Origin of the sequence: Brevibacterium sp. CS2 (assembly GCF_005280295.1) — a bacterium.
Classification (GTDB): Bacteria; Actinomycetota; Actinomycetes; order Actinomycetales; family Brevibacteriaceae; genus Brevibacterium; species Brevibacterium pityocampae.
Genome location: NZ_CP040020.1, coordinates 803,416 through 1,034,101, shown reverse-complemented (window position 1 = coordinate 1,034,101; position 230,686 = coordinate 803,416). Strand labels below are relative to the sequence as shown.

199 protein-coding genes, 2 tRNA genes, 7 pseudogenes and 1 riboswitch (1 of these 209 cut by a window edge) are annotated in these 230,686 nt (G+C 69.6%); of the genes and pseudogenes, 84 read left to right on the top strand and 124 right to left on the bottom strand.

What is annotated here, in order from left to right; all coding sequences use genetic code 11:
* The 3 genes from FDF13_RS04500 to dcd all read right to left on the bottom strand — a co-directional run.
* Positions 1–1,610 carry the 5' portion of a Na+/H+ antiporter subunit A gene (locus FDF13_RS04500; protein WP_368074053.1) on the bottom strand. 1,441 nt of this gene lie to the left of the window's left edge, so 1,610 of the gene's 3,051 nt are visible here — the first part of the coding sequence; it begins with the start codon at positions 1,608–1,610; its stop codon lies off the left edge, out of view.
* A 127-nt stretch (positions 1,611–1,737) separates the two neighbouring features.
* Entirely contained in the window at positions 1,738–2,781 is a 1,044-nt protein-coding gene (locus tag FDF13_RS04495; RefSeq protein ID WP_137318613.1) for a hypothetical protein, read from the bottom strand.
* The gene (gene dcd / locus FDF13_RS04490; RefSeq protein ID WP_137318612.1) at positions 2,781–3,362 is read right to left on the bottom strand and encodes a dCTP deaminase; all 582 of its coding nucleotides are present in this window, start codon (positions 3,360–3,362) and stop codon (positions 2,781–2,783) included. The genes FDF13_RS04495 and dcd overlap by 1 nt, the downstream gene beginning before the upstream one ends.
* Before the next feature lie 368 nt (positions 3,363–3,730).
* Between dcd and FDF13_RS04485 the strand changes: the two genes are divergently transcribed.
* The 3 genes from FDF13_RS04485 to FDF13_RS04475 all read left to right on the top strand — a co-directional run bounded on the left by FDF13_RS04485 (position 3,731) and on the right by FDF13_RS04475 (position 7,191).
* Positions 3,731–4,969: an LPXTG cell wall anchor domain-containing protein gene (locus FDF13_RS04485; protein ID WP_137318611.1), complete on the top strand. Its 1,239-nt coding sequence runs from the start codon at positions 3,731–3,733 to the stop codon at positions 4,967–4,969.
* A gap of 47 nt (positions 4,970–5,016) precedes the next feature.
* Entirely contained in the window at positions 5,017–6,072 is a 1,056-nt protein-coding gene (locus FDF13_RS04480; RefSeq protein ID WP_137318610.1) for an ABC transporter, read from the top strand.
* Positions 6,073–6,144: 72 nt separating this feature from the next.
* Positions 6,145–7,191 carry a hypothetical protein gene (locus tag FDF13_RS04475; protein ID WP_137318609.1) on the top strand — a complete coding sequence of 349 codons (1,047 nt, stop codon included), beginning with the start codon at positions 6,145–6,147 and terminating at the stop codon, positions 7,189–7,191.
* A gap of 139 nt (positions 7,192–7,330) precedes the next feature.
* On the opposite strand, the gene FDF13_RS04470 is transcribed toward FDF13_RS04475, so the two are convergent.
* Both FDF13_RS04470 and FDF13_RS04465 read right to left on the bottom strand, forming a co-directional pair.
* Positions 7,331–9,361 carry an NHL domain-containing thioredoxin family protein gene (locus tag FDF13_RS04470; RefSeq protein WP_137318608.1) on the bottom strand — a complete coding sequence of 677 codons (2,031 nt, stop codon included), beginning with the start codon at positions 9,359–9,361 and terminating at the stop codon, positions 7,331–7,333.
* Between the two features lie 194 nt (positions 9,362–9,555).
* Positions 9,556–10,179 carry a DUF4126 domain-containing protein gene (locus tag FDF13_RS04465; RefSeq protein ID WP_137318607.1) on the bottom strand — a complete coding sequence of 208 codons (624 nt, stop codon included), beginning with the start codon at positions 10,177–10,179 and terminating at the stop codon, positions 9,556–9,558.
* Positions 10,180–10,322: 143 nt separating this feature from the next.
* On the opposite strand from FDF13_RS04465, the gene FDF13_RS04460 reads away from it, so the two are divergent.
* Positions 10,323–11,114: a YggS family pyridoxal phosphate-dependent enzyme gene (locus FDF13_RS04460; protein WP_137318606.1), complete on the top strand. Its 792-nt coding sequence runs from the start codon at positions 10,323–10,325 to the stop codon at positions 11,112–11,114.
* Between the two features lie 22 nt (positions 11,115–11,136).
* On the opposite strand, the gene mmsB is transcribed toward FDF13_RS04460, so the two are convergent.
* Entirely contained in the window at positions 11,137–12,045 is a 909-nt protein-coding gene (gene mmsB / locus FDF13_RS04455; protein WP_137318605.1) for a 3-hydroxyisobutyrate dehydrogenase, read from the bottom strand.
* Between the two features lie 159 nt (positions 12,046–12,204).
* Between mmsB and FDF13_RS04450 the strand changes: the two genes are divergently transcribed.
* A complete protein-coding gene (locus FDF13_RS04450) occupies positions 12,205–13,269 on the top strand; it encodes a LysR family transcriptional regulator (protein WP_137318604.1) in 1,065 nt (354 codons plus the stop codon).
* A 175-nt stretch (positions 13,270–13,444) separates the two neighbouring features.
* Here the strand turns inward: FDF13_RS04450 and FDF13_RS04445 are convergent, their stop codons facing one another.
* The 11 genes and pseudogenes from FDF13_RS04445 to rpmB all read right to left on the bottom strand — a co-directional run bounded on the left by FDF13_RS04445 (position 13,445) and on the right by rpmB (position 22,906).
* Entirely contained in the window at positions 13,445–14,209 is a 765-nt protein-coding gene (locus FDF13_RS04445) for a 3-hydroxybutyrate dehydrogenase (protein WP_137318603.1), read from the bottom strand.
* Positions 14,206–15,579 (bottom strand): MFS transporter, encoded by a 1,374-nt coding sequence (locus FDF13_RS04440; RefSeq protein ID WP_137318602.1) that lies wholly within the window; start codon positions 15,577–15,579, stop codon positions 14,206–14,208. The genes FDF13_RS04445 and FDF13_RS04440 overlap by 4 nt, the downstream gene beginning before the upstream one ends.
* A gap of 367 nt (positions 15,580–15,946) precedes the next feature.
* A complete protein-coding gene (locus tag FDF13_RS04435; RefSeq protein ID WP_137318601.1) occupies positions 15,947–18,130 on the bottom strand; it encodes a cytochrome c oxidase assembly protein in 2,184 nt (727 codons plus the stop codon).
* A gap of 7 nt (positions 18,131–18,137) precedes the next feature.
* A complete protein-coding gene (locus FDF13_RS04430) occupies positions 18,138–18,995 on the bottom strand; it encodes a nitrilase-related carbon-nitrogen hydrolase (RefSeq protein ID WP_137318600.1) in 858 nt (285 codons plus the stop codon).
* A gap of 89 nt (positions 18,996–19,084) precedes the next feature.
* Positions 19,085–19,774, bottom strand: coding sequence for an IS30 family transposase (locus tag FDF13_RS04425; RefSeq protein WP_137318599.1), 690 nt, complete (start codon positions 19,772–19,774; stop codon positions 19,085–19,087).
* 54 nt (positions 19,775–19,828) lie between these two features.
* Positions 19,829–20,994, bottom strand: a protein-coding gene (locus FDF13_RS04420; protein ID WP_254668749.1) for an IS3 family transposase whose coding sequence is annotated in 2 segments (ribosomal slippage) — positions 19,829–20,707 and positions 20,710–20,994 — 1,164 coding nt in all. Because the reading frame shifts where the segments join, the coding sequence is not laid out codon by codon here.
* A 228-nt stretch (positions 20,995–21,222) separates the two neighbouring features.
* Positions 21,223–21,393 (bottom strand): annotated as a pseudogene (locus tag FDF13_RS15560) (helix-turn-helix domain-containing protein); the annotation flags it as partial.
* 448 nt (positions 21,394–21,841) lie between these two features.
* Entirely contained in the window at positions 21,842–22,132 is a 291-nt protein-coding gene (locus FDF13_RS04410; RefSeq protein WP_137318597.1) for an HU family DNA-binding protein, read from the bottom strand.
* Between the two features lie 58 nt (positions 22,133–22,190).
* Positions 22,191–22,496 (bottom strand): 30S ribosomal protein S14, encoded by a 306-nt coding sequence (gene rpsN, locus FDF13_RS04405; RefSeq protein WP_137318596.1) that lies wholly within the window; start codon positions 22,494–22,496, stop codon positions 22,191–22,193.
* Positions 22,497–22,502: 6 nt separating this feature from the next.
* The gene (rpmG, locus tag FDF13_RS04400; RefSeq protein WP_302630566.1) at positions 22,503–22,673 is read right to left on the bottom strand and encodes a 50S ribosomal protein L33; all 171 of its coding nucleotides are present in this window, start codon (positions 22,671–22,673) and stop codon (positions 22,503–22,505) included.
* Entirely contained in the window at positions 22,670–22,906 is a 237-nt protein-coding gene (gene rpmB / locus FDF13_RS04395; RefSeq protein ID WP_101652986.1) for a 50S ribosomal protein L28, read from the bottom strand. Before rpmB ends, rpmG begins: the two co-directional genes overlap by 4 nt.
* Positions 22,907–23,441: 535 nt before the next feature.
* Between rpmB and FDF13_RS04390 the strand changes: the two genes are divergently transcribed.
* Positions 23,442–24,569, top strand: coding sequence for a hypothetical protein (locus FDF13_RS04390; protein ID WP_137318595.1), 1,128 nt, complete (start codon positions 23,442–23,444; stop codon positions 24,567–24,569).
* Positions 24,570–24,738: 169 nt separating this feature from the next.
* Here FDF13_RS04390 and FDF13_RS04385 read toward each other — a convergent pair whose 3' ends face one another.
* The 6 genes from FDF13_RS04385 to FDF13_RS04360 form a co-directional block, all read right to left on the bottom strand.
* Positions 24,739–26,220: a dihydrolipoamide acetyltransferase family protein gene (locus FDF13_RS04385; protein WP_137318594.1), complete on the bottom strand. Its 1,482-nt coding sequence runs from the start codon at positions 26,218–26,220 to the stop codon at positions 24,739–24,741.
* A 123-nt stretch (positions 26,221–26,343) separates the two neighbouring features.
* A complete protein-coding gene (locus tag FDF13_RS04380) occupies positions 26,344–27,360 on the bottom strand; it encodes an alpha-ketoacid dehydrogenase subunit beta (RefSeq protein WP_137318593.1) in 1,017 nt (338 codons plus the stop codon).
* Between the two features lies 1 nt (position 27,361).
* Positions 27,362–28,516, bottom strand: coding sequence for a pyruvate dehydrogenase (acetyl-transferring) E1 component subunit alpha (pdhA, locus tag FDF13_RS04375; protein ID WP_175406857.1), 1,155 nt, complete (start codon positions 28,514–28,516; stop codon positions 27,362–27,364).
* Positions 28,517–28,911: 395 nt separating this feature from the next.
* Entirely contained in the window at positions 28,912–30,435 is a 1,524-nt protein-coding gene (locus tag FDF13_RS04370) for a hypothetical protein (protein WP_137318591.1), read from the bottom strand.
* Entirely contained in the window at positions 30,432–31,223 is a 792-nt protein-coding gene (locus FDF13_RS04365) for a hypothetical protein (protein WP_137318590.1), read from the bottom strand. The genes FDF13_RS04370 and FDF13_RS04365 overlap by 4 nt, the downstream gene beginning before the upstream one ends.
* A gap of 46 nt (positions 31,224–31,269) precedes the next feature.
* Positions 31,270–31,533 (bottom strand): hypothetical protein, encoded by a 264-nt coding sequence (locus FDF13_RS04360; RefSeq protein WP_137318589.1) that lies wholly within the window; start codon positions 31,531–31,533, stop codon positions 31,270–31,272.
* A 335-nt stretch (positions 31,534–31,868) separates the two neighbouring features.
* Between FDF13_RS04360 and purB the strand changes: the two genes are divergently transcribed.
* On the top strand, positions 31,869–33,299 hold the full coding sequence (gene purB, locus FDF13_RS04355; RefSeq protein ID WP_137318588.1) for an adenylosuccinate lyase: 1,431 nt from the start codon (positions 31,869–31,871) through the stop codon (positions 33,297–33,299).
* Between the two features lie 72 nt (positions 33,300–33,371).
* Here purB and FDF13_RS04350 read toward each other — a convergent pair whose 3' ends face one another.
* Positions 33,372–35,054, bottom strand: coding sequence for a succinic semialdehyde dehydrogenase (locus FDF13_RS04350; RefSeq protein WP_137318587.1), 1,683 nt, complete (start codon positions 35,052–35,054; stop codon positions 33,372–33,374).
* 86 nt (positions 35,055–35,140) lie between these two features.
* On the opposite strand from FDF13_RS04350, the gene FDF13_RS04345 reads away from it, so the two are divergent.
* On the top strand, positions 35,141–36,352 hold the full coding sequence (locus tag FDF13_RS04345; protein WP_137318586.1) for an alanine racemase: 1,212 nt from the start codon (positions 35,141–35,143) through the stop codon (positions 36,350–36,352).
* Positions 36,340–37,380, top strand: a complete 1,041-nt coding sequence (locus FDF13_RS04340; protein WP_137318585.1) for an FAD-binding protein — start codon at positions 36,340–36,342, stop codon at positions 37,378–37,380. The genes FDF13_RS04345 and FDF13_RS04340 overlap by 13 nt, the downstream gene beginning before the upstream one ends.
* Here the strand turns inward: FDF13_RS04340 and FDF13_RS04335 are convergent.
* Positions 37,332–38,063, bottom strand: coding sequence for a response regulator (locus tag FDF13_RS04335; RefSeq protein ID WP_137318584.1), 732 nt, complete (start codon positions 38,061–38,063; stop codon positions 37,332–37,334). The two genes, FDF13_RS04340 and FDF13_RS04335, sit on opposite strands and share 49 nt — an antisense overlap.
* Before the next feature lie 13 nt (positions 38,064–38,076).
* On the bottom strand, positions 38,077–40,266 hold the full coding sequence (locus FDF13_RS04330) for a sensor histidine kinase (protein ID WP_137318583.1): 2,190 nt from the start codon (positions 40,264–40,266) through the stop codon (positions 38,077–38,079).
* A 274-nt stretch (positions 40,267–40,540) separates the two neighbouring features.
* Here FDF13_RS04330 and FDF13_RS04325 point away from each other — a divergent pair, with 274 nt between their 5' ends.
* From FDF13_RS04325 to FDF13_RS04315, 3 genes are all read left to right on the top strand, one after another.
* The gene (locus tag FDF13_RS04325) at positions 40,541–40,858 is read left to right on the top strand and encodes a metal-sensitive transcriptional regulator (RefSeq protein ID WP_137318582.1); all 318 of its coding nucleotides are present in this window, start codon (positions 40,541–40,543) and stop codon (positions 40,856–40,858) included.
* Positions 40,859–40,924: 66 nt separating this feature from the next.
* Positions 40,925–41,137 carry a cation transporter gene (locus tag FDF13_RS04320; protein WP_137318581.1) on the top strand — a complete coding sequence of 71 codons (213 nt, stop codon included), beginning with the start codon at positions 40,925–40,927 and terminating at the stop codon, positions 41,135–41,137.
* A gap of 121 nt (positions 41,138–41,258) precedes the next feature.
* Complete coding sequence (locus FDF13_RS04315; protein WP_254668955.1) at positions 41,259–43,406, top strand: cation-translocating P-type ATPase; 2,148 nt, start codon at positions 41,259–41,261, stop codon at positions 43,404–43,406.
* Positions 43,407–43,575: 169 nt separating this feature from the next.
* Here the strand turns inward: FDF13_RS04315 and FDF13_RS04310 are convergent, their stop codons facing one another.
* Entirely contained in the window at positions 43,576–43,851 is a 276-nt protein-coding gene (locus tag FDF13_RS04310) for a hypothetical protein (RefSeq protein ID WP_137318579.1), read from the bottom strand.
* A 255-nt stretch (positions 43,852–44,106) separates the two neighbouring features.
* On the opposite strand from FDF13_RS04310, the gene FDF13_RS04305 reads away from it, so the two are divergent.
* Genes FDF13_RS04305 through FDF13_RS04295 form a run of 3 tightly spaced genes read left to right on the top strand, consistent with a single transcriptional unit; the run spans position 44,107 to position 47,094 of the window.
* Positions 44,107–44,865, top strand: a complete 759-nt coding sequence (locus FDF13_RS04305) for a hypothetical protein (protein ID WP_254668905.1) — start codon at positions 44,107–44,109, stop codon at positions 44,863–44,865.
* Positions 44,866–44,880: 15 nt separating this feature from the next.
* Positions 44,881–45,822 carry a response regulator transcription factor gene (locus tag FDF13_RS04300; protein WP_137318578.1) on the top strand — a complete coding sequence of 314 codons (942 nt, stop codon included), beginning with the start codon at positions 44,881–44,883 and terminating at the stop codon, positions 45,820–45,822.
* Positions 45,823–45,834: 12 nt separating this feature from the next.
* On the top strand, positions 45,835–47,094 hold the full coding sequence (locus tag FDF13_RS04295; protein ID WP_137318577.1) for a HAMP domain-containing sensor histidine kinase: 1,260 nt from the start codon (positions 45,835–45,837) through the stop codon (positions 47,092–47,094).
* 175 nt (positions 47,095–47,269) lie between these two features.
* Here FDF13_RS04295 and FDF13_RS04290 read toward each other — a convergent pair whose 3' ends face one another.
* The 4 genes from FDF13_RS04290 to FDF13_RS04275 all read right to left on the bottom strand — a co-directional run bounded on the left by FDF13_RS04290 (position 47,270) and on the right by FDF13_RS04275 (position 53,104).
* A complete protein-coding gene (locus FDF13_RS04290) occupies positions 47,270–47,893 on the bottom strand; it encodes a response regulator transcription factor (protein WP_137318576.1) in 624 nt (207 codons plus the stop codon).
* The gene (locus FDF13_RS04285; protein WP_137318575.1) at positions 47,890–49,272 is read right to left on the bottom strand and encodes a histidine kinase; all 1,383 of its coding nucleotides are present in this window, start codon (positions 49,270–49,272) and stop codon (positions 47,890–47,892) included. The genes FDF13_RS04290 and FDF13_RS04285 overlap by 4 nt, the downstream gene beginning before the upstream one ends.
* A 159-nt stretch (positions 49,273–49,431) precedes the next feature.
* Entirely contained in the window at positions 49,432–52,218 is a 2,787-nt protein-coding gene (otsB, locus tag FDF13_RS04280) for a trehalose-phosphatase (RefSeq protein ID WP_137318574.1), read from the bottom strand.
* Between the two features lie 166 nt (positions 52,219–52,384).
* Positions 52,385–53,104 (bottom strand): hypothetical protein, encoded by a 720-nt coding sequence (locus FDF13_RS04275; protein ID WP_137318573.1) that lies wholly within the window; start codon positions 53,102–53,104, stop codon positions 52,385–52,387.
* A gap of 114 nt (positions 53,105–53,218) precedes the next feature.
* On the opposite strand from FDF13_RS04275, the gene FDF13_RS04270 reads away from it, so the two are divergent.
* The gene (locus FDF13_RS04270) at positions 53,219–53,902 is read left to right on the top strand and encodes a hypothetical protein (RefSeq protein ID WP_137318572.1); all 684 of its coding nucleotides are present in this window, start codon (positions 53,219–53,221) and stop codon (positions 53,900–53,902) included.
* 84 nt (positions 53,903–53,986) lie between these two features.
* Here FDF13_RS04270 and FDF13_RS04265 read toward each other — a convergent pair whose 3' ends face one another.
* Positions 53,987–54,421: an acyl-CoA thioesterase gene (locus FDF13_RS04265; protein WP_137320363.1), complete on the bottom strand. Its 435-nt coding sequence runs from the start codon at positions 54,419–54,421 to the stop codon at positions 53,987–53,989.
* A gap of 330 nt (positions 54,422–54,751) precedes the next feature.
* Here FDF13_RS04265 and FDF13_RS04260 point away from each other — a divergent pair, with 330 nt between their 5' ends.
* The 4 genes from FDF13_RS04260 to FDF13_RS04245 all read left to right on the top strand — a co-directional run bounded on the left by FDF13_RS04260 (position 54,752) and on the right by FDF13_RS04245 (position 59,129).
* Positions 54,752–55,444, top strand: a complete 693-nt coding sequence (locus FDF13_RS04260; RefSeq protein WP_137318571.1) for a helix-turn-helix transcriptional regulator — start codon at positions 54,752–54,754, stop codon at positions 55,442–55,444.
* An 8-nt stretch (positions 55,445–55,452) separates the two neighbouring features.
* Positions 55,453–56,589, top strand: a complete 1,137-nt coding sequence (locus FDF13_RS04255; protein ID WP_137318570.1) for a serine hydrolase — start codon at positions 55,453–55,455, stop codon at positions 56,587–56,589.
* A complete protein-coding gene (locus FDF13_RS04250; RefSeq protein WP_137318569.1) occupies positions 56,586–57,086 on the top strand; it encodes a hypothetical protein in 501 nt (166 codons plus the stop codon). Before FDF13_RS04255 ends, FDF13_RS04250 begins: the two co-directional genes overlap by 4 nt.
* 195 nt (positions 57,087–57,281) lie before the next feature.
* A complete protein-coding gene (locus FDF13_RS04245; protein ID WP_137320362.1) occupies positions 57,282–59,129 on the top strand; it encodes a metallophosphoesterase in 1,848 nt (615 codons plus the stop codon).
* Between the two features lie 46 nt (positions 59,130–59,175).
* On the opposite strand, the gene FDF13_RS04240 is transcribed toward FDF13_RS04245, so the two are convergent.
* From FDF13_RS04240 to FDF13_RS15150, 3 genes are all read right to left on the bottom strand, one after another.
* Positions 59,176–59,586 carry a ubiquinol-cytochrome c reductase iron-sulfur subunit gene (locus FDF13_RS04240; protein WP_137318568.1) on the bottom strand — a complete coding sequence of 137 codons (411 nt, stop codon included), beginning with the start codon at positions 59,584–59,586 and terminating at the stop codon, positions 59,176–59,178.
* 87 nt (positions 59,587–59,673) lie between these two features.
* Complete coding sequence (locus FDF13_RS04235) at positions 59,674–60,819, bottom strand: phosphotransferase enzyme family protein (RefSeq protein WP_137318567.1); 1,146 nt, start codon at positions 60,817–60,819, stop codon at positions 59,674–59,676.
* A gap of 10 nt (positions 60,820–60,829) precedes the next feature.
* A complete protein-coding gene (locus FDF13_RS15150; RefSeq protein ID WP_368074052.1) occupies positions 60,830–61,696 on the bottom strand; it encodes a trimeric intracellular cation channel family protein in 867 nt (288 codons plus the stop codon).
* Positions 61,697–62,153: 457 nt separating this feature from the next.
* Between FDF13_RS15150 and FDF13_RS04225 the strand changes: the two genes are divergently transcribed.
* Entirely contained in the window at positions 62,154–63,386 is a 1,233-nt protein-coding gene (locus FDF13_RS04225; protein WP_137318565.1) for a pyridoxal phosphate-dependent aminotransferase, read from the top strand.
* Positions 63,387–63,481: 95 nt separating this feature from the next.
* Positions 63,482–64,498 carry a hypothetical protein gene (locus FDF13_RS04220; protein WP_137318564.1) on the top strand — a complete coding sequence of 339 codons (1,017 nt, stop codon included), beginning with the start codon at positions 63,482–63,484 and terminating at the stop codon, positions 64,496–64,498.
* Between the two features lie 4 nt (positions 64,499–64,502).
* Here the strand turns inward: FDF13_RS04220 and FDF13_RS04215 are convergent, their stop codons facing one another.
* Entirely contained in the window at positions 64,503–65,417 is a 915-nt protein-coding gene (locus tag FDF13_RS04215) for a DNA-3-methyladenine glycosylase (RefSeq protein WP_137318563.1), read from the bottom strand.
* On the bottom strand, positions 65,414–66,070 hold the full coding sequence (locus FDF13_RS04210) for a GntR family transcriptional regulator (protein WP_137318562.1): 657 nt from the start codon (positions 66,068–66,070) through the stop codon (positions 65,414–65,416). The genes FDF13_RS04215 and FDF13_RS04210 overlap by 4 nt, the downstream gene beginning before the upstream one ends.
* Before the next feature lie 226 nt (positions 66,071–66,296).
* Between FDF13_RS04210 and FDF13_RS04205 the strand changes: the two genes are divergently transcribed.
* A complete protein-coding gene (locus FDF13_RS04205; RefSeq protein ID WP_137318561.1) occupies positions 66,297–68,405 on the top strand; it encodes an FAD-dependent oxidoreductase in 2,109 nt (702 codons plus the stop codon).
* 70 nt (positions 68,406–68,475) lie between these two features.
* Here FDF13_RS04205 and FDF13_RS04200 read toward each other — a convergent pair whose 3' ends face one another.
* The 6 genes from FDF13_RS04200 to FDF13_RS04175 form a co-directional block, all read right to left on the bottom strand.
* On the bottom strand, positions 68,476–69,429 hold the full coding sequence (locus tag FDF13_RS04200) for a DNA-binding protein (RefSeq protein WP_137318560.1): 954 nt from the start codon (positions 69,427–69,429) through the stop codon (positions 68,476–68,478).
* A 203-nt stretch (positions 69,430–69,632) separates the two neighbouring features.
* The gene (locus tag FDF13_RS04195) at positions 69,633–72,875 is read right to left on the bottom strand and encodes a helicase-related protein (RefSeq protein ID WP_137318559.1); all 3,243 of its coding nucleotides are present in this window, start codon (positions 72,873–72,875) and stop codon (positions 69,633–69,635) included.
* Positions 72,872–74,740: a phospholipase D family protein gene (locus FDF13_RS04190; RefSeq protein WP_137318558.1), complete on the bottom strand. Its 1,869-nt coding sequence runs from the start codon at positions 74,738–74,740 to the stop codon at positions 72,872–72,874. The genes FDF13_RS04195 and FDF13_RS04190 overlap by 4 nt, the downstream gene beginning before the upstream one ends.
* Positions 74,740–75,981: a DUF6361 family protein gene (locus tag FDF13_RS04185; protein WP_137318557.1), complete on the bottom strand. Its 1,242-nt coding sequence runs from the start codon at positions 75,979–75,981 to the stop codon at positions 74,740–74,742. Before FDF13_RS04185 ends, FDF13_RS04190 begins: the two co-directional genes overlap by 1 nt.
* Before the next feature lie 116 nt (positions 75,982–76,097).
* On the bottom strand, positions 76,098–76,661 hold the full coding sequence (locus tag FDF13_RS04180; RefSeq protein ID WP_137318556.1) for a DUF421 domain-containing protein: 564 nt from the start codon (positions 76,659–76,661) through the stop codon (positions 76,098–76,100).
* Between the two features lie 65 nt (positions 76,662–76,726).
* Complete coding sequence (locus FDF13_RS04175; RefSeq protein ID WP_137318555.1) at positions 76,727–77,755, bottom strand: bile acid:sodium symporter family protein; 1,029 nt, start codon at positions 77,753–77,755, stop codon at positions 76,727–76,729.
* Positions 77,756–78,133: 378 nt separating this feature from the next.
* Between FDF13_RS04175 and FDF13_RS04170 the strand changes: the two genes are divergently transcribed.
* Positions 78,134–78,619, top strand: coding sequence for a hypothetical protein (locus FDF13_RS04170; RefSeq protein WP_137318554.1), 486 nt, complete (start codon positions 78,134–78,136; stop codon positions 78,617–78,619).
* 59 nt (positions 78,620–78,678) lie between these two features.
* Here FDF13_RS04170 and FDF13_RS04165 read toward each other — a convergent pair whose 3' ends face one another.
* From FDF13_RS04165 to trxA (FDF13_RS04150), 5 genes are all read right to left on the bottom strand, one after another.
* Positions 78,679–79,572 carry an ornithine cyclodeaminase family protein gene (locus FDF13_RS04165; RefSeq protein WP_137318553.1) on the bottom strand — a complete coding sequence of 298 codons (894 nt, stop codon included), beginning with the start codon at positions 79,570–79,572 and terminating at the stop codon, positions 78,679–78,681.
* A gap of 67 nt (positions 79,573–79,639) precedes the next feature.
* Positions 79,640–79,837 (bottom strand): hypothetical protein, encoded by a 198-nt coding sequence (locus tag FDF13_RS04160; RefSeq protein ID WP_137318552.1) that lies wholly within the window; start codon positions 79,835–79,837, stop codon positions 79,640–79,642.
* A gap of 126 nt (positions 79,838–79,963) precedes the next feature.
* On the bottom strand, positions 79,964–80,137 hold the full coding sequence (locus FDF13_RS14670; RefSeq protein ID WP_175406855.1) for a hypothetical protein: 174 nt from the start codon (positions 80,135–80,137) through the stop codon (positions 79,964–79,966).
* A 104-nt stretch (positions 80,138–80,241) separates the two neighbouring features.
* Entirely contained in the window at positions 80,242–80,520 is a 279-nt protein-coding gene (locus FDF13_RS04155; protein WP_137318551.1) for a metal-sensitive transcriptional regulator, read from the bottom strand.
* A 66-nt stretch (positions 80,521–80,586) separates the two neighbouring features.
* Entirely contained in the window at positions 80,587–80,949 is a 363-nt protein-coding gene (gene trxA / locus FDF13_RS04150; protein WP_137318550.1) for a thioredoxin, read from the bottom strand.
* A gap of 50 nt (positions 80,950–80,999) precedes the next feature.
* Here trxA (FDF13_RS04150) and mmsA point away from each other — a divergent pair, with 50 nt between their 5' ends.
* The gene (mmsA, locus tag FDF13_RS04145; RefSeq protein ID WP_254668904.1) at positions 81,000–82,268 is read left to right on the top strand and encodes a CoA-acylating methylmalonate-semialdehyde dehydrogenase; all 1,269 of its coding nucleotides are present in this window, start codon (positions 81,000–81,002) and stop codon (positions 82,266–82,268) included.
* 27 nt (positions 82,269–82,295) lie between these two features.
* Entirely contained in the window at positions 82,296–83,681 is a 1,386-nt protein-coding gene (locus tag FDF13_RS04140; RefSeq protein ID WP_137318549.1) for an aspartate aminotransferase family protein, read from the top strand.
* 42 nt (positions 83,682–83,723) lie between these two features.
* Here FDF13_RS04140 and FDF13_RS15145 read toward each other — a convergent pair whose 3' ends face one another.
* A complete protein-coding gene (locus tag FDF13_RS15145) occupies positions 83,724–84,551 on the bottom strand; it encodes an FAD-dependent monooxygenase (protein ID WP_254668903.1) in 828 nt (275 codons plus the stop codon).
* 314 nt (positions 84,552–84,865) lie between these two features.
* Positions 84,866–84,940: pseudogene (locus FDF13_RS15555) on the bottom strand (hypothetical protein); the annotation flags it as partial.
* Positions 84,941–85,363: 423 nt separating this feature from the next.
* On the opposite strand from FDF13_RS15555, the gene FDF13_RS04125 reads away from it, so the two are divergent.
* From FDF13_RS04125 to FDF13_RS04115, 3 genes are all read left to right on the top strand, one after another.
* Complete coding sequence (locus FDF13_RS04125; protein WP_101652931.1) at positions 85,364–86,050, top strand: hypothetical protein; 687 nt, start codon at positions 85,364–85,366, stop codon at positions 86,048–86,050.
* A gap of 172 nt (positions 86,051–86,222) precedes the next feature.
* Complete coding sequence (locus tag FDF13_RS04120; protein WP_254668902.1) at positions 86,223–87,203, top strand: arsenic resistance protein; 981 nt, start codon at positions 86,223–86,225, stop codon at positions 87,201–87,203.
* A 33-nt stretch (positions 87,204–87,236) separates the two neighbouring features.
* Positions 87,237–88,880 (top strand): gamma-glutamyltransferase family protein, encoded by a 1,644-nt coding sequence (locus FDF13_RS04115; protein WP_137318545.1) that lies wholly within the window; start codon positions 87,237–87,239, stop codon positions 88,878–88,880.
* Positions 88,881–88,953: 73 nt separating this feature from the next.
* Here the strand turns inward: FDF13_RS04115 and FDF13_RS04110 are convergent, their stop codons facing one another.
* Positions 88,954–89,361 (bottom strand): helix-turn-helix transcriptional regulator, encoded by a 408-nt coding sequence (locus FDF13_RS04110; RefSeq protein ID WP_137318544.1) that lies wholly within the window; start codon positions 89,359–89,361, stop codon positions 88,954–88,956.
* An 80-nt stretch (positions 89,362–89,441) separates the two neighbouring features.
* Here FDF13_RS04110 and arsB point away from each other — a divergent pair, with 80 nt between their 5' ends.
* Both arsB and FDF13_RS04100 read left to right on the top strand, forming a co-directional pair.
* The gene (arsB, locus tag FDF13_RS04105; protein WP_137318543.1) at positions 89,442–90,590 is read left to right on the top strand and encodes an ACR3 family arsenite efflux transporter; all 1,149 of its coding nucleotides are present in this window, start codon (positions 89,442–89,444) and stop codon (positions 90,588–90,590) included.
* A 59-nt stretch (positions 90,591–90,649) separates the two neighbouring features.
* Positions 90,650–91,090 (top strand): low molecular weight phosphatase family protein, encoded by a 441-nt coding sequence (locus FDF13_RS04100; RefSeq protein ID WP_137318542.1) that lies wholly within the window; start codon positions 90,650–90,652, stop codon positions 91,088–91,090.
* A gap of 66 nt (positions 91,091–91,156) precedes the next feature.
* Here FDF13_RS04100 and FDF13_RS04095 read toward each other — a convergent pair whose 3' ends face one another.
* Complete coding sequence (locus FDF13_RS04095; RefSeq protein ID WP_137318541.1) at positions 91,157–91,588, bottom strand: DUF1772 domain-containing protein; 432 nt, start codon at positions 91,586–91,588, stop codon at positions 91,157–91,159.
* Positions 91,589–91,658: 70 nt separating this feature from the next.
* Between FDF13_RS04095 and FDF13_RS04090 the strand changes: the two genes are divergently transcribed.
* The 3 genes from FDF13_RS04090 (at position 91,659) to FDF13_RS04080 (ending at position 94,968) form a co-directional block, all read left to right on the top strand.
* Positions 91,659–92,393 carry a TetR/AcrR family transcriptional regulator gene (locus FDF13_RS04090; RefSeq protein WP_254668901.1) on the top strand — a complete coding sequence of 245 codons (735 nt, stop codon included), beginning with the start codon at positions 91,659–91,661 and terminating at the stop codon, positions 92,391–92,393.
* Positions 92,394–92,533: 140 nt separating this feature from the next.
* Complete coding sequence (gene dctP, locus FDF13_RS04085; protein WP_137318539.1) at positions 92,534–93,835, top strand: TRAP transporter substrate-binding protein DctP; 1,302 nt, start codon at positions 92,534–92,536, stop codon at positions 93,833–93,835.
* A gap of 425 nt (positions 93,836–94,260) precedes the next feature.
* On the top strand, positions 94,261–94,968 hold the full coding sequence (locus FDF13_RS04080) for a M23 family metallopeptidase (RefSeq protein WP_137318538.1): 708 nt from the start codon (positions 94,261–94,263) through the stop codon (positions 94,966–94,968).
* Positions 94,969–95,059: 91 nt separating this feature from the next.
* Here FDF13_RS04080 and FDF13_RS04075 read toward each other — a convergent pair whose 3' ends face one another.
* Positions 95,060–96,364: a C4-dicarboxylate ABC transporter substrate-binding protein gene (locus tag FDF13_RS04075; RefSeq protein WP_137318537.1), complete on the bottom strand. Its 1,305-nt coding sequence runs from the start codon at positions 96,362–96,364 to the stop codon at positions 95,060–95,062.
* An 863-nt stretch (positions 96,365–97,227) separates the two neighbouring features.
* Between FDF13_RS04075 and FDF13_RS04070 the strand changes: the two are divergent.
* Positions 97,228–98,544: pseudogene (locus FDF13_RS04070) on the top strand (DEAD/DEAH box helicase); the annotation flags it as partial.
* A 180-nt stretch (positions 98,545–98,724) separates the two neighbouring features.
* Here FDF13_RS04070 and FDF13_RS04065 read toward each other — a convergent pair.
* From FDF13_RS04065 to FDF13_RS04005, 13 genes are all read right to left on the bottom strand, one after another.
* Positions 98,725–99,681 (bottom strand): VOC family protein, encoded by a 957-nt coding sequence (locus FDF13_RS04065; protein WP_137318536.1) that lies wholly within the window; start codon positions 99,679–99,681, stop codon positions 98,725–98,727.
* A 188-nt stretch (positions 99,682–99,869) separates the two neighbouring features.
* Positions 99,870–100,694: an endonuclease/exonuclease/phosphatase family protein gene (locus FDF13_RS04060; RefSeq protein ID WP_137318535.1), complete on the bottom strand. Its 825-nt coding sequence runs from the start codon at positions 100,692–100,694 to the stop codon at positions 99,870–99,872.
* A 63-nt stretch (positions 100,695–100,757) separates the two neighbouring features.
* A complete protein-coding gene (dnaB, locus tag FDF13_RS04055) occupies positions 100,758–102,107 on the bottom strand; it encodes a replicative DNA helicase (RefSeq protein WP_137318534.1) in 1,350 nt (449 codons plus the stop codon).
* A 186-nt stretch (positions 102,108–102,293) separates the two neighbouring features.
* The gene (locus FDF13_RS04050) at positions 102,294–103,148 is read right to left on the bottom strand and encodes a MerR family transcriptional regulator (protein WP_137320360.1); all 855 of its coding nucleotides are present in this window, start codon (positions 103,146–103,148) and stop codon (positions 102,294–102,296) included.
* A 185-nt stretch (positions 103,149–103,333) separates the two neighbouring features.
* Positions 103,334–104,644: a DUF445 domain-containing protein gene (locus FDF13_RS04045; RefSeq protein ID WP_137318533.1), complete on the bottom strand. Its 1,311-nt coding sequence runs from the start codon at positions 104,642–104,644 to the stop codon at positions 103,334–103,336.
* Between the two features lie 344 nt (positions 104,645–104,988).
* On the bottom strand, positions 104,989–105,447 hold the full coding sequence (gene rplI / locus FDF13_RS04040) for a 50S ribosomal protein L9 (protein ID WP_137318532.1): 459 nt from the start codon (positions 105,445–105,447) through the stop codon (positions 104,989–104,991).
* Between the two features lie 19 nt (positions 105,448–105,466).
* Positions 105,467–105,706 (bottom strand): 30S ribosomal protein S18, encoded by a 240-nt coding sequence (rpsR, locus tag FDF13_RS04035; protein ID WP_137318531.1) that lies wholly within the window; start codon positions 105,704–105,706, stop codon positions 105,467–105,469.
* Positions 105,707–105,734: 28 nt separating this feature from the next.
* Complete coding sequence (locus FDF13_RS04030; RefSeq protein WP_137318530.1) at positions 105,735–106,376, bottom strand: single-stranded DNA-binding protein; 642 nt, start codon at positions 106,374–106,376, stop codon at positions 105,735–105,737.
* Positions 106,377–106,410: 34 nt separating this feature from the next.
* Positions 106,411–106,701, bottom strand: coding sequence for a 30S ribosomal protein S6 (rpsF, locus tag FDF13_RS04025; RefSeq protein WP_137320359.1), 291 nt, complete (start codon positions 106,699–106,701; stop codon positions 106,411–106,413).
* A 115-nt stretch (positions 106,702–106,816) separates the two neighbouring features.
* A complete protein-coding gene (locus FDF13_RS04020; protein WP_137318529.1) occupies positions 106,817–108,190 on the bottom strand; it encodes a hypothetical protein in 1,374 nt (457 codons plus the stop codon).
* 195 nt (positions 108,191–108,385) lie between these two features.
* The gene (locus FDF13_RS04015; RefSeq protein WP_254668900.1) at positions 108,386–110,719 is read right to left on the bottom strand and encodes a transglycosylase domain-containing protein; all 2,334 of its coding nucleotides are present in this window, start codon (positions 110,717–110,719) and stop codon (positions 108,386–108,388) included.
* A 138-nt stretch (positions 110,720–110,857) separates the two neighbouring features.
* Positions 110,858–112,570, bottom strand: coding sequence for an AMP-binding protein (locus tag FDF13_RS04010; RefSeq protein ID WP_137318528.1), 1,713 nt, complete (start codon positions 112,568–112,570; stop codon positions 110,858–110,860).
* 96 nt (positions 112,571–112,666) lie between these two features.
* Positions 112,667–114,136 carry a CCA tRNA nucleotidyltransferase gene (locus FDF13_RS04005; RefSeq protein WP_137320357.1) on the bottom strand — a complete coding sequence of 490 codons (1,470 nt, stop codon included), beginning with the start codon at positions 114,134–114,136 and terminating at the stop codon, positions 112,667–112,669.
* Between the two features lie 134 nt (positions 114,137–114,270).
* Between FDF13_RS04005 and FDF13_RS04000 the strand changes: the two genes are divergently transcribed.
* The 7 genes from FDF13_RS04000 to FDF13_RS03970 all read left to right on the top strand — a co-directional run bounded on the left by FDF13_RS04000 (position 114,271) and on the right by FDF13_RS03970 (position 124,134).
* The gene (locus tag FDF13_RS04000; protein ID WP_137318527.1) at positions 114,271–114,759 is read left to right on the top strand and encodes an NUDIX hydrolase; all 489 of its coding nucleotides are present in this window, start codon (positions 114,271–114,273) and stop codon (positions 114,757–114,759) included.
* Positions 114,756–117,128: a DUF6049 family protein gene (locus tag FDF13_RS03995; RefSeq protein ID WP_137318526.1), complete on the top strand. Its 2,373-nt coding sequence runs from the start codon at positions 114,756–114,758 to the stop codon at positions 117,126–117,128. Before FDF13_RS04000 ends, FDF13_RS03995 begins: the two co-directional genes overlap by 4 nt.
* A gap of 8 nt (positions 117,129–117,136) precedes the next feature.
* Entirely contained in the window at positions 117,137–118,777 is a 1,641-nt protein-coding gene (gene murJ, locus FDF13_RS03990; protein WP_137318525.1) for a murein biosynthesis integral membrane protein MurJ, read from the top strand.
* A gap of 61 nt (positions 118,778–118,838) precedes the next feature.
* On the top strand, positions 118,839–121,478 hold the full coding sequence (locus FDF13_RS03985; protein WP_137318524.1) for a hypothetical protein: 2,640 nt from the start codon (positions 118,839–118,841) through the stop codon (positions 121,476–121,478).
* 165 nt (positions 121,479–121,643) lie between these two features.
* Entirely contained in the window at positions 121,644–122,585 is a 942-nt protein-coding gene (gene trxB / locus FDF13_RS03980; protein WP_137318523.1) for a thioredoxin-disulfide reductase, read from the top strand.
* A gap of 1 nt (position 122,586) precedes the next feature.
* Positions 122,587–122,907 carry a thioredoxin gene (gene trxA, locus FDF13_RS03975; protein ID WP_137318522.1) on the top strand — a complete coding sequence of 107 codons (321 nt, stop codon included), beginning with the start codon at positions 122,587–122,589 and terminating at the stop codon, positions 122,905–122,907.
* A gap of 87 nt (positions 122,908–122,994) precedes the next feature.
* Positions 122,995–124,134 (top strand): N-acetylmuramoyl-L-alanine amidase, encoded by a 1,140-nt coding sequence (locus FDF13_RS03970; RefSeq protein WP_137318521.1) that lies wholly within the window; start codon positions 122,995–122,997, stop codon positions 124,132–124,134.
* A 485-nt stretch (positions 124,135–124,619) separates the two neighbouring features.
* Here the strand turns inward: FDF13_RS03970 and FDF13_RS03965 are convergent, their stop codons facing one another.
* The 8 genes from FDF13_RS03965 to rpmH all read right to left on the bottom strand — a co-directional run bounded on the left by FDF13_RS03965 (position 124,620) and on the right by rpmH (position 130,208).
* Positions 124,620–126,014 (bottom strand): ParB/RepB/Spo0J family partition protein, encoded by a 1,395-nt coding sequence (locus FDF13_RS03965; protein WP_137318520.1) that lies wholly within the window; start codon positions 126,012–126,014, stop codon positions 124,620–124,622.
* Positions 126,007–126,906, bottom strand: a complete 900-nt coding sequence (locus tag FDF13_RS03960; protein WP_137318519.1) for a ParA family protein — start codon at positions 126,904–126,906, stop codon at positions 126,007–126,009. The genes FDF13_RS03965 and FDF13_RS03960 overlap by 8 nt, the downstream gene beginning before the upstream one ends.
* Positions 126,907–127,064: 158 nt before the next feature.
* Positions 127,065–127,685 (bottom strand): 16S rRNA (guanine(527)-N(7))-methyltransferase RsmG, encoded by a 621-nt coding sequence (gene rsmG, locus FDF13_RS03955; RefSeq protein WP_137318518.1) that lies wholly within the window; start codon positions 127,683–127,685, stop codon positions 127,065–127,067.
* Positions 127,686–127,831: 146 nt separating this feature from the next.
* Complete coding sequence (locus tag FDF13_RS03950; RefSeq protein ID WP_137318517.1) at positions 127,832–128,350, bottom strand: R3H domain-containing nucleic acid-binding protein; 519 nt, start codon at positions 128,348–128,350, stop codon at positions 127,832–127,834.
* A 15-nt stretch (positions 128,351–128,365) separates the two neighbouring features.
* Entirely contained in the window at positions 128,366–129,325 is a 960-nt protein-coding gene (yidC, locus tag FDF13_RS03945; protein ID WP_137318516.1) for a membrane protein insertase YidC, read from the bottom strand.
* Positions 129,326–129,733, bottom strand: coding sequence for a membrane protein insertion efficiency factor YidD (gene yidD / locus FDF13_RS03940; protein WP_137318515.1), 408 nt, complete (start codon positions 129,731–129,733; stop codon positions 129,326–129,328).
* Positions 129,730–130,068 carry a ribonuclease P protein component gene (gene rnpA, locus FDF13_RS03935; RefSeq protein ID WP_137318514.1) on the bottom strand — a complete coding sequence of 113 codons (339 nt, stop codon included), beginning with the start codon at positions 130,066–130,068 and terminating at the stop codon, positions 129,730–129,732. The genes yidD and rnpA overlap by 4 nt, the downstream gene beginning before the upstream one ends.
* Before the next feature lie 2 nt (positions 130,069–130,070).
* Positions 130,071–130,208 (bottom strand): 50S ribosomal protein L34, encoded by a 138-nt coding sequence (gene rpmH, locus FDF13_RS03930; protein ID WP_137318513.1) that lies wholly within the window; start codon positions 130,206–130,208, stop codon positions 130,071–130,073.
* Positions 130,209–130,733: 525 nt separating this feature from the next.
* Here rpmH and dnaA point away from each other — a divergent pair.
* From dnaA to FDF13_RS03880, 10 genes are all read left to right on the top strand, one after another.
* Positions 130,734–132,389 (top strand): chromosomal replication initiator protein DnaA, encoded by a 1,656-nt coding sequence (gene dnaA / locus FDF13_RS03925; RefSeq protein WP_247424373.1) that lies wholly within the window; start codon positions 130,734–130,736, stop codon positions 132,387–132,389.
* 545 nt (positions 132,390–132,934) lie between these two features.
* Positions 132,935–134,080 (top strand): DNA polymerase III subunit beta, encoded by a 1,146-nt coding sequence (dnaN, locus tag FDF13_RS03920; protein ID WP_254668899.1) that lies wholly within the window; start codon positions 132,935–132,937, stop codon positions 134,078–134,080.
* Positions 134,080–135,207 (top strand): DNA replication/repair protein RecF, encoded by a 1,128-nt coding sequence (recF, locus tag FDF13_RS03915; protein ID WP_137318511.1) that lies wholly within the window; start codon positions 134,080–134,082, stop codon positions 135,205–135,207. Before dnaN ends, recF begins: the two co-directional genes overlap by 1 nt.
* A complete protein-coding gene (locus FDF13_RS03910) occupies positions 135,204–135,680 on the top strand; it encodes a DUF721 domain-containing protein (protein WP_254668898.1) in 477 nt (158 codons plus the stop codon). Before recF ends, FDF13_RS03910 begins: the two co-directional genes overlap by 4 nt.
* 54 nt (positions 135,681–135,734) lie before the next feature.
* A complete protein-coding gene (locus FDF13_RS03905) occupies positions 135,735–136,448 on the top strand; it encodes a M50 family metallopeptidase (protein ID WP_137318510.1) in 714 nt (237 codons plus the stop codon).
* A 206-nt stretch (positions 136,449–136,654) separates the two neighbouring features.
* Positions 136,655–138,652, top strand: a complete 1,998-nt coding sequence (gyrB, locus tag FDF13_RS03900) for a DNA topoisomerase (ATP-hydrolyzing) subunit B (protein ID WP_137318509.1) — start codon at positions 136,655–136,657, stop codon at positions 138,650–138,652.
* Between the two features lie 106 nt (positions 138,653–138,758).
* Entirely contained in the window at positions 138,759–141,374 is a 2,616-nt protein-coding gene (gene gyrA / locus FDF13_RS03895; protein WP_254668897.1) for a DNA gyrase subunit A, read from the top strand.
* Positions 141,371–142,198 (top strand): DUF3566 domain-containing protein, encoded by an 828-nt coding sequence (locus FDF13_RS15140; RefSeq protein ID WP_254668896.1) that lies wholly within the window; start codon positions 141,371–141,373, stop codon positions 142,196–142,198. Before gyrA ends, FDF13_RS15140 begins: the two co-directional genes overlap by 4 nt.
* 515 nt (positions 142,199–142,713) lie before the next feature.
* Positions 142,714–142,787, top strand: a tRNA-Ile gene (locus FDF13_RS03885).
* Between the two features lie 154 nt (positions 142,788–142,941).
* A tRNA-Ala gene (locus tag FDF13_RS03880) sits at positions 142,942–143,014 on the top strand.
* A 799-nt stretch (positions 143,015–143,813) separates the two neighbouring features.
* On the opposite strand, the pseudogene FDF13_RS15550 reads toward FDF13_RS03880, so the two are convergent.
* The 8 genes and pseudogenes from FDF13_RS15550 to FDF13_RS03840 all read right to left on the bottom strand — a co-directional run.
* A pseudogene (locus FDF13_RS15550) lies at positions 143,814–144,686 on the bottom strand (recombinase family protein); the annotation flags it as partial.
* 166 nt (positions 144,687–144,852) lie between these two features.
* Positions 144,853–145,053: a hypothetical protein gene (locus tag FDF13_RS03870; RefSeq protein ID WP_026077257.1), complete on the bottom strand. Its 201-nt coding sequence runs from the start codon at positions 145,051–145,053 to the stop codon at positions 144,853–144,855.
* 6 nt (positions 145,054–145,059) lie between these two features.
* Entirely contained in the window at positions 145,060–145,665 is a 606-nt protein-coding gene (locus FDF13_RS03865; protein ID WP_019157674.1) for a hypothetical protein, read from the bottom strand.
* 15 nt (positions 145,666–145,680) lie between these two features.
* A complete protein-coding gene (locus tag FDF13_RS03860) occupies positions 145,681–146,160 on the bottom strand; it encodes a hypothetical protein (RefSeq protein WP_019157673.1) in 480 nt (159 codons plus the stop codon).
* Between the two features lie 94 nt (positions 146,161–146,254).
* Positions 146,255–148,006, bottom strand: coding sequence for a type IV secretory system conjugative DNA transfer family protein (locus tag FDF13_RS03855; RefSeq protein WP_137320352.1), 1,752 nt, complete (start codon positions 148,004–148,006; stop codon positions 146,255–146,257).
* A gap of 29 nt (positions 148,007–148,035) precedes the next feature.
* On the bottom strand, positions 148,036–148,536 hold the full coding sequence (locus FDF13_RS03850) for a hypothetical protein (protein WP_254668894.1): 501 nt from the start codon (positions 148,534–148,536) through the stop codon (positions 148,036–148,038).
* A gap of 78 nt (positions 148,537–148,614) precedes the next feature.
* A complete protein-coding gene (locus FDF13_RS03845) occupies positions 148,615–150,096 on the bottom strand; it encodes an ATP-binding protein (protein WP_073117029.1) in 1,482 nt (493 codons plus the stop codon).
* Complete coding sequence (locus FDF13_RS03840) at positions 150,093–150,881, bottom strand: hypothetical protein (protein ID WP_137318508.1); 789 nt, start codon at positions 150,879–150,881, stop codon at positions 150,093–150,095. The genes FDF13_RS03845 and FDF13_RS03840 overlap by 4 nt, the downstream gene beginning before the upstream one ends.
* A 149-nt stretch (positions 150,882–151,030) precedes the next feature.
* Here FDF13_RS03840 and FDF13_RS03835 point away from each other — a divergent pair, with 149 nt between their 5' ends.
* Positions 151,031–152,092 carry a hypothetical protein gene (locus tag FDF13_RS03835; RefSeq protein ID WP_137318507.1) on the top strand — a complete coding sequence of 354 codons (1,062 nt, stop codon included), beginning with the start codon at positions 151,031–151,033 and terminating at the stop codon, positions 152,090–152,092.
* Between the two features lie 7 nt (positions 152,093–152,099).
* Here FDF13_RS03835 and FDF13_RS03830 read toward each other — a convergent pair whose 3' ends face one another.
* From FDF13_RS03830 to FDF13_RS03730, 21 genes are all read right to left on the bottom strand, one after another.
* Positions 152,100–153,572: an SCO6880 family protein gene (locus tag FDF13_RS03830; protein WP_019157667.1), complete on the bottom strand. Its 1,473-nt coding sequence runs from the start codon at positions 153,570–153,572 to the stop codon at positions 152,100–152,102.
* Positions 153,573–153,575: 3 nt separating this feature from the next.
* Positions 153,576–154,931 carry a conjugal transfer protein TrbL gene (locus tag FDF13_RS03825; RefSeq protein ID WP_073117032.1) on the bottom strand — a complete coding sequence of 452 codons (1,356 nt, stop codon included), beginning with the start codon at positions 154,929–154,931 and terminating at the stop codon, positions 153,576–153,578.
* Positions 154,932–154,965: 34 nt separating this feature from the next.
* Positions 154,966–155,235 carry a DUF6112 family protein gene (locus FDF13_RS03820; protein ID WP_137318506.1) on the bottom strand — a complete coding sequence of 90 codons (270 nt, stop codon included), beginning with the start codon at positions 155,233–155,235 and terminating at the stop codon, positions 154,966–154,968.
* A gap of 144 nt (positions 155,236–155,379) precedes the next feature.
* On the bottom strand, positions 155,380–155,646 hold the full coding sequence (locus tag FDF13_RS03815) for a DUF6112 family protein (protein ID WP_019157664.1): 267 nt from the start codon (positions 155,644–155,646) through the stop codon (positions 155,380–155,382).
* Positions 155,646–157,274 (bottom strand): M23 family metallopeptidase, encoded by a 1,629-nt coding sequence (locus FDF13_RS03810; protein WP_137318505.1) that lies wholly within the window; start codon positions 157,272–157,274, stop codon positions 155,646–155,648. Before FDF13_RS03810 ends, FDF13_RS03815 begins: the two co-directional genes overlap by 1 nt.
* A gap of 19 nt (positions 157,275–157,293) precedes the next feature.
* On the bottom strand, positions 157,294–157,965 hold the full coding sequence (locus tag FDF13_RS03805) for a hypothetical protein (protein WP_073117061.1): 672 nt from the start codon (positions 157,963–157,965) through the stop codon (positions 157,294–157,296).
* A 76-nt stretch (positions 157,966–158,041) separates the two neighbouring features.
* Positions 158,042–159,052 carry a ParB N-terminal domain-containing protein gene (locus FDF13_RS03800; protein ID WP_137318504.1) on the bottom strand — a complete coding sequence of 337 codons (1,011 nt, stop codon included), beginning with the start codon at positions 159,050–159,052 and terminating at the stop codon, positions 158,042–158,044.
* On the bottom strand, positions 159,049–159,927 hold the full coding sequence (locus tag FDF13_RS03795) for a hypothetical protein (protein WP_073117035.1): 879 nt from the start codon (positions 159,925–159,927) through the stop codon (positions 159,049–159,051). The genes FDF13_RS03800 and FDF13_RS03795 overlap by 4 nt, the downstream gene beginning before the upstream one ends.
* A gap of 100 nt (positions 159,928–160,027) precedes the next feature.
* The gene (locus FDF13_RS03790) at positions 160,028–160,438 is read right to left on the bottom strand and encodes a hypothetical protein (protein WP_073117036.1); all 411 of its coding nucleotides are present in this window, start codon (positions 160,436–160,438) and stop codon (positions 160,028–160,030) included.
* Complete coding sequence (locus FDF13_RS03785; protein WP_073117037.1) at positions 160,435–161,214, bottom strand: DUF2637 domain-containing protein; 780 nt, start codon at positions 161,212–161,214, stop codon at positions 160,435–160,437. Before FDF13_RS03785 ends, FDF13_RS03790 begins: the two co-directional genes overlap by 4 nt.
* The gene (locus tag FDF13_RS03780) at positions 161,214–162,146 is read right to left on the bottom strand and encodes a bifunctional DNA primase/polymerase (RefSeq protein WP_081374425.1); all 933 of its coding nucleotides are present in this window, start codon (positions 162,144–162,146) and stop codon (positions 161,214–161,216) included. The genes FDF13_RS03785 and FDF13_RS03780 overlap by 1 nt, the downstream gene beginning before the upstream one ends.
* Positions 162,146–163,234, bottom strand: a complete 1,089-nt coding sequence (locus FDF13_RS03775; protein ID WP_073117039.1) for an ArdC-like ssDNA-binding domain-containing protein — start codon at positions 163,232–163,234, stop codon at positions 162,146–162,148. Before FDF13_RS03775 ends, FDF13_RS03780 begins: the two co-directional genes overlap by 1 nt.
* Positions 163,235–163,488: 254 nt before the next feature.
* Positions 163,489–164,319, bottom strand: coding sequence for a helix-turn-helix transcriptional regulator (locus FDF13_RS03770; RefSeq protein WP_137318503.1), 831 nt, complete (start codon positions 164,317–164,319; stop codon positions 163,489–163,491).
* 291 nt (positions 164,320–164,610) lie between these two features.
* Positions 164,611–164,946, bottom strand: coding sequence for a metal-sensitive transcriptional regulator (locus FDF13_RS03765; protein ID WP_175406851.1), 336 nt, complete (start codon positions 164,944–164,946; stop codon positions 164,611–164,613).
* A 33-nt stretch (positions 164,947–164,979) separates the two neighbouring features.
* A complete protein-coding gene (locus FDF13_RS03760) occupies positions 164,980–167,205 on the bottom strand; it encodes a heavy metal translocating P-type ATPase (RefSeq protein WP_137318502.1) in 2,226 nt (741 codons plus the stop codon).
* A gap of 48 nt (positions 167,206–167,253) precedes the next feature.
* Positions 167,254–167,826, bottom strand: a complete 573-nt coding sequence (locus FDF13_RS03755) for a YdhK family protein (RefSeq protein WP_175406850.1) — start codon at positions 167,824–167,826, stop codon at positions 167,254–167,256.
* Positions 167,827–167,915: 89 nt separating this feature from the next.
* Positions 167,916–168,191 carry a YHS domain-containing protein gene (locus FDF13_RS03750; RefSeq protein WP_094452372.1) on the bottom strand — a complete coding sequence of 92 codons (276 nt, stop codon included), beginning with the start codon at positions 168,189–168,191 and terminating at the stop codon, positions 167,916–167,918.
* Between the two features lie 41 nt (positions 168,192–168,232).
* Positions 168,233–170,563 (bottom strand): cation-translocating P-type ATPase, encoded by a 2,331-nt coding sequence (locus FDF13_RS03745; RefSeq protein WP_137318500.1) that lies wholly within the window; start codon positions 170,561–170,563, stop codon positions 168,233–168,235.
* Complete coding sequence (locus FDF13_RS03740) at positions 170,547–171,524, bottom strand: heavy-metal-associated domain-containing protein (protein ID WP_137318499.1); 978 nt, start codon at positions 171,522–171,524, stop codon at positions 170,547–170,549. The genes FDF13_RS03745 and FDF13_RS03740 overlap by 17 nt, the downstream gene beginning before the upstream one ends.
* 1 nt (position 171,525) lies before the next feature.
* A complete protein-coding gene (locus FDF13_RS03735; protein WP_019157648.1) occupies positions 171,526–171,738 on the bottom strand; it encodes a heavy-metal-associated domain-containing protein in 213 nt (70 codons plus the stop codon).
* Positions 171,739–171,798: 60 nt separating this feature from the next.
* Positions 171,799–173,352: an MFS transporter gene (locus tag FDF13_RS03730; RefSeq protein WP_019157647.1), complete on the bottom strand. Its 1,554-nt coding sequence runs from the start codon at positions 173,350–173,352 to the stop codon at positions 171,799–171,801.
* Between the two features lie 152 nt (positions 173,353–173,504).
* Here FDF13_RS03730 and FDF13_RS03725 point away from each other — a divergent pair, with 152 nt between their 5' ends.
* The gene (locus FDF13_RS03725; RefSeq protein ID WP_137318498.1) at positions 173,505–174,161 is read left to right on the top strand and encodes a TetR/AcrR family transcriptional regulator; all 657 of its coding nucleotides are present in this window, start codon (positions 173,505–173,507) and stop codon (positions 174,159–174,161) included.
* Positions 174,161–175,354, top strand: coding sequence for an FAD-dependent oxidoreductase (locus tag FDF13_RS03720; RefSeq protein WP_094452376.1), 1,194 nt, complete (start codon positions 174,161–174,163; stop codon positions 175,352–175,354). The genes FDF13_RS03725 and FDF13_RS03720 overlap by 1 nt, the downstream gene beginning before the upstream one ends.
* Positions 175,355–175,375: 21 nt before the next feature.
* On the opposite strand, the gene FDF13_RS03715 is transcribed toward FDF13_RS03720, so the two are convergent.
* Complete coding sequence (locus FDF13_RS03715) at positions 175,376–176,701, bottom strand: MFS transporter (RefSeq protein ID WP_019157644.1); 1,326 nt, start codon at positions 176,699–176,701, stop codon at positions 175,376–175,378.
* Positions 176,702–176,874: 173 nt separating this feature from the next.
* Between FDF13_RS03715 and FDF13_RS03710 the strand changes: the two genes are divergently transcribed.
* From FDF13_RS03710 to FDF13_RS03700, 3 genes are all read left to right on the top strand, one after another.
* Entirely contained in the window at positions 176,875–177,345 is a 471-nt protein-coding gene (locus FDF13_RS03710; RefSeq protein WP_051013283.1) for a DUF6153 family protein, read from the top strand.
* A 106-nt stretch (positions 177,346–177,451) separates the two neighbouring features.
* Positions 177,452–178,054: a DUF305 domain-containing protein gene (locus tag FDF13_RS03705; RefSeq protein WP_019157642.1), complete on the top strand. Its 603-nt coding sequence runs from the start codon at positions 177,452–177,454 to the stop codon at positions 178,052–178,054.
* Positions 178,055–178,126: 72 nt separating this feature from the next.
* Complete coding sequence (locus FDF13_RS03700; RefSeq protein WP_094452377.1) at positions 178,127–178,747, top strand: CueP family metal-binding protein; 621 nt, start codon at positions 178,127–178,129, stop codon at positions 178,745–178,747.
* Between the two features lie 127 nt (positions 178,748–178,874).
* Here the strand turns inward: FDF13_RS03700 and FDF13_RS03695 are convergent, their stop codons facing one another.
* Together FDF13_RS03695 and FDF13_RS15130 are read right to left on the bottom strand one after the other, a co-directional pair.
* Positions 178,875–179,753 carry a DNA cytosine methyltransferase gene (locus FDF13_RS03695; protein WP_254668893.1) on the bottom strand — a complete coding sequence of 293 codons (879 nt, stop codon included), beginning with the start codon at positions 179,751–179,753 and terminating at the stop codon, positions 178,875–178,877.
* Positions 179,754–179,811: 58 nt separating this feature from the next.
* Positions 179,812–179,988, bottom strand: a pseudogene (locus tag FDF13_RS15130) (DNA cytosine methyltransferase); the annotation flags it as partial.
* Positions 179,989–180,455: 467 nt separating this feature from the next.
* Between FDF13_RS15130 and FDF13_RS03690 the strand changes: the two are divergent.
* Together FDF13_RS03690 and mobF are read left to right on the top strand one after the other, a co-directional pair.
* Positions 180,456–182,126 carry an ATP-dependent endonuclease gene (locus tag FDF13_RS03690; protein ID WP_137318497.1) on the top strand — a complete coding sequence of 557 codons (1,671 nt, stop codon included), beginning with the start codon at positions 180,456–180,458 and terminating at the stop codon, positions 182,124–182,126.
* A gap of 134 nt (positions 182,127–182,260) precedes the next feature.
* A pseudogene (gene mobF, locus FDF13_RS03685) lies at positions 182,261–183,952 on the top strand (MobF family relaxase); the annotation flags it as partial.
* Positions 183,953–184,051: 99 nt separating this feature from the next.
* Here the strand turns inward: mobF and FDF13_RS03680 are convergent.
* Both FDF13_RS03680 and FDF13_RS03675 read right to left on the bottom strand, forming a co-directional pair.
* Complete coding sequence (locus FDF13_RS03680) at positions 184,052–187,621, bottom strand: SIR2 family protein (RefSeq protein ID WP_137318496.1); 3,570 nt, start codon at positions 187,619–187,621, stop codon at positions 184,052–184,054.
* A 329-nt stretch (positions 187,622–187,950) separates the two neighbouring features.
* Positions 187,951–188,676: a MerR family transcriptional regulator gene (locus tag FDF13_RS03675; protein WP_137318495.1), complete on the bottom strand. Its 726-nt coding sequence runs from the start codon at positions 188,674–188,676 to the stop codon at positions 187,951–187,953.
* 106 nt (positions 188,677–188,782) lie between these two features.
* Between FDF13_RS03675 and FDF13_RS03670 the strand changes: the two genes are divergently transcribed.
* Positions 188,783–188,983, top strand: a complete 201-nt coding sequence (locus FDF13_RS03670; protein WP_137318494.1) for a hypothetical protein — start codon at positions 188,783–188,785, stop codon at positions 188,981–188,983.
* Here FDF13_RS03670 and FDF13_RS03665 read toward each other — a convergent pair whose 3' ends face one another.
* Complete coding sequence (locus FDF13_RS03665; protein ID WP_137318493.1) at positions 188,984–191,722, bottom strand: ATP-dependent RecD-like DNA helicase; 2,739 nt, start codon at positions 191,720–191,722, stop codon at positions 188,984–188,986.
* A 70-nt stretch (positions 191,723–191,792) separates the two neighbouring features.
* Between FDF13_RS03665 and FDF13_RS03660 the strand changes: the two genes are divergently transcribed.
* Positions 191,793–193,142, top strand: coding sequence for an IS256 family transposase (locus FDF13_RS03660; RefSeq protein ID WP_137318492.1), 1,350 nt, complete (start codon positions 191,793–191,795; stop codon positions 193,140–193,142).
* A gap of 15 nt (positions 193,143–193,157) precedes the next feature.
* Here the strand turns inward: FDF13_RS03660 and FDF13_RS03655 are convergent, their stop codons facing one another.
* Both FDF13_RS03655 and FDF13_RS03650 read right to left on the bottom strand, forming a co-directional pair.
* The gene (locus tag FDF13_RS03655) at positions 193,158–193,901 is read right to left on the bottom strand and encodes a relaxase domain-containing protein (protein WP_254668892.1); all 744 of its coding nucleotides are present in this window, start codon (positions 193,899–193,901) and stop codon (positions 193,158–193,160) included.
* Between the two features lie 166 nt (positions 193,902–194,067).
* Entirely contained in the window at positions 194,068–194,937 is an 870-nt protein-coding gene (locus FDF13_RS03650; RefSeq protein ID WP_137318491.1) for a LysR family transcriptional regulator, read from the bottom strand.
* Between the two features lie 71 nt (positions 194,938–195,008).
* Between FDF13_RS03650 and FDF13_RS03645 the strand changes: the two genes are divergently transcribed.
* Positions 195,009–195,377, top strand: a complete 369-nt coding sequence (locus FDF13_RS03645) for a nuclear transport factor 2 family protein (RefSeq protein ID WP_137318490.1) — start codon at positions 195,009–195,011, stop codon at positions 195,375–195,377.
* Positions 195,378–195,422: 45 nt separating this feature from the next.
* On the opposite strand, the gene FDF13_RS03640 is transcribed toward FDF13_RS03645, so the two are convergent.
* A complete protein-coding gene (locus tag FDF13_RS03640; RefSeq protein ID WP_217494898.1) occupies positions 195,423–196,034 on the bottom strand; it encodes a TetR/AcrR family transcriptional regulator in 612 nt (203 codons plus the stop codon).
* A gap of 54 nt (positions 196,035–196,088) precedes the next feature.
* On the opposite strand from FDF13_RS03640, the gene FDF13_RS03635 reads away from it, so the two are divergent.
* The 5 genes from FDF13_RS03635 (at position 196,089) to FDF13_RS03615 (ending at position 201,162) form a co-directional block, all read left to right on the top strand.
* The gene (locus tag FDF13_RS03635; protein ID WP_137318489.1) at positions 196,089–196,847 is read left to right on the top strand and encodes an SDR family oxidoreductase; all 759 of its coding nucleotides are present in this window, start codon (positions 196,089–196,091) and stop codon (positions 196,845–196,847) included.
* Positions 196,848–196,858: 11 nt separating this feature from the next.
* Positions 196,859–198,088, top strand: a complete 1,230-nt coding sequence (locus tag FDF13_RS03630) for an MFS transporter (protein ID WP_217494897.1) — start codon at positions 196,859–196,861, stop codon at positions 198,086–198,088.
* Between the two features lie 136 nt (positions 198,089–198,224).
* Positions 198,225–199,122, top strand: a protein-coding gene (locus tag FDF13_RS03625; protein ID WP_175406849.1) for an IS5 family transposase whose coding sequence is annotated in 2 segments (ribosomal slippage) — positions 198,225–198,581 and positions 198,583–199,122 — 897 coding nt in all. Because the reading frame shifts where the segments join, the coding sequence is not laid out codon by codon here.
* A 35-nt stretch (positions 199,123–199,157) separates the two neighbouring features.
* Positions 199,158–199,931 carry an NADP-dependent oxidoreductase gene (locus FDF13_RS03620; RefSeq protein WP_254668891.1) on the top strand — a complete coding sequence of 258 codons (774 nt, stop codon included), beginning with the start codon at positions 199,158–199,160 and terminating at the stop codon, positions 199,929–199,931.
* Between the two features lie 367 nt (positions 199,932–200,298).
* Positions 200,299–201,162, top strand: a complete 864-nt coding sequence (locus FDF13_RS03615; RefSeq protein WP_137318487.1) for an exopolyphosphatase — start codon at positions 200,299–200,301, stop codon at positions 201,160–201,162.
* Positions 201,163–201,527: 365 nt separating this feature from the next.
* Here the strand turns inward: FDF13_RS03615 and FDF13_RS03610 are convergent, their stop codons facing one another.
* The gene (locus FDF13_RS03610) at positions 201,528–203,012 is read right to left on the bottom strand and encodes a recombinase family protein (protein ID WP_175406848.1); all 1,485 of its coding nucleotides are present in this window, start codon (positions 203,010–203,012) and stop codon (positions 201,528–201,530) included.
* Positions 203,013–203,065: 53 nt separating this feature from the next.
* On the opposite strand from FDF13_RS03610, the pseudogene FDF13_RS03605 reads away from it, so the two are divergent.
* Positions 203,066–204,949, top strand: a pseudogene (locus FDF13_RS03605) (ATP-dependent RecD-like DNA helicase); the annotation flags it as partial.
* Between the two features lie 9 nt (positions 204,950–204,958).
* Here the strand turns inward: FDF13_RS03605 and FDF13_RS03600 are convergent.
* A complete protein-coding gene (locus tag FDF13_RS03600) occupies positions 204,959–205,960 on the bottom strand; it encodes a DNA-processing protein DprA (RefSeq protein ID WP_137318486.1) in 1,002 nt (333 codons plus the stop codon).
* A gap of 207 nt (positions 205,961–206,167) precedes the next feature.
* Between FDF13_RS03600 and FDF13_RS03595 the strand changes: the two genes are divergently transcribed.
* The 4 genes from FDF13_RS03595 (at position 206,168) to FDF13_RS03580 (ending at position 210,645) form a co-directional block, all read left to right on the top strand.
* The gene (locus FDF13_RS03595) at positions 206,168–206,578 is read left to right on the top strand and encodes a hypothetical protein (protein ID WP_137318485.1); all 411 of its coding nucleotides are present in this window, start codon (positions 206,168–206,170) and stop codon (positions 206,576–206,578) included.
* Positions 206,575–206,892, top strand: a complete 318-nt coding sequence (locus FDF13_RS03590; RefSeq protein WP_137318484.1) for a recombinase family protein — start codon at positions 206,575–206,577, stop codon at positions 206,890–206,892. Before FDF13_RS03595 ends, FDF13_RS03590 begins: the two co-directional genes overlap by 4 nt.
* 187 nt (positions 206,893–207,079) lie before the next feature.
* A complete protein-coding gene (locus FDF13_RS03585; RefSeq protein WP_137318483.1) occupies positions 207,080–208,036 on the top strand; it encodes an AAA family ATPase in 957 nt (318 codons plus the stop codon).
* Positions 208,033–210,645, top strand: a complete 2,613-nt coding sequence (locus FDF13_RS03580) for a S8 family peptidase (protein ID WP_137318482.1) — start codon at positions 208,033–208,035, stop codon at positions 210,643–210,645. The genes FDF13_RS03585 and FDF13_RS03580 overlap by 4 nt, the downstream gene beginning before the upstream one ends.
* Positions 210,646–210,756: 111 nt before the next feature.
* Here the strand turns inward: FDF13_RS03580 and FDF13_RS14660 are convergent, their stop codons facing one another.
* Positions 210,757–211,377, bottom strand: coding sequence for a hypothetical protein (locus FDF13_RS14660; RefSeq protein WP_175406783.1), 621 nt, complete (start codon positions 211,375–211,377; stop codon positions 210,757–210,759).
* Between the two features lie 854 nt (positions 211,378–212,231).
* Positions 212,232–212,335, top strand: a riboswitch (TPP riboswitch).
* Positions 212,336–212,476: 141 nt separating this feature from the next.
* Between FDF13_RS14660 and FDF13_RS03570 the strand changes: the two genes are divergently transcribed.
* Positions 212,477–213,175 (top strand): TenA family protein, encoded by a 699-nt coding sequence (locus tag FDF13_RS03570; protein ID WP_137318480.1) that lies wholly within the window; start codon positions 212,477–212,479, stop codon positions 213,173–213,175.
* 108 nt (positions 213,176–213,283) lie between these two features.
* Positions 213,284–213,949 (top strand): 1-acyl-sn-glycerol-3-phosphate acyltransferase, encoded by a 666-nt coding sequence (locus FDF13_RS03565; RefSeq protein ID WP_245873674.1) that lies wholly within the window; start codon positions 213,284–213,286, stop codon positions 213,947–213,949.
* A 127-nt stretch (positions 213,950–214,076) separates the two neighbouring features.
* Here FDF13_RS03565 and FDF13_RS03560 read toward each other — a convergent pair whose 3' ends face one another.
* The 4 genes from FDF13_RS03560 to FDF13_RS03545 form a co-directional block, all read right to left on the bottom strand.
* Entirely contained in the window at positions 214,077–214,394 is a 318-nt protein-coding gene (locus tag FDF13_RS03560) for a multidrug efflux SMR transporter (protein WP_137318479.1), read from the bottom strand.
* The gene (locus FDF13_RS03555) at positions 214,394–214,840 is read right to left on the bottom strand and encodes a multidrug efflux SMR transporter (RefSeq protein WP_137318478.1); all 447 of its coding nucleotides are present in this window, start codon (positions 214,838–214,840) and stop codon (positions 214,394–214,396) included. The genes FDF13_RS03560 and FDF13_RS03555 overlap by 1 nt, the downstream gene beginning before the upstream one ends.
* Before the next feature lie 86 nt (positions 214,841–214,926).
* Entirely contained in the window at positions 214,927–216,399 is a 1,473-nt protein-coding gene (locus tag FDF13_RS03550; protein WP_137318477.1) for a tryptophan-rich sensory protein, read from the bottom strand.
* A gap of 185 nt (positions 216,400–216,584) precedes the next feature.
* The gene (locus FDF13_RS03545; protein ID WP_137318476.1) at positions 216,585–217,175 is read right to left on the bottom strand and encodes a protein-L-isoaspartate O-methyltransferase; all 591 of its coding nucleotides are present in this window, start codon (positions 217,173–217,175) and stop codon (positions 216,585–216,587) included.
* A gap of 91 nt (positions 217,176–217,266) precedes the next feature.
* Between FDF13_RS03545 and FDF13_RS03540 the strand changes: the two genes are divergently transcribed.
* Positions 217,267–217,689 (top strand): ChaB family protein, encoded by a 423-nt coding sequence (locus FDF13_RS03540; protein WP_137318475.1) that lies wholly within the window; start codon positions 217,267–217,269, stop codon positions 217,687–217,689.
* Between the two features lie 73 nt (positions 217,690–217,762).
* On the opposite strand, the gene mgtE is transcribed toward FDF13_RS03540, so the two are convergent.
* Entirely contained in the window at positions 217,763–219,223 is a 1,461-nt protein-coding gene (gene mgtE, locus FDF13_RS03535; RefSeq protein WP_137318474.1) for a magnesium transporter, read from the bottom strand.
* Positions 219,224–219,305: 82 nt separating this feature from the next.
* Between mgtE and FDF13_RS03530 the strand changes: the two genes are divergently transcribed.
* Positions 219,306–221,798, top strand: coding sequence for a hypothetical protein (locus FDF13_RS03530; RefSeq protein ID WP_137318473.1), 2,493 nt, complete (start codon positions 219,306–219,308; stop codon positions 221,796–221,798).
* A 3-nt stretch (positions 221,799–221,801) separates the two neighbouring features.
* Entirely contained in the window at positions 221,802–222,656 is an 855-nt protein-coding gene (locus tag FDF13_RS03525) for a lytic transglycosylase domain-containing protein (protein WP_137318472.1), read from the top strand.
* A gap of 106 nt (positions 222,657–222,762) precedes the next feature.
* On the opposite strand, the gene FDF13_RS03520 is transcribed toward FDF13_RS03525, so the two are convergent.
* Positions 222,763–223,578: a hypothetical protein gene (locus tag FDF13_RS03520; protein ID WP_137318471.1), complete on the bottom strand. Its 816-nt coding sequence runs from the start codon at positions 223,576–223,578 to the stop codon at positions 222,763–222,765.
* A gap of 245 nt (positions 223,579–223,823) precedes the next feature.
* Between FDF13_RS03520 and FDF13_RS03515 the strand changes: the two genes are divergently transcribed.
* A complete protein-coding gene (locus FDF13_RS03515; protein ID WP_137318470.1) occupies positions 223,824–224,366 on the top strand; it encodes a peptidylprolyl isomerase in 543 nt (180 codons plus the stop codon).
* 159 nt (positions 224,367–224,525) lie between these two features.
* Positions 224,526–225,227, top strand: a complete 702-nt coding sequence (locus tag FDF13_RS03510; RefSeq protein WP_254668890.1) for a rhomboid family intramembrane serine protease — start codon at positions 224,526–224,528, stop codon at positions 225,225–225,227.
* Positions 225,228–225,329: 102 nt separating this feature from the next.
* Here FDF13_RS03510 and FDF13_RS03505 read toward each other — a convergent pair whose 3' ends face one another.
* Together FDF13_RS03505 and FDF13_RS03500 are read right to left on the bottom strand one after the other, a co-directional pair.
* Entirely contained in the window at positions 225,330–225,974 is a 645-nt protein-coding gene (locus FDF13_RS03505; protein ID WP_137318469.1) for a YitT family protein, read from the bottom strand.
* The gene (locus tag FDF13_RS03500) at positions 225,971–226,792 is read right to left on the bottom strand and encodes a cell division protein CrgA (RefSeq protein ID WP_254668889.1); all 822 of its coding nucleotides are present in this window, start codon (positions 226,790–226,792) and stop codon (positions 225,971–225,973) included. The genes FDF13_RS03505 and FDF13_RS03500 overlap by 4 nt, the downstream gene beginning before the upstream one ends.
* Positions 226,793–226,936: 144 nt before the next feature.
* On the opposite strand from FDF13_RS03500, the gene FDF13_RS03495 reads away from it, so the two are divergent.
* From FDF13_RS03495 to FDF13_RS03485, 4 genes are all read left to right on the top strand, one after another.
* Positions 226,937–227,653 carry a DUF881 domain-containing protein gene (locus tag FDF13_RS03495; protein ID WP_137318467.1) on the top strand — a complete coding sequence of 239 codons (717 nt, stop codon included), beginning with the start codon at positions 226,937–226,939 and terminating at the stop codon, positions 227,651–227,653.
* Between the two features lie 522 nt (positions 227,654–228,175).
* Positions 228,176–228,883 carry a class E sortase gene (locus FDF13_RS15125; protein ID WP_254668888.1) on the top strand — a complete coding sequence of 236 codons (708 nt, stop codon included), beginning with the start codon at positions 228,176–228,178 and terminating at the stop codon, positions 228,881–228,883.
* The gene (locus FDF13_RS14655) at positions 228,883–229,056 is read left to right on the top strand and encodes a hypothetical protein (protein ID WP_175406846.1); all 174 of its coding nucleotides are present in this window, start codon (positions 228,883–228,885) and stop codon (positions 229,054–229,056) included. The genes FDF13_RS15125 and FDF13_RS14655 overlap by 1 nt, the downstream gene beginning before the upstream one ends.
* A complete protein-coding gene (locus tag FDF13_RS03485) occupies positions 229,053–229,706 on the top strand; it encodes an aminodeoxychorismate/anthranilate synthase component II (RefSeq protein ID WP_137318465.1) in 654 nt (217 codons plus the stop codon). Before FDF13_RS14655 ends, FDF13_RS03485 begins: the two co-directional genes overlap by 4 nt.
* A 146-nt stretch (positions 229,707–229,852) precedes the next feature.
* Here the strand turns inward: FDF13_RS03485 and FDF13_RS03480 are convergent, their stop codons facing one another.
* Positions 229,853–230,626: a hypothetical protein gene (locus FDF13_RS03480; protein ID WP_137318464.1), complete on the bottom strand. Its 774-nt coding sequence runs from the start codon at positions 230,624–230,626 to the stop codon at positions 229,853–229,855.
* Between the last annotated feature and the right edge of the window lie 60 nt (positions 230,627–230,686).

Here is a 230,686-nt window from a genome sequence, read left to right as displayed (position 1 = left end):
GCCTGGAACACCGAGACCTGCCGGGCGAACCAGAACATCGCGAGGCCGAGCGCGAGGTTCCCCGCCGACAGGAGCAGCGCCGGCTCGAGCCCGTGCCACAGCGCGAGGTAGTAGGGCTTCTCCGCACCGCCGGCCAGGCGCGAGGACCACGAGGCGATGACCGGGTCGAGCCAGGACGAGGCGAGGCCGGCGAGCACGGTGAGCGCGGCGAGCAGATAGGGCACCGACATGAACAGCGGGCTCTCGCGCGCCGGCTCGATCGGCTCCACCCCGGGCTTCGTGGCGAAGGCGCCCCACACGAAGCGCGCGGAGTAGGCCACGGTGAGGACCGAGCCGAGGAAGATGCCGATGACGGCGATGGCGCCGGCCTTGGTGCCGTCCTCGAGCAGCGTGGTGTAGACCGCCTCCTTGGCGACGAAGCCGAACAGCGGCGGCACCCCGGCCATCGAGGCCGCGGCGATGAGCGCGGCGACGAACAGGCCCTTCGAGCGCGCGCCGTAGCCGCTGAGCTTGCGGAGGTCGCGGGTGCCGGCCCGGTGGTCGATGATCCCGACGATGAGGAATAGCGCGGACTTGAACAGGCCGTGGGCGAGCAGCAGCGTGGTCGCGGCGAGCGTGATGTCCCGGGTCCCGAAGGCGCTGACGATCATGAGGAAGCCGAGCTGGGACACGGTGCCGAAGGCGAGGACGAGCTTGAGGTCGAACTGCCGCAGAGCCTGCCAGCCGCCCATGAGCATCGTCGTGATCCCGAGGGCGAGGAGCACGGCGGTCCAGCCGGGCATCGCGTGGAAGCCGGGGGCGAGGCGGAGCACGAGGTAGATGCCGGCCTTGACCATCGCCGCGGCGTGCAGGTAGGCGCTCACCGGGGTGGGCGCGGCCATCGCGCCGGGGAGCCAGAAGTGGAACGGGATGAGCGCGGACTTCGACACCGCGCCCACGAGGATGAGCATGACGGCGGTGATGACGAGCCCGTCGTTGATCCCGACGGCGTACCCGATGTCGACGATCGTCGAGATCCGGCCGGTGCCCATGACGACGGTGAGGAGGATGACGCCGACGAGCATCGCGAGCCCGCCGGCGGTGGTGACGACGAGGGCCTGGAGCGCGGCGCGGCGCGACTGCTGGCGGCTGTTGTACTGCCCGATGAGGAGGTAGGAGAACACCGTCGTGCCCTCCCAGAAGATGAAGAGGAGGAGCATCTCGTCGGCGAGGATGAGGCCGTACATCATGCCGGCGAACGCCATGAGGACCCCGGCGAAGCGGGCGAGCCGCGGTTCGTCGGCGGCGAAGTAGCGCGCGCAGTAGACGAAGACGAGCGCCCCGATCCCGGTGACGAGCAGGCTGAGCAGCCAGGCCAGGGGATCCATGAGGAACACGACCTGGAGATTGAGCGCCGGGAGCCAGTTGAAGTGCTCGAGCCAGTCGTCGCCGCCGGACAGGATGCGCGGCAGCTGGGCCAGCGACACGAGGAACCCGGCGCCGGGGACGAGCGCGAGCACGAGGAACGCGGCGCGCCCGCACAGGCGGAACAGCGGTGCGGCGAGGAGCGCGGCCACGAAGAACGCCCCCACCAGCACGGTCATGTTCCAGCCCCCTCCGAGATTCGACACACGTCTGCACATTTTTTCACAGATCGCCCGCGTTGACGAAGTCGATCCGGCCGGTGACGTGTGATAGTACCCAACCCGCTCCGTTCTCGGAGCGCCGTGCATGCGGGCCCGATCGGCCCGGTGCGGCTCAGCCCAGCTGGTGCTCGCTGAGCAGGAAGCCGTCCTGGTCGACGCCGACCCCGGCGGTGAGCCGCAGGACCTCCGCGGCGAGCCGGTCGAGGCGCAGCGCGGCCGCGGTGCGGATCCGCCGCAGCTCCGCGTCGATCTCCGGCAGGTAGCGCTGCTGCTCGGTGTCGACCCAGCGCAGGTGGTACATCACCTGCGGCGATTCGAGATGCGCGGCGACGGCACGCGGCAGCGCCTCCTCGACGAGGACGCCGATCTCGAGCAGCCCGGCCCGCGGGCCGAGCGAGTCGAGGGGCACCTCGATGGCGTAGCCGTCCCGCACCTCCGGGCCGTCGGCCGAGATCAGGTGTGCGATCTTCTCGAGCGCCTCCGGCGGCACCGGGTCGGGCTCGCGCGCGCCGGCGTCGACCTCGGTGAGCCGGGCGAGCAGCACGTCCGGAGCGAGCCAGTACGGCGAGTACACGAAGACGTCGACGTGCGCCTCCGGATCGGGCACGAGGATCCGGGCCGGCGCCTCGGCCGCGGCGGCGAGCGCGGCGCGGGAGGCCGACGGCGCCTCGAGCGCGAGCGGGTCGACCGGCTCGTCGGCGAGCCGGAGGGCGAGGTGGAGGCGCCGGGCGAGCGCGATGAGGAGATCGAGCGAGCGCCCCTCTTCCCGGTTCGGGAGCCCGGCGGAGAAGAACAGGTGGAGCCCGTCGGAGTCGGTGAGCCAGGACGGCGGCGGAGCGGGCTCGCGGTCGCGCGGACACACGAGGGCGAACACCCGGGTGGCCCAGTCCGGCAGCCCGAGCTCCGCGCGGACCGCGGCGGGCACGAACATCGGGCCGTGCAGCCGGGAATGGCGGGTCAGCCGCCACTCGAGCACCTCGTGGCCCCAGCGCGGATCCGCGTCGGCGACGACGACGGGCTCGGCGAGGGCGGGGAAGTGGTTCGTCACGAGCGCGATGACATCGCTCGGCTCGACGTCCTCGTCGAGCAGCAGCAGGTGACGGGCGGAGAGCGCCTCGGGCGAGCGCGGGTCGCGGGCGTCGTGGGCCCCGGCCATCAGGGCATGCCCCGGCGGAATCCCACGTGGGCGCGCGATGCGGTGGGCCCGCGCTGACCCTGGTAGCGGTTGCCGGTGGCGGGATCGGAGCCGTAGGGGCTCTGCGCAGGCGAGCTCAGCGAGAAGAAGCACATCTGGCCGATCTTCATCCCCGGCCACAGGGTGATCGGCAGGGTGGCGACGTTCGACAGCTCGAGGGTGACGTGGCCGGTGAATCCGGGATCGATGAAACCGGCGGTCGAGTGGGTGAGGAGGCCGAGACGGCCGAGCGAGGACTTGCCCTCGAGCCGGGCCGCGATGTCGTCGGGCAGGGTGATGAGCTCGAGGGTCGAGCCGAGCACGAACTCGCCGGGGTGGAGGACGAAGGGCTCGTCCGGATCGACCTCGACGAGACGGGTCAGGCCCGGCTGCTCCTGCGCGGGGTCGATGACCGTGTACTTGTGGTTGTCGAACAGCCGGAAGAACCGGTCGAGGCGCACGTCGACGCTCGAGGGCTGCACGAGCGTGGGGTCGTAGGGGTCGAGGCCCACGCGCCCGGAGTCGAGCTGGGCACGGATATCGCGATCGGAAAGCAAACTCACACCGCCAATCTACCGTCGATCAGGCAACGATTCGATCACTATTGGGCAACGTGGATGGAGAACTCCGGCGCATTGCCTTGGAGAATGCTCTACAGTGGGTGCTGTTATACGCCCGCGCCGATGGTGCCTTCCCCCTTAACCGAAGGGCCGGGAGTAACACTGTCGCCTTTGCGTGGTCGAATACGCCACGACCGAAAGGCCATACTGTGAAGACCTCTGCAAAGAGTCTTGTGCTTGCCCCCGCAGTAGCCGCCGCGGTTTCCGGTTTGATCGCCGTTCCCGCTGTTGCGTCCACCACTGCACCGTCGGCCCCTGCGCCGGCCGAATGCCTGCCCTCCGAGGGCGCATCGCCATCGACTCCTGCCGCCGTGCCGGCGCTCGCGGATGCCCCCGAGGCCACCGTCGAGGTGCCCGAGGTGTCCCAGACCGACATCGCGGACACCGAGGAGGGCATCGGCTTCTCCGGGACCGGCTTCACCCCCGAATCCACTGCCACCGTCACCGTGATCGGCACCGAGGGCACGGAGTACGCGGTGAAGGATCCGCTGACCGTGACGCCCGAGGGCGAGGTCAACGGAGTCTTCTTCTTCACGACCACGGACGCGGCGAAGGTGCCCACCGGCACGTACACGCTGTTCCTCACCGACACGGAGACGAAGAAGGACTCCTCGAAGGTCACCTTCGAGGTCGTCGAGAAGGTCGCGGAGACCCCGACTCCGGCCCCGTCGCCCACTGAGTGCGCGACGCCGAGCGCCACCCCGACCCCGACCGAGACGCCCGAGGAGACCACTCCACCGGAGACCGCGACTCCCTCGGAGACCGCGTCACCCACCCCGAGCGCGACGCCGTCCGAGACCGCGACCCCGAGCGCCACGCCGTCCGAGACCGCGACCCCGAGCGCCACGCCGTCCGAGACCGCGTCTCCGACCCCGACGGAGACGGCGACGCCGACCCCGACCGAGTCCGGCGCCAGCGACAACCGCCGTGAGGCGCCGCGCCCGACGCCGACTGCACCCGAGTCGCAGATCCCGGCCCCGCCCACCTCGTCCGCGCCTGCGGGCAGCGACGCGGCCGAGGCGGCGGCGTTCAGCATCGCGATCGATCCGACCGAGATCTCCTCGTCCGACTTCGCCGACGACGACAAGGGCGTGACGATCACCGTCACCGGCGCCCAGCCCGGCGAGCAGATCACCGTCCAGGTCGAGCACGCGCAGGGCCAGGTCGAGCGCTTCCAGATCGACAAGATCGCCAACGAGCAGGGCGACGCCGTCGTCGGCGTGCACGCCGCGAGCGACCCGGTGCTCGGCGAGTACCGCGTCACGGCGTTCGGCCCCGAGTCCGAGGCGCAGGCCGGTTCCTTCACCGTGGTCACCAACAGCACCTCGGTGGGCGACGAGGCCGGCAACCGTGCCGGCGGCGAAGGCAGCGACTCCGGCTCCGGCGGAGGCAGCGGCTCCGGCGGCTCGTCCGACTCCGGCACCGCGCTGCCGCGCACCGGTTCCGAGATGACCGGACTGGCGCTCGGCGCCGGCCTGCTAGTCGTCGGTGCCGCTGCGGTCGTTGTCACCCGTCGCCGCACCCGCTCGACCGACCCGTCGGACGTCTGAGCCGCCCGGCTCCAGGCACCGCACCCCGGCCGCACCGCATCTCGCCCATGGAATCCGCCCCGACACTCGATCTCTCCGGGATCCGGGTCACGGGCGAGGCGGTGTCGGCTGAGCCGCTGAACGCCCTCGACAGGCTGACCCTCCTCGGGCAGCCGTCCGACGTCGGGGGCGTTCTGCGCGCCATCGGACGCCTGCCCGGCGCCGCCCGCGTCGCCTGGCCGGACGAAGCCGGGCGGCTCACCGTCGGCCGGTTCGCGGCCCCCCACGGCACGCCATCGGCACTCGCCGACGCCTGCGCGCACTTCGGCTTTCCGTTCGACCGCAGCCGGCGCACCCGGCTGCGCGACCTCGACGCGGAGTCCCGGGCGCGCCTGATCTGCGCGCTCACACTCGCCACCGGCGGGCAGTGGCTGGTGCTCGAGGATCCGCTCCACGGTCTCGGCGGGCAGGCGCGCGCGGGCCTGCGGGGCCGGCTGCTCGATGCCTGCACCCGGTTCGAGCGCGGGCTCGTGGTCTCCGGCTCCTCGGTGATGGACGCCGCCGTGCTCGGCGGGCGGACGGTGACGATCGAGAAGGAGCAGATCGCCGACTCCGCCCCGCTCGCGGTGCAGCTGCGCGAACCGCGGAGCAATCTCGCCGCTGCGGCGACGGGCGTCTCCGTCTTCTCCGGCCTCGCCCGGCGCGGCTGGCTGTCGATCGGGCACTCGCAGGTGCGGGCGCGGACCGAGCTCGACGGCAAGGTCTACGTCACCATCCCGACCTCCGCCGCGCGCCTGTCGTTCGACGAGTTCGATCCCGCCTTCACCTCCAATTCCGTGTTCGAAGCGCTCATCGTCGCCGTCCGCGACTCCGGACCGATCCTCCAGGTGGTCCTGTCCCCGGCCGACACCGAGGTCGGACTCGCGATGACCGTGGACCTCCTCGATTTCTCCGCCGTCGCTGACACCGGCGGCTCCGGGTTCGGTGTCATCCACCCGGGCCTGGCGAGCACCGTGGCGGACACCGTGGCGCGGGTCCGCACCGGCACGCGCCTGTTCGTCGACGTCGACACCTCCCGCATGCGGGCCTATCCGGCCGAGGCACCGGCCGGGCGTCTAGACTGAGCCGAGAGCCTCCGCGACCGGCCCCGGTCGGTGCCGGGGCGGTCGGCAGGCGCGCGGGGGAGGAAGGGGGCCATGACCACGACACCTCCGCCCCAGGGGACGCGGAAGCAGCCGCGCCGCCCACGCCTCGTCCTCGACCCGCGTGCCTTCCGCCTCCTCCTCGCGGCGATCGTCGCGGTTCTCCTCACCGTCGCCTCCGTGCCGGTCCTCAACCTCACCGCCCACGCCCCGCAGCGCGCGGTCGTGGCGTATCTGTCCGCGCTCGAGGACGGCGACGCCTCCCGAGCCCTCGGCCTGCTCGCCGCCCCGTCGACCCGGAACACCGCCGCACTCGACGATGCGGTGCTCGCCAACGCCTGGTCGCTGCCGAGCGACCCGCGGGTCGTCGACTCCCGGGTCGAGGGCGACCGGGCCACGGTCACCGTCGGCTTCACGCTCGGCGACTCCTCCCACGAGGAGACGTACTCGCTGGTGAGAGCGGCCCCGCAGTGGGGCCTGTTCGACCGGTGGCTCATCGAGGTCGAGAAGTGGCCGCGCCTGGGCCTCGACGTCACCGGCTCCTCGGTCGTCGAGATCAACGGGGTCGCCGCCCCGGCGGACCGCGGCGGCGTGCCGCTGCTCTTCCCGGCGGGCTACACCGTGGGCTTCAACGCCGAGTACCTGCACGCCGATCCGGTGCGCGTCGATGTGCTCCGGCCCGGTGAGATCGCCCCGGTGACGCTCGATCCGGAGCCCACGGAAGCGCTCGCGAGCGAGGTCGCCGCCGAGGCGGTCGCGCAGCTCGATGCCTGTGCGGAGCAGACGACGCTCATGCCGTCCGGGTGTCCGTTCGGGTTCGAGACCGACCACGAGATCCTCGGCGACGAGGTCGCGTGGTCGATCGTCGAACACCCCTCGATCACCCTCACGGCCGACGGCACGCAGCTCACCGTCGCCCCGGCCGAGGCCGTGGTCGAGGTGTCCGGCCGCTCACGCGACATCGTCACGGCCTACGAGTCCGACTTCACCGAACGGATCATCGTCCGGATCACCGGCCTCGTCACCGTGGCCGACGGCGAGGTGTCCGTCACCCTCGTCAACGAGGGGCAGTCGCTCGGCCAGTCGCCCCCGGCGAGCTGAGCCGCTCCACCCGGGGCACCCCCCAGCGGGCGGGCCCGCGAGCCGGACGGAGAGCTCCGGAACGAGCCGGACGGGGACCTCCGGTGCGAGCCGGATCGCACGCGAACGCGCGGACGCGGCGCGGCTCGGATCCCGCCGGTCAGGTCCCGCGCAGATCGAGGTGGAGCGTGTTCTCAGCGCCGTCGGCGATCGTCACCGGGATGCCCCAGTCCTGCTGGTAGAGGTGGCAGGCGGCGTGGAGGGGGATCTCTCCCCCGGGCTCGCCGTCGCAGGCCGCGGCCCGCACCGTGACGTGGAGGACCCCGGAGTCGATCCCCGGGTCGAGGGTCACCGTGCGCTCCATCCCCTCCGCACCGCCGGCGCCGTCGGTGATGAGCTCCGGCGGGGTCGACGACACCTGGAGGTAGGTCGGATCGCCCCAGCGGTCGTCGAGCTTCTGGCCCGCGGGGACCGTGAAGCCGATGCTGATCTCCAGCGGTCCGCGACCGATCTCGGTGGCCGGACGGGTAGTGCTCTTCGCACCCTCGTCGACCTGCTGCGCCTCGGCGGGGATGCTCACCCGGGTGAGCCGGTGGGCCGCGGACTCCGCGACGAGCAGGGCCGGCGGGGCGCCGTCCTCACCCGGGAGCACGAGGATGTCGGAGGGCTCGGCGAGACCCCGCGCCAGGGTGGTCATGACGCCGGAGGCGGGATCGAAGCGGCGGATCGCCCCGTTGTAGGTGTCGGCGACCGCGACGGATCCGTCGGGCAGCGCGGCGACGCCGAGCGGGTGCTGGAGGCGGGCCTCGTCCGCCGGGCCGTCGCGGAACCCGAAGTCGAACAGGCCGGTGCCCACAAGGGATTCGACGGCACCGGTCCGCGGGTCGAGCCGACGCACCGCCGAGGTCTCCGAGTCCGCGACCCAGATCTCCCCGGAGGCCGCGGCGTCGAGGCCCGAGGTCTGGGCGAACCAGGCGTCTTCCGCCGCACCGTCGAGCAGGCCCTCGTTCATCGTGCCGGACAGCAGGCGGATGGTGCCCGCGTCCGGGTCGAAGGACCAGATGGTGTGGTTGCCGGCCATCGCCACGACGACCTCGCCGGTGGCCGTCGAGTACTCGACGTCCCATGGGCTCGAGAGCTTGATGCGGTCCGCCCGACCGTCGTAACGGCCGGTCTGCCGGTGCTCGCCGGTGATGTTGTCGATCGCACCGACCATGTACTGCTCGCCGGTGCCGGCGATCGTCGTCACCGTGCCCGCCTCGAGGTCGACCCCGCGCAGCACGTGGTTGACGGTGTCGGCGACGACCACGCGGTAGCCGAGCCGCGCGGCGAGCTCCTCCGGCAGCTCGGTCATGCCGCCGGGCTCGGAGAAGCGGGCCTCGGTCAGGCTGCCGTCGGTGTACCCCCGCTCCCCCGTGCCGATCCGGCGCAGCACCTCGGTGCCCGTGGGGTCGTACTCGACGAGCGAATGGTGACCGGAGTCGGCGACGAGGAGGTTCCCGTTCGCCAGGCGCAGCAGCTTGCCGGGGTAGAACAGCTCGGTCTCCACCGGCTCCGGGGGGACGTAAGGCCCGGTGCCGCGGTGGAGGGTGCCCTTCTCCGAGTGCTCGGCGATGAGCTCCTCGATGAGCCCGGCGAGCCCGGCGGAGTGGCCCTCGCCGGACATCGAGGCGACGAGGTAGCCCTCCGGGTCGATGACGGCGAGGGTGGGCCAGGCGCGGGCGGTGTAGGCCTGCCAGGTCACGAGGTCCGGATCGTCGAGGACGATGTGCTCGACCTGGTAGCGCTCGACGGCCTGGTCGACGGCCTCGACGGTGCGCTCGAACTCGAACTTGGGCGAGTGCACGCCGATGATGACGAGCTCGTCGGCGTACTTCTGCTCGATCGGACGGAGCTCGTCGAGGACATGGAGGCAGTTGATGCAGCAGAACGTCCAGAAGTCGAGCAGCACGACCTTGCCGCGCAGGTCAGCCAGCGTCAGGTCCGTGCCACCGGTGTTGATCCAGCGCCGCCCGGTGAGTTCCGGGGCGCGCAGCCGCACGCCGCGGGACGCGGTGGCCGGGGTCCCCGTGGTCGGGGCCTCAGTGGTCGGGGCCTGACCCTTCTCCGTGGTGGTTGGGGCCTGACCCTTCGCCGTGGTGGTCGGGGTCGACCCGTTCGAGGTGTTCGCAGACGTCGTGTCGGGGCTCATGGCTCCATCATGGCACGCGGCACGGACACCCGCGGCGGACCGCGTCATCGCCCGTCATCGGCCGCCTCGGGCCCCGCCCCGGCGCAGCGCTGCGCCCGAGCTCCGAACTGCGCGGTATCCGGAACGCACCGCGCAATTGCGCGCCGATCATGGGATACCGCGCAGTTCGGCCGGCGCACCGGGGGTCGGACCCATCAGGCCGGTACGCCGCCGAGCCACCGATCGCGCCTGCGGCGCATGCGGCGGCGGACGACGACCGCGACGACCACGAGGCCGATCACCGCGAGGACGACGACGAGCGGCAGGAACACGGCGATGAGCGAGAGCCCGGCGGACACGATGTCCTCCCCGGTGGAGAGCACGGGGGCGGCGGTGCCGGCCGTCGCGGTGTTCGCCATCGGCCGGGTGAGCGCCTTCGTCAGGTGGACGACGAGCGCGATGACGATGCCGGTGACGACCGGTACCCAGGTCTGCCAGCCGGCGACCGCCTCGGGATCGGTGACGGTGAGCGTGCCCGCGCCGAGCCCGGCGATCTCCGAGGTCGCGGCGGAGCCGAACACGATGCCGCCCGAGGTGGGCCGCACGACGGTCTGGATCGCATCGTTGATCGAGTCGACGGCCGGGAACTTGTCCGCGAGCAGCTCGATGACGAGGAGCACCGCGAGGAGCCCGAGGATCCAGCCGTTCGACAGCCAGGCGAAGCTCGGCCCGAGCTCGACGACGGGGGTGAACCGGTCGAGCAGCCCGAGCACGAGCAGCGGGATGTAGGCGTTGAGGCCCGAGGAGGTCGCGAGGCCGAGCCCGGAGAGGAGTTCCATGGACACAGAGTAGCCCCGCGCCGCTGAGCAGTCGCTCGGCTCGGGGCCCCGGCGGGCACAGCACAGCCGTGCGGCACCGCCCGCGCGACACCGGCGGGCCCGGTGCCGTGACCGCGGCGCACGACTGGTGAGACGATGGGGGCATGTCCGCATCCCACGACAGCACCGAGCCCCGTAGCAGCACCGAGCCCCACACCGGCGCCGCGTCCCCCGGCAGCCTCGCGCCCGAGGAGGCGACGGCGGTCCGCGCCCGCCTCGACGAGGTGGCCGAGCGTGCCGCCGCCGCGGCCGAATCCGCCGGACGGCCCGCCGACAGCGTGCGCATCATGCTCGCGACGAAGACCCAGTCCGCGGAGCGCATCCGCACCGCGCTCACCCACGGGTTCACGCTCATCGGCGAGAACCGGGTGCAGGAGCTCACCGGCAAGGCCGAGGCGCTCGCCGACATCCCCCACGAGACGCACCTCATCGGCCCGCTGCAGAAGAACAAGGTCAACCACGCGCTGCGGGTCGCGACGTGCATCCAGTCGATCGACTCGCTCGAGCTCGCGCAGCGGATCCAGCGCCGCCTCGAGACGACCGAGGCACGGGTCGAGTACTTCGTCCAGGTCAACACCTCGCGCGAGGACTCGAAATCCGGTGTCGCGCCCGAGGCCGCCGGCGAGCTCATCGGCGCGCTCCAGGGCCTCGACCGGATGCGGATGCGCGGCCTCATGACGATCGGGCTGCCCGGCTCGACCGAGGCGGAGATCCGCCCGAGCTACCGTGAGCTCACCGGGCTGCGCACCGCGCTGCTCGAGCAGGGCATCATCGACGAGACGATGACCGAGCTGTCGATGGGCATGAGCAACGACTTCGAGCTCGCGATCGACGAGGGCGCGACGATGGTGCGGATCGGCTCGAGCGTGTTCGGCGCCCGGCCCGCGGCGGACTGAGGCGCACCGGGCCGGGGCGCCCTCAGTCCTGCGGGACGCCCGGCGCCTCGGGGTCGATGTTGCGGATGACGAGGGAGCAGTCCTTGTCCGCGTAGCCGTCGTCCATGAGCTTCTGCAGGTTGTCGAAGGCGACCTGGGCCGCCGGCAGGGTGACGCCCACGGACTCCGCACCAGCCATCGCGAGCCCGACGTCCTTGTGGGCGAGCGCGGTCGCGAAGGTCGCGTCGAAGCCCTTGTTCGCCGCGGACGTCTCGACCACGCCGGGCACCGGGTACCAGGTGCGCAGCGGCCACGAGTCGCCGGAGGACACATGGGCGATGTCCCAGAAGGTCTGCGCGTCGAGCCCGAGCTTCCGGGCGAGCACCGCGCCCTCCGCCGCGCCCTGGAGGCTGATCGCGAGCATCATGTTGTTGACGATCTTCGCCGCCTGGCCCGCACCGTTGCCGCCGGCGTGGAAGACGTTGCCGGCCATCGGCTCGACGAAGGTCCGGGCGCGCTCGACGTCGGCATCCGCCCCGCCGAGCATGAAGGTCAGCGTCCCGGCCGCGGCGCCGGAGATGCCGCCGGACACCGGAGCGTCGACGAACGCGAACCCGGCCTTCTCGGCGGCGTCGTGGAGCGCGTTCGCGGAGTCGACGTCGATCGTCGAGGAGTCGATGAGCAGGGTCCCGGGTGCGGCGAACTCGAGCACCCCGCCGTCGCCGAGGTGGACGCTGCGGGCGTGCTCGCCCTTGGGGAGCATGGTGAAGACGACCTCGGCCCCGTCGACGGCCTGCGCGATCGAGCCGACCGCCTCGACGCCGTTCTCCGCGGCCGCCGCCACGGCGCGCTCGTCGAGGTCGTAGCCACGCACGGTGTGCCCGGCGGCGATGAGGTTCTTCGTCATCGGCCTGCCCATATTGCCCAAGCCGATCCATCCGATGGTTGCCATGGTGCCTCCTTGCACACGGGTGGCGGCCGACTGCTGTGCATCCGGGCCGCGCTGTCCTGGTCGTGCCACCAGCCTACGTCCGCCCGTGCGGGCGCGGCACTGTGCGCGGCGGGCCAGTTGCGCAAACCGAGTGTGCAGCCGTGCAGATACACTCCGAACATGCCCCACACCGATGCACACGGCGAGCCGGTCCGCGGCCGGACCGGCGCCGGCCCCCGCCCGGACAGCTCACCTCGGCCCGGCACCGCTCCCCGGCCGGGCCCGCACCTTCGCCCCGGCCACAGCGCGCACCCCGTCGCGCCGGACGACCTCCTCACCCTGCTCGCCGTCGCCCGCCTGGGCAAGTACACCGCCGCCGCGCACAGCCTCGGGATCAACCACACGACGGTGTCCCGCCGGATCGCCGCACTGGAGAAGAGCGTCGGCGACCGCGTGCTCGTCAACGCCCCCGAGGGCTGGGAGCTCACCTCACGCGGGCGTGAGCTGCTCGCCGTCGCCGAGGACATCGAGGCGGCCCTCGCCCGCGCCCAGCAGACGGTCACGGGTGCCGCGGAGCTCACGGGGATGGTGCGCGTGGCCGCCCCGGAGGGCTTCAGCCTGACCTGGGCCGCGCCCGCGCTCACCGAGCTCCAGCGCCTCCACCCCGGGCTCCAGGTCGAGCTCGTCACCGCCACCCAGCGCGCCCGCCAGTACCGGTCCGGCGTCGACATCGAGATCGTCGTCGGCCGCCCCCAGGTGGCGCGCTCGCTGAGCTACCAGCTCAATGCCTACAGCCTGGGTCTGTTCGCCACCCCCGAGTACCTCGCGGCCAACGGCACCCCGGGCACGGTCGCCGAGCTCACCGACCACCGGCTCGTCTACTACATCGAGCACACGCTCGGCGTCGACGTCCTCGACTCCGCCGGCGCGCGCCTGCCGGAACCCCGCGGCTTCCTCCGCTCGAACTCCATGCTCGTCCACGTCCGTGCGGCCGAGCACGGCGCCGGGATCGGGCTGCTCCCGAACTACCTCGGCCAGGCGAGCCCTGCACTCGTCCGGGTGATCCCCGAGTTCGACCTCCGGATCACCTACTGGGCGAACGTGCGCCGCGAGGCGCTGCGCAACCGCGGGGTGGAGGCCGCGCTCGAGATCCTCCGCGAGTTCTCCGCCCGGCCGCCGGTCGTGCCCGAGGTGCTCCCCGGCTCGGCCCTCCCCGCGGAGGCGCCCGAGCCGGCCGCCGACTGATGGGGGCGGGGAAGCGGCGCCCGGCCCGGGACGTCGCACGGCCCCGCCGTGGCGCACGTGCCCGAGGCAGTGGTGGACGGCAGCTGACCCGACTGCCCGCAGCACGCATGCAGGCGCCGCCCGGCGGACGGCGCCCGCATGCGAGTCCGGCCCCGCAGGGGCCGGGGGTCGGCGCTCAGCCGGCGGACCAGCCCCCGTCGACGACGTGGGCGGCACCGGTGATGACGGCCGCGGCGTCCGAGGCGAGGAACAGCGCCAGCTCGGCGATCTCCTCGGGCTCGGCGAGCCGGGGCACGGCCGAGTGGGCGAGGAACACGTCCTCCATCACCTGCTCCTCGCCGATCCCGCGCGTCTGCGCCTGGTCGGCGACCTGCCGCTGCACGATCGGCGTCATGACGTAGCCGGGATTGATCGCGTTGCACGTCACCCCGTGCGGACCACCCTCGAGGGCGGTGACCTTCGTCAGGCCCATGAGCCCGTGCTTGGCCGCGACGTAGGCGCTCTTGTATGGGGAGGCGCGCAGACCGTGGATCGAGCTGAGGTTGATGATCCGCCCCCAGCCGCGTGCGTACATCCCGGGCAGCACCGCCTTGGTGAGGAGGAACGGCGCCTCGAGCATGAGCCGGTTGATGAGCCGCCACTCGCTGAGCGGGAACTCCTCGAGCGGGTGGATCCACTGGATCCCGGCGTTGTTGACGAGGATGTCCGCCTCGAGGGTGATCCCGTCGAGCGCGTCCGTGTCGGAGAAGTCCGCGATCCAGGTCTCCCCGCCGATCTCCTCGGCGACCGCGTGCGCGGCCTCCGCGTCGATGTCGGCGACCGTCACCCGCGCACCGGCGCCGGCCAGGGTCGAGGCGATCGCGCGCCCCAAGCCCGAGGCGGCGCCGGTGACGAGAGCGCGCTTCCCGGCGATGCCGGCCCCCGCCGGCCGCCCGGTCATCCGGCCGCCCGGGCGGCGCGCTCACCGGCACGGCGCTCGTTGTCGAGGCGGTCGATCTCGAGCAGGTCGATGCCGCGGGTCTCACGGGTGAACAGCAGCGCGACGAAGCTCACCGCTGCGGCCGCCGCGAGGTAGAACGAGATCGGGATCGAGGACTCGAAGTTCCGCAGCAGGGTGGTGGCGATGATCGGCGCCATGGAGCCGGCGACGATCGCAGTGACCTGGTAGCCGAGCGAGACGCCGGAGTACCGCATGCGGGTGGGGAACATCTCCGCCATCATCGCCGGCTGGCAGGCGTACATGAGCGCGTGGAACAGGAGTCCGGCGACGACGGCGACGAGGATGAGCATGTCCTCGCCGGTATCGAACAGCGGGAAGGCGAAGAAGCCCCAGGTCGCGGTCAGCACGATGCCGATCCCGTAGGGGATCTTGCGGCCCACGATGTCGCCGATCTTGCCGACCAGCGGCACGGCGGCGGCGTGGATGGCGTGCGCGACGAGCAGCAGGCCGAGGATCTCCATGCTCTCGACGCCGACCTGGATGGAGAGGTAGGTGATCGAGAAGGTCACGACGAGGTAGTAGTGGATGTTCTCGACGAAGCGCAGACCCATCGCGGTGAAGACGCCGCGCGGGTAGCGCTTGAACACCTCGGCGACGCCGTAGCCGGCCTCGCCCTCGACGACCTCCTCCTGCGCCTCCTGGAAGATCGGGGCGTCGGCGACCTTGGTGCGGATGTACCACCCGACGAACACGATGACGGCCGACAGCCAGAAGGCGACGCGCCAGCCCCAGGACAGGAACGCGGCGTCGGACAGCACGGCGACGAGGCCGAACAGCACGCCGGTGGCGAGCAGGTTGCCCATCGGCACCGCGGCCTGCGGCCAGGAGGACCAGAACGCGCGGGAGTCGCGCGGGGAGTGCTCGGCGACGAGCAGCACGGCGCCGCCCCACTCGCCGCCGACCGCGAAGCCCTGGATGAAGCGGAGCAGGACGAGCATGACCGGCGCGATGTAGCCGACGGCCTCGAAGGTCGGGATGCAGCCCATGAGGAACGTCGAGGTGCCGACGAGGATGATCGAGAGCTGGAGCAGCTTCTTGCGACCGTGCTTGTCACCGAAGTGGCCGAACACGATGCCGCCGAGCGGGCGGGCGATGAAGCCGATCGCGTAGGAGCCGAAGGCGAGGATGATCGCGTCGAACGGGTTGTCCGACTGGGGGAAGAGGATCTTGTTGAAGACGAGGGTGGCGGCCGCCGCGTAGAGGAAGAACTCGTACCACTCGACGATGGTGCCGGCCATCGAGGCCGCGACGACGCGCTGCAGCTGCGTGCGCTCCTCGGGCTTGAGCGCCTCCGATGTGTTCGTGCTCATGATGCTCCTTCGCTCGGCGGATGCCGAGCCGGGTCGACCCGGGGCTCCCGGGATGGTCCTCTCGCCGGGCGGTGATCCGCAGGCGGGTGAGTGAAGGAGATGACGTAGTCGTACCGATCACAGCGCTGTGGGCCGGTTGAACGCGGCCACTCCTTCGGGGTGCGTTCGATAGCCCATCCTGAACCTTTCCTGTGTGCCCTTCAAGCACGGAGCGCGCATCGTGACCCGATTGCAGTGTGCAAGTCCGCAGATGATGTGTGCTCGGCGGTGCACCCGGGCACAGGAGAGGGAGGTGGGGAGCGGCCCGGCGGCCCTGCCGCACAGCCCCGCGGCCCTGCTGGACAGTCCGGTGGATCGGCCGCGCTGCTCAGCGACGCCGATCGAGGCCGGCGAGCATGTCGTTGTACGCCTTGAGCTCCGCGTCCCCGGTCCGGTCCTCGGCCCGGTCCCGACGCTTCGCCTCGCGGTCCGAGGAGCGCGACCACTGGACGGCGGCGATGATCGCGAGCGCGAGCGTCGGCAGCTCGCCGATGCCCCAGGCGATCTCCCCGCCGCGCACCTGGTCGTCGATCGCCGGGATCCAGCCGTGGCCGATGTTGCCGTACCAGTCGCCCTCGATGAGGGTCGTCGAGGCCATGATCGACAGGCCGAAGAAGGCGTGGAACGCCATGGTGATGAGGAGCAGCAGGAGCCGCAGCGGGTAGCGGAAGCGGCTGACGCCGGGGTCGATGCCGATCATCGCCTGCGCGAACATGTACCCGGCGGCGGTGAAGTGGAGGATCATGAGCTCGTGGCCGATGTGCGTCGAGAGCGCCCACCACATGAGTCCGGAATAGTAGAAGACGACGAGCGAGCCGGAGAAGTTCACCGCCGCCACCACCGGGTGGGCCCAGAACCGCAGATACGGGTGGTGGACGGCGCCGAGGATCCAGTCGCGGGCGCCGCGCGAGCCGTCGGTGCGGGCGGGCACCGCGCGCATGAGCAGGGTGATCGGCGCGCCGAGGACCATGGGCAGCGGGATGAACATGACGATGAGCATGTGCTGGATCATGTGGGCGGAGAACAGCACCCGCCCGTAGACCATCGGCCCGCCGGAGGTCACGTAGACGAGCAGCGCCATGCCGAAAAGCCACAGGATCAGGCGTCCGACCGGCCAGGCGTCCCCGCGCCGGCGCAGGCGCACGAACCCGGCGATGTAGGCGATCGCGAGGCCGACGGCGACGACCACCCACAGCGGGTCGAGCTGCCACTCGGTGAAGAACGTGGCCCAGGTGGGCTCCGGCGGCAGGGGCTCGGAGGTCAGCCGCTCGGCCGGGGTGGGCACGGCCGGCGGCTCGTCGGGCACGGGCGGCTGGGAGCGGGCGAGCACGGTGCCGAGCGCCATGACGGCCGAGAACAGCAGTGTCTCGATGCCGATCAGGCGCCAGAACTCGACCCGGGAGGAGACGGTCCCGCTCGTCCCGGTGGCCTGCACCGTCGCTCTCCCGGCGGCGGAGCTCGCCCCGGCCGTGCCCGGCCGCCCGGCAGCGGCGCCGTCCGCGGGCGAGCCGGCGAGGCGGCCGATGACGAAGCTGCGGTGCCACCAGCCGATGACGCCGAGCGCCGCGGTGAGGGCGATCTTGACGACGACGAGCATCCCGTAGGGGGTCGTCCAGTCCGCGAGCGAGTCCACGCGCAGGAGGGCGTTGAAGAACCCGGAGACGATCATGAGTGCCCAGGCGAACAGTGCCAGCGCGGAGAACCGCGAGACGAGCACGCCGAGGTCCCCGCGGCCGGTGAGCACGGGGGCGAGCACCGCGAGGGCCAACAGCCCGCCGAGCCACACGACGACGGCGACGAGGTGGAGCCCGATGCTGTTGACCGCCTGCATGTGGCCGGAGGCCTCCGCCGCATGCCCCATGAGGGCCTGAGGGACGAGCGGGATGAACGACAGGACGGTGACGAGGCCGATCCCAGTGAAGCTGCGGACCGCGAACACGAGGGTGGAGACGATCGCGGCGAGCACGACGATGAGCGTCCACAGCTGGCCGTAGGGCACCTGGGTGACGTACACCCCGAGCTGGGCGGAGAAGTCACCGGTCAGCGCCTGCGCGCCGGCCGTGTCGACGAAGGTGAGGACGAGCACGCCGATCGCGGACACCGTCCACGCCACCGAGGCGACCTCGGCCACCCGCAGGCACGCCGACCAGGCGGGATCGAGCTCCTGGTCCGCGTCGGCCTTGCGATCCCTGTGGCGACGGCGGACCGGGGCGCTGCGGGGCAGCACCACGGAGGCGAGCACGAGAGCGCCGATCGTCACCGCCATCGCGGAGTTGAAGAGGAACTTCGCCGCCGGCAGGCCGAAGCGGCCGAGCGGGCCGGCGTCGTTGAGCAGGGTGGGGGCCGCGGCACCGGTGGAGTCGAGGGCGAGGAGGCCGACGACCGCGCCGAGGACGATGAAGCCCGGGAGCGCGGCGAGGCGGAGCCGGCGCGCGGTGCGGCGGTCCGCTGCCGCCCCGGCGGGGCCGCGACCGGCCGGACCGGTGGTGCGCGTGGCCTGGGTGGTGGTCACCGGCCGCTCAGCGCAGCCGTCGGTCGGCGAGCGCGGGGAAGCTCTCGCGGCGGGTGTGGATCGCGTCGATGTCGATGTCGGCGACGATCACGGTCTCATCGGTGGCCGCCTCGGCGAGGACGGTTCCGGAGGCGTCGACGATGACGGAGTGCCCGCCCATCTCCGTGCGCGAGTGGAAGCCGGCGGTGTTGCAGGCGATCACGGCCATGAAGTCCTCGGCGGCGCGGGCGCGGGCGAACAGGCTCCAGTGGTCGACCCGTGGCGCGGGCCAGGCGGCGGGCACGGCGACGACCTCGGCCCCGGCGTCGAGCAGGGCGCGGAACATCTCCGGGAACCGGAGGTCGTAGCAGGTGGCGAGGCCGAGGGCGACGGTGCGGCCGTCGACCTCGAGCGGCACGGTGACGATGTCCTCACCGGCCTCGAGGAGCTTGGGCTCGCCGGAGCCGAACCCGAAGCGGTGGATCTTGCGGTACGTCGCGATGACCTCGCCGGCCGGGGACACGACGACCGAGGTGTTCCACAGGTGGCGCTCGCCGTCGGGCAGCTCCGGGAGGGCGGTGACGTCATGGTCGTATTCGGCGAGCCGGGCCAGGGCGGTCTCGCTGCCCTCGATGACGGAGCCGATGTGCACGTAGGCGCCGATGTCGCGGGCCGCCTGGGCGAGCGCGGTGACGGTCGGACCGTCGGTGGGCGATTCGGCGCGGGGTCCCCAGTCGCGGTAGGAGAAGCCGCCGGGCGACCACAGCTCGGGCAGGACGACGAGATCGGAGCCGTGCTGGGCCCTCACGAGCCGGGCGGCGCGCTCGATCCGCGTCTGCTGGGAGTCCTCATCGGTATAGGCGAGCTGGATCGCTGAAACACGCATGTCTCAAGGGTAGTCGCCGCCTGCGCCCCGGACCAACGCACCCCCTGGAGCGCAATCTCCGAAGGTTCCTGAGAGGTGGTGTCAAGCTTCTAACGCATCAGGAGCTTTTCGAACATGTCGGCCGGGGTCTGCAACTCGAGTGTGGGCCTCGGCCGCGTGTTGATCAGGTACTCGACGTGGGCGACTTCTTCATCGGTGACGTCGCGGAAGTCTGTGCCTTTGGGGAAGAACCCGCGGATGAGTCCGTTGGTGTTCTCGTTCGTCCCGCGCTGCCACGGGGAATGCGGGTCACAGAAATACACGTCCATCTTCGTCGCGGCGGTGATCTGCTTGTGCTGCCCCATCTCGACTCCCTGATCCCAGGTCAAGGACTTGCGCATCCGGGTCGGGAACTCCCCGAATCGCTCTGCGATCACCCGGGCGACGGGTTCGGGCCCATGCCCATCGGGCAGCCGGATGATCACCGCGTACCGGGTCTGGCGCTCCACCACCGTGACCAGCGCGCTCTTGTGGTCCTTCCCGATGATCTCATCGCCCTCCCAGTGCCCGGGCACACTGCGATCATCAGGGTCGAAGGGCCGGTCGGCGATATTGACCATGTCACTGATCCGGCCGCGTCGTTCCGTGCTGGAACGGGACTTCCGCTGTTTCCTGCGGGTCCGCAGGTACGTGGTGAGCTCACGTCTGAGTCCGCCCTTGGCCTGCACGTAGAGCGCTTGATAGATCGTTTCGTGACTGACTCTCATAGACACATCGTCGGGGAACTCCTCGACCAGCATCAACGCGATGAGTTTCGGTGGGGACTGATGCACGTTTAAGTGTCAGTTTGGGTTTCACGCTGCGAGGTTCGCAGCGGGTTTCATGATCGCCTCGTACTCCACCGGCGTCAACCGGCCCAGGCGCGCTTGCCGACGCCGACGGTGATACGTCCGCTCAATCCAGGTCACGATTGCGATCCGCAACTTCTCGCGGGTAGACCAGCGCCGGCGGTCGAGGACGTTTTTCTGCAAGAGCGCGAAGAACGATTCCATTGCCGCATTATCGCCCGCTGCACCCACGCGACCCATCGATCCGGCCAGCCCGCGCCTGGTCAGAGCGGTGACATACTTCCGTGAACGAAATTGCGAGCCCCTGTCGCTGTGGACCACGCAACCGGTCACGTCCCCGCGCCGCACGGCGGCCATCTCCAGGGCATCCACAGCCAGACGGGCCTTCATCCGGCTGTCAATGGAATAGCCAACGATCCGGCCGGAGTACACATCCTTGATCGCACAGAGGTAGAGCTTGCCCTCGTCCGTCTTGTGCTCGGTGATGTCGGTCAGCCACAACTCGTTAGGACCAGCCGCGGTGAAGTTCCGTTCGACCCGGTCGTCGTGGACGGGCGGACCCGGCTTCTTCCCGTTCTTCGCCCGAGCCTTGCCGAACACCGACCACCACTGATTTCTCGAGCAGATCCGCCAAGCGGTTCGGGTGCTCATGGCCTCACCGGATGTGCAGGCTTCATCGGCGAGGAACCTGTAACCGAACTCCGGATCATCGCGGTGGGCATCATAGAGAGCATTCGCCCGATAGGCCTCGACTAATTCGGCATCAAGGACCGGCCGTGTGAGCCAGCGATAGTACGGCTGGCGGGAGAGCTTCAGAACCCGGCACGACACCGCAACGGGAATCCCGTCGGCGGCGAGCTCTCTCACGAGCGGGTAGAGCCTTTTGACGGCAGGTTCGCCTGCGATAGATAAGCGGCCGCGCGGCGGAGGACTTCGTTCTCCTGCTCGAGCAGCCGGTTGCGTCGCCTGAGCTCACGCAGCTCCGCGGAGCCGTCGGTGCTGGTGCCGGGTTTGTTGCCGGCGTCGATCTCAGCCTGGCGGAGCCATTTGGCTACGGTGCCTTCGTGGATACCGAAGTCGGCACCGATCTGCGCGATCGTCGTCGACTCGTCACGGTTAAGAGCGACGCGGACGACGTCCTCGCGGAACTCTTTCGGGTAGGGCTTGGGCATGGTGACATCCTTCCAGGCCCACGCATTGGTAAGCCAGATCAGGTGACACCTATCCGTGCATCAGTCCCGTGACCATCGCTGCTGGCTGAGTTTCTCCTGCACCCAGTCCCGCAACCGGGCGTTCGTCGCGAGTTTGCATGGCCGCGTCCGGTGCCGGCGATGCACCGCTTTGAGCTGGGCGCGTGCCGGGGAGTAATCGACCCCGGCCCCGACGAGCCTGCGATCACGATTCCGCGCGACCTCGCGACTGATCGTCGAGGGACTCACCCCCAGCGATGCTGCGATCGTGCGCATCGAATACCCCGCGGCCAGACCGGCGAGGATCGCTTCGCGATCCGAGATCGTCAAGTGCTGGCCCTTGCGGGCCCGTGATCCCGGAGGGATGCGCCGCGGTGGCATTCCCCCGCGGCGCGAGATGATCCGCGAGACCCAGGTCGCGGACTTCTCGACCGTGGAAGCGATCTCCTCGATCGAGAGTCCCTGCCCGCGTAGTTCCCAGACCCGGAATTCGAACTCCCACGCCAGATCGTACCGACCGACCCTGCCCGCATTCCTCGACCCGACCATCACACAACCCCTTTCGCACCTACCCTGACAACGAGTGTTGCGATGACTGTATGACACCACCAGAGCGAAACCTTCGGCGATCGCACTCTCAGCGAACACCCTGGGGGTGTGACCGCGCCCGGCGATGCGCCTTCGGGCCTGGGCGACCGACCCCGGGCGCCCGGCCCCGGGACCGGGCTCGGGCGACACGCCTCGGGACGGCCGGGCCACCTCGGCCCATGAATGGGCGAAGGCCCGGACCCTCAGGGGGTCCGGGCCTTCAGCGCAGGTGCGCGAAGAATCACTTCTTCGGGGTACCGGCGGCAGCCTTGAGCTTCGAGCCCGCGGACAGCTTGACCGAGTAACCGGCAGCGATCTGGATCTCTTCACCGGTCTGCGGGTTGCGGCCCTTGCGAGCGGCACGCTCGGTGCGCTCGACGGACAGCCAGCCAGGGATGGTGAGCTTCTCGCCCTTGGCGACGACGTTCGAGAACGACTCGAAGACGCCGTCGAGAACATCGGAGACCTGCTTCTGGGTCAGGCCGGTGCTCTCTGCGACCTCGGAGACGAGTTCACTGCGGTTCTTAGCCATAGTTGTGCCCTCCTTCAGGACATCGGATCTGTTTAACCGATTACGAACTTACCAGAGACTACCAGCTGGACTTGGTGATCCCGGGGAGTTCGCCGTTGTGCGCCATCTCGCGGAAGCGGACGCGCGACAGACCGAACTTGCGGAGGTATCCGCGCGGGCGACCGTCGACCTGGTCGCGGTTGCGCAGACGGACCGGCGAGGCGTCGCGGGGCAGCTTCTGGAGTGCCAGACGTGCCTCCTCGCGCTGGTCGTCGGTGCTGTTCGGGTGGGTGAGCTGACGCTTGAGGGTGGCGCGACGCTCGGCGTAGCGCTCGACGACCTCGCGGCGCTGCTGGTCACGGGCGATCTTCGACTTCTTGGCCATGTGCGCTCAGCGCTCCTCTCGGAATTCGACGTGCTTGCGGATCGTGGGATCGTACTTCTTGAGCACGATGCGATCCGGGTTGTTGCGGCGGTTCTTGCGGGTCACGTAGGTGTACCCGGTGCCGGCCGTCGACTTGAGCTTGATGATCGGGCGGATGTCCTGTGCTTTGGCCATCAGAGCTTCACTCCCTTGGCGATGAGTTCATTCACCACGGAGTCGATTCCGCGGGCGTCGATGATCTTGATGCCCTTGGTGGACACCGTGAGAGTCACGGAACGCCGCAGCGAGGGCACGAAGTAGCGCTTCTTCTGAATATTCGGGTCGAACCGGCGCTTGGTGCGGCGGTTCGAGTGGGACACATTGTGTCCGAAACCGGGAACGGCTCCGGTCACCTGGCAGGTTGCTGCCATTTCTCTCCTCCAGTTTCACTAATGCCGACGGTCCACCGGACTGCCGGTTCCCCACCGGTCCGCGCACGGACCGTTCGGGGTGGACACGCCGAAGACATCACACATGATTCGACACCGGGCCGGCGCCTGCTGACTCCGCGGTGCGGAGGGCCGACATGCCTGCGCCCGGCGAAGGGCTCGTGTCCGTCAGTTCCGCACGCTCCCGCGGACGGGAGCGCACTTTCGTGACGAGATGTCTCATCAGCGCTGAGCTGAAGCCTGTGAGAGGGGGCCGAAGCAAGATGCAGCGCTCAATGAGCACTGTGTCGACGTCCGGCGATCGGATCCTCCACGCGACGCGGCGGATGCGCGGGCCGTGCGGGGGAAGCTGATCGGTCATCGATCGACACAACAGAAGACAATCTTATGGGAGCCCGGTCGGACCAGGCAAATCCGGTTGATCCCGCGCAGCGGACGTGCCACAGTATTCTCCATGGACTGCCCGCAGGCTGCCCACGGACCGAGGCCACGCACCCGATGAGACCCCTTCCTCCGGATGGCACGACGCCCGGCCGAGATCCGCGCAGACCCCGGATCCGCCCGGCACAGAGCGAGAACTGGGATCCCGATCGCCCGGCACGCATCGACGCACCCGCAGACGGGCGACCGGCACCCCGGGCGCTCCCGCATCCCACCGCGCCGTACCCGGCCCCGCCGGCTGTCCCCGCCCGCCTTCCCGGCTACTCCCTCCTCCGCCCCGAGCCCCGCCCCGCAGTCTGCTCCGCAGCCCGGGGCACCGGCGACGGGGCACTTCACCGGACCCGACGGCCTGGCCTGCTTCCGCGCCGCCGACGGCTCCGTCTACTTCCAGGCCGCCGACGGGCAGTACTACCCGCTGTCAGCACTCGACAGGTCCGCGACGGGCGGCACCGGGCAGACAGGCCACGACCGCAGCGACGTCGACCGGTCCACCTACTACGAGTACATCGCCGCGCACACCGGTGAGCAGCCCAACGCGGTTCCCGGCACGCACCCCGCTCCCGGTGCCGAGGCGCCCGCCGGGTCCGGCAGCGGCGGCACCCCGACCCGCGACAGAGGGGGCCGTCGCAGCGGCCCGCGCATCCTGCTCGCCACCGTGGCCGGTGTTTCGGTCCTCGCGATCGCGCTCGTGCTCGGCGGGAACTTCCTCGGCCCCGACAACGGCATCCGCTCCACCGAGATGCCCTCGGACAGCTCGCAGCCGCAGACCGATGCGGGAACGGGCCACGCCTCCGGCTCCACCGACTCCGCCGCAACCGCCGTGGCCGCCGGCGAGCAGCTCCGGTCGATCTCCGAGGACGACACCGCCCGGGCGATGGACGGGCTGCAGGACCGCTGGGTTGTGCAGCTGAGCGCCAAGCAGGACGGCCTGCGCACCGAGGGCCGCACCTGGACCGAGGAGGACATCCTCGAGGAGTTCGAGCAGAACCGTACCGAGCACCCCGAGGCGATGCTCCTGTGGAGCGGCGACTGGTCGACGTTCCGATTCAACGACTACTGGATCACCGTGCTCGACACGGGCTACGAGGACCCGCAGGAGGCGCTCGCGCACTGCCGCGAGCTCAGCATCGACCGCGACCACTGCTTCGCGAAGAAGCTGTCGACGACCGAGGGCCCGGACGAGGCCACGAAGCTCAATCCCTGAGCGGCCCTGCCCGGCAGGAGCAGGTCAGCGGTGAGGGTGCATGCCGGCGCGCACCCTCCTCGGCGGCCCCGGCTCAACTCATGGCGCTCGCACTGGGAGCGCACTGCGAGCGCACTGCGGCCGGGGTGCCGCAGGCGCGGCGCCCCGGCCGCTGCGGCGGCGGGCCCGGTCAGGACAGCATGACGAGGGGCTCTTCGAGCGCCCGGCCGATGTCGGCGAGGAACTGGGAGATCGCCGCCCCGTCGACGACGCGGTGGTCGGCGGACACCGACAGGGTCGTGATCTCGCGGGGGACGATCTCGTCGTCGACCACCCAGGGACGCTTCCGGATGCTGCCGAAGGCGACGATCGCCGATTCGCCCGGGTTGATGATCGGCGTGCCGGAGTCGACCCCGAACACCCCGACGTTGGTGATGGTGATGGTACCGCCGGCCTGGGACGCCGGGGTCGAGCGGCCGGCCCGCGCGGCCGCGGTGAGGCCGACGATCTCCTGCGCGAGTGCGCCGAGGCCGAGCGCGTGAGCGTTCTTGATGTTAGGGACGACGAGCCCGCGTGGGGTGGCCGCGGCGATCCCGAGGTTGACGTAGTGCTTGATGACGACGTCGTCGCCGTCGAGGACGGCATTGATGCGCGGGGTCCGCAGCGCCGCCCAGATCACGGCCCGCGCCACGACGAGCAGCGGGGAGACCTTGACGTCGGGGCCGAGCAGCTGCGTGGACTTGAGGTGGCGGACGAACTCCATGGTTCGGGTGACGTCGACGTCGAGGAACTCGGTGACGTGCGGGGCGGTGAACGCGGAGTCCACCATCGCCTTGGCCATCATCCGGTTGACGCCCTTGAGCGGCACGCGCTCCTCCGAGCCGGGCTGCGCAGCAGCGGCCGCGGCGCCGGCAGCAGCCGACGCCCCCGCACTGCCGGCCGGCGTCGAGGCGCCCGCCGGGGTCTCCTGTTCGGAGCCTCCGTCGAGGTGGGCGAGCAGGTCGGCGCGGGTGACCTCGCCCCGCGAGCCCGTGGCCCGCACCCCGGCGAGGTCGATGCCGCGATCCTTCGCGAGCTTGCGCACCGGCGGTTTGGCGAGCACCCGCCCAGTGGAGGAACCGGGGTCGGCCGGCCCGTCCGTCCGCGGCTGTGCCTCGGCCGGGGCGGCAGACGGGGCGGTCTCCGTGTCAGCGGCGGGCGCGGCCCGGGAGGCGGGCGCCTCGGGTGCGGGTTGTGCCGCGGCCTGCGGGGAGCCCGCCTGCTTGCGCGGGCGGCGCTTGGAGGACGCGGCCCTCACCCCGTAGCCCACGAGGTTGCGACCGGCCGTGCCGTCGCCGGTCTCCGTCGGCGCGGGGACGGCATCGGTCTGGTCCGGCGCGGGAGCACCCGGCTCCGCGACCGGGGCGGTGCCGGCCCCCTCGGATCCGTCGGAGCCCTCGCCGCCGAAGCGGACGATCGGGGTGCCGACGTCAACGGTCTCGCCCTCACCCACGAGGAGCGCCTCGATGGTGCCCGCCTGGGGGCTGGGGAGCTCGACGAGGGACTTCGCGGTCTCGATCTCGACGAGGATCTGGTTGACGGTGACGGTGTCGCCCTCGGCGACCTTCCACGCCACGATGTCGGCTTCGGTGAGGCCCTCGCCGACGTCGGGGAGGGGGAAAACGTTGGACATGAGTACCCTTGCTTGTCTGTCGTCGGGTGGTCGGTCGATCCTCGGGGCGGCCGGCGGCGCTCAGCGTGCTGCCGACCCGCGGCGCCCCGCCCACCGGGCCGGGGCGCCGGGGGCGGGCGGGCGTCAGTAGGCGAGTGCGCGGTCGACGCCGTCGAGGATCCGGTCGAGGTCGGGCAGGTAGTGGTGCTCGAGCTTGGAGCCGGGGTAGGGCGTGTGGAAGCCGCCCACCCGCAGCACGGGCGCTTCGAGGTGGAAGAACGCGCGCTCGGTGATCCGAGCGGCGATCTCCGCGCCGAGGCCCAGGAACACCGGGGCCTCGTGGGCGACGACGAGCCGGCCGGTCCTGCGGACCGAGGCCTCGATCGTGTCGAAGTCGATCGGGGACAGCGAGCGGAGGTCGATGAGCTCGATGCTCGTGCCCTCCTCCGCCGCGGCCGCGACGACGTCCTTGGCCGTCGGCATGAGGGGGCCGTAGGCGAGGAGCGTGAGGTCGGTCCCCTCGGTCACGACCTGCGCCCGATCGTGGGGCAGGCCGCGCTCGGCGGTGTCGACCTCCCCGCGCATCCAGTAGCGGCGCTTGGGTTCGAAGAACATCACCGGGTCCGGGCTCTGCACGGCCTCCTGGATCATCCAGTAGGCGTCGTGCGGCGTCGACGGTGAGATGAGGCGCAGCCCGGCGTGATGGGCGAACACCGTCTCCGGGCTCTCCGAATGGTGCTCCGGGGAGCCGATCCCGCCGCCGTAGGGCACGCGGATGACGAGCGGCATCTGCTCGTGGCCCTGCGTGCGGTTGTGGAGCTTGGCGAGCTGGGTGACGATCTGGTCGTAGGCCGGGTAGATGAAGGCGTCGAACTGGATCTCGATGACGGGCTTGTAGCCGCGGATCGCCATGCCGATCGAGGTGCCGACGATGCCGGATTCGGCGAGCGGGGCGTCGATGACGCGCGCCTCGCCGAAGTCCTTCTGCAGGCCCTCGGTGACGCGGAAGACGCCGCCGAGCTTCCCGATGTCCTCACCGATGAGGACGACCTTGTCGTCGTCCTCCATCGCCCGGCGCAGCCCGGCGGTGATCGCCTTGGACAGCGGCAGGGTGGTGAGCGAGGATTCGGGGGCCTCGGTCGTCGTGGTGTCTGCTGCCATGTCAGCGCCCCCCGTCCGTCGTGTCGGCGAAGGAGTCGAGGTAGTCGAGGTACGCGGCCTTCTCCTCGGCGACGAGGGAGTGCTCCCCGGCGTAGGCGAAGTCGAAGATCTCCGCGGGGTCGGGTTCGGGCATCTCCATGCACGCCTTGCGGATGCGTGCGGCCAGGGTGTCGGCCTCGGCGTCGACCTCGGCGAAGAAGCCGTCGTCGGCGAGACCCGACTTCTCGAGGTGGGCGCGCAGCCGACTGATCGGGTCCTTGGCCTTCCACTGCTCGGTGACAGCGGCGTCGCGGTACTTGCTCGGGTCGTCGGCGGTGGTGTGCGCGCCCATCCGGTAGGTGAAGGCCTCGATGAGCATGGGGCCGTGACCGGCGCGGACGCTGTCGAGCGAGGCGCGGGCGACTGCGTACATCGCGATGATGTCGTTGCCGTCGACGCGGACACCCGGCACCCCGAAGCCCTCGCCGCGCTTGAACAGCGGCACCGTGGTCTGCACGCTCGTCGGCTCGGAGATCGCCCACTGGTTGTTCTGGCAGAAGAAGAGGACGGGGGCATGGAAGGCGCCGGCGAAGGTCAGGGCCTCGGAGACGTCGCCCTGCGAGGTGGCGCCGTCGCCGAAGCACGCGATGGTGGCGCTGTCGCGCTCGAGGTCACCGGTGCCGACGTCCCCGTCGAGGCTGATCCCCATCGCGTACCCGGTGGCGTGGAGCACCTGGGAGCCGATGACGATCGTGTAGGTGTGGAAGCGGTTCTCCTGGGGGTCCCAGGCGCCGTGGTTCTGCCCGCGGAACATGCCGAGCAGGGTCTCCGGCTGCACGCCGCGGCACCAGGCGAGGCCGTGCTCGCGGTAGGTCGGGAAGACGAAGTCCTGCGGGCGCGAGGCCCGGCCCATTCCGATCTGGGCGGCCTCCTGGCCGAGCAGCGGGGCCCACAGGCCCAGCTGACCCTGGCGCTGCAGGGCGTTGCCCTCCGCGTCGACGCGGCGCACGAGCACCATGTCGCGGTAGAAGTTCCGGAGGTCGTCGTCGGTGAGTTCTGCGGCGAAGGCGTCGTACTCTCCCGAGCTCACGCGATCGCCTTCGGGGGTCAGCATCTGAATCATTCTCGGCTCCGAGTTCGTCTTCGAGTCGGGGGCCTGCGCAATGTTCGATGTCATACCAGTTCTCCTCATGTCGTGGCCCCCGGATGAGGGTGTCGTCCGGTCGCCAGCGGCTGTGGTGCCGTGATGCGGGTGTGCTCGGCGGCCCCGTGGTGGTGATGCATTTCACATAGTGGATATACGCTAACGGATTCATCGCACTCTGCAAAACTATGCGGCTCGCCTTCCCGGGCGCCTCCCGGCGCCCGTCCTCGCGGCGCGGCGGCATCGCTGCCCTCGGCCCGTCGGCACCGCGGCCGGTGCCCGCGGATACGCCTCACGCTAGGCACCGTCCGGCGTCGCTTGTCGAGGACTGCCGAGGTCCGATCGGGTTTTGTCATCTCCTCCACAATTGCTCGGACGTCGGAGTGAATCCCCTCGTCAGCGGCCTGGATCCGCAGCCGCGAGCGTGCTCAGCGGCGGGTGCCGACGGAGTCCTGCACCGATTCCACCTCCCCGGAGAAGAACCCGGCGCGGGAGTCCTGCCAGGCGAGCAGGCCCGGCTCCCCCTCCCGGTGGAGGCGGTCGATCGTCGCGGCGTAGACATCGCCGCCGTGGGCGAACCCGGGATTCGCGAGCACCTCGTCGATCTGGTCCTCCGTCCGCCCGGCGGACAGCTCATCGTCGCGCAGCGCGTCGGTGTCGAGGTCGACGGTGATCGTCGTCCAATGCGGCCGGTCCGGGTTCTCGCCGCCGTCGAGGTCGGGGACGAGGTCCTGCTCGTGCTCGATCGACAGCGTCGAGATCCCGTCGGGGATGTCGAAATCCGAGACCGGGCTCGCGACGGTGAGCAGGGCCGTGACGGAGACCGAGTTCCGGAACGCGGGGTCCGCCGCGAGGGAGGCCGCGGTGATGCCGCCCTGGGAGTATCCGACGAGCATGACCTCCTCGTCCGCGCCGATCCCGGCCTCGGCGACCGCCTGCCGCACGGTCTCCCGCATCGCTGTGTCGTGCCCGGCCACGCCCTCGACATTGGTCGTGAGATCGGTCGAGTTCTTCCCGGTGCGGGCGGACCAGTCGGTCGTCGCGGGCACGTACACGATCCACCGCACCGCGCCGTCGGCCCCGCGGATCCGCTCGATCTGCACCCGCCCGTTGTCCCTGCCGCGGTGACCGGCCAGCGTGCGGGCGAACAGCTCGGGGAGGCCGGCGGGCGCCCGGGCCGGCCGCCGGCCCGGGGAGCGCTCCGTGTGCGCGACGTCGACCCCGGTGCGACGCATGAGCCCGCCCGCCCGACCGCCGGCGATCACCCACTCGGTGACCGACTGCGAATCGTGCGGCCACGGCCCCCGGTCGCCGAACTGCGCCTGGAGTCCCGGCGGCACGCCGAGGAAACCGGCGACGAACCCGGGCAGCACGTGCTCGATGATCCGGGCGGCACCGTCGGAGCCGGCGAACAGCTCTCGCCCGAGGACGGCCAGACCCGCCGCGGTGACCTCCGGCAGGTCGATGCCGAACGCGTTCTCGAGGAGCTCGTCGAGACCGATCCGGTCGGCGATCGCGAGGACGACGCCGACGGTGACGAGGCCGCGGACCAGGACCGGGGCGAGGAGGGGGATCGCAGTCCGGACGGCGTGCCCGAGGACGTTGCCCATGGCCGTGAGCACCCTGTCGAAGAGACTCGCGGCGAAGTCCTCGGCCGCCCGGTAGGCGAGCACCGCCGCCCCGAGCGCGGTCCCGGTGCCGGCGAGCCGCCCCGACACCCCGGCCGCTGCGCCGAGGAACTCCGTGCTCCGCCGGGACACCTCGAAGGCGGTCGTCGGCGCCGTCACCGCGGAGAGCTCGAGCACGGGGTCGAGCTCGCTCCCGGCGCTGCGGAGGAAGAGCTCGGCGACCTCCTCGGCGTTCCCGCGCAGCTCCGCGGCGAAGTCGGCGAGGTCCTCGGTCCGCGCGCGGGTGCCGCCGGGCCCGCCGTGGGTGGAGACTCCGTGGCTCATCGACGACCCGTCCCGCACCGGCCGCCTCGACGGGAGTCACCGACGCCGGGCTCCCCGACGGGCCCTCCGGTCGCGCTCCCGCGGGTCTCCCCGGCCGCGGCGAGAACGGCGCGATGCAGATCGGCGCGGACCCGGTCACGCACCTGTGCGGCGAGGGGATGCGCGCCGAGCGCGGGTGCCGCCGTGCGCGCCACCGGCCCCGCCCCTCCCCTTCCGGGCGGGGACGCCGACCGGCCGATCGTCCACGGCTCCGGTTCGACCCCGCGGCACCCGAGGACGCCGAGCGCCGCCGCCGGGGTCTCGCGGGGGACGAGCTCGGCGATGAGCTCCGGCAGGCGAGCTGCCCGATCGACCCGGCCGAGCAGGCAGCCGCCACCGGGGTGGGTCGACCGGCCGTGAGCGTCCGTCCAGCGCCAGACCACGCAGCATGCGCGGTGGAGCACACCGGCGCTCACGACGATCCGGAGGCCCGGACCGAGCAGCTCGAACCCGCCGACCACCGGGGCCCCGCCGAGGATGAGCGAGGCCCGCGCGACCCAGGCCGCGGTCGGCCCGGCCGACAGCTCGGTCGGTGCCGGCTCGGGGTCCGACGGCCCGGCCGACAGCGGCCCGGTCGACGACGTGCCCTGTCCGCCCGGCCCGGGCCGGGCGGACAGGGCACAGCTCACAGCCGTGGGACGCTGGGTGTCCGGCCAGCCGGCCTGCAGATCCGGCGGCAGGGCGAGCACCTCCGCAGCGGAGAACGGGATCCAGCGCCTGTCCGGCCCATGCTCCCGAGGCGATTCCACGACCCCCTCCTCATGGCGATCCCCCTCCTCACAGCAGGCCCCCTCCTCACAGCACGAGCGCATCGGCGGGCAGCTCGGCGTCCTGCACCGCAGGAATATGACGCGCATAGGCGTCGACGACGGCGAGTGCGAGCTCCCGGAGCCGGTGGAGCTCGGTGACGCGGTCGGCGAGCTCGTCCCGGAACCTGTCCGCGGACGTCGACGCCCAGTCCGTTCCACCGCCGCGCAGACAGCGTTCGGCGATCTGCGCGAGGGAGTCCGCCACCTCCTCCCAGCCGCGCCGGTTCTTCTCGAGTTCGTCGATGAGCATGCGCTCACCGTGCACCGGGCCGCAGCCGCCCATCGAGCCTCCGGTGCTCCCTGTGGACGGACGTTGATCCGTCCACCGTCGGGAACCGCACGGGAGAGACCGCGATCCCCGCCCCGGGGTCGCAGGGGAGGCAGCCCTGTCCACAGGCCGCGCTCGCACCGGTCGCACGGCCGTGCGCCGATCACCCGTGCACCCGGCCCGCGGGCGTATCCGCTCACCCCTCAGCGCGCTCCGTCGCACCCCACAGCGCGCTCCGGCTCGCCCCCTCGATCACCCGCCGGTGCGCCCGCCGGACTCCCCTCCCACCGCCGGGACGCTCATGCGAAGATGTGGGCATGACTCGCGTGACTCTCGCCCAGCTCGATCCGACCATCGCCCTCGGACCCCTCGACGGCCGCTATCGGGCGGATGCCGCTCCGCTCGTCGACCACCTGTCCGAGGCCGCCCTCAATCGCAATCGGATCCATGTCGAGGTCGAATGGTTCATCCATCTGGCCGATGCCGGCGTGGTGCCGGGCACCCGCGCGCTCCTCGACGAGGAGCGCGCCCATCTGCGGTCGATCGTCACCGGCTTCGACCAGGAGACGATCTCCCAGCTCGCGATGTTCGAGGCCGTCACCGTCCACGACGTCAAGGCCGTCGAGTACGCGATCAAGGAGGCGCTGAGCCACGTCGGCGCCGAGGACCTGTCCGAGCTCGTCCACTTCTGCTGCACCTCGGAGGACATCAACAACCTGTCCTACGCCGTGGGCATCAAGGATGCGGTGGAGACCGTGTGGCTGCCCCGCGCGGCCGCCCTCATCGACGCGCTCGCGGCGATGGCGCTCGAGCTCGCCGACGTCCCCATGCTCTCCCACACCCACGGACAGCCCGCGACGCCGACGACCATGGGCAAGGAGGTCGCAGTGGTCGTCCACCGGCTCCACCGCCAGTACGACCGGATCGCGGCGACGGAGTACCTCGGCAAGATCAACGGGGCGACCGGCACCTATGCCGCCCACGCCGTCACCGTCCCCGACGCCGATTGGCCGCGGATCGCGCAGACGTTCGTCGAGGGGCTCGGCCTCACCTTCAACCCGCTCACCACGCAGATCGAGTCCCACGACTGGCAGGCGGAGCTCTACGCCGACGTCGCGCGGTTCAACCGGATCGCCCACAACCTCGCCACCGACATGTGGACCTACATCTCGATGAACTACTTCACGCAGATCCCGGTCGAGGGCGCGACCGGCTCGTCGACGATGCCGCACAAGGTCAACCCGATCCGCTTCGAGAACGCCGAGGCGAACCTCGAGCTGTCGTGCGCGCTCCTCGACTCCCTGGCCTCGACGCTGGTGACGAGCCGCCTGCAGCGCGACCTCACCGACTCGACCTCCCAGCGCAACATCGGCGTGGCGCTCGGCCACTCGCTGCTGGCGCTCAACAACCTCGTCAAGGGCCTCGACAAGCTCGCGATCAACACCGCGGCGCTCGACGCCGACCTCGACGCGAACTGGGAGGTCCTCGCCGAGGCGATCCAGTCGGTCATGCGCGCGGCCTACCTGCAGGGCGTGCCCGGCATGGACAACCCCTACGAGAAGCTCAAGGAGCTCACGCGCGGCCATCGGGTGGGACGCGAGGAGCTCGTGGAGTTCGTGCGCGGGCTCGGCCTGCCGGAGCCGGAGACGGAGCGGCTCGCAGCGCTCACCCCGGCGACGTACACCGGTCTGGCCGCAGACCTCGCCCGCGCGAAGGGGCGCGCCTGGCAGGAACGCAGCGCGGGCTGACCCTGACGACGGTTCCGGAGCAGTCCGGGCGACCGTGCACAGGAGCTGCGACATCCCGGGATCCCCGCGGAATCAGCCCATCCGCAGGGCGCGCATGACGTCGAGGGCGCCGGTCATCACCTGCTGGAAGCGAGCCGGGGAGAGGCGTCCGCCGGGTGCGAGCGGCACGAGAGCCTGGTGGGCGATCGTCCGGGTGCGGGTGAACTGGAGCAGGCCCTCCGGCCCGTGACGGTGCCCGAGCCCGGAGTCCTTCCACCCGCCCGAGGGAGCGTCGATCGACCCCCAGGCCGCGGCGAACGCCTCGTCGACGTTGACCATCCCGGTCTCGAGGCGCCGCGCGACGGCCATCCCGTGCCGCCGGGAGCCGGCGAACACGCTCGCGTTGAGACCGTAGGGGGTGTCGTTGGCCGCGAGCACCGCCTCGTCCTCACTGTCGACCGCGGACACCGCCACCACCGGACCGAAGGTCTCCTCCCGGCACAGCCGTGCGGACTCCGGCACATCGACGAGCACCGTGGGCTCGAAGAAGAACGGGCCGAGGTCGGGCCGCACCCGGCCGCCCGCGAGCACTCGGGCGCCGGCGGCCACGGCATCGTCGATGTGCTCCTGCACCCGATCGAGCTGCGCGGCCGAACTCAGGGTGCCGACCTCGGCCGAGTGATCGAAGGCCGCCCCCAGGGTGAGAGCCCGGGTCGCGGCCGCGAAGCGCGTGCAGAACTCCTCGTAGAGCGGCCGCACGACGTAGATCCGCTCCATCGACAGGCACAGCTGGCCGCTCGAGCTGAAGCTCCCGCGCACCGCGCCGACGACCGCGGCGTCGAGATCCGCGTCCGCACACACGATCATCGGGTTCTTGCCGCCGAGCTCGAGGACGGTGGGCAGCAGCCGGGCCGCCGCCTCGGCCGCGATGCCGCGCCCCGCGCGGGTGGACCCGGTGAAGGACAGCCCGTCGACGTGGTCGAGCAGACTCTCCCCGACCTCGGCGACCTCGCCGGGCACGAGCTGCCAGACGTCGGCCGGGAGTCCTGCCCGGATCGCGAGCCGCCGCACGAGCACGCTCGACAGCGGGGTCGCGGAGTCGGGCTTGTGGACCACGGCGTTGCCGGCGACGAGGGCGGCGAGAAGATCCGTGGCACCGAGCGACAGCGGATAGTTCCAGGGGCTGATGAAGCCGACGACACCGAGCGCGGACCGGTCGATGCGCGTGGTCGTCAGCCCCGGGATCGCGCCGCGCCGGGAGCGCGCCCGGAGCACCCGCGGGGCGGTCACCCCGGTGTAGCGGCACACGTTGTAGGCGTCGAGCACCTCGTCGTAGGCGTGCAGCCGCGCCTTGCCGTTCTCCGCCTGGATGACGTCGAGGACGAGCTCCTCGTGGGAGCGGATGAGGGTGTGGAGGCGCAGCACGACGGCGGCGCGCTCCCGCACCGGGCGGTCCGCCCAGGCCCTGCCGGCGATCCGGGCGGCGCGGGCGCGCACGGCGACATCGTCCGCCGTGCACCCGGCGAAGGTGCCGAGCAGCTCCCCGGAGAAGGGTGCCCTGACCTCGACCGGGGCGCCGGAGCCGGAGACATCGGCGAGCGGATCCCCGGCGAGGAACTCCCGCAGCCGCTCGGGCAGGGCGACCGGGTGCTCGGCCGAGGCGGTTGCAGGAGAGGCCGCGGAGGAGGCGGCAGCGGACCCGTGGTCCGCGGAGGAGGCGGCAGGAGTGGTAGCGGCAGGAGAGGTGCCGGTGTCGGCTGTGCGCTTCGCAGTCATCCCCCCATGATCCCAGACGCGCCCCCGGGATCACCCGACCCTACGCATGAGTAACAAATCGGGTCGCCGTCGATTAGGCCGGCGCCATGGTGAGTGCAGAGCTGCGCAGGGCCGTCGGCGATCTCGACGGGCCGTTCGGCGTCATCGATCGCGATGCCTTCGATCGCAACATCGCCGCGCTCCGCGCCCGTGCCGCCGGGCTCCCGATCCGGGTCGCCTCGAAATCCCTCCGCGCACCCCACGCCCTCGAACGGGTCCTCTCCGCCCCCGGCTACGGCGGGATCCTCGCCTTCTCACTGCCCGAGGCGCTCGATCTCCACCGGCTCGGCTTCCGCGACATCGTCGTCGCGTATCCGACCGTCCACCGGGAGGGTCTCCGCGCGCTGGCGGCCGACGCCGAGGCGCTCGCCCACATCACGCTCATGGTCGACTCGGACGAGGGCATCGATGTCCTGCTCGCAGCGCTCGCCCCCACTCACGGCCCCGCCGGTTCGACCGCCGCGCAGCCGCTGCGCCTGTGCCTCGACCTCGATGCCTCGCTCCGTCCGGCGCACCGATTCACCCGCGGTCGGGTGCACTTGGGCGTCCGCCGAAGCCCGGTGCGGGAGGTCGCCGAGGCGCTCGCCCTCGCCGGGCGGATCGTGGCCGACCGGCGACTCCGGCTCGTCGGCGTGATGTCGTACGAGGGGCAGATCGCCGGTCTCGGCGATGCCGGGCGCGGTGCGCATGCGCTCGCCGTGCGCACCGTGCGCCGGATGTCCGTCGCGGAGCTGCGCGAGCGCCGCACCCGGGTCGTCGCCGCGCTCCGCGAGGTCGCCGAGCTCGAGTTCGTCAACGGCGGCCGCACCGGTTCGCTCGAGACGAGCGCGGCCGAGGGCACGCTCACCGAGCTCACCGCGGGCTCCGGCCTGTTCTCCCCCGGCCTCTACGACACCTACCGCGGCTTCCGTCACGAGCCGGCGGCGTTCTTCGCCCTCCCCGTGGTCCGCAGGCCGGCCCCCGGCTGGGTGACGGTCGCCGGCGGGGGCTGGATCGCCTCGGGCCCGCCCGGGGACGACCGGCGGCCGACGATCGCCTGGCCGGAGGGCCTCGCCTACAGCTCCACCGAGGGCCCCGGCGAGGTGCAGACCCCGCTCCACGGTCCGGGCGCGGACACGCTACCGCTCGGCGCCCACGTCTTCCTCCGGCACGCCAAGGCCGGGGAGCTCGCGGAGCACCTCACCGGATTCCACATCGTCGCCGGCGGTCAGATCATCGACTCATGGTCGACGTATCGAGGTTCCGGATGGGCGCACTGACAGGTGCGCCGACGGGCGGGACCGGACGCGCCCGCCGCGTGAGCACCTGGTCGGGCACCGCGCATGCCCACCCCGCGGCGTTCCATGCTCCCGCCGACGAATCCGAGCTCGTCGCGGTCGTCGCGGTCGTCGCCGCGGCGAACGGGAGCGGGGAGCGGATCCGCGTCATCGGCGCCGGGCACTCCTTCACCCCCGTCGCACTCGGGACCGGGACCATGATCTCCCTCGACGCGCTGAGCGGGATCGTCGCCGTCGATGCCGCCACCCGGCGGGTGCGCTTCCGGGCGGGCACCCGGCTGCGCGACATCCCCGCGCTGCTCGCCCCGCACGGCCTCGCGCTGGCCAACCAGGGCGACGTCGACCCGCAGTCGCTCGTCGGCGCGATCTCCACCGGGACCCACGGCACCGGGCGCGGCTTCACCGGGTTCGCCGGGATGGTCACCGGCCTCACGCTCCTCACCGCCGACGGCGCGCGCCGCGAACTCTCCCGAGCCGCGGACCCCGACGTCTTCGACCTCGCCCGCCTCAGTCTCGGCGTGCTCGGTGTCATCACCGAGATCGAGCTCGCGTGCGTCCCGCGCTTCGACGTCGTCGCCCGCGAGCAGTCCGAGCCCTTCGACGATCTCCTCGCGACCTTCGTCGCCCGCTCCGCGCAGTGCGATCACCTCGAGTTCTACTGGTTCCCGCACACCGACCGAGCGCTCGTCAAGACGAACGTGCGGGTGGCCCCCGGCCAGGCGCCGCCAGCCGGGGTGTCCGCCGCCCGGCCCCGCCGCCGCCTCGCGCAGCTGCTGAACGAGGAGGTGCGGTCTACCCGCGCTTCGAGGACTTCCGGACCCTGCGGGCGCGCCTCGACCCGCACGCGGTGTTCGGCAGCGCCTACACGGATTCGCTGTTCGCCCCCGCGCGCTGACAGCCGTCGCCCGGGGTGGTCGGCCGCCTGGCGCGGCGGGCGCTCACCGGCCGGTGCGGCGGCTGCTCAATCGAGGATCCGGTACTCGAGCACCGGCCTGCCGGCGGAGCCGTAGCGCGGCCGGCGGTCGAGCGCTCCGGCGTCGGTGAGCGCCTCGAGGTACCGGCGGGCGGTGACGCGCGAGACCCCGATCCGGTCCCCGACCTCGGCTGCGGACATCGCGCTCCCGTCGGCGAGCACCCCGGTGATCTGCTCCTGCACCGCTTCCGGCACCCCTTTGGGGGCCGTCTTCGCCGGCGCGGCGCCGAGGGCCGCGAGCGCGGCGTCGACCTCGGTCTGCGTCATCTCCGCCCCGTCGCAGTCGGCGGCGAGCGTGGCCCGGTAGCCCAGGTACGCCTCGAGCTTGGACTTGAATACCGGGAAGGTGAAGGGCTTGATGATGTACTGCACGACACCCAGCGACAGCGCCTCCTGGACGACCTGCATGTCGCGGGCGGCGGTCACCGCGACGACGTCGACGGGGATGTGCTTGCCGCGGATCGCGCGGAGCAGCTGCAGCCCGTGGCCGTCGGGCAGGTTCATGTCGAGGAGGACGAGGGTGATCCGCGCCGGGTCCATGCCGATGATCTGGCCGCTGAGCGCGGCGAGCGCCTGCGTCGCGTTGCGGGCGATCCCGGCGACGTGGAATCCCTCGAGCCGATCGACGTACTGGGCGTGCGCCTTCGCGGCGACGCTCTCGTCCTCGACGACGAGGACTCCGACACCGTGATCATCGGTCTGCCTGTGCTGCGCTCCCATACTCGTCTCCAGCCTAATGGATTCCCTCGGATCCGGGCCGCGAGCCGGCTTCGGGCGTCGTCGCGGGCCCGATGGAAGACCCCGTCGCGGGCCCGGGCGCGGAGGCCGGCGCGGCATCGCGCGACACCCCGGACCCCGCGGCGCCTCCTGCGGCATCCCGCGGTTCCTCCGGCATCGCGACGATCGGCAGGCTGCCCGTGGGGACGCCGGACTGGCGGATCGGCGGTGTGCCGGGCAGCCACACCTCGAACGCCGCGCCCAGCGGGTCGCCCTCGCAGTCGGGCCCGCCGCGCACGTCGATCGCCCCGCCGAGGCGGCGCACCGCCTGCACGACGAGCGACAGCCCGACCCCGCGGGCACCGTCCTCGGTGCGGCCGGCGCCCGAATCCTGCTCGACGCCGTCGTGCTTGGTGGAGAAGCCGCGCTCGAACACCTGGTCCACGGAGTCCTCGGGGATGCCGGGGCCGTCGTCGGCGACCTCGACGGTGTAGCCGCGCTCCTCGGCTCCGGAGATCGTGAGGTACACCCGGCGGCGCTCCGGTGCTGTGCCGGCCCGGGACACCGCGTCGAAGGCGTTGTCGAGGAGGTTGCCGATCACGGTGACGAGGTCGCGGTCCTCGGCCGCCAGCCCGCCGGTCAGGCCGCTCGTGTCGACCTCGAGGTCGATGCCGGCCTCCTTGGCCTGGGAGAGTTTCGTGAGCAGCAGGGCCGAGAGCACAGGGTGGTCGAAGCCGCCGAGCAGGTTGTCCGCCGGCCGGTCCATCTGGTCGATCTCACGGGTGGCGAACTCGAGCGCCTGGTCGCTGTGACCGATCTCGATGAGCGACACCATGGTGTGGAGCCGGTTGGCGTACTCGTGGGTCTGCGAGCGCAGGGACTCGGAGAAGGACCGCACCGACACGAGCTCGCCGGACAGCTCCTGGAGCTCGGTGTGGTCGCGCATGGTGGTGACCCAGGTGTCCGGGGACTGCTCAGTGGGCTGCTGGTTCACGACAAGCACGTGGTCATCGGTGTAGTGGATCTCGTCGCGCGCCCAGCGGCCGCTGACGAGCAGCTCGCGCAGCGATCCGGGCAGCTCGAGGTCGGCGATCCGCACCGGGTCCCCTGTCCCGTCCGCGGGCAGGCCGACGAGTTCGGCGGCCTCGGTGTTGTGGAGGACGATGCCGTGGTTGCGGTCGACGAGGAGCAGCCCTTCGCTCACCGCCTGGAGGACGGAGGAGTAGAAGTCGAGCATCTCGCCGAGCTCCTGGGTCCCGTAGTCGCCGGTCACCCGTTTGAGTCCGCGGGAGGCGAGCCACACCGCGATCGTGCCCATGAGGATCGTCAGCGCACCGCTGCCGATGATCCAGCGACCCTGGGGGGCGAAATCGGCGCGGATGGAGTCGGCGTGGAGCCCGGTGGCGACGACGGCGGCGACCTCGGCGTCCGCGGCCGGTTCCTCCCCCGGGGGCGTGCTGTAGACGGGGGCGACGGCGTAGAGGGTGCCACCGGCCTCGCCGTCGACGAACTGGAGGACGGTGCGCCCGGAGAGCACGGGGTCGGGATCGATCGCGGCGAGGACCTCCGCGGCGGCCTCCTCCGTCGCCGGGCCGCCGGTGGCGGGGATCGTCTCCCCCGGGTCGCTCGTCCCGGAGCCGATCTCCGCCCCGCGCAGCGCATCGGCGGAGAACACCGCGAGCCGATCGAGCTCGTAGTCGGCCTTGACCGCGGTGAGGTAGTCGGTGAAGTCCTCGCGCCCCTGCGTGCCCTCGACCCACCCGGGGCCGGCCCCGGGGGCCTGCTCATCGGGGGAGTAGAAGGCGGAGTCGGCGAACAGCGCCTCGTGGACGGCCGGGGAGGCGGCGAGCGAGTCCGCGGAGGAGGCCAGGAGGCTCTGGAAGTGCTCGTTGTTCTTCTGCGAGAGCTGGATGTAGAGGATCGTCGTGGTGAGCAGCACGATGCCGAGGAACATCACGGTGATCGCGCGGAGGATCTGTCCGGCCACGCCGATCCGGAACCAGCGCAGCGGCCCCCTGCCGCGGCGGCGACGGCGATCGGGCCGGCGCCAGTGCACGGCCCGGGCGGACCGGCGGCGCGGTCGCTCGGGATCCCGCTGCGGCTCGCCTCCCGGTCCCGCAGGCGCGGCGCCGGGGACCTGCGCACGCGACCCGTCCTCCGGCTTCGGCTGCGGCACAGGCGGTTCGGGCAGATCACGGGCGCTCATGGGGACATTGTGCCGCAGTCCGCGCCCGGGCCGGGCCCATCGGGTCGCCGGATCGGCAGATGCGCGTGGTGGATCCGCCACGTCCCCGGGCCGGCGGCTACCCGGTTCCCCTCACCTCCCCGGGCCGGGCGCCTCACCTCGCCGGACCGGGGTCCACCCGGACGCCACCCGGGCTCCGGCCGCCGACCGCCCGCCCGGCTGATCCGCACATCCTGCCGCCCGGCCCTCCCGTCACCCTCTTGATTCATACCCCCTAGGGGTATATCATCCAGACATGGACACACCGCAGACCCGCCCGGAGCCGCAGCCGCCGCACGGCTACACCGCGGACAAGGCCGCCCACCTCGCACGGGTCAGACGCATCGAGGGGCAGGTGCGCGGAATCGGCCGGATGATCGAGGACGACAAGTACTGCATCGACATCCTCACCCAGGTCTCCGCCGCCACCGCCGCTCTCCACTCCCTGTCGATCCGCCTGCTCGACGAGCACATGCAGCACTGCGTGGTGACCGCGGCGCAGGAATCGCCCGAGTCGGCCGAGGCGAAGATCGCCGAGGCCACCGCCGCGATCGCCCGCCTCATCAAGAGCTGAGGGGCTGCGCCGGCTTCACCGGATCCACCCGCCAATCACCGCCATCCACCACTGAAGGAGCACCACATGACCACCACCACGATCACCGTCACCGGCATGACCTGCGGACACTGCGTCGCTGCCGTGAAGGAGGAGGTCGGGGCGCTGCCCGGCGTCTCCGCCGTCGAGGTCGACCTCGTGGCCGGCGGTGGCTCCCCCGTCACCATCACCTCCGAGCAGCCGCTCGATGATGCGGCCGTCGCCGCCGCGGTCGACGAGGCCGGCTACGAGGTGAAGTGACATGACCTCCCCCAGCGCCTCGCGCACCTCGGGACCGGGCGGAGCCGCAGGACCGGCGGGCACCCCCGCCGGCACCTCGGCCCCGGTGGGGGTGCGCGAGCTCGACCTCGACATCACCGGGATGACGTGCGCCTCGTGCTCGGCCCGGATCGAGAAGAAACTCAACCGGCTCGACGGCGTGAGCGCGAGCGTCAACCTGCCGCTCAACTCCGCCCATGTCGAGGTCACCGGCGACGTCAGCGATGAGCAGATCACCGACACGGTGTCCCGCGCCGGCTACTCCGCGACCGTCCGCGCCCCTTTCACCGGCGGCGCCGGCCCGGAGGTCGTCGACTACGGCACGGAGCGGCTGCGTCCCCGCCTCATCGGCTCGGCGATCCTCGGCGTGCCCGTGATCGCGATCTCGATGGTGATGGGCTGGCACTTCCCCGGCTGGCAGTGGGTGGTGCTGGTCCTCAGCCTGCCGGTCATCACCTGGGGCGCCTGGCCGTTCCACCAGGCGGCGTTCAAGGCCGCCCGCGGCGGTTCGACGACGATGGACACCCTGGTCAGCGTCGGCATCACCGTCGCCGGCCTGTACTCGCTCTTCACCCTCGGCCTCGCCGTGTCCCGCGGCCACGTCCTCCACCTGCCGCACGACTACCACATCTGGTTCGAGGCGGCCGTCGCGATCACGGTGTTCCTCCTCATCGGCCGGATCACCGAGGAGCGCGCGAAGGGCACCGCGACGCGCGCGCTGCGCGAGCTGCTGAGCCTGGGCGCCCGTTCGGCGACCGTGCTCCGGGGCGAGGGCGCTGCCCGCACCGCGGTCGAGGTGCCCGTCGAGGACCTCGTGACCGGCGACGTGTTCCGGGTCAGGCCCGGGGAGAAGATCGCCACCGACGGGGTCGTCGTCGCCGGCCACTCCGCGATCGACGAGTCGATGCTCAGCGGCGAGAGCGTGCCGGTCGAGGTCGCCGAGGGCGATCCCGTCACCGGGGCGACCGTCAACACCTCCGGCTCGCTCGAGGTCCGCGCCACCCGCGTCGGTGCGGAGACCACGCTCGCCGCGATGGCCGATCTCGTCACCCGCGCGCAGACCGGAAAACCGCCGGTGCAGCGCCTGGCCGACCGGGTGTCGGCGGTGTTCGTGCCGGCCGTCATCGTCATCGCCGTGCTCACGCTGCTCGGCTGGGGGCTGCTCGGCGGCACCTGGACCACCGGGCTCCATGCCGCGCTCACCGTGCTCATCATCGCCTGCCCGTGCGCGCTCGGACTCGCCACCCCGACCGCCCTCGCGGTGTCCTCGGGCCGCGGCTCGCAGCTCGGCATCCTCGTCTCCGGGCCCGAGGTGATGGAGAGCACCCGCAAGGTCGACACCATCGTGCTCGACAAGACCGGCACCGTGACCGAGGGCCGCATGGAGGTCGTCGGACACGATCTCGCACCCGAGCAGCTCGCCCGGGTCGGCGCCGCCGAGTCCCGCAGCGAGCACCCGATCGCCCAGGCGATCGCCCGCGCGGCGGAGTCGGCGAGTGCCGGGGACGCCGAGCCCGCGCGTCTCGACGTCACCGACTTCGAGAACATCCCCGGCGGCGGCATCCGCGCCGTGGTCGACGGCCGGACGCTGCTCATCGGGCGCCCCGGGCTGCTCCGCGAGGCCGGGATCCCCGGTGTCGCCGACGAGTCCGAGGGGGCCGCCGCGACGCTCGTCGCCGCGGCGATCGACGGGGAGTACGTCGGCCGCATCGAGGTCGCCGACACCGTCAAGCCGAGCGCCGCCGCCGCGATCGGCGAGCTCCGCGAGCTCGGGCTCGAGCCCGTGCTCCTCACCGGCGACCACGCCGGGGCCGCGCACGCCGTGGCCCGCGAGGTCGGCATCACCCGGGTCCACGCCGACGTCCGCCCGGCGGACAAGGTCGCGGTCGTCGAGCGGCTGCAGGACGAGAGCCGGGTCGTGGCGATGGTCGGCGACGGGGTCAACGACGCCGCAGCGCTCGCCCGCGCGGACCTCGGGCTGGCGATGGGCAGCGGCACGGATGCCGCGATCGCGGCCTCGGACATCACGCTCGTGGCCAGCGATCCGCAGCAGATCCCGCAGGCCGTCCGCCTGTCCCGGCGCACGCTCGGGATCATCAAGGGCAACCTGTTCTGGGCCTTCGCCTACAACACCGCCGCGATCCCGATCGCCGCGGCCGGGCTGCTCAACCCGATGATCGCCGGGGCCGCGATGGCGTTCAGCTCGGTGTTCGTCGTGCTCAACAGCCTGCGCCTGCTCCGCTTCCGCTGACCCCCGGAATGCGATATCTCGCGGTTCCTGAGAAGGAATCCGCGAGATATCGCAGTCTCAGCGCTTCACGTGAGGACGCCACACATGGGCTCGCCGGCACGAGTTCGCCCCCACGAGGCCGCCCGCTCAAGGTCGCCCGCATGCGGCCGTCCGCACGGGGACGGGGAGCTCACTTGAGGACGGGGAACTCCGTGTTCTCGTGCTGGGTGTCGTTGCGGGTGACCCAGTTGAGCAGCGCGGCCACAGTGGTCACGACGACGAAGGTGATGGCGGTGTAGAGCACCGAGAGGCCGAGCGCGGTGAGCGACTTCCAGGCCTGCGTGAAGATCACCGTGGAGACGAACACGACCATCGCCGCGATGAAGCCGAAGATCATCGTGTGCTGGTAGGTGACGGCCTTGGCCGGCTGCCCGGCGGGTGTAGTGGGCTTCCGAGGTGAGGTCATGGCCTCCATTCTACGCCTCGGCCCCGCACCCGGCCTCCCGGCGGCGGGCGCCACCACGGAGTATCCGGATCCTGCCGCGCAATTGCGCGGCAGGATCCGGATACTCCGCAGTACGCATGGGTACGCATGGCAGCAGGTGTCCGTCCGCATGGACGTCCGCCGCGCAGCCCGCGGTCCAGCGGGGAGGCGCCTCGTGCTCCGGACACGCACCTGCCGCGCCTTGAGAGGACGCCCGAGGCGGGGCACACTGAGGTGGTGACGAGGCAGCCCGGATCCCCCCGACAGGCAGCACGTCGCCCTGCCCGCACCTCGGGATCCCGCCGAACCTCGGGATCCCGCCGAACCTCGGGAAACCGTCCCACCTCGACGACCGCCCGCACCTGCGCACCCCGCCAAACCTCCGCACCTCGCCACACTTCGGCACCCCGCCGCACCTCGGCACCCCGGCGCCTGCTCGCGCTGCCGGCGCTCGGTCTCGCGCTCGCGGCACTCCTCGCCGGCTGCGGCCCGGACCCCGGACTGCGGATCGAGAACCCGCAGGACCGGTCCTCGAGCACCGTGAGCCCGCCGCCGGCCGGCCCGGCGGACCAGCCCTTCGACCTCCCCTCGATCCGGGAGGCGATCCTCGCCGACACGACGATCAGCAATCAGCCCGACGCCTCGCAGGTCGACGAGGTGCTCCTCGTCTGCACCGAGTGCATCGAGCTCGCCGAGCCGTTCGTCGCCGACGGGCAGAAGTTCCAGATCGCGCTCGTATCCACCCCGAGCGACGACCGGGTGTTCGCCGGCGTCGTCGTCTCCCAGGTCGAGGACCGGCCCCGCGTGAACCTGATAGTTTCAGGCCATGATCTGACACTCACCCCGGGTCGCGGCGGCACCCTGGTCGCCCAGGAGTCGATGTACCGGGAGGGGGATCCCGAATGCTGTCCGTCCGGGTGGTCCGTGCGGGTCTACCGTCATCGCGACGGCGGGTTCGAAGCCGGGCAGCGGATCACGCAGAACGACGGGGCATGAGGAGCGAGGAGAAGAATGCATATCGTGCTGGTCGAGGATGACGAGGTCATCCGCGAGACCACCCAGATCTCACTCGAGCGGTTCGGGTACACCGTGTCCGCGTTCGAGGACGGCCGCGACGGCTACGAGTTCGTCGCCGCCCACGGTGCCGACGTCGTGCTGCTCGACCTCATGCTCCCGACGATGAACGGCGCCTCGATCTGCCGTGCCATCCGCGAGCGCTCCACCACCCCGATCATCATCATCTCCGCCCGCTCGGAGCCGATCGACATCGTGCAGGCGCTCGAGGCCGGCGCCGACGACTACCTCACCAAGCCCTTCGACATGCAGGTGCTCAACGCCCGCATCCGCGCGGTGGTGCGCCGGTTCATCACCGCCGGCACCGGCCGCATGGGCTTCTCCCCCGACGAGGTCGGATCCGCGGCGGACGCGCCCGCCGCCGGGCTCGGCGCCTCGGGCACGGTCGGCACCGACGGGATCCCCGAGGTGCTCGGCCCGTCCCCCGGTCTGGCCGAGCCGCCCTCCCAGTCGCCCCACCGGAGCGCCGAGGGCCACTCGGCCGGGTACCCGGCGCGCCCGCACCAGCGGCCCACCGCCGGCGCCGCCCAGGCCCCCGCCCAGCAGCAGCCGTCGGGCCGGTCCGGGCCCACCGAGCGCGAGGAGCTCGGCCCCTACCGCACCCAGCTCGGTTCGCTCGTGCTCGACACCGGGCGGCTCACCGTCATGGTCGACGGCGAGGAGGTCCACCTCACGCCCACCGAGCTGCGCGTGCTCCTGCTCCTCACCGAGGAGCCGGGCCATGTGTACTCGCGCGAGAAGATCGCCTACACGGTGTGGGGCTACGAGTGGGCGGGCGACTCCCGCGTCGTCGACGTCCACATCCAGCGGCTGCGCAAGAAGATCGGCGCCCGGATGATCGAGACCGTGCGCGGTTTCGGCTACCGGTTCGCCGGCTGACCGGAGTCGCCCGTGTCACTCCGGTGGAAGATCGTCATCCTCATCGTGTCCTCGGTGATCATCGCCGTGCTCGCCTGCGGTGTCATCGTCCGGCAGAGCGCCGCGGCGGCGGAGGACGACCGGATGCGTCAGAACATCAGCAGCCAGCTCGCCGACGCGATCTCGATCTACTCCGACACCGGCGTCCTCACCCTCAACACGAGCGTCGACGACCCCGAGCTGCCCGACGAGGCCCGGGAGGCCGCGCTCGCCGGCCGGAGCGTGACGATCCGGGGCATCGCCGACGGGACCGAGGTGATCTGGGCCGCCGCCCCGATCGAGGTCGGCTCCCACACCGCGGTCATCGCGGTGCGCGCCTCGACCGCGGAGTCCCAGCAGCTCCTCAACGCGATCGACCGCGCGATCCTGTTCGGGATGCTCGGTTCGGCGATCGTCATCGGCGGCATCGGGTCGATCGTCGCCGGGCAGATCTCCCGCCGCCTCACGCTCGGCGCGCAGGCCGCCCGGAAGATCGCCGCCGGCGACACCTCGGCGCGGATCTCCGACGTCATCGACACCGGCGAGGACGAGGTGGCCGCCTTCGCCGCGGCGGCGGACTCCGCCGTCCAGCGACTGGCGGAGAAGCTCGACTCCGAGCAGCGCTTCACCGCCGACCTCGCGCACGAGATGCGCACCCCGCTCACCGGGCTCGTCAACGCCGCGAACCTCCTCGAGGAGCAGTCGCGGCCGGCGGAGCTCGTGCGCGACCGGGTGGCCCGCCTGCAGGTGCTCGTCGAGGATCTCCTCGAGGTGTCCCGGCTCGACGCGGGCCGGGCGCACCCGGAGTTCGCTCCGATGTCGCTCGACTCCTCGGTCCGCTCGCTCATCACCACGCTCGGCGCCTCGGGGGTGACCACCGGGCACGAGATCGAGGTCGCCTACGCCTCCGAGGGGCGCACCGTGGTCACCGATCAGCGCCGCTTCGAGCGGATCGTGTCCAACCTCATCGTCAACGCGACGAAGCACGGGGCGGATCCGATCATCGTCACCACGACGCCGCACGCCGTCGTCGTCGAGGACCACGGGCCCGGCTATCCGCCGGACATCATCGCCACCGGGCCCACCCGCTTCGTGTCCGCCGGGGGCGGCGGCATGGGGCTCGGCCTCGTCATCGCGCAGGGCCAGGCCCGGCTGCTCGGGATGCGGATCGCCTTCAGCAACGGCCCGTCCGGCGGCGCCCGAACCGAGGTGTTCCTCCCCGAGCACGATCCCCGCACCGACGCACCGGGCTGAGGGGCGCGCCCGCCCCGCCGGACTGCGGAGTATCCCGGGACCGTCGCGCAATTGCGCGGCTGAGTTCGGATACCGCGCGGTTCGGCGAGGGGTAGCGCCCAGGACCCGCCGCCGAGGCGCCCCGGCCCCAGATGACGCGTGACCCGGAAGGCGGGTGACCCGGAGGGTGCGTGGCTCAGATGATGCGTGCGCTGCGGGCCCGGTCGATCGCCTGGGTGCGGTTGTCCACCCCGAGCTTGGCATAGATGTGCACGAGGTGGGTCTTCACCGTGGCCTCGGAGATGAACAGCGCCTGCGCGAGCCGGCGGTTCGTCGCGCCGGTGGCGAGCAGCCGGAGGATCTCGATCTCGCGTGGGCTCAGTGCCGTCGCCGGCGCCGCCGCCCGCTTCCTCACCTGGGCGGACACGCTCGGGGACAGCACCGGCCGGCCGGCCGCGGCATCGCGCACGGCTCGGCGCACCGCATCCGGCGGCGCATCCTTGAGGAGGTACCCCGTGGCCCCGGCGTCGAGCGCGGCGACGATGTCGGCCTCGGTGTCGAAGGTCGTGAGGATGAGGACCGGGGGGCCGTCCTCGGCACGGATCCGGCGGGTCGCCTCGATCCCGGTCAGCCCCGCGCCCATCTGCAGGTCCATGACGACGACGTCGAACGCCCGGTCCGGCGCGGCGAGGAGCGCGAGCGCCTCCTCCCCGGTCCCCGCCTCCGCGGTCACCTGCACGCCGCCGGCGTCGAGGAGCGCGCGCAGTCCCGCGCGCACCACCGGGTGATCGTCGACGAGCAGCACACGGGTGCCGGTCATCGCGCCTCCCCGTCCGTGCGCGGCTGGCCGATCCGCGGGTCCTGCGGCTGGATGCGCTCAGTCTGCAGGGCAGCCGGCGCGGGCCCCTCGCTCCGCGATGCGTCCGGCAGCGGCAGGCGGACGCTCACCGCCGTGCCCTCCCCGGGTGCGGACTCGACGACGAGCGTGCCGTCGAGCTCCGCGATGCGGGCACGGAGCTTCACCAGCCCGTAGCCGTGGTCACCGGCAGCCATCGCGGGACCCCCCTCGCCGCCGGCATCTCCCGCACTGCCCGCCTGCGCGGCATCCACCCGGAAGCCCGCACCGTCGTCGTAGACGTCGAGGGTCACCGCGTCGTCCCAGGCCGCGAGGGTGACGACCGCGGTGCGGGCGCCGGCGTGGGCGGTGACGTTCGCGAGCAGCGATTGCGCCGCCCGCAGGAGCACGGCGCGGTGCGCCCCGGGCAGGGCCGCGCCGTCGAACACGCCCTCGGCCCGGAAGCAGCAGTCGAGCTCCCGTCCGGCGGCGCGCGCGAGCTCGGCGGTCTGGGCGCACAGCGCCTGCAGCGCCGAGGGCAGGTCCGCATCGAGCGCCGGAGCGCTGAGATCGCGCACGAAGCGCCGGGCTTCCGCCAAGTTCCGCGCCGCGGTGTCCTCGATGACCTGCAGGCGGCCGGCGGCGAGGTCCCTCTGCTCCCCGGCGAGCGCCTCGTGCGCGGCCCGCGACATGAGCACGATCGAGGACAGTCCCTGCGCCAGCGTGTCGTGGATCTCGCGGGAGAGCCGCTCCCGCTCCCCGGCCCGGCCGGCTGCCCGCTCCTGCAGTGCGAGCTCCGCGCGCGCCGCCTCGAGCGCCCGCACCGTGCGCCGGTGCCGCTGGGCGTCGCGGTACAGCGCGCGGTAGGCGAATCCGATGACGACGGCGACGATCGCACCGATGACCGGCCCGATCGCCATCGCCGGACTGAATCCGGACGGCGGGGCGTGGAGGATCTGGGCGAGCACGACGACGGCGGTGAGCCCGGCGATGCACACGAGCGCGGTCGCCCGCCCGAGGACGACGAGGACGACGAAGAAGAGCGGGAACGCCGCCCAGGAGAAGTCGGCGCTGTGCAGGGTGAGGACCGTCCACAGCGCGATGATGAGGAGCAGCCACGGCACCGCGAGCGGCCCGGGATCACGGCGGGTGCGGCCCTGCGCGAAGTTCCGCTCCCACACCGTGCCCGCGAGGTAGACGCCGGCGAGCACGAGGGTGAGGCTCAGGACGAGGGCGACGACCGCCCGGTCGGGCCGATGGGTGAGGAGGACGCGCAGCGCGCCGATCGCCAGCAGCGTAGCGAAGCTCAGGTGGAGTGCGACGCGCAGCGTGCGCAGCAGCGCCGGGGTCGATGTCGGTTCCACCGCGCCTCCCTTCGTGCCCGTGTGCCCGTCCGAGCGCCGCTGCCGTGCCGGTCCGGGCGCTCATGCCTCGGCACCGATCGTACTGCGGGGTATCCGAAAGCGGGCGCGCAATTGCGCGCTCGGTCCGGGATACTCCGCGGTTCGGCACCCGGGGCCCGCTCAGGCCCGGTCCGTGTCCTCCACGTCGTCGAGGTCGGTGTGGCCGCTCGCGGGGTCGGGCACGCCGGTGAGGTCGTCGAGCAACCGTGCGACCCGGATGTAGCCGAGGTGCGAGTACGCCTGCGGGTGGTTGCCCAGGTGGGTCTCGGAGGCCGGGTCGTACTCCTCGGGGAACAGCCCGGTGGGGCCCATGAGGTCGTCGAGCCGCCGGAACAGGTCGCGCGCGTCGTCGAGCCGGCCGACGAGGATGAACGCCTCGATGAGCCAGGTCGTGCAGATGTGGAACCCGCCCTCGAGGCCGGGCAGCCCGTCGTCGTAGTGGTAGCGGAACACCGTCGGGCCCACCCGCAGGTCGCGCTCGATCGCATCGACCGTCGCGGCGAACCGCGGGTCGTCCGGCGCGAGCAGTCCGGACAGGCCCATGAAGAGGCAGGCGGCGTCGAGGTCGTCCTCGCCGTAGGCCACGGTGTAGGCGCCCACGCGTTCGTTCCAGCCGTGGGTGATGACGTCGTCGGCGATCGTCTCACGCAGCTGCCGCCACGCCCCGGGCATGGTCCGCCCGAAGTGCTCGGCGATCGCGATCGCACGGTCGACGGTGACCCAGCACATGACCTTGGTGTAGACGTTGTGCTTGGGCTCCCGGCGGGCCTCCCAGATGCCGTGGTCGGCCTCGTGCCAGCGCCGCTCGACGGCGGTGACCATCTCGCAGGTGAGTCGCCAGTTGTCCTCCGACAGGTCCTCGAGGGTGAAGGTGAGGTCGCGGAGAAGCTCGGTGACGGGGCCGAACACGTCGAGCTGCACCTGGTGCTCGGCGGCGTTGCCCACGCGCACCGGACGGGAGCCCGCGTAGCCGGGCAGGTGCTCGAGGACGGCCTCGGTGGTGAGTGCGGACCCGTCGACGGCGTAGAGGGGGTGGAGCTGCTCGGGGCCGGCGGCGTCGGCGAGGATCCCGGACAGCCAGCCGAGGAAGCCCTCGGCCTCCGCGGTCGAGCCGAGGTCGATGAGCGTGCGCACGGTCATCGAGCCGTCGCGCAGCCAGCAGTAGCGGTAGTCCCAGTTGCGGATGCCGCCGATCCCCTCCGGCAGGGAGGACGTGGCCGCGGCGAGCACGCCGCCGGTGGGCTCGTGGCACAGCGCGCGCAGCGTGATCGCCGAGCGCGTCACCTCCTCGCGCTTGAGCTGCGGCAGATCGAGGCTGTTCACCCAGTTGCGCCAGTAGCCGGCCGCCCGGCGGCGCACGAACTCCTCGCCGCCGTCGAGCAGGTAGTCGGTGTCGCCGAAGTACCCGCCGCACACGAGCACGAGCACGACCTTCTGCTTTTCGAACTCGCTCGGGCGCACCCGGGCGACCGCGGTGTCGGAGCCGTTCTCGGTCACGATCTCGAACTCGACGCCGCGCGCGTGGAGCATGATCGGCTCCGCGGTGCCGAGGACTCGGACGCCGTCGCCCACGCGCTCGAGCCGGGTCGGGTAGGCGCCGAAGTCCGGGCGCGGGGCGAACCGGATCTCCGCCTCGGCGTCCCCGGTCAGCGCGCGCACGAGCACGGTGTCCTGGCTGTCCTCGGGGACCGGGGCGAGGTAGTCGCGCGCGGTGAGTCCGGCCCAGCGGGTCTCGACGAGGGTGGAGTGCTCCTGGTAGCGCTGGGTCAGCGGCTTGGCCCCAGAGGCGAGTCCCACCGAGTAGTAGCCTGCGGCGTCGGAGCCGAGGATCTCGGAGAACATCGAGGCCGAGTGCGGCAGCGGGTGCGGCATCCAGCAGATCCGGCCGGCCGGGTCGACGAGCGCGGTCGACTGGCCGTTGGCGAGCATCGTGTGCCGCTCGATCGGGACGGCGTTCTTGCCGAACAGCCAGGCACGGCGGAGCTCGAAGATGCTCGTCAGGATGAGCGCGACGGTCTCCGGGTCGGGGATCGTGAACCGCGCGTGGGTGTCCGGGCGACCGGACGCCTCCCCGGTGCCGAGGTGCCCGCCGGCTGCACCCGCGCCGATCGCCGCGTCCGGCGCACCGGACCCGGGGCCCTCGCCCGCCGCGCCGGGTGCGACCTTGATGCCGAGGTCGCCCTCGCCGAGCGTGGCGAGCGCGAGCTCGTCGGAGATGTCGTCGCCGATGTAGAGCACGGCCCCGGAGTCGAGGCGGGCGCGCAGCTCGCGCAGGGCGTCGCCCTTCGAGGTCGTCACGACGCTGAGGTCGGCGACCTCCTTGCCGCGCACGAGGTTGACCCCGGCCTCGCGTGCGATGCGGCCGAGCGCGGCCTGGGCGACAGCACGGGAGTCGTCGCTCAGACCCCGCAGGTGCACGGCGGAGCCGGTGGGCTTGGTCTCGACGTGGAGGTCGGGGAGTTCGGCGCTGAGCTCGGCGACGGCGCGCTGCAGGCCGGCCAGGGCCCGGCGCTCCTCGGCGGAGAGCGCGTCGACGGCGTCGATGTCCGTCTCCGAGCCGTGGGAGCCGACGAGAGTGACCTCGCGGGGGAGCCGGGACATCGCGGCGAGGTCGCGGAGCGAGCGACCGGAGATCACCGCCACCTCGGTCTCGGGCAGCGCGGCGAGTGCGCGCATGCTCACCAGGGAGATCGGCAGCGGGTAGGCGTGCGTGGGCCGGTCGACGATCGGGGCGATGGTGCCGTCGTAGTCGGTGGCGACGAGCAGCCGCGGGGCGCGCGCGATGAGTCCGATCGCGGTGAACAGGTCGGCGTCGAGGGTGCGCATCGCCTCGGCGAGGTCGCCGAGGGGCCCGGCGGTCGGGGCCGCGGGATCCCAGGTGTCGAGTCCGGAGGTGATGACGGTCATGGGGCTCTTCTCACGTGGTGGCTGGTGGCGTGGGGGTCGACGTGGTGTTGGTCGGCGGGGCGGCGCCCGGCCGCAGCCGAGGTGCGGGCCGGCACCGCGCCGGTCGGTGGGCCGGGGCGGAAGCCGGGAATCGGGATCGTCGCGACGCGGATCGTGGGGCGGACGGTCAGGCGCGGGCGCGGGCGACCCGGGAGTAACCGCCCACCATATACAGTACCGAGGCGATGACGACCGCCGCACCGGCGAAGCCGAAGATCGTCAATGCCCCCATGTCCGAGCCGAAAGCGAGGATCACTCCGAGCAGCAGGTGGCAGGCGGCGGCGATGAGGTGGTCGGAGGCCATCGGCGCGGCGCGCAGGGTCCGGTGGATCCACAGCTCGAGGGCGCCGTGGAGGATCGCCCAGATGCAGACGGCGGCGCGCAGCTGCGGCGGGGTGTCGGCGATGAGGAGGAAGACGACGGCGGGGACGACGACGACCGCCTGGCCGAGCAGCGCAGTGCGCACCGGCTGCGGGGCGCGGCGCGCCGCGAGGACGAGGAGGACCGCGGAGAGCGCGAGGTAGGCGATGATCACCCAGTCGACGGTCTGCACGCCGAGGGTGAGCTGGGTGGCGTTCGCGAGGATGTCGCGCGGCCAGAACACCGTGGCCATGCCGAACGCGAACCCGAGGAGGCCGCGGGCGAACATCCAGCGTCCCATGCTCCGCAGCTGGTCTCCGGTGAGGACGGGGTCGACGGAGTCGGTGCCCTCGGGACCGGACTCGAACCGGCCCGGTGCGGGGTCGCCGTCGACGGGTTCGCGGTCGACGAGGGCGGGTTCGCGGTCGACGGGGTCGGTCGGGGTCTCCGGATCGCCCGGGGTCGCTGGATCGCTGCTGCCTGACATCACCGATCCAGTGTAGAGGACGGGCGATCCCGGCTCCTGCCGTTCATCCGGCGGCCGGGCGCCGTTCGTCCGCGGCCCGGCTCCGGTTCGTCTGCTGCGTCTAGCGTGGCGGCCGTGCCCGAGCTCGTCCGACCTGTTGCGGGGACACCCGCTCCTCGACGTCGCGAAGCGCCCCTCGGCCGCGCGGCGCTGTGGTTCTGCCTCGGGCTCGGTGCCGGGATCCTCGTCTGCGCCGTCCTCGTCGCACTCTCCGGACCGATCCGCTTCCTGGCCGAGGCGTCGCCGGGCGTCCGGGTGCTCGCGCTCGCCTGGCCCGTGGTCCTCATCGCGGCCGCCGCATCGCTCCTCCACGCCGGCACCATGGCCGCGTGCGACATCGCCGTGCCGCGAGCAGAAGCGGAGACTCTGCTGCGCACGGGCGCGGCCGGCCTCGCCCGGATCCGCCGCGTCCACGTCGAACGGCTGGGATCGCAGCGCCTGGTCCGGATCGCGCTCGACGCCCGACGCCGCTCGGGGTGCGCGCTGCGCAGCCGGCTGACCTGGCTGCTCGAGCCGCTCGACGCGGAGATGCTCGCCCGCGGGTCGGTGATCCCGGTGCGGTTCGACGCCGCCGCACCCCAGCGCATGGTGTTCGACGTGCGTGCGGACTCGCGCGAGCACGCCGCCGGGATCGATGTCGAGGAGGAGTTCTCGCCGCGCGGCATCCTCCGCGCCCGGCTGCGGTCTGTGCGCGCGTCCTCCTGCGCGGCCCTCGCGCTCGGGCTCGCCGTCGGTGCGGCCACCGTGCTCGCCGGCTGACAGGCGGGCCATCACTGGTCGGTCCCGCATTCACCGCTCGAGAGCCGGATGTCCGCGCTCCGGCCGAGGCGCGGGCCGGCCCGCTCAGGACCGGCGGTGTCGCAGCTCCTCGGGGAAGCGGTCGCGCTCGAAGGTGATGTCGGTGTAGCCGTGCTCCTTCGGCTCTCCGGACTCGTCGAGGCCGACGAACACGATCTTCTCGATCGACAGGATGAGCTCCTCGGTGATGATGTTGCGGACCTCGCAGCGCATGGTGAGCGAGGTGCGACCGAAGCTCGTGGCCTGCAGGCCGATCTCGATGATGTCGCCCTGCACGGCGGAGGCGCGGAAGTTGATCTCGGACAGGTATTTAGTGACGATCCGCTGGTTGCCGAGCTGGATCATCGCGTAGACGACGGCCTCGTCGTCGATCCAGCGCAGCAGGCTGCCGCCGAACAGCGTGCCGTTCGCGTTGAGGTCCTCCGGCCGCACCCACTTGCGGGTGTGGAAGTTCATCTGCGCGAACCGGGCGCGCTCCATCTCCGCGGCCGGGGAGTCGTCGTAGGTGCCGGCGGACCGGGGCGCGGCAGGTCCTGCTGTGCCGGGGGCCGGGGGTACCGGGGTCGCGGAATCGGTCGGGTCGGAGGACGGGGTGCGGGGCGTCTCGCTCATGGATCCATCGTAGGCCGAGGGGCCGGTCAGCCCGATGCCGGATCGGTCGGCCCCACGCCGGCCCGGCGCCGGCACGGCCGGGCCGGCCGCGCCTCGGCCCCGACGCAGCCCTGCCCCGCTCGAGCGCGCACTCCCCCTGATCCTCCCGTCGAGGAATCCTCCATTTACGTAATTACAGGAATTACGTACTATGGACACATGACCGATCACCGCGACCCCGCTCAGACGCCTTCCCCGGGCGACGGGCAGCCGGCTGACGCGCACGGCCCGGCCGGGAACCACCCCCCGGCCGACGATCTCGCAGCTCGCCTCACCGCCCTCGAGGAGCAGGTCTCCTCGCTCGTCGCAGCTCTCGGCACCGAGCCCGGCACCGCCGCCCGCGCGCCGGACCTCGCCGACCCGCTCCCCGGTGACACCTCCGCCGGCGCGCAGCCCACCTCGGGCTCGGCTCGCGGCTCCACCGGTGCGCAGCCGACCGCCGGCGGCGTCGATCCCTTCTGGGCCCTCAACGGGCTCAAGGACACGCTCGGCGACCTCGGCGGTGTCGTGTTCGCCGGCTACCTCCGCAAACAGGACGGCAGGCGGGCCGACTGGCAGTACGGCCGCACGGCCGCGCATATCGAGGCGGCGGACTTCGCGGACTCGGCCGCCGCGCTCGCCGCGCTCGCCAGCCCGGTCCGCCTCGCACTCATCCAGGCCGTGTACGACGGCGCGCACTCGGTTGCAGACCTCGTCGAATCCGGCGACTTCGGCACGACCGGTCAGATCTACCACCACGTCAACCAGCTCGCCGCGGCCGGCTGGCTCGAATCACCGCGGCGCGGCCGCTGGACGGTCCCCGTCGAGCGCATCATCCCGCTGCTCACCATCATCCTCGCCACCCAGGGTTAGGAGCGCCCATGTCCCCCCGCACACTCGTCCCGGCCATCGCGGCGATGGCGGCACTCGCCCTCGTCCTCACCGCCCTCACCCCGTTCCCCCGCTCTCTGCCCGCTGCAGACGCCGCCACCGGTGATGCCGAGCTCGCCGAGGAGGTCCGCACCGCGCTCGACGGCGGACGCGGCCACCACGCCCTCGCCGTCACCCGGATCCATCCCGACGGCTCCACCGAGTTCGCCGGCTTCGATGCCGATGAGCGCACCGAGTTCGAGATCGGCTCGGTGTCGAAGACCTTCACCTCCATGCTCTTCGCCGACGCCGTGGAGCGCCGCGAGGTCACCCCCGAGACCACGCTCGGCGCGGTGTTCGGCGAACGCGCCGACAATGCGCAGGAGGTCACCCTCGACGAGCTCGCCTCCCACCGCTCCGGGCTGCCGCGGCTCGCACCGTCGGGTGCAGCAGGCTTCGCCCGGACGTTCCTTCTCACCTTCCTCCGGCTCGACCCCTACGTCGAGACCCGGGAGGGACTGCTCGACGGGCTCTCCGCGGTGGAGATCGACGCCGAGCCGGAGCCGCTGTACTCGAACTACGGCACGGCCCTCCTCGGCATGGCGCTCGAGGAGGTCACCGGCACCGCCTACGCCGACCTGCTGCGCGAGCGGATCACCGCACCGCTGGGCATGGACGACACCTACGCCCCCATCACCGAGGACGGCCTGGCGACCGGTGCGCCCACGGGCTACACTGCGGCCGGCCTGCGCTCGGGCGCCTGGACCCTCGGACCCGAGGCACCGGCCGGCGGGATCCGCTCGACCCCGCACGACATGGCGATCTGGCTCACCGCGGTGCGTGACGGCTCGGCACCCGGGGCCGCGGCCACGGAGCCCCGGCATCCGTTCGAGGAGCCCGGGGAGGAGATCGGCTGGGCCTGGATCACCAATCCCCTGGAGTCCGGGGAGGGCACCCTCACCGCGCACTCCGGCATGACCGGCGGGTACGCCTCGTTCGTCGGCTTCACCGACTCCGGTGACGCGGTCGTGGCCCTGGCGAACACCGCACTCGCCGTCGGCGGCACCGCCGCCCTCCTCGGCGGCTCCGCAACTCAGGGCACCGACACTGCGGACGACGCACCTGCGAACGAAGGAGCAGATCGATGACCACTGTCCTCACCGCCATCCTCATCGTCGGCCTCGGGATCCTCCTCTGGCTGTCCGCATCCCGGTTCCTCACCATGCGCAGGCTCGCGGCCGCAGTGACCACCGGAGCCGCTCCCGCGGAGTCGATGACCTCCGTCGACTCCGCGGCCCCGGTGACCGTGTCATCGACGCCGGCCGGCCGGGCGGGTCTCTCCGAGAAGGCCGAGAAGACCCTCGCCGGGTCCTCGCGCACCGGGATCATCACGGGCTACATCTCCGTGGTCACGACCTTCGCCATCGTGCGGCTGCTGCTCGGCTTCCCGCTCTGGGCGTTCCTCCTGTGGACTCTCGGCGCGCTCGTCCTCATCGCCTCCGTGTGGTTCGCCGCGCGCGCCTTCCCGGCGCTGCCGTGGCTGCCGACCGCCGGGCGGCGGGCGCAGATCGCCTCCACCGTCGTCGAGTGCATCGTCGCCGTGCTCGTCCTCGGCGTGCTCTTCGCCCCGATGCTGCTCGCCTGAACGGTGAGCGCCCGCTCCGGCGGGTGACCGCACTCCCCACCGGTCGCGCTCTGCTCTCTCGCCGGTGCCGTGCGGCTCACCGGGCGTTCACCGGCGCTTCCTCCCGTCGTCATATGGCCTCATCGCCCGAGCAATACCGGCCGGTAAGACTGTCCTGGATCGCCGTCCCGTGCCACGATCCGACCTGGGAGTCCCATGCAGCGCCTCGGAGCCTCAATACTGATCGCCGCCCTCGTCCTCTCCCCTCTTCCCGCCGCAGCGCTCGGGAGCACCGATACCGGTTCGACCGGCACGACGCCCGAGGCGCAGGTCTTCTCCGATGCCGAGCTCGACGTCCGTCGACTCGTCATCAACCCGACCGCAGCCCCCGACACCTCGGTCGCGGTCAACTTCTCCGCTCCGCCGGCAGCCGGTTACGCGATCGAGGTCGAACACCCGGACGGCACCATCGATTCGATCCCCACGGAACGCGACGGCTTCTACCTCATCAAGCACACGTGGCACGCCGCGCTCACCGGCCTGCAGCCCGCGACCGCATACCGGTACCGGGTCGCGCGGGACGACCTCGACGAGGAGTCTGCGACCGGCCCGGACAGCGGGGCCGGGGACTGGCACTCCTTCACCACCGCCGCCGCCGGCGCGACCGACTTCGACTTCCTCTACTTCGGCGACGCTCAGGAGGGTCTGCGCGACGCCTGGCCGCCGGTCGTCGACGCCGGGTTCGAGGCCGTTCCCGAGGCCCGCCTGTCAATCCACGCCGGCGACATGGTCAACTGGGCGCCGATCCAGATGGAGTGGGATGACTGGTTCGCCGGCCTCGGGGCCAACGCCGCGGACCGGCTCGTCATGCCGGTCCCGGGCAATCACGAGACCTACGGCGACTCCCGCATGCGCTACTTCCGGATGAATTTCGCGCTCCCGGACAACGGCGCCACCGACGAGACCTCCTACTACTACGACTACCAGGGCGTCCGCTTCGTCGGACTCGACGGCAACCGGGACCTCGAGGCGCAGGCGGCCTGGCTCGACGAGGTGCTGACGGACAACCCCCACGATTGGACCGTCGTCACCATGCACCAGCCGATCTTCTCCTCGGCGGTGGGGCGCGACGAGCCCGAGGCGCGTGCGGCGATCGGCCCGGTGCTCCAGGAGCACGATGTCGACCTCGTCCTCCAAGGCCACGACCACACCTATGCCCGCGGCTACGTCGACGAGGACGCCACGGAGACGCCGGGCGTCACCTCCGGGCCGGTGTACGTGATCTCCAATGCGGGGCCGAAGCACTACCAGCAGCAGCCGATCGACGACAACACGTGGACGCAGAACGGAGCGACCCAGGTGGTCCGGCACGGTCAGGTGTCGACGTACCAGAGGATCGCGATCCGCGGGTGCGAGCTCGAGTACACCTCGGTCATCGGCGCGAAGGGATCGAACCCGACGACGGACCTCGGAGTGGGCGAAGTCCTCGATCAGTTCTCCATCGACCGCTGCGGCGAAGACAAGCTCGTGACCGACGGGCCGATCGCCGACGACGGGCGCGCCCCCGAGGACCAGAACCCCGACGAGGATCCCCGGCCGGGCGAGGAGGTGCCCTCGGAGGACCCGACGCCGAGCGACGACGACCCTACCGTCGCACCGACGGGCGACGCTTCGCCGGCCCCGGACGACCCGGAGACCGCCGCGCCGACCCCTGATCCGACCACGGACCCGACCGCATCACCGACCACGGACCCGACGGCATCACCGACCGCCGGCCCGTCCGACGCGCCCGACGAGGAGCAGCCCGGGCGCGAGGACGATGAGGACGACGAGGGAACCGATCCCGGCCAGCCCGGGGATGACCGTTCCGATGGTGATCGCTCCGATGATCCCCCGCGCACGGAGCCCAGGGGCGGGAACGGCACCGAAAGTGGTGAGGACTCCGGCGGCGACCGGGGCACCCTGCCGCGGACCGGGGCCGAGGCCGGTACAGCGCTCGGGGTCGGTGCGGCCCTCATCGTGCTCGGCGCGACGGCCCTCATCCTCCGTCGGCGCCTCGGCTGACCCCGCTCCGCTCGGCCGCGGCGCCGACGCTGCTGTCGGATCCGGCTCAGCTCGCCGGGCCGATGGTGAGCTGGCCGTCGGCCTCGGTCACCTGCGCCTCCTTGAGCGGCACGTCCGTAGGCCCGGACATCACCGTGCCGTCGGCGGTGGAGAAGCGCGAGGAGTGGCAGGGACAGATGATCTCCGTCTCGGTGATCTCGCGCACCGTGCACCCCTGGTGGGGGCAGATCGCGGTGTAGGCGCGGAAGTCGCCGGCGGTCGGCTGCACCACCGCGTAGGTGTTGTCGAGCACGAGTCCGGAGCCCACGGGCACCTCGGAGGCGGCGACGGTGAGGGTTGGGCTGCTCTCCCCGCCGGAGTCGTCGGAGGAGCAGGCGGCGGTGAGGCCCACCCCGGCGAGTCCACCGGTGACGGCGGCGGCCTGGATGACGCGGCGACGGTTCGGCTGGCGGATCATGGGATTCCTCCTGGGGGCGGGGTCCGGGTGCGGGTGGTCGGTGTCAGCGCGGCGGGCGCTTGCCGGGGCCGGCGGCGGGCACGGGGCTCACGAGCCGAGCACCGCGCGCAGCACCGGCCAGGTGCTGCGCATCCTCGCGCGTCCGGTGCGCGCGTGCGGGTGCTCGGGCGGGGCGGTGATGGCGCGGGCGGTCCAGGTACATGCGATGAGCGCCAGCCGGGTGAGAGCGGCGTGCTCGACGAGCGCGGACTCCGCCGGGTCGAGCGCCGCCGAGGTGCCCGCCGCCTCGGCCTGGTACGCCCGGTGGGCGGCGGTGAGGGCCGCGGCCGGATCGCTCTGCCCGATCATCGCCGAGGCGGCGGCGATCGCGAGCTCGGCCAGCCGCGGCGCGGTGGCGGAGTCGTTGAAGTCGATGACGCCGGAGACCCGCCCGCCCGACAGCAGGATGTTGGAGTCGTTGAGGTCCTGGTGGACGACCTGGTGCGGGAGCCCGGTGAGCGCCGGCCGCACCGACTGCTCGAACTCCTGGGCGTGCGCGCGGACGAGCGCGAGGTCGGCCGACAGCGGGGTGCCGAACTCCTGCGGGACCTGCCCGGCGGCCTCGAGCGCGTTGATGCGGTCGCAGAGGGAGAGCACGTTCGCGCCGGTCGCGACGAACGACCAGGGGTGGACCACGGGTGCGGGTTCGGCAGGTGCGTCGGCGAGCGCGTTCGTCATCCGGGCGGCGAGCGCCCCGGCGAGTCCCGGATACCACTCGGACCGGGCGGCGGCCGCCTCCTGCCCGGGCAGGAAAGCGTGGAGCCGGACCATCGCCGGAGTGCCGTCGACGTCGACGAGGGCGAGCGCACCGGAGGACTCCCCGGTCGAGGGGTCGGTGAAGGGGGTGCGGGCCGGGACCTGGGCCGCTATGGGGAGACCGGCGGCACGCGCCTGCTCCTGGGTGCGGCACACCCAGTCGAAATGGGCCGGCGTCATCGTCGGTGACGGGTACTCGGCCTTGAGCACGAACCGTGCAGGCGGCTGCCCGGGATCACCGGCCTGCTCGACGGCATCGGTCTGCTCGGGGTGATCGGATCCTCCGGGTCGATCGGGCTGTCCGAGCTCCGCGCGCAGCAGCACGTTGATCGCGGCGAGTCCGGGCAGGGACTCCTCGAACACGACGTCCACCCCGAACTGCGCGGCGCACAGCCCGACGATCTCCTCGGGAGCGAGCGAATGCAGCGGGCGCGTCATACCTTCCAGCCTACCCGTCGGCCCGCGGCGCGTCAGAGCCGTCGCCCGGGTCCGCAGGCGGTGCGCCGCCGGTGCGCGAGCGGTCGTCGCGCCCCTGTTCCTCCGCGTCGCTGCTCCCGGCGTCCCGGGCCTCGCCCTGGCCCCCACTCCGGCCCGTGGCGTGGCTGCCGGATGCGGTCGCCGGGCTGCGGCGCACCCACAGCGGGCGGAAGGCGGACCCGCGCTTCCGGGCCTGGGCGTGGATCTCGCGGAAGGACCAGCCGCGCATCGGCTGGGGCACGCGCCACTGGAGGCGCCAGGCGAGCATCCGGAAGGCGAACACGAGCACCACGATCACGCTGCCCGTCCACACGTTCCAGATGTCGTTGAAGCGGACGAGCGCGGTGAGCACCGCGCCGACGAAGGCCGGGATCACGTAGAGGTCGGAGCCGTTGAACACGGCGGGCACCTCGTTGGCGACGACGTCGCGCATGAGCCCCCCGCCGGTCGCGGTGAGCACTCCGAGGATGACGGCGGCCGGGAAGTTCATCCCGCCGCCGATCGCGATGATCGAGCCGGTGACGGAGAACAGCGCGAGCCCCAGGGCATCGAACACGACGATCAGCACGCGGGCGCGTTCTGCGCGGTGTCCGAGCAGGTAGACGACGACAGCGGCGAGCACCGGCGGGAGCAGGTAGATCGGCTCCCGGAGCGAGGTGGGGGTGGTGCCGAGGATGACGTCGCGGATCACACCGCCGCCCAGCCCGGCGAGGAGACCGAGGATGAGACCGCCGGTGATGTCGAAGTTCCGGCGCGCGGCCAGCAGGTTGCCGGAGATCGCGAAGAAGAAGACGCCGAGGAGGTCGAAGACGAGGAGCAGGACGGAGGGGGAATTCACGCCTCCCAGCGTAGTCCGCACCCACGCTCGTCGGCACAGACGGCGCCCGTCCGTAGTCGGGACGGCAGCCCGGCCCGGACCTCGGGCCGCACCCACCGACCCCGGATGCAAGTGTTTCTCACCCGGGCAACCGAATATCAGCTCAAACGGCCCGGAACGCCCCCGAAACAGCTGCTGTTCGCAGAGACTCTCGCATCGGCATCCGCAGCCGGGGATGGGAGCCCGGCCCGCAGCCGGGGACGGGAGCCCGGCCCGCGGCCGGGACTGCGGGCCAAAGGCCGACAGGTGGAACCTTTTGCTTCCCAGTGTCCGCGCGGCTGAGGTCGTATCGTGGACCATGTCGTCACCACGCCTCGGAGGTGCGCTGCCGGCCCGCTCTGCACCACCGCACCCAGCACCGCCGCACCTCGCGCCGGCAGGCCTCCGCCCGTCCGCCCCGCCTCCACGAAAGGTCTCCATGTTCACGCAGTCGGCCAAGCTCTCCAACGTCCTCTACGACATCCGCGGGCCCGTGCTCGAGGAGGCCGACCGGATGGAGGCGGAGGGCCACCGGATCCTCAAGCTCAACATCGGCAACCCCGCCCCGTTCGGCTTCGAGGCCCCCGATGCGATCCTCGTCGACATGATCAAGCACCTCCCGGAAGCACAGGGCTACAGCGACTCCCGGGGGATCCCCTCGGCCCGCCGCGCCGTCGTCCAGTACTACGAGACGAAGGGCATCCGGAACCTCGATGCCGACGACGTCTACCTGGGCAACGGGGTGAGCGAGCTCATCACGCTCTCGCTCCAGGCGCTGTGCGACCCCGGAGACGAGATCCTCGTCCCCACCCCCGACTACCCGCTGTGGACCGCCTCGGTGGCACTGTCGGGCGGCACCCCCGTCCACTACCGGTGCGACGAGCACGACGGCTGGAACCCCGACCTCGACGACATCCGCGCGAAGATCACCCCGCAGACCCGCGGGATCGTCGTCATCAATCCGAACAACCCCACCGGCGCCGTCTACTCCCGCGAGCTGCTCGACGGGATCGTCGAGATCGCCCAGGAGCACGACCTCATCGTGTTCGCCGACGAGATCTACGAGAAGATCACCTACGGCGACGCGGAGATGGTGAACATGGCCACCCGCACCGGCGAGGACGTGCTGTGCCTGACGTTCTCCGGGCTGTCGAAGGCGTACCGGATCGCCGGCTACCGATCGGGCTGGCTCGCGATCACCGGTCCGAACTGGAAGGCCGAGAGCTACCTCGAGGGCATCAAGCTGCTCGCGAACATGCGGATGTGCGCGAACGTGCCGGCCCAGCACGCGATCCAGGCCGCGCTCGGCGGCCACCAGTCGATCGAGGACCTCATCCTGCCCGAGGGCCGCCTGGGCGCGCAGATGGCACTCGCGGCCGAGCGCCTCAACGCGATCGACGGGGTCAGCTGCTCACCGGCACGCGGCGCGCTGTACCTGTTCGCCAAGCTCGACACGGAGAAGTTCGGGATCGTCGACGACGAGCAGTTCGCCCTCGACCTGCTCCGCGAGCAGAAGATCCTCGTCAGCCACGGCACCGCATTCAACTGGGGGCGGCCGGACCACTTCCGGCTCGTCACCCTGCCGAGCGTCGAGGTGCTCGCCGAGGCGCTCGACCGGCTCGAGGAGTTCCTCGCCGGGTACCGGCAGACCGAGGCGGCCGCCGCCCGCTGAGGGGAGCGGGCGGCCGCGGCGACCCGCTCGCCGCGCGCCCGCCTCCTGTGGGCGGCCTGGACGCGCCTGCCGGCGCGATTGGGCACAATGGGGTCATGAGTGAGTTCGATGACACCCCCACCGACGGCCCCGACTTCGACGACGCCCTCGCCGGCGACGACACCGCGGTCGACAACAACACGTCCGACGACACCCTCGACGACGCCGCATTCGACGACGTGCTCGCCGAATCCGCGGAGGGCGAGGTCGGCTCCGTCGAGCTCGAGGACGATTCCTTCGACCTGCGTGCCGTCGACATGCCGCTCACGGCAGCAGATGCCACAGCCCTCGGACTCACCGGGCTGCTCTCGCTCATGCGCCCCGACGACGTGGCCCCCGGCCCCGGTCGGTTCGCCTACCGGCTGGCCTACGGCGCACTCTCCGGTGCCACCCTGTGGCTGACGAACACGGCGGAGGAGACCACGGACCTCGACGCCTACGCCGCCCGCAACCTCAATACGGGCATCGCCCTGGGCGGCGGCGTGCTGTGCTCGGCCCTGTTCGACCCGCGGATCTCCGCGAACTGGTGGGCCGACGACTTCTTGGCGAAGCTCGGGATCAAGCACCCGCGGGTGACGGTCGCCGGCCTGACCGTCGCCGCGACCGCAGGTGCGATCATGCTCGAGCGCTGGCTCGACGCCCACACCAAAGGCATCGGCTTCGAGGCCCCCGAGGACGAGGAGACCGAGGTCGAGCTCACGCCCTCCCAGCGCACCGTGCTCGACCTGCTCGTCGTCGGCGAGTCCGCGAACGCGCGCTCGCTGCGCGACCAGCTCGCACGGGCCCGGTTCTTCGTCTACGGCGACCACAACTTCTACCGGGTCGAGGTGCCGCAGGAGGGACAGCGGATCCTCCCGCACTCCCACATCCACCCCACCCGGGGCCGCTTCACCGATGCCGACGGGCTGCCGGCGCTCGTCACGCTCCACATCGAGGACGGGTACCTCTCCGCGGTCGAGGTCGGCCCCGACTGGCTCGACCTCACCGAGGAGCCCGAGGACTGGACCCCCTACGAATCCGCCGATGCGTGGCCCAAGCCGGCCGAGGTGACGCTCGTCAAGGACGAGCGCTGAGCTCTCACCCGGCGTCGTAGGCGGCGTACGTCCACAGATGCATGAGCGCCCGCGCACGGTGCGGGCGCCACGGCTCGGCGAGGTCCTGCGCGGCGCGCGGGGACAGGGTCGCCTCGGCCCCGGTGAGGCGGGCGAGCGCCTGCCGCAGCACGAGGTCCCCGGGGACGCAGGCGTCGGAGTCGACAGTGCACCGGAACAGCAGGTAGTCCACGGTCCACGGCCCGACCCCGGACACCGCGAGCAGCCGCTCACGCAGCCGCGCCACCGCCTCGACGTCCGCTGCGGCGAGCTCTGCCGCCCCCACCGGGTGGTCCCCGGCGTCCGCGAACACCGCGGCGGTGCCGACGATCGCCCGCGCCCGCATGCCCGGCACCCGCAGCAGGCCGGCGAGCTCCCCCGCATCGAGTGCCGCGACCGCCCGCGGGTCGGGGAACCGCACACCGTCCGGGGACAGCAGGGAGTGGAACCGGGCGTCGAGAGTGCGGGCCGCGGCGAGCGACACCTGCTGGCCGAGGATCGCGAACACCGCGGTCTGGAAGGGGTCGAAGGCCCCCGGCACGCGCACACCCGGCCGCGCCCGCACGAGCGGGCCGACGATCGGGTCGCCGCCGAGCGCGGTGCTCACCTCGGCCGGATCCTGGTCGAGATCGAGGAACTGCCGCACCTGGTCGAGCACCGCCGGGTGATCGGACTCCGACCCGCCGAGGCGCACAGTCACCGCGGACTCCCCCGGATCCGGCAGGTCGATCTCGAGCGGGACGGGCCCGTGCGCGCCGTCCACCGAACGGGAGTACGTGCCACCGGCGAACGCATCGACCCCGACCACGAGGTGCGCGCGGAGGAACCCGGCGAACGCCGCCGCATCGAAGGGCGGGGTGAAGGGCAGGCGGTGGACCGCCGTCGGGCCGGACCGGGTCACCCGGCCTCGGTCTTCCTGAAGTAGTGGAGGTTGTCGACGACGAGCCGCTCCGCCTCGTCCGCACGGCCGGCGGCGATCGCCTCGACGAGCTCGATCGTCTCCTGTGCGCTGCGGAGGTCGACAGCGGGGGACTTGGGGCCGAGGTCGGCGACCCGGCTCTGATCGCGCAGGCGCAGGCCGATGCTCGCCGCCCGGTGTCCCAGCCCGGCGCGGAGCACCTCGCCGTAGAAGCGTCGGTCGGCGGTGAGGAAGGCGGCGGAGTCCTCACTGCGCGCCGCCTCGAGCACCGATCCGGCGAGCTCGCGCAGCCGTTCGATCGACTCCGGCTCGCCCGCCTCGCATAGGCGCCGCACCGCGGGCACGGTGAGCAGGGAGCGGATGAGGATGATCTCCTCGAGGTCCGCCTCGGTCACCGGCACGAGCCGGTAGCCGCGGTTGGGCACGGCCTCGACGGTGCCCTCGGCGACGAGCGACATCATCGCCTCGCGCACGGGGCTCAGCGACATGCCGAGCTGCTTGGCGAGCGCCGCGGCGGAGTACACGGTGTGCTCGGCGAGCTCCCCGGTGATGATCGCCGAGCGGATCTCGTCGAGCGCCTGCTCCCGGAACGAGGGGCTGCGCACCACCCGCCGGCGCCCGGTGTCCGCGCTCATGCCGCCGGCCCCGGCCGTCCGGTGCGCGCTCCGCTGTGCTCCATGGTCCTCACTCCTCCTGCCGGGGCACCGCCGACCTCGGGCCGGCGCGGTGCCGACCCAGCCGGTGCGGCTCCGTCATCGGTGCGCCCCGGACCCTTGACATCCCTGTGACGCACATCACTATACTCATCCTATCGGTAATCGATTACCGATCACACCTCGCTTCGCGTCCACGGGAGCTCCCATGACACCGGACATCCTGCTCGAACCCTTCGATCTCGGATCGCTGCGGCTGCGCAACCGCATCGTCTCGACCTCCCACGAACCGGCGTACACCGAGAACGGGATGCCGACCGACCGCTACCGCGTCTACCACCTGGAGAAGGCGCGCGGCGGGGTGGGGCTGACGATGATCGGCGGCTCGGCGTGCGTGTCCGCGGATTCGCCGGCGGCGTTCGGCAACATCGACCTGTCCACCGATGCGGTGGTGCCCTGGCTCGACAAGCTCGCCGCCGACTGCCACGGGGCAGGGGCGGCGGTGATGATCCAGGTCACCCACCTCGGGGCGCGGACCTCGAACTACGCCGGGGACTGGCTGCCGGTCGTCGCGCCGAGCCGCTACCGGGAGCCGCAGCACCGCGCGTTCGCCAAGGAGGCCGAGGACTGGGACATCGAGCGGATCGTCGCCGACTACGCCGCGGCGGCCCGCCGGGTGGCCGCGGCCGGCCTCGACGGCCTCGAGCTCCAGCACTACGGACACCTCATGGACGCCTTCGTCTCCCCCTGGCTCAACGACCGCGAGGACGAGTACAACGGGAGCCTGGAGAACCGGCTGCGGTTCCCGCTCAGGGTCATCGACGCGGCGCGCGCCGCGGTCCCGCCGGGCTTCCTCGTCGGGATCCGGATGAGCGTCGACGAGTGCCGCGCGGACGGGCTCGTCGAGGACGACGCGGTGGAGATCCTGCAGGTGTACGCCGAGCACGGGATCGACGTCCTCTCCCTCATCAAGGGCCGGCTCGACTCCGACCGCTCGCTCGCCGACACGATCCCCGGGATGGGCACGCCATCGGCCCCGTTCCTCGACGTATGCCGGCGGATCCGGCAGCGGATCCCGATCCCGATCATGCACGCCACCCGGATCGCCGACGTCCCGACCGCCCGGCATGCGCTGGCCGACGGCTGCGTGGACCTCGTGGGCATGACGCGCGCGCACCTCGCCGACCCGCATCTCGTGGAGAAGATCGCCGCCGGTCAGGAGGACGACATCCGGCCGTGCGTGGGCGCGAACCTGTGCCTCGACAGCATCTACGTGTCCGGCGCCGCGCACTGCATCCACAACCCCGCGACCGGCCGCGAGCTCACCCTGCCGCAGGTGGTGCCCGCCGGCGAGGTGGCCCGTCCCCGGCACGTCGTCGTCGTGGGGGCGGGCCCGGCCGGGCTCGAGGCGGCCCGCGTGTGCTCGGTCCGCGGCCACCGGGTGACCGTGCTCGAGGCCGGCGGCGAGTACGGCGGGCAGGTGCGGATCGCCGCGCGCTCCCCGCGGCGGCGCGACCTCATCGGGATCGTCGACTGGCGCTACCAGCAGGCGCGCAAGCACGGCGCCGAGTTCCGGTTCTCCGCGTTCGCCGACGAGGAGATGATCGCCGGGCTCGCCCCGGACGCCGTCGTCGTCGCGACCGGCGGGCTGCCGGATTCCGCGGTGGCTCCCGGGGCGAAGCTCGTCCACGACGTCTGGGACGTCATGACCGATCAGCTCCCGCGCCGCGGCCGGGTGCTCGTGTACGACGACCACGGGCTCAATCCCGCGCTCGACGCGGTGGAGCGGCTCGCCGAGGCCGGCGCCGAGGTCGTCTACGCCTCGCCGGAGCGGATGATCGGGATCGACGTCGGCTCGATGAACTCGCCGGCCTACCTCGAGGTGTTCGGCCGCCGCGGGGTCCAGGTGCGCCTGGCCGAGCGGCTTGCGGACGTCAGCCGCGCCGAGGGCCGGCTGCGCGCCACCCTGCGCAACGAGTACTCCGACACCGACACCGTGCTCGACGTCGATGCGGTGGTCGTCGACCACGGCACGATCCCCAATGCCGAGCTCTACGAGGCCCTCAAGCCGGGCTCGCGCAACGGCGGCGCGACGGACCAGCAGGCGCTGCGCGATCCGCTCGCCGCCCGGGCGCGGAGGATCCCGGTCGCGGTGGGCGCGGAAAGGGCGGGGGGTGCAGAAGGTTCCGGCGGCGGCTCGGAAGGTTCCGGCAGCGGTGCGGTCGGCTACGACCTGTTCCGGATCGGCGACGCGGTGAGCAGCCGCAACATCCATTCCGCAATCCTCGACGCGCTCCGCCTGGGGCTGCTCATTTAAGTTTGGCCCGAAAGCACTCCATCACAGCAAGAACTATCCGAGGTCAGAATCAACGTCCAGTTTACCGAGCCTAGCGGTAGCTGTTTGCAATCTCATACAAACTCTTACCCTCGAACTTCCATGAATCACCGGCAGAGAACCCGCGTTGCGGAGCTCCAGCACGTCGGAATATTTCATCGCGCAGTTTAGTTGGCGACCATCCCAAGTTCGGATCATCGTGCTCCGCCCAGACGAGTGGTCTGGAACGATGGGTACGCCACCTCACGTCTCTTCTCGATGAATCTTCGTCCAGCCAATTCTCCACGACTTTGGCAATCTCAGGTGAAACCATTGATTCCAAGCTCAGATCGATTCGTGAGTCAACGGGTATCAAACCCTCATCGTGAATGATGCTCACAGATTTCGCTCCGCGCTTATTCTCACTAATAGCATGACTCACGGATTCGGCTGCTGCAATCGAAGGCTTCAAGGTACGATCCGATAGATCGTCTACTGGATACAGGCGCTGGAAACTGACGTACTTGTCACCCTCACCGTCATCAAATACGTGATACTCATGGCATTCGATCCCTACATTCGGAGCAACCGTTGCCATCCATTGCACAGTTGTGATCACCTGGCCAGGAAAGTCTTCGGCCACCAAAATAATGCGCGGAACAGTCAAAAGTTCATCGGTCCACTCACCGTCAACATGAGCTGAAAGCTGACTCAAAGAGTCTTCTATAGATACTGGCTCGCCACACGAGTTCGACAACCATTTTGCATGCGCTCTCGCGAGGTCGACCCGAGTAAACGATGAACTCATGGCTGCATAGGTAAGTGCCTGCAAATGGATCAGCCTGTCCGATCCGCGCTTCAATTCAATAACCACCAACTCTCCGGAATCGGAGAGCGCGAGCAAATCGGGTCGTTCACTCGCAGAAGCTGACTCGGACTGCCATCGAGAGAACTGGCTGGCGACGATTTTCAACCCGGGGTCAATCATTTCTGGGGATTCAATGAGCCACTGCTCCAGATCTCCCACTTCGCGCAACCTCGCCTCAGACATCGAAGTTTGATGCAATTTAACTGCCCCTGATTCGGTAATTCTAAGCAACGAACTCATGGTGCCCTTTCACATCTTGCGCGAATTGGTAGATTGGCTAAACACATACATTACATTAATAAGTTTTCCGGTAGTCGCCATCGTTACGCATTTGCGCTTTCAGTCATCTAGCATCGGACCAGTCACGTGCTCGACCCCTTGGCCCCATTCGAGGGTGCCCGAGGACTGTGGGCCGGCGGTGACAGGTCGATCCGCAGCTCGGACGCTTTCGGCCCGAGGTAGCGGATGAGGTCTTCCTGCCGCGGCTGACCCATGACGAAGCGGTACGCGCCGAGCGTCCGGCGGAGATCGTCATATCTCCTGCTCTCCATGCTCAACGGCATCGCTGGAACATAGCGCTCGATCTTCGTATCACCCTCGAACACCCAGTAGGGTGACATCATCGGGTCATCGTCTGGGCGGTCTGCCTCCGCGGCCAGAAAGATCGCCTCCCACGGATCCGAGGTGCCCCTCGCTGCCGCGGCGGATCCGTACGCCGCCGCGACGTTCTTCCGCACCGCATGACCCTTGTATCGGTGAACCCGGCCCTCTCGCTGTTCTAGGTCAACAGGATTGGAGGGAAGATTCCAATGGACCACCGCATGACTGTACGTGTGGAAATCGAGTCCCTCTTGCCCGATCGAAGTGCTGACCAGGACGAATGGCCAGAATGGCGAATTGAACGCCTGGAGCACCGTCGCTTCGCGTTCTGCCGCTGCGTCGTCTGACTGCACGCGTCCGAACCGAGCAGCGATATGGGAGTTCACTGAACGGGGCTCCAGGGTCACACCTCCTCTGCCGGGCCTGATGTCGAGGACGGTGTTCTTGACGGTCCGGATCGAGGCGGTCCCGGCAATCCGAACAGCCAACTCCTCGGCTCGCTCGGGTGCCGAAGCGGTCCGCAGTGATTCAGACTCAGTGAGCATGTGGCAGTACTCATCGAGGACCGCCTGAAGATTGCCATCCATGCAGTACCGGAGGACCTGATTCCAGTAAGAGTCGACGTCGTCGGTACCGGAACCGCTTACTGCGCGAACGAGTGGAACGATCTCCTGTCGATTGAAGAGGGAGCGCACACCTCGTGCGGCGACGACTGCCGCTTCCCGCACCCGTAGATCGGTCGTGCGGTCAGCTGATCCACCGCGCGTCAACGCCCGCAGTGCACAGATGCCCGGCGCGGCCACTGCCATGAGGCCGAGGACCCTAACGAGATCTTCGGGCGGAGGGCCGAGTTCCTCGACGACATCGGTCGGCCTCCAACTGACATGGTCGGCAAGGTGGGAGTTGCTGTCCCGCTCGCCCCAGATCGTGGAGGGGAGTGCGTTGGTCCACCCCTCTTCACGAGAGACCGCATCGTCGAGCAGCATCGGGGCAATTCCATACCATCGTCGGCGGTGCCCGTCCGCACCGGCTTGCGGCTGCATCCCGTACTTGTCGAGCAGCCTCCGGACCCGATCTTCGACGAGGCCCCGGAGCCACTCTCGACCGAGCGGCAGCTCCTTGCCCGACGTCCGTGCGATCTCCAGCGGATCGCCGATCCGAGCGAGCACGGGCGAAGGGTACAGAACGGTCAGGTTGGGAAGACTGCGGGGCATATTGCGATCCGTATCCCAGCCAAAGCTCAGCGCCTGGGCAGTCGGGGGGCTGTCGTATGTGCGCTTGCTTCCGTCCCGTGACCGGGTGTCGACGACCATTCGGCGCTCTGCGTCATAGCTCAAGAGTGCTGCGACCGTCTTCGGAACTACATTCCATGCAGAGAATACGAGCCGTTTGGTGAAGCTCTGCGCACGGTCGTTCGCGAAGACCCCGGCGGGTTCGACATACGGGAGAGCCGGGCAGAGCCAAGCCATCCGCCATGCCTGGTGGTCAACCAAGTTCTCGGTGAGAACCCGCAACTTGGGATTGCTCGGGTCGACAGGCTTGAACGACCGGATCCGCTCCCAATCGAGAAGTGCCCCGCGATGCTTCGATAGCACCGATGCCACATCAGGATGATTCGCCTCGGCCCCAGCGAGGAACTTCTGCTGGACCTTGTACGACTTCTCCATCAGATTATGGGTGTACGGTGCCGCCCTCCAGTACTCGAAGGAATCCTGGCCTGCCACTGCACGGGAGACCGCATCCACTGCCTGCCAGCCTCGCAGATCCGACTGGTCCAGCCGCATGTTTCCCAGGCTCGACTCGACAAGCATTCCGTCACCCGCAGTCGTCGCCGACAACCTTTCGGTGCGGGACATCACCCGGCGCAGGCCGCACTCCGCCCGATCGCGAGCCCTCTGTGCACGGAGGTGCCCCTCCGACGTCCCGAGCAGGATTCCCTCCCGCAACTCGCGCAGTGCGTGTGCGACCTCGGTCGCCCTCTCCCAGCCTGAGAGGAAGCTGATCGTGGCGGTGAAGTCGGTGTAATGGTCTTCTCCCTCCGGATCATCGGGGAGCGTGTACATCTTGTACGGGGTTGCCGAGAGGACGAGAGATTTCGTTCCCCGTGTCGAGATCACCCGGCGCGACAGGCGTCGAGCGTGGTCGGTCGTGCGACCGCCATCCTCGGCGAAGAGGTCCTTGAACCGCTGAAACTCGTCGAGGATCACGAGGTCCGGGTTGAGAAGCTCGACCGCGGAATGCGCCATCGCCATTCGGAGGTGCGCGATATAGGGATACCTCGACCACTGGAACTCCGTCGAACGCCTCGGCGTCCGCGCCCACCGACGTTGATGCTCGATAAGCTCGTCGAGCAGCACGCCCCCCTCTGGCCCCTCTTGTGTCATGAGATAGTGGTCGAAAGATCGGATCAACCCGGGGGACAGCTCGGGTTTGAAGTCCGGTTGAGCAAGAGTCCATGCGAAGTTCTCGACAGCCATCCGACCCGCCAGGTAGGTCGTCCACGACCGCCGGCGCATCTCATCGGGGCCGAGCACATGGCTGAGCATCCAGTGAAGGAGCGCGCGCTCGGATGCGCGCCCTGGCGCATGGCCGAAGTTCAATGAAGTTCCCGGAGTGAAAGAATTCACTTGAAGGCGATCTCGATGGGCACCGGCAAGACTCAGAGGCAGCATCGTGAGCCTGTCTGCGTTCGTCGTGGTCTCGCCCTGGGTCAGCTCCTTGAGTCGACGCAGATTCTGCCGAGCGATCTGCCTGTTAGAGCAGATGTAGACGATGGTGATGGGATCACCCGAACGCTCCCGTTCGTCCCAAAGCCGGTCGATCGCATGCGCAGCGACACCTTTGGCGATCATGGTCTTACCCAGTCCGACTTCGTCCGCTACGAGGAACCGATCGACGGGGTCGTCAGCGGACCACAGTCGGTCGACGACGTGGTCCACCGTTGCACGCTGGAACGGCTTGAGCCCGGAGCGGATTCCCTCGAGATCGGGGCGGGTCTCAGTCATGGCCGGTGCCCCCGACCGATCACCTGCATGACTACATCCCACATCTCGGTGAATTCTGCCGGAATGATCTCCGCTGCCCGGGGCATTCTCCGAAGGTCGTCGATCTGCCGGGCGACAGAAGCGAGACGTGCAGGGTCGCTGCCGGCGGCTCGTACTAGCGGTTCGAACAGCACTGTGGGCGGCAATCGCGCAGCGCTGTCCTCCCCCAGGTGAATCGACTCCGAATGCATTTCATCGAGTGTGCTCGGCGCGGCATCAGAACGACCCCCGGCGATTCCGTCGATGCCCAATAGAAGCGCGAGGTAGCGCAGTACACTCTTCCGGCTTGAGAGGATCGCGGCTAAGGCGGCGCGGCGCCGATCAACGTCGTCACCAGTCAATCGGCACTTGAGCACGCACCGGCGTGTGACGCGAGCGACACCTTCTCCGGCCGTAGTCTCCACCGCGAGCAGAGGAGTCACGTTGAGCACCGCAATCTCCCATGGCCGACCAGACCGCAGCGGCCTCGTCTCCGACGGTGTCGATGCCAGCCAGATCCGCGTGTGATCGACGAAGTCGGAGCGAGGCAGATCAACATTGAGAACCGCCCGCGCCCGTTCCTGGTCGTCCTGCAGAGTCACATGCAGTGCCGGTCGCAACCGCGCGAGCTCACGATGGAACTCTTCAATGCAGTAGGACACTTCGATAGCGGAGTCATTCTCCCCTTCGGCCGTCTGCGGGGTGAAGGGCTGCATCAACGAGCGCATCCCGATCACTGCTCCGTCGACGTCTAGAACTGCGGCTACTCCACAATCCTGTGTCGGGCCATGGAGCGCCGCATCGAATTCGACGTTGCCTCCCCATGCCGCCGTGGTGAGATTGGCACTACCCGTGACGGTGAGCGACCGCCCACCCGGTCGATCGATGATCACGGTCTTGGCGTGAATCCCGTCAAGACGCGTGACGACGCCGATGCTCCCCCCGGAAGGGTCGCCAGGCTCGTCATGCGCCTCCGGTTCGGATTCCGGCTGTTCCACGGCTTGATGAAGAACCATGGTGTTCCAGGCACTCAGACGCTCCTGACCGAGCAGATTCATGGATTCCGCTCGGGACAGCAAAGTGGCCTCCGATGCTCCGCCTCGCACCTCCTCAAGCTGACTTTCGGTGAGAAAGGGACTGATTGCGAACACACGAAGGCTGTCCGATGGAAACGACCAGGTGTCGCAACCATCGACCCCGAGGGGCAGCAATGCTCCGCCGCTGTACGGTGGCGGCGCGGCGAAGCGCACGTACCTCATCGTGGCTGCAAGATCGTTGACAGCGGATGCGCGCTTCTCGGGCAACGAACTCAAACACAAGGCGGGCAGAGCTGCGACGAAGTCCGCCGCGGGCGCGGCAGCGATTGTTCCTTCCGGGTCCTCTTCGAGGACGAGAACTGTATCCCAAGACGAATCGAGGGTGAGATTTCGGCTGGCGATGACAAGCCTATGAAGATGAGTCCCTTCTTCATCGACGAACCTCACCGCCCAGACCTTGGGATGGAAGAGCGCCTTCTCACGCGGAGGCTCCACCTCATGGACGCTGTCTTCGAGAAAAGTGTAGATGCGACTGAAGTTCCTCGGCACATGGATACCGCCGCTCTGCACGAACACGGTGGTATGACTGATATGTCGCTCAACCGCGTCAAGGACGCGCACGGCGTCGAAAGAATCCGCACCTTCAGCTGCGGCCGCATCGTCCACTTCGGCGAGGGCGAAGGTCATCGGAGCCACGAGCATCGCCGTCAGGTTCAACGTATATGTCGTTGCTACAGCGTGGTCGACATCGAATCCCGGCGGGGGGCGCAGAGCATCGGTGAGAAGGACGTGAGCGTCCGGATCCAGCATCAGACTCGCACCCTTGCGTCATAGAGGTCCTGCAGATGCACCTTGGCGTAGCTCCACCGGTATTCGTGCCGTCCGATGCCTGAAGCTCCGCTCCAACCGTCAAGGGCCCGTGCATTCCCGGGTGAAAGGCGAGCCCGTGTGCCCTTCTTCTCCAGTTCTCGGTCTTCAATCAGGATCCGCGCCCGGGGTGAGTCGATGAGCTCATCATGTGATCGAGCCGAGTTCACGTGCTCGAACCAGGACTCGAGGAATCCGATGGTTCGCGGGGTGATGTTCCGACCGAGCGCTGTCACCATCGTCCAAATCCGCTTCTGATCGTCCGCTGTCGGCGTGCCGAGCGCAGCGACCTCGTCGAACCACTCGGCAATTCGGCCGCGGTAATGATCGGCATAGGAATCGCCTTTTTCATCCTCCCGGCCCGTCTTCTCGGCGAGCACGAGATTGTAGAGCAGGTTCGCTCCGTGAACGGCGACGGCATAGTTCTGTGCGCGGGAGACGAGAGCGTCGAGCTCAGCGGGGAGCCCCGCCCGGACTGCCGGGTCGGCGAAGGACTCCGGTGCAGTCTCTGGGGAGGTCCACGACTCCGGGCGGTGGTAGACGAGGTGGGACAGCAGGCTGCCCGCTGTGGTCCGGGCGATCGATTCTGAGAGGTAGTGCTCGTCCTCGGGTCGAAGCCGGAAATCAGTCGTCCGGAGAAGGTCCGCAGGAACCGGCGGCAGGCGGACGTCGAGTCCGGTGGGTGGAAGTTGAATGGTGACCTCCGGATCATCGGCACGCGGGGTCGTGGCAAGAATCTCCCTCTGCTGTCGGCAGCGCGTGAAGTACTCGGAGTACGAGAATCCCCGCTCGAAGATGCCCCATCGTACGAGCATGCCCCAATACACCGTGGAAGCAGGGCGTTTGAGACTTTCGCGTGCTATTCGCCCGACCACACCTGTTGACTCCCCGCCCCGCTCGAGCGCAAGCATGAGCTGGTTCTCACTCCTTCTGAAGGCTGCCTGCATATGCTCGATCGTGTCCTGCTCTCTTGCGAGCTCCAGGAGCCAGGGAATGAAGAGCGAATATCGAAGCCGCGTATGCAGCGTCGACGTGCCCGGGAAAAGGGTGTCCGAGAAGGCGTCACGAATCGCACCGAGACCGAGGTCATCGATGGTGGATTTGTCACGGAACTGGTCGACCGCCTCCATCATGCTCCGGCGCTGCTCAGGATCGGTCGCGATCCACCCGAACATCGAGGACATGCATCACATTCTCGTGGCGACTCCTTCGACTTTCAAACAGCAGTGGGACCGTGGCGGAGCCGAACTTTTCCGAACTCGGAAACACAGTGGGCGCAAAGCCACGGTGCGTCCGTCCTTTACCCCGGGTCCGTCACGTGCTCGGCGCCGCGGACGCCGTCGAGGACGCGGGGGTCGATCGGGGTGTCGGCGGGGATGACCGAGAGCGAGCCGGTGGGCTCGAGGATGACGCACTGCACCAGGTCCGGGCTCGCGATGCCGCGGTGCCGCAGCGCGGCCATGATGTCGGCCTCGGTGACGTGGACCCGGCGCAGGTGAAGATCGATGAGGCGACCGTGGGCGAGGACGACGACCGCGCGGGTCTCGAGCGCCCGGCGCAGGCCCCGCCATTCGCGCACGGTGCCGAACACCGCCTCGGCGGCCATGAGGGTGAACAGGCCGATGACGCCGGCGGCGAGCGTCGGCGGGTGCCCGAGGATGACGCGGCCAGCGACCGCCCCGAACATGATCGTCACGACGACGTCGAAGCTCGAGGTCACCGCGAGCACGCGCGCCCCGAACAGCTTGACGAAGAGCAGGAACGCGACGTAGATCGCGATCGCGGAGAACACGACGATCGGGATCCGCCACGGCTCGATGCCGAGCGCGGCGATGAGGGTCTCGGTGTCCGGCATGATGCTCATGAGCCTACCGGCAGCACTGCCGCCGGACGGGTGCGGTGATCACCGGCGGCCGGTCCCGCCGGTGATCACTGCGCCTCGGCCGTGGGGGCCGTGGACCCGGCGGCGCGGGCCCGGCGGCGGTCGATGTTCTGGCAGATGAGCGCGAAGAGCGCGCCGGACACGTTGTGCCACACGGAGAACACCGCTCCGGGCAGGGCGGCGAGCGGGTTCATGTACTGCGCGGCGAGGCCGGCGGCGAGGCCCGAGTTCTGCATCCCGACCTCGATCGCGACGGTGCGGCGCGAGGGCAGCGGGAGGCGGAACAGGGCGGCCGCACCGTACCCGAGCGCCATCCCGAACACGTTGTGGAGGATGACGGCGGCGAGGACGAGGAGTCCGGCCTCGATGATCCGGTCGGCGCTGCCGGACACGACGATCGCGACGATGACGGCGATCGCGAGCACGGAGAGCCACGGCAGGACCGGCAGCAGGCGGGCGACGATCTTCGGCAGGAGCAGCCGGACGACGACGCCGAGCACCACGGGGACGAGGACGATCTGGACGATGGTGAGCGCCATCGAGCCGGCGGCCACGGGCATGTACTGTCCGGCCAGCCACAGGGTGAGGAGCGGGGTGAGCAGCGGCGCGAGGAGCGTGGACACCGAGGTCATCGTCACCGACAGGGCGACGTCGCCGCGCGCCAGGTAGGCCACGACGTTCGAGGCGGTGCCGCCGGGCGCGCAGCCGACGAGGATGACGCCGGCGGCGATCTCCGGCGGGAGCTGGAGGAGGAGGACGACGAGGAGCGCGACGAGCGGCATGATGACGAACTGCGCGATGACGCCGAGCAGCACCGGCAGCGGGCGCTTGGCGACCATCGCGAAGTCGACCGGCCGCAGCGTGAGGCCCATGGTGAACATCACGATGCCGAGCAGGGTGTTCACCGCCGGTGCCGCCTGGGAGACGGTGTCGGCGGCGAAGTAGCCGACGACGCCGCCGGCGATGATGAGGAGCGGGAACACGGTGACGGCGATGTAGCCGCTGCGCGCCTCCTTCGCGGCAGCTCGCGGGTCGCCGGGTCGGGCGGTGTCGTCTCGCAGTGCGGCGTCCGGCATCGGTCGCTCCTTCGGGTCGTGCGTCTGGAATGTCGGCTGATTTCCGCGATTCTACGCGGATGTCAATGATTGAGACATCCGTCTCACAATGTGTCGGCCTGCGGCGGCCCAGGGGCCTGGTGCCGGCGGATCCGCCCGCTCGGATCGGCACGCGCCCACACTCCGCCGTGGCACCCGGTGACCCTCCATGACAGCAGGTGTCACCGGGTGACCCCGGATGACGTGCTCCGGGTACGTGTTCCGGCCGACGCGGCAGACTGGTGGTGCCTCGCGAGTCCGCAGCCGCGTCGCCCATTGCACCGCTCCCTAACGGGCGGTCGAGCGCGCTGCGTGCCGATCGCCCTCACGGAGAGCACGGACCGATCCGAGTGAGGAATGATGACCGAATCCACTGAGCACCGCACCCCGGACTTCGACCCCCGGGACCACGGCCTCGACCCCCGGACCACCCTGGCGCGCGTGCCCGGCGCCGAGGAGTGCCGCCGCACCTCCCCGGGGCACGAGATCCACTTCATCCAGGCCCGGCTCCTCGGCCAGCACCCCGAGCGCTGGCAGGACGCCGTCATCACCGAGGCGGCCGAGGACGGCCGACTGAGCGGCCGGCTGCTCGAGGGCGATGAGCGGTGGTGGGGCGTCCACCACGCGTCCCTGGCCGATGAGCTGAGCCCCGGTGCGCCGGTGCAGGTGAATATCGGCACCTCGGCGATCTTCGTCGCACCCGGACAGGTGCGCTCCGTCCGCTTCTCGACCGACGGCCCGCCGGAGCCGCTCAACAGATGCCGCGGGCTGCGCCCGGTGATCCACCGTGCGCCGGACGGGACCGAGACCATCAGCGGGTACACCGCCGACGGACCGGGGGACTGAGCCGGTGGGTTGAGCCGGAGGGCTGAGCCGGTGGATTGAGCCGGTCGCTGCGCCATCGATCAGCCGGCAGCCGCCGCAGCACCGATCGCGGCGAGCAGCGCCACCTCGGTCCCGGCGAGCCCGCGGGACAGGTAGACCCGCCGACCGGTGAGCGGGGCCTGCACGAGTCCGGCGGCCACCCGCCCGAGCGGCACGATCGCCTCGGCCCCGCCGGGTGGCAACAGCGGGTCGGCCTCGCTGAGGTGCTGGGCCGGGGAATCGGCGGTGACGAACGCTCCGGCGAGCAGTTCGGGCGGGATCTCGCTGCGACCGCCGGCCGCGACCCCGAGCGTGTGGACGAGGACATCGGGGGCGAGCCCGGCGGCGTCGATCACCGGGCTCGCGGAGTCCGTGGCGAGGACGACGATGGTCGCCGCGCCCACCGCCTCCGCCGCCGCGGCGTACGCCCGGGCGGGCAGGCCGAGCACCGTGCGGGCGTGCTCGGCCAGACGCTCGCGGCGGGCCACGCGGGGCGAGTGGATGCGCACCTCGGCGATGTCGAGGACGCCGCCGAATGCCCACAGCTGGTTGCGGGCCTGCACGCCGGAGCCGATGACCGCCACGGTGTGCGGCCCCGGCCCAGCGAGCAGCGAGGCGGCCGCACCTCCGAGTGCGCCCGTGCGGCGCGGGCCCAGGAGGTTCCCCACCGCGATCGCCTCGACCGCGCCGGATTCCGCGCTGTGGGCTACGACGACCTGCTCTGCGGCCGGCCCGCCGGCGGCGGCATAGGACCGGTAGCCGTGATGGGTGGGCGTGGCGCCGGCGGTGAAGACCAGCGGTCCTGCGGTGACGCGGGCGGGTGCCGTGAGGGCGCCTCGGCCGTGGTCGGCGAGCGCGGCGAGCATGGTCTCGATGGCGAGCCGGGGCGTGAGATGGGCGCGGATGTGCGCGTCGGTGACGAAGCGGGGCGGCATGGAGCGAGGGTATCGCGGCGGCGCGGCCTGATCCTCGATAGGAGGACTGCGGCCCTCCACCGTGTTCTCAGGTGCTGGAGCCCTGCGAGGCGAGCCACTGCTCGTGGAGCTCGCGGCGGCGCTCGTACTCGCGGCGGTTGCGCACCCGCGGATCGTTGCGTCCGTTGCCCGTCGAGGGGCCGAAGACGTGGAGCAGGATGTACTCGATCCGGGCGAAGAATCGGTAGGACCGGGAGAAGCTGTCCTGTCCTCTGGGTTTGTCCACGGTGGCTCCAATCCTGGGGTGCCGAAGGCGGTCGGCTTAACCCTCGACCCTACCGGGCGACCGGACTGCGGGGGGCGGCGGGTGCAGCGGTCCCGTCGGGCGGCCGCTCGGTGGGTGCCGTCCGTCTCAGCGGCCGAGGAGCCGGGCGAGGAATCCCGGCTTCCCGGCTCCCTTCTCGCCCTTCGGGTGCCCGCTGCACCGATCGGCGCGCGGGACGCCCTTCATCACCTGGTCGACGTGCTGGCCGCAGCCGGCCCAGGTGGTCTTTCCGCACTTCTTGCAGGTCACTGCTCGGCACATGATCGTGGTCCTTTCGTCGGTGGTGCACAGGTGATCGGGGGTCCGCTGCCCGTCGGGCGCGGTCGATGGCGGCCGATCCGGATGGACGGCCGCGCCGGTGGGTGTCAGGACAGTGAGAGGAACAGCTTCTCGAGCTCGTCGGTGGTGAGGCCGTCCTCGTCCTCGGCGGCACCCTCCGGGTCGATGAGGCAGTGCTGCATGGCCGAGGACACGACCATGAAGCCGGCCCGGTCGACGGCCGTGGACACCGCGGCGAGCTGGGTGACGACCTCGCGGCAGGAGCCCTGGGTCTCGACGGCGCGGATCACGGCGTCGAGCTGCCCGCGCGCCCGCTTGAGGCGGTTGAGGATCTTGCGCTGGGTGTCGGGATCGGCTGTTCGCATGTCGGTCTCGCTTTCTGGTTGCCCGGCAGGGTGCCCCGGTCGGGGCCCCTGCGCTGGAGACGGGTGTCAGGCCTGCTGTGCGGCGACGGCCCGGTGGATCTCCTCCATGTCGAGATCCTTGACCTTCTGAATGAGCTCTTCGAGCGCCGCAGCCGGCAGCGCACCGGGCTGGGAGAAGACGAGCACGCCTTCGCGGAACGCCATGAGGGTGGGGATCGAGGTGATCCGGGCGGCGGAGGCGAGCGCCTGCTCGGCCTCGGTGTCGACCTTGGCGAAGACGATGTCGGAATGCTCGGCGGAGGCCGCCTCGAACACCGGGGCGAACATCCGGCACGGCCCGCACCAGCTCGCCCAGAAGTCGACGAGCACGATGTCCTGGTCGGCGATCGTCCGGGCGAAGGTGTCGCCGGTGAGATCGATGGTGGTCATGTCTGCGGTCCTTTCGGGATCGATGGTTCTCGAGTGGGAGATGCGGATCGGTGCGGCCGGCGTTCCCGCACCGGCAGCGGGCACCGGTCGCCGAGCAGCAGGCAGAGGTGCTCGCCGATGCGCTCGGTGAGATCAGCCGCGGCCAGGAGGTCGTCGAGTTCGCGTGCGGCATGCCGCACCTCCTCAAGGGCGGCCACACCGAGAACGCGTCCTCCGGGGTCGACGTCCATTCGCTGCGCCAGCCGGTCGGGGTGTCCGCGATCATCTCGCCGTTCAACTTCCCGGCGATGGTGCCGATGTGGTTCTTCCCCATCGCGATCGCGGCCGGCAACACCGTCGTGCTCAAGCCCTCGGAGAAGGATCCCTCGGCCGCCAACTGGATCGCCGCCCTGTGGCAGGAGGCGGGCCTGCCGGACGGCGTCTTCACCGTCGTCCACGGCGACAAGGAGGCCGTCGACACGCTCCTCACCGACGAGCGGGTCGCCTCGGTGTCGTTCGTCGGCTCCACGCCGATCGCCCGGTACGTCTACGAGACCGCGACCGCAGCCGGAAAGCGGGTGCAGGCGCTCGGCGGGGCGAAGAACCACATGCTCGTCCTCCCCGATGCCGACCTCGACCTCGCAGCCGACGCGGCGGTCAACGCCGGCTACGGGGCGGCCGGTGAACGGTGCATGGCGATCTCCGCGGTCGTCGCGGTCGACTCGATCGCTGACGCGCTCGTGGAGAAGATCGCGGAGCGCACCCGCACGCTGCGCACCGGCGACGGGACCCGTGATACCGACATCGGTCCGCTCATCACCGCCGCCCACCGGGACAAGGTCACCGGGTACATCGACGCCGGGGTGGAAGCCGGCGCGACCCTCGTCGTCGACGGCCGCTCGCCGGAGGTCGACGCCGACGGCGAAGGCTTCTTCGTCGCACCGACCCTGTTCGACGCAGTCACTCCGGAGATGTCGATCTACACCGACGAGATCTTCGGGCCGGTGCTCTCCGTCGTGCGGGTCGCCGGATACGACGAGGGGCTCGAACTCATCAATGCGAACCCCTACGGGAACGGCACGGCGATCTTCACGAACGACGGCGGTGCCGCCCGGCGGTTCGAGAACGAGGTCCAGGTCGGGATGATCGGCGTCAACGTCCCGATCCCGGTGCCGATGGCGTACTACTCGTTCGGCGGCTGGAAGAACTCGCTGTTCGGCGACACCCACGCCCACGGCACCGAGGGCGTCCACTTCTTCACCCGCGGCAAGGTCGTCACCAAGCGCTGGCTCGATCCCAGCCACGGCGGCATCAACCTCGGATTCCCGACCAACGCCTGAGCGGCACCCGAACCTGAAGGACACACCATGACCACCACCGTCGAATCCACCACTCGATCCGAGGCCGCGATCACCGAGGCCGAGATCGATGCCGGCCGGCGCGCCCATGAACTCGACCGGGCGCACGTCTTCCACTCCTGGCAGGCCCAGGGACCGTTCTCCCCGATGACGGTGCTCCGGGCCGAGGGCTCCCGGGTGTGGGACGGCGAGGGGCGCGAGCTCCTCGACTTCTCCTCCCAGCTCGTGAATACGAACATCGGCCATCAGCACCCGGCCGTCGTGGCCGCGATCCAGGAGCAGGCGGGGAAGCTCTGCACCATCGCCCCGCAGCACGTCAACGATGCCCGCTCCGAGGCTGCGCGCCTCATCACCGAGCTCACACCGGACGGGCTCGACCACGTGTTCTTCACCAACGGCGGGGCGGATGCGAACGAGCACGCGATCCGCATGGCGCGGCTGCACACGGGCCGTCACAAGGTGCTCTCGGCGTACCGCAGCTATCACGGCGGGACGCAGCTCGCGGTCAACGTCACCGGTGATCCGCGCCGGTTCCCCAACGACTACTCGGCCGAAGGCGTCGTCCATTTCATGCCCGCCTACCCGTATCGGAGCTACTTCGGATCGGAGACCGAGGAGCAGGAGACCGAGCGGGCGCTGCGCCACCTCGAGGACATGATCCTCCTCGAGGGACCGGACCGGATCGCCGCCCTGGTCCTCGAGACCGTGCCCGGCACGGCCGGGATCTATGCGCCGCCGCCGGGGTACCTCGCAGGCGTCCGGGAGCTCACCCGGAAGCACGGGATCGTCTACATCGCCGATGAGGTCATGGCCGGGTTCGGGCGGACCGGCGCCTGGTTCGCCGTCGACCACTGGGACGTCGCCCCGGACCTCATCACCTTCGCCAAGGGGGTCAACTCCGGGTACGTGCCGCTGGGCGGGGTGGCGATCTCCCGGCCGATCTACGAGACCTTCGTCGATCGCACCTATCCGGGCGGCCTGACCTACTCGGGTCACCCGCTCGCCTGCGCGGCGGCGGTCGCGACGATCACCGCGATGCGCGAGGAGGGGATGGTCGAGAACGCCGCACGGCTCGGAACCGATGTCATCGGCCCGCGCCTGCGGGAGATCGCCGAGCGCCACCCGTCCGTGGGTGATGTGCGCGGTCTCGGGTGCTTCTGGGCGGTCGAGCTCGTCAAGGATCGGACGACCCGGGAGCCGCTGGCGCCCTACGGCGGCAGCTCGAAGGCGATGGCGGAGCTCATGAAGGCACTGCTGGCCGGCGGTGTGCTGGCGTTCGCGAACTTCAACCGCATCCACGTCGTGCCGCCGCTCAACACCCCGGACGAGGACGTGATCCGCGGTCTCGAGGTGCTCGACGAGGCGCTCGCAGTGGCAGACGCGCACGTGGCCTGAGGGGCGTGGGCCGAGGGGCGCCGAGCGGCCCTCGGCCCGCCCTCACCCCGCCGGCGGCTCCCAACCCTGCACCTGTCGGATCTGCCGGACGAGCGCGCGCTCCGGGGTGAGGCGGAGCACCTGGTCTCGGACCCGGCTCACCGCAGCACCCCGCACGTGCCCCATCTGTCCCACCAGGCGCGACATCCGGGCGATGCGCTGGGAGCGCGGTCGGCGCAGGGCGTCGTAGCGGGCGAGCGCGGAGCCCACTTGCACCGGATCTGGGGCGTCATCCCGCGCGAGCCCGCCGAGCGCCACGGTGAGGACGGCGGCGTCCTCCATCGCCTGGCCCCCGCCCTGTCCCAGGTTCGGTGTCATGGCGTGCGCGGCGTCGCCGAGCAGCACCGTCCGGCCGCGGACGTAGGACGGGAGCGGACCGGCGAGCTCGTTGATCGGCAACCGGTGGACGCGGTCCGCGGGCGTCGCCTCGAGCAGCGCGGGGATGGGTGCGTGCCAGTGCCCGAACGTCGCGCGGACTGCCGCCATCTCGTCCTCGATCCGCACGTCCTGTGCCATCGTCGCCACCGCGAACCAGTACACGCGCCCGTCGGACAGGGGTGCCAGGCCGAAGCGCTGCCTGATGCCCCAGGTCTCCCCGGCCTCGCCGTGCAGGTCCACCGGCCGGTCGGTGATGCCCCGCCACGCGGAGTAGCCGGCGTACCGGATGCCGGGGTCGCCCGGCCAGGAGCGCCGGACCGTGCTCCGCAGCCCGTCGGCGGCGACGACGAGGTCGAAGGATTCGTCCGATGTCCCGGACGGCCCGGCCTCGGCGTCCTGTCCGGGGGCCGGGGCGCCGTCTGCCTCGGGCTCCCTGCCCGGGTCCACAACCACGGACCCGTCGGGATCCCCCGGACAATGCGGCATCCCGAGCGCACCGTGCCGGGGGCGAGGTGGTCGAGGAGGAGATCGTGGAGCACCGCCCGGTCGATGACCCGGAGCTCCGCGACGGCCTCGATGGGGATGCGCGCGAGCCAGGCGCCGTCGGGCCGGCGCTGCCCTCCGCGCAGCTCCCGCACCTCGGCCGAGGTGGCCTGCCGGAAAGCGTCCCCGGCACCGATGACGTCGAGGGCGCGGAGTCCATTGGCGAACACGGACAGACCCGACCCGCCGGCGCGGAGCACCGGAGCCTGCTCGAACACCGTCACCTGCGCTCCCGCGCGCTGCAGCCCGATCGCCGCGCACAGCCCGCCGATCCCTGCTCCCACGATCCCGATCCGCATGTGCGCCTCCTGCCCCCTCGGTGCCGGCCGTCGACTGCGACCGGTGATGCTCCTGCCAGTCTGACCCGACTCGCACCTCGGCGGTAGGGGACGAGCCGGTCGCGGTGGGTCCCCGGGTCATGGACCCCGGCCTCCCCCTCCCGCGCCCCGGTCGCGTGCATTCCCAGCGAGTACAGAGGTATTCAAATCGAGTCGCACACTGATTGAAGGCTGTGGGCGGCGACGCGCAGGCGCGAGCGCCTCGGCCCCGATCGTTGAAGCGTCAACGCACCGATTTCCGAAATGCCGTCCACCTGGCGTTCACCGGCGGCATCGCAGGCCCGCTTGACGGCCGAATCCGCCGGTGACAGCGTTGTAGGCGTGGTCGCGATCACAGCTCGCGGCCCGCTGCGAAACGGAATCCATACGAAAGGTTCGAGACTCATGCGCACGGTACAGACTGCACACTCCTCCACCCGTCCCCTCCTCCAGCGGATCGGCGTCCTCGGTGCCGCCGGCGCTGTCGCGGTCACCGGATTCGGGTTCGGGGCCGACGCGATCGGTCTCGGCACCGCACCCGTCGCCGCCGCAGAGGCCTCCGGCACGCAGAGCCCGTCCTACGTGGCGATCGACCAGTTCCAGGGCCAGCCCACTCAGGACGCCGACTGCGGCCCCACCTCCGCGGTCATCGCGATGCTCGCCGAGGGCTACCAGCCGCAGGGCTACGATCAGGGGCCGCGCGCTGCGATCGAGACCGCCCGCGGACAGACCGGACTCGCCTCGGGACCGACCGTGGAAGCCCACATGGTCAGCATCCTCGACGCGCAGGGCGTTCCGGCGAATGCCGACACCGACTTCACCGGCGCCCTCGACGAGGTGCGCGACGGCAAGTCCGCGATCATCACCGGCTACATGGACGCGCTCCCCTACGTCTACGACTACCGGGCCGCCCAGGGCGTCAACCCGCACATCGTCCACGCCGTGGTCATCACCGACTACGACTCCGCCGACGGCACATTCCGCATCCTCGACCCGAACACCGGAGTCGATGCACGGGCCACCGCCGGCCAGCTCGAGACCTTCCAGGGCAGCCTGTCCCCGGCCGAGCAGCACCAGACCGTCGTCGGCTGAGCACCGCGGCCGTTCCCAGCACCTCTCGGAGCACACGACCGGCACCGCCGCAGTCATCGCCGACTGCGGCGGTGTCGTGCTGGGTGCTCCCGCCCGCGGGGCCCGCCGGTGCTCGCCCGGCGTCTGCGGTGCACCGCGCGTCGTCTGGGACGATGGTCCCGTGGAGAGAATCGTGGAGTGGTGGGATTGCCACCAGGTCACCCTCTATCTCGTGGCGATCGCCGTCGGGGCCGGGATCGGCCTCGGTCTGCCGGCGCAGGCGCCCGCACTCGCCCACGCGATCGAGCCTGCGCTCTTCCTGCTCCTCTTCGCCACCTTCGTGGGCATCCCGCTCATCACCGTCGGCCGGGCGCTGCGCGATGTCCGCTTCCTCCTCACGGTCCTCGTGGCGAACTTCCTCGTCGTCCCGATCATCGCCTTCGCGCTCTCCCGCGTCGTCACCGGCGACCCCGGACTCGAGGCGGGCGTCCTCCTCGTCCTCCTCACCCCGTGCATCGACTACGTCATCGTGTTCACCGGTCTCGCGGGAGGCGCGCGCGACCGGCTCCTCGCCGCGGCCCCGCTGCTCATGCTCGTGCAGATGCTCCTCCTGCCGGCCTATCTCCTCGCATTCACCGGCGGCACCGCGGCGTCCGCGATCGACCTCGCTCCGTTCGGCCGGGCATTCCTCGTCCTCATCGTCCTGCCCCTCGGGGCGGCAGCCGCCGTGCAGGCCCTGGCGCGGCGGCACCGGGCGGCTCGGGTGGCGACCGACGCCTCGGGGGCGCTCATGGTGCCGCTGATGATGGTGACCCTCGTCGTCGTCATCGGCTCGCAGATCGCGGCGGTCGGCGGGCAGATCACCGCGGTGCTCCGTGTCGTTCCCCTCTATGCGGTCTTCCTCGTCCTCGCAGTGGGGGTTGGGCTGGTCGCCGCGCGCAGCGCCCGCCTCGACGTGCCCGGTGCGCGCGCCGTGGTCTTCTCGACCGCCACCCGGAACTCGCTCGTCGTCCTGCCGCTCGCCCTCGCCATGCCCGCGGAACTCGCCCTCGCTCCGCTCGCGGTCGTCGCGCAGACGCTCGTCGAGCTCCTCGGCATGGTGCTCCTGGTCCGACTGGTGCCGGTGCTCGTGCCGCACCGCCCGGGTGGGATCAGGGCGACCGGACCCCACTGAGCAGGTCGGCTCTCCTCCGCTAGCGTGGATCCCATGCTGACCCCCACACCTCGCGCCCGCCGCTTCCGCTCGATGATCACCACCCCGCAGCCCGAGGCTACCGACGCCGGGGTCGAGGTGCTCGCCGCGGGCGGCAACGCCGTGGACGCCGCGATCGCCGCGGCCATGGTCCAGGGCGTCGTCGACCCGCTCATGTGCGGGATCGGCGGGATGGCCGACATGCAGATCGTCACCCCGGACGGCACCCGCCACATCATCGACGGCCTCGGCACGAGTCCGGCCGGGGTGCGCCCGGACATGTGGGAGGCCGACCTGCTGGGTCCCACCACGGACGGCTTCGGCTACCGGGTGGCGGGCTTCGTCAACGAGACCGGCGCCCAATCGGTGATGACGCCGGGCACCCTGCGCGCCTTCGGCCGCCTCCACGCACGGTTCGGCTCGCTGCCGTGGGCCGATCTCTTCGCCGCGGCGATCCGGCTGGCCCGCGAGGGATGGCTCGTCCGCCCCCACACGTACACCGTGCTCACCCAGAACGAGCGCCGCTACGGGCGGATGAACATGGGCGAGAAGCTCGCGATCACGCCTGATGGCCGCCGCATCTATCTGGGCGAGGGCGGCAGCTTCCCGAGCGTCGGCGACACGATCATCAACCCGGAGCTCGCCGACACCCTCATCCACCTCCGCGATCACGGCGCGGAGGCGCTGTACACCGGTGAGCTCGCCGTCTCGGTCGCCGATTCGGTGGCCGCCGACGGCGGATTCCTCACCGCCGCGGACCTCGCCGACTACGAGCTCCACGAGCCCGCACCGCTCTCCGCGAGCTACCGGGGCCTCACCGTCTCCGCCGCCCCGGCACCAGCCGGCGGGGTCCAGCTGCTCCAGACGCTGGGCATCATGGACCGGTTCGACCTCTCCGCACTCGAGCACAACAGCCCCGAGCACATCCGGATCCTCGCCGAGGCGATGAAGACCTCGCTGCGGGACAAGGAGCGGCTGTGGAACGAGGCCGATGCCTCACCGGAGGACTTCGCGGCCCTCCTCACCGCCGACTCCCTCGACGCGGCGGCCCGGGCCGTGCGCTCCGGGGAGAAGGCCGACGTCGACGCCGCCCGGCCCCAGGTCTCCACCCACGAATCCCGGCACACCACGCACCTCTGCGCGGCCGACGAGTCGGGGCTGACGATCTCCCTCACCCACACGCTCGGCAACCCGTCGGGCTACATCCCGGCGGGCACCGGTTTCGTGCTCAACGGCGGCATGAGCACCTTCGATCCGCGGCCGGGCCACGTGAACTCGATCCAGCCGGGCAAGCGCCGCAACACGACGATGGCCCCGGTCGTCGTCATGTCCGGCGATGAGCCGGTGGTGGCGATCGGCGCACCGGGCGCTTCGTGGATCACCCCGGCGGTGGCCCAGGGGATCTCGAACATCCTCGACTTCGGGATGAACGCGCAGGAGGCGGTCATGGCACCGCGCGTGGTCGCCACCTCGAACGCGATCGACATCTCCAACCGGATCCCGCGGCGCGTGCAGACCGCGGTGGAGGACATGGGCTACGAGGTGCGGCGCTCAGCGCTGTCCTACGCCTTCGCCGGCGTGCATGCACTCACCCGGTTCGAGGGGACGCTGGCCGGCGGCGCCGACCCGCAGCGCGACGGGTACGCCTCGGGCGTGTGAGCCCCGGCGCTCCCGCGCCCGAGGCGACGCGCGCCTGATGTGGAGATGCGCCGGCGGGTGCCCGGGAGCAGGGTCAGCGCAGGGCGAGGAAACCGCTGAGGTCGTCGAAGGCCTCGTGGATCACGGTGTAGTGGGCCCAGCGGCCGCGCTGCTCGCGGGTGAGGAGGCCGGCGTCGACGAGCTTCTTGAGGTGGTGGCTCACGGTGGGCTGGCTGATGCCGAGCTCATCGGTGAGATCGCAGGCGCACACCGCCTCGCACCCCTGGGCGGCGACGTGGGAGAGCAGCCGCAGCCGCGTCGGGTCGGAGAGGGCCTTGAGCTTGAGCGCCATGTGCTCGGCATGCTCGACATCGAGCGGCGCGGCGGTGAGCGAACAGCAGGGCGCCTCGGCTGCGGCACCGGCATTCGACGGAATGGTCTGCCGGGGCGAGGACGGGCGCGGCGAGCCGGGGATCACCTCGGGAACGGTCGCTGCAGTCATCGTCCCATTATACATTGACGCCCGTCGATCAGTGGGCGTACCCTTTCATCGACGGATATCGATATGAGGAGTGCACGCCGATGACCACGACCCATGCCCGGCCGGAGGCGGTACCGGTGATGAGGGAGATGTCCTTCCTCGACCGCTGGCTGCCGGCCTGGATCCTGCTCGCGATGGTCGCCGGCCTCCTGCTCGGCCGGTTCGTCCCCGGGCTCGGCGCGGCGCTCGATGCGGTCGCGATCGGCCAGGTGTCCGTCCCGATCGCCATCGGCCTGCTCGTCATGATGTACCCGGTGCTCGCGAAGGTCCGCTATGACGAGACCCACCGGGTCACCGGGGACAAGCGCCTGCTGCTCCTGTCCCTCGCGCTCAACTGGGTCGTGGGCCCGGCGCTGATGTTCGTCCTCGCGTGGATCTTCCTCGCCGACCTGCCGGAGTACCGCACGGGGCTCATCATCGTCGGCCTCGCCCGGTGCATCGCGATGGTCCTCATCTGGAACGATCTGGCCTGCGGCGACCGGGAGGCCGCGGCCGTGCTCGTCGCGATCAACTCGGTGTTCCAGGTCGTCGCGTTCGGCGCGCTCGGCTGGTTCTACCTCCAGGCGCTGCCGTCGTGGCTGGGGCTGCCGACGACCTCGGCGGACTTCTCCTTCTGGGCGATCGTCGTCTCCGTCCTCGTGTTCCTCGGCATCCCGCTGCTCGCCGGGTTCCTCACCCGCGTGCTCGGGGAGAGGGCCAAGGGGCGCGAGTGGTACGAGGAGCGCTTCCTGCCCAAGCTCGGGCCGTGGGCGCTCTACGGCCTGCTGTTCACCATCGTGCTGCTGTTCGCACTCCAGGGCGAGGCGATCACCTCCCAGCCGTGGGACGTCGCGCGCATCGCGCTGCCGCTGCTCGCCTACTTCGTGGTGATGTTCGCCGTCGGGCTGCTGTCGGCGAAGGCGGTCGGGCTCGACTACGCGCGGTCGACGACGACGGCCTTCACCGCCTCGGGCAACAACTTCGAGCTCGCGATCGCGGTGGCGATCGGCACCTTCGGCGTGACCTCGGGCCAGGCGCTCGCCGGCGTCGTCGGCCCGCTCATCGAGGTGCCCGTGCTCGTCGCCCTCGTCTACGTGTCGCTGTGGGCCGGGAAGCGCCTGTTCCCCGGGGACCCGACGGTGCCCGGCACCGGTCCCGAGGTGCGGGCCGGCTCCGCAGTCGCCCCGCCGGGCGCCGCGCGTCACCGTTGAGGCCACGGAGTCCGCCCATGAACCCAGGAAACCGTCGAACCGTGAACCCAGGAGACCCCATGACCGCCACCCCTCCCGCCGAGGCCTCCCGCCCGAGCGTGCTCTTCGTCTGCGTGAAGAACGGCGGGAAGTCGCAGATGGCCGCCGCCCTCCTCCGCCGCCGCGCCGGAGAGGCGATCGAGGTGCACTCCGCCGGCACCCGGCCGGGCTGGGCGATCAACGGGCTCTCCGCGGAGGCCGTCGCCGAGGTCGGAGCGGATATGAGCGAGGGCTCACCGAAGCCGATCGACCCGGAGCTGCTGCGCCGCGCCGATCGGGTCATCGTGCTCGGCGCCGAGGCGCACGTCGAACCCGTCGAAGGCATGCGCGCGGAGATCGAGACCTGGCACACCGACGAGCCCTCCGAACGCGGCATCGAGGGGATCGAGCGCATGCGCCTGGTCCGCGATGACATCGACGCCCGAGTGGAGGAGCTGGTCGGGGCGTTGACCGAGCGGTGAACACGAGCACCGACTTCTCCCGGCGTCCGGGGTCGGGTCAGCAACGCCCCGCCGGCCCGCCCGCGATCACCCTGCGGCAACGGCGAGAACGACGAGGACGAATCCGAGCAGCTGCAACGAGCCCCGAATCCCTTGGAAGACGTCCCACCGGCGCCGCATCCGGATGAATGATTCGGGCGCCTCGGTCAATCTGCGAGTGCGTTCATTGATCGGGACGTTGCCGACGATGGTGACCACCAGGGCCACCGTGAGGACGAACGCAGCCGCAATGAACCAGCTGGAAGAATCACGCGCGGCGGCGACTCCGGCGAGGATCGGCGCGGCGGTCATGCCGACGGGCATGGTCCTGCCAAACGTTTCGAGCAGCCCCTTCTCCATGATGAACTGCGCGTCCTCGGGAAGTTTCCGGATGATTGGATGGACGAAGGCGACGGACCCGAACTCCGCGCAGCCGACGAAACCCGAGACCAGTACCACTGCGAACGTCAGCACGTCCATGAGTCGGCTCCTTCTCCTTACGCACACATGTTGTGAACAGTGTTCACAACGGCTAGCGTACACTTGCAATGTGAACACCGTCAACCGCGCCCATGCACGCACCACTTACCGTCATGGCGATCTCCGCACCGCACTGATCAGGATCGGCGTCGACCTCGCTGCGACCGGTGGTCCCCCCGCCGTCGTCCTGCGCGAGGCCGCACGCCGGGCCGGAGTCTCCGCCTCGGCCGCCTACCGTCACTTCGCGAACCACCAGGATCTGCTGGCAGCCGTGCGCCACGAGGTGCTCGAACGACTCGCCGACCACATGCGCAACGGCCTCGCGTCGCTCCCGCCGCGGACTCCGGCAACCGCGCGGCTCGCTGCCGCAGGCCGCGCGTACTTCGAGTTCGCCGTCACCCAGTCGAGCTCTTTCGCCTGCCTCATCGATGCCGTGCCGCTGGGCAGCGCCACACTGGGCAAGGACACCGCGGACCCCCTTGCGGTCCTCCAGGAGCTCCTCGACGCACGCCGGCAGGAACTCCTCGCAGCGGATCGAACAGACGCACTCGAACCTGCCGTCCAGCAGTCGGAGGGCTCAGCCGACCACCACGCGGGCACACAGCCCCCGGAATCGGACTGTGCTCCTGCGCCTGCATCGGCGGCGGGAACGCCTCAGGTCGACCCAGAGGTCGTCGCGCTGTGGGCGCCGATCCACGGAATCGCGGTGCTGTGCAGCGTCGGAGCGCTGGCCTGCCTTCCGGCCGACGACCGCACCGCATGTTTCGACGCCACCCTGGCAGCAGCCCTGCGAGGCATCACCTGAAGGCGGCGATCCCTGCGCTGGCGCACCCCACATCCCCCGACTCTTCAAAACTGCCTGAGCATTTGTTAGGGTGTTTTTGAGGTCGGTTCGACGATGAGCGACCCATCCGACTGCGCGAGTCCCGATTCACAGGTGAGATCATGAAGCGCCCCCTCTCCACAGATTCGCCCTTTTCCCCGTCCACAATTCGGCACCGCCGCAGCCACGTCATCGCCTTCGCAGCGGCCCTCTGTCTCACCCTGTCCGCCTGTGCCGGCAGCGCCGGCGGAGGTACCGGCGGCGGTGAGCGCGGCGAAGGCTACGCGTTCGGCACCTCCCCTGAGGTCGTCTCCGCCGCGATCGAGGACCTCGAACCGGTGACGATCACCTACCAAATCCCGGCGACCTCACAGAACTCCCCACAATCTCCGATCGGCACGTCCTTCAAGGAAGCCGTCGAAGAGATGTCCGACGGGCAAATCACGGTGGAGCTCGCCTGGAATCAGTCGATCGCCACCTACGACGAAATCCATAACGCATTGGCCGATGGCCGCGTCGACATGGCGTTCACTCTGCCCACGTACGACCCGGCACGGTTTCCCGCGTTCAATGCACTCAACCAAATCCTGGCTGGTGACGAATCCACCCCGGTAGTCGGCGAGCTCGTCACCAACCTCGCGGCAGCCGAACTGTCGTGGAACACCCCGGAGATCCTCGCCGAGTACGAGGAGAACGACGTGACACCGTTCCTCCCCGTCATGGCGTCCGGTGAGTACTACTCCGTCTGCACCGAGCCCAGCCCAGAACTCGACGACTGGCAGGGTCTCCAGGTGCGCGTCGGCTCTCCGGCGGCCTCCGACATGGTGAGCCACGTCGGCGGATCGCCGGTGTCGATCGCCGGAGTGGAGGCGTACGAAGCCCTGCAGCGCGGCACGATCGACTGCTCGCTCGCGGTGCTCTCCGACGTGGTCCAGGGCGGATTCTTCGAGGTCGCCCCGAACCTCGGCTACACGACCACGACGAGCTTCCCGCGCGTGTCCGGTGCCATCCTCACCGGTTCGGGAGTCGAGGAGCTGCCACTCGCATACCAGCAGATCCTCTTAGACAACTTCGCCGACTACTTCCACGGTGCAATGGTCTCTAGTTCGAAGAGTGAAGCCGTCGCCTCTGCCCGCGAGCAGGGCGTGCAGATCGATGAAGCTTCGGAGGAGCTCCAGGCCGAGGTGAAAGCCTTCGCGTACGGAAAGCGTCAGGAGGTCGAGGAATCCGGCATCATCGGCGACGACATCCTCGACCGGATGGCGACCGTGCGCGAGGAATGGACGACCGAGGTCGAGGAGCTCGGGTACTCCGACGGTGGACCGCTCGCCGACATGGACGAGTGGTACGACATGGACACCGACTACCGGCCGCTCGGTGAGGCCTTCATGGAGAAGACGATGAAGGACCACCGCCCCAGCTGATCGAGAAGCAGCGCAGGTCCGGATAGGAAACATCTCCTTGAAGGTCGGAGTGCTGTGCCGGCCCCGACGCTAGGAACCCCCATCACGGACCGGCAAGGCATCTGATTGCCCCCTGAGGGGGTGCTGAACTGCCTGCCAGGCGGGCCCGGTCGAGGTGAACTGCAGGTGAAACACGCGCTAGCCGCCCCGTGGCAGGACCCTTGGCATCACCTTGGAGAACCCGTCCGAGACCCGAACGGACTCCGCGCGGCCCCCACCCGGGCCCGCCCCATGCACATGCCGCACGGGCGGCCCTTGCCGGCACGCACCTCGGCGCCGGGGCGCTGAGGCGGTACTCAGACTCCGCTGTTCGGGTGGGTCGTGTCAGTTCAGCCGGACTGATGCGCACGTCCAGATCCCCGATTCCTCACAAAGGATGATTCACAGTGACACGCACCATCCACACGGCTGCCGCAACTGAACACCCCCGCCGCCCGGCTCGCCGCGGCCACCGTCGCGTGGCGCCGGCCGTCGGACTCGCCGTCGGCCTGGGCCTCGCCTTCGGCGGACCCGGCCTGGTGGCCAACGCCGCCGAGGCGAGCGCCGGAGCGGACACCGCGCAGGAGAGCGTCGAAGCCGCCGCCGATCGCGTGTACAGCTCACCGGTTCCCTCCGGGACGACGGTGACGGCCGACTTCGACAATCCGGGCTACCCCGGACACCTCGGCACCGACTACGGGACCCCCACCGGCACCCCGATCACCTCGGTGACGGACGGGAAGGTCCTCCGGGTCGAGGACGGCAAGACCGTCGGCGACACCTCGCCGAGCTCCGCGCTCAAGCACCACACGGGCAACGGCCTCGTCGTCGCCCACGGCGACATCAACGGCGACGAGATGTACACCTACTACGGGCACCTCAGCAGCGTCGACGTGAAGCCCGGCGACACCGTCGAGGCCGGCACCAAGCTCGGTGAAGCCGGCAACACCGGCAACAGCGAAGGCCCCCACCTGCACTTCGGCGTGTTCCTCAACTCCGCGGAGCCCAGCGGTGCGATGTGGAAGTCGTCGACCGGAGTCGGGTTCATCGACCCGCACGACTGGCTCGACCGCAAGGGAGTCGATGCGGGAGCCGACTCCCCCGTGAAGTCGTGACCGGCTGACGCCCGCACGAGAACGGCCCGAGGCGAATTCGCCTCGGGCCGTTCGTCGTTCCGCTCACCGCTGGGAGGTGATCACCCCGGTGTCACTCCGTCGGCCGGTGATCGAGGGCACCGGTGTTCTCGTAGACGTCCTTGGCGAAGGCCGACCAGTCGTCGTCGGCGCTGTACCAGTCGTCCATCTCCTCCATCGAACCCTCGTCCTCGTAGCCGAGGTCGGCCACCCGCTGGGTCCACTTGTCGGTGAGGTCGGACACCTGCTCCTTGATGTCCTCGGGCAGGTGGCCTTCCTCGACCGAGGCGTCCTGCAGCTCGATGAGGAACTTCCCGAGCTCGTCCTGGAACTCGTCATCGAACTCGTTGATCGTGCCGTCGACGCTCGCCAGGTCGGCGACGTGGACCGCGTTGGAGTCGACGTAGCTCTGCGTCGAACCGCTGACCATCGTGCCGCCGGCATCGAAGATGATCTGCTTGTAGGCCAGCGGCAGGTCGTTGAACTTCTGACCGGCGAGGTAGGTCGCGGAGAACCGTGGCCAGTTCGCACGAGTCGAGTAGGCCAGGTGGGGGGCCGCCTCGTAGATGCCGCTGATCTCCTTCGCGCTCATCGGGGAGAGATCGCAGTCGACGGTGCCGCGCTGCAGCGCCTCGAACGCCTCGGTGAACTCGAGGCTCGTCGGCACCGCGCCGAAGTGGTCGAGCGCCTGGCTCTGCGGGGCACTGCCGGCGCGCACCTGCTTGCCCTTGAGCACCTCGGCGGTGTTGATCTCCGAGTTGCAGTTGAGCGAGTAGGCGCCGTTGGCGAGGATCGGGGAGAGCACGGTGACGCCCTCCGCCTCGTAGCGATCGAGCAGCGCCTGGTCGTTCCAGCCGATCTCGGAGCCGACCGCGTTCGCCACCATCTCCCCGACGAGCGGGGAGTAGGGCACACTGCCCAGCGCAGTGCCGATCGCGCTCGCCTCGGGGAAGCGCTGGGGCTCGTAGGACACGAGGTGGTAGGAGATGTCGACGCGACCGTCGACCACGGCATCGACGGCCTCGGGATAACCGGCGACGGCCATGCCCCAGATGATCTCCAACTCGATCTGTCCGTTCGAGGCCTCCTCCACCGCCTTCTTGTAGTCCATCGAGCGGCGCCCGGCGACGGAGTTCTCCGAGGGGGAGCCCACCTGATAGGTGAGCTTCACCGGCTCGAGGTCGGCGATGGCCTCGTTGATCTCATCCTGCGAGGCGCCGTACTCATAGCCCTCGCCGCCGGTCTGCCCGCCTCCACCGGCGCCGGCGCTGCCGGCACATCCGGTGACGGCGAGCATCGCAGTGGCCAGCACACTGCCGGCCAGGAGCTTGGTGGTGCGTGATGCGAGCGCTCGGCTCGCTCCCGTGCTGATCCTCAAGACGTCATCGTCCTTTCACGAGGCGGTCCTCGATCCCCGCAGGGACTCCGGATCCACATTGCTCGACACCCTGGCGCGGAGGAAGCAGGGCCTCTTCGCCCAGCTCATCCCGTGTGCGCCTCGGATGCGTATCCACGTCGATACAGTCCCGAACCTAGACCGGGATCGTTCAAGAGTCCATATCTAACGTTCGATCTGTGAGCAGTTCGTCACCGAGCGAAGGAGCGCGCGGGGGTGTGCCGTCGGGCACGGCATCGCCCGGTCCCAAGTCCGCTGCGCCGGTAGCCGGACGGTCCCGAGTCCGGCCGATTCGGGTCAGCGGCACATCCGCGATAGGCTGAAGGTACTTGCGAACCCGTCATTCGGGTTCCCTGCGTCGTCAGGACTCCTCGTCATGGGAACCGTGTCCACTTCCGGTTCGTGTTTCTGAAGCTACTTCCTCGCGGCGATCGAGAGCACCGTCCGGTGCTCCCGCCACCAGCCAGCTCCAGGGCCCCGCACCATGCACCACGCCTCGGCCTGGCACAGTGAAAGGCCCCACCATCACCTCCACGCACACCACCCCGCAGTCCCCCGCGCGTTCGCGCAACCGCACCCGTTCGCAGAAGGCGACGCGCGCCCAGGGCGCACCCGGCGCCCAGCACGCTGTGCGGACCGAGGACTCCTCGGCCACCCGGGCACCCCGCAACCAGGAGCGCCCCGCACGCTCCCAGAGCGCGGACCGCTCGACCGGTGCGGCCGCCCCGCAGCGCTCCACCCGGACCTCGGCCCCGGCCGCGAAGACCCAGGACCGGAAGCCGTCGGCGGCCAAGGCACCGGCAACGAAGTCCCCGGCCCAGCCGACCACCTTCGCCGCACTCGGCGTGCCCGCGCGGCTCGTCGATTCGCTCGCCGCCGAGGGCAAGACCGAGGCCTTCCCGATCCAGCAGGACACCCTGCCCGACACCCTCGCCGGGCGCGACGTGCTGGGCCGGGGCAAGACCGGTTCGGGCAAGACCCTGGCGTTCTCCATCCCGATGGTCGCGCGCCTCGGCGACGACGCCCGCGGATCCCGCCGGCCCCAGCGCCCGCGCGGCATGGTGCTCGCCCCCACCCGTGAGCTGGCCACCCAGATCGATGCCGTGCTCAAGCCGCTGGCCGCGGAGTACGGGATGCGCACGACGACGATCTTCGGCGGCGTCAGCGCCGGCAAGCAGATCAGCGCGCTGCGCAGCGGCGTCGACATCATCGTCGCCTGCCCCGGGCGCCTCGAGGACCTGCTCCAGCAGCGGGCGCTGACCCTCGACGAGATCGAGATCACCGTGCTCGACGAGGCCGACCACATGGCCGACCTCGGCTTCCTCCCGGGCGTCACCCGCCTGCTGCAGAAGACGCCGGCCGACGGCCAGCGCATGTTCTTCTCCGCCACGCTCGACAACGGCGTGGACAAGCTCGTCAAGCGCTTCCTCCACAACGAGGTGCTCCATTCCGTGGACGAGGCGACCTCGCACGTGTCGGCGATGACCCACCACGTGTTCGAGGTGAGCAACGACGACAAGAAGCCGCTCATCGCCAAGCTCGCCTCCGGCACCGGCAAGCGGATCCTCTTCACCCGCACCAAGCACCAGGCGAAGCGCCTGGCCAAGCAGCTGACCACCCAGGGCATCCCGGCCCGGGATCTCCACGGCGACCTGTCCCAGGGCCAGCGCGACCGCAACCTCGGCGCGTTCGGCGACGGGGACGTGCGCGTCCTCGTGGCCACCGACGTCGCCGCCCGCGGTGTGCACGTCGACTCCGTCGAGCTCGTCGTCCACGTCGATCCGCCGGCCGAGCACAAGGCGTACCTCCACCGCTCGGGCCGCACCGCGCGGGCCGGCAGCGCCGGTGACGTGGTCACGGTCGTGCTCCCCGAGCAGCGAAAGGACACCCGCGACCTGCTCCGCAAGGCCGCCGTCAAGGTCTCGCCGATCAGCGTCACCGCGGAATCCGACGAGGTCACCCGTCTGGTCGGATCCCTCGCGCCGCACGTCGAGCCCGCACCTCGGGCGCCGCAGCAGCAGAACCAGGGTCAGGGCCGTGGACGCTCCGGCGGGCGCTCGTCCGGCCGCGGTGCGCAGGGTCAGGGCGCAGGCTCCTCCGGCGGACGCCGTCGTCGCGGCGGCCAGTCGCGTCGCAGCGGCGGGCGCTCGTACGCCGGCCGCTGAGGCGGTGCATGAGCTGGTCGACTTCGACTGTCGGCGAGCACCGCGCATGACTCACTGTGCATGACCCACTGTGCATGACGAAGGGGCGACACGAGTATCGTGTCGCCCCTTCGTCATGGGTGGGTGCCGGTGGGGCCGTGCCGTGATCGCTCGGCGGCCGAGGTTTACCCGGCGCGCTCAGCCCGCTGAGGTCAGCGTCACCGGGGTGCGCCACGGGTCGAGGACCCGTACGGCCGCGCCGTCGTCCTGGAAGTTGATGCGCCGGTCGCGCAGGCGCTCGGCCACCGCCTCGACGTCGGTGCGTGCCGGGAGCGTGATCCGCACGTCGCCGAGGCCCAGGCTGGCCGCCCGCGGGCCGGCGCCTCGGCTGTTCCACACATTCATCGCCATGTGGTGGTGGTAGCCGCCGGCGGAGATGAAGAGGGCGCTCGGCATCATAGCCGTCTGCTCGAAGCCCAGGGTGTCGACGTAGAACTGCTTGGCCGTGCCGATGTCGCCCACCTGCAGGTGGACATGTCCGACCTCGGCGCCGGGGCGCTCGGCGGCCGGGCCGGCGTCGGGGTCGGTGGGCGCGAGGTGTGTCTGCAGATAGCGGTTGGGGTCGAGGTGGATCGTGTCCATCGCCACCTGCCCGTCTGACCAGGACCAGTCTTCGCGCGGCCGGTCCCAGTAGAGCTCGATCCCGTTGCCTTCGGGGTCGGTGAAGTAGAAGGCCTCGCTCACGAGGTGGTCGGAGCTGCCGACGAACTCGGAGTGCGGGTGCCGGGCGGCGGAGAGCACGGTCGCAGCGAGCTCGGCCTGGGTCTCGAAGAGGATTGCGGTGTGGAAGAGGCCGGCGGACTGCCGGGACGCCCGGGGCAAGCCGGGTCGGTGCTCGAGGACGATGAGCGGTGTCGTGCCGCGGCCGAGCACGGCGGTGCGCACTCCGTCTGCGGCATGGTGACGGGAGTCGGTCAGTTCGGTGAGTCCGAGGGCGTCGCGGTAGTAGGCGACCATCGCCTCGAGATCGCCGACGGCCAGGGTGACGACGTCTATGCGGAGGTCGTCGGGCAGCAGGTCGCCTGCAGTGCGGCGGTGCTCGTCGCGCGACACGTCGATCGTCGGTCGACGCCGGGTTTCGGTCTGGTCGGTCATCGTGCTCCCTCTCGGGCGCGACGCGTGTCGGATGATCAGCAGGCTCGCCGCGCTGGATAGTAGAACATTCAACTAATGGCGGGGATTCCGTCGCCTGCGTCACAGTGCCCGACAATTTGCTCAGGACGAGCGGGGCAGTCCTGCCGCATTCGTCCCGAGCTCGCCGGGAGCGCGGCGAATCTCGTACCTCACCGCTCGATGGTCACCGCGGCGTGCACCGGTTCGTGATCGGATGCCGCGCGGCCTGCGAATCGCGCAGCGTTGATCCCCGCGGCATGCACGGTGATGCCCGCGCTCACCAGGATCCAGTCGATGCGCCGCCCGCCGGTGCGCGGCGGACGGTAGCCGGAGTAGGTGGCCCATTCCTCGGTGAGGCGGTGCTCCGCCGTCGTCCACGAGTCCCGCAGCCCGCCCTCGCGGGTGAGTACTCCGTACGGCGGTGAACCGACCCGGCAGTTGGCGTCGACCGTGAGCACCACCGCCCCTGGCTGCGCCGCAGCCAGGGCCCCGAGCATGTGCGCCGAACGGAGCCGGGACCTCGGCGACAGGTGATCGAGGTGGGTGTTGATGGCGGTGAAACGCTCCCCGGTGCGCTGATCGGCGAACTCCGCGGTGACGACGGCGCGCGGGATGAGGTTCCCCCAGCTGCGCGATCCGGGCTGTTCCGGGGTGTCGGAGAGCGCCAGCTGATTCCACCCCAGGAGTTCCAGCCGTCGGCTGTCGTAGAGGATCGGGATGCCCTCGTCGCTGCCATCGGCGCTGCGGCCCCGGCCGACGCTGCGATAGTCGGGTCCAAGGCTGTCGCGCACCCACGCGGCCTGGTCCGGCAGTGCCTCCTGCACCCCGAGGACCGTGGGCTGCTCTGCCCGCAGCAGTTCGCGGACCAGCCATCGGCGTTCCGTCCACCGGTCGAGGCGCCTGCTGCCGAGGAGCCCTCCCCGCCGGCGGATGTTGAAGGACGTGACGTGCAGGCCCGGGGGTCGGATCGGCCCGATCAGCGCGGAGTGGGACATGCCTGCCGGCGTGGGGGTGCCACGCGCACTCCGACCGTCGGCAGGGGTCTCCACACCTGCACCCTACTGCGGCATGTTCGCGAAGCGGCTCCGCGCGCCCTGGAAGGCGACCTTGATCTCCCCGGTCGGGCCGTTGCGGTGCTTGGCGACGATGATGTCGGCCTCGCCGGCGTGCGGCGACTCCTTGTCGTACATGTCGTCGCGGTGGATGAGGAGCACCATGTCCGCATCCTGCTCGATCGAACCGGACTCGCGGAGGTCGGAGATCATCGGCCGCTTGTCCGTGCGCTGCTCGGAGGAGCGGTTGAGCTGCGACAGCGCGACCACGGGCACCTCGAGCTCCTTGGCCAGCAGCTTGAGCGAGCGGGAGAACTCCGACACCTCCTGCTGACGCGACTCGACGCGCTTGCCCGAGCTCATGAGCTGGAGGTAGTCGATGACGACCATCTTCAGGTCGTGCTGCTGCTTGAGCCGGCGGCACTTCGCGCGGATCTCGGTGAGCGCCATGTTCGGCGAATCGTCGATGAAGAGCGGCGCCTCATTGATCCGCGCCATCGTGGATGCAAGCGTCGTCCAGTCCTGCGGGGTGAGCTCGCCGCGGCGCAGATTCTGCAGCTTGATGCTCGACTCCGCGCTGAGCAGGCGCATCGACAGCTCGATGCGCCCCATCTCGAGCGAGAAGATCACGGTCGTCTGCTGCGCATGGATCGCAGCCGACCGCACCATGTCGAGCGCGAGCGTCGACTTGCCCACGCCGGGCCGGGCGGCGATGACGATCATCTGCCCGGGGTGGAGGCCGTTCGTCAGCTGGTCGAACTCGGTGAATCCGGTGGGCACACCGGCGGTGTCCCCCTCGTGGTCCCCGGACCGCTCGATCTCCGCGGCCGTGGCCTCGATGATCTCCGAGAGCCGGACGTAGTCCTCCGCCGTGCGCCGCTCGGTGACCTGGTAGATCTCCGACTGCGCCCGGTTGACGAGCTCATCGGTGTCGCCTTCGGCGTCGTAGCCCATCTGCACGATCCGGGTGCCGGCCTCGACGAGGCGGCGCAGCAGTGCCCGCTCGCGCACGATCGTTCCGTAGAACCCGGCGTTCGCCGCCGTCGGCACCGAGGACATGAGCGTGTGGAGGTAGGCGGCTCCGCCGATCCGGGCGAGGTCGCCGGACTTCGACAGGGCGTTGGACACCGTCACCGCATCGGCGGGTTCGCCGCGGGCATAGAGGTCGAGGATGCAGTCGTAGACGGTCTCATGGGCCGGCTTGTAGAAGTCCTCGCCGCGCATGCCCTCGACGACGTCGGCGATCGCGTCCTTCGACAGGAGCATCGCACCGAGCACGCTCTGCTCGGCCTCGAGGTCCTGGGGCGGGGTCCGCAGACCGCCCTCGGCCCGCTGCCAGTCGTTCGATTCGCTCATTCTCCCCGTCCCGCGCACAGCTCGATCCACCGGCATCGCACCGGCCACACAACTCTATCGCGGCCCGCGGACACCGGGTGCCGGGCGGTGAGCACAGGGCGCTCGGGCACCCGCCGCCGAGGCGCGCACCGGTGACGCTCTCACGTCACCGGCCGCGCGCCTCGGCTCCGGTCGGGTCACCGGGAATCACTCCCACTCGGCGGTCTCCGGGTCGACCCCGTGGGCCCGCGCCTCGGCCTCGATGACCTCACGCAGCCACGCCGCCAGGCCCGCCTCACGGGTGTCGTAGTGCTCGCGGAAGCGCGGGTCCTCGGTGTATCCGCGAGCGATGAGCACGTGCTTGGCCCGGCTCACCTCGAACCACTGCCCGATCGACTCCCGGTGCCGTTCGGCGAGCGCGCTCGCCTCCTCGGACCCGGGTTCCACTCCACGGCGCTTCGCTGCCGCGAGGTCCGCCTCGAGCGCCTCGGCCTCCTGCTTGACCTGCTCCCAGTCGGACCGGCCCATCTGCGCCTTGCGCCCCTCGGCCTCGGCCCACTCGTCGGTGGCGCCCCAGCGCTCCTCGGCCTCGTAGTGCCACTCCGGGTTCCAGTTCGAGCCGAGGACCTCGGCCTGCTGCTCGGGGGTGAGCTTCTTCTCCATGGTTTCGACCTCCATCATCTGTTCGACCGCAGACTTCATGGCCTGCAGGCGGGCGATCCGATCGGCGAGGAGATCATGCTGGCTGCGCAGCTGCTCGGCCACATCGGCCTCCGGAGCGTCGAGCAGGTCCCCGATCCGCTCCAGGCTCATCCCGAGCTCGCGGTAGACCAGCACCTGCTGCAGCCGGGCGATGTCCGCCCGCCCGTACAGCCGGTACCCGGCCCACGTCCGCGCACTCGGGCACACGAGCCCCAGCGCATCCCAGTGGTGCAGCGTCCGCACGCTCACGCCCACGAGCTCGGCGGTGCGCCCGACGGTGAGTCCCGCCTCGGCATCCCCGAGGCCGGTCCCGTCCTCCGCCGGTTCCCGCCGTGCCCGAGGTGCGTGCCCGTCCGGCATCACTGCCACCGTTCTCCTTCGATCGTCGTCGTCCACAGGATCACTGTCGTGCCTCACGCGATGTGAGGGTCAAGCCCATGCACTTGGAGACCTGCCGCCCCGGGCCCACCGCCCTGCTGCCGGCCCGCGAACCCATTGCCGACGCCGCCGGGCGGCCCTCCTCGGCGCCTGCGGCCCCGTGCACCTCAGATCCCCGGCAGGATGAGGGTGATGGCGTGGATGACCAGGCCGACGAGCGCGCCGATCACCGTGCCGTTGATGCGGATGTACTGGAGGTCGCGGCCCACGTAGAGCTCGATCCGGTCCGAGGCCTCGCGCGCGTCCCAGCCGGCGATCGTGTCGGAGATGACGCTCGCGAGCTCAGGACCGAACGACTCCGCGAGGTCGCCGGCGGCTCTCGCGATGCGGTCGTCCATCGACCGGGCGAACTCGACGTCGTTGACCATCCGGTCCGCGATCTGGGCGAGCAGGCCGCGGATCCGGGCGTGCACCTCGCCCTCGGTGTCGAGCACCGCGCCGCGCAGCAGGCGCTTGAGCGAGGCCCACACCTCGAGCACCGAGTGGACGACGCCCTCCTGCCGCAGCAGATCGTCGAGCACACCTTCGGCCCGTTCCGCGATCGTGGTGTCGCTCTTGAGCGCCTCGGCGAGTTCGAGCAGCCAGCGGTCGAGGGCCTGCCGGGCCTTGTGGTACGGCTGATCCCGCACCTCGGCGACCCAGCCGAGCACCTCCTTGCGCAGGCGGTTGGACACGGTGTCGTTGAGGAACCCGGGCACCCAGTCCGGTGCCTTCTGCGCGACGATCTCATCAATGACGCGTGGGTTGTTCGCCAGCCACACGTAGGCCTCGCCGACGACGAGGTCGACGAGCCGGTGGTGCGCCCCGTCCTGCACGATCTCCTGGAGCAGCCGTCCGAGCACCGGGGACTTGTGGGTGGAGACGAGCTTGGGGACGAGGACGTTTCGGGTGATGCCCTCGATCGCATCGTCGTCGACACGCTTGAGCACGTACTCGAGCCCCTGCCCGGCCCGCTCGACGACGATCGCCTGGTTCTTCTCCTGCTCGAGCCAGTTCCCGGCCCGGCGGGTGATCTCCGCCTTCCGCAGCTTCGGCGCCACGGTGTGCGACTTGAGGAAGTTCACCGCGACGAAGTTCGACAGGCTCTCCCCGAGCACGTCCTTCTTGCGCGGAATGATCGCGGTATGGGGGATCTTGAGGCCCAACGGGTGCCGGAACAGCGCGGTGACCGCGAACCAGTCCGCGATCGCACCGATCATCGCCGCCTCGGAGGCGCGCGCAACGAAGCCCCACACGCCGGTGAGGTCGGTGAACAGATGGGTGACGAGGAAGACGAGAGCGGCGAGGACGAGCAGCCCGGTGGCCAGCCGGCGCATCCGCCGCAGCCCTTCGGCCCGCTCGGCGTCCTCCGGCTCGGTGGTGAGCGCGGGGCGCGGGGCCGGTGGCGCGATGTTCTCTCGGGTCGGAAGCTGGGTCATGTGCGCCATTGTTCCACTCCCCGCTGGAACCGGAGCACACGCGTGGGCTCGCGATCGTGGGAGTTTCGGTGGAGTGTACGCCCGTCGATGCCACCACTCTCCACCGGAAGTCGCACAGTCCGCCCGCGGGCGCCGGCCGAGCACGGCGCCCCGTTCGACGGCCCCGCTCGACGGCTCCGCCCGACGGCCGCGCGCACCGCGGCCCGACATCTGCCCGACAACGCCCGAGGCGCCGCGCCCCTGGGGGGACGCGGCGCCTCGATCGAGCGGCCGTGCGCTGAGACTGCACTATCCGGCGATTCCGTTCTCAGGAACCTTCGGATTCTGCAGTCTGGAGCAGTCGATCAGGCCTTGCCGATGACGTCGAACTTGGCGTTCGCGGTGATCTCCTCGTGCACGCGCACGGTGGCGGTGTACGAACCGGAGCTCTTGACGTGACCGGGCAGCGCGACGGCGCGGCGGTCGATGTCGACTCCGGCCGAGGCGGCGAGCGCCTCGGCGACGAGGGCCGGGGTGACGGCGCCGAACAGGCGACCCTGCGCACCGGCCTTCATCTCGATCTTCGCCGAGGTCGACTCGAGCTTCTCCTTGAGAGCCAGGGCCTCGTCGCGGTCCGCGATCTGGCGGGCCTGACGGGACTTGCGCAGCGCATCGATCTGCTTCTGCGCGCCCTCGCTCCACGGGGTCGCCCAGCCGCGCGGGATGAGCAGGTTGCGCGCGTAGCCCGCACGCACCTCGACGACGTCGCCGGCGGCACCGAGGCCGTCGACTTCATGGTTGAGAATGAGCTTCTTGGTAGCCATGGTTGATTCCCCTTACGGATCAGCGAGACGAGCTCGAGTAGGGAAGCAGAGCCATTTCGCGGGCGTTCTTCACTGCCTTGGCGATGACGCGCTGCTCCTGCACGGTCACACCGGTGACGCGGCGGGCACGGATCTTGCCGCGGTCGGAGATGAACTTGCGCAGTGTGGACGTGTCCTTGTAGGTGATCTGCGAAGCCTCACCCGGCTTGAGCGGGTTCGCCTTCTTCTTGATCGGCTTCCGGGGATCCGGCTTTGCCATGAGTGTCTCCTGTCAGAAAAAGTGATGATCAGAACGGGGGCTCGTCATCGGTCGGGTTGCCCCAACCGCCGCCCTGTCCGCTCTGGGGGGTGGACGATGCCCAGGGGTCGTCCTGCGGCGACTGCTGCGGGGGGCGGTTGTATCCGCCCTGGCCTCCTTGGCCGCCCTGGGAGTAGCCGCCACCGCCGGCATTGGGGTTCTGTCCCCATCCGCCGCCGGAGTTGCCGCCCCCCTGGCCGCCGCCCGCGGCATTGCCGCCGCGTCCGCCGCCGTAGTTCCCGCCACCGCCGCCGAAGCCGCCGCTGCGCTCGTTCTTCGTCACGCTCGCCGTGGCGTAGCGCAGGCTCGGGCCGACCTCGTCGACGTCGAGCTCGAAGACCGTGCGGCGTTCGCCCTCCTTGGTCTCGAAGGTGCGGGACTTCAGGCGTCCCTGGACGATCACTCGGGAACCGCGCTGGAGCGACTCGGCGACGTTCTCGGCCATCTCGCGCCAGGCGTTGCAACGGAGGAACATCGTCTCCCCGTCCTTGAACTCCTGGGCCTGACGGTCGAACGTCCGCGGGGTCGAGGCGACCGTGAAGTTGGCGACGGCCGCGCCGTTCGGGGTGAACCTGAGTTCGGGATCGGCGGTGATGTTTCCAACGACGGTGATGATGGTCTCGCCTGCCATGCTGGCTCCTTAGATCAACGGCTCCGGTGAGTGATTACTTGGCGTCCGGGCGAAGGATCTTGGTCCGCATGACGGTCTCGTTGAGTCCGAGCTGGCGGTCCAGTTCCTTGGTGGTGGCCGGAGTGGCGTGGAAGTCCACGACCACGTAGTAGCCTTCGGCCTTCTTCTGGATCTCGTACGCGAAGCGACGACGTCCCCAGACATCCACATTGTCGACGGTTCCGCCATCAGCGGGAACCACCTTCAGCAGCTTTTCGACAGTGGCGCTCACATTGCGCTCGTCGAGTTCCGGATCAAGGATGAGCATGAGCTCGTAATGACGCACGTGTAACCCACCTCCTCTGGTCTCAGCGGCCATGGTCGGTCCATGGCAGGAGGGTACATACGTTGTGTCGGGCCCACCGGCGGAACGGTCCGCCGGCAGCACAGACCTCACCATTCTAGTGATTCGGCCGGGCCGTGTCACCTTCGCCGGAGCCCCCGCCCGGCACGCTGCTCGCGATGTCGGATCCGGCGGCGGCCGACACCGCATCGGCTGTCGAGTCCCGCGACATGCGGGCCGGGGGTGCGGCGCGCAGCCGCTCCGTGGCGAGGTAGACGAGGAAGGCGAGGGCGAACAGGCGCAGGAGGGTGAAGACCGACAGCCACATCGGCGACAGCCCCTCGTTCGCGTCGAGCGCGGTGACGTCGGACAGGTGGACGGCGACGGCGAGGGCCGCCTCGGACAGCGCCCAGGCCACGTGGAGCCACAGGTGGCGCACGGCGAGCGCGGCGAAGGGGACCAGCCACAGGGCGTTCCACGTGGGGGCGGCGGGCATGAACAGCAGGCTGAGGCCGAGCAGCACGGTCGCCACCACCGGCAGCGACAGCGGGGCGACCGGTCGACCGGTGAGCAGCAGGGCGGAGGCGATGCCGAGCGCCACCACCCAGACGATCACCGACACCGCGGTGAGCACGCCCGGGTCGAGGGACTGCTCGTAGCTCAGCAGGGAGACGACGGAGCCGCGGTCGATCGCCTCGGCCCACCAGGCCGCGAGCCGGCCGAACAGCCGGCCGTCGACGACGATGAGCGCGCCGACGGCCACGATGAAGGCGCCGCACGCCGCGATGAGGTCGGTGGTCTCGCGCCGGGAGGCCAGGACGAGGGCGAGCGCGAGCAGCACGACGAGGGCGAGCGGATTGATGAACGCGGCGAGCGCGAGCAGCGCCCCGGCCGCGATCGGCGAGCGCGGGACCCGCGAGGGCGCCGGCCGCAGGAGCACGAGTGCCCACAGCGCCAGCGCCACGCCCACCGGGTCGAGCGACTGCCCGAGGGTGAACACGATGACCGGGGAGACGAACGCCACCGGGATCCACACCCGGTCTCCCCGGCTGCGGGCGAGGAGGAGCAGGGCGATGCCGGCCGCGGCGATCGCGAGGACGTTGAGGAGGAGGACGAGGACCATGAAGAACGCGACATCGCCGGACTCCGCCCCCATCCCCAGCCGCTCCCCGAAGCCCACGAGCCAGGCGGTGACGGGCGAGAACTCGATGCTCGCCCCCGGGGCCCGGCCGGGGGCGTCCGGGAAGGTCGTCCCGGTGAGCCCGTTGGCCAGGGGCGAGGCGCACATCCGGAACGAGGCGAAGGGCTGCTCCCAGCCGCGCGCCACGCACGGTGCCTGGACGAGCACCCCGATGAGCGTGGTGACGCCGAGCAGGCACATCGCGAGCACCCCGCCGACGAGCCCGTGCTGCGGCCCGCCGGTGGCCAGGCGCGCGCCGCTCGGTCCGCCGAGCAATGGGCGGGCCAGGGTCTCCGGGGTGAAGCGGGTCATGGGGTCAGCCTAGAGGACCGCCGCGCCCGCCCCGGGAGGAGGCACCGCCGCGCGCGCTCGCAGGACCATGGCGGAATCGCAGGACTCCGGGGACGGCGACCTCGGGGACGGCGCAGGACCCGGAGAGATCTCCGGGTCCTGCGCTGCCGTGCGGGCTCTCCCGCACCGTGCGGTCGAGCCGGGGGCGCCGAGGCGTCAGCCCGTCAGGTCGTTCTCCTCCGGAGCCGGCGGTGGTGGCGGGTTGGGTGCCGGGGGCTGCTCCGGATCCGGCGGAGGATTCGGCCGGTCGGGCTCCGGTGCGGGGAGGCGGCTCGGGGCTGGCTCCTCGGGCGGGGGCTCCGGTGCGGGCTCCTCCTCGCGCGGCTCCTCCGGCTGCTCCTCGATCGGGGCCTCGTCCTCCTCCTCGCGCGGACGCTCCTGACGCGGCTGTTCGTCGTCGTTGCCGCGCGGCCGGTCGGGGTTCGGGTTCGGCCGGGCCGGCGGGGCCTGGTTCGGCACGCCGGAGTCGTTCTGCGGCTTCTCCACATCGGGCAGCTCCCCGCGCTTGGGGAACTTCTCGATGTCCTCGCCCTCGAGCGCATCGCTCATGTACTGCGTCCACGCCTGGACGGGGAACGAGCCGCCGGTGATCGAACCGCGCCCGCCGTAGGAGCCGATCTCCATCGGGTTGCCGGACTCGTCCTCGCGGTAGATCGCCACCGAGGTCGCGAGATTGGGGGTGTACCCGGCGAACCACGCGGAGTAGTTGTCCTGCGAGGTGCCGGTCTTGCCGGCGGCCGGACGGCCGAGGTTCTGGGCGTAGGAGCCCGAGCCGGAGGTCACCACGCGGGACAGCGCATAGCTCGTCTCGGCCATGACGTTCTCGTCGAACACGCGCTCGCCCTCGGTGTCGGCCTCGTGGACGACCTCGCCGTCGGGGTTCTCGACCTTCGCCACGGAGTGCGGGGCCCGGTGGATGCCGTTGGCGGCGAAGGTCGCGTACGCCGTGGTCATCCGGCCGACCGTCGGGCTCGCGGTGCCGAGCACGTTCGCGGCGTTCGCCTCGAGGCCGCTCGTGTCCTCGCCGAGCCCGGCGCGGATCGCGACGTCCTTGGTCTTCTCCGGCCCGACCTCGATATTCAGCTGCGCATAAGCGGTGTTGATCGAGCTCTCCGTGGCACGCAGCAGGCTCACCGAGCCGTAGTTCGCGCCGCCGTAGTTTTTCGGCCGCCACGGGGTGCCGTCGTACATCATCGTGGTACCGCTGTTGCCGGCGAAGTGGTCGGTCAGCCGGAACCCGTTCTCGAACCCGGCGACCAGGGTGAACGGCTTGAACGTCGAGCCCGCCTGGGTGATGTCCTCCGTCGCCTGGTTCTGCTGCCGCTCGAGGTAGTCCTCGCCGCCGTACATCGCCTTGATGCCGCCGGTCTTCGGGTCGATCGACATGAGGCCGACGTGCATGCCCTCCTTGAGCTCCGGCAGGTCCTCGACGGCCTCGATCGCGGCCTCGACGTCCTCCTGGTTGTAGGTCGTGTGGATCTGCAGGCCGCCGCGGTCGAGCATCTCCGGGGTGATCCCGGCATTGACGAGCTCCTTGCGGACGTTGTCGAGCAGGTAGCCGTTCTGGCCGCGGAACTGGTTGTCCTTCTTCGCCTCGGACAGCTCGGGCAGCTCGGTGCTCACGGCCTCGTCCTCGGTGATGTAGCCGAGCTCGGCCATGTTCTCGAGCACGTAGCGGAACCGGTCCTCGTACTCCTCCGGGTTCTCCGCGGGGTCCGCGGCGCCGGGGCGCTGGATCATCGCGGCGAGCAGCGCGCTCTCGGCGACGTCGAGCTCGGAGGCGGGCTTGCCGTAGTAGTTCTGCGCGGCGACCTCGATGCCGTAGCTCTGCCGGCCGAGGAAGATCGTGTTGAGGTAGTTCGCGAGGATCTCGTCCTTCGTCAGCTCCTGGTCGATCTTGATCGCGATGAACATCTCGCGGACCTTGCGGTCCATGCTGCGCTCGTTCGTGAGGTAGAAGTTCTTGACGTACTGCTGGGTGATCGTCGAGCCGCCGCCGGCGTAGTTGTCGGTGACGACGCCCCACACCGCGCGGGACAGGCCCTTGATGGAGATGCCGCGGTTCTCGTAGAACGACTGGTCCTCCGCCGCGATCGCCGCCTGCTGCATCGCCGGGGAGATCTCGTCGATCGGGACGCTGCGGCGGTCCTCGATCTTGAAGGTGCCGAGCGGCGTCTCGCCGTCGTCCCAGTAGACGGTCGACGTCTGGCCCTCGGCCTCGACGTTGGGCTCGGGCACGTCGGTCACCGCGTAGCCGATGCTGAACAGGCCGATGACGAGGACGAACATCGCCAGCACCCCGACGCCGATGAGGCGCAGGGACGGCAGCCAGCGGGTCCACCCTGTCACCCCCGAGCGGGGGTAGTTGAGCAGACCCTTGTTCACCCCGGACCTCCCGGTGGAACTCGCGGCGGCCGAACCGGCCGCGGCGGTCTTCTGGTGCTTGGCCAAAGATTCTCCCTCGTCGCGCGAACCGGGCAATTCAAACACGCGAACTTTGGAAGTCGATGAGCGTGAGGTGTGAGCGGGCGCACTCGACCCCCGGACCCGAGCGCATCCGGACCCGATCCCGCGTCACCGGGCCGGCCCCGCCCGAGGCGCCCCGGGCCGGGCGTCACCGGTCCGGGCTCAGCCGCGCAGCTCGGGGAAGTCGGCGTCGGAGTACTCGGTGTGCTCGACCGTCGTCGCCCCCTCGTCGGGGTGGAGATCGCGCTCCCGGCTCCGCAGCTCGACCCGGCGGATCTTGCCGGAGATCGTCTTCGGCAGCTCGGTGAACTCGATCCGCCGGATCCGCTTGTACGGGGCGAGGTTCTCGCGGCAGAACCCGAGGATGTCGCGCGCGAGCTCCGGGCTGGGATCCCAGCCGTAGCCGAGCACCACGTACGCCTTGGGCACCGCGAGCCGGACCGGGTCGGGCGAGGGCACGACGGCGGCCTCGGCGACCGCCTCGTGCTCGATGAGCACGCTCTCGAGCTCGAACGGGGAGAGCCGGTAGTCGCTGGCCTTGAACACGTCGTCGGCACGGCCTACGTAGGTGATGAAGCCGTCCGCGTCCCGGGAGGCGACGTCGCCGGTGTGGTAGACGCCGTCCTCGAACGCCTCGGCGGTGCGCTCCTCGTCGTGCCAGTAGCCGGCGGTCAGGCCCACCGGGCGCGGGTCGAGGCGCAGGCAGATCTCGCCCTCGTCGCCGATCTCCCCGGTCGCCGGGTCGCGCAGCACCACGTCGTAGCCGGGCAGCGGCAGGCCCATGGAGCCGTACTTGACCGGCTGGCCGGGCGGGTTGCCGATCTGCAGGGTGGTCTCCGTCTGCCCGAAGCCGTCGCGGATGAGCACCCCCCAGCTGTCCTTGACCCGGTCGATGACCTCCGGGTTGAGCGGCTCGCCGGCGCCGAGCGCCTTCTGCGGCGGGGTCGACAGCAGGCCGAGATCGGCCTGGATGAGCATGCGCCACACGGTGGGCGGGGCACAGAAGCTCGTCACGCCCACCCGCTCCATCGTGCTCATGAGCGCCGGGGCGTCGAAGCGGGAGTAGTTGTAGAGGAACACGCAGGCTTCGGCGATCCACGGGGTGAAGATGTTCGACCACGCGTGCTTGGCCCAGCCCGGCGAGGCGACGTTGAGATGGATGTCGCCGGGCTCCATGCCCATCCAGTACATCGTGGACAGGTGTCCGACGGGATAGGACACATGGGTGTGGGCGACCATCTTCGCCTTCGAGGTGGTGCCCGAGGTGAAGTAGAGGAGCAGCAGGTCGTCCGCCGGAGTCGGCCCGTCGGGCTCGAACCCGGCGGGGAAGTCGTCCGCCGTGGCGTAGGCGATGTCGCCCTCGCGGGTCGGCTCGCCGCCCACGACGATCCGGGTCAGCGGCAGGTCGACGTCGTCGAACTTCGCGGCGTCGGCGGCGGTGGCGACGACGAACGCGGCCTCACCGCGCTCGGCCCGGTCGGTGAGGTCGGCGGCCTGGAGCTGGGTGGTGGTCGGCAGGAGCACAGCGCCGAGCTTGATCCCGGCGAGCATGGTCTCCCACAGCTCCACCTGGTTGCCGAGCATGACCATGACGTGCGAGCCGCGGGTGACGCCGGCGGCGCGGAGCATGTTCGCCACCTGGTTCGAGCGCGCTGAGAGGGTGCGGTAGCTCCAGATCCCCTCGGTGCCGTCCTGCTCGACGATCCACAGCGCCGGGGAGTCGTTGTCGCGGGCGACCTCGTCGAACCAGTCGAGGCCGAAGTTGAAGTGCTCGAAGCGGGGCCAGGTGAAGGCGGCGCGCGCCTGTTCGAGGTCGGTGCGCATCTCGAGCAGGCTGTCGCGGGCCTGCCGGAACGTGTCCGTCGCGGTGCTCATACGGTCTCCTTCGATGTATTCCGTCACCTCTGGCTTCAAGGTACCAGGCACCGGAGGCGCGGAACCGGGCGTCTCACGGCACTTCCCGCACTCCGGTCATCCCTGTCGTGCGTCCCACCATTCGCGCAGCACCGCCGCAGCGCGCTCCTCACCGAGCGGGCCGTGCTCCATCCGCTCCTCGAGGAGGAAGCGGTAGGCCTCGCCGACCTCGCGCCCGGGCGGGATGTCGAGCAGCGCCATGATCTGCTTCCCGTCGAGGTCGGGGCGGATCGCGTCGAGCTTCTCCTGCTCGGCGAGCGCCGTGATCCGCTCCTCGAGGTCGTCGTAGGCATGCGCCAGCCGCTCGGCCTTGCGGCGGTTGCGGGTGGTGACGTCGGACCGGGTGAGGATGTGGAGCCGGGGCAGCAGGTCCCCGGCGTCGGTGACGTAGCGGCGCACCGCGGAGTCCGACCAGCCGGCGTCCCCGTAGCCGTAGAACCGCAGGTGGAGCTCGACGAGCCGGGCGACCTTCTTCGTCGTGTCCTTGTCGAAGTGGAGGGCCTTCATCCGCTTCGCCGTCATCTTCGCCCCGACGACGTCGTGGTGGTAGAAGGTCACCGCACCGCCCGGCTCGAAACGGCGCGTCGAGGGCTTGCCGATGTCGTGCATGAGCGCGGCGAAGCGGACGACGAAGTCCGGCACCGGGAGGCGCTGCGGGTCTCCTTCGGCGATCCCCGCCTTCTCCTGCCGGGCGGCGTACCGGGATTCGAGCTCGATCGCCTGGTCGAGCACGGTGAGGCTGTGCTGGTAGACATCCTTGTGGCGGTGGTGCTCGTCGCGCTCGAGGCGCAGGCCGGCGACCTCGGGCAGGATGCGCTCGGCGAGCCCGGTGTCGACGAGCAGCTCGATGCCGCGGCGGGGTGCCGCCCCGCACACGAGCTTGACGAGCTCGTCGCGCACGCGCTCGGCGGACACGATGTCGATCCGCTCGGCCATCCCGGTCATCGCCTCGACGACCTCGCCGGCGGCGGCGAAGTCGAGCTGGGAGGTGAAGCGGGCGGCGCGCATCATCCGCAGCGGGTCGTCGCCGAAGCTCATCTCCGCGCTCCCCGGGGTGCGGATCCGGCCGGCCTCGATGTCCGCGAGCCCGCCGAAGGGGTCAACGAACACGCGGGCGGGCAGCCGCACGGCCATCGCACCGATCGTGAAGTCGCGGCGCAGCAGGTCGTCGTCGAGGGAGTCGCCGAACGCCACGCTGGGCTTGCGGGACTCCGGGTCGTACGCCTCGGCGCGGTAGGTGGTGATCTCGATCTGGTAACCGGAGCGGATCATCCCGATCGTGCCGAACCTCCGGCCGATGTCCCAGTGCGCATCCGCCCAGCCGGTGATGAGCCGGAGGATGTCGTCGGGCCGGGCGTCGGTGGTGAAGTCGAGGTCGGGCATCCCCCGGCCGAGCAGCGCATCGCGCACCGAGCCGCCGACGAGTGCGAGCTCGAACCCGGCGTCGGCGAACCGCTGCCCCAGGGGGCCGAGGATGGGGTCGAGCCCGTCGAGGGCATCGGCCAGCCGGGCATGGGCCTGGGCCAGGAACACCTGGGACCTCCTTGGGATCGCGTCGTCCCGGACCGTCGGGTCGGGGACCCTCACCAGGGTACCGGCGCAGGTCCCGGTGCGGGCGCGACGGCCACGAAACCTCCAGGTGCGGACGATAGAGTGAAGTCATGCCCAGGCCGTTGCCGAAGCCCGGACCGTTTCCGGTGCGCTCCAACACCGTGGAGGAGACCTCCGCGGGCGGCATCGTGGTCGATTTCTCCCGTGCGGACCGGCCGGTCGCGGTGATCGCACGGATCAACCGGGCCGGGCGCCTCGAATGGTGCCTGCCCAAGGGTCACCTCGAGGGCGAGGAGACCGCCGCGCAGGCGGCCCGCCGCGAGGTCGCCGAGGAGACCGGCGTCGAGGGCAGCGTCGTCGCCCCGCTCGGCAGCGTCGACTACTGGTTCTCCGTCGCCGGCTACCGCGTCCACAAGGTTGTCCACCACTTCCTGCTCAGCGCCACCGGTGGGGAGCTCACCGTCGAGAACGACCCGGACCAGGAGGCGATCGACGCCGCCTGGGTGCCGTTCGACGAGCTCGGCTCGCGCCTGACCTTCGCCAACGAGCGCCGTATCGTCGCCGCGGCCCGCACCGTCCTGCCCCGGTACGCGCCGTGACGCTCGCCTCCCCCCGGCGCGGCGCCACCCTCGTTCTCCTCGCACTCCTCGTGCTGCTCCTCAGCGGGCTGCCGTTCCAGCTCATCCCCGCCGCGGTAGGCCCCGTGCCCCAGCCCCCGGTGGGGGCCCCCGATCCCGCAGCCGAGGCGCCCAGCACCCCGGAATCCGCCCAGGAACCGGGCACCGAGCTCGTCGTGGTCGACGAGATCACGCCCTGGCTCGACCCGGACGGCGCCCTGCGGGTGTCCGGCACGGTGATCAACCGCAGCGACACCGATCTGCGCACCCCGGCGCTCGAGCTGCGGATGTCCACCGATCGCCTCGACTCCCGCCTCCAGATCAACCGGTGGAGCGAGCGCGGCGGCCGCCACCGGATCCTCGCCGCGAGCACCGACACCCCGCCCGACGACGCGGACGGCGCGCCCCAGGTGCCCGACCTGCCGGACTCGCTGGCACCGGGACAGGTCGCCGAGTTCGCCTTCGAGGTGCCGGCCGACCGCCTCGAGCTGCCCACCTCCTCCCCGATCTCCGCCTGGGGGGCGCGCGGGGTCGAGGTCGCCCTGTCCGGCCGGACCGATTCCGGTGCCGTCGCCGGCTCCGCGACCGGGTTCACCACCTGGTATCCGGACCCTGACCCGGACCCCACCTCGATCACCCTCGTCATGCCGGTGACGCTGCCGGGCTTCTCCTCCACCGGTCTCCTCCCGCAGGAGACGCTCGAACAGGCCGCCGGGCCGGAGGGCCCGCTCACCGCGCTCCTCGCCGCAGCCGAGGTCGACCCGGCGATCGCGCTCGCGATCGACCCGCGCCTGCTCGCCTCGATCGACTCCGCGCTGCGCGCGTCCGAACCCGCCGAACCGGAACCGTCCGCACCCCTGCCCACCGGGACGGCCGCGCCGAGCGAACCGTCCGAGCTCGTCACCGAGCCGGCCGACGGCACCGACCCCACCCCACTCCTGCGGGACTGGTTCACCCGCTTCGCCGATCTCGCCGAAGGCCGCACGCTCATCGCGCTGCCCTGGGCCGACGCCGACCTCGCCTCGCTCACCGAGGGTGACCTCGACGGACTCGCCGAACGGGCGCAGGAGGACGCGGCGATCGTCACCGAGATGTTCCCACAGGCCCGCACCGATGTCGTGTGGCCGGTGTCGGGCACCGTGACACAGGAACACCTGCCCGACCTCGTCACCCCGGACACGAACACCGTCGTCGTCTCCGACCTCCAGCAGCCGGCCCTCACCGGGTACACCTCGGACGCGCACTCGACGGTGACCGTCGCCGCGGGCCCTGAGGACGGAACGGGCGCGGACGACTCGGGATCCCGCGCGGCGGCCGACGACCCGGGCGACGGCTCCGGCGCCATGGAGGGCGGCGCGCGGGACACCTCGGCGGGCTCCCCGCGGATCCTCGACTCGCTCGTCGTCGACACCGGGCTCTACGACGCCGTCGCCACCGCTGGCGCAGCCGGGGCGCCCGCCGCAGCGGTGAGTGAGTACGTCGCGGAGAGCTCCGCGATCACTGCCGAGCGCCCCTACGACTCCCGCCACCTGTTCGTCACCCTGCCGCGCACGGCCGCGGACAGCTCCTGGCGGGACATCGCCGAGGCCACCCGCTCCGCCCCGTGGCTGGCCTTCCGCTCCGTCGACGCACTCCTCGAGGGGCAGCCGGTGTCCCGCGCCCCGGTCGTGGCCTCGACCCGTCGCACCGGTCTGACCGCCGAGGCCATCACCGGGCTGCGCTCCGCCCACTCCGCGGTGGGCGATTACGCAGCGGTGTTCAGCGATGCGGACTCCGCGCGCCGCGACCTCGACCGGATGATGCTCGGCTGCGCACAGGCCGCCTGGGCGGACGCCCCCAACCGCGCCGAGTGCACCGAGGCGCTCGACACCGAGGTCGCCGCGCTCACCAGCAGCATCCGACCCGAGGAGGGGTCCCCGGTGCTCCTCGTCACCGGCGAGCGCACGACGATCCCGATCCGGGTGGAGAACACCTCGGGTCGACCCGCGACGGTCACCGTGCGCGTCACCGCGCCCACCCCCCAGCTGCGCACCGCGGTGAGCGAGACGGTGGAGCTCTCGCCGCACGAGAGCACGCGCGTTGACGTGCCCGTCGAGGGGCTCGCGAACGCCGACCTCATCACCCGGGTGGAGATCGTCGCGGACAACGGCTATGTCGTCCCGCACACCGGGGAGCTCATGGTGCGGGTGCGCGCCGACTGGGAGAACATCGGCACCGCCGTCATCGCCGCGGGCCTCCTCATCGTGTTCGTCGTCGGCCTCGCGAAGTCCGTGTCCCGCGGTCGGCGTAAGATTCCCAAGAGCCAGCTCGAGGCCGCCATGGCCCGGGCGCAGCAGAACGACCGAGGATAGGAGAACGGGTGGCACGCACCGGGATCTCCTCACTGGCGAAGTCCTCGGCGGTGATGACTGCCGGCACGCTCGCCTCGCGCATCCTCGGCTTCGTCAAGACCATGCTCCTGGCGACCGCGATCGGCGTGACGATCGGCGGCGCGGCCGACGCCTTCGACGTCGCCAACAAGGTCCCGAACAACCTCTACATGCTGCTCGCCGGCGGAGTCCTCAACGCCGTCCTCGTCCCGCAGATCGTCCGCGCGACCCGCCGCTCCGACGGCGGCCGGGACTTCACCAACCGGCTCCTCACGCTCACCCTCGTGCTCCTCCTCGGCGTCACGGTCATCGCCACCCTGTGCGCTCCGCTCCTCGTCCGCCTCTACTCCTCGTCCGCCTGGAGCCCGGAGCAGACCGCGCTCGCCGTCGCCTTCGCCTACTGGTGCCTGCCGCAGATCTTCTTCTACGGCCTCTACACGATGCTCGGGCAGGTGCTCAACGCGCACTCGTCCTTCGGTCCGTACATGTGGGCGCCGGTGGTCAACAACCTCGTGTCGATCGCCGGCCTCATCGTCTTCATCGTCGTGTTCGGCCCCGGCGAGGCCGGTCAGCACGCCGTCGGCACCTGGGACACCCCCAAGCTCGTCCTCCTCGCCGGCTCCGCCACGCTCGGCGTCGTCCTCCAGGCGCTCGTCCTGCTGTGGCCGCTCAAGCGCATCGGGTTCTCCTACCGGCCGACCTTCGGCTTCCGCGGCTTCGGCCTGCGCACCGCCGGCACCGTCGCCGGCTGGACCTTCGCCGCGGTGCTCATCGGGCAGCTCGGCTTCATCGTCACGAGCCGGGTCGCCGCCTCGGCGTCCTCGACCGGCGGGGAGGCCTCGGCATCGAACGCCGCGTACTCGGTCTCGTACCTCATGTTCATGCTCCCGCACTCGCTCGTCGCGGTGTCGCTCGCCACCGCGCTCTTCACCTCGATGAGCTCGTACGCCGCGGAGGACGACACGCGCTCGGTGCGCGGCTCGCTCACCCTCGGCCTGCGGGTGGTCGGGCTCGTCAACATGTTCGCCACCGTCGCCTTCATCGCGCTCGCCGGCCCCGCCGCGATGCTCATCGGCGGCGGATCCCAGGCCCAGGCCCGCTCGATCGGCCTCGTCCTCGTCACCATGGTCATCGGCCTCGTCCCGTTCAGCGCGAACTATCTGCTCCAGCGGGTGTTCTACGCCTACGAGGACGCCCGCACCCCGTTCTGGGTGCAGGTGCCGCAGGTCGCGCTCACCGCCGGCGGCGTGATCGCCTCCGGTGCGCTCCTGCCACAGCAGTTCGTCGTCGCCGGGATCGGACTCTCGATGAGCGTCGGCTACCTGTTCGCCTGCATCACGAGCGCCGCCCTGCTGCGCCGCCGCCTCGGGCATCTCGAGTCGACCGCGATCCTCGTCGCCCACCTCAAGTTCGCCGTCGCCGGTGCGCTCGCCTGCGCGGCGGGGATGGGTCTGCTCGCGTGGGCGGGCGAGGGCGCCTGGGCCGGGCGCGCCGGTGCGCTCGTCACCGTCGGCTGGATCGGCATCGTCATGCTCGGGGTGTACCTCGGCGTGTGTTGGCTGCTGCGGGTGTCGGAGCTCCACGCGGTCGCCGCCACGGTGCGCGCCAAGGTGAATCGCGGCGCGGGCTGAGACGAGGGCGCGGTGCCGAACGGTAGTATTCGACTCTGAGGCGAAGCATGACTCTGCAGAGGTGGTCCCCCTGATCAACATCGAACGCGGCACGGTCATCGCCGACCGGTACGTCGTCTCCGAAGTCCGCCGACCCTGGTTGGCCGAGTTCCCCGAAGCGGGAACCGTGTGCCTCGTCATCGACGCCATCCTCGATGAGCCCGCGCAGCTGTTCGCCGCCGACGCCTCCCGCTCCGGCGACCTCCTCGACGCCGCCCGCCGCGCCTCGCTCCTCACCGATCCCCGGATCCCCGACATCCACGACGTCGGACGCGCCGACGGCATCGACTTCGTCGTCGTCGACCGCACCGAGGCCGTCGGCCTGCCCGCCCTCCTCGGCCACGGGCCGCTCGACCCCGAGGCGGCCCGCGCACTCGTCGGCGAGGCCGCGACCGCCCTCGTCCACGCCTCGAAGCGCGGCCTCCACCACCTGTGCCTGGGCCCGGAGTCCATCGCCCTGACCCCCACCGGAGAGGTCGAGGTCCAGGGGGTGGCGATCGACGCCGCCGTGGCCGACGGCCCCTACGAGCTCGGCCTCGACGCGCTGTCGAGCCGGGAGGCGCTGCGCGAGGACGCGCTCGCGCTCGTCAACATCCTCTATGCCGCGCTCACCGCGCACTGGCCCGGGCCCGAGGCGCGCAGCGGACTCGAGCCCGCGCCCAAGAAGAACGCCCTCATCGTCCGCGCCGAGTCGGTCACCCCCGGCATCCCGCGCGACCTCGAGGAGTTCGTCTCCGGAGTCGTCTCCAAGACCGAGGCCGGCCCGCGCAGTCCGAGCGAGATCGTGCGCTACCTGGGCGAATGGGACACCCGCGCCCTCCACCGGCTCGCCCGGGGCGGAACGGCCGAGCCCGGTGAGCCGCTGTTCCCCGGCGGCACTACCGACTTCAGCGGCACCCCGCGTGATTCTGCGCCCGGCAGCACCGCCGACGCTGCGAAGCGGGCGCCCGGACAGGCCCCGGGCGCCGAGTCCCCGGCGGGACGCCTCCCCGACACGGCAGGTCCGGCCGGAACCGGCGCTGCCGCGGCCGCCGCCGCCGCGGCGGGCACCACCGCCGGAAGCACCCCGTCGCTCCCCGAGCGCAACACTCCCGCAGGGACTTCCGCCGGTGGCCGCAGCGGATCGCGGCCGAGCCGCACCCCCGTTGCGACACCCGCACCCGCCGCAGAGGAGTCCGCACCCACCCGCCGCGCCACGCCGCAGCAGCTCCAGGCCGCGCTCAAGCGCATCGGCATGGTGCGACCGGGCACCACCGGGCTGGCCGCAGGCCGCTCCGGCAGCGAGACCTCCCCGTTCGACGACCAGATGCAGATGCGTCGGGCGTCGACCTTCCCCGTGGCCGCGGCGAGCATGGACGAGGTCGCCGACGACACCCGCGAATGGCAGCCCGAGGACACCTTCTCGAGCTACTCCGAGTACGCCTCCCGCGAACAGGACCCCAACCTCACCGCCCCGATCCTCGATCGTGACGCGATGTGGAACGACAGCGAGGACACCCAGGTCATCGAGCTCGACCGGGCCCCCGATCCCGAGGGCTCCGGTGAGGACGAGGACGACGGCTCGTGGTTCCTCGGCGGGATGTTCACCACCCGCGAGGAGGAGCTCGCCCGCCAGCGCGCCGAGTTCGAGCGCGAGCGCCGTCTCCAGCAGGAGGCCGAGGAGCGGCTGCGCCTCTCGGACCCGAACCGGCGGACCTCGCGCGGCGGAGTCGCCCACGACCTCGACGATTCCCCGATCGATGACGCCGCGGGGCCCAGGCCCGGGGCCGGGGCCGGGGCCGGAGTCAGGGCCGGTAACGGGGCCGCCGCAGCATCCCGCGGCGGGGCTGCGGCTGCTCTTCGCAGCGGTTCCGAAACGAACGGCGATGATGCTGCCGAGACTCCGGAACAGGGTTCGAACCCTGCCGAGAACGCCGTCCGCTCGGACGCGACTACAAACGTTTCCGCACTTCAGACGGGTTCCAGCCCTACGCATTCCAAGCGCGCTCACACGAGTGCTGTCGCCGGTGCCGCCGCCGGAAGCGGATCGTCCGGTGCCGGTCCCGCGGATCGCGGATCGCGCAGCAGCTCGCTCAAGCCGCTGCCGCTCATCATCGGGGTCCTCGCCGTGCTCGTGGCGATCGGCCTCATCATCGGTCTCTTCGTCCGCCCGGGCGACGATCCGACGGCCGGTGAGACCACCGCTCCGCCCGCGGAGCCGTCCTCCGCAGAGCCCTCGCCCACCGAGGAGGCCGGTCCGCCCCCGGTGATCGCGGCCGCCGAAGCTCTCGACCCGGAGGGGGACGGCAGCGAGAACGACGCCGATGCGGAGAACGTCCTCCCCGGAGTGTCCGGAGTATGGGAGACCGACCGGTACAACTCCGCAGAGTTCGGCAACCTCAAATCGGGCCTCGGGCTCGGCCTCGAGCTCGAGGATGAAGCGACCATCTCCTCCGTCGCGATCATCTCCGGCACCCCCGGTGGCGCCGTGGAGATCCGCGTGGGCGACTCGGCCGACCCGGAGGACGCGGAGACCGTCGCCACCGGCGAACTGCCCGACGACACCGGGACCATCGAACTCGACGAACCGGCCACGGGCACCCACGTGTTCGTCTGGATCACCGAGCTGCCCTCGGTCTCCGAGGGCTACCGCGCGCGGATCAGCGAGATCGAGCTGTCGTGACACCGCGGTCCCGGGCCACCTGTCCGGGCCCGCGGCAGCGCGCGCGGAATAACCCCGTGCACCGTCCTGTTGTGCGTACATCGAACTGATCCACCCCTCGCCTGCTCATCACGAGCAGGCGCCGTCACGACCGGCCCGCTGAGCCCCGGTCACCGAGGAGAATCCATGACCGAACGCCACGTCGTCATCATCGGCTCCGGCCCTGCCGGGTACACCGCCGCGATCTACGCCGCGCGGGCGAATCTGCAGCCTGTCGTCATCGCGGGATCGGTGACCGCCGGCGGCGAGCTCATGAACACGACGGACGTCGAGAACTTCCCGGGCTTCCCCGAGGGCATCCAGGGTCCCGACCTCATGGAGAGCATGCGGGCACAGGCCGAACGCTTCGGCGCCGAGGTCGTGTACGACGACGTGACCGAGCTGCGAATGAACCCCGGCGCCCACGGCATCACCACGGCCCTCGGCACGGAGTACACGGCGCGCGCGGTCATCCTCGCCACCGGCTCGGCCTACCGGGAGCTCGGGCTCCCCAATGAGAAGGCGCTCTCCGGCCACGGCGTGAGCTGGTGCGCCACCTGTGATGGGTTCTTCTTCAAGGATCAGGAGATCGCTGTCGTCGGCGGCGGGGACTCGGCGATCGAGGAGGCGACCTTCCTCACCCGATTCGCCTCCAAGGTCACCCTCATCCACCGCCGCCAGGAGCTGCGCGCCTCGCAGGCCATGCAGGACCGTGCCAAGGCCGACCCGAAGCTCGAGTTCCTCCTCGACTCCGAGGTGGCCGAGATCCACGGTGAGGACGCGCTCACCGGGCTCACCGTACGCAGCACCGCCACCGGAGAGACGAGCGAGCTGCCCGTCACCGGTCTGTTCGTCGCCATCGGCTCCGATCCGCGCACGGAGCTGTTCAAGGATGCCCTCGAGATCCGCCCCGACGGCTATCTCGCCGTGGACGGCCGGAGCTCGCGGACCACGGTTCCCGGGATCTTCGCCGCCGGCGACGTCATCGATCCCATCTATCGTCAGGCGATCACCGCCGCCGGCTCCGGCTGCGTGGCCGCCACCGACGCCGAACACTACCTCGCATCACTCAACGACAAGGAGTCCTGAAATGACCAAGGAAGTCACCGACGCCACCTTCGACGCAGAGGTCCTCCAGTCCGACAAGCCTGTGCTCGTCGATTTCTGGGCACCCTGGTGCGGGCCCTGCCGCATGGTGTCCCCGATCGTCGACGAGATCGGCGAGGAGCAGGCGGAGAAGCTCACCGTCGTCAAGGTCAACACCGACGAGAACATGGAGACCGCCGCGAAGTACGGGATCACCTCGATCCCGGCGCTCTACGTGTTCCAGGACGGCGAGGTCGCCAAGACGATCATCGGCGCCCGGCCCAAGCCCGCGCTGCTCCAGGAGCTCGCAGAGTTCACCTCCTGAGCCGCACTCAGCCGACCGCAAGGCGCCTGTTGTAAACTCAACAGGCGCCTTGCCCGTTCCCACCCCTAGTCGACCATTGCGAGAACGATGACACCCACCTCTGTTTTCCCCTCCCTGTCGCGGGGAGACCGCAGCGACATCCTGCTGGCGACCAAGTCGCAGCTGTCGCGCCTGGGATACCGGGTGGGGGACTCCGATTCTCCGGAATTCGATCACCAGTTCGATTCCGTGATCCGCCGCTTCCAGCAGGAGCGGGGCCTCCTGTGCGACGGGCTGCTCGGCCCGGAGACCTTCGGTCAGATCGAGCTCGCCCGCTTCCGGCTCGGCGACCGGGTGCTTCGCTTCGATCCCGTCCGCCCGCTGCGCGGAGACGACGTGGCCGAGCTCCAGAAGATCCTCAGCCGCCTCGGCATCTACACTGATCGCATCGATTACATCTTCGCCGAGGCCACCGATGCGGCTGTCCGGGAAGCTCAGACCGGACTGGGGCTCCGATCGGACGGCATCGCCGGGCCGACCACGCTCAGCGGCCTCCGTGCAGTCAAGAGGGACCAGGGAGAGGGCGATGTCTTCGCGCTCCAGGAGCGCGCCCGCGTGACCGCCTCAGGACCCTCGCTCGCCGGGCGCGTCGTCGTCATCGAGGCGGCGACCACACGGACCGACTTCGTCACGACCACGTTTCCGCCCGGTACTCAATCATGTGCCGAGGAGTACGCTGCGGACATCGCCCGCCGGCTCGAGGGACGACTGTCAGCGCTCGGCACCGCGACCGTCTACGTCGAGGACAGTGCTGAGCGCGCCACCCTCGGTGACGAGCTCGGCGCCTCGGCAATCGTCACGATCAATCTCGACAGCTCATCGTCCCCGAAGGCACAGGGAGCTGCGACGTACTACTTCGGACGCGGTGACGATCCGTCCGTCGCCTCCCCGGTGGGACGACGCCTGGCCGAGCTCATGCAGAAGGAGCTGTGTGCTCGCACCGGTCTTCTCGACTGCCGCAGCCACCCACGCACATGGGAGTCGCTGCGCAGGGTGCGCACGCCCAAGGTCCACGTCATGCCGGGCTACATCAGCAACGACGAGGACCGGGCCGCCCTCGAGGATCAGCGCCTCCGCGATCTCATCGCCGAATCCGTGGCCGTCTCCCTGCAGCGCCTCTACCTGCGCGAAGAGACCGACCCGCCCACCGGCACGCTCGACCTCGCCGCCGTCAGCTCTCAGCTCTGACGATCGCCCGCGCCACGGCCTTTCCGCGGCATCGGTCGGCCGCACTGCCCCGAGCGGCCCACTTCCGGTTGCGCAGCATTCACGGGCCGCCCTCGACCTCCGCCTTCAGCTCATGGATTGTGTTGCGGTGCCTCGACCGCCGATGTGTCCGAGCCGTCCGGGGCCATCTGAAGCCGTCTGAGCTGTCTGAGCCATCTGAGCCATCTGAGCTTGCTGAGGATTGTTTCACGTGAAACATCCCCTGCCGAGCGAAGTGGCATGTCTGCGCGTTCTCAACCACAAGCTCTGCGGTGCTGTCATCGGTCGAGCAACCGCTCGTGCATGACCCGAGCCGGACTCATTCGGTCAACCCCTGCTCATCCGACAACTACCAATCCCGCGATGTATCGCTGATCTCCACGCCGGATAGCTCTCGACCCAGAACAGCAGAGGGCGGGCTGCCATCGTGGCAGCCCGCCCTCGTCGAATCCTCCGGAGCGGCAGCGTCAACTCACAGTGTCACCGGAATCGGCCTGGGTGATCCCGAGAGTCTGGAGAATCCGCTTAAGATCATCCTCGTTCGCGAACTCGACGCTGATCTTGCCCTTGCGCTTGCCCATAGTGATGTTGACTCGGGTGTCCAAGCGGTCGCCGAGGTCCCGCGCAATGCTCGAGAGTTCTGGATTCGCAGCCGGTGTTTCACGTGAAACATTGACGCGATCACCACGGTTGAGGAGGACGACAGCTTCCTCCGTCGCACGCACCGACAGCCCCTCGGCCACGACGCGCTGCGCCAGCACCTCCATCGCTGCAGGGTCGACAAGTCCGAGGATCGCTCGTGCGTGCCCCTGCGAGATCACGCCGGCGGCAACTCTGCGCTGGACCAGCGGAGGCAGCTTGAGAAGCCTCAGAGTATTGGTGATCTGCGGACGAGACCGCCCTATGCGCTCGGACAGCTCCTCCTGTGTGCACGCGAAGTCATCGAGCAGCTGCTGATACGCGGCTGCCTCTTCCAGGGGATTGAGATCAGCGCGATGGAGGTTCTCGAGCAGGGCATCACGGAGAAGATCGACGTCGTCGACCTGCCGGATGATCGCTGGAATGCTCTCGAGCCCGGCCTCCCGCGAGGCCCGGAGCCGTCGCTCACCCATGATGAGCTCGAATCTGGGCTCCTCAGGGTCGATCACACGAACGACGATCGGCTGAAGCACCCCGACTTCGCGTATCGAATGGACGAGCTCATCGAGCGCATCCTCATCGAAGACCGACCGGGGCTGCCGCGCATTCGCCGTAATCGCATCGACCGACAGCAGTCCGAAAGCCGTGCCGGGAACCGATTCGAGCGATGTTTCACGTGAAACACCGGCCGTCTCTGCCTGCGTGCCGGCTTGCGCGGAATCAGCGTGCTGATCCTGATCCGCGGTCGGGGTCTGCGCGCCGGAACCAGTGTGTGCGGGGTTCTGCTCCGGTGACCGCTGGGTGTCGGCACCAGCAGATTCTGTCGATCCCTGCGACTTCTTCCGCCCGGTGGGCCCTGGTGGCACAGACGTGCCCGCAGTGGCGTTCTTCGCGGTCATGCTCGTCGCCCTGGAGCCGTTCGTGGTCGAACTGTTCGCGGATTCGTCAGCGACCGCCGTGTCGCTCACCGACGCCGACTCAGTCTTCGCTGTCCGGCGCGTGGTCGCCTTCGAGCGCGAGCTGGCGGGGGACTTCTTCTCAGCTCGTGCGCGACGCATGGAGACTGCCGGATCCTTGCTCGATCGGGCTTCGGATGTTTCACGTGAAACATCCGAGCCTTTCTCCTGCGCGGGGAAGAACACGTCCACGGGCCGCTCGCCGCTCACGACGTCCGGGATGAGCGCCCCCAGTCCACGTCCCAGTCCACGTCGGCGTTCAGCCATGGCTCTTCACTCCTCTCTGTGAGATCTCTTCGGCGGCTTCGCGATAGGAGAGCGCGCCGGAAGAGTTCGGTTCATAGGTGATCACGGTCTGTCGATAGCTCGGCGCCTCGGAGATCCTCACAGATCGTGGGATCGCCACGTCGAGGACCTGACGGGGGAAATGAGCTCGCACATCCTCGGCGACCTGCGAGCTCAGGTTGGTGCGGCCATCGAACATCGTGAGCAGGATGGTGCTCACCTGCAGCTCGGGGTTGAGGTGCTTGTGGATGAGCTGGATGTTCTTCAGCAGCTGACTCAGACCTTCAAGCGCGTAGTACTCGCACTGGATGGGGATGAGCACCTCTCGTGCCGCGACGAATGCATTGACCGTGAGCAGGCCCAGGCTCGGCGGACAGTCGATGATGACGTAGTCGACCCGGTCCTCGGCCTCGGCCCGCAGTTCGAGGTACCGAGCCAGGGATCTCGCCAGACGCTGCTCGCGAGCGACCAGGGAGACCAGCTCGATCTCAGCCCCCGCAAGGTCGATGGTCGCCGGCACGCAGTGGAGGTTCTCGATATCGGGGCACTGAGCGACTGCCTCCTCCATCGGGAGATCGTCGATGAGCACGTCGTAGATGCTGTTGACCTCTGTCGAGTGCTCGATCCCCAGTGCCGTGCTCGCATTGCCCTGCGGGTCGATGTCGATCACGAGAACGCGGAGTCCCTGCGAGGCGAGCGCGGCAGCGATATTCACCGTCGTCGTCGTCTTCCCGACCCCACCCTTCTGATTGGCAACCGTGAAGATGCGCGTTGCATCGGGCTTGGGGAAGGTCGTCGTCGCAAGCCGCTGGGCTCGGCGGTTGTCGCGTGCGATCTGCGCCCCGAGGGGAGTCGACTCGTCCATGATCGGCATTGTGCATGCTCCGTCCCTGGGAAGTGTGTGCCACGTGAAGTCTACCGACGTCGGTGCAGTGTTTCACGTGAAACATTCACGCGGTGCCGCGGATCAGCGTCGTTTTGCGTTCGAATTACGTTCTATTACTGCTGCTGCAAGCTCTTCCGCACGCCCGCTCAGCGCCGCCGCAGCTCCGCCACGCGGGTAGGGATCTCCAGGGGAGGCGAACCGAGCTCGTGCACCACGGGTGGTTCGAGCTTCGCCCGTCGGATCTGCTTCCGCGCCTTCTCGATCTCCGCATCGACGGACGCACCCTTGAGCGCGAGGAGTCGACCGCCGGGGCCGAGCACCGGAGCGCACCATTCGACGAGCACGGCCAAAGATTTCACTGCCCGCGCGGTCACGACGGTGAACACCTCGTCGTCGACGAGCTCCTCGACGCGTCCCCGGACCACACGAACGTGCGGAAGCTCGAGGTCGTCGAGGACCATGCGCAGCCACTCCACCCGACGTTCCATCGGCTCGATGAGCACGTACCGGGCGTCCGGCCGGGCGAGTGCCAGGGGAATGCCCGGCAGCCCCGCTCCGGAGCCCACGTCGCCGACGACGTCGTCGGGCGCGATGAGCTCCGCGACCACGGCGCAGTTGAGGATGTGGCGCGTCCACAGTCGCGGCAGCTCTCGGGGGCCGATGAGCCCCCATTCGACACCGGTCGTCGCCAGGTGGTGCGCATAGCGGCGGGCGGCATCGATCCGCTCCCCGAACAGTTCAGCGGCGAGCGCGGGCTCGGACTCCACCGATGCGTCATCCGGTGACCCCGCGCCCGCAGCAGAGCGTTCCGGCTGGCCCCGGGTCCCCGACGCCGCGGCCTCGGTGCCCTGTCCGCCTGTGCTCCGGGCGGTGCTGTCGCTGCGTGCGTCGTCCGTGCCGGCCTCCACGGGGTTCACTGCGCGTGGATGACCACGTGCCGGCGGTCGCCCTCGCCCTCGGACTCGGAGCGCAGGCCTGCCTTGGCGACCTGGTCGTGGACGACCTTGCGCTCGAAGGAGTTCATCGGCCGGCAGGTGTAGGGCTCGCCGGTCTCGGTGACCTTGCCGATCGCGCGATCGGCGAGCGCCCGCAGGTCATCCTTGCGACGGTCGCGGTAGCCGTTGATGTCGAGCATGAGCCACGAGCGCTGACCGGTGCTCGTCTGCACGGCGAGCCGGGTGAGCTCCTGGAGAGCGGTGAGCACGGCGCCATCGCGTCCGACGAGGGTCGAGAGGTTCGAGTCCTCGTCCTCGCAGACGATCGCGACCTCGGCCCGCCCGTCGGCCACATCGATGTCGATGTCGCCGTCGACATCGGCGATGTCGAGCAGCTCCTCGAGGTAATCGGCTGCGATATCGCCCTCCTCCTCGAGCATCTCCGCACGAGTGGGCTTGGTGTCCTCGACCGGCGCGGTCTCGGTGTTCTCAGTCATCGCTCTCCCAACCTCTTATCTCTTCTTCTTCTTTTTCTTCTGCCGGGCCTTGCCCACCGGTTGCTGACGCTGTCCGGCGGCGGGCGCCTCGGGCTCGGGGGTCATCTCGATCGGCTTGGAGCCGGGGAGCGGGGACTTGCCCTTCTTGGCGCGGCGCTCCATGAGCTCCTTCTCGGCCTTCGAGCCGGGCGCCGGCATGTTCCGGATGACGACGAACTGCTGGACCATGGTCCACGTGTTCGACACGAGCCAGTAGACGAGCACGCCGAGCGGGAAGTAGACACCGCCGACGGCGAACACCACGGGCATGATGTAGAGGAGCATCTTCTGCTGCTGCATGAACGGGTTGTTCATCGCGGCTTCGGACATGTTCTTCGTCATCATCTGCTTCTGGGTGATGAACTGCGTGACACCCATGATGACGATGAGGACGGCGGTCAGCGCCTTGGCGCCGATCCCGTCGGTGAGGAAGGTCGCCTGGAGCGGGATCCCGAAGATCGTCGCGACGTCCGCCGACTGCGCCAGCGCCTGCGTCACACCGCCGATCGGCGGGAGGTCGCCGACCGCGATGAGATGCATGTTGTTGATGACGCGGAACAGCGAGAAGAAGATCGGCAGCTGCACGAGCAGCGGCAGGCACGAGGCCCACGGGTTGGTGCCGTGCTTCTTGAACAGCGCCATCTGCTCCTCGGCCATGGCCTGTCGGGAGAACTGGTCCTTCTTGCCCTTGTACTTGGCCTGGAGCCGCTGGATGTCCGGCTGGATCAGCTGCATCTTGCGCTGCGCCTTGATCTGGTACACGAACAAGGGGATGAGGATGGCCCGGATCACCACCGTGAGGCCGGCGATCGACAGAACCCAGGTCCAACCGCTGCCGGCGTCGAGGCCCAGGCTGGTGAACACCTGGTGGAAAATTGCGAGGATCCACGCGACCACCCACTGCAGGGGCAGAAGCAGATTGTCAATCCATGACATTCAGTCTCTCCTTGGCCGCGGATCGGCGCGGTCGTCCGTGATGAGGTCTCGATACATTGTGCCACTGTTGCGGTCGGCGTTGATCTCCCGGCTCCGGGCCTCCATGAGGGACCCGGGTGCGTAGTCCACCCCACCGCCGGAGAACGGGTTGCACCGCAGCACCCGCCACGTCGTCAGCAGCGCACCGCGCACGGCACCCGTCGACTCGAAGGCGTCGAGCGCGTACTTCGAGCAGCTGGGGTAATAGCGGCACACGTCACCGTACAAGGGCGAGATGATCCTCCGGTACAGGCGCATGAACCACACGAACGGCATCCGCGGGGCGATGCGCAAGAGGTGGACGAACCGCGCCCGGCCGCCGGCCGGTGCCGACGGCAGCGAGGACGGGGTGTCCTCCCCGTGCCTCATCCTGCAAGCCGTTCGAATGCCCGGTCGACCGCGCGTGACAGCTCGGCGGAGTCGGCGTCAGCGGCTGCCGGCAGTGCGCGCACCACGATCATGTCCCCGATGCCGAGCTCCGGGAGCCGGGTGTGGAGGATCGCCCGGAGCCGGCGCTTGACCCGATTGCGGACGACCGCGTTGCCGACGGCCCGGGAGACGACGAATCCCACGCGCGGAGCGTGGGATTCATCGAGTGTCGACAGGAAATGGATCACCAGATGCTTCGTCCCGGCTCTGCGGCCGGTGCGGAAGACGCGGCGGAAATCGTCGCCCTGATGAATCCGGTTCCTACCGGGGAGCACGATCAGGCGGACAGCGCGTTGCGTCCCTTACGGCGACGCGAAGCCAGGATGGCGCGTCCGGCGCGGGTGCGCATACGCAGCCGGAAGCCGTGGGTCTTGGCGCGCTTGCGGTTGTTGGGCTGGAAAGTACGCTTGCTCACTTCGGTTCTCCGATTATCTGTCGTTGCTGGTGCCGGGCAGCACGGTTCTGCTTTCGCATCTCACACGAGGTGGACCACTCACGGCCGTGCACTCCTGATGCTGTTGGCCGTGGGGAAGTCACTCACACCTCGTCGATGGGCCCGCAACACAGGACACTCCAGCATAGACGCCACGCCGAAAGACGGTCAAACCGGGCGCTCGCGGACGGAATCGTGTAATGCCGCGGCACCCGACCCATGACCGCAGACGGGCTCCTGCGCCCCTCATCGTTCAGGCGCACATCACCGGCCGGCCGCTCCGTCGACCGGGTGCCGGTTCCCGTTCACCGCCGATCCTCTCGGAGTTCACCACTCGGCCGTGAACAGGCCGGTCCACAAATGACATCCGTGTACTTTTCACACCTTTCTCCACCGATGTGGATGAATCCGGGGCCTCACCCGGTCCTCCTCCACAATGTGTGGAAAACTATGTGGAAGCGAGTCGCCCCTTATCCACAGTTCCGGGGAGGCAGGACAGGAGCAGCAGTGAGCAACCCGAGCACATCCGACGATCTGCATGAGATCTGGCAGGTCGTCCTGTCGAATCTGCTCAATGATCCGACGATCACCGCGCATCAGAAGGGATTCCTCTCCCTCGCGGTGCCCAAGGCGCTCGTCGAGGGTCAGCTCGTCGTCCTCTCCGTCCGCAACGATCTCACCCGCACGACCCTCGAGACCCATCTGCGCGAGCCGCTCGCCCGCGAATTCTCCACCGCGCTCGGTCACGACGTCACCTTCGCCATCGCGGTCGACCCGGCGCTCGACGTCCCGGCGCCGCTACCGCCGGAGACCCGGGGCACCGCACACCCCGGGTCCGGCTCCCCCGGTGCCGCCGCTGGCGCACCGGGCACCGCCTCCGCGGCCGAGGCGCCCTCCCCGGGGACCGGTCCCGCCGCCTCCGCGAGTCCTCCCGATCCGGCCGGCACCTCGGCCGCCCCCGCGGGCCCCGCCGACCTTACGCACCCCGGCAGCGGCGACCAGCCTGCCGTCGACACCGCCGGGAGCTCTCCCACCCCGAGCGCACCGGGTCGTCCGGCAGCCGCCTCGGCTCCGGCCGGGGCCGCACCGACGACCGCCGACGACCCGAGCGGGGTGTCCCAGCTCAACTCGAAGTACACCTTCGACACCTTCGTCATCGGCGCCTCGAACCGGTTCGCCCACGCCGCGGCGTTCGCCGTCGCCGAATCCCCGGCCAAGGCCTACAACCCGCTCTTCATCTACGGCGACTCCGGGCTCGGCAAGACCCACCTCCTCCACGCGATCGGCCACTACGCCGCGCAGCTCTACCCGAACATCCGGGTCCGCTACGTCTCGAGCGAGGAGTTCGTCAACGACTTCATCAACACGATCGGCTCCTCGACGACCTCGAACTCGCTGCGGCCGGCGTTCCAGCGCCGCTACCGCGAGGTCGACATCCTCATGATCGACGACATCCAGTTCCTCCAGGGCAAGGATGCGACCGTCGAGGAGTTCTTCCACACCTTCAATGCGCTCCACAACGAGCACAAGCAGGTCGTCATCACCTCCGACCAGCCGCCCAAGATGCTCAAGGGCTTCGAGGAGCGCCTCCGGTCCCGCTTCGAGTGGGGCCTGCTCACCGACGTGCAGCCGCCCGACCTCGAGACCCGGTTCGCGATCCTGCGGAACAAAGCCGCCGGCGAGGGCCTCCCGGTGCCCGACGACGTCCTCGAGTACATCGCCTCGCGCATCTCCTCGAACATCCGCGAGCTCGAGGGCGCGCTCATCCGCGTGTCCGCCTTCGCCAACCTCAATGACCAGGCGATCGAGGTCGGCCTCGCCGAGACCGTGCTCAAGGACTTCATCACCCACGAGGACACCCCGGAGATCACCGCGACGGACATCATGGGCCAGACCGCGGCATACTTCGGGCTCACGCTCGACGACCTGTGCGGCTCGTCCCGGTCCCGTACCCTGACCACCGCACGCCAGATCGCGATGTATCTGTGCCGCGAGCTCACCGACCTCTCGCTGCCGAAGATCGGCCAGGAGTTCGGCGGCCGCGATCACACCACGGTGATGCACGCGAACAAGAAGATTCGAACACAGATGGCCGAGCGCAGGGCGCTCTACACCCAGGTCACCGAACTCACAAACCGCATCAAACAGCAGCATCGACTATGAACCGCATTGTGCACAGCTGTGGATAACCCTGTGGGCGAAGGCCCTCGGCCTGGGTACGGGGACGTGCACGGATGACACGGCGTCGGTGGAGAGCTGTGTACTCACATCGATGTGATTCACATTCCTCCCCCTCGCGTCACCACGGCGTCCACACGATGTCCACCGGTGCCCGGAGGCGCTGCGCCCGATGGATACTCGATGACATCGATGTAGTTCCACAGTTTCCACACGTGCTGTTACTACGACTGCATATTCATTCGAGGACATCCCTTCGAGCACCGCTGATCGCGGGACGGGGACCTCGGGTGATCCGAGCGCGGAGGATCGACGAGCTCGAGGACCGATGGTTCGAATCGAACGCCGGGCCGGCTGCGGAGCGTCTCCGGACGGGTTCCGGCCGGTCCCGGTGCGGGCTTCGGAACCCGGGTGAGAAGCACATCCGACGGGGTGTTTCCAATTCGCCACGCCGGTAGGCTGAGTGTAGAGTTTCAACTCGCCATCAGACCGCGCTGCAGCGCATGCGAGACCTCAACCACAGGAGTGCCGTGAACGCCGAATCCGCCGGGGCCGTGAAGTTCAGAGTCGAACGCGATGTCCTCGCCGAGGCCGTCACCTGGGCGACCAAGAGCCTCCCGCAGCGCCCCGCCGTCCCGGTCCTCACCGGCATCCTCATCACCGCCGATCCCGCCGGCTCCGTGCAGCTCTCAGTGTTCGACTACGAGGTCTCCTCCCGCGTCGAGATCGCCGCGGAGGTCGAGGCCCCCGGCACCCTGCTCGTCTCCGGCCGGCTGCTCGCCGACATCGCCAAGGCCCTGCCCAACCAGCCCGTCACCCTCGAGCGCAACGGCTCGAAGGTCGACCTCTCCTGCGGGTCCTCCCGGTTCTCGCTCATGACGATGCCCGTCGACGAGTACCCCGCGCTGCCCACCGTGCCGGAGACCTCCGGCGTCGTGTCCGCCGGCGAGTTCAGCCACGCGGTGTCCCAGGTGAGCATCGCGACCTCGCGCGACGAGACCCTGCCGATCCTCACGAGCGTGCGCGTCGAGATCGAGGGTGACACCGTCACCCTGCTCGCCACCGACCGCTACCGCCTGGCGGTGCGCGAGTTCCACTGGAACCCCCGCACCCCCGACATCTCCGCCACCGCGCTGGTCCGCGGCCGCACTCTCGCCGATGCGGCGAAGGCGATGGGCGGCGATGTCGAGATCGCACTTGCGGAGTCCGGCGGCAAGGACATGCTCGCCTTCTCCTCGAGCGGCCGCATCACCACCTCGCTGCTCGTCGAGGGCGACTACCCCAAGGTCCGCTCACTGTTCCCCAAGGACGTGCCGATCCACGCCGTCCTCGAGACCGCCGCCCTGCGCGAGGCGGTGCGCCGCGTTTCGCTCGTCGCCGAGCGCAACACCCCGATCAAGTTCGAGTTCGCCGACGGCGCGCTCACCCTGAGGGCCGGTGCCGGCGACGACGCCCAGGCCAGCGAGTCGCTGCCGGTGGAGATCACCGGCGAGGACATCACCACCGGCTTCAACCCCGGCTTCATCTCCGAGGGCCTCGCCGCGATCGATTCCCCGTTCGTCCGGTTCTCCATGACCGAGCCGAAGAAGCCCGTGGTGATCTCCGGCCAGCAGGAGATCGACGGTGAATACGACTCCTCGTACCGCTACCTGCTGATGCCGATCATCAGATTCTGATGTGGGTGTCACGGCTCTCGCTGCGTGACTTCCGCTCCTACGCCTCGCTCGATCTCGAGCTCGAGCCGGGGGTCACGGCCTTCGCCGCTCCCAACGGCTGGGGCAAGACCAACCTCGTCGAGGCCGTCGGTTACCTCTCCGGACTGCGCTCCCACCGGGTGTCCCAGGATGCTCCGCTCGTCCGCCACGAACAGCCGGAGGCGACCGTCTCCGCCCTCGCCCATCGCGGCGAGCGGCAGGTCACCGTCGAGGTGACGATCAAGGCCCGCGGTGCCAACCGGGCCCGCATCAACCGCCGCGGGGTCCGCACCCGCGAGGTGCTCGGCCTCCTCCCCAGCGTGGTGTTCGCCCCGGAGGATCTCAGCCTCGTCAAGGGTGAGCCGGCCGACCGGCGCGACTTCCTCGACACCCTGCTCGTCGCCCGCCAGCCGCGGATGGCCGGGGTGATCGCGGACCTCGACCGGGCCCTGCGGCAACGCAACGCGCTCCTCAAGAGCCTCCGCGCCCAGCCGGACCCCGCGCTCGAGGCGACCCTCGACATCTGGGACCAGGCCTTCGCCGAGTCCGCCGCCCAGCTCGTCATCGGGCGCCGCGAGCTCATCGCCGACCTCCACGAACCGCTCGCCGACGGCTTCGCCTACGTCGCGGCCGAGGCGCGCAGCGAGCGCCGTGCCGCCGTGGTCGACTACGCCTCCCGGCTCGACTACTCCGGGGCGCACACCCCGGAGGAGGTGCAGGCCGTCGTCGTCACCGGGCTGCTCGATCGGCGGCGCCCGGAGATCGAGCGCGGCCTCACCCTCATCGGCCCGCAGCGCGACGACGTCGAGCTCACGATCGGCACGATGCCGGCGAAGGGCTACGCCTCCCACGGGGAGAGCTGGTCGCTCGCCCTCGCACTGCGCCTCGCCGGATGGGAGCTGCTCACCGGCGGCTCCGAGGAGCGGGAGGACCAGCCGGTGCTCGTGCTCGACGACGTGTTCGCCGAGCTCGACGCCGGCCGCCGCCGTCGCCTGGCGGCGCGGATCGGGGAGGCCGAGCAGGTGCTCATCACCGCCGCCGTCGGCGAGGACATCCCGGCCAACCTCGCCGGGCGGGTCGTCGACCTCACCGAGGTGACGACCCCGTGAGCACCGAGTCCGGGGATCTCTCCGCGGTGCCGGCCGCCGCGCTCGAGGCGCTCGACCGGATCCGCCGGATGGCCGACTCCGACTTCCGGCCGCTGTTCCGGTCCACCCGCACCCGCGGCGGACCGGTCGAGCCGGTCTACACCGGGTCGAAGGCGGACCCCCGGGATCCGCAGCCGCTCCGTGCGGGGCTCGGGCGGATCGCGCGCGAGCACGGCTGGTCGACCTCGCTCGAGGTCGGCACGGTGCTCGGCCGCTGGCCCGAGCTCGTCGGCCCCGACGTCGCCGCGCACTGCACTGTCGAGAAGTTCGAACCCCCCGTCCTCGTTGTGCGGGCATCGTCGACGACCTGGGCCACCCAGCTGCGGATCATGACCACCCTGCTCCTCGATCGGTTCGAGCGCGAGCTCGGCAGCCGGGTCGTCGAGGAGCTCACCGTCCTCGGACCCACTCAGCGGTCGTGGAAGCGCGGCTAGGCGCAGCGTCGCCTAGCCGCGGTCCGCGGGACACCTACGGCTGAGGTGCTGCGCATGGAACCCCTCGACATCCTCGACCGGGCACTCACCCCGACCGGGCTGCCGGACTCCCCGCAGCTCCTCGTGGGCACCGCGCTCGCCCTCGCTCTGCTCCTCGTCGTGCCCGGTGCCGTGTGGCGGCTCACCGGGATCGTCGTGACGATCGTCCACGAGCTCGGGCACGGGTTCGCCGGGCTGCTCACCGGCAGGCGTGCGGTGGCGATCCGCCTGTCGCCGGACCACTCCGGCCTGACCACCTCCCACGGCCGGGCCGCCTCGGTCCCGTGGACGACCTTCTGGGGCTACCCGGCGCCGGCGCTGATCGGTGCGGCACTCGTGATGAGCGGGCTCGCCGGCCGCGGTGCGACGGCGCTCCTCGTGTGCGCCGCCGTGCTCGCCGTCTCGCTCGTCTTCATGCGCGGGATCCTCGCCTGGCTCGCCGTCCCGCTCACCGCGGCGGTGCTGCTCGGTCTCCTGGGTTTCGCGCCGGATCCATGGCTGACGAGTGCTGCCGTGGGGCTCGGGGTGTTCCTCGTGTGCGGGGCGGTGCGGGCGCTGGCCAACCTCACCCGCCTGCACGCGCGCGGCCGCACGCATGGGAGCGACGCCGCGATCCTCGCCCGCGCGACCCGGGTGCCGGGCGGGGTGTGGCTCACCCTCATGTGGCTCCTCGCGCTCGCCTGCGCGGCCGGCTCCGGCTGGATGCTCTGGCGCGCGGTCACCGGCTGAGCGGGACCGGCGCCGGCCGCTGGGACGGGGTGATGCGGGACCGGCTCAGAACCGCGCACACGGCTTCAGGACCCCAGGAGACGAGTCGGGGTACGGAGGATGGCGTGAAAATCCGGATGCGCACCCGCGCAGGCGCGCTCAGGGCAGGATTCGACCGCCGTCCGGGGTAGAATCGGGGGAGTTCACGACCGATGACAAGGAGATCCATGGCTCTCGAGGAGAACCAGCCGTACGACGCGGGTGACATCACCGTTCTGGAAGGCCTGGAAGCGGTGCGCAAGAGGCCCGGTATGTATATCGGCTCGACCTCGGAGCGCGGCCTCCACCACCTCGTCTACGAAATCGTCGACAACTCCGTCGACGAGGCGCTCGCCGGCTACTGCAGCCACATCGAGATCACCATCCTCGCCGACGGCGGCGTGCGCGTGGTCGACGACGGCCGCGGGATCCCCGTGGCGATCCACCCCACCGAGGGCGTCCCGACCCTCCAGGTGGTCCTCACCATCCTCCACGCCGGCGGCAAGTTCGGCGGCGGCGGGTACGCGGTGTCCGGCGGTCTGCACGGCGTGGGCTCCTCCGTCGTCAACGCGCTGTCCGTCCGCCTCGACGCGGAGATCCACCGCGACGGCAACGTGTGGCGCCAGGACTACCGGCGCGGCGTGCCGACCGGCGAGATCATCAAGGGCGAGCCCACCGACCGGACCGGCACGATGATCACCTTCTGGCCGGACGAGGAGATCTTCGACACCACCGAGTTCACCTTCGAGGTGCTCCGCGCCCGGTTCCAGCAGATGGCCTTCCTCAACAAGGGCCTGAAGATCTCCCTGCGCGACGAGCGCGTCGAGCAGGTCGACGACGCCGACGTCCAGCTCGACGCGGAGGACACCGCGGAGTGGAAGCCGCGGGAGGTCACCTACCTCTACGAGAACGGGCTGCTCGACTACGTCGCCTACCTCAACTCGGCGAAGAAGACCGACTTCGTCAACGAGGAGATCATCGCCTTCGAGTCCGAGGACACCGAGCAGAAGATCGCCCTCGAGGTCGCGATGCAGTGGACGAGCTCCTACAACGAGTCCGTCCACACCTACGCCAACACCATCAACACGCATGAGGGCGGCACCCACGAGGAGGGCTTCCGCACCGCGCTCACCAGCCTCCTCAACAACTATGCCCGCGACCAGAAGCTGCTGCGGGAGAAGGACGCCAACCTCACCGGCGAGGACGTCCGCGAGGGCCTGACCGCGGTGCTGAGCATCAAGCTCGGGGAACCGCAGTTCGAAGGCCAGACGAAGACGAAGCTCGGCAACTCGGAGGCGAAGACCTTCGTGCAGCGCGTCGTCCGCGACGAGCTCGGCCACTGGATGGAGTCGAACCCCATCCAGGCCAAGGAGGTCGTGCGCAAGGCGATCCAGGCCTCGCAGGCCCGGCTCGCCGCCCGCAAGGCGCGCGAGGCGACCCGCCGCAAGGGCCTGCTCGAGTCCTCGGGCATGCCGGGCAAGCTCCGCGACTGCCAGTCGAAGGACCCCTCGCTGTCGGAGATCTTCATCGTCGAGGGCGACTCCGCCGGCGGTTCGGCCGTGCAGGGGCGCGATGCGATCCACCAGGCGATCCTCCCGCTGCGCGGCAAGATCCTCAACGTCGAGAAGGCCCGGCTCGACCGGGCGCTCGGCAACCAGGAGATCCAGTCGCTCATCACCGCCTTCGGCACCGGGATCGGCGAGGAGTTCGACATCTCCAAGCTCCGGTACCACAAGATCGTGCTCATGGCCGACGCCGACGTCGACGGCCAGCACATCGCGACCCTGCTCCTCACCCTGATCTTCCGCTACATGAAGCCCCTGGTGGAGCACGGCTACGTGTACCTCGCGACCCCGCCGCTCTACCGCCTGAAGTGGAGCAACGCCCCGCACGACTACGCCTACTCCGACCGGGAGCGCGATGCGCTGCTCACCGAGGGGCGGGCCGCCGGCAAGCGCCTGCCCAAGGACATGGCGATCCAGCGGTACAAGGGCCTGGGCGAGATGAACTACGCGGAGCTGTGGGACACGACGATGAACCCGGACCACCGCCTGCTCAAGCAGGTGACGCTCGACGACGCCGCCCGCGCGGAGGAGATCTTCACCATCCTCATGGGCGAGGACGTCGAATCGCGCCGCCGGTTCATCCAGGAGAACGCGAAGGACGTCCGATTCCTCGACATCTGAGGCCGGGTCCGCTCTCCGCTTCCCAGCGGAATATCCCAGAGTCTAGTCAATTTCCGATACTCACTGATACAGACCGATCTGCGACGAACACGAGGTAAGCAGGCACGTGGCCGACGACACCGAGAACACCCAGCACATCGATCCCGACGCCCCGCTCGAGGGCAACCGCGTCGAGCAGGTCGATCTCAACCTCGAGATGCAGCGCTCGTACCTCGACTACGCGATGAGCGTCATCGTCGGGCGCGCGCTGCCCGACGTCCGCGACGGCCTCAAGCCGGTGCACCGCCGTGTGCTCTACGCGATGTACGACGGCGGCTACCGCCCCGAGCGCTCGTTCAACAAGTGCTCGCGCGTGGTCGGCGACGTCATGGGCCAGTACCACCCGCACGGCGACACCGCGATCTACGATGCGATGGTGCGCCTCGTGCAGCCGTGGGCGATGCGCTACCCGCTGATCTCCGGCCAGGGCAACTTCGGCTCCTCGGGCAACGACGGCGCGGCCGCGCCGCGGTACACCGAGTGCAAGATGGCGCCGCTGGCCATGGAGATGGTCCGGGACATCGAAGAGGACACCGTCGACTTCCAGGACAACTACGACGGCAAGAACCAGGAGCCGATCTACCTGCCGAGCCGGTTCCCCAACCTGCTCGTCAACGGCTCGGCCGGCATCGCGGTGGGCATGGCGACGAACATCCCGCCGCACAACCTCCGCGAGGTCGCCGCCGGCGCCCAGTGGCTGCTCGCCCACCCCGAGGCGACCAACTCCGAGGCGCTCGAGGCGCTCCTCGGGATCATCAAGGGCCCGGACTTCCCCGGCGCGGCGACGATCCTCGGCCGCAGCGGCATCGAGGACGCCTACCGCACCGGACGCGGCTCGATCACCCAGCGCGCCGTCGTCGAGGTCGAGGAGATCCAGGGCCGCACCTGCCTCGTCGTCACCGAGCTGCCCTACATGGTCAACCCGGACACGCTGGCTGCGAAGATCGCCTCCTACGCCAAGGACGGCAAGGTCGCCGGGATCGCCGACATGCGCGACGAGTCCTCCGGCCGCACCGGCCAGCGCCTCGTCATCGTGCTCAAGCGCGACGCGGTGGCCAAGGTCGTCCTCAACAACCTCTACAAGCACACGCAGCTGCAGGACAACTTCTCCGCGAACATGCTCGCGCTCGTCGACAACGTGCCGCGCACGCTCAGCCTCGACGCGTTCCTGCGCCTGTGGGTCAAGCACCAGATCGACGTCATCGTGCGCCGCACCCGCTACCGCCTGCGCAAGGCCGAGGAGCGCGCCCACATCCTGCGCGGCTACCTCAAGGCCCTCAACGCCCTCGACGAGGTCATCGCACTCATCCGCCGCTCGCCGTCCTCGGACGAGGCGCGCACCGGGCTGATGGAGCTGCTCGACGTCGACGAGATCCAGGCGAACGCGATCCTCGACCTCCAGCTCCGCCGGCTCGCCGCGCTCGAGCGCCTCAAGATCGAGGAGGAGGCGACGAAGATCGAGCAGCAGATCAAGGAGTACAACCACATCCTCGAGACACCCGCGAAGCAGCGCGAGATCGTCTCCACCGAGCTCGACGAGATCGTCGAGCGCTACGGCGACGACCGCCGCACCCGGATCCTCGCCGGGTTCGACGGCGACGTGTCGATGGAGGACCTCATCCCCGAGGAGGAGGTCGTCGTCACGATCACCCGCGGCGGGTACGCCAAGCGCACCCAGTCCGCGCTGTACCGCGCCCAGCACCGCGGGGGCAAGGGGATCACCGGCGCCCGGCTGCGCGGGGACGACGTCGTCGACCACTTCTTCGTCACCTCGACCCACAACTGGCTGCTGTTCTTCACGAACACCGGCCGGGTCTACCGGGCCAAGGCCTACGAGCTGCCCGAGGGCTCGCGCGACGCCAAGGGCCAGCACGTGGCGAACCTGCTCGCCCTGCAGCCCGGGGAGACGATCGCCCAGGTGCTCTCGATCCGCGACTACGAGGAGCAGGACTACCTCGTCCTCGCCACCCGCAGCGGCCTGGTGAAGAAGACCCGGCTCGCGGAGTACGACTCGAACCGGACCGGCGGCGTCATCGCCGTCAACCTCCGGGAGATGGCCGACGGCACCCCGGACGAGCTCGTGTCCGCCCGGCTCGTCAGCGCCGAGGACCACCTGCTGCTCGTGTCCCGCAAGGGCATGTCGATCCGCTTCAAGGCCGACGACGCGACGATCCGCGCCACCGGGCGCGCCACCTCGGGCGTCACCGGCATGAAGTTCAAGGGTGACGACACCCTGCTCACCATGGACGTCATGACGCAGGACACCTACGTCTTCGTCGTCACGGAGGCCGGCTTCGCCAAGCGCACCCCGATCGACGAATACCGGATCCAAGGGCGCGGCGGCTACGGCATCAAGGTCGCGAAGATCACCGAGCAGCGCGGCGACCTCGTCGGCGGGCTCATCGTCGCCGACGGCGAGGAGGTGCTCGTCGTGATGGAGCGCGGGAAGGTCGTGCGGTCCTCGATCGACGAGGTGCCCGCCAAGGGCCGCAACACCATGGGCGTGGTATTTGCCAAGCCTGGCAAGAACGACCGTATTATTGCCGTAACCCGCGGCCCGGAGCAGGCCGTGGAGGGCGAAGCCCAGACGCCGGTCGACGAGGCAACCGTGGAAGCGGCTGTGGATGCGCTCGATCCGAGCGATCCGGCATCGACCGCGAGCGAAAGTGAAGACCAGCAGTGAGCGACAACGATCAGAAGCCCGGCAAGGTCATCCGCACCTCCTCCGGCTCGACCCGGCTGTCCGCCGGGGGGTCCGCGAAGGGCGCCGGTGCGAGCGGCGGGGCCCCCGTCGGCTCCGGTCCGGCGGGTGCCCAGGGCGCCTCGGGCCCGGCGACCCGCGTCGATGCGCCGGCCGTGCCGAGCGACCGTGGCCCCTCGGGCGCTCCTGCCGGCACTGCACCCGCCCGGCAGACCGTGTCCGCTCCGACGGGGTCCGCGCCCACGGGCTCGGCTCCGACCGGCTCGGCTCCGACCGGGTCTGCGCCCACTGGGTCTGCTCCCACTGCGGTGAAGACCGATGGGTCGGCGCGCACCTCCGGCACCACCCGCTCGCCCCTGTCCGCCGGGGCCGACGACGACGGCGACTCCCCGGTCCGCGCCTCCTCCGGGGGCGTGAAGATGGGCGGGAAGTCCAAGCGCAAGGGTCCGCGCACGGTGCGGCTCACCGTCGCGAAGCTCGACCCGTGGTCGGTCATGAAGATGGCCTTCCTGCTCTCCGTGGCGATCGGCATCGCGACCGTCGTCGCCGCGCTCGTGCTGTGGCTCGTGCTCCAGGCCACCGGCACCATCCAGGGGCTGCAGACGACGCTCGCGGAGATCGCCGGCACCGAGGGCGCCGACCAGCTGCTCGGCCTGTTCAGCCTGGGTCGCGTGCTGTCGTTCTCCGTCATCCTCGCGCTCGTCAACATCGTCCTCATGACGGCGCTGTCGACGCTGTTCGCGTTCCTCTACAACATCGGCTCGTCGATCGTCGGCGGCTTCCACCTCACCCTCACCGACGACTGATCGCGCCCCGGCCGGCTGCCGGACTGGCCGACTGCCGGACCGCCCGGCGGACCCGCTCGGCCCCTCCCTCAAGCTTCAATATCCTGCGGTTCCTGAGAACGGAACCGCAGGATATTGACGTCTGGGCAGGGTGCGGCAGCGGGCTCGACGGAGACGCATCGCTCTCCAGGCAATCCCGTGTGGCCGGGGCGGTTCCGCAGGCAGTCCAGTGCGGCCCAGGCGGTTCCGCAGTCATTACAGTGCGCTTTCGAGGGCCGAACCGGACTCGATCGATCCTTGAGCCGCGCTTGCCCGCCACTCGCGGAGAGTGGGGCTTTCGGTCGAGGGTGGTGGCATTGATGGTGGCACACACGGTCGAAAGCCCCACAGTTCCGGTTGGCTGCCACGGCTGCCGGCGAGAAGAGCGCGATGGCCGGGGTAGTCGAGGCGAGCGAGATGCGGAGCGACCGGCGGCAGCCGGGATTTGGCACCCGGTCGACTTGTGGCTATAGTTGATTTTCGGTTCATCCCGATTCGGGCCTATAGCTCAGGCGGTTAGAGCGCTTCGCTGATAACGAAGAGGTCAGAGGTTCAAGTCCTCTTAGGCCCACGGAACCACGACCGGACGGAGACGTTGTGAAGAAGTGGTTGACCCTGACGGGAGTGCTGTCCGCGGCAGCCGGAGTTCTCCTCGGATTCCGCAGCAGACGGCAGCGCACTCATCAGACCTGGTCCCAGTACACCGATCACGTGTGACGGACCGCGGGGGTATGGCGCAATTGGTAGCGCACCTGCTTTGCAAGCAGGGGGTTAGGGGTTCGAGTCCCCTTACCTCCACGTAAAGTTGAACGTTCGAACCTTGCCCCGCATCATCGCGGGGCAAGGTTCTTTCGTTGTGTGGCCTGGGGTTGGTGGCCAGGATCGTCTGGATCGCTTCAGTCGGTTGGAGGGTGGCGTCGTCCTCGTCATCGATGGTGATGCGGTCGAACAGTGCCCGGTTGAGCATCCTCCGCTCTGAGGGTTCGGCCTTGGCGTAGACGTCGCCGATGTCGGTGAGGAGCCCGAGGATCGCGTCGAGCCCGACCTTGGCCTTGTCGTAGGTCGTCTCCAACGTGTCGAGCCGGCTGGTGATCGCTTGCAGGCTCGCGCGGATGCGGTCCTGTTCGGTCTTGAGCAGGTCGAGGGGGATCGCGTCGGCGTAGTGGGCTTGGAGGAGCTTGACCTGTTCGGCTTCGAGCTTGGCCTTCTGCCCGGCGAGGAGCTTCTTCTCATCGCTGGTGGATTCGGCGAGGGTGTCGAACACCTGCCTGAGCACGCCCTGGACCTGCGCGGCCTCGCCGGGACTGAGGGAGATGTCCTGGTAGCCGGCCTCGATGGACTGCTCGACGCGGTGGGTGAGGACGGCGGTGCGCTGGCAGTTGTTGCGCTTGAACCGACGGCCGGTGCAGGTGAAGTAGTCGTAGGCGACGCCCTGGTGGTTGCGGGGCCGCTCGAACATGAGCCGTTTCCCGCAGGCGCAGTAGATCGAGCCTTTGAGGTAGTGGTCGTACTTCTGGGGCTTGTCGCCGACGACGTGGTTCTGTCGCAGGATCGTCTGCACCTGCTCGAACGTCTCCGGCGTCACGAGCGGATCGTGCGTGCCGGGGTAGGTGACGTCGCGGAAGGTGACGATGCCCTGGTAGTAGGGGTTGGTGAGGATCTTGTGCAGCGCGGTCGTGGTGACCGGCTTCGCCGGGAACGACGGCGTCGGCCTCGTGGTGAGGCCGCGGGTCTCCAGCTCCCTGGCGAGCCTCGACAGCGACCAGTCCCCGGTGGCGTAAGCGGTGAACGTGAACCGGATCAGCTCGGCCCGGTCGGGATCGAGCCGCACCTCGCGGACTTCGTGCCCGCCCGCGTCGACGGTGCGGATGTTGAGGTAGCCGATGGGCGCCTTGTGCGGGGTGCCGCCGATCGTGGCTTTCTGCACGAGCCCCTTGGTGACCTCCTGGGCGAGGTTCAGGCTGTAGAACTCGGCGATGGAGGCCATGATGCCGTGCATCAGCATCCCGGATGGGGTCTCGTCGATGTTCTCCATGACGGACACGAGCGTGACCCCGGCCTGGCGGAGGGTGGCGTGGATGATCGCGTCATCGAGCCGGTTCCTCGCGATGCGGTCGACTTTGTTGATGATGCAGTACCTGACGGGGTGCTCGGCGAGGTAGTCCAGCATCTCCTGGAGCGCTTTGCGGCGGGCGGTCTTGCCGGACTCGCCGGGCTCGATGAACTCCGCGACGATGACGGCGTTCAGTTGGTCGGCCTTGCGCTGCGCGGCGTCCCGCTGCGCGGGGATGGAGAGGCCTTCTTCGAGACCGTTGCGGGTGGCCTGGTCCTTGGTGGAGACCCGCAGGTAGGAGATCGCGGGCACCTTCCCATCAGGAAGGGCCGTCGCCTCGTGGGAGGGTTTCGGGCCGGTGGCGAGTGTGCGCAGGGCGCTTAGGTCGAGGCCGGCGGGGAGGTCGATGAGCGTCATGGTCGTGACTGCCTTTCGGGCTCTCACCCAGCCCCCAGCGATGGGGTTGGGTGCGGGCGCCGACTGGCGGTCACGACACAGATGGGGAGGCCTGCCGAACCGCGACGGGCTCGGGCAACAGATGGGTTAGCCGGTAGCGCCCTGGGGTGGACGTACAACAGGGATTCTACCGTTCGCTGGCCAGCAGCGCCCGGAACTGGTCTCCGGCCTGACCGACCGTGCTGCCGGTGCCGGCCTCGCGCAGGGCGACGCGGATGAGGACTTCGGCGATCTTCTCGGTGTCGATCTGCTCCCGCCTCGTGAACGTGACCCGCAACCGCCGGTCCGATGATGGGCGTTGGGTCTTGCGCTGATAGTTCCGCACCATCGCCACTCACCCGCCTTCGGAATCTCTACCCATGTCGGTGTCGAGGTCGGCGTCGTCGAGGCGGGCGAAGAAGGCGTCTTCGGCGGCTTTGCGGCGGGCGACCTGTTCGATCACGAAGGCCACGAAGTCCTCGCGCCGGTTCGTGATGGGGATGTCTTCGACCGGTGGGGCCGGGGGCTCGCCGGGCCAGGCGGTCTGCCGGTCGGGGCGGTCGCGATCCAGGCGGGTGCCGGAGGCGGCGACCCAGTCGCGCAGCCGCTGCCGGGCGGCGGCGAAGTCGCGGTGCCACCCGATCGCGGCCGAGGCGTCCTGTTCCGGATCGTACGCGGCGAGCCAGTGCAGGTGCAGCGCGGAAAGCTCCCACTTCAGCGCCGGATGCCGGTGCCACAACGGCGGGATCACCGATGCGGGCAGCGCGTACTCTCTCCTGACCCACTCGACCCAACGGTTGAGGGCGAGCCATTCCTGCTCCAGGTCGTGCGCGAGCAGCAGGTTCCAGTTCACCGGCCGCGGCGGCCCCGGCACATCATCGTCGGGGCCGACCGGACCGAAGTCCTCGTCGTCCCACTCCTCCGGTTCGGGGCGGTCGGGCGGGGTGGTGGTGTCGTTCATCGCGTCCGCCGCCGTTCACATGGCCCGTGAGGGCTGCTCGTGGGCGGGCTGTCCCTGCTCGGGCGGCTCGAACCCGCCCTGACGCTGCGGCTGCTGCGGGTTCGGGGACCCCATCTGCGACAGCCGGCGCGGCGTGCCAATCTCGATGTTCATCCGGGCGGCGTCGGGGCCGAACCGGTTGGCGATGAACTCCTTGCTCTCCACCCCGGTGTTCGGGTTCGTGCTGGTTTCGAGGCGGCCGTGCGCGATGAACCAGTCCTGCTTGGACAGCATCTCGCCACCGCTCTTCGCGGCGCCGCGGAACGCGACGACATCGTGGAAGGTGGTCGGCAGCTTGGTGCGCGACCCGTCCGGGCCGTACTCGTAGTGCTCCTGCCCCGCCTTGAAGTACAGGCGCGGCTTGCCGTCATGCCAGGTCAGCTGCGGTTCGGAGGCGACGAACCCGTAGAACGCCTGACCGATCTCCGGGTCGACGTCTGGTTTCTGCTCGCTCATCGTGTGCTCCTGCTCTGCTCATGCCGCCCGCTCGTCGTCGGGGCTGCTCGTGGCAGACAGGTGCACCCGACCACCCCAGGCCCGCCGGCGTCATCTACTCGCGGTGGGCGTTGTGCAGGAGCTGTTCGACCTCGGCTCGATCCGACTGGATCTGTTTGCCGTCGGGGCGGGCGGGCCAGGCCCGCAGGTCGGTGATGATCGGGGGCGCCGACCGCAGCAGGGTCACCGCGGTGCCGAACGGCAGGCGTCGGATGTGATCGGGCGGGAGGATCGCGACCCGCCGCACCGAGCGTTGGTTGGAGCGGGAGCCGTGGTCGCCGACGGTGGTGGTGTCAGTGAGCTCGTCGCGTTCCCCGATGAGCGTGGAGAGGTCCTGGAGGTCGCGGCTGTTGGAGGCGCCGCCGAGGATGATTTTCACGATGGACGCATCCCAGATCGCGCCGGCCTGGTGCTCGTTCCACTTGTCCCGCGCCTGCGCCAGGGACTGGAGCACGGCGAGGGTGGTAATGCCGGTGCCGCCGCCCTCGGCCATCAACGTCGGCAGGCTGGGAAGAGGCGCCAGGTTCCCGATCTCATCCAGGCACAACAGCATCGGCGGGTCCAACCGGGCACCCGTCGAGCGGGCGGCCATGCGACGGGCGGTCTCCACGAGGTCTTCGACCAGCGCGGTGACGAGTGCGGCGCTGTTCCCGGCGCCGGCGCCGGTGGCGAGGAGGAACAGGGTGCCGCGCTCACGGATGAATGCCTCGGGGTCGAACTCTTCACCCTCGGCGGGTGAGACCGCATCGAGCACCCTTGGATCGGCCAGCGCCGCGAGAGAGAGGCTGACGCCTTGCCAGATCGAGTCGCGGGTGCGCGGGTCGGCGTCGATCATCGACGCGAGCGAGTCCGCCCATCCGGTCGCGGCGTCGGGGTGGTTGGTGAGGATCGCGACCGCATCTGCCGCCGAGGTGGGGTCGAGGGTCCACCGGAACAGCTCAGACGGTGAGCGGCCGTCGAGGGCGGCGGCGTGCAGTAGCGCTTGCAGCGCGGCGCGGGTCTTGCCTTCCCAGAAGTCACCCCCTTCGACCCCGCCCGCGGACAAGCCGGTGGCAGAGGCCAGGCCGGCGGCGCGGATCATCGCGGTCTGCGGGGACTCGCAGCCCCGGATCGGTGACCACCGCATCCCCGCAGGCAGGCCCTCGGCGAGATGCTGCGGGTCGAACACCGCCACCGGGCCGATGCGCTTGCGGGCGCGCAGGCAGGCGGTGACGTTATCCGGCCTGGTGCTGGTGGTGACGACGGCGCCGGGTGCGTCGAGGATCGCGGGGATGATCAGGTGCAGGCCCTTGCCGGAGCGGGGCGGGCCGATCAGCAGGATCGAGTCCTCCACGCTCGCCCACACCTCGTGGCGGTGCGCGGTGCCGAGCCGATACCCGACATCGCCCGGCCGCGGGTTCGCCAGGCTGGGGCGGAGAGTGCCGGCCCGTCGCATGAGTGCCTTCGCCGACGCGACCTTAGCGACCTCGTGACCGGTGGCGGTGCCCTCCTGCCGGTGCGGATCGCCCGCGGCCTGCCGGGTCCGCCGGCGGATCAGGCTCCAGGCCCAGAGACCTGCCGCGGTCAGGGCGGTGAGCATGAGGGCGGCGGTGATCCAGTAGACGACCGGGTTCAGGCCGGCGGCGCCGAGCTGCCCGCCCGGGTCCGCCGGGTGGAAGAACACCGCGACCCCGCCGGTCGCCCCGGCGGTCGGCTGCGGGGTGCCGGTGAGGAACGCGGCGACGCTTCCCGCGGCGCGGAGCACGAAGGCGACCCCGAGCAGCCCGCCGATCGCGATGAGCAGGAGGTTGGCGAGCTCGTCGCCCATCGGCTGGCCGGGGCGGCCCTGCGGGCCGGTCACGGCAGGCCCCGGACGGCGATCGTGCCCGAGACGCGCCCGACCAGCACCACCTCCGCCGCCTTCGCCGCGGCGATGACCTGGGGGTCGAGGAGGGCGCGGGCCCGCCCATCCGGGGTCGCGTCGGTGTGGGCGACGATGAGGGCGACGGCGATGTCTTCGCCGGAGATGAACCCGTCACCGCCGTCGACCTCGATGGGACCGGCCCCGCGACGACGCCGGCCCGGCTTTTTCACCGGCTCCGGCTCCGAGTCCGTGTCGCGCTTCGGGGTGGGGCGTTTGACGGCGGGGAGGATGTCGGTGAAGGAGCTGCCGTCCACCTCGTGCACGGTGACGCGAACCGGGATCGTCCGGTCGCCGGTGACGTGATCGATGATCTGCGCGAACATCGCCCGCCGCCACGCCCCCACATCATCCGGCGCGGCGACCGGGTGGTGGTCGAGGGTGGCGGTGAGGGTGCCGTCCTCGTGCACGTGGAGCACGAGATGCGGCACGGACACCGGTGCGGAACTGGTCGAATCGGCAGGGGGGTGTGCGTGTCTCATGCCCGCCAGGTGCACCCGCCCCTCCTGGTGTTCCTAGCTGCGCGCCGCCGCTCGCGAGCTCGTGTCGAAGAGTCGGTTTTCGGCGGGGTGTAGCTGGTGTTGGACGACGTAGGAGGAGCCCTTGATCTTCCACAGACCCTGCCCGACACCAAGCGTGGGCAGCAGGGCCTGCTCGGTGCCGGTCAGCCCGAGCGCCGCGGAGGTGGGGCCGAGCTGGTCGGACTCCTGCCGGTAGATGATCCTCGTCTCCGCGTTCGCCAACAACGAGTTGGCGAGGCCGCGCATGGCCGAGCCCTGATCGCCGACGTTGTCGAGGTCGGAGACTTTGTGGAAGATCATCGCGTTCGCGATCCCGTACGCCCTGGCGAGCCGCCAGTGCGCGTCCATCCGCTTCAGCAGGGCGGGTTGGGACATGAGTCGCCAGGCTTCGTCGTAGATGCACCAGCGTTGCCCGCCGGCGGGGTCGAGGAGGGCGGCTTCCATCCACGCCGACGAGCAGGTCATGAGCGCGCTGATGAGGGTGGAGTTCTCGGTGACCTGGGACAGGTCGAGGGAGATCATCGGCAGCGACGGATCGAACACCTCCGTCGAGGGGCCGTCGAACAGCCCGGCCAGGTCACCGGCGACCAGGCGGCGCAGGGCGTGTCCGACCAGCCGCCCGTCCTCCTGGAGTCTCCCGTCCTCGTCGCCTTCGGGGTCGAGGAGGTGGTCGACGATCATGGGCAGGATCGGCACCGAGTTGGCCAGCATGGTCGCGGCCAGGGCGGTGTCGATCGCGGTGTGCTCCAACGGCGACATGGGTCGCGCCAGCACGGTCTCCGTGAGCGCCCCGATCAGGTCGCGTCGCCGGGAGACGACGGTGGCTGTCCATTGTTCGTCGCTCATCCCGGCGGGTCGGTATCCCTCATCGAGGGGGTTCAGGCGGGAGGGCAGGCCGTGGCCGAGCTTGATTGCCCGGCCCCCGACGGCCTCGGCGACGGCGGTGTGCTCGCCTTTCGGGTCGCCGGGGATGTAGACGCGGCGCCCGAACCCGAGCGAGCGGGTGTAGAGGCTCTTCGCGAGGCTCGACTTGCCGGAGCCTACGATGCCGGCGACCACGATGTTCGGGGCGGTGATGACCCCGTTCGCGTACAGCACCCAGGGGTCGTAGACGAACGACCCGCCGGAGTAGAGGTCTTGGCCGATGAACACGCCTTGGGAGCCGAGGCCGCCTTCGGCGAGAAACGGATACGCCCCGGCGAGCATCGCGCTGGTGTCCTGATGCTTCGGGAGGCGGAACCGGCCCGGCGTGCGCAGGGTGGCGGGGCCGGGCTCGCCGGCTGCGGGCAGATACCGGTTCGCCCGCCGTTCGGCCCGCTCGCGCTCCCGCTTCGCTCGGGCCTCGGCCCGCTCGCGGGTGCGCTGCTCGGCGACGAGCTCCGCGGCGGCGGCTCGGCGTTGCTGGCGCAGTCGGCGGCGTTCCTTGGCGGGGGCGACGAGGACGGCGGAGTGCAGCTTCTCGCGGTCGCCGCTCACCGCAACAGCCCCCGGTTCTCGGCGACCTCGTCGATCGCGTCCGGCCGGAACCACGACGACGCTTCCGGCCGTGCCGGTCGGCGATGCCGCTCCCGCCGCGGCTCAGGCTCCGATAGGGGCGGTGCGGTGGTGGTGCCGGAGGCCGGAGCGTCCGGGTCGGGCGCGTCGATGCGGCGGGACAGCCCGACGTAGCCCAGGTCGGGGCTGTAGGTGAGGGCGTAGTCGCCGGAGGTGGCGAGCCGGTCGGCGGCGCTGTGCGGGGCGGTGTCGTAGACGTACCCGTTCTCCATCGCATCGCTCACCGTCTCCTCGCCGTGATCCCAGGCGGCGAGGTATTCGATCGCGGCGTCCGTGCCCTGCCGGTCGATGATCTCCACCACCGGGTCCGCGTCCTCGCCTTGGATGAACACGATGCTGACCCACCGGTGCTGCGGATCGTCGGGCTTCCACGCGATCTCCCCCGCCTTCCCGGACGCCTGGTCGAGTGAGACTTCGGCTTGATCCATGCGGGCGGACGCGGTGCGCAGCGCGTCGATCGTGTCACCGAGGAGAGTTCGCGCGGCGAGCGGATCGCCGTGATCGGTCGTCGCCCGTGCCGCACTGCGGTGATGGTTCCGGGCGAGCTGATCGGTGACCTGGGCCAGGTACCGGGTGCTGGCCAGCAGGTCCCCGATGACCTCATACATGGCGCGCGGGTCCTCGATGGTGATCGTGGCGTGCGCGAGCCCGCGCAAGGCCTCGGCGGCTTCGCGAGCAGCTGCTTGGGGATCGGTGAACGTCGGCATGACAACTCCTCAGGTTTCGGCGGGCGCGGCAGCGCCCGACCCCGGCGGAGGTGAGGGGTCGGGGCGCTGTGCCTGCCAGGTGCGCGCGGCTCTGCTGTGTCCGTGGTGCCGGATAGCGTTGCCACGCAGGTGAGTCGAGAGGAGCCGGGGTGGGATCGCAGCAGTACCGCGGGGAGCTGGAGCGCAAGCGCAAGCAGCGCGTCGACGCGGAGAAGAAGGCCGGTGAGTACCGGAACAAGGAGTCGAAGAAGCGTGCCGAGGCGGACAAGGCGCGTCAGGAGGCGACGAAGACCAAGAGCGCGTCGACACAGAAATCGAAGTTGAGCCGGGCCGCCCAGCGCGACAAGGAGGCCGCGTCCGCCGGAAGCGAAGCGAACAAGTGGGCGGACAAGGCCTCCGGCTACCGGAAGCAGGAAGCAGACCTCCAGACTAAGCTCGCCCGGGCAGAGCGCTCCGAGGCCGACGCGGCGGAACGCAAGCGCAAGCGAGAGCAGACCGCCGCTGATCGGCGTGCGGCTGCCGAACGTGCGGCAACCGAAATGCGCTTCGACCGCACGGAACATGCTGTCGGCGAAGCGCTCCGGGAACTGCGTGCACCCAAGCCCGAGAAGCTGCGGGTGCTGTTGCTCGGCGCGTCCTCCGAAGGCGATCTGCGCGTCGGGCGAGAGCAGAAGCGCATCCGATCCGCCGTCGAGTCCGCGCTGCACCGAGACCTGATCGAACTCGATGTCCGCCCTGCCGCGACCGCGAGCGACCTGCTGGACGGCATCACCAAGTTCCGTCCGCACGTCGTGCACTTCTCCGGACACAGCAACGAAGACCTCATCGTCTTCGAACACGACACCGACGCACCGCACGCCGGGCACGTCGTCACGGCGCGCGCGTTCTCCCGCGCCATCGCCGCCACTGACGACCCGCCCCTGCTCGTGCTGCTCAACGCCTGCAAATCTGCCGCGCAGATCGATCAACTCGTCGCGGACGTCGTCCCGTTCGCCATCGGCATGGCCGACAGCATCGACGACGGAGACGCCATCAACTACGCCGCCCAGTTCTACGCCTCCATTGCGAACGGGCAGTCCGTGCGCTCGGCGCATCTGTCCGGACAGGCCGCGTTGGAGATGGCCGGCCTCGACGGTGCCGAGCTCCCGACCCTCGCCGCAGCTCCCGACGTCGACCCCGGCGCCACGATCCTGGTCAAGCCCACCGACTGACCACATCTCAGATGCGGCGGGCAATGGGCAGGGCGGCGGCGGTGAACGCGGCGGCCTGCTGCCCGACCAGGCGCCGGGTTTCGCAGGAGGCCTGGATCGCGGCCTGCTCGATCGCCGCGACCGCGGTGTCGAGCTCCTCGATGGTCGGGGCGGTGACGGCGATGAGGCCGGTGTAGCGCAGCACCCCGTGCCCCGCGGTCAGGTCGGCCTCCTGCCGCAGCACGTCCTCGTACTCGGCGGTCTGGGAGGCGTCCTGGATCTGGCCGATCTTCGCTCGCTGGGCGCGGTCGCTGATGTACTCCACCTTCTTCTTGCGGATGTCGCGCACGGCCTGATCGGTCCTCAGCGGGGTGCACAGCAGCGAGATCGATCGCTGTATCCCCGTCGACAAGGTCACCGGGGCGAGGAACCCGGGATACACCATCGCCCTCGGCCACTCGCTGATCCACAGCACGGCGTGATAGCCCGAGTCGGTGCGCAACCGCTCCCACGTCTCGGCGATGGCGACGGGGCCGGCAGTGGCGAGGTCCTGCCCGAGCTGGCCGTGGCGTTCCAGGGTCGGCCCGATCGCGGGGTCGTAAGCGGTGCGCAGCATCACCGCGATCTCCCCGGGACTCAGCCACCCGGACGGGGTGAGGTCGGCGGCGCGGAGCGCGGAGACGAGGGTGGTCATTTCCTGGCGGAGCACGTTCGCCGCGCCCTTGATGCCGCCGCCGGCGGTCCGGATCTGCCGGCCCGCCGCCTTCATATCCAGAGACAGCGACAGCGTCATGGCGTGCCGTTCCCCGGCAGGCCCGGCCCGGTCGATCAACTCTGCATAGGTGGTCGAAGCCCAGGAGGTGTCGTGGGTGCCGTGCTCGGCCCACCATTCGGCGAGCCCCTGCCCCGAATCCGGCAATGTCCGTTCCAGGACTTGGAGGGTGGCGACCCGGCCGGAGCGGCAGATCGTCGCCAGCACACGGCCCCAGGCGGTGACGCGGCGGTGCTGCTCGGACGGGTCCAGCAGCACGAACGCCGGATGCGTCACCGACACCACCACCGTCAGCGTGTTCGCGGTCGGGTCGTGGATCATCCCGGCCCCCGTCTCGGGATCGGTGTACTCGCGCAGCCTGGCCATGTCACCCGGCAGCGCGAGCGTACCCTCGGGCCTGGGGGTCACGATCCGGCGCCGGTAGAGGAGCTGTCCGCCGGTCGTGCGCCAGGCCCACCAGGCGCAGACGGGTATCCATTCGACCAAGGCTCGGCCGCTGATCTTCACCCAGGTCAGGGCGATCGCGGCCGCCCAGATGGGGGCGGAGTAGGCGATGAGGATGCCGCCGCCAGCGTAGAGCGCCCCGATCAGGGACGCGCCGCCGATGCCGAGGGCGATCATCTGCGACAGCGACAGGCCCAGGATGAGGCCGCGTCGGGTGAGGCGGGAGAACTTCACCGGCACCAGCTCGCCGGCGCCCGTGGTCGTGGTGTCGTCGGTGCGGGGCATCGCCTACTCCTTCGTGCCGGGGTCTGCCGGGGCGGACGGCTCGGTCGGGGTGTTGGGCACCGGTGCCGACGGAGCCGGCGGCGTACCGCCGTCGCCCGGGCCGCCGTCGCCGCTGCTGCCGTTGGGGGTGGTGTTGCCGGTGTTCTGCGCGCCCGCGGCGGCGGTGTCGGCCTGGGCGCCGACCTCGTTGCCGGCTGCCGGCCCTGCCTCGGCGGCTTCTTTGGCGACGATCACGCCGGCCACGACCGGGGCGGCAGGCCCGCTGCTCGCGGCAGTCTCGGTCCCCGCCTCGGCGGTCGCGGTCTCCGTGCCCGCGGTCTCGGTGCTGGCGGGCGGCTTCGTCGCGGGCGGGCTCCCACCGCCATCACCGTCACCATCACCTCCGCCGCTGGAGCCGTCGAGGATCTTCTTCGGGCCCTCGCCGCCCCGGGTGGGGATCGGGAGGGGGCGGTTCATGGCGTTCTTCGCGTCCTGTTCGGCGCCCATGGTGTTGTAGAGGTCGAAGCCCACGAAGCTCAGGAGCCGGTAGACCATGTACGGGGCGAAAGCGGCGATTCCGAGCAGCACGATCCCGGCGATGGGCTCGGTCACGGCGGTCAGGCCGGCGTCGATGGGGGTCGCGACCTGCGTGATCGCGACCAGGAACACCACGACGAGGACGAGCTTGGAGACAATCAGGGCGATCAGGAACGTCACCCATTTCCCGATCCACCCCTTGGTCACATCCCACGACGCCCCCGACAAGGCCAGCGGGGCCAGCACGACGGTGACGAGGATCAGGGCCTTGCGGATCAGGAGGGAGAACCAGACGATGCCGATCGCGGCGATCATCAGGCCGGCGAGGAAAATCGAGACGATCGCCCCGACGCCGGGAGCCGTAATGTTCAACCCCGCGAGAGCGCCAGCGAGGAGGAGGAGTTGGTTGCCCATAGATTCGGTGGTCTCCCCGGCGGCCTGGATGAGGCCGATGCACAGCTGGTCGACGATCTCCAGCAGCACCGTCGTCAACGTGATGACCACGAAGCTGCCGAGGATCGACTTGCCCGCCCCGAGCGCGGCACGGGAGAGGGCGCCGGGGTCGCGCTGGATCATCCCGGTGATCAGTTGCAGGAAGAAGAAGATCGCGATGATGAACAGGGCGATCCCGAAGACGATGTTGTAGACCGAGATGAACCCGTCCTGGTTCAGGTCGACCAGGGTGGTGGTGTCGAAGACGGTCCACATGGTCTCCATCAGCCAGGCGGCGGCCCCGGCCATCGAGGAGGCGAGCCAGTCGAACGGGGCGGCGATCAAGGACGCGGTGCCCTCGCCGACCGCATCGCACACGGTGGAGATGACGGGGATATCGCACACGCTCACGGCGCACCCCTCCTTTCACACTCAGAAGAAGGGGTCAGACCTGCTGGCCGACCGACCAGCCGAAGTTCACGAGGGCCACGGCGGCGCCGCAGATCACGGCAGCGCCGCAGGAGATCAGCAGCCCCGTCTTCCCCCGCCCGGCCAGGTGCGGGTTGGAGGAGTTGGAGCCGTAGGCCCAGACGATCGCGGAGATGATCATCGCCAGCACGCTGAGGATGAGGCCGACGGTCATCACGGCGCCGACGATCGTGCGCAGCTGCTCGATGCCCGGCAGCCCGCTGGAGTTGGGGTCGATGTCGATCACGATGTGCCCTTTCACGAGACGTGAGACAGTTCCGACCGCCAGGTGCACCCCGACCCCCAGGGGCACACGAAGAAGCCCGACCCCCGGAGGTGCCGAAGCACCCGAGGGGCGGGCCAGAGAAAACCGACGACGAGCAGCTGGGGGTTAGAGCTGGTTGCCGATGGTGATGAGCCAGTTCAGCCAGGCGACGCTGGCACCGGCGAAGATCGCGCCGGCGAAGGACACGAACACCCCGGCCCGGCCGCGGTGAGCGAGCTGGTAGTTGCCGTTGCTGGAGCCGATCGCCCAGCAGATGCCTGAGACGATGAGCATCAGCACCGCGACGATCAGCACGAACATCAACAGCGCGCCGGCGACCTCCCGCAGGTCCTCGATCCCCGACAGTCCCTCGAAATCCGGGAAGACCTCCATCACGCCCCCTCTCGGACCGTGATGTGCAAGTGATCGTCGTGCCGGGTCGTGATATCGGTGCCGCGGGTGTAGTCGCGCCAGCCCTCGCCGGCTCGGGCGAGGGACCAGATCTTGCCCTGCCAGATCAGGTATTCGACGCCGAGGGTCTCGGCGTGCTCTTGGAGCCAGTCGGTGACCTGCCACCCGTATTCGAGCTGGGCCGGGGTCGGGTACTGGCCGATCGCGTTCCCGAACGCCACATCGCAGGCTCTGCCGATCGGGTGCTCGGACTTGGTGCCGGGGCGGGGCGAGTAGCACGCCCACGTCGACTCCGGGAACGCGGTGAGGGTCTGTTCGTAGACGCTGCGCAGCCGCACTGTGATCTGCCCATCCGTGGTGGGGTCGTCCACCAGCTCGTCCGGGTCGCCCTCGACCGGGGCCGGATCACCCGGCGTGCCCTGCTGGGTGACGCAGTCCTCGTGCTGTCCGGGTGGGGTGACGTCGGACTCGTCGAGGTCGGCGGCGTCGTGGTCGTTGAGCCACTTCGCGGGATCGATGTACTCGCCGTCGGTGCCGCCGTCGCGGACCTCGAAATGCAGATGCGGCCCCGTCGACATCCCCGAGCTGCCAACGTCGGCGATGTGCTGCCCGGCCCGCACCGTGTCACCCGGCGCGACGTGGATGCCGTGCTCCCAGGAATGCGCGTAAGCGGTCGCCATGGTCTTCCCGTCGATGCGGTGCTCGATGACGACGAGACCCCCGTAGCCGCCGGAGAACTCCGAGACCGTGACGGTGCCGTCGGCGGCGGCGAGGATCGGGGTGCCGTCCGGGGCGGAGAAATCGCTGCCGGTGTGGAAGGACTGCTCCGCGGTGATCGGATGCGTCCTCGGCCCGAACGGGCTGGTCGGCACCCACGTGCCCTCCGGCAGCGGGAACACCACCCGCCCCGACCCGACCGGTTCCGCGCTCACCAGGACCGGGGTACGGGTGGGGCCGGGCTCGCCGCTGCCGGTGAGGGCGGTGAGGATGTCTTCGGCGACGGGCTCGTAGTTGTCGTACCGGTCCGGGAAGGCACTGACTTCCACGGCCTGGGCGGCTTCGCCCTTGCCCATCTGCTCCCAGCCGGGAATGTCCAGCAGCCCCCTGGGTGAGCCGGCGTTGGGGCCGTCGGGGCCGCCGTAGAACGCGGCGGCCTGATAGTCGGGGTCCATGAGCTCGGCGACGGTGCCCCACCCGGAGGCCGGCCGCATCTGAAACAGCCCCAAAGAGTCGTTATCGGAGCCGTTGCCGTCGTTCGGGTACTCGCCGCTCTCCGGATACGCAGAGGTGTTGGCGAGCATCCGCATCCGCGACTCGGTCAGCGCCGCCATCAACGCGATCACGATCCCATCCCGGCCGACCCCCTCAGTGCTCGAACCGGTCTCGATGATCGTGGCGGCGTGGGTGAGCTCGGCCTTGCCGAGGACGATCTGTTCCCCGTGGCGGGTGATCGAGGTCAGTTCGTCGGGGATGTCGCCGACCTGCACGCTGCCGCCAGGGGCTGCGCAGGAGGCGGCGGAGGGGTTGACGAGCAGCCCGACCGAGACGAGGACGACCATCGGGCAGAGCAGGACGAGGGCGGCGAGCCCCGCGATCGCTTTGCGCAGCATCAGAGCCTCCTCCCCGGTGTCAGCGCAGGGGCTGGTCGAGGATGGACAGGCGCAGCAGATAGCACGGGTCGCCGTCCGGCGGGCAGGTCAGGAAGATCGTGAACGCCACCTCATGCGCACTCGACGTGGCCTCGTCATTCCAGATGCCCTGCCGGTGGCGGACACCCTCGACCGTGTACGCCGTGGTGCCCGGCGCTAGTTGCCCCGGCTGCGCCTGCGATTCGGCTTCCGCCCACGCCTCCGGCACGAACACGTCCGTGATCTCCAGACGCTGCGTCGTGCCGTACTTGCGCAGCTCGACCCAGGTCTCCCGGTTCGGGAGATAGCCGGCGATATCCGAGGCCAGGCCCGCCTGCTCGACCCCGGACGGGTCGGCAACCTTCAGGAGCACGCTGGTGTAGTCCAGCGGCATCAGCCCGCTGGTCGTATCCCACCCGAACAGCGCCTCCGCAACGGCGCGGACGAACTTCTCCGGGTCGTCGGTCTCGGGGATCGGCGCCAGGTCCCGCGGCCCCTGCTCCGTCGTGCCTGGTGCGGTCGGTGACGGGGGCGCGGGTGGCGGGTCGCTGGTGGTGCGGGGGCCGGCGACCAGGCCGTAGACCCCGATACCGACCAGGAGCAGCACGACGACTGCGGCCGAGACCAGGACGACCAGTCGGCGGCGGGAACGAGAAGCATCTGTCGAGTTCATGCCCACCAGGTGCACCCGAACGCGCATCCGCCCCGACACCCCCTCATGGGGCCCGAGGCGGCGAAACGGGAGGGGGTCAGAGGGCGCGCAGATGCCGCATCCCACCCTCACCCTCGTCACGGTCTTCGTCGTTGTCGGTGTTCTGGTTGCATGCGGCACGGAGGGCGGTGGCGAAGCGGGCGGTGCCGTCGGCGATCGTCAGGAACATCTCGATCTGCTCCTCGGTGAGCTCGCCGGCGAGCACGGCCGGGTCGTAATGCGTCCACCAGTCGACCAGTTCGCCCCAGATCACGACGAACGAGCGGGCCGTCCACACCGTCAGCCCCGCCGGTGCCAGAGCGGCAGGGCTCTTCGTGCGGCGGGGGCGGTTCTTGGCGCGGGCGACCGCCTCCTGCGCGAGCCGGTCCAGTTCCGCGTCCCGGCTCCGGGCGGGGTCGTCGAGGAGGGCGCGGACCTCCTCGAAGATCGGATGCACCGGCGCGCCCGCCTCGATCCGCGCCAACGCATTCGCTACCGACGTACGGGTGTCGTCGGGGAGGTCGTCACGGTCGGCGGCCTGCTGGATCGCCTCGATCTTGTCCAATGTCCGGTACGACGCGGCACCGGGGATCATCGTCGCCGCCTGCTGCCGCGCCTCACCCGCCGGTGTCGGTGACGGTGCCGGAAATTTTCCGCCACCGTCCTGACCGCCCTCGGCGGGTTGGTGGTCGCTGCTGAACCGGGATGCTTCCTGCCGACGCGCCGCATCCTCAGCGAGGAGGGTCTTGAGCTCCCGGTAGAGGGACGCTGCTTCCAGTGGGGTGAGGTCTTTGTGCAGGAGGTTGTCGTCCTGCTCGGCGAGGAGATGCCCGAGCCGGTTCGAGATTCCTTGCCGCACCCACACGTTCACGGTGCGCCAGCCGAGCTGCTGGATCGCGGCGAGTCGGCGCCGGCCGCACACGAGCACCCCGTCCGGGGTGATCGTCGGGGGCTGGAGCAGGCCGTCGCGGGCGATGGACGCGGCCAGGGCGTCGATGCCGCCCAGGTCGGTGCGGTGCCGGTTCCCGATCCTGATCGAGGACACGGCCCGTTCCAGCTCGATACTCATCGCCGGCCCCCATTCCGGGGTGCCGCGAGTGACACGGTGAGCACGAGGTCGTCGTCGTGCAGCAGCACCGGCAGCGTCTCACCGATCAGCAACCGCAGCAGGATGCCCCGCCCTGCCGAGGTCGCGGCGACCCCGGGGGCGGGGTTGCCGAGCAGTGCCCGCAGCAGCGCAGTCCACGAGGAGCCGGGCAGGTCGAGCAGGGCGCGGGAGTGCTGGTCGCGGCGCAGCACCTCGAACGCCGACTGCCGCGACCCGGTACGGGCGAGGGCGTGGCAGACATGCTCGACCGCGGCGCGGGCCGTCTGGGCCGGCCAGCCGAGGACGGTGACGAACGCGATCGCGTCCTCCACCGCACCAGACGCCGACGTGACCACCCCCGCCGGCTCCACCACCTCCCGCTCATCTTGGCCCTCGTGCTCGTCGTCGGGGTGGGGGTCGGTGATGTGGAACGCGGGATGGTAGTCATCCAGCGGGTTGTCCCGGTCGGAGAGGCGTTCGGCGTCGTGGAAGACCGAGTAGTGCGGGCGGCGCGCCTGATGCGTCGAGCACAGCAGGCCTTGGGCGCGCTCCTCGGCGATGCAGGTGATCCGCACCGCGTGGGTGACCACGCCCCACGGGTCATCGGCCTCGCGCGCGGAACGGGTGCGCATCACATCGAACGCGGCACCCGCCGCCTCCCACGGATCAAGACCGTGCTTACGCGCCAGAGCGGCGTACTTGTCGGCCGCGTACTGCATCAGCTTCGCGGCGGTCGGATCGGTGCGCCACGCTCCCGGCCCTTCCTCGTGCAGCCGGGTCAGCAGGGCGCGCAGTCCCTCGCCGGTCGTGTAGTCCTCGCCGCCCGGGCCGGCGGCGGTCGTTGTGTGCGGGATCATCTCGGCACCTCCTGCCAGGCAGGTGCACGCCGGCTCCCACGAACTGCGGGGCGGTCAGGGAAAGAACGTCGGATCGTAGACATGACGGCTCACCCCTGGGTCACTTCCTGCCCAGACCCGGCGCCTCGGGCGCGGGCTCCTCGCGGCCGAACGCCGAGACCGGCGGCAGCCGCCTCGCGCCCGCGGCGATCTGCCGACCGACATACTTGGCGCTGACCGCGATGCCGTGCCGGGTCCCACGAGCGAGCTTGGCGTCCAGGTCGATGCCACGCCGCGACACATAGCCGCTGCCACGGGAGAGCAGGTCGGAGGCGCGCACCCAGTCCACCCCGCGCGTCGGCCTCTCCACGTCCACGCCCTCCGTGGGTTGCTTCTCGCGGTCGACGTCGGCGGCCTGGATCGCCTCGGGCGCCATCCCCGCCGACGGATCAGGCCGCTCCGGCCCTGCCGCCTCGGATGGTGGCGGCTGCTCGGGCGACTGCTGGTCGTGCGGGTGCTGTTCGGTGTTCATGACGGTTCCTCCTCGGAATGTTCAGGTGGGGTGCCGGCCTCCTGCGGGCCGGACGACTCAGACACCTCGGCCTCGGGCCGTCGGGGAAACCAGCGGCCCACAGTCGAGGGGTGCACATCGAGTTCGCGGGCGATCTGCTTGTTCGACCAGCCCGCCTCCCGCAGCCGCGCCGCCCGCTCCCGCCGATCAGCACCAACCCCCGTCGGAGCCGACTCGTGGGACTCGGGCGTCGTGGGCGCGGTCGGGCCTACTTCGTCCTCGTGCTGCGGTGAGGGATCGTCGGGCTCCGTCGCCGAGCGCGGGGCCGGGGTATCGGGCGCGGTGCCTGCCGGCAGAGCCGGCAGAGGCTCCTCGGTCTGCGGCGGTGTAGTCGTGGTGCGGGTGGAGCGGATGAGCACGACGGTCAGATGGGTGGACGCGAGCAGCACCAGTGGCGGGACGGCGGCGACGGTCGCGGCGAGCAGGCCCGGCGCGGACGCCTCGGCGGTGACCAGGGCGTGAGCGGCGTTCGCGATCACCGAGACAAGTGCGCCGCCGATGAGCAGCGCCCACGGATACCAGGCCGCCCGGTGCCCATCGAGAGCGACCACGGCAACGGTCGCGACCACGATCAGCCCATCGACCAGCAGCGGCCAGATCCACGCCTGCCCGCCCCCGATCCCGGAACGCACGGCGAGGTCGGCCAGCGCCGTGAACGACAGCCAGAACGCGCCTGCCCCGATGAGCACGGTTCCCGACGCGGCCGTGACCACCGCCCACCCGCGCCGCCGCTCCATCACAGCCCCCTCGCCGGCGCAAGCCGCTGCTCCTGAGATGCGCCGACGGTGGCGCGCGCAGGCCCGCCGAGGGGCGCTCTGTTCCCACGGACTGAGGGCGGATCGCCGTGGATGCGTTTGTAGCCGGAGGTGACGGTGCGGGTGATCTCCCGCTGCCCGAAGTCGGGCTGCTCGACCGTGAGCATCGCGTCCAGCGCATCCCGATAGGGCACGCCTTCCTCGGCGAGGACGCAGCTCGCCCAGAACAGCTTCCGGTTCCGGTCGGTGCGCTCTCCGCCCAGCCAGTTCGCGAGCTTCTGCGGATCGGTCCGCCCCTGCCCGCGCACCCGAGGCAGGAATCGGCGCGGCGGTCTGGGCGGTTCGAGAAAACGCCGCAGCCGTCCCGCCTCCAGCGGGTGTGCAGGCTCGGTGCCGAGCCCGGTGATCCGGTAGGGCACCATCTCGCCGTCGATCACCCGCAGCGAGGGTGGGGCGACGATGTAGCCGCCGTCGCCGCGGAAGTCGATCCCCGCATCCCCGGCCTGCCACGACCGCTGCTCCATCTCGTCGGCGGCTGGGTAGTAGAGGTGCAGGCCACCCGTGGGCGAGCGCACCAGAAACTCCCACCCGCTCACGAGCCCGGCGCGGTCTGCGCGGTTCAGGGCGTCGTAGCCGTTCGTGCCGTGCACGTCCACATCCACCACCGACAGGCCCGAGACTCGGCCGGTGGGTATCCCGATGTTCGCGTGTGGCGAACTACGCCACCACGCCTCCACCTGGCGCAGGTTCGTCGTCGCATCCCGGAAGCCCCGGCCGTGGCGGATCAGCGGCACCTTGTCGCGCGGCGCGACCGGGAACACCGGCACCCCAGCGACCGCAAGCTCACGGGCCGCGTGCGGGAGTGGCTGCTCGGTGGCGTTGAGGAAGATCGCCGACAGGTCACGGGCAGCCATCACAGCCCCCGCTCTGGTGTCGCGAGCTCAGGCTGAGGCTCCTCGGGCTCGCGTGTTCGTGACGCGGTGCGGGGGCGCTCGCGCTGCGCCTGCTGCTGGGGTGCGTCTCGGGTGAGGCCGGGCGGGATGCCATTGCTCACCTGCTCCGTGTCGAGCCGGTCGAGCACATCGAGAGCGGTCTTCCGTATCCGCTCCCCGGCGGCCTGCACCACCTCGACCGGGTTCTTCCCATCCACGGCCGCCGCCCAGCCCGCGACGTACGGGATCGTGTACTCGCTGGTGTCCATCCCGTGAGCGGCGCCGATCATCAGCGCGACGCTATCGGCCTCGACCTCCCCGATCCCGCGATGCTGCCGGGCCTCCTGCTGATCAGGGCCGTGCATCAGGACATGGGCGAGCTCGTGGGCGAGGGTCTTCACCTGCGCGGCGTCGTCCATGTTCGTGCGCACCGCGACCCAGTTCTCGGTGAAGTTCGTGCGCCCGTTCGCGCCGCCGATCATGCCCTCGTGCGGCACCCACAGCAGCTCGAACCCCTCCGCTCGCACCTGATCGGCCAGGCCGTCACGGAGCCCTGCCGGGGCTTCGCCTTTGAGCAGCTGAGGCTCGGGTCGTGCGGGGATCGGTTCACCGCTGGTCTGGGAGACATCCCAGACGTAGGCCGGTCGCACTCCGACCATCCGGGTGCGCACTGTTTCTCCCGGCTTCGGCTTCTCACCTCGGTTCAGCCGCCGCCACGACATTGCGTCGGCGAGGTTCGCGGAGGCGAATCTGCCCGTCACTGGTGCGAGAATCTGATACCCAGCCTGGCCTTTCTCGACCTGTCGGCCGAGTTGCTGCCACTGCTTGTATCCGGCGACCAGGGTGGGGAAAGGTTCAGGCACTCGGCCCTGTTCGAACGCCTCCATATGAGCCGTCCAGATCAGCAGCACATTGTTGAAGCTCCGTGACCTGAACTTCGCGGCGAACCGGAGCGCATCGGCCCAGTCATCCCCGGTGACGAGCCGCTCGACCGCACCGGTGAGCTTGTCGTGGAACTCGTCGAGCTTCGCCTCCCGCGCCTGGCGGGCCTCCTCTTGCCTCGTCGCCATCGTCGGCCTCCTCCCGAGCGGCCAGCCGCACGAGGGGCTGCTGGCCTTGCACCAGCGAGGTGAGCCAGGAGCTTCCGGCGAGTCAGACGGTCAGCGAACAGCGAAGTCGGTAGGTTGGCCGTCAGGAACGCGGAGGCACCTGACGTAGGACATACCGGCTTACCCACGGGCCGCGCCGGGGAGAAGGAGAAGCCGCCCTGACCGGGATTTTCCCGGTCGAACTGTCCCGTTCGCGAAACCGGGAACCTCGGAAGTCAGGGCACGTCGGCGACGACCGGCCGCATGTCTCGGTACCGGTTCGGGGTGACCCCGGTATGCGCGGTGAACGCCTCGATCGCGCGTGATCGGCTGCGCCAGCCGACCCGCTGCCCAGCCGCCGCGACGGTGATGTTCGTCTCCCGTAGGAGTCGCGCCATCTCCTGCACTCGCAGCATCGTCAGATAGGCGGTCGGGGTCTTACCGAACGCAGCGGTGAACACGCGGGCGAGCTGCTTCGGGGAGAGCTGCGCCAGCTCAGCCAGCTCTGTCAATGTCCACGGGGAGGCGACATCACGATGGAGCGCATCGCGCACGAGCATCGCTTCGCGGCGTAACGGTCCCAGCGCTCGCTCATGGGAAGAGACCGGGCGGGAGCGAGCGCGCTGGAATCTGGTCAGCCGCATCGGGGAGACGCGGACATGCGGGGCGATGACGTCCACGACGGCGAACCAGAGCGACTGTAACCGGGGGAAGCGTTCATGGAAATGCCCCTCGGCACTGAGTGCGACCATCTCATCGAGCCACGGCAGCATCAGGCCCGCCCGATCCCGGCCCGGATGCAGCACTTGGGCCGGTTCGGAGTAGACCTTCTTGGCGAAGCCCTGCGCGTCCAGTCGATCGTGCAGGATCGTGGAGTATTGCCAGAAGAACTGATCCAGAGCGAGATCGGTGTCGATGTAGATCGTCGTGACAGTCAGCTGCCCCTCCGGTTCGGTCCCGCAGAGCACGTTGGGTCCGAGGAGGATCGCGTCGCCGAAGCTGACCGGCTGCTCACCGAACTCGGAGAACACGATCGCCGTGCCATCGCGCACGACGACGAGTTGCACGCAGTCATATGAGGCAGGCCCGATGGGGCGATGAACGGTGCGGGTGCGGGCAGACAAGGGCGGGGAGAGTCGTGCGGTCACTCATTGCTGCTGTCTGACTCAGGGATCGACCGCAGCTGGATGCGGATCGTTCGAGAGGCGCCTCACGGCGACTCTTGCTGACTGCCGGCGGATCGGATGGTGAGTGCCCAACGGACAGCCTGGCAGCATCGGCGCACGGTGAGCTCGGCCTCGAAGGATCGGGCTATGGCTGAGGTCATGCGGGTGAGGAGTCGCATCGGTTTCCTTCCTTCAGGTGGACTTGATCAGTCGGGCGATGGCTTGGGATGCCTCATCGATCTTGTGATCGGCTGCGGTCTCACCGTTCCGGATGGCGCCGGTGACGCAGTGCCTGAGATGGTCATCGGGGAGACCGATCGCGACGTTCTCTAGCGCGGAGGTGATCGCACTTACTTGGGTGAGGATGTCGATGCAGTAGGCGTCCTCATCGATCATGCGGTGGATGCCGCGGGCTTGTCCCTCGATGCGCCTGAGGCGAGCGAGGTAGCGGGCCTTGTCGCTGATGTAGCCGCGGTCGGCCGCGCTCTCGGAAGCGTGACCGGAGGGAAGGGACAGGGTGCTCATCATCGGTCTCCTGATGGACGATAGGGACAGTCCGGATCACTCGGAGCGGTTGAGTAGCCGCCGCGCGCTGGCCGCGGGATCGAGGTTCAGGCGCCGGAGCAACTGCGCGTTGAGTGCGACGACGACGGTCGAAGCCGACATCAGGATCGCGCCGATGCTCATCGGCAGCACGAACCCGATGGGCGCGAGAATGCCCGCCGCGAGCGGCACGGAGATCAGGTTGTACCCTGCGGCCCACCACAGGTTTTGCTTCATCTTTCGGTAGCTGGCGCGGGAGAGTTCGAACACCGAGAGCACTGAGCGCGGATCGGAGGAGGCGAGGATGACGCCTGCGGAACCGATGGCGACGTCGGTGCCTGCGCCGATGGCGATGCCGACGTCGGCCTGGGCCAATGCGGGGGCATCGTTCACGCCGTCGCCGACCATCGCGACCTTGCGGCCCTCGTCTTGGAGTTCCTTGACTTTCGCGGCCTTGTCCTCGGGGCGCACGCCCGCGAAGACCCGATCAATGCCGAGATCCTTGGCTACGGTGTCGGCGACGGCCTGCGCGTCGCCGGTGATCATTACGACCTGAGCACCGGCGGAGTGTAGGGCGTCGACGGCGTCGCGGGACTCGGGACGGATCTCATCGGCGAGCCGCAGCGCGCCGATCACGTCGCCGTCGGCGAGGACGTGGAGGATGATCGCGCCCTCCTCCCGCCACTGGTCGGCCACCGGCAGCTCATCTCGGTTCTGCTGGTCGAGCAGGTAGGGGCCCCCGACCTCAATGACGGCGCCATCGACGGTGGCCTTGACTCCCACGGCCGGGGACGAGGAGAAGTCCGAGGCTTTCGGCACCTGGATTTTTTTGGATCTGGCGGCTCCGGTGATGGCGCGGGCCAGCGGGTGTTCGCTGTCGGCTTCGGCCGCCGCAGCCAGGGCGAGCACGTCGTCTTCGTCACGTCCTTCGATGGGATCGATCGCGGTGACGGTGGGTTCTCCCTTGGTGAGGGTGCCGGTTTTATCGAACAGCACGGCGTCGACGGTGCGCATGGACTCGAGTGCGAGCCGGTCCTTGATGAGTACCCCGCCTCGGGCGGCGCGCTCGGTCGCGATCGAGACGACCAGCGGGATCGCGAGGCCCAGGGCGTGTGGGCAGGCGATGACCAGTACGGTGATGGTGCGCACCACCGCGGCGTCGGGCATTCCCAGCAGCGTCCATGCGAGCGCGGTGATCACTGCGGCTCCCAGGGCGAACCAGAACAGCCAGGCCGCCGCGGTGTCGGCGATGCGCTGGGCGCGGGAGGAGGAGGCCTGGGCGTCGGTGACGAGCTTCTGGATTCCGGCCAGGGCAGTGTCATCACCAGTGGCGGTGACCTCGACGCGCAGACCGGAGTCGGTCGCCACGGTGCCGGCGACGACGTTCTCGCCGGCCTCGCGGCGCACCGTCTTGGACTCGCCGGTGACCATCGACTCGTCCATGCTGGCGCTGCCGTCGACGATCTTGCCGTCGGCCGGTACGGACGCTCCGGGTCGCACGATGACTACATCGCCGACCCGCAGTTCCGCCGGTGCGACCTTCACAACCTCGTCGCCATCGACCCGCTCCGCCTCGTCGGGCAGGAGTGCTGCGAGGGAATCCAGGGCGGAGGTGGTCTGAGCCAGCGAGCGCATCTCGATCCAGTGACCCAGCAGCATGATGACCACCAGCAGCGCCAGTTCCCACCAGAAGTTCAGCTCATGGTGCAGGATGTGCAGGCTCGCGCCCCAGGAAGCGAGGAACGCGACCGTGATCGCCAGGGCGATCAGGAGCATCATGCCGGGCTTGCGGGAGCGGATCTCGCTCAGTCCGCCGGTGAGGAAGGGCCAGCCGCCCCAGAAGTAGATGGCGGTGCCGAGGATCGGCGAGACCCACCAAACCCACTCCGCGTCGGGCAGGTGGTAGCCGAGGAGGTGGGCGAACATGTCGTTGAACCCAACGACCGGGACCGCGAGAACCAGCATGATCCAGAAGAGCCGGCGGAACTGGCCGACGTGATCACCGTGCCCCTCGTGCCCAGAGTGGCCTCCGTGCCCGCCGTGGTCCGTATGCCCGGCATGGTCGTGACCAGTATGAGTCTCGTGGCCGCCATGCTCGGTATGGGTGCCGTGCCCCTGGTGAGCGTTGTGCTCGTGGTGCTGTGCGTGGCTGTGGTGGCCGGTGTGCTCGTGGTGCTGTGCGTGGCTGTGGTGGCCGGTGTGCTCATCGACCTCGGTGCCGTGGTGGGCGTGCTTCTCGCTCATGTTCTGTCCGTCCCTTTTCTTCGCTCCAGCCCGGATGCTCCTGCGGGGTCAGGAGGCGGGCTGTATCTCGTTTTCCACGACCCATTTGTGGTTCGTCATCTCCATGCCGTCTGCTTCGTAGTCGACGACGTAGACGGTTTCGTCGGTCGAGGACGCGATCGTCGCCGTCGCGCCGTCCATGCCGTCCATGTGATCGGCGGTGACGGTGACCTCGGTGCCATCGGCCAGGCGCTCATCGCCGGGGTTCTGGAGTTCTTCCTGGACGACCCACTTGTGGTCGGTCACCGGTTCACCGCCGCCGACCGGGGTGTAGTCGATCGCGTAGGTGTAGGTGTCGTAGGCGCCGACGATAGTGGCGGTGGCGCCGTCCATGCCCTCCATGTGGTCGGCGGTCAGAGTGACCTCGGTGCCCACGGGGTACTCGGGGTCGACCGCTTCGGTCATGCCCTCGGGCACCGGGCCGCCGTCGGCGGGATGATCCATACCGTCGTGGCCGCCGTGTGCGTCCTCGCTCTGTGACGCCGAGGGCTCCGCGGGTTCGTCTGCGGCGGAGCAGCCGGCCAGGGCGAGGCTGCTGCCGAGAATGCCTGCGGCGATGAGGGTGGTCATGCGCGTGTTCAACGGAGAACTCCTTGCTCATGGGATGCGGGTGGTTCCGTGCCTTCCACCGGGTGCGGGAGGCACGGAACCCGGGTTGTTCTGGTGGTCTCTCAGGCGGCGTTGGCGTACCGGTCGGGGTCGGCGTCGAACAGCGGGCCGCAGGCGGCGCAGCAGAACCAGTACCGCTGGCCGTTGTGGTCGCGGTAGAGACCGGCGGCCTCGGCGTCGGCCTTCACGACCGGGGTGCCGGCCATGACCGGGCACTCGGCCATCTCCGCCTCCGGGGTCTTGGCGACCGCCTCAGCGCTCGGTGCGTGCCCGCCGCAGCAGCCCCCTCCCGAGGTGGCGGAGGTGTCGGTGAGGTTGAGGTTCTCGTGTGCAGTCATCGGATAGGTCCTTTCGTGGTTGGGTGATGACAATTGATGGTTCAGGCGGCGACCGGCTCGCGAGCCGCCGCCGCTCCGGCCGGTGCCGGAGTGGAGGCGTCGTCCGCGCGGGCCTTGAAGGTGCGCAGCCGGAGGCTGTTGGAGACGACGAACACGGACGAGAGCGCCATCGCGGCACCGGCGAGCATCGGGTTCAAGAGCCCGAACGCGGCCAGCGGGATCGCGGCGGTGTTGTAGGCGAAGGCCCAGAACAGGTTCGTCTTGATCGTGCCCAGCGTCTTCCGCGAGAGCCGGATCGCGTCCGCCGCGGCGCGCAGGTCGCCGCGCACCAGGGTGATGTCGGCGGCCTCGATCGCGACGTCGGTGCCGGTGCCCATCGCGAGCCCGAGGTCGGCTTGGGCGAGGGCGGGGGCGTCGTTGACGCCGTCACCGACCATCGCCACCGTCTTCCCCTCGCCTTGGAGGCGGGTGACGACATCGACCTTGTCCTTGGGCAGGACCTCAGCGATGACCTGGGTGATGCCGACCTCGGCGGCAACCTGCTCGGCCACCGCCTGGTTGTCACCGGTCAGCAGCACCGGGGTCAGGCCCAGCTCCGTGAACTGGCGGATCGCCTCAGCCGAGGTCGGCTTGATCTGGTCGGAGACGACCAGCACGCCCCTGGCCTGCCCGTCCCAGCCGACCGCGATCGCGGTCTTGCCCTGCGATTCGGCCTCCTGCTTCGCAGTCCGGAGAGTGTCGTCCAGGTGGATCGACCAGTCCGCCAGCAGCGACTCGCGGCCGGCGACGACGGCGTGGCCATCGACGACGCCCTGCACGCCCTTGCCCTCGATGTTCTCGAACGACTCCGGGGCAGGCAGCTCGCCGACCTCGCTGGTGGCACCGGCGGCGATGGCCTGCGCGATCGGGTGCTCAGAGAAGTCCTCCAGGCCGCCGGCGATGCGCAGCAGCTCACCCCGGTCCGCACCCTCGGCGGGAATCGCCTCGGTGAGGGTCATCTTGCCGGTGGTGACGGTGCCGGTCTTGTCCAGCACGATCGTGTCGACCTTCTTGGTCGATTCCAGGACCTCGGGGCCCTTGATGAGCACACCCATCTGCGCTCCCCGACCGGTGCCGACCAGCAGCGCTGTCGGCGTGGCGAGGCCGAGGGCGCAGGGGCAGGCGATGATGAGCACCGCGACTGCGGCGGTGAACCCGGCCGAGAGCGGGAACCCGGCCCCGATCCAGGCACCGAGCGCGGCCACGGCGACGGCGATCGCGATGGGCACGAACACCCCGGACACCTTGTCGGCCAGACGCTGGATCTCGGCCTTACCGGACTGGGCGTCCTCGACGAGCTTGGCCATCTGCGCCAGCTGCGTATCCGCACCGACCCGAGTGGCCTTTACGACGAGGCGCCCGCCGGCGTTCACGGTCGCACCGGTCACGGTGTCGCCCTCGGCGACCTCGACGGGCACGGACTCGCCGGTGAGCATGGACGCGTCGATCGCGGAGCTGCCGGAGGTGATGACGCCGTCGGTAGCGATCTTCTCGCCCGGCCGGACGACGAACTCGTCATCCACGCTCAGCTCGTCGATGGAGACGCGTTCCTCCTTCCCGTTCCGGAGGACGGAGACTTCCTTCGCACCGAGCTCCAGGAGGGCACGCAGGGCGGCCCCGGCGCGGCGCTTGGAGCGCTTCTCGAAGTAGCGGCCGAGCAGGATGAACGTGATCACCCCGGCGGCGACCTCCAGGTAGATGTGCTCGAGCCCGTCGGAGCGGGAGATGGTGAACTCGAACGGGTGGACGACGCCGCGATCGCCCGCGGTGCCGAAGAACAGCGCCACCAGGGACCAGATCATCGCCGCGGTCGTGCCCACGGAGATGAGGGTGTCCATCGTCGCGGCACCGTGTTTGAGGTTCATCCAGGCGGCCTTGTGGAACGGCCAGCCCGCCCACACCACCACGGGTGCTGCCAGCGCGAGGGAAGCGAAGCCCCAGTAGTCGAATTGCAGCGCGGGGATCATCGCCATCGCGATGACCGGTACCGCCAGGACGGCCGAGCCGATGAGGCGCTGCCGCAGGCTGCGCAGCTCGGCATCCTCACGCGACTCGCCCTCGCCGTTACTACCGGACTCGGGAGCTGTTCCCTTCGGGGTGGGCAGATCGGCGCTGTAGCCGGTCTTCTCCACCTCGGCGATGAGCAGCTGCGGGTCATAGTCCGCAGGGGCGGTGACGCTGGCCTTCTCGGTCGCATAGTTCACGGACGCGGTGACACCGTCGAGCTTGTTGAGCTTCTTCTCGATCCGGTTCGCGCAGGAGGCGCAGGTCATCCCGCCGATCTGCAGCTCGACACTGTTCGTGCTGATGATCGGATCACTCGCCGTGGTCATGGTCTCCTCCTTCCTCATGCCCGCCGCCGTGCTCGCCCTCGGCCCCACCGGTGGTATCGATCACCAGCGGCGCGGTGTGCACCTGACCGTCGACCTGGAAGTCGAGGTAGAGCAGGTACCGGCCGGGCGTGGGGGCGGTGGCCTCGAAAACGATCTGAGGCCCGGACGTCTCACCGGCCTTCGGTGCATCCCCGTGGGGATGGACGTGCAGGTAGGCCAGGTCGCCGTCGCGCAGCGCGACCAGGTGCCCGAACGCCCCCAGGTACGGCTCCAGCGCGGTGACCGGCTCTCCGTCACGGGTGACGGTCATGGTCAGCTCCGATGCGGAACCGGCGACCAGATCGCCCTCGACCGTGACGTCGAACCCCTCGACCGTGGTCTCGGTGACTGGTTCGGCCGCGGCGGGGTCGTAGTCGCCGGGCACCTGCACCGCAGTTGACAGGGTGATGCCCTCGCCGTGCTCGGCGGGTACGAAGTCGGCGAACACCCGGTAGGTGCCGGCCGCCTCCCACTGCCACGGGATCGACCAGGCGCCATCGGCGCCTCGTTCGGGGTGGACGTGACGGAAATGCGTGCCGTCGGCGCGGACGACGATCAGGTGCAGCTCTTTCTCGTGCTCCAGCTCGTAGTCGGTGACCGGCTTGCCGTCCGGGCCGGTGACCGTCAGCGACAGCTCACCGTCTGTGCCGAGGGCGTCCGGGGCGGTGACGGCGGTGAGCTGGTAGCCGTCCTGCGCGATGCCCAGGCCGAGCGACCCGGCCCCGGCGTCGTGGCCCTCGTGCCCGGTGCTGTCCATGTCTTCTCCTCCTTCTTCGTGTCCTTGGTGGGTGGTGCTCTCGGTGTCTTCTGCCCAGGCCTGCACCGTGCTCTCCGGGACGACCGCGTTCGCCGTGAACGCGGCCACGGCGAACACGGCCACCAGCACCAGCCCGTACAGGCCCAGCCGTGCAGGTGCTTTCATGTCAGCTCCTGACGGCGGTGTAGCCGGCCTCGTCGACCGCCGCGATCACCGCGGCGTCATCGACCGGCTGCTCGCTGGTCACGGCCAGCCGCCCGGTCTGAGCGCTGACCTCGATGCCGGTCACCCCGGCGATCTCGGACACCTCGGCGCGGATCGCGCTCTCGCAGTGCCCGCAGCTCATCCCGGTCACCTGGTACTCGGTCGTGGTTGCCATCTCTAACTCCTTCACTCGTGTACGACTTGCATTCAGGCTAATACCCCCCAGGGGTATAAGTCAAGGTGCGGCCTGCTCCTCGGCGGCCTGCTGTGCTTCACCAGTCGGGCGGACGTGGCGCAGCCTCGTGGCGGCGATGATCGCCGCGAGACCGGCGATGACCGCCGAGACGATGGCCGCAGTGTTGAGCCCGCCGGTGAACGCGGTCTGCGCGGCGGCCACCACCTGCTCTCCGAGCGCACCGTGCAGCTGGGCCGCTGCGGCCATGGCGCCGTCGACGCTGTCCGATGCCGCCGCGGCGGCATCGGCGGGCAGGCCGCCGGGCAGCAGATCGCCGATCTGGCTGCGGTAGGCGGCGATCCCGACGCTGCCGATCACCGCGACACCGAGCGAGATGCCCAGGTCGTTAGCGGTGGTGGCGAGGCCGGAGGCCCCGCCGGTCTTCTCCGGCGGCACGGAGCCGACGACGAGGTCGGTGGTCAGCGCCATCGAGGGGGCCACGCCGGGGTAGGTGATGACGAAGCTCGCGATCACCAGCGCCAGACCCGTGCCGGCGTCGAGCTGGGTGAACAGGATGTAGCCGACGACCTGGGTGAGCAGGCCGACCGCGATCACGTTGCCGGGCCGGAACCTGCGCGCGAGCACCGGGGAGAGCGTCGAGACGACGATTAGCACCGCCGCGGCCGGCAGGATCGACAGGCCCGCCTGCAACGGCGAGAGCTCCTGGACCTGCTGGAGGTACTGGGTGAACAGCGAGTACACCCCGCCGAGCGCTGCGGCCGAGAGCAGGAACACTGCCAGTGCCCCGGACACGGTGCGGTTGGCGAACAGTCGAACATCCAGCAGCGGCTGCTTGGCGCGCAGCTGCCGGATCACGAACCACAGGCCGATCAGCGCGCCCGCGACCAGCAGCCCGATCGAGGGGCCGGCCGGCTCCTGGGCGGCGAAGCGCTTGATGCCGTAGATGATCGCCAGCAGACCCGCGACCAGCAGCAGTGCGCTGAACAGGTCGATCCGCGCCGACGGGTCACGATGCTCGGGCACGAGGATGGGGGCGGCGATCGCGACGAGCGCCATGATCGGCACCGCGACCAGGAACGTCGCCTGCCAGCCGAAGGCCTCCAGCAGCAAGCCGGACAGCAGCGGGCCCAGCGCCACACCAGCGGAGATGCCGCCGGCCCACACGCCGATCGCGACACCGCGCTGCTTCGCATCGGCGAAAAGCACGAAGATCAGCCCGATCGTCGCCGGCACCATCATCGCCGCAGCCAGCCCGAGGACGGCCCGCCAGACGATCATCAGTTCCGGGATCGTCGTCAGCGCCGCGGCGATCGAGACAGCGGCGAACAGGATCGCGCCGATCACCATGAGCAGGCGCTTGCCGATCCGATCGCCGAGCACGCCCATCGCGACGAGGAACCCGGCCATCACGAAGCCGTAGATGTCGAGAATCCACAGCAGCTGCGTGCTCGACGGATTCAGGTCCGCGGCCAGATTCGGGGCGGCGAGAAACAGGATCGTGAGCATCATGAACAGCAGCGTCGAGGGGATCACCAGAACGGCAAGCCCCCACCACTGCTTGGCGCCGGCACGCGGCGCGGCGGTGTCGCTCATCGCGCACCCCCAGGGATGTGTGTCGTGGACATGGTAGTCATCTCCTCTCTGTCGGCCCCGCCTCGCCCTCCGAGCCGGAACTCGATCATCGGTGTACGAGTTGTAACAGCTACACTATCTCATACATTCCAGTACGACTTGTGAGGTGGATCATGACGGTGAAGAAGACGACGCCCCGCGGCACGACGACCGGTGCGTCAGGCGGCGGTGGCCGGGCGGCCAATCAGCGGGCGGATGCGCAGCGCAACCGGGCAAGGATTCTGGCCGCGACGGCGACGGCGATCCGCAAGAACCCCGACGCTTCGGTCGGCGACATCGCCGCCGAGGCCGGGATGGGCAGAGTGACCGTCTACGGGCACTTCCCGACCCGCGCGGAGCTGATCGAGGCCGCCCTCGTTGACAGCCTCGAACGCGGCGAAGACGTGCTCAGCGGGGTGCCCCTGGATGGTGATCCGGGCGAGGCGTTCCGGCGACTGGTGGCCTCCAGCTGGGTGCTGGTCGACCAGTCGCGGGCGCTGCTGGCGGCCGCGATGAAAGAACTGCCTGCGGCACGCATCCGCGAGCTGCACGAGAAGGCCGAGGGGCGGATGCGGGCTCTGCTGCTGCGCGGCCAGCGCGAGGGTGTCTTCCGGGTCGATCTGCCGGTGTCCTGGCTGCTGACTACTACGCACGTGGTGATGAACGGTGCCGCCGAAGAAGTGCGTGCCGGGCGCCTCGACGCCGACGACGCGCCGTGGTTCATCGAGGCGATCCTGCTGCCCGCCTTCGCCGCCACCACCAGCACCACCACCATTGGGGAAGGAGCCTGATGAGGATGCCCAGCATCGCGATCATCGGGGCCGGCGCCGCTGGCACCGCAGCCGCAAGAACCCTGCACGCTTCCGGTGTCGACGTCGACCTCTACGCCCGGAACGGTGAGGTGCCGTTCAACCGGACGTTGGTCAACAAGGGCATCGCGATCGGGCTGCTCGAACCGGCCCAGGCGGCCCTGCCCGACACCGGGGCCGCCCTCCGGTCGGAGACGGTGCGCGGCCTCGACCCCAGGGCTCGGCGCTTGCGGCTGGACTCCGGCGATACACACGCCTACGACGCGCTCCTCATCGCCACCGGCAGCCGGCCCCGCACTCTCGACGAGGAGGTGATCGGCCGCGACCAGGCCATCAGCGGCGGCAGACTGACCACCCTGCACTCGGCCGCCGACGCCGTCCGCGTCCGCGATCTACTCGCGACCACTCAGCCTGCCCGGGTGCTCATGCTCGGTGGCGGCCTCGTCGCCTCCGAGACCGCCTCGCTGCTCACCGACGCCGGCCACGACGTCGCCCTCATCACCCGCGCCGCGATCCCAGGAGCGAACGCCATCGGCGAACACGTCGCCCGGCGGCTACGCGACCTGCACCGCCCCCAGCACGCCGCCTACCTGGAACGCACCGTGCACTCGATCCGCACCCACGCCGACCGCATCAGCATCACCCTCAACGACGGCAGCCAGGTCGAAGGCGACCTCGCGATCGTCGCGCACGGCACTCTGCCCGCCGCCCCCGCACCATGGACCGGGCCCGACGGCATCCCCGTAGATTCCCGCCTGCGCTCCATGCACGCCCCGCGGCAACGGATCTACGCCGCCGGCGGCGTCGCCGTGCATCACTATCCCGGCCACGGCTCCTACCGGATCGATCACTGGGACGACTCCGCCGCCCAGGGTATCCACGCCGCGAACACGCTGCTGCACGACCTCGGTATCGCCGGCGACCCCGGCCAGTACCTGCCGAGCTCGACGTTCTCCGCACGCATCCACGGCCACACCCTCACCGGTGTTGGACACCCCGCCCTGGGCACACGCACCCGCGTCGTCTCCGAGGAACCACTGATCACAGCCCACTACCTCGACGAGGTGCTGGTCGCGCTCACCGGAGTGAATGCCGCCGGCCCTATGCGTGAGCTGATGCCCGGCCTGCACCACCCTGAAACCGCGGCTGATCCGGTGACGCGACAGCACGTATGAGCCCCTCGCGTCAAACGGAGTTCAGACGGTGCGCACGCAGGCGCACTGGCACGCCGCGAGGGTGCCTTCGGCGGCTTCGGTCTCCTCGCGCACCGCCCGATCACTGATCACCGGCTCTGCGGCGGCGACACCGGTCGGGGCGGCCTCGCTGTCCTTCTGCTCGCGCGGCCAGAGCAGGTGCGCCGCGATCGCCCCCGCGATTGCCAGGGCGGCGAGGACGGACCAGGCGAGCGTGAACCCGGACGCGGTGCCGATCCAGCCCGCGATCGGGTAGGTGACGAGCCAGGCGAGGTGCGAGAGGGAGAACTGTGCGGCGAATCCCGCGGGGAGGTCCTGCTTCGCCACCGAGCCGCGGATGACGCGCCCGGTCGGGGTGACGATCATCGCCATGCCGCCGCCGATGATCACCCAGATCGGTGCGGTGACCATCCAGGATGCGACTTGGGTGGCGGTCATCGCGACGGCGGCGAGCACTCCGGCCAAAAGCACCAGGGCGCCGGTCATCATCACAATCCGCTCGGCGATCCGGTCGAGCACGCGTGGCAGGAACAGCGCGACCAGCAGCGTGCCGCCGCCCGAGGCGGCCAGCATCCACGCGACGTCGGCCTGCGAGCCGCCCAGGTGGTCGCGGACGTAGTTGACCGTGTTGACGACGACGATCGATCCCGCTGCCGCGACGACCAGGTTCAAGGCCACCACACCGCGCAGCCGGGGCGTGGCGAAGAAGACCCTGACTCCCGATGTGACCCGCGCCCAGGCGCCGACGTGCCCGCTCGGGGTGGCATTGGGAATGTGGGTCGAGAGCACCAGCACGGCGGAGAGCGCGAACCCGATCGAGGTGCCGATGAACAGCCAGTTGAACGCCATGAACGTCAACGCGACGGCCGCCAGGACCGGGCTGAGCAGGCTCTCCATCGTGTACGCGACCTGCGACGCGGACAGTGCTCGGGTGTAGTCGGACTCCTTGGTGACGATATCGGGGATCACGGCCTGGAATGTCGGCGTGAAGGCCGCCGACGCCGCTTGCAGGACGCCGATGAGCACGTAGATGTGCCAGACCTCCGTGACGAACGGGAGCACCAGCACCACCCCGGCGCGCACCACATCGAGCAGTGTCAGGAACATCCGCCTCGGAAGCCGGTCAGCATACGCCGCTGCCAGCGGCGCGATCAGAACGTACATGACCATTTTGATCGTCAGAGCGGTGGCAAGCACCGACCCTGCGCTCGGGCCGGCCAGGTCGTAGGCGAGGAGGCCCAGCGCCACTGTCGCCAGCCCAGTGCCGAACAGCGCGATGATCTGCGCACCGAACAGGTGGCGGAAGTCGCGGATCGCGAACAGGCGCATCAATCTTCTCCTCAAACCCTCTCAAGAACACGTAACCCCTCCAACCTTTTACCCCCCTGGGGTATTTCCGACGGTGCTCCACGAGGAACGGAGTGCGCCCACGGTGTGCGCCGTACGGGGCGATCCGGCGCAGCGCTCAGGCGGCCGTCGGCGGGATCAGTAAACTGGGGTGCATGGCGTCCACCGCAGCAACGCGTACCCGGAGAGGTCATCTCGGCCTTCTCCGAGGCGTGTTGCTCGGCGGCCTGTTGGTCGCCGCGGTCATCACCGGTCTGCTCGCCATGCACACGCTGAACCTGCACGGCACACCCGCCGCCCACGCGGCCACCGCCGCGGTCTCCGTCACCGATTCTGGTGAGGCGCGCCAGGGCGCGGCGCATCACGACACAGCGAGCGCTCACGCGACCAGCGGCACAACGCACGATCCCGGCGGTTCCTGCACCGACTGCGGGAGCGATGGACACCTGGGCATGGCGATGGCGTGCGTGCTCGCACTGCTGCTCGCCCTGCTCGTCCTCGTGCTGCCGCGGATTCTGCCGGGATGGCCGCGCACCGCACCTCGATCTCTCCCGATCGCCCGCTTCTTCGACAGGGGGCTGTCGAGGGCTCCTTCATTACAGGTTCTCTGCATCAGTCGCACGTGACAGAGCGGTGAACCCGGCGCAGCAGCGCCGACGGTTCCCCCTGCACTCACGCGGTGCCCCTGAGGTCCCGCGCCACTGACACGACTGCTGACACTGGAGAACACTCATGAAGTTTCGTACCGCGGCGACCGCCGCACTCGCACTGACCGCTGCACTCGCCCTGGCCGGCTGCTCCGCCGGAGACGACGATGCGATGTCGGGCATGGATCACGGCTCGTCCGAGCACACGCCGGACGCCACCGGCGGGGACGTCAATGACGCGGACAAGATGTTCGCCTCGATGATGGTCGTCCACCACGAGCAGGCCATCGAGATGAGCGACATCGTCCTCGCCAAGGACGGCGTCGACCCGCGGGTCGTCGAATTGGCCGAGACGATCAAGACCGCCCAGGGGCCCGAGATCAAACAGCTTCAGGGCTGGCTGGAGGACTGGGGCGTCGACCCCGACGATCACCAGATGGGTGGGATGGACCACGGCGACGGGATGATGAGCGAGGACGACCTGGCCGCACTCGAAGCCGCCGACGGCGCCGAGGCGTCACGCCTGTTCCTGGAACAGATGATCCTCCACCACGAGGGAGCGGTCGAAATGGCCCAGACACAGGTCGATGACGGTAGCAACCCCGATGCCGTCGAGCTCGCGCAGACCATCATCGACGCGCAGACCACTGAGATCCAGGAGATGCAGGACCTCCTGGCCACCCTCTGATCGACTACTCGGGTCGGTGCCGGGGCGAGAGCGCCCGGCACCGACCCACTCAAACCCTTGAAGGATCACGCCATGAATCACCCCACCATGCGGCGGCGCCGAAATCTGATCGTCACTGCCACCGCAACGCTTGCCGCGGCCCTCGTTCTCACTGGATGCGCCACAACGTCGCCCGAACCCGAATCCATCTCCATCGGCAGTCAAGCCGTCGACACTGAATTCCTGACAGACCACAACCTGGACGGACTCGACGCCACGCAGGTCATTGGGCGGCTCGACACTATGCCCGTAGCCGACCGTCCCGCCGATCTGATCGCATCCGTGCAACCCGACGCCCTCGTCCTCACCGACGATCAAGACCGCGAGACACGACTGCCGATGCCCGATGATGAGGTGTACATCTCGGTCGCCCCCTATCGGGAGCAAACGCACGATTGCTACTTCCACAGCCTGACCACCTGCCTCGGCGAACTCGCCAACACCGAGGTCCAGGTCACGCTCACCAGCAAGGGCGGCGACGTGCTCGTCGACGAGGTACAGCAGACCTACGACAATGGGTTCGTCGGCGTCTGGGTGCCCCGCGGCATCGAGGCAACCCTCACGATCGAGCACGAAGGTCAGACGGGAACCGCGATCATCTCCACGATGAACGAAGACGACCCGACTTGCATCACTACCCTGCAACTCACCTGACCTCGGGCATCAGCTGCTCGTGCCCCGGGAAATCGTTCTGTTCTAGATCGGCACAACTCCGAGGACGTGGCGTGTGGCCGATCACCAGCGCTGCGGCTGTCACGCAAGGTGAGGAATTCCGCGCTCATCATGGCTCGGTCGCCGCCCGTAGTGCGTCAAGCTCGACGACTGCTTGGAGGGGCAGGACGCCATTGCCGAGGGCAGTGTTCTGTTGGTTCGCGGTCAGGCCGTGTTCGGGGTCGGTGACCCACCCCGTCGGGAGGCCCATAAGCCATTCCACGAACTCGGGCGCCGGGCGTGGTCCTTTCTCCTCGTTCAGGATCGCGGGGTCAGGGGCGGTTCGTTCGGTGATGTGTTCCCATCGGGCGATGGCGTTGGCGTATCGCCCCCAGCGGTGAAGATGTCCTCGATCAGGGCGAACAGGGGCTCCGACTCGTTCCAGCTGGCGGGCGAGCCATGCGGCCCGTGCAGGGCCAGGTCGATCACTTGATGGCTTAGGGCGATCGTGCCCCGCCGTGCCCGTACCTGGTCCAGGGTCTCGCCGCCGCGCGAGGAGTCCGAGGCCAAAGGCGTCCGGAACAGCGCTTTCGCGGTAGGCGGTGATGAAGACCCGGAACCGGTGATGCGGTGCGCCGGCCAGTGACGCCGGTAAGCCGATCCATCGTGCACTTCTCCGGAGGTCGGCCAGATCCCCGAGTACGGCTCCGTGCGCCCGAAGAGGTCGCGTTGGCTCGTCTCCCAGCAGCCACGGGTCGGGTTCCAGGTTGCGAACGGCGGTTGCATGCTCGTTGGTTGCATCGTCGGGGTTGCGTGCATCGGGGGTTGCGCCTTCCAGAGCGCGGATTGCGGGTGCGGAGAGTAGGCCGCGGACGTTCTCGATGACGACGAGCTCGGGTTGCAGTGCGTCGATCGCGGCCGCCATGTGCGACCAGAGCCCGGAGCGGGTGCCGGGTGCGAGGCCGGCGCCCTTGCCGACGGTCGAGACGTCTTGGCAGGGGGAACCCACCGATCAGTATGTCGACCGGTGGCACCGCCGCCCAGTCGACGGATGTGATGTCGCCGAGGTTCGGGATGCCTGGCCAGTGGTGGGCGAAGACGCGGATGGAGGGGGTGTTGATCTCGGAGAACCAGATCGTCTCCCCGCCGGTGGCGTACTCGACGGCAAGGTCCAGGCCGCCGTAGCCGGAGAACAGCGACCCGACCCGGACAGGGCGGCCGCGATGGGAATGGTCGTCGCGCATGAGAGCTCCGCAGGCTTTGTGAACCCCGGACCTCGACGCGACCGAGCGTGCGCCGACTCTCCGGGCTGAACACCTGCCAGGTGCACCGGCCGCCCGATGCATCCCGAGCACCGCAGCCTCAGAAGCGTCCCCGACCCGGACCCTCAACCACCGTCATCGCCCGCTCGTCCCCGCCGCTGCCGCCTGATCAGCAGCGCCTCCTCCCGCCGCTTCATGAGCCGCCACACGTCTTTCAAGCGAGGGCAGCCAGGACGAACAATCACGGAGCAGGTGGGCAGATGAAGGCGGCAATCGCGAGGTCGCGACTCCGGACGGGACCTCTAGGAACGCAGGCACAGTACAGTAAGGACTACCCACCTCCGCCACCGATGGTTGCCGACCACATGACACGAAGCCTCACATGATGTGCGGCCATACCGAGGTTAGCTCGTTCGTGAAAGCACGAGACGCATAGTAAGGGAAAACATTTGCGAATAAAGAGTCTCCGTGTCAGAAACTTTCGAACCATCACCGACGATCAAACGATCGAGTTTCCTCGGTCGGTCACTGTTGTAGGTCCAAACAACACCGGCAAGACCAATCTCCTGGGTGCGATCCGTATGTTCTTCACGGGCCACGAGAACGCATATGGATACGTCCGTCAAGACGATCTTTCTATCGGAAAATCGAAGCAGCAGACCACATTCGTTGCAACGTTCGAAAAATCCTCAGAGGCGGACGCTGAGCTGCTTGCCAAATACGACCAGATTCTAGCTCTCTACGAGCCTCCCCGCGTCCGTGAGCGTGATGAGCTGACTCTGCAATTGATCTTCTCCGATAAAGGAAACCCCACCTACCGACTCTCATCTGAATCAACGAGCAAGGTAGCCCGTGAGAACCAGCCGAACCACTCTCGACTTCTCCGGGATATCGTTTCGGAACTAGTTGAAGGGACATCCGTTCACTATGTTCCGTCCTCGAATAGTAGCGAGGACCTGTTTGGGGAACTTGTCTCTCCGTTGATCAAGCAGAGTGTTGTCGACAAGCTCGACGCCGAAATCTCGAAAATCTTCAACGCATTACAAACAGTCGCCACTGACCTGACCGCTATCCTCAGATCCGCCGGTCTCGACGGCTATAAAATCGACCTTGACCTTCCAGCGAAGGAACAGGGCGGATTTCTATCTCATTTTGATTTCTATCTTGCGGATCCCGCTAGGACGTCGGCATTTGCCAAGGGGCGTGGTATTCAGGCCTTAGCGATGCTGTCTTGTTTCGCCTGGATTGCAGAGCAGGAGGCTCTTGCGGGCAAGACTTCATTGTGGCTAATTGAAGAACCAGAATCATATCTACACCCAGAGCTCTACTCGACGGCGCTTGAGATTCTGGGGAAGCTTGAGGAATCAGGGCAAGTGGTTCGTACTACACATGCCCTAACGATGGTGCCAAAGGATGCTTCGGCAATCTTCGCCACCTCTCTCTCAGATTCGGGCGGCACGATTCTCCAACGTTACGACTCAACGGTTGATGCTACCGCTGCATTGCGTGGATCTTTGGGTATAAAGTTCGCTGATTTCTTTGGCCTCGGGTCCGAGAACATTTTTACGGAAGGTGAATCGGACGTTCGCCTCGTTCAGTGGGCGATCTCGATGCTCGGAGGAGCCGACAAGTTTCCTCACCTTTCGGATGCCCACTTTAGAAGCTTTGGTGGGGTGCGAAATCTTGAAGGCTTCCTTCACGCTAACTACCTGCATATTCGTCCGGAGACACCTGCGATATCGCTGTTTGACGGCGACGCGGCCGGAATCAAGGCGATCCGGGCTGTCCAGGGTTTTTTGGGTAACCACGGTTCCGGATTTGAATCGGGTGTTGACTACGTACTCGCTCGGACAGGCCGCGCAATCGAAGGCGTTTTCCCGGATTCGTACTTGGCGCGGCTGCATGAAGAGAAGTCAGACTGGTTTGATTCGTGGATTGTTGATCCTCAGGGCACGGTCGCGGATTTCAAAATTAAGGACGCAGCCAAGAGTCAGGCAGCTAGATGGCTTCAAGATTCCGCAGGGGCCGAAGACAACCAGTCGGAGTGGCATGAGCATTGGTTACCCCTGCTCGAAGCACTTGAGAATGCGTTGGCGACCTGGAGGCCCGGCAGGCGATAGCGCTGCTTCCGTTTTGTCTGCGGCCACTGTCACGTGCTGCGTTCTATTGGCACTCGGAAGCGCAGATAGTCGTCAATCGATCTCCAAGATGCGACATCCGCACGTTTCGATGTTTGCTTGGTCCACCTGTCGGCATGACAGTTTCGATGCGGGTGATGAGCGCGGGCGACGGCTATGCGTATCTGCTGCGCACGGTCGCCGCCGGGGATGGTGACCGGGATCTCTCGACGCCCCTCACGAGGTATTACACGGAGGAGGGAACTCCTCCCGGGTTTTGGATGGGGTCGAGCCTGCCGTACCTCGGCGGCGGTGAGCTCGCCGAGGGCGGGCAGGTGTCCGAGGCGCAGCTCCAGCTTCTCGTCGGGATGGGTCGCGACCCGATCACGGGTGACCCTTTGGGTGAGGCGTATCGGCAGTACGCGAGCGTGCAGGACCGCGTCGACCAGCGGGTCGCCGACCTTGACTCGGAGCTGGGGCCGGTGTCGCGTGCGGAGCACGTCGCGGCGATCGAGGCGGAGGAGGCCGAGCGCGGCACCCGCCGCGCGGTCGCCGGGTATGACTTGACGTTCTCGGTGCCGAAGTCGCTGTCGGCGTGGTGGGGTGTTGCGGACGGCGGTACGCAATCCTTGATCGCGGACGCGCATCATCAGGCGGTCGCGGAGGTGCTTGCATTCCTCGAACGCGAGGTCGCGACCACCCGCGTCGGCGCCGCCGGACCGGACGGAGCGGTCGCGCACGTCGATGTCGCCGGCGTCCTCGCCACCGCGTTCGACCACTACGACTCGCGCAGCGGTGATCCGCAATTGCACACCCACGTCGTGGTCAGCAACAAAGTGCCCACGGTGCAAGACCAGAAATGGCGGACCCTCGCCGGCCGCCCGGTGCACGCCTCGATCGTCGCCCTCTCCGAGCTGTACAACTCGACCCTCGCTGACCGGATCACGGGCATGTTCGGGATCGAGTGGGAGGCCAGGGAGCGGGGCCGGGATCGAAACCCCGCATGGGAGCTCGCCCCGGTACCGGACGAGCTAGTCTCGGAGTTTTCGTCGCGGTCTCGGCAGATCGAGGAGGAGAAGACCCGCCTGATCGACGCCTACCGGGCCAAGCGCGGCCGTGAGCCATCGGCGAAGACGATCCTGAAGCTCCGCGCCCAGGCGACGCTCGCCACCCGACCGGAGAAGCAGGTGCAGTCGCTCGCTGCCCTCACCGCCAATTGGCGTCACCGCGCCGGCGAGGTCTTGGGCGAGGACGCGACCTCTTGGGCGCGCACCCTCACCACCGCTACCGGGGAGCAGGCAGCACTGTTGCGGGCCGACGACGTGCCCCTGGACACCATCACCGACCTCGGCCAGTCCGTCGTCGCCGCGGTGGGTAAGAAACGGTCGACGTGGCGACGCTGGAACCTCCACTCCGAGGCGAGCCGGCAGCTCATGGGCGTGCGGTTCGCATCGGCGGAAGATCGGGAGGCGATCACCGGGATGGTGACCGACGCGGCCGAGCAGGCGTCGCTGCGGTTGACGCCGCCGGAGCTGGCATCGAGCCCGGTCGTGTTCCGCCGCCCCGACGGGTCGAGCCGCTTCCGCCACCCCAGTGCCATCCTGTACTCGACCGAGGAACTGCTGGCCGCGGAAGACCGCCTCCTCGACCGCTCCCACGCGACGACCGGGCCGACCGTGGAACTGGCCACCGTCGAGAACATCACCAGCAGGCCCGACGCGGAGGGCCGCCGGCTCGGCCCCGATCAGGCCGACGCCCTTCAACAGATCGCCGTGTCGGGCCGGATCGTGGACGTGCTCGTCGGGCCCGCCGGTGCGGGGAATACCACATGTTGAGTTTGACACCACTACGTCCTGCCTACCGGTAGGGCGGAGCAGGATGATGGCAGTACGTGCATCAACCCCAAGGTCTCCTACTTGAGGTCATGCTCACTCGTCGGCATCGAGGAGTCCGCTACCTGCCGCCGCTTCTACCAGTGGTTGTGCAACCGAATCGCCGACCGCGCCTCGTATCGCCTTGACCAGCTGATGCACGCGGTGCCTCACCATGTAGTCAGTGCCGGTCGTGTTCCGAACGCGCTCGGCGAAGAAGGCAACGAGCTCAGGGCCATAGGCGGCGAGGACTCCATCCGGCAACTCTCGATTGAAGAATCGCTCACCCAGACCGATGCCGTGCCCGCCGAAAAGGATCGCTGCGGCAGGGACGAATTCACCCACGACAGGAACGACGTCCGCCCAGCGTGCAAGCTCTTCGGGGGATGCGACCCGCGGCTGCCCGCTGAGTCGGCGTTCCAGATGCTTGCCGAGCCACCGGCGCCAGACCTCGGCCCCGTCGACGCCATCTTCGCGGAGGAATCGGGCGACCGCTTCAGCGAAGGCAGCGGCATGTGAGCCGTTTGACGCGAGCACTGTCTGATCAAGCAGGCGCCTCCGGTCGGTACTCGTGATGCCCGCGTATGACACCACGGAGGTTATGAACCCCAGGAAGATGTGATGCAGTTGTTGGTCTGGCAATTCGTCGATACGGCTGAGCTCGGCGACCATGCTGTCGAACAGCCCGGCTGCGAGGAGCCGGTCGTTCCACCGAGGATGGTGCAGGAACGGGTACCAGCCAAAGGCGTGTCGCTGCGGGTCGTTGAAGAGCGGAAGCAAATGCGCCGCCGCGAAACCAGCGTCCGCGGCAAAGTAGAAGAACAGCTGTCCAGCAATCGCGGGTTGCGTAGCGTCCAGTGCATCCTCGTTGCCGTTCAGCAGCGCGACGAGCGCCTCCGACTCCTCGTCGCTGAGTCCAGCCCAATCCTCACGTGAGTGTCGCCAGCGACGATCGACCTCGCTATTCCAGTACTGGGCCACGAAGCCCGGCCAAGAGTTTAGGTAGAGCGGCGCGAACGACAGGGGGGTCGAATCTTCTCGGTGTGTGAATCCTGCGCCTTGCTCGCGCCAGAGTGCTCGCGCCAGCTCGCGCATGGACGCGAGCACCGGCGACTCAGCTGCGTCGATCTGCTGTCGAATCTGCTCAAGTAGGAATCGCCCTAATGCATAGGCGGAGTCCTTGTCCGTAAGCAGTGTGGTGAGGCGCTGGACGGCCCCGAGGCCCGAATCTCCCAGCTGGGCTTTCCCCCAGCCTTCGGCGATCGCGCGCCATAGGTCGACCTGCTTGTCGTTAAGCTCGTCGCGGCGGAGGACGGCGTCCCAGAGCTGCAAGCCGAGGTCCGGGCGTTGCTCGACGGCCTGTTGCACAAGCCCGAGCGCATCTCGCCAGTCGGGCTGATCGAAGTGGCGTTCGGAATAGTCACGGGACAGCAGGTCATCGAGTGCAGCGCTCACGTTCTGATCGAGCGCCTGGATGAACTCCTCGATGTCCATCGGCGGCTTCCCACCCCAGGTTCCGCTTGTCATCCAGCTGTCGAAGTCAGGATGCTCTCGCACCCCGAAACCAGGGTTCTCAGCTTGGATCGCGTCGAACGCGGCCTGCGCCTCCGCCCAGTCAGGGTCGGCTTGCGTTAGCCATGCCAACAAGTTGTACTTCGCGTACGCGAAGTGACGGTCGCGGTCGGGAATCTCTTCGGGGTAGTCGGGTCCAGCGTCGGCAGCGTCCAAGACCCGCTGCTTGAGCGGCGGCGTCGCGCTACCGACCGCGGCGGCGAGTACCTGATAGGTCTCATGTTTCAGATCGCCTGCGTAGAGTCCAGTGCGATCGAGGAGCCACGAGAGCTTGTCGTCCGAACTCCGTTCCGGATCGTTCGCTACCAGATGCAGAGCCAGGCGCTGCATGAGCGCACGGTCGAGGTTCCACCATCGATCGGGCAGATCGGGCCAGAGGGGCAGCGCCTTGATCCCGTATTCGCGAAGGCCGTCTATGACTGCGTCGAGCGGCTCCCGGAATTCATCCTGGGCGTGTGGTTCGATTGCAGATCGGTGATGCGCGAGGGGGTCCCAGCTTCGGTCGCCGTGATACGCGGCGAGCAGGTCGTACGCCGCCGCGATGGCATCTTCCAGGACACTACCGAGGGAGCGATCTGCCGGGGCAGATTTCTGCAAAATAAGCATGATGTGCTGGGTCAGCGCGTACTCTTCCGAGTTCCAGGCGACCTTTGCATCGGGATGGACCGTGCGTTCCGTGGACTCATTGACGAACCAACGCCGTTCCAGCTTGAGGAACGGCCGCAGCGCGGCACGCAGCACGGCTGTGCTGCGTGCCGTCGAATCGGGCAGGAACGGCATGAGGAACTTGGTTCCTAGCGGAGCTGACTGCCCGTGTATCGATGTAGCCAGAAGTGTTTGCCACCGTTCTCCGGCAGACGCGTCTTGCTTGCTGAGGTCGTTAGCGAGCCAGCTGGCGGTCCGGTAGAGCGAAGCCGTCATCGATTGCCCGAGTCGTTGCACGGTCTGGAGTGCTGCACCGTTCAGCGTCGTCGACTCGATGAAAGTCCGTGCGAACCAGTTGCCTAGCACCGCCGTCGCGTCAGACACGTCCGCCGGTGAGAACAGGGCCTTGAACTCAGGAAGATCCTCCACCCAGGTCAGCCATTCGAGTTTGGTCTCGTCGGGCAGCGATCCCGTCGCAAATCCGAAGTCGCGGGCGCCGTCTGTCGTCCGGAGACGACCATGGAGGTAGTCGCGGTCGGGCAGTGGCATTGCAGTACCGCCGCCAACGATCTCCTGCACACGCGACTGGTGATCGGTCTGCCCCATCTTGGCTCGATCCGCCCACGCGGTAAGCGCCGCCACGAGCGCGTGATGATCGCGCCCCACCACCGGGTATGCGATCGGCCGTATCCCCAGGTATCCCCACTTGCTGTTCGTCGGGTCGCTCGTAAACGCGAACCGCTTGGAGGCCTTGCCGTTGCCGCTGGAGGGCAGCCCGAGCGCGAGGTACCGCATGATCACGTCGTCATGGCTGTAGCCGACGAACACCACGGTGAATCGATCGAACATGGGAAGGAGGAACCGTGCTGCCCACGCATCGGTGATGTATGCATGGCCGAAGTCACGGTCGGTGAGGATCAGCTCCTCCTTCGGGCGCCGTACTGAACCATGCAGGTGCACGAGCCCAGCAAAGTCATGTCCGAGAGGCAACGCCGGGGCATACCAGGTGTCCGGTACCGCGATCGATTCGCTTCTTGCAGCAGAGGCAAGGTGATCGTCGTAGTTAGTGGTGACCACGCGGAACGCTCCTCCGATTCCCGCGAGGTCCACAACCGCACTATGTAGCGGATTGAATCGTGACCTCGGATCGGAAATCAGCGTGTGGGCGTGCTGATGGGCGTTGAATCCCTGAGGGAGCGACTCCAGCTGCCCAACAAAAAAGTCCAGCCCGCCGCGCCTCGAGAATGGGTGCGACGCCAGTCGCGCAAGCTTCTTCGCGAGGCTCTCAAAGAGTGGAAGGTTCGACGGTTTGCCCAGCGAAGCCCCTGCGCCGACGAAGAACACCAGCTCGCCACGCTCGTGGGCGTCGAGGATCTCGTCAGGTAGCTCGACATCTCCAGTAATCCACATCAGGCCGCTAACTCTCTGTAGCCGTTCAGCGTGCTCACCGACGTAATTCCAAGGTGCCGTAGAACGAATCTAAACAATAGCCCGGCAAGGCGCGGACCATGTACCTTGTAGCGGTCCGGACCAATGCCATCTCGACTCCCTTGTGCTCTTCTGGCAAAGCTCTCTGGTGTTGCTCGCCGGGTACAAGTATCGCGCAGCCCAGCGCCAGTAGGCCAGACGAGGTTTCGTCTGATCACGCGGCGAAACCTCCACCCCGCAGGTTGCGGGCCCCAATGAGGAGTGAAGATGCAGGGGATTGCAGTGAATGTCGCATGCTGTACCTGACACCACTACGCGTACGCTGCGATCGGCCGCGGGCGGGCGGCGTAGGCGGTGAGGTGTTGGTCGAGGAGTGCTGCGGCGTGGAGCATGGCTCGTGCTCGCGCGGTGAACGCAGTGTGTCGTTCTTCGAGGACGGAGCGGAGGGCTGTGCCGGTTCGGGCGTTGCGGAGTTCTTCGATGACGGGCTTGATGCGGGTGAATCGGTAATGCCCTTGCCGGAGGAGTCGGATCACTCGGGCGTCTCGCACGTCGTCGGCATCGTAGGAGCGATGCTGCACGCCAGGTAGACGTTCCGGCGTGAGGAGGCCCGCGTTCTCCCAGACGCGGAGGGCGGAGGTGCGCACGCCGAGCAGGTGGGCGAGTTCCCGGATGGACATCGGCACGCTGGCGTGCAATCGCTCGTCTACGGCGTTGCTGATGGCGTTGAGGATCTGCGTTGTCTGGGCGAGCGCCTGGCGCTGTTCATGGAGCGTGTGGTGAGAGGCGTCGATGAGCGCGAAGGCTTCGGCGGTGTCGTCCCGATAGATGGCGGTCATGATGGCGCGGGCTATGGGTGCACCGTGGCCTCGGGCGAGGGCCTGGTAGCAGTGCAAGGCGCTGAGGTGTTCGTCGGTGTAGAGGCGGTATCCGGTGGCGGTGCGCGCGGCGGCGGGGAGGACTCCTGCGGCTTCAAGATTGCGCACGTGCTGGGGCGACACTCCCGCGCTGGCGGCAAGATCGGCGGTCTTCATCATCCTCTACGTTCGAGTGCGGTTTGAGGGTTTTCGGGTGGCTCGCGCTGGGAACAGGTGGTGGTCCGCCCCAAAGTGCCAACTGGCAGTTCAAGGATACGGTTGAAGTATGGGAAACACGGAGAAGACAGCGACTCGGTTCCATCTTGAAATCGACCTGGCCGCCGTCGCAGGCGACCCCGGAGAGGAGCTGTCGCGAGTGCTGCGGTACTGGGCGGGCAACATGAAGCACTATGACCTCGGTCAGCCCGCCGCTGAGACGGTGTACGACTCGGAGTACCGCGAGGTAGGCCACTGGACGCTTGCCTGATCAGAGACCGTGTGCCGGTCCCTCCGGGCCGGGACGGTCGCGTCGTGGGTCGCGCTCGAACGGGTCGTTGAGCTGCCGTTCCCGCCATGCCGCTTGCCGCTTCGTCTGCTCCTGCTCGGCGCGCTTGGCCTCGATCAGTTGGGCGGCGTCCACCGCGGTCAGGCTGCGCAGTTCGTCGGCCTCGGCCCGGATGAGGGCGGCTCGCGCACGGGCATCGCGGGCGGTGCGGTGTGGATTGATCGTGCGCATGCCGAGATGGTTTGCGCGGGCGTGCTCTGCCCCGTACTCGCTGACAAGCAACGCCATGCGCTCGTGCTGGTGTCGCTGCCTGGTCGCATTCTGGTCGGCGCGTGCCGCCTGAACGGCGTGATCAGCGTCGCTCACACGAGGATCACTCTGGGCGTGTCGTGCTGCCGCCTGAGCCGCCCATGCGGGAAGTGCGTCGGGGGTGCTCGGCGGTTCACCGCCCCAGACCGCACGCACCCGCGAACGGACGTTCCGGGTGTCTTCGGTCGCGGTCCGATGCTCGGCGCGGGCCTTGCGCCTGCCGAACCCGAACCGCCCAACCATGGAGAGGCGAGCACTCGCGGTGGCCTCGTCCTTGATCGCGTCGAGGTAGGCGGCGCCGTCGTGCTCGGCTTGCACGGTGAGCGGCGTGGTGACTTCGGCGCGTATCTGTTCGGCCTCTGTCTCGGCCCTTCGAAGCATGTCGGCCTGCTCGTCGTCCTCGGTGCGATGTGCTGCACGTTGGGCATCGAGCCTGGCGGCGGCCTGCTCCCACCGCTTGGCCGCTCGTTCCGCGCGTTCGGCCTCGGTGGTGAGGCGTGCGAGTTCGTCGGTGACCAGCCTGACAGGGCCGTCGGCGACGAGACCCTGCACGGCGTCTATCGCCTGCTGGCTGGCGTGGTCGAGGCCCCGGTCTGCGGGGTCGCGTTCCATCGCTGCGACGAATTGCGCTCTGGCGTCAGTCAGGTTTTCGGCGATGAGGTGCAGGCGGTTGTGTTCGCGGCCCCGGGTCATGCCGACGTAGACACCCGCTGCGCTCGTCGCCTCGCTGAGCATCGTGTGCGACGCGCCTACGGTTGCGCCTTGGACGCCGTAGGCGGTCGCGGCATAGGACAGGTGCGTGTGCTCAGCCACATACTCGGCAGGCATGGTGGCGGTGCGCGGATTCTTGCGTCCGCTGGCGGTTTCTCGCGCATAGACGGTGCCGTCCTCAGTGATGTGCTGCACGATCCATTGCTGCCGGTTCGCCACGCCCAGCCCAGTGTCGTTCCTGCGGGTCTGGATGAGGTCACCAGCACCAATGCTCAGCCCGTCGCCGCCGGTCGCCGTCACCGCGTCATCGACCTCACCGCGCTCGACGCGCACTGCGCGGATGCGCTCATTCAACGCGGCGGCTTCGTCGTTGGTGGCGACGGTGATCGCCTCCCTGCCGCGAGCATGGGCGGTGATGTGCTCACGGGCTGCATCCTCGTCGGCGTGCAGGATGATGAGGTTCGTTGAGGCGAGTCGGTCGAACACCTCGCCGGGGTTCTCCCGGTCGCGCATGGCGAGTGTGAGTGCTGCGTAGTCGGCATCAGTGAACCTGTGGAGTTCGGTCATGTCGTAGGTGCGGCCCCTGATCTGTGCGGCCATGTCGAGCACCCCACCTCTGCCGACTGCGGGCAGTTGTGCGCGGTCGCCGACGAGCGCGACGGTCGCGCCTGCCTCTTGGGTGATGGTGAGGAGGGCGTGGGCGGTGTCTTGGTCGAGCATGCCCGCTTCGTCCACGATCACCCGCTCACCGGGCGAGAGAGCCGCATCGCTGGGCGGGCCGGTGTAGGTGCTGCCGGTTGCGGGGTCGGTGTCGCCGGGCTTGAGGCGTGTCCATACGCCGTCGTTGTTCCACCGCCATCCGTGCGCGTGCACGAGCGCCGCAACGCTCGTTGCGGGGACTCCGAGTTCGTCGTGCGCGACCTGCGCCGCCCGCAGCGTCGGCGCAACGACTCGCGACGCACTGCCGTGCTCGGCGGCGGCCTCGATAGCCGTGCGGAGCATCGTGGTCTTTCCGCTGCCCGCGGCTCCTTCCACGATCACGAGCGGATCGGTCGAGGCAACCGTCGCTGCCGCAACGGTCTGCCCAGCGTCGAGTTCGGCAACGTGCGCTGCGCGGGTCAGGTCAGGGTGTTCCGGCTCCCGCTCCGGCGTCGACCCGGCGAGGCGGTCGCGCAGCGCGGTCTCGGCAGCAACGACGCTGAGGCTGGTCAGGTGCGCCACGTGTTCGGGTTGCGCCATCTCCGGCGGGAGCACGGAGAAGCAATCGGAGACGGCGAGACCGGTGGCCAGGTCGATGAACTCCCGCAACTCCACGGGGGTTGCCTGCACGCCCGCCTCGGTGGTGATCCTGGTGACGTGCTCGGCCACGGTGTGGGGTGTCCAGGTGGATGCGGCAGCGGCGCAACGGTCCAGCGCCCGGCTGGCGACCTCCTGCACCTCCAGGTCGTCCACCGACACCGCAGGTTGCACGGCACGACGGTTGAGCTTGCTGGGGTCGTATCCGGCCTCGATGAGTTCTTGCCGCCACCACTGCTCATTCTTGAGGTCGGCGGGCTTCTTCCCGGGGCGCTGGAACGCCCACGCGGCATCCTGCATCCTCGACGTGAGCGCTGGGCCGGGTGTCTCGCCGGGATGCTCCGCCTCCCACTCGGCGACCATGCGGTCCAGGTTGCGTCTGATCTGCGCGGACCGCTTGCTCATGATGGCGTTGAACGGTTCCAGCTCCGGGGGGTGTCAAATGAATTGTGTACCGGTTCACTCATGAGAGGACATGATGGTGACTGTGACCGATGCACAATCGAACCCGAATCAGGCATCCGAGCTGATTGAGCAGCTCAAGGCGTCCGGGGCTCTGGATGAGCTGTTTTCCAAGATCGATTCCGGTGAGGTCGAGCTGACCGGCGACGGTGGTCTGGTGCCGGCGCTGATCAAGGAGACACTCGAGCGAGGCCTGCAGGCGGAGATGACCTCGCACCTGGGCTACGCCAAGGGCGACCGCGACGACAAGGTGACGGCCAATTCCCGCAACGGCTCCTATGCCAAGACCGTCGCGTCGGAGGCCGGCGATATCGAGATCGCCGTGCCCCGGGACCGGGACGGGTCGTTCACCCCCAGGCTGGTGCCGAAGGGCTCCCGGCGGTTGGGTGGACTCGATGACATGATCATCAGCCTCTACGCCGGCGGGATGACGATCCGGGATATCCAGCACCACCTGCTGTCGACGATCGGCACCGAGTTGTCGCACGAGACGATCGCCAATATCACCGATGCGGTGCTGGAGGCGGTGATGGAGTGGCAGAATCGACCCTTGGAGGAGTTCTACCCGGTCATCTACCTCGACGCGATCCGGGTCAAGGTCCGCGACAACGGCCACGTCAGATCCAAGGCCGCTCACATCGCCGTCGGTGTCGACATGGACGGCATCAAGCACGTGCTCGGCATCTGGGTGCAGAACACCGAAGGCGCCTCGTTCTGGGCCCACGTGTGCGCGGAGCTGGCCAACCGCGGCGTCCGCGACGTGCTCATCGTGTGCTGCGACGGACTGACCGGCCTGGCTGAGGCGATCGAGGCGACCTGGCCGGATTCCATGGTCCAGACCTGTGTCGTCCACCTGATCCGGGCAGCGAATCGGTTCGTCGCTTACGGCGACCGCAAGGCCGTGTCGAAGGAGCTCAAGACGATCTACGCCGCTGCGAACGAGGAGACGGCCCTGCAAGCGCTCACGGAGTTCGCCGAATCACCATTGGGCCAGAAGTACCCCTCAGCCGTGGCGGTATGGGAGAACGCCTGGGACCGATTCACCCCTTTCCTGCAGTTCCCACCCGACCTGCGCCGGGTGATCTACACGACCAACGCGATCGAGTCGCTGAACTACCAGCTGCGCAAGGTCACGAAGAACCGCTCCCAGTTCCCCACCGACGACTCCGTGGTCAAGCTGCTGTGGCTGGCGATCTGCAACATCGAGGACAAGCGCGCCCGTGAACGCGAGAAGGAGCGCGGCAAGGCCGGCACACGAAGAGCTTCCGGCCGGCTCGTCGAGGGCCAAGTCACGACGAACTGGAAACAAGCCCTGGCCCAGCTGGCCGTGGCCTACCCCGACCGAATCAACCGATACCTGTAAAACCCCGCACACAATTCACTTGACAAGCCCCAGCTCCGCGACTTCACCGGACACCGGGTCGAGCGTCAGGCCGTGCTCTGCGAGCGTGGCGGCGAGCTGGGGATGGGCGGCGATCACCGCCGTGCCGAGGGCGCGGATCGCTCCCTGCTGCTTGAACAGGGCCGCGGTCGTCAAGGCTCGCCACTTCCCGCCTGCCCATACCCTGGTGCCGATCTGGAAGTGGATATGCCGGTGCGGGTCGCCCGCACGGCTCGTCTTGTGGGTGATCGCGACGGTCTGCATGTGCTCGACCGGCAGGACTTCCTGCGCGCCACGCGGCCCCGCCAGCGTCACCGAGTGCTGACCGAGGAACCGCCGTATCTCGCTGGCGGCGTCCTGCTGCGCGGCGTCCAGAGCGTCGGAGACCTCGGGGTGGAGGGCGGCGGCGACCGACAGGGACTTGGGGGCGTTGATCGTCATCTCCGCGAACAGCGGCGACCCTCTCCGCGCCTTCCCGGGCGTGGTGCCGGGATTGCGCGGGACGCCCATCGACTCCCCGGTGACGGGGTTGATCCAGTCCATCCACCCCTCGTACTCATCCGCCGACAGGGATCGTGTGGCGTTGACCTCGCCGCGAGCGTCGATCACGGCGTACTCGGCCACGGCGTCGTCTGCGCCGAGGTAGTACTCATCGGCGCGGGATCGGTCGGCCTCGACGTACCGGCGCGCGGCCACGCCGCTGCCGCGGAACAGGAGCACGCCACCTTTCACGCCGCTCACCGCCTCCCTCATGAGTGGTCTCGCGAGGGAGGTGTGCACGACGGCACCGCCGTAAAATGCGTGCATAGCCTTGTTTGGTGGACGGAACGGGAGCGTCTTGTGAAAGTGGGCTGCTGTCAGGCGCGGCGATGTAGCTGCCGGAGAGAAGCTGGGATGGGCGGGTCAGTCAGGACGGGCTGAGGGCGGCGGTGAGTTTCTCGGTGACGAGCCGGACGGCGGGTGCGGACTGTTCGTGACGGCTGATGAGTGCGAGCTTCGCGTGGATTGCTGCATCTCGCAGGGGCTTGCTGACGAGGGCTCCGGAGACCTCAGTTGAAGGCGGCAGCACGGCAACACCGCCGCCGCGCTCGGCGAGACCGAGCAACGTCAGGGGTGAACTGGCTTCGATATCGACTCTGGGAGCGATGCCGAGCTTGACGCACGACTGGTCGTAGGCAGCGCGGATTCCACTACCAACCGGAAGACAGAGAACAGGATGCTGCTGGATGTCCGCCACGCTTGGACGTGCGCCTAGGCCGAGGCTTTGTGGGGCGAAGACGTGAAGTTGTTCGTCGGTGACGAGGTTGTGTGCGAACTCCGGCGGAAGGGTGCCCGCGTAGCCGGTCAGTGCGATGTCGAGGCGGCGTTCACGGATGCCGTCTTGGAGGTCGGTGGCGCTGCCCTCGCTGACGTGGAGTGTGATGCCGGGATGGGTTGTGCGGAGGTGTGCGACGACATCGAGCAGGCCGGGGATCGTGCAGCCGGGAATCATCCCCAGATGTGCCGGGCCGCGCACAGCGTCGGCGAACTCGGCAGCGGTGTAGGTGATCGCCTCCAAGCTGGCAAGGGTCTCCCTGGCAAGCGGCAGGATGGAGTGTCCTGCCGGGGTGAGAGTGAGCATCCTGCCCCGGGTAAGAAGGCGCTGCCCCAGTTCGTGTTCGAGCTTCGCGAGTTGTGTGCTGACTCCGGACTGGCTGACGTGTAAGCGGGCGGCTGCGGCCGTGAACGAGCCCTCGTCGGCAATGGCTACGAAGTAGCGAAGCTGATGCACTTCCATACCCAGCAATGATAGTTGCGATCACTACTATCTGTTGGACGGATCGGCACAGTGGCGCTGAAGATTGAGGCATGAGCAATCTTGAGCAGATCGACCAGGCCTACTTCACCGCGTGGGAGAACGGCGACTACGACACCATCCGTTCCCTCGTCTCCGATGACGTGGACTTCATCGGCCCGCTGGCACAGACACAGGGCATCGAAGAGTTCCTGGCCGGCTTGCAGGGCCTCGGCCGCGTCCTCACGCACATCGAGGTGAAGGCCAGATTCGCGAACGACACCGATGTGCTCACCTGGTTCGACCTGCACAGCACCATTGCCAGCCCCGCACCCACCGCGAAATGGACGCACTTCGAGAACGGGAAGATCACCCGCATCCGCGTCGCTTTCGATCCCCGCGAGGTCATCGCGGCTCAGCAACGCAACGCAACCGCATCCTGACTGCCCGATTGACGTCGGGAGCGAACGCGCCTCGCAAGCTCCCGTCTACCGAGCTTCCGACACTGGACCGAAGGCCGCGAGCAGGGTCCGCACCGCCGTGACAATGTGCGCCAGGTCTTCGTATCCGGCCCCGTCTCGCGCTTGAACAGACATGCCTTGGATCAGTGCGCCGACAGTACGAGATAGCCCGGCGACGTCGGCCGTTTCAGGGAGCTCGCCTTTCGTGACGGCTTCGGTCATGCGCTGGCGGAGGCCGGTGAGAGCTTGGTCGCGTTCTGCTCGACAGGTCGCGGCAGCGGCCTCGGCATCTTGCCCCGTTGCGAGGAGGCCGGTTGATACGAGGCATCCGAGGCCGGGTTCGGTGGTGTACTCGCGGGCGGCGCGGTCAAGGTACTCGATGACCGCCTCGGTGAGGGGGAGGTCTGGGCGGAGGCCGAAGCCGTACTCGTCCTGGTAGAGCCGCACTGCTCGCTCGAAGAGGCGTTCCTTGGACTCGAACGCCCGGTAGAGCTGCGGCGCTGTCAGACCGGTCGCCTCCTGTAGCGCCGTCATGCTCGCACCCTCGTAGCCCCGTTCCCAGAAGACCATGAGGGCTCGGTGCAGCGCCTCGTCCGGGTCGAACGTCCGCGGGCGTCCTGCCTTGCGCATGGTTTCCATAGTGACTGCTACGATACCCTAAGATTATTACGTAACGATCACTACGGAGGAATCATGACCCGATCCACAGCACTCATCACCGGCGCATCCCGAGGCATCGGCGCAGCCACGGCAGCAGCGCTCGCCCGCGACGGCATCTCGCTCATCGGCATCCACTACGGCCACGACCACGCGGCAGCGGAGGCGACGGCGGAGCGTGTCCGGTCGCTCGGAGCGATGCCGGTGCTGATCCAGGCCGAGCTGTCCGAGGGCGAAGCCGCGGCCGCGGCGATCGCCGACGAGTGGAAGCGTGCAGTGGCCGAAAACGGCTTCACCGGCACCGACGTGCTCGTGAGTAACGCTGGCATCAATGGTGCGCAGGTACTCGCCGACCTCGACCCAGAGACCTATGCCCGCGTGCAGGCGGTGAACCTGACCGCACCTCTGTTCCTGCTGCATCACCTCGCGGACTCCCTGAACGACAGTGGCCGCGTGGTCGCCGTATCTACCGGCTACACGTCCGTCGCCGCCCCCACCCACCTCGCTTACACCGCGTCGAAGGCCGGGCTGGAGGGCGTCCTGCACGCGGTATCGCCCGAACTGGCCAAGCGCGGGATCACGGTGAACTCGGTCGCGCCCGGCATCATCGACACCGATCTCAATGCCGATTGGATCGACGCACCCGGAGCCCGTGACGGTGCCGCGCAGGTCTCCGCGTTCGGCAGGATCGGCACTCCCGAGGACGTCGCCGACATCATCAGTTTCCTCGCCAGCGATCGCGGGCGGTGGGTCACCGGGCAGACGATCGACGCCACCGGCGGCTCCAGCCTCTGAGCCGGCACGAGATGAGCATGACCAGAACCGAAACCTCTGTCCACTCCAATCCCGTGCGTCCTGGCCTCGTGCTGTCGGGGTTTGTGCTGCTGGTGTTCTGCACCGCCAGCGCTGAGTACCTCGTCGCGGGAGTACTCCCGCAGCTCGCTGCCGACATCTCGGTCTCCATCGCCGCGGCGGGCCAAACCGTCACCGCCTACGCGCTCGGTGTCGCCATCGGCGGGCCGATCGTCACAGTGCTGACCGCGAAGCTGCCGCGCAAAGGGCTCGCCATCGGGCTCGGCGTGCTGTTCATCGCGGGCACGGTACTGACTGTGCTCGCGCCATCGTTTGCGTGGATCATCGTCGGCCGGGTGCTCTCCGCGTGCAGCCAGGCCACCCTGTTCGCCATCAGTCTCACGACCGCGACCGCCCTGCTCGGAGCGGAGAAACAGGGTCGCGCGATCGCGATCGTCACCTCCGGGCTCACCGTCGCTACCGTGCTCGGCGTGCCCCTCGGAGCGTTCCTCGGAGGCGGCACGAACTGGCGGCTCCCGTTCGCGGTGATCGCCATCGCCGCGATTCTCGGCACGCTGCTGCTCGCATGGACGATGCCCCGCACTCCTGCTCCGACCACCGGCGTGCGCGATGAGATCCGCACCCTGCTCCGCGGCCCGGTGCTGCTGGCCGTGGCGACGACGGTGATCGGGTTCGCCGGGGTCAGCGTGGTCTTCACCTACCTCGTGCCGCTGCTGACCGACGTGACCGGCATCGCCGCAGGAGTGATCCCCGCGCTGCTGCTCGCCTACGGCATCGGCGGCTTCATTGGCAACCTCATCGCCGGTCGCCTCGCCGACCTCTCCCTCGGCAAGACCCTCGTCGGCGTGTTCCTCGCCCTCGTCGTCACACTGGCCGCGTTCCCACTGCTCGCGGGATACCGGGTGCCAATGATTGGGCTCGTGCTGATCCTGGGCCTGCTCTCGACCGCGACGATCGCCCCCTTGCAATCGCTCGTGATGAGACACGCGGGAGCCGCGCCGACCCTGTCGCTGGCGGTCAACGTCGGCGCATACAACCTCGCCATCGCGATCGGCTCCGCCCTCGGCGGCGTCGTTGTCGCCGCGGGGCTCTTGCAATGGGGTGGCTTCGGCGGTGCCGGTTTCGCCATCCTCGGCCTCGTCCTCACGACCCTTGCACTCCGCGCTAAGCCACGACCTCACACGCCCCCGACTGATTCCGCGACAGAGGAGACCCACGCATGAAGATCGCACCCATCACCGCCTATGGCGGCCCCGAAGTCCTCACCATCCAGGACGCACCGCTCCCTACGCCCGCCACCGGCGAAGCGCTAGGGCGTGTCTGACAATGATGTGGTTCGCTGGCTGAGAGCCTGGGAGCATGTCGAGATTCCAACTGCTCACGGATGCTCAATGGTCGCTGATTGCTGACTTGCTGCCTGCTCCGACCGGCCGCAGGGGCCGGCCCTTCGCTGATGCCCGCCAGATGGTCGAGGGCATCATCTACCGCTACCGATGCGGGATCGCCTGGCGGGACCTGCCCGAGACGTTCGGCAAGTGGCAGACGGTATGGACCTGGCATCGCCGGATGGCCGGCGACGGCACCTGGGACACCGCGCTGGCCCGCTTGACCGCTCACGCTGACGCTGCCGGCGAGCTCGACTGGTCGCTGTCGGTGGACTCCACGATCGCGCGTGCTCATCAACACTCAACGAACATCACGCGCCTAAAAAAGGGATTCGTCGAACTACACGAATCCGGACGTCGAGCCGCCTGACCACGCGCTGGGCCGGTCCCGGGGTGGGCTGTCGACAAAGACCCATCAGCTCGTCGACGGCCACGGACTGCCGTTGGTCACCGTGTGCACCGCCGGCCAGGACGGCGACTGCCCGATGCTCATCCCGCTCATGGATCAGCTGCGGGTCCAGCGCCCCGGACTCGGTAGCGCCCGCACCCGGCCGACAGCACTGCTGGGCGATAAGGCGTACTCCTCGCGGGCCAATCGTGCCTACCTGCGCAGCCGCCGGATTGAAGCAGTCATCCCCGAGCCGAAAGATCAACAGGGCCACCGCAAGCGCCGCGGCTCCAAGGGAGGCAGGCCGCCGAAGTTCGACGCCGAGAAGTACCGGGGCAGGAACGTCATCGAGCGCGGCTACAGCCGCCTGAAGCAGTGGCGGGCCCTGGCCACCCGCTACGACAAACTCGCCATCGTCTACCGCGCAGCAGTCGTACTCAACGCGGCTATTGCGTGGCTACACCATTTATCGGACACGCCCTAGTCGCGGTGATCGCGTCCACGATCAACCCTGTTGACGTGAAGACCCGCACGCCTGACACGCCGCAACAGGTCGGCCGCTTCCCGACGGTGCTCGGCTGGGACTTGGCGGGCATCGTCATCACCGCGCCCGAGGACTCCGGCTGGTCGCCGGGCGATCGGGTCATCGCCATGCACCCGCCACAGCCGGACGGGTCGGGAAACTGGCAGCAATACGCCGCGATCCCCGCAGCGGTCCTCGCGCCTGCGCCGGAGTCCGTCGACCTGCCAACAGCGGCGACTCTGCCGCTGGCGGCGCTGACCGCCGACCAAGCACTCCAACGGCTCGACCTCAAAGACGGTGAGCGCCTGCTCATCACAGGTGCCGCAGGCGGTGTCGGTGGCATGGCGGTGCAGCTCGCCGCACACGCCGGGATCACAGCCGCCGGGCTGGTCTCGCGCCCGAAACACGAAGCGGCAGTTCTCGAACTCGGAGCCGCATCCGCGCACTCAAACCCGACGAGCGTGAGCGCGTTCGATGCAATCTTCGATACGGCGGGAGTCCTCGACCATCCCCACCTGCTGCGCGAGGGTGGCAGACTCGTCACCGTCAGCGACGACACTATCCCCGAGACACTTGAACAGCGTGCAGTGATCGCGGTGCATAACTACGTCCAGCACGACTCGCAACGGCTCCGCGAACTCTCTGCCCTTGTCGACTCGAGCAAGCTCGCGCTGCGCGTCGCCGAACAGTACCCGCTGGCTCGGATCGAGCAGGCACATAGACGAGCCGAGGCGGGTGGTCTACTCGGCAAAGTCGTCCTCACGACGTAGGGCGGTACGCATGTGTCGAGTTACTCCAGCCGGTGCGAGTTGAGGTGCTCATAGAGCGTCTACTCCACCCGGGTTGTGCGCGGTGGAGTCAACGGAGCAGCCAGGACCTCTCCCCGTCAACAACTCGAAGTGTGACTGAGCGCCGGGTGCCCTCGTCCATTTGATGTCCAAGTGCTCGGCCAGCCGTAATCTCCGGCGCACATCAGCTGCCCGTCTCGACGCACAACGGTTTTCTGGCGAGTCGCATCCGCACCAACAGCTCTGTGCGTTGCGCAGGGTGAGCGGCGCGTCTGCTGACGGGTCGCCTTTGTAAGGGCTGCGCTGGTGCGGGTTCTGGTGGCGCACCTCCTTCACGGGAGGTGCCACCGTGACCGAACACACCCCACCCACTACAGGCGACGATGCCGCAGCCCCGGATGGCTCGCCGCGCCAGGGGTTCAAGACGCCAGAGGGCTTGCGTGCCCTGTTGATCCGGTTGCACAAGGCCGGGCCTGGGGCGTGGCGCAGTGACCGCGAAGCAGCGGAACTCATGCGCTACACGGCAGAGAGGTATCGACGCCTGGCCCGGAAGTACGCACTGGATGAGTGGGAGATCGCCTCGGCAGCGTTCGAAGTCATGCTCGCTCCCTCGACCAGGAACGCCGGGAACCCGTGGGCGGTGGTCACTCGCGCTATGAAGATCACCTGTGGCGTCGAGGTGCGGGCGGCGGGGATGCTGGTCTCGCCGAGCAAGGTGCGTCACACGGCCAGGATCGTCGGGTTCCACGACGCCATCCGGTTCGCGGAGCGTGAGAACCTGGCTGACTATGATCCCGCGTTCGCCGTCAACCCCGCCACCGACGAGCAGGAAGACTCCGGCGGCCGTGATCGGGTTGCTGCTGTCCTGTCGGAGATCGTGGGGCTGTTCGCCTCGGCGGGCTGGGATGCCGTGCTCGTGACCGACTGCATCGAGCATGTCGTTTACCGGGCCGGTGATCTGACCTCCCGGCCGAACGCGGTGGAGGTGCTACGCCGCGACCGCACGATCTCGACACTGCTGGGGATACCGCCGAGGTCGTGGGCGGCGCTGCTGCGAATCGTCCTGGGTCATCCTGACCGCAAGCACGCGGGCACCCCGACCGGCGACGGGGTTCTCTTGCGTCTCCTCGACGGGGAACCTCTCGATTCGCTGCGCGGCGACAGTGGCCTGTTGGCTGCGATATGGGCAGCCAAGCCCCGAACCGACACCTGAACGGTGAACCCAAGAAGAGACGCCACATGTAGTGCCACTTAGTGGATGCGGCTACTACATGTTGTGGTCTCAGGTGCGTACCTGTCGGGTATGAAGGCGAACACAGCAGCACCCAGTGCACCCAGAACGTCGGTAACCCCAGTGGCTCGTGAGCGGCGGGGCCAGGCACGCAGTGGTCTGCCGCCGGGTTATGACGTGGGCGCATGGACCAGGGAGGCGTGCGAGCGTTCCGGGGTGCCGGTCGAGGTGAGCGACCCGGTGGCGCTGGCCAAGCTCCGCGTCCTGACCCGCCCCGAGAACTGACCCGAGCACACGAACGCCGCCGTCCTTCGTTGGGACAGCGACGCTCGCGCGTCGGTGGCGAGTCAAGCTTTGAAAATGAGTTCCACGCGCTCGGGCCGGAACCTCGCCCCGGTCTTGCCGGGTTCTGCGGGCTTGACGACGAGGGTGTCGACCAGGGCAGCGATGATCGCTCGCTTCTGCGGGATCGACCACTCGGTCTCCCATGCCGCGCGTAATGCTTGCTCGTTGCCGATCGGGATGCCTTTCAACGCGGACGACTTCGCGTTACGTCCCAGGACGAGTTCGGCGTTGCTGATCGTCGCGGCGGCAGCGGTCTTCGCGGCGTGGAGCTCGGTGCGGGAGAGCAGCCCTGCGCCGTAGTCGCGGGCCATGTCCTCCATACGCTGCCGCGCGGCGGTGATCTGCTCCATCGCCGCAGTGACCCCCGCATCCTCACCCGGCGCAGCCGTGGGCAGGGTGGTCGCTGCCAGGCGGGTGATCATCGCCTCGCCCACGAGGGTTTCGATGCCGTGGGCGGACACGACGAGCCCGCCACGCTCCGGGCGACCGGGGAGCGGGAGGCAGCGGTAGAAGCGGCGCTTCCCGATCGAGGTCTCGCCTCGGTGCAGCCCCGAGGAGACGAGGGTGTTGCCGCACTTGGCGCAGGTGATCAGCCCGGCCAGCAGGCTCTTGGAGGATCGGCCCACGCGCCGGTCGGGATGGTTGAACACCGCCCGGATGCGCATCGTCTCCTCGGGGGTGATGATCGCTTCCCAGTTGCCCGGCCCGAGGATCGCCCGGTCGCGTCTCTCCCACGTCGCGGTCGTCTTCGATGCCGGCTCGTAGGCGCGTTGCCCGGAGATACGCGCTGAGCAGAGGATCGAGCCGACGGTGCTCTCGTGCCACACGTTCAACCGGCTCTTGCCCTTGTTGGGAGGTACTGGGCCGTCGTCGCGGTTGAGCCACCTCGTGATCTGCCGCACCGACTGGCCCGCGAGGAACCTGTCGGCCATCTCCCGGATGACCGCGGCTTCTTCGGGGATGAGGACGCCACCGATGCCGTACCCGTACTTCGCTCCGCCGTGCCAGTCACCACGCTCGGCCTTCTGCTGGTTCGCCCGCCTGATCCGGTCGGCTTTGTGCCCGGACTCGTAGGAGGCGATCGCGACGAGCTGACGCGCCATCAGCCTGCCCTCGTGGGTGTTCAGGTCGAACGCGCCGCCCTTGACCGTCTCGATGCGGATCGGGTGTGTCTCCACGAGATCGATGAGGTCTTCCAGCTCACGGGGGCGACGGTAGAGGCGATCCACATGCCACGCCACGATCCTCGACGGGCCGAGCTTCACCCGCTCCAGCAGGTCGATGTAGCCGGGGCGCTTCTTCCCCGAGTAGGCAGAGATATCGTTGTCCATGAACACCGCCGGATCGGTAATCCCCAGGCGGGCGCACATCTCTAGGCAGTCCTGGCGCTGCCGCTCGACCCCGGCCTCCGCGCCGGTACGATCCTCGGAGATGCGCAGGTACACCACGACCTGCTCCATGCTGTTGTTGTCTTCCGTGCCGTCCATGACGACCTCCCTCGTTGCCTGGTAGGTACGCCGGTCAAACCCGACACGTCGACAAGACCACGGCGATGAGCGCGTTGAAGCGGGCCTGGGAGCAGCAGCACGGCCCCGGCAGCGTGGTCGGTTTGGCACCGTCGGAGAACGCGGCGCAGGTGCTCGGCGAGGAGCTGGGGATCGAGACGGAGAACACGGCCCGCTGGTGGCAGATGCACCTCCTGCACGGGACCACGTTCGACAAGGACCAGCTCGTGATCCTCGACGAGGCCTCCCTGGCCGGTACCGGCTCCCTCGATCGCATCACCGGCCTCGCCGAACAAGTCGGCGCGAAAGTGCTTCTCGTGGGTGACTGGTCGCAGCTCCAGGCCGTGGATGCGGGCGGGGCGTTCGGGATGCTCGTCCACGACCGCGACGACGCCGCCGAACTCACCGACGTGCACCGGTTCACGCAGGCGTGGGAGAAGGCCAACTCGCTGGCCCTGCGGCACGGGCGTACCCCGGCGATCGACACGCTCATCGAGCACGACCGGGTGCGCGGCGGGGAGCAGGACGCGATGGTCGATGCCGCCTACACCGCATGGCGACACGACGTGCAGGCGGGGCGGGCGTCTATCCTGGTCGCAGAAACCCGCGACACCGTCACGCAGCTGAACGAGCGTGCCCGCGCCGACCTCATCCTCGACGGCACGATCACTCCCGGACGGGAGGTTACCCTGCACGACGGCACCCAGGTGTCCAAGGGGGATCGGGTCATCACGCGGGAGAACGACCGGCGGCTGCGGTCGAAGAACGGCAAGAACTGGGTGCGCAACGGCGACCGGTGGACGATCACCGCCGTCGCCGGGGACGGGTCGATCACCGTCCGCCCCGCCGGGCGACGCTTCGGCGGGTCACTGGTGCTCCCCGCCGCGTATGTTGCGGAGCAGGTCGAGCTGGGGTATGCGATCACCGGGCATCGCGCCCAGGGCGTCACCGTCGACACCTCTCACGTGCTGGTGACGGCGACGACGACGCGGGAGAACTTCTACGTCGCGATGACCCGCGGCCGGCACGGGAACTACGCCTACGTCGCCACCGACACCACAGACGACGCGCATGTCGCCCCGCACCCCTCCGAAAACCCCGACGCCACCGCCCGGTCCGTCCTGTACGGGGTGCTCCAGCACGTCGGCGCGGAGCTGTCCGCGCACGAGACCATCACCGCCGAAGAGGAACGCTGGGGGTCCATCGCTCAGTTGGCGGCGGAGTACGAGACCATCGCCCAAGCCGGCCAGCACGACCGCTGGGTCACCCTCCTCCAAGCCTCCGGCCTCACCGAGGGGCAGGTCGATCTCGTGCTGGGGTCTGACGCCTACGGTGCGCTATCCGCGGAGCTACGCCGCGCCGAGGCTAACCACCACGACCTCGACGACGTCTTCCCGCGGCTCGTGGGGGCGCGCGGCTTCGCCGATGCCGACGACATCGCCTCGGTCCTGCATCACCGCCTCGCCCGCGCCACCGCCCGCCCCGCCGGGTCCGGACGCACCCGCCGGTCGCCGCGGCTGATCGCGGGGCTCATCCCGTATGCCTCCGGTGTCACCGACCCCGAGATGCACCACGCCCTCACCGAGCGCGAAGAGCTGATCGAACACCGCGCATCCGCGGTCCTCGACCGCGACCTGGACGAGGGGGAGCCGTGGACGGCCGCGCTCGGGAACAAGCCCGCGGACGCACGTGTGGCTCAGCGATGGCGGCAGGCCGGCCGGGTTGTCGCCGCGTACCGCGACCGGTACCAGATCACCGACGACACCCCTCTCGGCCGCGATGCGGGATCGGATGCGCAGAAGCTCGACGCCGCCCGCGCCAATGCCGCGCTCACCCGGGCACAGCAGCTCGGCCGCCACACCCAGAACACCGAGCAGCCGGACCTCACCATGGAGGTCCGACAGGGGCGCACGCTCTGACCCGTCGGATTAGAGGGAGCGGGCGGGCCGGTTCTGATCGACGGCATCGACATCGCGCGCGGCGTTCAGGCCCGTGGTTCGTGCCGGGGCCTGGCGTCGGTCGCCGGTGAGGACTGGGAGGTCGTGGTGACCGGTGACGAGGGCGGCGGTGCCCTCGCTCAGCAGCAGATGCGTGCCGGTGCTCGCCGCGGACGTGACCGGGCCGGGCACCGCCCCAACCCCACGACCGAGGGCATGCGCTTCGCGGGCGACGTGCAGGGCGCCGGAGCGTGCCCCGGCTTCCACGATCACCGTCGCCGAGGACAGTGCCGCAAGGAGCCGGCCGCGGGCGAGGAACCGGTGCCGGGTCGGCGCCGACCCGGGCGGCATCTCACTCACCAGCAACCCCACATCGCCAACCCGTTCGAGCATGTCGCGATGCCCCGCCGGGTAGAGACGATCCGGACCGCCGGCCATCACCGCGATCGTCTGCCCACCGCTACCCAACGCGCCGCGGTGCGCGGCACCGTCGATGCCATAGGCGCCGCCGGAGACCACGATCTGCTCCGCGTGCGACGCATCCTGGGCGAGCTCGCCGGCGACGAGATCGCCGTAACTCGTCGAGGCCCGAGAACCAGTGATCGTCACCCGATCCTCGGCCCGGGTCGCGAGGAACGAGGTCGCCCCCTTCGCCCACAGCACGTACGGGGCACGATCACCCAGCGCGTCCACCGCGCCCGGCCAATGCGCATCGCCAGGAATCAGCGGCGCATACGACCCGTCCAGCACCCCCGCCAGGTCGTCGCCGAGGTGGTCTCGTGAGGCGAACTGCTGTGCGGTGTGGTGCAGGATCGCTGCTTCCTCAGCCCGGACGCCGGGCATCGACCCGCCCGCGTCCAGGAGCCGGAGGGTCTCGATGCCGCCTTCGCGGCGTAGCAGGCGACCGACGGTGCGGTCGGCGGGCTCGATCATCATCGAGAGCATCACGCGGGCCGTCCGCTCATCGGAGGCGTAGTCAGCCAGAGCAACCATGACCGGGTCCTTCTACTCACCAGGCACTACCAGCGCAGGTGCACCCAGCACCGCGACGAGACCTTCCCCTTCGCCAGGCCCCGGCGTAAACTCGGAGGTGAAGCGCAGGCATTCCATCTGTAGAGTCCTTCGGGATCGCCCCTTCCGGGGCCACCACCAACACGCCGCTTCTCGATCATTCGAACCGTGTTGAATGGAGGCCCACCGATGTTCCTCAGCGACCGCGTCCGACGCCGCTGGCACCAGAGCGAGAACACCGCCCAGAACCTGGAACCGGCCCGCCGGCTCTTCCCGACGAACCGCATCCGCGATGCCGTCTACACCCGCCGCGGACTCACATGGGGCGTCCCCGCGATGCTGCTCGCCGCCCCCTACATCGCCGCCGTCAAGCTCCTGACCGACCACATCGAGCAGGGCGGCCCCGGCTGGCTCCACCTGATCGCCCTGCTGTGCGCATGGAACGCGCTCAAGATGCTCTGGCTCGGCCCGATGAGCCTCATCGCCCTCGCCCGCACCCTCCACCGCGAACACGTCCAGCGTCGCGCTGCTCGCCGTGAAGCCGAGTCGCGCGGTACTACGCCGGATGAGGTTCTGGTCACGGCCGGAGGTGCGTCATGAAGGCCGTCACCTACCGGTACAGCGCGGCAGAGAACCCGACCTGGCTGAACCAGCAAGAAACCGCCTGCCGCCGCTACGCTGACGAGCACGGCCTGACCGTCACCGAGGTCTTCACCGACGTCGGGCGCAGTCGCTACGGTCTGCAAGGCGTGCTCGATGCCGTCGAGCGGGAGGACGTGACCGGGCTCATCGTCACCGATCTCGCTCGGCTCGGCTCCAAGTACGCCGATCACGTCGCCGTCGTCCAGCAGCTCCACGACGCCGGAGCCGACATCCACGTCACCAAAGACCGCACCTCGGCCCCCGGCCTTTGACTTCCCGACTGAGCACACGCTGGTTCGTGCTCGGAGGTAGAAGGTTGCAGTTCCGTCGTCAATTCGAAGCAGGACGAAGTGGGCATGGTCGCATCGCGCCCGGATGTCGGCGCGGATCGGCAGCCTCAGGGCCGTCCACGATAGACTAAGAGTTGCGGACACTGGCACAAGATTGGGGAGGCGGGACATGGCGCGAGCAGACCTGCTCCTCGACCTTGTCGAAGCGGAGCGCCGAGGTGATCGAGACCGCTTCCGGGTTCTGGTCGAGTCGGTCATCGCTGAGGAACGTGCCAACCAGCACCACTTGGTCGCCGACCGCCTCTCGGAGCTCATCACGACGACCGGTCAGAGTCACGTGCGCGACGATCACTCGGCGGCGATTCGCGACCTGGTACAGGAGATCGTTCCGAGCCGTCGTCTGAGCGATATCGAGTTGGCGCAGATACCGCGCCGAGTCTTGACGGAACTCGTCGAAGAGCAGAAGCGTGCTGAACTGCTGCGCAGTTACGGGATCGAGCCACGTAACCGTCTTCTGCTGTCCGGACCTCCGGGCAACGGGAAGACCAGCGTGGCTGAGGCCATCGCTGCCGAGTTGATGCTTCCGTTCTACGTCGTGCGTTACGAAGGCGTTGTGTCGAGCTTCCTAGGAGAGACTGCCGCCAGGCTCGACAATGCTTTCGAATTCGCTCGTACTCGCCGATGCGTCCTGTTTTTCGATGAACTAGACACTATCGCCAAAGAGCGATCTGACGAGCACGAGACCGGAGAGATCAAACGAGTTGTTTCCACGTTGCTCCTCCAAGTTGACCGTCTTCCAGCACATGTGATTTTTATCGGTGCTACTAACCACAGCGAACTTCTCGATCGCGCGGCGTGGCGTCGATTCCAGATTCGTACCGAACTCGCCGCGCCTAGCCGTGCCCAAGCGACGCAGTTTCTTGAACGACTCGCTGCTCGTCTTGGCGGCGATCTCGGATTCGCCCCCCGCACGCTGGCGGATAAGCTCGCCGGGGCAAGTTATGCGGAGTTGGAAGAGTTCGCCCTCGATGTCCGACGTCGCGCAATTTTGGAGCTCCCGGACAGCAACCTACGCCAGATAGTCCAAGAGCGACTTGAGCATCGGCGCGGTCAGGCAACGGGGTGACCGCGGAGAACAGGCCGCTCCTGGCATTCGCACCGCCAGTCGTCGATGCTCGGCCCTCACAACGTCGGCGCGATATGCCGCGACTCTCTAAACCAGGCTCGGGCCGCCAAGGCGCGCGGCTCTCTCCTCAGTTCAAAGAACTCACTGCTGCTTTTGATGCTGAGCGGGCACGCCTTGCCGAAACCGCGCCGAACGAAGTAGACCCTGCGTTGGTCGTTGTGTTCGACCTGGCCGGCACGGTAAAGGACTTCCAGAACGCGATTGACAAGATCGACGGATTCGAGTTCTTGTCCCAGCTCCTGGGGGATCGTGCCGATCCGGATGACGATTTCCACATGACCGAACGTGAGGCTGGTCGCACAGAAAAGCCGGTGCAGCACTCTCTGTACATGGTGATGTCGAGCTCGAAAGCGATCGACGAGCTCCTTCGACTCTTCGCGCTGTGGCAAGCAGACCCATCCGCTAAGTTTGAACATGGGCTCGGCAAGTTCAAAGACGCGTTCCATCAGTTGACATCGATTAGACGATGGGGGCCAGAGGACCGTATCCGAGAGACCGGCCTTCGCGAGCGCTGGCAGGAAACTCTCGACATGATTGGCCAGTCGATTAGCACCGTAAGAGTCGAGGTAGAGCTTTGGTATAGGCGGGACCCCTCGCAACGAGCTGCGGCGGAGTCGCATGTGGAGCAGGTTATTGCTGCGAGCGGTGGTCGTATCCTGGATCGTTCGCAGATCCGAGATATCACCTATCACGGCCTTCTTGCCGAACTGCCGATACAGCAGGTGCGCGCGGTGCTTAGGGATGGGGCCGCGGCAATCCGCTTGCTCACCACCGACGATGTGATGTTCGTCAGCCCATTCACATCCATGACTGTTGCCCCGGCAACCACAGATCCTGTGGCCGAGGTGCGGCTGCCCGCAGGCGAGCGCATCGAAGGTTTGCCTCGGGTCGCGCTCTTGGATGGATTGCCCTTCCAGAACCATGATGCGTTGACTGGTCGACTCATGATCGATGATCCGGAGGGCGTCGGTGACGCCTACTCAAATGCTGCTCGTAACCACGGCACTGCCATGGCTTCGCTCATCATCCATGGTGATCTGTCGGCGCCTGGTGAGCCGTTAGATCGTCCACTATACGTGCGACCGATCATGAGGCCGCACGAACTGTCCACGACCCATGAACAGGTCGATCCGGAGCGACTTTTCCCCGACCTGCTGCATCGAGCGATTCGCCGCATCCAGGAGGGCGAAGACGGCCGGGACGCCACTGCGCCCAGCGTCCGAATCGTTAATCTCTCCATCGGAGCTCAGGCCCGGGCTCTTACTCGCCGAATGAGTCCTGTTGGTCGGTTACTGGATTGGTTGGCACACACCTACAACCTCCTCTTCATTGTCAGCGCCGGTAATCACACTGCCCCCATCACGATTCCCGCAACCTCAGCAAACACGCTGGAGACGGCGCGACACGCGGCGACCCGGGCGGTCTACGAGAAGAGCATCTTGAAGGGAATCTTGCCTCCCGGCGATGCACTCAATGCTCTAACGATCGGTGCCACGCACGACGACGGGCTGGACGACACCGAGGTCTCCGACGCGGTATGGGATATCACAAATCCAGGAGCACCTGCGTACTACGGGGCAACGGGACCGGGTGTTGATCGTTCTATCAAGCCTGACCTTCACCACATTGGGGGGCGGGCACTCTACCTCCGACCCGTTCTTGTGCCTGGCGAGGATCTGGTGGACCTCGAACTGGCCCACACCGCTCAGACTGGCCCCGGCCTCCAAGTCGCAGCACCGGGGAGGGGTGGCGCAACGAACCGCACAGCCTTCACCTTCGGCACTAGCAATGCCACGGCACTGGTCACGCGTGAAGCAAGTCGCCTGTTCGACATTCTTGAAGCTGGCGTTGACGTCAAAGAAGACTCGCCCCTGCCGGGCCCGGAATATCATCCGCTTCTGGTACGAGCTCTCCTCGCGCACGCGAGCAGCTGGGGCGAATGGGAAGGTCAACTTCGCAGTGATCTCGGTATCCCCGGGCAAGATGCTCGCCGCAAGCTCTCGGCGCTGCTCGGATACGGCAAGCTCGATACCTCCCGTCTCGGAGTAGCCGCCACCAATCGTGCCGTGTTGGTCGCGGGCGGCCGCATCGGTGGAGACCAGCGACACACGTACGAACTGCCGCTTCCGCCATCGCTGAGGTCGCGAGCGGCGTGGCACCGCTTCACCATCACGCTTGCGTACGCGGTACCTACGGTGGGACAGCTCACGCGTTATCGAGGGGCCAAGGTCTACTTCGGTACCCCGGATACGAAGCTCGCGGCAGGGGACCGGATAGAGGGAGAGCACTTCACTGTTAGGCGTGGAAGCCTCCAACACGAACTCGTCCAAGGTTCACGGGCGATGACCTTCGCGGATGGCGATGCGTTTCCAATACACGTCGAGTGCATGGACGACGCCCAACACCTTCCCAAGAAGAAGAGCGTCCGCTACGCCCTTGTCGTTTCTGTCGAAACGGCTGAGGAAGTCTCGACTACCATTCACGACGAGGTTCGAGCGAGACTCCGCCAGCAGGCGCGTGAACGCGCCCGGGAGCGTGTGCGGAGCTAACCGAGCGTTCACCGTGCACGCGACGCTGCGGTCGAGGGCAGTGACTCCAGAAGACAGCGGGAGAATGGCCCTTCGACTTACCGATCTCGAGCGGTTTCTTCGGCTGAACGTCTACCGCTCCCGCCCGTGCGGATCACGAAGCGCGACACCCGCACGGAGCAAATGCACGCGAACGGTGCTGGCGTTGAAACCCATCCGCTCGCCGACCCTGGCCAACGACTCGCCCTGCTCGTAGCGCAGGCACATCTCGCGCACCTGCTCAGATGACGGCTTTTCACCGCGCAACCGCACACCTCGCTCCCGCAACCGGTCAGCGAGACGCTGCCGGCTCACGCCCAGATCACCCGCGATCGCCCGCAGGATCTCGCCGTCCTTGTAGCGGCGTTCCGCCTCGTCCAGCATCGCCGCCGTCAACCGCGGAACTGGTCGCGGCAACGGCCGCGAGGAGGCCGGGCCCGGCCCTGACCTACGGCGACGCCGGATCGCCCGATGCGACGAGACCGCCAACTGTAGAGCCGGGGCAAGGTTAGAGCACTGTCGCGCTACCTCCACGTAAGATGAGAAAATCGAAACTTGCCCCGCCTGATGGCGGGGCAGTTTTGTTTCTGCGGTGACGTGCGCCGGGGCATCGATGCTGGTGTGGGCGAGGACGCTGGCGGTGGTCTGCTCGGGAGTGTAGGTGGCGTTTTCTTCGTCGTTGAGGCTCGTGCATCGCTCGACGCGGGTGTCCACGGGCGCCTATATTGGTGAGCGAAACTGATCCTGTCGATCACCTCGTCATGAAAGGGGCACGCCGTGCTTGCCGATCAGTCCTTGGGTGAGAAGGTGCCGCGGGGCCCAGCCGTTGCGCTCGCTGTGGGTGGCTTGGCGGCCACGATGGCGACCCACGCCTCGGTACTCACTGGTCGCCTACCGCACACCGCTGTCAGCGGGGGTCGGGTTACGAATTCGGCGGACGGGCGCCGGGTTGCTGCTGTGAGCCTGTGCAGTCTTCTGCCGGTGGCGGCCCTGGTGGCGCGTGGCGCGGGGATTGCAGGGAAGGCTTCCCGGGCAGAACGACGCCTCTTGGGGCTCCTTGCCGTGGCAGCACTTGGCAGCGTCCCGCTCCAGGTGCTGGGCACCCCGTTCGAACGACGGTACATGGCTCCCGCCGCCGCAGCGCTGGCAGCGGGCCTGGGGCGCCTGGCGATAGAGCGCTAAACCACCCGGAGGCTGTGGCACGCTTCGCCAAGTGGGGCACACGCCCCGAATGGACCCTGTGGCTCGCGACCATTGACGCAAGCGCTGGGGGGAAGTTTCGACAAGCCTCCCGCAAGCTCCACTCGAGAAACCGTGAGACAGTGACTCGTTCGACGATCCCCGCCGGATTCCGGCGGGGATCGCGTCGTCTCCGGCAGCAATCCTCCTCCGAGCCCGAAGCACCCGTGCCGTCGAGCGCAGTGACGAGAATCCGCGGTCCAGGAACCAGCTGACGGCGGCTACTTGGGCGTCCCGGGGATCCGTCCGTCAGGCCCAGCGTCCGCCGAGCCGTAGTCACTCGCCGGCTGACGACCCGCCGCCGTCGCGACTCCGTGGGGTACGATCGGACCGTACGACAGGGGAGCGCCGAACGCGGGCGCTGAGAGTGCGGAAGCAGACCCTCGAACCTGATCCGGTCAGTACCGGCGGAGGAAGTCGTGTCGCGGTGCCCGCACCGTGCCCGCCCGAGGGCGGACGCAGCGGCGCTCGTCCCGCGGATGCCGCCGCCCCCGCGATCAGCACCCTCCGCTCGGGACTCTCCTGTCGACACGCTGCCGCAGGCGTCAGCGTCCGATCCGCGAGAGGAGACACCATGTCCGACAACCACCCGTCATCACCCGATCCCACCGCCACCACCGTCACCGTCGACCCCAGCGGCGCCGTCGCCGCCCTGCGCGCGTCGGCAGCGGAGGACTGGGACGCCGCCGTCGACCACCGGTTCGTCCGGGAGCTGTTCGCCGGCACGCTCGACGACGGTGTGCTCGCCGGCTACCTCGTGCAGGACTACCAGTTCTTCGACACCTTCCTGTCGATGCTCGGGGGCTGCGTCGCATTCGCCGACCGCGTGCCCGCGAAGCTCCGCTTCTCCCGCCAGCTCGGGATGCTCGCAGCGGACGAGGACGGGTACTTCCAGCGGGCATTCGAGGAGCTCGGCGTCGCGGAGACCGACCGCACCGCACCCGCCCTCACCCCCACGACTGCGGCGTTCCGCGATGCCATGACCGAGGCCGCCCGGTCCCGGTCCTACCCGCATCTCCTTGTCCTCCTCGTCATCGCCGAATGGCTCTACCTCGACTGGGGTGAGCGCACGGCGGAGATGCCGGAGCGATACGTCCACCGCGAATGGATCGAGCTCCACCGCGGTCCGGACTTCCGGGAATGGGTGCAGTTCCTCGTCGACGAGCTCGACCGGGTGTTCCCCAACGACCCCGCCGAACGCGAGCGCCTCACCGCTGTGTGGCGCCACGTCGTCGGACTCGAGCGGGCGTTCTTCGACACCGCCTACGCCTGAGCCCGCGCTCGCCGGCCGGGCACGATCCCGGCCGGCACCTCGCGCTCTGGCACCGACCGCCCCGCGTGCCACCCGGTCCGCGCGCCCGCCGCCCACTATCCTGTTCCCATGTCCACTCCCGAATCCACGGTGTCCGTGCCCAGCGGACGCTCCTACGAGGCGATGCGCGCGGCCTTCCGCCGGTCCATCCGCCTGGTCCACCGGCCCACCGTCACGGGTTTGGAGAACGTGCCGCTGACCGGCCCGGTGATCATCGCGAGCAACCACCGCTCGTTCGTCGATTCGGTGTACCTGTCAGCGCTCTCCCCGCGGCAGGTGTGCTTCATGGCCAAGGAGGAGTACTTCACCGGGAAGGGACCCAAGGGCCTCGCCTCCCGCACCTTCTTCCAGGCGGTGGGCAGCTTCCCGGTCAGGCGCGGATCGACCGCGGATGCGGTCAAGGCGCTCGAGGACGGCGAGGACATCCTGCGCCAGGGCAAGATCTTCGGTATCTACCCCGAGGGGACCCGGACCCGCACCGGGGCGATCGGCACCGGGAAGACGGGGGCGGCCGAGCTCGCGATCCGCACCGGGGCGACCATCGTCCCCGTGGGCATCATGGGCACCGAGGACGTCATGGCCGTCGAGCAGCGCTTCCCCCGGCCGGCGACCTTCACCGTCCGGTTCGGCGAGCCGATCCCCGCCCCGGCCCGTCAGCAGCCGGCGGGACCGCAGCGCCGGGCGCTCACCGAGCAGATCATGGCCGCGATCGCAGAGCTCGTCGACGACGCCTGAGCGCATCGCCCTTTGCGCTCATCGGCACCGCCGCCGCGGGTGCTGCGGCCACCGGTTCTGCCGCCGCGGGCACCGCCGTCACGAATCGCTCGCCTGACGGCCGGGGCGCCCCTGCCCGCCGCAGGAATCAGTGCGCTCCCACCTCGATGAGCAGCACCCCGCCCATGATGAGGACCACGCCGACGCCCATGACCCAGGTGAAGGGTTCGCCGAACAGCAGCCGGCCGAGCAGGGCGGTAAGTGCGACCCCGGCCGCCGCCCAGATCCCGTAGGCCACGCCGAGCGCCATCCCGGCACCGAGCGCGAGAGCGAGCAGGGTGAAGGCGAGGACGTAGCCCACGCCGACGACCGCGAACCAGCCCCGTCCCCCGAGCGCCGCCATCCGCAGCGCCAGGGTGCCGCTGACCTCGGTGATGATCGCACCGATGAGGAACAGCCACGCCATCAGGCGACCTCGGGCCCGGTCGATCGCGGACCCGGTCCGGTGGCTCCCCGGCCGCGAGCGAGCCCGTCGTCCTCAGAGCCGGCACCCGCGTCGCGCACCGGTGCCCTGCGGCCCCCGTGCGACCCGAGCTCGACGCACAGCACCCCGGCGATGACGAGTCCGATGCCGATCCCCATGAGCGGGGTCAGCGGCTCCCCGTAGATCGCTGCGGAGAGCATCGCGGTGAGCGCCACTCCGGCCGCCGCCCACACCCCGTAGGCCACCCCGAGCGCCATGCCGGCGCGGAGGACGAGGGTGAGCAGGACGAATGCCGCGAGGTACCCGAGGGCGACGACGACGAACAGCGCGGGGACCTCGAGGGCGGCCTTGAGGGAGAGGGTCGCCACGACCTCGGCGGCGATCGCTCCGGTGAGCAGGGCCCAGCCCCGTGCCGTGGAGTGCGTCATGGTCCGATCCTACGGCGCAGTGGGATCGCGGATGCGTCGTGTGCCGACCTCCGAGGACGGACGTGGGCCAGCTCAGCGGCCCCGGGTCAGCGGCCCCGGTTGAGGCGCGCGATCGAGCCGGACAGCGCGGTGGCGAGACCGGTCCATGCGGCGTAGGGGGCGAGGGCGAACCCGCGCTGCGGAGCCGATCGCGCGGCCCGACGCACGAGGTCGGCCGAGCTCAGTGCGAGCAGTGCCGCCTCGACGGTGGAGAGCACCGGCTTCTTCCCGCGGAAGAACAGCCCGGTCCAGCCGGCGTTGAGGACGAGGTTGGCTCCGAGGGCGAGCGCGTCGCCGCGCAGCGTCCTGCGCTTCCCCTCCTCGAGGCCATCGGCCGCGACGAGTGCGGAGATCACCGCGATGTCGGCGTAGAGCAGCGTCCACACGAGGGGGAACACCGCCGCCGGCGGCTGCCAGTCCGGCTTCCGCAGCGACCGGTACCAGGCGTTGTCGGGGTCGGTGAGGATCGTCCCGACCGCAGCACAGGCACCGACGGCCCCGGCCGAGGTGAGCAGCACCCGCCGCCACCGCCGGGTGTCGAGGCCTCGCCCGTCCTCGCCCCTCTCGACTGCCGTGCGCACCGCCTCGGCGAAGGACTGGGTGCCACCGGGCGGCGGGTCGAGGAGCTTCTCGAGATCGCGCTCGGTCACCACGGTGTCGTGGAGGAGGCTGCCGATGAGGGGCGCGGCGAGCCCGGCGTCCACGGGCGTGACGAGACCGATCCACTGTGCGCCCAGGCGCGGGGTCGTCACCGGGGCGGTGAGGACGCGACGCCTCGGCAGACCGACGACCTCGGCGTAGCGGCGCATCATCTCCGCATAGCTCATCGTGTCCGGGCCGCCGATGTCGAAGGCCCGATTCACCTCCGGCGGCAGGTCTGCGGCGCCGACGAGCCAGTGCACGGCGTCGCGCACACCGATCGGGGTGATCCGGTTGTCGACCCAGTTCGGTGCGATCGCACCGGGCAGCCGCTCGGACAGATGCCGGAGCATGATGAATGAGGCCGAGCCCGCTCCCAGCACCACCCCGGCCTGAAGGGCGGCGGTCGGCACGCGGGAGCTCAGGAGGATGTCGCCGACGGCCACCCGGGACGCGAGGTGCTCCGAGAGCTCCTCGCCGGCAGGATGGAGGCCGCCGAGGTAGACGATCCGACCGACGCCCTGCTGTTCGGCTGCGGCGGCGAAGGTGCGGGCCATGTCCTGCTCGCGCTCGGCGAAGTCCGTGCCTGTGCCCATCGAGTGGACGAGGTACCAGGCGACGTCGGCGCCGGCGAGCGCGCCGGCGAGGTCCTCGGCGGAATCGGCGTCGCCCTCGAACACCTCGACCTCTCCTGGTCCGGCGGTGTCACCCGCCGGGACGATCCGGTCCGCCCAGGGCATGGTGAGCGCCTTCTCCCGGGAGCGGGACAGGGTCCGCACCCGCCATCCGCGCTCGAGCAGCTCGGCGGTGACCCGGCTGCCGACGTATCCGGTTGCTCCGGTGACCAGTGCATGTCGTGCGTGTGCGACGTCCGTCTCCACGATGACTCCCTTCCGTCGACGCAAGTGTACGGCGGCACGCTCAAGTCTCCCTGTGAGGATCCGGCGGGTGCCCGGGTGCCCGGGTGCCCGGCTGCCCGGGTGCCGGGCAGGTGTTGGTCGGGTGCTGGTCTGGTGGGCCGGTCGACTTCCGGAGGAAGTCACGGGCCGGCTGCCGGGCGAGGGCCTCAGCCGTCGATGAGGGGGACGAAGGAGTACCGGCCGTGCTCGGTGATGTCGACGGGGCCGGCGGCCGTGCGGTGTACCCGCAGCATGGTGGAGGCGACGGGGATGACCATGATTCCGTCCGGAGCGAGCTGCTCGACGAGGGTCCGGGGCAGCGTCTGGGCGCCGGCGGAGACGAGGATCCGGTCGTAGGGCCCGTCGACCGGCGCGCCGAGCGTCCCGATGCGGGCCTGCCGCACCTCGGCCCACGGCATGTCGAGACCGGCGAGGACGGCTGCCGCGGACTCCCGGAGCGCCGGCACGAGCTCGCAGCCGATGACGCACCCGCTGCTTCCGACGAGCCGCGCGAGGATCGCCGTCGTCCAGCCCGAGCCGCTCCCGACGTCGAGGATGCGCTGCCCGGTGCTCACCTCGAGCAGGGTGATCATCGCGGCGACGGTGGAGGGCTGGGAGTTCGTCTGCCCGTGACCGATGGGCAGCGGCCGGTCGAGGTCGGAGAACCGTCGCTGCTCGGCGGGGAGGAACGGGTCGCGGCCGAGCTCGTCCATGACCGCGCGGATGCGTGCCGGGGCGGTCGGAGGGGGTGTCGTCATGCGCCCTCCCGAGGGGCTGTTGCGGGCTGGTGCTGCGTGCCACCATGGTAGTCACCGCGATCCGCTCACACAGCACCCCGAGGAGGCCGCCATGCCGAAGACGAACCAGGACGGGCACGCGAAGAAGTCCGAGATCCCGTCCACCCTCGAACGCTCGGATCAGTTGGCCCAGGACACCTTCGCCGAGGCCTATGACGCCGCAGCGGAGCAGTACGACAGCGGAGCCCGCGCCGCACGCACCGCCTGGGCCGCCGTCAAGCACACGCACGAGAAGGTCGGTGACCACTGGGAGCCCAAGGACGAGGCCGGGCCGTCCGACGAGCGCGCCGAGCGCGGCGGCCCCGGCACCGCGGGTGCCGCCGGCGGGGTCGACGCGAACGCGTCCAAGGAGCACCTCTACGGGCTCGCGCAGCGGCTCGACATCCCGGGCCGCTCGGAGATGACGAAGGACGAGCTCGTCGAGGCCCTGCAGAAGGCCAACGACCGGGAGACCGCGGAATCGCGCGAGGAGTGAGCCGGCCGAGCGGCCGCAGCACCGTGTGGCCGCCCGTGCGCGGGTGCCGCCGGAACCGCCCCCGTGCTGCCCGCTACACCCCGAGGATCGCCCGGGCGACGAGGAAGTAGAGGACCAGCCCGCTCGCGTCGACGAGCGTGGTGATGAACGGCGCGCTCACCACCGCCGGGTCGATCCCGACCTTGGTGGCGAGCAGCGGCACCACCGCGCCGGCGGTCGCGGCGAGCACGCAGATCCCGACGAGCGAGATCGCGAGCACGAGCGCCACCTCGAATCCGGCGAACAGGGTGACCGGGACGAGAGTGCACAGGCCGAGGGCGGCGCCGAGCAGCAGACCGGTGCGCAGCTCGGTGAAGGCGACCCGGAAGAAGTCGGAGAAGGTGATGTCGTGCGTCGACAGCGCCCGCACCACCGTCGTCACCGCCTGGGCGCCGGTGTTGCCGCCGGTGCCGATGAGCAGCGGGATGAAGAGGGAGAGCACGACCATGCTCTGCAGCGACTCCTCGAAGGCATCGAGCACCCCGACGGTGAGCGAGGCGGCGACGAGGAGGACGAGCAGCCACACGATCCGCTTCGAGGCGAGCCGGATCACCGAGGTCGCGAGGTACGGGCGGCGCAGCGGTGCGGAGCCGCCGGCGAGCGCGGCGTCCTCGTCGGACTCGAGGTGGAGGACGGCACGGGCGTCGGGTTCGGTGAGCATGCCGACGAGGCGGCCCTCCGCATCGACCACCGGGACGAGGTCCGCCGAGGAGTCCATCACCGCGTTCGCGGCGTCCTCCTGGTCGTCGTGCGTGTGGACGCAGATGTCATCGAGCGCGAGCTCGCCCAGGCGTGCGTCGGGGTCGGCCGCGACGATCGAGGACAGCGGGATCATCCCGCGGTAGCGGCGGGTGGCGTCGACGACGGGAGCATCGGTGATGCGCGCGCCGCCCGCGGCACGGTCCCGCAGGGTGTCGAGCGCCTCGGCGGCCGTCGCATCGGCACGGAGGATGAGGTCGAGCGGACTCATCCGGCGCCCGGCGGACTCCTTCGGGTAGCCGAGCAGCCGCATGGTGTCCGCACGGTGCGCCTCGGGCAGCTCCTGGAGGATCCGGTTCGCGACCCCGGCGGGCATCTCGTCGAGGATCGCGGTGCGGTCGTCGGGGGCGAGCTCGGAGAACACCTCGCGCACGGGGCCGTCGGAGAGGTCGGCGACGAGCTCGGAGCCGATGCCCGGGCCCAGACGGTCGAACACCCGGGCCGCCCGGTCCTTGGGCAGCAGTCGGAACACGACCGCGCGGCGGGTCCGGTCCATCCGGATGAGGTCGGTCACGAGCGTGGCGTCGGGGATCTCCGGCAGCCGCTCGGAGATCGTGTGGAGCGGGAGCCGGCCGATCGGTGTCGTCTCCAGGGGGTCCTCCGGTTCGGTGGCGGCACGGTCCCTCGATTGTCCCGCACGGGGGTCGAGAACGCGGCCCGCGGGGTGGTGCGAGGTGATGCGACCCTGCTGGTGGCGGCTCGGGACGGGCGGGTGTCCACCAACGGCAACCCGCACGATGCCTGCTGTTAGTATTCAAGTCACCCGTACCAGATTGGCTCGAAGGCTGAGCCACCCACCCCCTCGATACCCCTCGAAAGTGAGCACCGGCGCTGTGACTCGCCTCCCCGCATCATTCTCCCGTGCCCTGACGGGCGCGCTCGCCGCTGCTCTCGTGCTGCCCGGAGCCGTCGTCGGCCTGCCTGTTCAGGCGCTCACCACGGGACCGGGCGCGCAGCCTGAGCCCGCGGCGGAAGGCACCGATCCGACCGGCGACGATCCCGATGGCCGGGACGAGCCGGGCGGGAACGATCCCGACGGAGAAGAACGCGCCGAGAAGTCCGAAGTCGAGGCCGCCGAGTTCCCCGAGGACGCGCGGTTCGTCCTCTACGACGATGCATATCTCAAGTCCACCCTCACCCTCCGCAATGGTGACGGTGAGGCCCAGGGCCCGGTGTTCAGGATCCCCTCCGACGATTCCGGGACTCCCGAACCCGAGGAGCCCGGCGCCGATCCCTCGGACCCCGAGGACGATCCCCGGATCCCCGATGACGTCATCGCCGACAGCGCCGCCGACCTCGGAGTGCGCTTCGACCACGACGGCCCCGCCGCGGCCGGCCTCGATCAGCCCTACACCTTCGCCGTGACGGCGATCACCGGCGGTCGGCTCACCATCACCGGCCGCGACGATCGGATCAACGGCGGGACGGACACGACGCTCATCGACGCCGGCCCGGAGGCCACCGACGAACGGTGGGCATTCGACGTGGATCATGCCTTCTCCACGACGTGGAGTCTCGAGCCGGATCGGGGGATCGGCGGCGAGGAGCCGCCGTCCGAGGTGATCCCGCCGCTGGACGACGAGACCGCGCCGATCATGTGCGTGGCGCTCGAATCCCGCTCGACCGATGAGCGCGGGGGCACCCTGCCGACCGGGAAGAGCGCACGGACGGTGCTGACCTTCGCATTCGGCGAGGGACCCGTGACTCAGTCCTGCGGAAACGATCCGGCGCGCTGGCCCAGCGGGGCGACCGCCCCGACCGGGGATCCCGCGTTCTTCCCCGGAGACGCCTCGGTCGACGTCGACTGGACGAAGGACCGCTCCGGAGACTTCCACCCCGGTCCCGGGCTCGACCTCTCGGGCCGCGCACAGGGTGCCTGGGCCGGCATCCGATTCGAGCTGTACAAGGCCCCTGAGAACGGCGCGGTGACCTACCGCAACTCTTCTCTCGGGAACCCCGGGTCCGAGGACGCGCCGTGGTTCCACGCCAACGGCTACAACGAACGCCGGTTCACCGCTGCCCACCCCTCGGGGCAGTACTACCGCGCCCTGCCCTCCCGTGATGCCCACGCGTCCTGGCGGTTCACCGAATCCGGCACCTATTGCGTGGCGGCAGGTGTCCGGGCCTATGACGAGGACGACGCGGATGCAGGACCGCTCGAGGTCACCCCGGAGATCCTCCGCTTCACCGTCGGAGACGACGCCGATGCGAGCGTCGACTGCGAGGACGGTGCCCCCGAGACCATCGAGATCCCCGCTCCGGGGGACGGCGAAGGGCCCACCGACGGGATCGCGCCCCCGGAGGACAACGCCAACGGCAAGATCCCCGCGCGTGGGATGGAACCGCCCGCCGGCCCGGGCGAGGGCGGGATCCGTGCCCGCGACGGCGCCGGAGACGGCGGGATGCGAGCTCCGGGAGACGGAGGAGGCCCGGGCGCCTCGGCGACCCCGTCCCCGACTCCGAGCACACCGGCGACGCGGATCCAGCAGGCACCGCCGCTGATCCAGCAGTGCCCGGTCGAGGCCACCGGCACCCAGCAGGTGCGCAGCGGCCGGATCGACATCCGGGCTGCGAGCACCGCCGACGGACTCACCGGCGGCTTCACCGACCTGCGCGGGGCGGAGCCGCGCACCCTCGACTCCGCGGTCTCCGTCGTCATCCCCTCGACCTCCTCGCGCTCGCTCGGTTTCGAGACCGGCGAGCTCGGACCGGCAGGGACGACGATCTGGTCCACCGCGCTCGGCGTGGGAACCTCGGTGCCGCGGATCGGCTGGGACTTCCGGGAGCTCGCTCCCGATGAAGCCGGGGGCACCGTCACCCTTTCCGTCGGGCGGGTCGAGGGGCCTGGCGACTTCGCGATCCTCGACGGCGGCGCCGGCAACATCCTCGCCGACGCATCGACCCCGCTCACGGCGGAGACCGGCCAGCAGGGCACCGCCGCCTTCGCCTTCAACCGGCCCGGCGACTACACGGTGACCTTCGACATCGCCGCGGAGTCCGAGGACGGGGAGAGCCTGGGCGAGACGAGCGTGAAGATGGACTTCGTCGTCGCGGACACGAACTCCGTCGTCGGCAGCTCGCCGCTCATCCGCGCCCTCGTCACCGAATGCGCCGGGATGAACCTCCACGGCCAGTTCGCCGGATTCTCCGATTCCGGACCGAATGCACAGACCGCACCCGAGGCCACCGATCCCCAGTCGGAGGACGTGCTCGGGGACCAGTGGTGGCTCGTCGCGGGAATCGGGTTCGGTCTCGCCTGCCTGCTCGCCATCGCTGTCCTCGTGGTGCTCATGCGCGAAGGGAGGCGGTGAGCGATGACCCGGGCGACCAAGATCTTCATCGCCGTGGCCAGCGTGCTCGCGCTCGTCCTCGGGATCGGCTCCGCCGCTCTCATGCTCCGGCTCGCCTCACAGCCCGGCGTGGCCTCGGAGCCCGGGGACGGCCCGGCTTCGCCGCCGCCGATCGCTCAAGCGCCGCCGGCACCGTCCGCGGGACCTGTCGGGCCCACGGAGTCGGCGGACAGCATGGACGCGAGTTCGGTGGACTCCGAGTGGCTCGCATCCACCGCGCAGAGCACCGGGATCCCTGAGCGCGTGCTGCAGGCGTACGTCGCCGCCGGGGTATGGGCGGAGAAGAACCGCAACGGCTGCCGCCTGGGGTGGAACACCATCGCCGCGATCGGCTCCGTCGAGACGAACCACGGGCGCTACGAGGGGTCGAGCGTGCAACCCGACGGGAACCTCGACACCCCGATCATCGGTGCGCAGCTCAACGGCATGGGCGTCGCACAGATCGACGACACCGACGAGGGACGCCTCGACGGCGACGACGAATACGACCGGGCCGTCGGGCCGATGCAATTCATCCCCGTCAGCTGGAACCGTCACGGACTCGACGCCAACGGCGACGGGGTCAAGGACCCGAACAATATCGACGACGCGGCGATGACGACTGCGTCCTACCTGTGTGTGGCCGGCGACATGGGGACTGCACCCGGCTGGGAGCGTTCCGTCCTCAGCTACAACAACTCGCTCGACTACGTCTCCAAGGTCTACAACGCCGCGGTGCTCTACGCGCGCTCGGTCGATCCCGGCGCACCCGCCCCGCCCGCCCAGACGGTCCCGGTGGCGACGCCGCAGCGCCCGGGCGCATCCCGGGACAGTGAATAGCGGATGCCCCGCGGTCGTCGACCGCGGGGCATCCGCTCAACTGCTCCTCAGGCCCTCAGGCCCTCAGGCCCTCAGACGCCCGAGAGGCCTGCGCCTGGTCGAGGCCTCAGTGCTTCGGGGCGTCGGAATCCGTGTCCGAGCCGACCGTGTCCGCGTCCGCGGAATCCGGGTCGGCGGTGACGTCGGTGCTCGCCTCGGCCTTGGCGGCCGGGACGGGGGCCTCGGTCACCGTCGGGGTGACGGCGGTCTGCTGCGAGGCCGGGACCGAGCCCACGGGGCGGGCGTCGGCCGGACGGTTGGCCGGCAGCGGGGTCGACCACGGGTCCTCGACCGGCTGCGCCTTCTTCCACACGTAGTACGCGATGCCGGCGAGGCCGCCGATCGCGAGGATCCACACGAGCGCGGAGCCGAAGCCGCCGGACTTCTTGGCCTGCGTGCTCTTGGTGATGTCCTTGCTCGCCCGGGCCAGGGCCTTGCGGGCCTTCTTCACGGCCTTCTTGTCGCCGGTCACGCGGACGGCGAGGTCGTCGACGAACTTGGGCGTCTGCGCGGTGGCGAGCAGGCCGGCCGCGCTCGCGGCCACGGCCCCGGCGCGCTCAGTGGCCTGCGGGGCGATCTCGTCGGTGAACCGGTGGCGGGCGTCGTCGAAGCGCGCCTGCCCCTCGGCGGAGAGGTGGTCGAACTGCGAGCGGCCCTGCTTGCCGAGCTCCTCGAGCCGGGGGCGCAGCTGGTCGTTGAGGCGATCCACGCGCGGGCGCACCTGCGAGGCCGCGTCCTGGAGCTTGACCGAGGCGTCGCGCAGGCGGGGCGCGGCGGCGTCGATCGCGTTGGCCGAGCCCTGGCGCACCACATCGCTCACCGCGTGCACGACGTCGGCGACTTCGTCCTTGATGGTCTTGGGCTGGGTCTTGCGCTTGAACATCTCACCCTCCGATACGGCGGAGCCGTTGGTTGATCCGAACGGTGCTGCCGTCTGCGCGCTGACCGCGCGAAGGGTCCGGCAGTGCTCACCGTGTGTCGTCCCCTCCATTCTAGGGCCTCGCCCCCGACCGGCGACGTCGGGCCGTCCCGTTTTGCCTGGGCGTTCGCACAGGATCGGGTCCGAGGTGCGTGCGGGGACCCGGATCCGGGAGCGGCCCCCGGCCGCCGTCGTGGAACAATGGGGGCATGACGATTGCAACGCAGCAGGCGATCCTGCACACCAACAAGGGCGACGTGACTCTCAACCTCTTCGGCAACCACACGCCGAAGACCGTCGCGAACTTCACCGAGCTCGCCACCGGCGCCCGCGAGTTCGAGGACCCCAAGACCGGCGACAAGGTCTCCCGTCCGTTCTTCGACGGCCTCGGCTTCCACCGGATCATCCCCCAGTTCATGATCCAGGGCGGCTGCCCGCTCGGCACCGGCACCGGCGGCCCGGGCTACACCTTCGACGACGAGATCCACCCCGAGCTCCAGTTCGACCGCCCCTACCTCCTCGCCATGGCGAACGCCGGCAAGCGCATGGGCAAGGGCACCAACGGCTCGCAGTTCTTCATCTCGACCGTGCCCACCCCGTGGCTCAACGGCAACCACACGATCTTCGGCGAGGTCGCCGACGACGCCTCCAAGCAGGTCGTCGACGCGATCGAGGGCGTGCAGGTGGGCCCGGGCGACCGCCCCGTCGAGCCCGTCGTCATCGAATCCGTCGAGGTCCTCCCCGCCTCCTGACCGCCGGGACACCTGCGGCGAGGGCCGCAGCTCCCCGCGTCACCCGGGACACCCCGATGGAGGACGAGCACAGCAGCACCCCGGAGACCCCGGACAGCACGCCGGCAGGCGCGCCGTCCGGGGTCCCGTCGTCCCCAGGGACCCCCCGCACCCGCCGAGGTGACCGCCGACCACCGGCCCGCGCCCGCCGGCCCGCGCCCGCGCGTCACCCCCGTGCTCATAGGGCTCATCGGCGCGGTCTTCCTCCTCCAGTACATCCCGGCGCTCGGTCTGCTCGAGCGGTTCGGCTTCATGCCGGCGCTCGCCGCCGAGCAGCCGTGGCGGATGCTCACCCACGCCTTCATCCACTCCCAGCCCTCGCCGCTGCACGTCGGCTTCAACCTGCTCGCGCTGTTCTTCTTCGGCAGCTTCCTCGAACGGGCGATCGGGCACGTGCGCTTCGCCGTGCTCTACGTCCTCGGCGCGCTCGGCGGGGCCGTGTGCGTGCTCGTGCTCGCCGACCCGACGAACCCGGCATCGTGGTTCGCCCTGCACGTGGGCGCCTCCGGTGCGGTCTTCGCCCTCGTCGGCGCCCTGCTCACCCCCACGCGGGAGCTCGACCGGAACCTCGGCGGAGTGCTCGTGCTCGTCGCGCTCAACGCCGCGATCCCGCTCGTCGAGCTGAACATCTCGTGGGAATCGCACCTCGGTGGGCTCATCACCGGCTTCCTGCTCGGCTGCGCCGCCCTGCTCCCGCCGCCGCGCCGCCGCCCGCTCGTGTTCGGGGTCGCGGCGCTCCTCATGGTCGCGGTGCTCGCCGGGCTCACCGTGCTCAAGCTCCTCGCCGTGGCGTCGCTGCCGCCGGCGCTGTCGACATTCTGAGGGTCACCGGCGGGCCGCCGGGTCGGGCTGTCGGTGCGCCGCCGAGTCGGGCGATCGGCGCGCTGCCCCGGGCACCCGGGGTCTCGCCGCCGGCGGGAGGCGTCAGGTGTGCTCGCTCGCCATCGGGTCGGCCGGGCCGAGGAGGCGGGCGGCGAGGCGGAGGAACAGCTGGGTGACGGGCCCGATCCCGAAGGCGTAGAGCACCGAGCCGACGAAGAACACGCCGCCGAGCAGCCAGCCGACGGCGATGACGACGACCTCGATGCAGGAGCGGACCACCGTGACCGAAGCACCGGTGCGCTGCACGAGACCGGTCATGAGACCGTCGCGGGGGCCGGGACCGAAGTTCGGGATGATGTAGAGCACCGTGGCCAGCCCGTTGAGCACGATGCCGGCGCACATGAGCAGGATCTGCGCCCACAGCACCTGCGGGCGGTCGACGACGAGCAGCGTGAGGTCGATGAACACGCCGACGAGCAGGGCGTTGGAGATCGTGCCGAGGCCGGGGCGCTGGCGCAGCGGGATCCAGGTGAGGAGCACGAGGATCGACACGATGATGCCGACGACGCCGATGGTCAGCGGCACGTGGAGCGAGATGCCCTGGTGGAGGACGTCCCAGGGCATGTTGCCCAGGCCGGCGGCGATCATCAGGCCGCCGGAGAAGCCGTAGAGTGCGAGGCCCCCGAACAGTGCGAGCAGTCGGACCGGCAGCGGATGTTGAGCGAGCAGCCGGAAGCCGGAGCTCATCGCCAGCGGGTCGACATGATGAGTCCGGAGACGAGGATCGCGAAGCCGGCGACGAGGTTCCAGTTGCCCCAGGCCTCGACGGGCCAGCTGCCGCCGGTGATGTAGAACACGACGAGCCAGGCGAGCCCGAGCAGCAGGATGCCGACCATGACCGGCGCGAACCAGCGCGGGTTCGGCTTGATCGACTGGGTCGTCCCGCTCGAGGTGTAGGTCGAGGTCTTGCGGGTCGTCGAGCGCTTGGCCGGGTTGCCCGAGCGCGAGGTGCGCTTGGGGGAGTCCTCGCCGGTCTTCTTCCCGGACTTCGCACCGGTCTTCGCCGAGCTCTCGGCACCCGTCTTCGAGGTCTTCGCCGCCGCGGCCGCGGACTTCTTCGTGCCGGCAGAGTCTTCTGCTGAGGTCTTGGCCGAGGTCTTCTTCCGGGCAGGCTTCCTGCCGGTCGTCGCCTCCCCGGTCTTCGCGCCGGTGCTCGTCTTGGCACCGGTCGTCTTCCCGGACTTCCCCGTGGTCTTCGCACCGGCGGCGGTCGACCCGGTGGTCGGGTCGCCGTCGCCGCCGGTGTCCGCGTCGACCTCGGCGTCCGCGTCGAGTTCCTCGGCGCGGTCCTCGTCCTCCGTCACCACGACGTCCTCGGTCACGACGACATCGTCGGCCGCAGCGGTCTCGCCGGGATCAGCGGTCACCTCGGACGAGGCCACCTCGGTCTCCGTGACCTCGGTCCCGGTGCTCTCCGGCTCGGTCGCCGCGGGTCGCTTCGCAGAGGTCGCCGCGGAGTTCCGCGAGGTCCGGTGAGCTTTGCTGGCACGGCTCGGCTTGGCCACGTTACTCCTCATTGGGCGGCGGCGGGTCCGCGCACGCGCGTGCGACTTGGGGACCCCCGGCACCGGTCGGTACATTGGTTCTAGGGCAATCATGCAAAGTGTACTCGTCCGCGCCGTTCGCGCGCATATCCCGAAAGCTCACCGATGACCACGCTGGCCGCGCGCACCGCCGTCTTCGTCGTCCTCGTGCTGTGCGGACTCCTCATGACGACGTCCGCCCGGGTGGCCGACGGCACCCAGCTGCGCAACGAGACCTCCTCCCTGTCCGACATCGTCGAACAGCGCTCGCAGAGCAATGAGGAGCTCCAGCAGCTCATCAGCGACCGGCGGGCCTCGATCGAGGAGCTCGAGAAGAGTGCCGCGGGCGGCGACAGCGGGGTGGAGGAGGCGCAGAGCGCGGCCGAGGCGCTCGCCGTGGAGGCCTCCACCGCGGCGACCACCGGCCCGGGGCTCGCCGTCACGCTCGACGACGCACCCCCGGAGTCCGCGGGCATCGACGGCGCCACCGCGAACGACCTCATCATCCACCAGCAGGACCTCGAGGGGGTCATCAACGCGCTGTGGGCCGGCGGGGCGGAGGGGATCTCCGTGCAGGGCCAGCGCATCGTCTCCACCTCCTCGGTCAAGTGCGTGGGCAACACCCTGCGGATCAACGCCCGGGTGTTCTCCCCGCCCTACACCGTCGAAGCGGTCGGGGACCAGGAGGCGCTGAGCGCAGCGCTCGAGGCGTCTCCCGCGGTGACCGTCTACCGGTCCTACGCCGAGCGTCTAGGATTGGGCTGGAAAGTCGAGACGGGGCCGATCACGCTGACGGAGTACGCGGACTCCCTCGAGGTGGACCAGGCGAAGGTGAAGCAGTAGTGGACGAACCCCTGACCCGGCGGGAGCGCAAGGCGCGCGAAGCCGCAGCCCGGGCGCAGGCCGAGGCCGGAGAGGCCCCGGCGCAGCCCGCGGCCCCCCGCGAGCCCCCGGCCGACGATCCGCCCCGCCCAGCGCACCTCGACCGGGCGCGGCGTCAGCCACCCCGGCGGGCAGTCCGGATATTCTCCGTCCGGCCCGGTCGGAGGAGCCTCGTCGTGGGGGGCGCCGCCGTCCGGCACGCCGCGCCCCACCATCGCGCAGCCGCACGTTCCGCAGTCCGGGCACCCGCAGTCCGGTGGCCACCATTCCGGCGCCCCAGCGCCCGGCGCCCCGGCGCCCGATGTCCGCTACTCCGACCCGCGCTCCGCCGTCGCCGCCGCCTTCGCCGAACCCATCGCGACCCGCCGGGACCCGCACCCGGCGGACGACGGCACCGGGCACCTCGACGAGGGCCCCGGTGAGCGCAGCCGCTCCGCACGGGGCTCCGGCGAGCGCGAGCCGCTCGGTGTGGTGCGCGGGACAGTGCGCACCTTCGGCGAGCTGTGCATCACCGCCGGCCTCGTCCTCATCCTCTTCGTCGTGTGGCAGCTGTGGTGGACGGACATCGCAGCGAACGAGGACAACGCCAACCTCGCCGACGAGCTCACGAGCGAATGGGCGGACAATCCGCGCAACGAGCTGCCGCCGGACCCGGAGACCCCCTTCGTCGCCGAGCCCGTCGACATGAACTCGGCGTTCGGGATCGTCTACATCCCGCGCTTCGGCGAGGACTACTACCGCACCATGGCCGAGGGCGTGGCGATGGAGCCGGTGCTCAACCGGATGGGTCTGGGCCGCTACCCGAACGCCGCGATGCCCGGCGAGGTGGGGAACTTCGCGCTCGCCGGCCACCGCGTGACCTACGGCAAGCCGCTCAACCTCATCGCCGAGATGCGCCCCGGCGACGAGATCATCGTGCAGACCGCCGACGGCTTCTACACCTACACCTTCCGCAACTTCGACATCGTGCTGCCCGACGCCACAGAGGTGCTCGCCCCGGTGCCGGACATGCCGGAGTTCAAGGGCAAGGACCGGATCATGACCCTCACCGCGTGCAACCCGATGTTCTCCGCCCGCGAGCGCTACATCGCCTACGCCGAGCTCACCGACTGGCAGCCCGCGGCCGAGGGTGTGCCGGAGAGCCTCGCGGACTCCCCGGCCTTCGAGAAGGCGACGGGGGGCGAGGTCTGATGTACGGACTCATCTGGCGCGCGCTGCCCGGCCCGTGGGCCGTCAAGCTGCTGCTGAGCCTGCTCCTCATCGCCGCGGTCGTCTACCTGCTCATGGAGTACGTGTTCCCCGTCGTCGCGCCCTACATGCCGTTCAACGAGGCGACCGTGACCGAGGACGGGGGCGGGGCGTGAGCGCGCGGATCCTCGTCGTCGACAACTACGACAGCTTCGTCTACACCCTGGTGGGCTACCTCCGGGAGCTCGGCGCGGACACCACGGTGATCCGCAACGACGACGTCACCGACGCCGAGGTGCCCGCCCTGCTCGCAGAGTACGACGGGGTGCTGCTGTCCCCGGGCCCCGGCGTGCCGGCGGAGTCCGGGATCTGCCCCGCCGTGGTGCGCGCCTGCGCCCAGGCTCAGCTGCCGCTGTTCGGCGTGTGCCTGGGCCACCAGACCCTCGCCGAGGTGTTCGGGGCCACCGTCGACCACTCGCCGACCCTCATGCACGGCAAGACCTCGCAGCTCACCCACACCGGGACGGGGATCTTCGCCGGCTGCCGGACGCCGCTCACCGCGACCCGCTACCACTCGCTCGCGATCGTCGACGCGACCCTGCCGACGGAGGTGTTCGAGGTGACCGCGCAGACCGCCGACGGCGTCGTCATGGGCATCGCCCACCGCAGCGCGCCGCTGTCCGGGGTGCAGTTCCATCCCGAGTCCGTGCTCACCGAGGACGGCTACCCGATGCTCGGGAACTTCCTCGCGCAGTGCGGCATGCCCGAGGCGGCGCTCACCGCCCGCGGCCGCTCCCCGATCGCCTCGGCCGGCCTCCACGACTGAGGCGAGCCGCCTCGGCGACGGGGTGCGGCACGATTGACGGCCCCGACCGTTCATCGGCCTGAGCGGACTGTGGGGCTCTTCGCCGAGAGTGGTGGCGTCGATACCACCATTCCTCGCCGGAACCCCCACAGTTGCGCGGCGTGCGCTCAGGACCGATCCGGTGAGCCCGGGGTCGCCGCCGCCCGTTCGCGGGCCCAGTCAGCGTGGATCGCGGCGCGGGCGGCGGCGAGGTCGACGTCCGCGAGGTCGCCGACGAGCGTGAGCCGCCCCGATCCCCCGGACATCTCCGGCGGCACGATTGCCATCACCGTGAGCCCGGCGTCCATCGCCGCGGTGATGCCGTCCGAGCCGGATTCCACCGCCACCCCGAACCGCGCGGGGATGCCGAGCTGGTGGACGGCGAGCAGGTGCGCGTACGGGTGCGGGCGGCGCCGGCGGACCTGTTCGGCGGTGAGCAGCACGTGCGGCCGCGGCAGCGCCAGGTGCTCGCTGAGCGCCTCCACCCAGCTGCGCGGCATCGAGGTGAGATAGGCGAGCCGGGCTTCTGTGGCGGCCGCGCGGGCGAGGAACGCCCGCGCCCCGGGGCAGGTGAGCTCGGCGTCGCGTGCGGTGGCGGACAGCCGGTGGAAGATCCGCATCCGCAGCAGTGCGCTCGTCAGGTTCGGCCCGGGCCCGTCCGCGATGACCCGGGCGAGCTCCTCGCTGATGTCGACGAGGTCCCCGGCGGCGAGGGCCAGCGCGAGGGGGTCCGGCAGGGCCCCGGCGGCGATCGTGGAGCATCCGCAGTCGGTGAGGACCTCGCGGCCCACCCGCTGCCAGACGGTCTCCGCGTCGAACACGACGGAGTCGAGGTGCACCGTGAGCATCCACGGCGGCGCCGGATCCGAATCGGGTCCGAGCACGCCGAGCGGCCCGGTCATCGTCTCGGCGAACCCGGGCGGAGGAGATCCTGCGGGCGTGGGGGCGGCCGGGGGCTCAAC

What these genes read in the sequence shown, in the direction of transcription:
- FDF13_RS04465 (WP_137318607.1), bottom strand. Translation starts at nt 10,179, where the DNA reads ATGGAACTCCTCTCCGGGCTCGGCCTCGCGACCTCCTCGGGCCTCAAC.
- FDF13_RS03495 (WP_137318467.1), top strand. Translation starts at nt 226,937, where the DNA reads ATGACCACGCTGGCCGCGCGCACCGCCGTCTTCGTCGTCCTCGTGCTG.
- FDF13_RS14655 (WP_175406846.1), top strand. Translation starts at nt 228,883, where the DNA reads ATGTACGGACTCATCTGGCGCGCGCTGCCCGGCCCGTGGGCCGTCAAG.
- FDF13_RS03810 (WP_137318505.1), bottom strand. Translation starts at nt 157,274, where the DNA reads ATGCTGCGCAAAGCGATCGCGGGGCTCGCCGCCCTCGTCCTGCTCTGC.
- FDF13_RS03675 (WP_137318495.1), bottom strand. Translation starts at nt 188,676, where the DNA reads ATGATGAAGACCGCCGATCTTGCCGCCAGCGCGGGAGTGTCGCCCCAG.
- FDF13_RS04190 (WP_137318558.1), bottom strand. Translation starts at nt 74,740, where the DNA reads ATGCTGGATCCGGACGCTCACGTCCTTCTCACCGATGCTCTGCGCCCC.
- FDF13_RS04290 (WP_137318576.1), bottom strand. Translation starts at nt 47,893, where the DNA reads ATGACCGGCACCCGTGTGCTGCTCGTCGACGATCACCCGGTGGTGCGC.
- FDF13_RS03830 (WP_019157667.1), bottom strand. Translation starts at nt 153,572, where the DNA reads ATGCCCCGCACCGACGACACCACGACCACGGGCGCCGGCGAGCTGGTG.
- FDF13_RS03785 (WP_073117037.1), bottom strand. Translation starts at nt 161,214, where the DNA reads ATGGAGCGGCGGCGCGGGTGGGCGGTGGTCACGGCCGCGTCGGGAACC.
- FDF13_RS04010 (WP_137318528.1), bottom strand. Translation starts at nt 112,570, where the DNA reads ATGAGCACCGCGACGGACACGTTCCGGCAGGCCCGCGACAGCCTGCTC.
- FDF13_RS04335 (WP_137318584.1), bottom strand. Translation starts at nt 38,063, where the DNA reads ATGGGAGCGCAGCACAGGCAGACCGATGATCACGGTGTCGGAGTCCTC.
- FDF13_RS04425 (WP_137318599.1), bottom strand. Translation starts at nt 19,774, where the DNA reads ATGCTGGTCGAGGAGTTCCCCGACGATGTGTCTATGAGAGTCAGTCAC.
- FDF13_RS03565 (WP_245873674.1), top strand. Translation starts at nt 213,284, where the DNA reads ATGTCCACTCCCGAATCCACGGTGTCCGTGCCCAGCGGACGCTCCTAC.
- FDF13_RS04110 (WP_137318544.1), bottom strand. Translation starts at nt 89,361, where the DNA reads ATGACTGCAGCGACCGTTCCCGAGGTGATCCCCGGCTCGCCGCGCCCG.
- FDF13_RS04000 (WP_137318527.1), top strand. Translation starts at nt 114,271, where the DNA reads ATGCCCAGGCCGTTGCCGAAGCCCGGACCGTTTCCGGTGCGCTCCAAC.
- FDF13_RS04165 (WP_137318553.1), bottom strand. Translation starts at nt 79,572, where the DNA reads ATGCCGCCCCGCTTCGTCACCGACGCGCACATCCGCGCCCATCTCACG.
- FDF13_RS04170 (WP_137318554.1), top strand. Translation starts at nt 78,134, where the DNA reads ATGACCGAATCCACTGAGCACCGCACCCCGGACTTCGACCCCCGGGAC.
- FDF13_RS03960 (WP_137318519.1), bottom strand. Translation starts at nt 126,906, where the DNA reads ATGCCGATCATGGACGAGTCGACTCCCCTCGGGGCGCAGATCGCACGC.
- FDF13_RS04265 (WP_137320363.1), bottom strand. Translation starts at nt 54,421, where the DNA reads ATGGAGCGCGCCCGGTTCGCGCAGATGAACTTCCACACCCGCAAGTGG.
- FDF13_RS03640 (WP_217494898.1), bottom strand. Translation starts at nt 196,034, where the DNA reads ATGGAAACCATGCGCAAGGCAGGACGCCCGCGGACGTTCGACCCGGAC.
- FDF13_RS03760 (WP_137318502.1), bottom strand. Translation starts at nt 167,205, where the DNA reads ATGAGCGAGAAGCACGCCCACCACGGCACCGAGGTCGATGAGCACACC.
- FDF13_RS04185 (WP_137318557.1), bottom strand. Translation starts at nt 75,981, where the DNA reads ATGTCCTCGATGTTCGGGTGGATCGCGACCGATCCTGAGCAGCGCCGG.
- FDF13_RS04350 (WP_137318587.1), bottom strand. Translation starts at nt 35,054, where the DNA reads ATGACTGCGAAGCGCACAGCCGACACCGGCACCTCTCCTGCCGCTACC.
- FDF13_RS03590 (WP_137318484.1), top strand. Translation starts at nt 206,575, where the DNA reads ATGAAGGCCGTCACCTACCGGTACAGCGCGGCAGAGAACCCGACCTGG.
- FDF13_RS03715 (WP_019157644.1), bottom strand. Translation starts at nt 176,701, where the DNA reads ATGCGCCTGTTCGCGATCCGCGACTTCCGCCACCTGTTCGGTGCGCAG.
- FDF13_RS04310 (WP_137318579.1), bottom strand. Translation starts at nt 43,851, where the DNA reads ATGACCTCACCTCGGAAGCCCACTACACCCGCCGGGCAGCCGGCCAAG.
- FDF13_RS04470 (WP_137318608.1), bottom strand. Translation starts at nt 9,361, where the DNA reads ATGAGCCCCGACACGACGTCTGCGAACACCTCGAACGGGTCGACCCCG.
- FDF13_RS04175 (WP_137318555.1), bottom strand. Translation starts at nt 77,755, where the DNA reads ATGCCGGACGCCGCACTGCGAGACGACACCGCCCGACCCGGCGACCCG.
- FDF13_RS03700 (WP_094452377.1), top strand. Translation starts at nt 178,127, where the DNA reads ATGAATCACCCCACCATGCGGCGGCGCCGAAATCTGATCGTCACTGCC.
- FDF13_RS03540 (WP_137318475.1), top strand. Translation starts at nt 217,267, where the DNA reads ATGCCGAAGACGAACCAGGACGGGCACGCGAAGAAGTCCGAGATCCCG.
- FDF13_RS03515 (WP_137318470.1), top strand. Translation starts at nt 223,824, where the DNA reads ATGACGATTGCAACGCAGCAGGCGATCCTGCACACCAACAAGGGCGAC.
- FDF13_RS04300 (WP_137318578.1), top strand. Translation starts at nt 44,881, where the DNA reads ATGCATATCGTGCTGGTCGAGGATGACGAGGTCATCCGCGAGACCACC.
- FDF13_RS03730 (WP_019157647.1), bottom strand. Translation starts at nt 173,352, where the DNA reads ATGAGCGACACCGCCGCGCCGCGTGCCGGCGCCAAGCAGTGGTGGGGG.
- FDF13_RS03705 (WP_019157642.1), top strand. Translation starts at nt 177,452, where the DNA reads ATGAAGTTTCGTACCGCGGCGACCGCCGCACTCGCACTGACCGCTGCA.
- FDF13_RS03855 (WP_137320352.1), bottom strand. Translation starts at nt 148,006, where the DNA reads ATGGGCGACGAGCTCGCCAACCTCCTGCTCATCGCGATCGGCGGGCTG.
- FDF13_RS04030 (WP_137318530.1), bottom strand. Translation starts at nt 106,376, where the DNA reads ATGGCAGGCGAGACCATCATCACCGTCGTTGGAAACATCACCGCCGAT.
- FDF13_RS03765 (WP_175406851.1), bottom strand. Translation starts at nt 164,946, where the DNA reads ATGATGAGCACCCTGTCCCTTCCCTCCGGTCACGCTTCCGAGAGCGCG.
- FDF13_RS04095 (WP_137318541.1), bottom strand. Translation starts at nt 91,588, where the DNA reads ATGGACGTGCTGACGTTCGCAGTGGTACTGGTCTCGGGTTTCGTCGGC.
- rpsR (WP_137318531.1), bottom strand. Translation starts at nt 105,706, where the DNA reads ATGGCAAAGCCGGATCCCCGGAAGCCGATCAAGAAGAAGGCGAACCCG.
- FDF13_RS04180 (WP_137318556.1), bottom strand. Translation starts at nt 76,661, where the DNA reads ATGAGCATCATGCCGGACACCGAGACCCTCATCGCCGCGCTCGGCATC.
- FDF13_RS03800 (WP_137318504.1), bottom strand. Translation starts at nt 159,052, where the DNA reads ATGAGTATCGAGCTGGAACGGGCCGTGTCCTCGATCAGGATCGGGAAC.
- dctP (WP_137318539.1), top strand. Translation starts at nt 92,534, where the DNA reads ATGAAGCGCCCCCTCTCCACAGATTCGCCCTTTTCCCCGTCCACAATT.
- FDF13_RS04065 (WP_137318536.1), bottom strand. Translation starts at nt 99,681, where the DNA reads ATGACCGACCAGACCGAAACCCGGCGTCGACCGACGATCGACGTGTCG.
- FDF13_RS04480 (WP_137318610.1), top strand. Translation starts at nt 5,017, where the DNA reads ATGGAATCCGCCCCGACACTCGATCTCTCCGGGATCCGGGTCACGGGC.
- FDF13_RS04345 (WP_137318586.1), top strand. Translation starts at nt 35,141, where the DNA reads ATGGTGAGTGCAGAGCTGCGCAGGGCCGTCGGCGATCTCGACGGGCCG.
- FDF13_RS03795 (WP_073117035.1), bottom strand. Translation starts at nt 159,927, where the DNA reads ATGATCCCGCACACAACGACCGCCGCCGGCCCGGGCGGCGAGGACTAC.
- FDF13_RS04220 (WP_137318564.1), top strand. Translation starts at nt 63,482, where the DNA reads ATGAGTGAGTTCGATGACACCCCCACCGACGGCCCCGACTTCGACGAC.
- FDF13_RS04245 (WP_137320362.1), top strand. Translation starts at nt 57,282, where the DNA reads ATGCAGCGCCTCGGAGCCTCAATACTGATCGCCGCCCTCGTCCTCTCC.
- FDF13_RS14670 (WP_175406855.1), bottom strand. Translation starts at nt 80,137, where the DNA reads ATGTGCCGAGCAGTGACCTGCAAGAAGTGCGGAAAGACCACCTGGGCC.
- FDF13_RS03560 (WP_137318479.1), bottom strand. Translation starts at nt 214,394, where the DNA reads ATGGCGTGGCTGTTCCTCATCGGTGCGATCATCACCGAGGTCAGCGGC.
- FDF13_RS03870 (WP_026077257.1), bottom strand. Translation starts at nt 145,053, where the DNA reads ATGGTGCGGAACTATCAGCGCAAGACCCAACGCCCATCATCGGACCGG.
- FDF13_RS04330 (WP_137318583.1), bottom strand. Translation starts at nt 40,266, where the DNA reads ATGAGCGCCCGTGATCTGCCCGAACCGCCTGTGCCGCAGCCGAAGCCG.
- trxA (WP_137318522.1), top strand. Translation starts at nt 122,587, where the DNA reads ATGACCAAGGAAGTCACCGACGCCACCTTCGACGCAGAGGTCCTCCAG.
- FDF13_RS03790 (WP_073117036.1), bottom strand. Translation starts at nt 160,438, where the DNA reads ATGAACACCGAACAGCACCCGCACGACCAGCAGTCGCCCGAGCAGCCG.
- FDF13_RS04240 (WP_137318568.1), bottom strand. Translation starts at nt 59,586, where the DNA reads ATGATCCGCCAGCCGAACCGTCGCCGCGTCATCCAGGCCGCCGCCGTC.
- FDF13_RS03775 (WP_073117039.1), bottom strand. Translation starts at nt 163,234, where the DNA reads ATGGCGACGAGGCAAGAGGAGGCCCGCCAGGCGCGGGAGGCGAAGCTC.
- FDF13_RS03545 (WP_137318476.1), bottom strand. Translation starts at nt 217,175, where the DNA reads ATGACGACACCCCCTCCGACCGCCCCGGCACGCATCCGCGCGGTCATG.
- FDF13_RS03725 (WP_137318498.1), top strand. Translation starts at nt 173,505, where the DNA reads ATGACGGTGAAGAAGACGACGCCCCGCGGCACGACGACCGGTGCGTCA.
- FDF13_RS04050 (WP_137320360.1), bottom strand. Translation starts at nt 103,148, where the DNA reads ATGCCGGACGGGCACGCACCTCGGGCACGGCGGGAACCGGCGGAGGAC.
- rpmB (WP_101652986.1), bottom strand. Translation starts at nt 22,906, where the DNA reads ATGGCAGCAACCTGCCAGGTGACCGGAGCCGTTCCCGGTTTCGGACAC.
- FDF13_RS04210 (WP_137318562.1), bottom strand. Translation starts at nt 66,070, where the DNA reads ATGAGCGCGGACACCGGGCGCCGGCGGGTGGTGCGCAGCCCCTCGTTC.
- FDF13_RS03610 (WP_175406848.1), bottom strand. Translation starts at nt 203,012, where the DNA reads ATGGACGGCACGGAAGACAACAACAGCATGGAGCAGGTCGTGGTGTAC.
- FDF13_RS03645 (WP_137318490.1), top strand. Translation starts at nt 195,009, where the DNA reads ATGAGCAATCTTGAGCAGATCGACCAGGCCTACTTCACCGCGTGGGAG.
- FDF13_RS04495 (WP_137318613.1), bottom strand. Translation starts at nt 2,781, where the DNA reads ATGGCCGGGGCCCACGACGCCCGCGACCCGCGCTCGCCCGAGGCGCTC.
- FDF13_RS04045 (WP_137318533.1), bottom strand. Translation starts at nt 104,644, where the DNA reads ATGACCCAGCTTCCGACCCGAGAGAACATCGCGCCACCGGCCCCGCGC.
- recF (WP_137318511.1), top strand. Translation starts at nt 134,080, where the DNA reads ATGTGGGTGTCACGGCTCTCGCTGCGTGACTTCCGCTCCTACGCCTCG.
- FDF13_RS03780 (WP_081374425.1), bottom strand. Translation starts at nt 162,146, where the DNA reads ATGGCTGCCCGTGACCTGTCGGCGATCTTCCTCAACGCCACCGAGCAG.
- FDF13_RS04450 (WP_137318604.1), top strand. Translation starts at nt 12,205, where the DNA reads ATGCCCCACACCGATGCACACGGCGAGCCGGTCCGCGGCCGGACCGGC.
- FDF13_RS03735 (WP_019157648.1), bottom strand. Translation starts at nt 171,738, where the DNA reads ATGGCAACCACGACCGAGTACCAGGTGACCGGGATGAGCTGCGGGCAC.
- FDF13_RS03860 (WP_019157673.1), bottom strand. Translation starts at nt 146,160, where the DNA reads ATGAGCGAGCAGAAACCAGACGTCGACCCGGAGATCGGTCAGGCGTTC.
- FDF13_RS04255 (WP_137318570.1), top strand. Translation starts at nt 55,453, where the DNA reads ATGTCCCCCCGCACACTCGTCCCGGCCATCGCGGCGATGGCGGCACTC.
- FDF13_RS04140 (WP_137318549.1), top strand. Translation starts at nt 82,296, where the DNA reads ATGACCACCACCGTCGAATCCACCACTCGATCCGAGGCCGCGATCACC.
- FDF13_RS03840 (WP_137318508.1), bottom strand. Translation starts at nt 150,881, where the DNA reads ATGCCGACGTTCACCGATCCCCAAGCAGCTGCTCGCGAAGCCGCCGAG.
- FDF13_RS04430 (WP_137318600.1), bottom strand. Translation starts at nt 18,995, where the DNA reads ATGCGTGTTTCAGCGATCCAGCTCGCCTATACCGATGAGGACTCCCAG.
- FDF13_RS04380 (WP_137318593.1), bottom strand. Translation starts at nt 27,360, where the DNA reads ATGGCAGCAGACACCACGACGACCGAGGCCCCCGAATCCTCGCTCACC.
- FDF13_RS04385 (WP_137318594.1), bottom strand. Translation starts at nt 26,220, where the DNA reads ATGTCCAACGTTTTCCCCCTCCCCGACGTCGGCGAGGGCCTCACCGAA.
- dnaB (WP_137318534.1), bottom strand. Translation starts at nt 102,107, where the DNA reads ATGAGCGAATCGAACGACTGGCAGCGGGCCGAGGGCGGTCTGCGGACC.
- FDF13_RS04100 (WP_137318542.1), top strand. Translation starts at nt 90,650, where the DNA reads ATGACCGCCACCCCTCCCGCCGAGGCCTCCCGCCCGAGCGTGCTCTTC.
- arsB (WP_137318543.1), top strand. Translation starts at nt 89,442, where the DNA reads ATGACCACGACCCATGCCCGGCCGGAGGCGGTACCGGTGATGAGGGAG.
- FDF13_RS03480 (WP_137318464.1), bottom strand. Translation starts at nt 230,626, where the DNA reads ATGACCGGGCCGCTCGGCGTGCTCGGACCCGATTCGGATCCGGCGCCG.
- trxA (WP_137318550.1), bottom strand. Translation starts at nt 80,949, where the DNA reads ATGACCACCATCGATCTCACCGGCGACACCTTCGCCCGGACGATCGCC.
- FDF13_RS03815 (WP_019157664.1), bottom strand. Translation starts at nt 155,646, where the DNA reads ATGGAGGTCTTCCCGGATTTCGAGGGACTGTCGGGGATCGAGGACCTG.
- FDF13_RS03680 (WP_137318496.1), bottom strand. Translation starts at nt 187,621, where the DNA reads ATGTGGATTACTGGAGATGTCGAGCTACCTGACGAGATCCTCGACGCC.
- FDF13_RS03600 (WP_137318486.1), bottom strand. Translation starts at nt 205,960, where the DNA reads ATGGTTGCTCTGGCTGACTACGCCTCCGATGAGCGGACGGCCCGCGTG.
- FDF13_RS03670 (WP_137318494.1), top strand. Translation starts at nt 188,783, where the DNA reads ATGGGAAACACGGAGAAGACAGCGACTCGGTTCCATCTTGAAATCGAC.
- otsB (WP_137318574.1), bottom strand. Translation starts at nt 52,218, where the DNA reads ATGACCGTCATCACCTCCGGACTCGACACCTGGGATCCCGCGGCCCCG.
- FDF13_RS03505 (WP_137318469.1), bottom strand. Translation starts at nt 225,974, where the DNA reads ATGAGCTCCGGCTTCCGGCTGCTCGCTCAACATCCGCTGCCGGTCCGA.
- FDF13_RS03570 (WP_137318480.1), top strand. Translation starts at nt 212,477, where the DNA reads ATGTCCGACAACCACCCGTCATCACCCGATCCCACCGCCACCACCGTC.
- FDF13_RS03660 (WP_137318492.1), top strand. Translation starts at nt 191,793, where the DNA reads ATGATGGTGACTGTGACCGATGCACAATCGAACCCGAATCAGGCATCC.
- FDF13_RS04275 (WP_137318573.1), bottom strand. Translation starts at nt 53,104, where the DNA reads ATGTCAGGCAGCAGCGATCCAGCGACCCCGGGCGATCCGGAGACCCCG.
- FDF13_RS04320 (WP_137318581.1), top strand. Translation starts at nt 40,925, where the DNA reads ATGACCACCACCACGATCACCGTCACCGGCATGACCTGCGGACACTGC.
- FDF13_RS04370 (WP_137318591.1), bottom strand. Translation starts at nt 30,435, where the DNA reads ATGAGCCACGGAGTCTCCACCCACGGCGGGCCCGGCGGCACCCGCGCG.
- FDF13_RS04125 (WP_101652931.1), top strand. Translation starts at nt 85,364, where the DNA reads ATGCGCACGGTACAGACTGCACACTCCTCCACCCGTCCCCTCCTCCAG.
- FDF13_RS03750 (WP_094452372.1), bottom strand. Translation starts at nt 168,191, where the DNA reads ATGACTGCACACGAGAACCTCAACCTCACCGACACCTCCGCCACCTCG.
- FDF13_RS03585 (WP_137318483.1), top strand. Translation starts at nt 207,080, where the DNA reads ATGGCGCGAGCAGACCTGCTCCTCGACCTTGTCGAAGCGGAGCGCCGA.
- FDF13_RS04020 (WP_137318529.1), bottom strand. Translation starts at nt 108,190, where the DNA reads ATGACCCGCTTCACCCCGGAGACCCTGGCCCGCCCATTGCTCGGCGGA.
- FDF13_RS04195 (WP_137318559.1), bottom strand. Translation starts at nt 72,875, where the DNA reads ATGACTGAGACCCGCCCCGATCTCGAGGGAATCCGCTCCGGGCTCAAG.
- FDF13_RS03635 (WP_137318489.1), top strand. Translation starts at nt 196,089, where the DNA reads ATGACCCGATCCACAGCACTCATCACCGGCGCATCCCGAGGCATCGGC.
- FDF13_RS04445 (WP_137318603.1), bottom strand. Translation starts at nt 14,209, where the DNA reads ATGACCGGGCGGCCGGCGGGGGCCGGCATCGCCGGGAAGCGCGCTCTC.
- FDF13_RS03865 (WP_019157674.1), bottom strand. Translation starts at nt 145,665, where the DNA reads ATGAACGACACCACCACCCCGCCCGACCGCCCCGAACCGGAGGAGTGG.
- FDF13_RS03805 (WP_073117061.1), bottom strand. Translation starts at nt 157,965, where the DNA reads ATGAACTCGACAGATGCTTCTCGTTCCCGCCGCCGACTGGTCGTCCTG.
- FDF13_RS03650 (WP_137318491.1), bottom strand. Translation starts at nt 194,937, where the DNA reads ATGGAAGTGCATCAGCTTCGCTACTTCGTAGCCATTGCCGACGAGGGC.
- FDF13_RS04340 (WP_137318585.1), top strand. Translation starts at nt 36,340, where the DNA reads ATGGGCGCACTGACAGGTGCGCCGACGGGCGGGACCGGACGCGCCCGC.
- FDF13_RS03745 (WP_137318500.1), bottom strand. Translation starts at nt 170,563, where the DNA reads ATGACCACGGCGAGTGATCCGATCATCAGCACGAACAGTGTCGAGCTG.
- FDF13_RS03970 (WP_137318521.1), top strand. Translation starts at nt 122,995, where the DNA reads ATGACACCCACCTCTGTTTTCCCCTCCCTGTCGCGGGGAGACCGCAGC.
- FDF13_RS04475 (WP_137318609.1), top strand. Translation starts at nt 6,145, where the DNA reads ATGACCACGACACCTCCGCCCCAGGGGACGCGGAAGCAGCCGCGCCGC.
- FDF13_RS03665 (WP_137318493.1), bottom strand. Translation starts at nt 191,722, where the DNA reads ATGAGCAAGCGGTCCGCGCAGATCAGACGCAACCTGGACCGCATGGTC.
- FDF13_RS04360 (WP_137318589.1), bottom strand. Translation starts at nt 31,533, where the DNA reads ATGCTCATCGACGAACTCGAGAAGAACCGGCGCGGCTGGGAGGAGGTG.
- yidC (WP_137318516.1), bottom strand. Translation starts at nt 129,325, where the DNA reads ATGTCATGGATTGACAATCTGCTTCTGCCCCTGCAGTGGGTGGTCGCG.
- FDF13_RS03595 (WP_137318485.1), top strand. Translation starts at nt 206,168, where the DNA reads ATGTTCCTCAGCGACCGCGTCCGACGCCGCTGGCACCAGAGCGAGAAC.
- FDF13_RS03905 (WP_137318510.1), top strand. Translation starts at nt 135,735, where the DNA reads ATGGAACCCCTCGACATCCTCGACCGGGCACTCACCCCGACCGGGCTG.
- FDF13_RS04115 (WP_137318545.1), top strand. Translation starts at nt 87,237, where the DNA reads ATGCTGACCCCCACACCTCGCGCCCGCCGCTTCCGCTCGATGATCACC.
- FDF13_RS04060 (WP_137318535.1), bottom strand. Translation starts at nt 100,694, where the DNA reads ATGTCCCACTCCGCGCTGATCGGGCCGATCCGACCCCCGGGCCTGCAC.
- gyrB (WP_137318509.1), top strand. Translation starts at nt 136,655, where the DNA reads ATGGCTCTCGAGGAGAACCAGCCGTACGACGCGGGTGACATCACCGTT.
- FDF13_RS04315 (WP_254668955.1), top strand. Translation starts at nt 41,259, where the DNA reads ATGACGTGCGCCTCGTGCTCGGCCCGGATCGAGAAGAAACTCAACCGG.
- FDF13_RS03520 (WP_137318471.1), bottom strand. Translation starts at nt 223,578, where the DNA reads ATGTTCAAGCGCAAGACCCAGCCCAAGACCATCAAGGACGAAGTCGCC.
- trxB (WP_137318523.1), top strand. Translation starts at nt 121,644, where the DNA reads ATGACCGAACGCCACGTCGTCATCATCGGCTCCGGCCCTGCCGGGTAC.
- FDF13_RS04205 (WP_137318561.1), top strand. Translation starts at nt 66,297, where the DNA reads ATGACACCGGACATCCTGCTCGAACCCTTCGATCTCGGATCGCTGCGG.
- FDF13_RS03965 (WP_137318520.1), bottom strand. Translation starts at nt 126,014, where the DNA reads ATGGCTGAACGCCGACGTGGACTGGGACGTGGACTGGGGGCGCTCATC.
- FDF13_RS04410 (WP_137318597.1), bottom strand. Translation starts at nt 22,132, where the DNA reads ATGGCTAAGAACCGCAGTGAACTCGTCTCCGAGGTCGCAGAGAGCACC.
- FDF13_RS04235 (WP_137318567.1), bottom strand. Translation starts at nt 60,819, where the DNA reads ATGACGCGCCCGCTGCATTCGCTCGCTCCCGAGGAGATCGTCGGGCTG.
- FDF13_RS03555 (WP_137318478.1), bottom strand. Translation starts at nt 214,840, where the DNA reads ATGACGCACTCCACGGCACGGGGCTGGGCCCTGCTCACCGGAGCGATC.
- FDF13_RS03710 (WP_051013283.1), top strand. Translation starts at nt 176,875, where the DNA reads ATGGCGTCCACCGCAGCAACGCGTACCCGGAGAGGTCATCTCGGCCTT.
- rpsN (WP_137318596.1), bottom strand. Translation starts at nt 22,496, where the DNA reads ATGGCCAAGAAGTCGAAGATCGCCCGTGACCAGCAGCGCCGCGAGGTC.
- FDF13_RS03525 (WP_137318472.1), top strand. Translation starts at nt 221,802, where the DNA reads ATGACCCGGGCGACCAAGATCTTCATCGCCGTGGCCAGCGTGCTCGCG.
- FDF13_RS03950 (WP_137318517.1), bottom strand. Translation starts at nt 128,350, where the DNA reads ATGACTGAGAACACCGAGACCGCGCCGGTCGAGGACACCAAGCCCACT.
- FDF13_RS03720 (WP_094452376.1), top strand. Translation starts at nt 174,161, where the DNA reads ATGAGGATGCCCAGCATCGCGATCATCGGGGCCGGCGCCGCTGGCACC.
- pdhA (WP_175406857.1), bottom strand. Translation starts at nt 28,516, where the DNA reads ATGACATCGAACATTGCGCAGGCCCCCGACTCGAAGACGAACTCGGAG.
- FDF13_RS04260 (WP_137318571.1), top strand. Translation starts at nt 54,752, where the DNA reads ATGACCGATCACCGCGACCCCGCTCAGACGCCTTCCCCGGGCGACGGG.
- FDF13_RS04390 (WP_137318595.1), top strand. Translation starts at nt 23,442, where the DNA reads ATGGCACGACGCCCGGCCGAGATCCGCGCAGACCCCGGATCCGCCCGG.
- FDF13_RS04155 (WP_137318551.1), bottom strand. Translation starts at nt 80,520, where the DNA reads ATGCGAACAGCCGATCCCGACACCCAGCGCAAGATCCTCAACCGCCTC.
- FDF13_RS04440 (WP_137318602.1), bottom strand. Translation starts at nt 15,579, where the DNA reads ATGAGCACGAACACATCGGAGGCGCTCAAGCCCGAGGAGCGCACGCAG.
- mmsB (WP_137318605.1), bottom strand. Translation starts at nt 12,045, where the DNA reads ATGGCAACCATCGGATGGATCGGCTTGGGCAATATGGGCAGGCCGATG.
- FDF13_RS04250 (WP_137318569.1), top strand. Translation starts at nt 56,586, where the DNA reads ATGACCACTGTCCTCACCGCCATCCTCATCGTCGGCCTCGGGATCCTC.
- yidD (WP_137318515.1), bottom strand. Translation starts at nt 129,733, where the DNA reads ATGAGGCACGGGGAGGACACCCCGTCCTCGCTGCCGTCGGCACCGGCC.
- FDF13_RS04325 (WP_137318582.1), top strand. Translation starts at nt 40,541, where the DNA reads ATGGACACACCGCAGACCCGCCCGGAGCCGCAGCCGCCGCACGGCTAC.
- FDF13_RS04225 (WP_137318565.1), top strand. Translation starts at nt 62,154, where the DNA reads ATGTTCACGCAGTCGGCCAAGCTCTCCAACGTCCTCTACGACATCCGC.
- FDF13_RS03630 (WP_217494897.1), top strand. Translation starts at nt 196,859, where the DNA reads ATGAGCATGACCAGAACCGAAACCTCTGTCCACTCCAATCCCGTGCGT.
- rplI (WP_137318532.1), bottom strand. Translation starts at nt 105,447, where the DNA reads ATGGCTACCAAGAAGCTCATTCTCAACCATGAAGTCGACGGCCTCGGT.
- purB (WP_137318588.1), top strand. Translation starts at nt 31,869, where the DNA reads ATGACTCGCGTGACTCTCGCCCAGCTCGATCCGACCATCGCCCTCGGA.
- FDF13_RS03740 (WP_137318499.1), bottom strand. Translation starts at nt 171,524, where the DNA reads ATGAAAGCACCTGCACGGCTGGGCCTGTACGGGCTGGTGCTGGTGGCC.
- FDF13_RS04460 (WP_137318606.1), top strand. Translation starts at nt 10,323, where the DNA reads ATGTCCGCATCCCACGACAGCACCGAGCCCCGTAGCAGCACCGAGCCC.